General features: G+C 42.9%; 219 protein-coding genes, 13 tRNA genes, 7 rRNA genes, 2 pseudogenes and 1 riboswitch (2 of these 242 cut by a window edge). Of the genes and pseudogenes, 93 read left to right on the top strand and 148 right to left on the bottom strand.

Annotation, left to right across the window (positions count from 1 at the left end; all coding sequences use genetic code 11):
- The 3 genes from trmA to A4G17_RS03420 form a co-directional block, all read left to right on the top strand.
- A protein-coding gene (gene trmA / locus A4G17_RS03430) for a tRNA (uridine(54)-C5)-methyltransferase TrmA (protein ID WP_123957554.1) crosses the window boundary here: on the top strand, nucleotides 1–944 show its 3' portion. It extends 148 nt beyond the left edge of the window; only the last 944 of its 1,092 coding nucleotides appear in the window; its start codon lies beyond the left edge, outside the window; the stop codon is at nucleotides 942–944.
- A 124-nt stretch (nucleotides 945–1,068) separates the two neighbouring features.
- A tRNA-Ser gene (locus tag A4G17_RS03425) sits at nucleotides 1,069–1,158 on the top strand.
- A gap of 72 nt (nucleotides 1,159–1,230) precedes the next feature.
- Nucleotides 1,231–1,320, top strand: a tRNA-Ser gene (locus A4G17_RS03420).
- A gap of 75 nt (nucleotides 1,321–1,395) precedes the next feature.
- Here the strand turns inward: A4G17_RS03420 and A4G17_RS03415 are convergent.
- Nucleotides 1,396–2,154 carry a phosphodiester glycosidase family protein gene (locus tag A4G17_RS03415; RefSeq protein WP_123957553.1) on the bottom strand — a complete coding sequence of 253 codons (759 nt, stop codon included), beginning with the start codon at nucleotides 2,152–2,154 and terminating at the stop codon, nucleotides 1,396–1,398.
- A gap of 142 nt (nucleotides 2,155–2,296) precedes the next feature.
- Here A4G17_RS03415 and A4G17_RS03410 point away from each other — a divergent pair, with 142 nt between their 5' ends.
- On the top strand, nucleotides 2,297–3,322 hold the full coding sequence (locus A4G17_RS03410) for a DUF6630 family protein (RefSeq protein WP_123957552.1): 1,026 nt from the start codon (nucleotides 2,297–2,299) through the stop codon (nucleotides 3,320–3,322).
- Between the two features lie 62 nt (nucleotides 3,323–3,384).
- Here A4G17_RS03410 and A4G17_RS03405 read toward each other — a convergent pair whose 3' ends face one another.
- Nucleotides 3,385–5,040 carry a phospho-sugar mutase gene (locus tag A4G17_RS03405; protein ID WP_123957551.1) on the bottom strand — a complete coding sequence of 552 codons (1,656 nt, stop codon included), beginning with the start codon at nucleotides 5,038–5,040 and terminating at the stop codon, nucleotides 3,385–3,387.
- 255 nt (nucleotides 5,041–5,295) lie between these two features.
- Here A4G17_RS03405 and acs point away from each other — a divergent pair, with 255 nt between their 5' ends.
- The gene (acs, locus tag A4G17_RS03400) at nucleotides 5,296–7,257 is read left to right on the top strand and encodes an acetate--CoA ligase (protein ID WP_123957550.1); all 1,962 of its coding nucleotides are present in this window, start codon (nucleotides 5,296–5,298) and stop codon (nucleotides 7,255–7,257) included.
- An 82-nt stretch (nucleotides 7,258–7,339) separates the two neighbouring features.
- Here acs and menB read toward each other — a convergent pair whose 3' ends face one another.
- Nucleotides 7,340–8,197, bottom strand: a complete 858-nt coding sequence (menB, locus tag A4G17_RS03395) for a 1,4-dihydroxy-2-naphthoyl-CoA synthase (protein WP_123957549.1) — start codon at nucleotides 8,195–8,197, stop codon at nucleotides 7,340–7,342.
- Between the two features lie 140 nt (nucleotides 8,198–8,337).
- Here menB and A4G17_RS03390 point away from each other — a divergent pair, with 140 nt between their 5' ends.
- A complete protein-coding gene (locus A4G17_RS03390) occupies nucleotides 8,338–8,967 on the top strand; it encodes an FKBP-type peptidyl-prolyl cis-trans isomerase (RefSeq protein WP_123957548.1) in 630 nt (209 codons plus the stop codon).
- A 126-nt stretch (nucleotides 8,968–9,093) separates the two neighbouring features.
- On the opposite strand, the gene ptrA is transcribed toward A4G17_RS03390, so the two are convergent.
- From ptrA to A4G17_RS03350, 8 genes are all read right to left on the bottom strand, one after another.
- Nucleotides 9,094–12,039, bottom strand: coding sequence for a pitrilysin (ptrA, locus tag A4G17_RS03385; RefSeq protein ID WP_123957547.1), 2,946 nt, complete (start codon nucleotides 12,037–12,039; stop codon nucleotides 9,094–9,096).
- Nucleotides 12,036–15,293: an exodeoxyribonuclease V subunit gamma gene (gene recC, locus A4G17_RS03380; protein ID WP_123957546.1), complete on the bottom strand. Its 3,258-nt coding sequence runs from the start codon at nucleotides 15,291–15,293 to the stop codon at nucleotides 12,036–12,038. Before recC ends, ptrA begins: the two co-directional genes overlap by 4 nt.
- Nucleotides 15,294–15,343: 50 nt before the next feature.
- The gene (locus A4G17_RS03375; protein ID WP_123957545.1) at nucleotides 15,344–15,640 is read right to left on the bottom strand and encodes a DUF5374 domain-containing protein; all 297 of its coding nucleotides are present in this window, start codon (nucleotides 15,638–15,640) and stop codon (nucleotides 15,344–15,346) included.
- A gap of 1 nt (nucleotide 15,641) precedes the next feature.
- Nucleotides 15,642–16,295 carry a DUF2572 family protein gene (locus tag A4G17_RS03370; RefSeq protein ID WP_123957544.1) on the bottom strand — a complete coding sequence of 218 codons (654 nt, stop codon included), beginning with the start codon at nucleotides 16,293–16,295 and terminating at the stop codon, nucleotides 15,642–15,644.
- On the bottom strand, nucleotides 16,295–16,996 hold the full coding sequence (locus tag A4G17_RS03365) for a hypothetical protein (protein ID WP_123957543.1): 702 nt from the start codon (nucleotides 16,994–16,996) through the stop codon (nucleotides 16,295–16,297). The genes A4G17_RS03370 and A4G17_RS03365 overlap by 1 nt, the downstream gene beginning before the upstream one ends.
- The gene (locus A4G17_RS03360) at nucleotides 16,959–17,471 is read right to left on the bottom strand and encodes a pilus assembly FimT family protein (protein ID WP_123957542.1); all 513 of its coding nucleotides are present in this window, start codon (nucleotides 17,469–17,471) and stop codon (nucleotides 16,959–16,961) included. Before A4G17_RS03360 ends, A4G17_RS03365 begins: the two co-directional genes overlap by 38 nt.
- A gap of 90 nt (nucleotides 17,472–17,561) precedes the next feature.
- Nucleotides 17,562–18,092: a bifunctional 3-hydroxydecanoyl-ACP dehydratase/trans-2-decenoyl-ACP isomerase gene (fabA, locus tag A4G17_RS03355; RefSeq protein WP_123957541.1), complete on the bottom strand. Its 531-nt coding sequence runs from the start codon at nucleotides 18,090–18,092 to the stop codon at nucleotides 17,562–17,564.
- Nucleotides 18,093–18,202: 110 nt separating this feature from the next.
- Nucleotides 18,203–19,825 carry an AAA family ATPase gene (locus tag A4G17_RS03350; protein ID WP_123957540.1) on the bottom strand — a complete coding sequence of 541 codons (1,623 nt, stop codon included), beginning with the start codon at nucleotides 19,823–19,825 and terminating at the stop codon, nucleotides 18,203–18,205.
- 122 nt (nucleotides 19,826–19,947) lie between these two features.
- Between A4G17_RS03350 and matP the strand changes: the two genes are divergently transcribed.
- Complete coding sequence (gene matP / locus A4G17_RS03345) at nucleotides 19,948–20,394, top strand: macrodomain Ter protein MatP (RefSeq protein WP_123957539.1); 447 nt, start codon at nucleotides 19,948–19,950, stop codon at nucleotides 20,392–20,394.
- A gap of 110 nt (nucleotides 20,395–20,504) precedes the next feature.
- Here matP and ompA read toward each other — a convergent pair whose 3' ends face one another.
- Nucleotides 20,505–21,602, bottom strand: a complete 1,098-nt coding sequence (gene ompA / locus A4G17_RS03340; RefSeq protein ID WP_123957538.1) for a porin OmpA — start codon at nucleotides 21,600–21,602, stop codon at nucleotides 20,505–20,507.
- 431 nt (nucleotides 21,603–22,033) lie between these two features.
- Between ompA and ydiJ the strand changes: the two genes are divergently transcribed.
- Entirely contained in the window at nucleotides 22,034–25,117 is a 3,084-nt protein-coding gene (gene ydiJ / locus A4G17_RS03335) for a D-2-hydroxyglutarate dehydrogenase YdiJ (protein WP_123957537.1), read from the top strand.
- Nucleotides 25,118–25,125: 8 nt separating this feature from the next.
- A complete protein-coding gene (locus A4G17_RS03330) occupies nucleotides 25,126–25,545 on the top strand; it encodes a hotdog fold thioesterase (protein WP_123957536.1) in 420 nt (139 codons plus the stop codon).
- Between the two features lie 109 nt (nucleotides 25,546–25,654).
- On the opposite strand, the gene glnA is transcribed toward A4G17_RS03330, so the two are convergent.
- On the bottom strand, nucleotides 25,655–27,076 hold the full coding sequence (gene glnA / locus A4G17_RS03325) for a type I glutamate--ammonia ligase (protein ID WP_123957535.1): 1,422 nt from the start codon (nucleotides 27,074–27,076) through the stop codon (nucleotides 25,655–25,657).
- A 210-nt stretch (nucleotides 27,077–27,286) separates the two neighbouring features.
- Here glnA and A4G17_RS03320 point away from each other — a divergent pair, with 210 nt between their 5' ends.
- From A4G17_RS03320 to A4G17_RS03315, 3 genes are all read left to right on the top strand, one after another.
- A complete protein-coding gene (locus A4G17_RS03320) occupies nucleotides 27,287–27,949 on the top strand; it encodes an NAD(P)H-dependent oxidoreductase (RefSeq protein WP_123957534.1) in 663 nt (220 codons plus the stop codon).
- 119 nt (nucleotides 27,950–28,068) lie between these two features.
- Nucleotides 28,069–28,239, top strand: a complete 171-nt coding sequence (locus A4G17_RS10290; protein WP_236941032.1) for a hypothetical protein — start codon at nucleotides 28,069–28,071, stop codon at nucleotides 28,237–28,239.
- 15 nt (nucleotides 28,240–28,254) lie between these two features.
- Nucleotides 28,255–29,667 (top strand): class I SAM-dependent methyltransferase, encoded by a 1,413-nt coding sequence (locus tag A4G17_RS03315; RefSeq protein ID WP_236941031.1) that lies wholly within the window; start codon nucleotides 28,255–28,257, stop codon nucleotides 29,665–29,667.
- Between the two features lie 53 nt (nucleotides 29,668–29,720).
- Here the strand turns inward: A4G17_RS03315 and cpdA are convergent, their stop codons facing one another.
- The gene (gene cpdA / locus A4G17_RS03310) at nucleotides 29,721–30,545 is read right to left on the bottom strand and encodes a 3',5'-cyclic-AMP phosphodiesterase (RefSeq protein WP_123957533.1); all 825 of its coding nucleotides are present in this window, start codon (nucleotides 30,543–30,545) and stop codon (nucleotides 29,721–29,723) included.
- A 119-nt stretch (nucleotides 30,546–30,664) separates the two neighbouring features.
- Entirely contained in the window at nucleotides 30,665–32,512 is a 1,848-nt protein-coding gene (gene mutL / locus A4G17_RS03305) for a DNA mismatch repair endonuclease MutL (protein ID WP_123957532.1), read from the bottom strand.
- Between the two features lie 160 nt (nucleotides 32,513–32,672).
- On the opposite strand from mutL, the gene pstS reads away from it, so the two are divergent.
- The 11 genes from pstS to A4G17_RS03250 all read left to right on the top strand — a co-directional run bounded on the left by pstS (nucleotide 32,673) and on the right by A4G17_RS03250 (nucleotide 43,085).
- Nucleotides 32,673–33,743, top strand: a complete 1,071-nt coding sequence (gene pstS / locus A4G17_RS03300) for a phosphate ABC transporter substrate-binding protein PstS (protein WP_418886395.1) — start codon at nucleotides 32,673–32,675, stop codon at nucleotides 33,741–33,743.
- Nucleotides 33,744–33,828: 85 nt separating this feature from the next.
- Nucleotides 33,829–34,782, top strand: coding sequence for a phosphate ABC transporter permease subunit PstC (gene pstC, locus A4G17_RS03295; protein ID WP_418886394.1), 954 nt, complete (start codon nucleotides 33,829–33,831; stop codon nucleotides 34,780–34,782).
- Complete coding sequence (gene pstA / locus A4G17_RS03290; protein WP_123957530.1) at nucleotides 34,782–35,630, top strand: phosphate ABC transporter permease PstA; 849 nt, start codon at nucleotides 34,782–34,784, stop codon at nucleotides 35,628–35,630. The genes pstC and pstA overlap by 1 nt, the downstream gene beginning before the upstream one ends.
- Nucleotides 35,631–35,632: 2 nt before the next feature.
- Nucleotides 35,633–36,406: a phosphate ABC transporter ATP-binding protein PstB gene (pstB, locus tag A4G17_RS03285; RefSeq protein WP_123957529.1), complete on the top strand. Its 774-nt coding sequence runs from the start codon at nucleotides 35,633–35,635 to the stop codon at nucleotides 36,404–36,406.
- 153 nt (nucleotides 36,407–36,559) lie between these two features.
- Entirely contained in the window at nucleotides 36,560–37,252 is a 693-nt protein-coding gene (gene phoB, locus A4G17_RS03280) for a phosphate regulon transcriptional regulator PhoB (protein WP_123957528.1), read from the top strand.
- Nucleotides 37,252–38,535, top strand: a complete 1,284-nt coding sequence (gene phoR, locus A4G17_RS03275; protein ID WP_123957587.1) for a phosphate regulon sensor histidine kinase PhoR — start codon at nucleotides 37,252–37,254, stop codon at nucleotides 38,533–38,535. Before phoB ends, phoR begins: the two co-directional genes overlap by 1 nt.
- 70 nt (nucleotides 38,536–38,605) lie before the next feature.
- On the top strand, nucleotides 38,606–39,856 hold the full coding sequence (gene proA, locus A4G17_RS03270; RefSeq protein WP_123957527.1) for a glutamate-5-semialdehyde dehydrogenase: 1,251 nt from the start codon (nucleotides 38,606–38,608) through the stop codon (nucleotides 39,854–39,856).
- 127 nt (nucleotides 39,857–39,983) lie between these two features.
- Complete coding sequence (locus A4G17_RS03265; protein WP_123957526.1) at nucleotides 39,984–40,832, top strand: virulence factor BrkB family protein; 849 nt, start codon at nucleotides 39,984–39,986, stop codon at nucleotides 40,830–40,832.
- A complete protein-coding gene (gene dtd, locus A4G17_RS03260) occupies nucleotides 40,829–41,263 on the top strand; it encodes a D-aminoacyl-tRNA deacylase (protein WP_123957525.1) in 435 nt (144 codons plus the stop codon). Before A4G17_RS03265 ends, dtd begins: the two co-directional genes overlap by 4 nt.
- 14 nt (nucleotides 41,264–41,277) lie before the next feature.
- Nucleotides 41,278–42,555: a tRNA lysidine(34) synthetase TilS gene (gene tilS, locus A4G17_RS03255; protein WP_123957586.1), complete on the top strand. Its 1,278-nt coding sequence runs from the start codon at nucleotides 41,278–41,280 to the stop codon at nucleotides 42,553–42,555.
- Complete coding sequence (locus tag A4G17_RS03250) at nucleotides 42,552–43,085, top strand: histidine phosphatase family protein (RefSeq protein WP_123957524.1); 534 nt, start codon at nucleotides 42,552–42,554, stop codon at nucleotides 43,083–43,085. Before tilS ends, A4G17_RS03250 begins: the two co-directional genes overlap by 4 nt.
- Before the next feature lie 37 nt (nucleotides 43,086–43,122).
- Here A4G17_RS03250 and A4G17_RS03245 read toward each other — a convergent pair whose 3' ends face one another.
- The 17 genes from A4G17_RS03245 to asnC form a co-directional block, all read right to left on the bottom strand.
- A complete protein-coding gene (locus A4G17_RS03245) occupies nucleotides 43,123–43,419 on the bottom strand; it encodes a DUF5389 family protein (RefSeq protein WP_123957523.1) in 297 nt (98 codons plus the stop codon).
- 1 nt (nucleotide 43,420) lies between these two features.
- Nucleotides 43,421–44,314 (bottom strand): site-specific tyrosine recombinase XerD, encoded by an 894-nt coding sequence (xerD, locus tag A4G17_RS03240; RefSeq protein ID WP_123957522.1) that lies wholly within the window; start codon nucleotides 44,312–44,314, stop codon nucleotides 43,421–43,423.
- Nucleotides 44,315–44,415: 101 nt separating this feature from the next.
- Entirely contained in the window at nucleotides 44,416–45,909 is a 1,494-nt protein-coding gene (locus A4G17_RS03235) for a PTS transporter subunit EIIC (RefSeq protein ID WP_123957521.1), read from the bottom strand.
- 167 nt (nucleotides 45,910–46,076) lie between these two features.
- Nucleotides 46,077–46,152 (bottom strand) — tRNA-Trp (locus A4G17_RS03230).
- Between the two features lie 33 nt (nucleotides 46,153–46,185).
- Nucleotides 46,186–46,262 (bottom strand) — tRNA-Asp (locus A4G17_RS03225).
- Between the two features lie 13 nt (nucleotides 46,263–46,275).
- Nucleotides 46,276–46,391: ribosomal RNA gene (rrf, locus tag A4G17_RS03220) — 5S ribosomal RNA — on the bottom strand.
- Nucleotides 46,392–46,444: 53 nt separating this feature from the next.
- Nucleotides 46,445–46,560 (bottom strand): 5S ribosomal RNA (gene rrf, locus A4G17_RS03215).
- Nucleotides 46,561–46,750: 190 nt separating this feature from the next.
- Nucleotides 46,751–49,652, bottom strand: a 23S ribosomal RNA gene (locus A4G17_RS03210).
- A gap of 216 nt (nucleotides 49,653–49,868) precedes the next feature.
- Nucleotides 49,869–49,944 (bottom strand) — tRNA-Glu (locus A4G17_RS03205).
- Nucleotides 49,945–50,069: 125 nt separating this feature from the next.
- Nucleotides 50,070–51,609 (bottom strand): 16S ribosomal RNA (locus A4G17_RS03200).
- Together the 16S, 23S and 5S rRNA genes with 3 tRNA genes alongside form the textbook arrangement of a ribosomal RNA operon.
- 337 nt (nucleotides 51,610–51,946) lie before the next feature.
- Entirely contained in the window at nucleotides 51,947–52,759 is an 813-nt protein-coding gene (murI, locus tag A4G17_RS03195) for a glutamate racemase (protein WP_123957278.1), read from the bottom strand.
- 55 nt (nucleotides 52,760–52,814) lie between these two features.
- Nucleotides 52,815–53,279: a DMT family transporter gene (locus A4G17_RS03190; RefSeq protein WP_236941030.1), complete on the bottom strand. Its 465-nt coding sequence runs from the start codon at nucleotides 53,277–53,279 to the stop codon at nucleotides 52,815–52,817.
- A 9-nt stretch (nucleotides 53,280–53,288) separates the two neighbouring features.
- Complete coding sequence (locus tag A4G17_RS03185) at nucleotides 53,289–53,810, bottom strand: chorismate--pyruvate lyase family protein (protein WP_123957279.1); 522 nt, start codon at nucleotides 53,808–53,810, stop codon at nucleotides 53,289–53,291.
- A gap of 15 nt (nucleotides 53,811–53,825) precedes the next feature.
- The gene (locus tag A4G17_RS03180; protein ID WP_123957280.1) at nucleotides 53,826–54,857 is read right to left on the bottom strand and encodes a DUF6630 family protein; all 1,032 of its coding nucleotides are present in this window, start codon (nucleotides 54,855–54,857) and stop codon (nucleotides 53,826–53,828) included.
- 17 nt (nucleotides 54,858–54,874) lie between these two features.
- Nucleotides 54,875–56,956 (bottom strand): ATP-dependent DNA helicase RecG, encoded by a 2,082-nt coding sequence (gene recG / locus A4G17_RS03175; RefSeq protein WP_123957281.1) that lies wholly within the window; start codon nucleotides 56,954–56,956, stop codon nucleotides 54,875–54,877.
- Nucleotides 56,957–57,118: 162 nt separating this feature from the next.
- Complete coding sequence (udp, locus tag A4G17_RS03170) at nucleotides 57,119–57,883, bottom strand: uridine phosphorylase (protein WP_123957282.1); 765 nt, start codon at nucleotides 57,881–57,883, stop codon at nucleotides 57,119–57,121.
- A 296-nt stretch (nucleotides 57,884–58,179) separates the two neighbouring features.
- A complete protein-coding gene (asnC, locus tag A4G17_RS03165; protein WP_123957283.1) occupies nucleotides 58,180–58,653 on the bottom strand; it encodes a transcriptional regulator AsnC in 474 nt (157 codons plus the stop codon).
- A 168-nt stretch (nucleotides 58,654–58,821) separates the two neighbouring features.
- Here asnC and asnA point away from each other — a divergent pair, with 168 nt between their 5' ends.
- The 10 genes from asnA (at nucleotide 58,822) to A4G17_RS03115 (ending at nucleotide 67,237) form a co-directional block, all read left to right on the top strand.
- Nucleotides 58,822–59,814 (top strand): aspartate--ammonia ligase, encoded by a 993-nt coding sequence (asnA, locus tag A4G17_RS03160; protein ID WP_123957284.1) that lies wholly within the window; start codon nucleotides 58,822–58,824, stop codon nucleotides 59,812–59,814.
- A gap of 38 nt (nucleotides 59,815–59,852) precedes the next feature.
- Nucleotides 59,853–60,038, top strand: coding sequence for a MerR family transcriptional regulator (locus A4G17_RS03155; RefSeq protein ID WP_165894256.1), 186 nt, complete (start codon nucleotides 59,853–59,855; stop codon nucleotides 60,036–60,038).
- A 142-nt stretch (nucleotides 60,039–60,180) separates the two neighbouring features.
- Nucleotides 60,181–60,272, top strand: a riboswitch (TPP riboswitch).
- Nucleotides 60,273–60,351: 79 nt separating this feature from the next.
- Nucleotides 60,352–61,065 (top strand): ABC transporter ATP-binding protein, encoded by a 714-nt coding sequence (locus A4G17_RS03150; RefSeq protein ID WP_123957286.1) that lies wholly within the window; start codon nucleotides 60,352–60,354, stop codon nucleotides 61,063–61,065.
- Nucleotides 61,062–61,814, top strand: coding sequence for an ABC transporter permease (locus A4G17_RS03145; RefSeq protein WP_123957287.1), 753 nt, complete (start codon nucleotides 61,062–61,064; stop codon nucleotides 61,812–61,814). The genes A4G17_RS03150 and A4G17_RS03145 overlap by 4 nt, the downstream gene beginning before the upstream one ends.
- Before the next feature lie 173 nt (nucleotides 61,815–61,987).
- Nucleotides 61,988–62,641: a thiaminase II gene (gene tenA, locus A4G17_RS03140; RefSeq protein WP_123957288.1), complete on the top strand. Its 654-nt coding sequence runs from the start codon at nucleotides 61,988–61,990 to the stop codon at nucleotides 62,639–62,641.
- Between the two features lie 15 nt (nucleotides 62,642–62,656).
- Nucleotides 62,657–63,598 (top strand): ABC transporter substrate-binding protein, encoded by a 942-nt coding sequence (locus A4G17_RS03135; RefSeq protein WP_123957289.1) that lies wholly within the window; start codon nucleotides 62,657–62,659, stop codon nucleotides 63,596–63,598.
- Nucleotides 63,599–63,654: 56 nt separating this feature from the next.
- A complete protein-coding gene (gene thiM / locus A4G17_RS03130; protein WP_123957290.1) occupies nucleotides 63,655–64,455 on the top strand; it encodes a hydroxyethylthiazole kinase in 801 nt (266 codons plus the stop codon).
- A complete protein-coding gene (gene thiD / locus A4G17_RS03125; RefSeq protein ID WP_123957291.1) occupies nucleotides 64,448–65,260 on the top strand; it encodes a bifunctional hydroxymethylpyrimidine kinase/phosphomethylpyrimidine kinase in 813 nt (270 codons plus the stop codon). The genes thiM and thiD overlap by 8 nt, the downstream gene beginning before the upstream one ends.
- A 10-nt stretch (nucleotides 65,261–65,270) precedes the next feature.
- The gene (gene thiE, locus A4G17_RS03120; RefSeq protein WP_123957292.1) at nucleotides 65,271–65,936 is read left to right on the top strand and encodes a thiamine phosphate synthase; all 666 of its coding nucleotides are present in this window, start codon (nucleotides 65,271–65,273) and stop codon (nucleotides 65,934–65,936) included.
- Complete coding sequence (locus tag A4G17_RS03115) at nucleotides 65,933–67,237, top strand: MFS transporter (protein ID WP_123957293.1); 1,305 nt, start codon at nucleotides 65,933–65,935, stop codon at nucleotides 67,235–67,237. Before thiE ends, A4G17_RS03115 begins: the two co-directional genes overlap by 4 nt.
- 80 nt (nucleotides 67,238–67,317) lie before the next feature.
- Here the strand turns inward: A4G17_RS03115 and A4G17_RS03110 are convergent, their stop codons facing one another.
- A complete protein-coding gene (locus A4G17_RS03110; RefSeq protein ID WP_123957294.1) occupies nucleotides 67,318–67,710 on the bottom strand; it encodes a YgiW/YdeI family stress tolerance OB fold protein in 393 nt (130 codons plus the stop codon).
- 248 nt (nucleotides 67,711–67,958) lie between these two features.
- Between A4G17_RS03110 and rpoZ the strand changes: the two genes are divergently transcribed.
- Complete coding sequence (gene rpoZ, locus A4G17_RS03105; RefSeq protein WP_123957295.1) at nucleotides 67,959–68,240, top strand: DNA-directed RNA polymerase subunit omega; 282 nt, start codon at nucleotides 67,959–67,961, stop codon at nucleotides 68,238–68,240.
- A gap of 132 nt (nucleotides 68,241–68,372) precedes the next feature.
- Entirely contained in the window at nucleotides 68,373–70,478 is a 2,106-nt protein-coding gene (spoT, locus tag A4G17_RS03100) for a bifunctional GTP diphosphokinase/guanosine-3',5'-bis pyrophosphate 3'-pyrophosphohydrolase (protein ID WP_123957296.1), read from the top strand.
- A gap of 103 nt (nucleotides 70,479–70,581) precedes the next feature.
- Here the strand turns inward: spoT and A4G17_RS03095 are convergent, their stop codons facing one another.
- The 4 genes from A4G17_RS03095 to atoD are packed head-to-tail and all read right to left on the bottom strand — an operon-like array spanning nucleotide 70,582 to nucleotide 74,417.
- Nucleotides 70,582–71,763 carry an acetyl-CoA C-acetyltransferase gene (locus A4G17_RS03095; RefSeq protein WP_123957297.1) on the bottom strand — a complete coding sequence of 394 codons (1,182 nt, stop codon included), beginning with the start codon at nucleotides 71,761–71,763 and terminating at the stop codon, nucleotides 70,582–70,584.
- 13 nt (nucleotides 71,764–71,776) lie between these two features.
- Nucleotides 71,777–73,099, bottom strand: a complete 1,323-nt coding sequence (locus A4G17_RS03090; RefSeq protein ID WP_123957298.1) for a TIGR00366 family protein — start codon at nucleotides 73,097–73,099, stop codon at nucleotides 71,777–71,779.
- A 12-nt stretch (nucleotides 73,100–73,111) separates the two neighbouring features.
- Nucleotides 73,112–73,759: a 3-oxoacid CoA-transferase subunit B gene (locus A4G17_RS03085; RefSeq protein ID WP_123957299.1), complete on the bottom strand. Its 648-nt coding sequence runs from the start codon at nucleotides 73,757–73,759 to the stop codon at nucleotides 73,112–73,114.
- A 1-nt stretch (nucleotide 73,760) separates the two neighbouring features.
- Entirely contained in the window at nucleotides 73,761–74,417 is a 657-nt protein-coding gene (atoD, locus tag A4G17_RS03080) for an acetate CoA-transferase subunit alpha (protein WP_123957300.1), read from the bottom strand.
- Nucleotides 74,418–74,725: 308 nt separating this feature from the next.
- Between atoD and A4G17_RS03075 the strand changes: the two genes are divergently transcribed.
- Nucleotides 74,726–75,622 (top strand): LysR family transcriptional regulator, encoded by an 897-nt coding sequence (locus tag A4G17_RS03075; RefSeq protein ID WP_123957301.1) that lies wholly within the window; start codon nucleotides 74,726–74,728, stop codon nucleotides 75,620–75,622.
- A gap of 175 nt (nucleotides 75,623–75,797) precedes the next feature.
- Here A4G17_RS03075 and A4G17_RS03070 read toward each other — a convergent pair whose 3' ends face one another.
- The 3 genes from A4G17_RS03070 to A4G17_RS03060 are packed head-to-tail and all read right to left on the bottom strand — an operon-like array spanning nucleotide 75,798 to nucleotide 78,848.
- On the bottom strand, nucleotides 75,798–76,475 hold the full coding sequence (locus A4G17_RS03070) for a 3-keto-L-gulonate-6-phosphate decarboxylase UlaD (RefSeq protein WP_123957302.1): 678 nt from the start codon (nucleotides 76,473–76,475) through the stop codon (nucleotides 75,798–75,800).
- 55 nt (nucleotides 76,476–76,530) lie between these two features.
- Nucleotides 76,531–76,998 carry a PTS sugar transporter subunit IIA gene (locus tag A4G17_RS03065; protein ID WP_123957303.1) on the bottom strand — a complete coding sequence of 156 codons (468 nt, stop codon included), beginning with the start codon at nucleotides 76,996–76,998 and terminating at the stop codon, nucleotides 76,531–76,533.
- 53 nt (nucleotides 76,999–77,051) lie between these two features.
- Nucleotides 77,052–78,848, bottom strand: a complete 1,797-nt coding sequence (locus tag A4G17_RS03060; RefSeq protein WP_123957304.1) for a PTS ascorbate-specific subunit IIBC — start codon at nucleotides 78,846–78,848, stop codon at nucleotides 77,052–77,054.
- Nucleotides 78,849–79,207: 359 nt separating this feature from the next.
- On the opposite strand from A4G17_RS03060, the gene ulaG reads away from it, so the two are divergent.
- Entirely contained in the window at nucleotides 79,208–80,299 is a 1,092-nt protein-coding gene (ulaG, locus tag A4G17_RS03055; RefSeq protein ID WP_123957305.1) for an L-ascorbate 6-phosphate lactonase, read from the top strand.
- Here ulaG and A4G17_RS10345 read toward each other — a convergent pair.
- Nucleotides 80,289–80,411, bottom strand: a complete 123-nt coding sequence (locus A4G17_RS10345) for a hypothetical protein (protein ID WP_257792956.1) — start codon at nucleotides 80,409–80,411, stop codon at nucleotides 80,289–80,291. The two genes, ulaG and A4G17_RS10345, sit on opposite strands and share 11 nt — an antisense overlap.
- A 25-nt stretch (nucleotides 80,412–80,436) precedes the next feature.
- On the opposite strand from A4G17_RS10345, the gene ulaR reads away from it, so the two are divergent.
- Nucleotides 80,437–81,195 carry an HTH-type transcriptional regulator UlaR gene (ulaR, locus tag A4G17_RS03050; RefSeq protein ID WP_123957306.1) on the top strand — a complete coding sequence of 253 codons (759 nt, stop codon included), beginning with the start codon at nucleotides 80,437–80,439 and terminating at the stop codon, nucleotides 81,193–81,195.
- Here ulaR and A4G17_RS03045 read toward each other — a convergent pair.
- Nucleotides 81,187–82,005: an IclR family transcriptional regulator gene (locus A4G17_RS03045; protein WP_123957307.1), complete on the bottom strand. Its 819-nt coding sequence runs from the start codon at nucleotides 82,003–82,005 to the stop codon at nucleotides 81,187–81,189. The two genes, ulaR and A4G17_RS03045, sit on opposite strands and share 9 nt — an antisense overlap.
- A 232-nt stretch (nucleotides 82,006–82,237) precedes the next feature.
- Between A4G17_RS03045 and yiaK the strand changes: the two genes are divergently transcribed.
- The 12 genes from yiaK to araD all read left to right on the top strand — a co-directional run bounded on the left by yiaK (nucleotide 82,238) and on the right by araD (nucleotide 94,319).
- Entirely contained in the window at nucleotides 82,238–83,236 is a 999-nt protein-coding gene (gene yiaK, locus A4G17_RS03040) for a 3-dehydro-L-gulonate 2-dehydrogenase (protein ID WP_123957308.1), read from the top strand.
- Between the two features lie 17 nt (nucleotides 83,237–83,253).
- Complete coding sequence (locus A4G17_RS03035; protein ID WP_123957309.1) at nucleotides 83,254–83,730, top strand: NanQ anomerase/TabA/YiaL family protein; 477 nt, start codon at nucleotides 83,254–83,256, stop codon at nucleotides 83,728–83,730.
- Nucleotides 83,727–84,209, top strand: coding sequence for a TRAP transporter small permease (locus A4G17_RS03030; protein WP_123957310.1), 483 nt, complete (start codon nucleotides 83,727–83,729; stop codon nucleotides 84,207–84,209). Before A4G17_RS03035 ends, A4G17_RS03030 begins: the two co-directional genes overlap by 4 nt.
- Nucleotides 84,206–85,486, top strand: a complete 1,281-nt coding sequence (locus A4G17_RS03025; protein ID WP_123957311.1) for a TRAP transporter large permease subunit — start codon at nucleotides 84,206–84,208, stop codon at nucleotides 85,484–85,486. Before A4G17_RS03030 ends, A4G17_RS03025 begins: the two co-directional genes overlap by 4 nt.
- A 17-nt stretch (nucleotides 85,487–85,503) precedes the next feature.
- Nucleotides 85,504–86,490 carry a TRAP transporter substrate-binding protein gene (locus A4G17_RS03020; protein ID WP_123957312.1) on the top strand — a complete coding sequence of 329 codons (987 nt, stop codon included), beginning with the start codon at nucleotides 85,504–85,506 and terminating at the stop codon, nucleotides 86,488–86,490.
- A 94-nt stretch (nucleotides 86,491–86,584) separates the two neighbouring features.
- Nucleotides 86,585–88,099 (top strand): sugar ABC transporter ATP-binding protein, encoded by a 1,515-nt coding sequence (locus tag A4G17_RS03015; RefSeq protein WP_123957313.1) that lies wholly within the window; start codon nucleotides 86,585–86,587, stop codon nucleotides 88,097–88,099.
- 59 nt (nucleotides 88,100–88,158) lie between these two features.
- A complete protein-coding gene (locus A4G17_RS03010; RefSeq protein WP_123957314.1) occupies nucleotides 88,159–89,205 on the top strand; it encodes an ABC transporter permease in 1,047 nt (348 codons plus the stop codon).
- A 19-nt stretch (nucleotides 89,206–89,224) separates the two neighbouring features.
- A complete protein-coding gene (locus A4G17_RS03005) occupies nucleotides 89,225–90,331 on the top strand; it encodes an ABC transporter substrate-binding protein (RefSeq protein WP_123957315.1) in 1,107 nt (368 codons plus the stop codon).
- A 72-nt stretch (nucleotides 90,332–90,403) separates the two neighbouring features.
- The gene (locus tag A4G17_RS03000; RefSeq protein WP_123957405.1) at nucleotides 90,404–91,291 is read left to right on the top strand and encodes an SMP-30/gluconolactonase/LRE family protein; all 888 of its coding nucleotides are present in this window, start codon (nucleotides 90,404–90,406) and stop codon (nucleotides 91,289–91,291) included.
- Nucleotides 91,292–91,296: 5 nt separating this feature from the next.
- Nucleotides 91,297–92,754, top strand: coding sequence for an FGGY-family carbohydrate kinase (locus A4G17_RS02995; protein ID WP_123957316.1), 1,458 nt, complete (start codon nucleotides 91,297–91,299; stop codon nucleotides 92,752–92,754).
- An 18-nt stretch (nucleotides 92,755–92,772) separates the two neighbouring features.
- A complete protein-coding gene (locus A4G17_RS02990; RefSeq protein ID WP_123957317.1) occupies nucleotides 92,773–93,633 on the top strand; it encodes an L-ribulose-5-phosphate 3-epimerase in 861 nt (286 codons plus the stop codon).
- A complete protein-coding gene (araD, locus tag A4G17_RS02985) occupies nucleotides 93,627–94,319 on the top strand; it encodes an L-ribulose-5-phosphate 4-epimerase (protein ID WP_123957318.1) in 693 nt (230 codons plus the stop codon). The genes A4G17_RS02990 and araD overlap by 7 nt, the downstream gene beginning before the upstream one ends.
- A 256-nt stretch (nucleotides 94,320–94,575) precedes the next feature.
- On the opposite strand, the gene rplQ is transcribed toward araD, so the two are convergent.
- From rplQ to rpsJ, 28 genes are all read right to left on the bottom strand, one after another.
- On the bottom strand, nucleotides 94,576–94,965 hold the full coding sequence (gene rplQ / locus A4G17_RS02980; RefSeq protein ID WP_123957319.1) for a 50S ribosomal protein L17: 390 nt from the start codon (nucleotides 94,963–94,965) through the stop codon (nucleotides 94,576–94,578).
- A 35-nt stretch (nucleotides 94,966–95,000) separates the two neighbouring features.
- Nucleotides 95,001–95,990 (bottom strand): DNA-directed RNA polymerase subunit alpha, encoded by a 990-nt coding sequence (locus A4G17_RS02975; RefSeq protein WP_123957320.1) that lies wholly within the window; start codon nucleotides 95,988–95,990, stop codon nucleotides 95,001–95,003.
- A 63-nt stretch (nucleotides 95,991–96,053) separates the two neighbouring features.
- Nucleotides 96,054–96,674 carry a 30S ribosomal protein S4 gene (gene rpsD, locus A4G17_RS02970; protein WP_123957321.1) on the bottom strand — a complete coding sequence of 207 codons (621 nt, stop codon included), beginning with the start codon at nucleotides 96,672–96,674 and terminating at the stop codon, nucleotides 96,054–96,056.
- A gap of 29 nt (nucleotides 96,675–96,703) precedes the next feature.
- Complete coding sequence (rpsK, locus tag A4G17_RS02965) at nucleotides 96,704–97,093, bottom strand: 30S ribosomal protein S11 (protein WP_123957322.1); 390 nt, start codon at nucleotides 97,091–97,093, stop codon at nucleotides 96,704–96,706.
- Between the two features lie 18 nt (nucleotides 97,094–97,111).
- Nucleotides 97,112–97,468 carry a 30S ribosomal protein S13 gene (gene rpsM, locus A4G17_RS02960; RefSeq protein WP_005599322.1) on the bottom strand — a complete coding sequence of 119 codons (357 nt, stop codon included), beginning with the start codon at nucleotides 97,466–97,468 and terminating at the stop codon, nucleotides 97,112–97,114.
- Between the two features lie 138 nt (nucleotides 97,469–97,606).
- On the bottom strand, nucleotides 97,607–97,720 hold the full coding sequence (gene rpmJ, locus A4G17_RS02955) for a 50S ribosomal protein L36 (protein WP_123957323.1): 114 nt from the start codon (nucleotides 97,718–97,720) through the stop codon (nucleotides 97,607–97,609).
- A gap of 24 nt (nucleotides 97,721–97,744) precedes the next feature.
- Nucleotides 97,745–99,067, bottom strand: a complete 1,323-nt coding sequence (gene secY, locus A4G17_RS02950; RefSeq protein WP_123957324.1) for a preprotein translocase subunit SecY — start codon at nucleotides 99,065–99,067, stop codon at nucleotides 97,745–97,747.
- Between the two features lie 3 nt (nucleotides 99,068–99,070).
- Nucleotides 99,071–99,505, bottom strand: coding sequence for a 50S ribosomal protein L15 (rplO, locus tag A4G17_RS02945; protein WP_123957325.1), 435 nt, complete (start codon nucleotides 99,503–99,505; stop codon nucleotides 99,071–99,073).
- A gap of 4 nt (nucleotides 99,506–99,509) precedes the next feature.
- Nucleotides 99,510–99,689, bottom strand: coding sequence for a 50S ribosomal protein L30 (gene rpmD, locus A4G17_RS02940; RefSeq protein WP_005599315.1), 180 nt, complete (start codon nucleotides 99,687–99,689; stop codon nucleotides 99,510–99,512).
- A 6-nt stretch (nucleotides 99,690–99,695) separates the two neighbouring features.
- A complete protein-coding gene (gene rpsE, locus A4G17_RS02935; protein ID WP_005625147.1) occupies nucleotides 99,696–100,196 on the bottom strand; it encodes a 30S ribosomal protein S5 in 501 nt (166 codons plus the stop codon).
- A 14-nt stretch (nucleotides 100,197–100,210) separates the two neighbouring features.
- On the bottom strand, nucleotides 100,211–100,564 hold the full coding sequence (gene rplR / locus A4G17_RS02930; protein ID WP_123957326.1) for a 50S ribosomal protein L18: 354 nt from the start codon (nucleotides 100,562–100,564) through the stop codon (nucleotides 100,211–100,213).
- A 14-nt stretch (nucleotides 100,565–100,578) separates the two neighbouring features.
- Nucleotides 100,579–101,112 (bottom strand): 50S ribosomal protein L6, encoded by a 534-nt coding sequence (rplF, locus tag A4G17_RS02925; RefSeq protein WP_123957327.1) that lies wholly within the window; start codon nucleotides 101,110–101,112, stop codon nucleotides 100,579–100,581.
- 16 nt (nucleotides 101,113–101,128) lie between these two features.
- A complete protein-coding gene (gene rpsH / locus A4G17_RS02920) occupies nucleotides 101,129–101,521 on the bottom strand; it encodes a 30S ribosomal protein S8 (protein ID WP_123957328.1) in 393 nt (130 codons plus the stop codon).
- 36 nt (nucleotides 101,522–101,557) lie between these two features.
- Entirely contained in the window at nucleotides 101,558–101,863 is a 306-nt protein-coding gene (gene rpsN / locus A4G17_RS02915; protein ID WP_123957329.1) for a 30S ribosomal protein S14, read from the bottom strand.
- An 11-nt stretch (nucleotides 101,864–101,874) separates the two neighbouring features.
- Nucleotides 101,875–102,414: a 50S ribosomal protein L5 gene (gene rplE, locus A4G17_RS02910; RefSeq protein WP_123957330.1), complete on the bottom strand. Its 540-nt coding sequence runs from the start codon at nucleotides 102,412–102,414 to the stop codon at nucleotides 101,875–101,877.
- Between the two features lie 17 nt (nucleotides 102,415–102,431).
- Nucleotides 102,432–102,743 (bottom strand): 50S ribosomal protein L24, encoded by a 312-nt coding sequence (gene rplX, locus A4G17_RS02905; RefSeq protein ID WP_123957331.1) that lies wholly within the window; start codon nucleotides 102,741–102,743, stop codon nucleotides 102,432–102,434.
- Nucleotides 102,744–102,753: 10 nt separating this feature from the next.
- Nucleotides 102,754–103,125, bottom strand: coding sequence for a 50S ribosomal protein L14 (gene rplN / locus A4G17_RS02900; protein ID WP_005711998.1), 372 nt, complete (start codon nucleotides 103,123–103,125; stop codon nucleotides 102,754–102,756).
- 270 nt (nucleotides 103,126–103,395) lie between these two features.
- Nucleotides 103,396–103,653, bottom strand: a complete 258-nt coding sequence (rpsQ, locus tag A4G17_RS02895; RefSeq protein WP_123957332.1) for a 30S ribosomal protein S17 — start codon at nucleotides 103,651–103,653, stop codon at nucleotides 103,396–103,398.
- The gene (rpmC, locus tag A4G17_RS02890) at nucleotides 103,653–103,844 is read right to left on the bottom strand and encodes a 50S ribosomal protein L29 (protein ID WP_005706394.1); all 192 of its coding nucleotides are present in this window, start codon (nucleotides 103,842–103,844) and stop codon (nucleotides 103,653–103,655) included. The genes rpsQ and rpmC overlap by 1 nt, the downstream gene beginning before the upstream one ends.
- The gene (gene rplP, locus A4G17_RS02885) at nucleotides 103,844–104,254 is read right to left on the bottom strand and encodes a 50S ribosomal protein L16 (RefSeq protein ID WP_123957333.1); all 411 of its coding nucleotides are present in this window, start codon (nucleotides 104,252–104,254) and stop codon (nucleotides 103,844–103,846) included. Before rplP ends, rpmC begins: the two co-directional genes overlap by 1 nt.
- Before the next feature lie 13 nt (nucleotides 104,255–104,267).
- A complete protein-coding gene (gene rpsC, locus A4G17_RS02880) occupies nucleotides 104,268–104,972 on the bottom strand; it encodes a 30S ribosomal protein S3 (protein WP_123957334.1) in 705 nt (234 codons plus the stop codon).
- An 18-nt stretch (nucleotides 104,973–104,990) separates the two neighbouring features.
- A complete protein-coding gene (gene rplV, locus A4G17_RS02875; protein ID WP_007526132.1) occupies nucleotides 104,991–105,323 on the bottom strand; it encodes a 50S ribosomal protein L22 in 333 nt (110 codons plus the stop codon).
- A 10-nt stretch (nucleotides 105,324–105,333) separates the two neighbouring features.
- The gene (gene rpsS, locus A4G17_RS02870; protein ID WP_077559287.1) at nucleotides 105,334–105,609 is read right to left on the bottom strand and encodes a 30S ribosomal protein S19; all 276 of its coding nucleotides are present in this window, start codon (nucleotides 105,607–105,609) and stop codon (nucleotides 105,334–105,336) included.
- A gap of 27 nt (nucleotides 105,610–105,636) precedes the next feature.
- A complete protein-coding gene (gene rplB / locus A4G17_RS02865; RefSeq protein WP_123957335.1) occupies nucleotides 105,637–106,458 on the bottom strand; it encodes a 50S ribosomal protein L2 in 822 nt (273 codons plus the stop codon).
- A 19-nt stretch (nucleotides 106,459–106,477) separates the two neighbouring features.
- On the bottom strand, nucleotides 106,478–106,783 hold the full coding sequence (gene rplW, locus A4G17_RS02860) for a 50S ribosomal protein L23 (protein WP_123957336.1): 306 nt from the start codon (nucleotides 106,781–106,783) through the stop codon (nucleotides 106,478–106,480).
- Complete coding sequence (gene rplD / locus A4G17_RS02855; protein WP_123957337.1) at nucleotides 106,780–107,382, bottom strand: 50S ribosomal protein L4; 603 nt, start codon at nucleotides 107,380–107,382, stop codon at nucleotides 106,780–106,782. Before rplD ends, rplW begins: the two co-directional genes overlap by 4 nt.
- 15 nt (nucleotides 107,383–107,397) lie before the next feature.
- Complete coding sequence (gene rplC, locus A4G17_RS02850) at nucleotides 107,398–108,024, bottom strand: 50S ribosomal protein L3 (RefSeq protein ID WP_123957338.1); 627 nt, start codon at nucleotides 108,022–108,024, stop codon at nucleotides 107,398–107,400.
- Between the two features lie 16 nt (nucleotides 108,025–108,040).
- Nucleotides 108,041–108,352, bottom strand: a complete 312-nt coding sequence (gene rpsJ, locus A4G17_RS02845) for a 30S ribosomal protein S10 (RefSeq protein ID WP_001181005.1) — start codon at nucleotides 108,350–108,352, stop codon at nucleotides 108,041–108,043.
- A gap of 462 nt (nucleotides 108,353–108,814) precedes the next feature.
- Between rpsJ and A4G17_RS02840 the strand changes: the two genes are divergently transcribed.
- Nucleotides 108,815–109,453, top strand: a complete 639-nt coding sequence (locus tag A4G17_RS02840; protein WP_123957339.1) for a TfoX/Sxy family DNA transformation protein — start codon at nucleotides 108,815–108,817, stop codon at nucleotides 109,451–109,453.
- A 54-nt stretch (nucleotides 109,454–109,507) separates the two neighbouring features.
- Here the strand turns inward: A4G17_RS02840 and rplS are convergent, their stop codons facing one another.
- From rplS to miaA, 8 genes are all read right to left on the bottom strand, one after another.
- Nucleotides 109,508–109,858 (bottom strand): 50S ribosomal protein L19, encoded by a 351-nt coding sequence (gene rplS / locus A4G17_RS02835; RefSeq protein WP_123957340.1) that lies wholly within the window; start codon nucleotides 109,856–109,858, stop codon nucleotides 109,508–109,510.
- A 25-nt stretch (nucleotides 109,859–109,883) separates the two neighbouring features.
- Entirely contained in the window at nucleotides 109,884–110,633 is a 750-nt protein-coding gene (trmD, locus tag A4G17_RS02830; RefSeq protein WP_123957341.1) for a tRNA (guanosine(37)-N1)-methyltransferase TrmD, read from the bottom strand.
- Nucleotides 110,634–110,675: 42 nt separating this feature from the next.
- Nucleotides 110,676–111,203 (bottom strand): ribosome maturation factor RimM, encoded by a 528-nt coding sequence (gene rimM / locus A4G17_RS02825; RefSeq protein ID WP_123957342.1) that lies wholly within the window; start codon nucleotides 111,201–111,203, stop codon nucleotides 110,676–110,678.
- 22 nt (nucleotides 111,204–111,225) lie between these two features.
- Nucleotides 111,226–111,474 carry a 30S ribosomal protein S16 gene (gene rpsP, locus A4G17_RS02820; protein WP_123957343.1) on the bottom strand — a complete coding sequence of 83 codons (249 nt, stop codon included), beginning with the start codon at nucleotides 111,472–111,474 and terminating at the stop codon, nucleotides 111,226–111,228.
- 173 nt (nucleotides 111,475–111,647) lie between these two features.
- Nucleotides 111,648–112,235, bottom strand: a complete 588-nt coding sequence (locus A4G17_RS02815; RefSeq protein WP_123957344.1) for an FMN-dependent NADH-azoreductase — start codon at nucleotides 112,233–112,235, stop codon at nucleotides 111,648–111,650.
- A gap of 156 nt (nucleotides 112,236–112,391) precedes the next feature.
- A complete protein-coding gene (hflX, locus tag A4G17_RS02810) occupies nucleotides 112,392–113,717 on the bottom strand; it encodes a ribosome rescue GTPase HflX (RefSeq protein WP_123957345.1) in 1,326 nt (441 codons plus the stop codon).
- Nucleotides 113,718–113,778: 61 nt separating this feature from the next.
- The gene (gene hfq / locus A4G17_RS02805) at nucleotides 113,779–114,057 is read right to left on the bottom strand and encodes an RNA chaperone Hfq (RefSeq protein WP_123957346.1); all 279 of its coding nucleotides are present in this window, start codon (nucleotides 114,055–114,057) and stop codon (nucleotides 113,779–113,781) included.
- Nucleotides 114,058–114,123: 66 nt separating this feature from the next.
- Complete coding sequence (gene miaA, locus A4G17_RS02800) at nucleotides 114,124–115,065, bottom strand: tRNA (adenosine(37)-N6)-dimethylallyltransferase MiaA (RefSeq protein WP_123957347.1); 942 nt, start codon at nucleotides 115,063–115,065, stop codon at nucleotides 114,124–114,126.
- Nucleotides 115,066–115,238: 173 nt separating this feature from the next.
- Here miaA and hutX point away from each other — a divergent pair, with 173 nt between their 5' ends.
- Nucleotides 115,239–115,730 carry a heme utilization cystosolic carrier protein HutX gene (gene hutX, locus A4G17_RS02795; RefSeq protein ID WP_123957348.1) on the top strand — a complete coding sequence of 164 codons (492 nt, stop codon included), beginning with the start codon at nucleotides 115,239–115,241 and terminating at the stop codon, nucleotides 115,728–115,730.
- A gap of 9 nt (nucleotides 115,731–115,739) precedes the next feature.
- Nucleotides 115,740–116,276 (top strand): heme utilization protein HutZ, encoded by a 537-nt coding sequence (hutZ, locus tag A4G17_RS02790; protein ID WP_123957349.1) that lies wholly within the window; start codon nucleotides 115,740–115,742, stop codon nucleotides 116,274–116,276.
- Between the two features lie 49 nt (nucleotides 116,277–116,325).
- Here the strand turns inward: hutZ and A4G17_RS02785 are convergent, their stop codons facing one another.
- Nucleotides 116,326–117,495, bottom strand: coding sequence for an FAD-dependent oxidoreductase (locus tag A4G17_RS02785; protein WP_123957350.1), 1,170 nt, complete (start codon nucleotides 117,493–117,495; stop codon nucleotides 116,326–116,328).
- 198 nt (nucleotides 117,496–117,693) lie between these two features.
- On the opposite strand from A4G17_RS02785, the pseudogene A4G17_RS02780 reads away from it, so the two are divergent.
- Nucleotides 117,694–119,227 (top strand): annotated as a pseudogene (locus A4G17_RS02780) (YifB family Mg chelatase-like AAA ATPase).
- On the opposite strand, the gene A4G17_RS02775 reads toward A4G17_RS02780, so the two are convergent.
- The 7 genes from A4G17_RS02775 to tpiA form a co-directional block, all read right to left on the bottom strand.
- Complete coding sequence (locus tag A4G17_RS02775) at nucleotides 119,228–120,211, bottom strand: DNA polymerase III subunit delta' (RefSeq protein ID WP_123957351.1); 984 nt, start codon at nucleotides 120,209–120,211, stop codon at nucleotides 119,228–119,230. It abuts the pseudogene before it with no gap.
- On the bottom strand, nucleotides 120,211–120,837 hold the full coding sequence (gene tmk, locus A4G17_RS02770; protein WP_123957352.1) for a dTMP kinase: 627 nt from the start codon (nucleotides 120,835–120,837) through the stop codon (nucleotides 120,211–120,213). Before tmk ends, A4G17_RS02775 begins: the two co-directional genes overlap by 1 nt.
- The gene (gene mltG, locus A4G17_RS02765; RefSeq protein ID WP_123957353.1) at nucleotides 120,837–121,868 is read right to left on the bottom strand and encodes an endolytic transglycosylase MltG; all 1,032 of its coding nucleotides are present in this window, start codon (nucleotides 121,866–121,868) and stop codon (nucleotides 120,837–120,839) included. The genes tmk and mltG overlap by 1 nt, the downstream gene beginning before the upstream one ends.
- A gap of 112 nt (nucleotides 121,869–121,980) precedes the next feature.
- Nucleotides 121,981–122,056, bottom strand: a tRNA-Lys gene (locus tag A4G17_RS02760).
- Between the two features lie 19 nt (nucleotides 122,057–122,075).
- Nucleotides 122,076–122,151: transfer RNA gene (locus tag A4G17_RS02755), tRNA-Lys, on the bottom strand.
- A gap of 23 nt (nucleotides 122,152–122,174) precedes the next feature.
- Nucleotides 122,175–122,250, bottom strand: a tRNA-Lys gene (locus tag A4G17_RS02750).
- Between the two features lie 168 nt (nucleotides 122,251–122,418).
- The gene (gene tpiA, locus A4G17_RS02745) at nucleotides 122,419–123,210 is read right to left on the bottom strand and encodes a triose-phosphate isomerase (protein ID WP_123957354.1); all 792 of its coding nucleotides are present in this window, start codon (nucleotides 123,208–123,210) and stop codon (nucleotides 122,419–122,421) included.
- 147 nt (nucleotides 123,211–123,357) lie between these two features.
- On the opposite strand from tpiA, the gene truD reads away from it, so the two are divergent.
- From truD to lldD, 10 genes are all read left to right on the top strand, one after another.
- Nucleotides 123,358–124,368 (top strand): tRNA pseudouridine(13) synthase TruD, encoded by a 1,011-nt coding sequence (gene truD / locus A4G17_RS02740; RefSeq protein WP_123957355.1) that lies wholly within the window; start codon nucleotides 123,358–123,360, stop codon nucleotides 124,366–124,368.
- Between the two features lie 51 nt (nucleotides 124,369–124,419).
- Nucleotides 124,420–125,190: a 5'/3'-nucleotidase SurE gene (gene surE / locus A4G17_RS02735; RefSeq protein ID WP_123957356.1), complete on the top strand. Its 771-nt coding sequence runs from the start codon at nucleotides 124,420–124,422 to the stop codon at nucleotides 125,188–125,190.
- Nucleotides 125,190–125,774, top strand: coding sequence for a YqaA family protein (locus A4G17_RS02730; RefSeq protein WP_123957357.1), 585 nt, complete (start codon nucleotides 125,190–125,192; stop codon nucleotides 125,772–125,774). The genes surE and A4G17_RS02730 overlap by 1 nt, the downstream gene beginning before the upstream one ends.
- A gap of 30 nt (nucleotides 125,775–125,804) precedes the next feature.
- A complete protein-coding gene (locus A4G17_RS02725; protein WP_123957358.1) occupies nucleotides 125,805–126,335 on the top strand; it encodes a LysM peptidoglycan-binding domain-containing protein in 531 nt (176 codons plus the stop codon).
- 14 nt (nucleotides 126,336–126,349) lie between these two features.
- The gene (locus A4G17_RS02720) at nucleotides 126,350–127,549 is read left to right on the top strand and encodes a peptidoglycan DD-metalloendopeptidase family protein (protein ID WP_123957359.1); all 1,200 of its coding nucleotides are present in this window, start codon (nucleotides 126,350–126,352) and stop codon (nucleotides 127,547–127,549) included.
- Nucleotides 127,550–127,620: 71 nt separating this feature from the next.
- On the top strand, nucleotides 127,621–128,199 hold the full coding sequence (locus tag A4G17_RS02715) for a DNA-3-methyladenine glycosylase I (RefSeq protein WP_123957360.1): 579 nt from the start codon (nucleotides 127,621–127,623) through the stop codon (nucleotides 128,197–128,199).
- Nucleotides 128,186–128,926, top strand: a complete 741-nt coding sequence (locus tag A4G17_RS02710; RefSeq protein WP_123957361.1) for a 4'-phosphopantetheinyl transferase family protein — start codon at nucleotides 128,186–128,188, stop codon at nucleotides 128,924–128,926. Before A4G17_RS02715 ends, A4G17_RS02710 begins: the two co-directional genes overlap by 14 nt.
- 13 nt (nucleotides 128,927–128,939) lie before the next feature.
- Nucleotides 128,940–129,557 (top strand): ADP-ribose diphosphatase, encoded by a 618-nt coding sequence (gene nudF, locus A4G17_RS02705; RefSeq protein WP_123957362.1) that lies wholly within the window; start codon nucleotides 128,940–128,942, stop codon nucleotides 129,555–129,557.
- A 122-nt stretch (nucleotides 129,558–129,679) separates the two neighbouring features.
- Entirely contained in the window at nucleotides 129,680–131,053 is a 1,374-nt protein-coding gene (locus A4G17_RS02700; RefSeq protein ID WP_123957363.1) for a factor H binding protein domain-containing protein, read from the top strand.
- 158 nt (nucleotides 131,054–131,211) lie between these two features.
- Nucleotides 131,212–132,357, top strand: coding sequence for an FMN-dependent L-lactate dehydrogenase LldD (gene lldD, locus A4G17_RS02695; protein ID WP_123957364.1), 1,146 nt, complete (start codon nucleotides 131,212–131,214; stop codon nucleotides 132,355–132,357).
- A gap of 21 nt (nucleotides 132,358–132,378) precedes the next feature.
- Here lldD and A4G17_RS02690 read toward each other — a convergent pair whose 3' ends face one another.
- From A4G17_RS02690 to def, 4 genes are all read right to left on the bottom strand, one after another.
- Nucleotides 132,379–133,212 carry a shikimate 5-dehydrogenase gene (locus tag A4G17_RS02690; protein WP_123957365.1) on the bottom strand — a complete coding sequence of 278 codons (834 nt, stop codon included), beginning with the start codon at nucleotides 133,210–133,212 and terminating at the stop codon, nucleotides 132,379–132,381.
- Between the two features lie 72 nt (nucleotides 133,213–133,284).
- Nucleotides 133,285–134,211 (bottom strand): ADP-glyceromanno-heptose 6-epimerase, encoded by a 927-nt coding sequence (gene rfaD, locus A4G17_RS02685; RefSeq protein ID WP_123957366.1) that lies wholly within the window; start codon nucleotides 134,209–134,211, stop codon nucleotides 133,285–133,287.
- Between the two features lie 76 nt (nucleotides 134,212–134,287).
- Entirely contained in the window at nucleotides 134,288–134,713 is a 426-nt protein-coding gene (locus tag A4G17_RS10375) for a septal ring lytic transglycosylase RlpA family protein (RefSeq protein WP_123957367.1), read from the bottom strand.
- A 23-nt stretch (nucleotides 134,714–134,736) separates the two neighbouring features.
- Nucleotides 134,737–135,249 carry a peptide deformylase gene (gene def, locus A4G17_RS02675; protein ID WP_123957368.1) on the bottom strand — a complete coding sequence of 171 codons (513 nt, stop codon included), beginning with the start codon at nucleotides 135,247–135,249 and terminating at the stop codon, nucleotides 134,737–134,739.
- Between the two features lie 86 nt (nucleotides 135,250–135,335).
- Between def and dprA the strand changes: the two genes are divergently transcribed.
- The 10 genes from dprA (at nucleotide 135,336) to lipA (ending at nucleotide 144,503) form a co-directional block, all read left to right on the top strand.
- A complete protein-coding gene (gene dprA, locus A4G17_RS02670) occupies nucleotides 135,336–136,487 on the top strand; it encodes a DNA-processing protein DprA (RefSeq protein WP_123957369.1) in 1,152 nt (383 codons plus the stop codon).
- Nucleotides 136,488–136,583: 96 nt separating this feature from the next.
- Nucleotides 136,584–136,898, top strand: coding sequence for a ribosome silencing factor (gene rsfS / locus A4G17_RS02665; protein WP_123957406.1), 315 nt, complete (start codon nucleotides 136,584–136,586; stop codon nucleotides 136,896–136,898).
- A complete protein-coding gene (rlmH, locus tag A4G17_RS02660) occupies nucleotides 136,898–137,365 on the top strand; it encodes a 23S rRNA (pseudouridine(1915)-N(3))-methyltransferase RlmH (protein WP_123957370.1) in 468 nt (155 codons plus the stop codon). The genes rsfS and rlmH overlap by 1 nt, the downstream gene beginning before the upstream one ends.
- 5 nt (nucleotides 137,366–137,370) lie before the next feature.
- Entirely contained in the window at nucleotides 137,371–139,323 is a 1,953-nt protein-coding gene (mrdA, locus tag A4G17_RS02655; RefSeq protein ID WP_123957407.1) for a penicillin-binding protein 2, read from the top strand.
- Nucleotides 139,316–140,449 carry a rod shape-determining protein RodA gene (gene rodA / locus A4G17_RS02650; protein WP_236941029.1) on the top strand — a complete coding sequence of 378 codons (1,134 nt, stop codon included), beginning with the start codon at nucleotides 139,316–139,318 and terminating at the stop codon, nucleotides 140,447–140,449. Before mrdA ends, rodA begins: the two co-directional genes overlap by 8 nt.
- 73 nt (nucleotides 140,450–140,522) lie before the next feature.
- A complete protein-coding gene (locus A4G17_RS02645; protein WP_123957372.1) occupies nucleotides 140,523–141,146 on the top strand; it encodes a septal ring lytic transglycosylase RlpA family protein in 624 nt (207 codons plus the stop codon).
- Nucleotides 141,147–141,180: 34 nt separating this feature from the next.
- A complete protein-coding gene (locus A4G17_RS02640) occupies nucleotides 141,181–142,353 on the top strand; it encodes a serine hydrolase (protein WP_123957373.1) in 1,173 nt (390 codons plus the stop codon).
- 112 nt (nucleotides 142,354–142,465) lie between these two features.
- Nucleotides 142,466–142,768, top strand: a complete 303-nt coding sequence (gene ybeD / locus A4G17_RS02635; protein WP_123957374.1) for a DUF493 family protein YbeD — start codon at nucleotides 142,466–142,468, stop codon at nucleotides 142,766–142,768.
- A gap of 100 nt (nucleotides 142,769–142,868) precedes the next feature.
- The gene (lipB, locus tag A4G17_RS02630) at nucleotides 142,869–143,531 is read left to right on the top strand and encodes a lipoyl(octanoyl) transferase LipB (protein ID WP_123957375.1); all 663 of its coding nucleotides are present in this window, start codon (nucleotides 142,869–142,871) and stop codon (nucleotides 143,529–143,531) included.
- Between the two features lie 9 nt (nucleotides 143,532–143,540).
- Nucleotides 143,541–144,503 (top strand): lipoyl synthase, encoded by a 963-nt coding sequence (gene lipA / locus A4G17_RS02625; RefSeq protein ID WP_123957376.1) that lies wholly within the window; start codon nucleotides 143,541–143,543, stop codon nucleotides 144,501–144,503.
- Nucleotides 144,504–144,834: 331 nt separating this feature from the next.
- Here lipA and A4G17_RS02620 read toward each other — a convergent pair.
- From A4G17_RS02620 to A4G17_RS02500, 27 genes and pseudogenes are all read right to left on the bottom strand, one after another.
- Nucleotides 144,835–144,910 (bottom strand) — tRNA-Asn (locus tag A4G17_RS02620).
- A gap of 1,366 nt (nucleotides 144,911–146,276) precedes the next feature.
- Complete coding sequence (locus A4G17_RS10340) at nucleotides 146,277–146,408, bottom strand: hypothetical protein (protein WP_257792953.1); 132 nt, start codon at nucleotides 146,406–146,408, stop codon at nucleotides 146,277–146,279.
- A 335-nt stretch (nucleotides 146,409–146,743) separates the two neighbouring features.
- Nucleotides 146,744–148,138: a hypothetical protein gene (locus A4G17_RS02615; protein ID WP_123957377.1), complete on the bottom strand. Its 1,395-nt coding sequence runs from the start codon at nucleotides 148,136–148,138 to the stop codon at nucleotides 146,744–146,746.
- 313 nt (nucleotides 148,139–148,451) lie between these two features.
- Complete coding sequence (locus A4G17_RS02610; protein ID WP_123957378.1) at nucleotides 148,452–150,233, bottom strand: VENN motif pre-toxin domain-containing protein; 1,782 nt, start codon at nucleotides 150,231–150,233, stop codon at nucleotides 148,452–148,454.
- 68 nt (nucleotides 150,234–150,301) lie between these two features.
- Nucleotides 150,302–150,442, bottom strand: a complete 141-nt coding sequence (locus tag A4G17_RS10370) for a hypothetical protein (protein WP_418886393.1) — start codon at nucleotides 150,440–150,442, stop codon at nucleotides 150,302–150,304.
- A gap of 221 nt (nucleotides 150,443–150,663) precedes the next feature.
- Nucleotides 150,664–151,005, bottom strand: a complete 342-nt coding sequence (locus A4G17_RS02600; protein WP_123957379.1) for a stage III sporulation protein AF — start codon at nucleotides 151,003–151,005, stop codon at nucleotides 150,664–150,666.
- Nucleotides 151,002–151,301 (bottom strand): hypothetical protein, encoded by a 300-nt coding sequence (locus A4G17_RS02595; protein WP_207948562.1) that lies wholly within the window; start codon nucleotides 151,299–151,301, stop codon nucleotides 151,002–151,004. Before A4G17_RS02595 ends, A4G17_RS02600 begins: the two co-directional genes overlap by 4 nt.
- A gap of 119 nt (nucleotides 151,302–151,420) precedes the next feature.
- On the bottom strand, nucleotides 151,421–151,735 hold the full coding sequence (locus A4G17_RS02590) for a hypothetical protein (RefSeq protein ID WP_123957380.1): 315 nt from the start codon (nucleotides 151,733–151,735) through the stop codon (nucleotides 151,421–151,423).
- A 1-nt stretch (nucleotide 151,736) separates the two neighbouring features.
- Entirely contained in the window at nucleotides 151,737–152,087 is a 351-nt protein-coding gene (locus A4G17_RS02585) for a hemagglutinin repeat-containing protein (RefSeq protein ID WP_236941027.1), read from the bottom strand.
- 90 nt (nucleotides 152,088–152,177) lie between these two features.
- Nucleotides 152,178–152,345 (bottom strand): ESPR domain-containing protein, encoded by a 168-nt coding sequence (locus tag A4G17_RS10365; RefSeq protein WP_123957382.1) that lies wholly within the window; start codon nucleotides 152,343–152,345, stop codon nucleotides 152,178–152,180.
- An 8-nt stretch (nucleotides 152,346–152,353) separates the two neighbouring features.
- Nucleotides 152,354–152,590: a hypothetical protein gene (locus tag A4G17_RS02575; protein ID WP_236941026.1), complete on the bottom strand. Its 237-nt coding sequence runs from the start codon at nucleotides 152,588–152,590 to the stop codon at nucleotides 152,354–152,356.
- Nucleotides 152,562–152,696 (bottom strand): hypothetical protein, encoded by a 135-nt coding sequence (locus A4G17_RS10335; protein WP_257792952.1) that lies wholly within the window; start codon nucleotides 152,694–152,696, stop codon nucleotides 152,562–152,564. Before A4G17_RS10335 ends, A4G17_RS02575 begins: the two co-directional genes overlap by 29 nt.
- Nucleotides 152,696–152,788 carry a hypothetical protein gene (locus A4G17_RS02570; protein ID WP_236941025.1) on the bottom strand — a complete coding sequence of 31 codons (93 nt, stop codon included), beginning with the start codon at nucleotides 152,786–152,788 and terminating at the stop codon, nucleotides 152,696–152,698. Before A4G17_RS02570 ends, A4G17_RS10335 begins: the two co-directional genes overlap by 1 nt.
- A 75-nt stretch (nucleotides 152,789–152,863) precedes the next feature.
- Nucleotides 152,864–153,055: a hypothetical protein gene (locus tag A4G17_RS02565; RefSeq protein ID WP_123957383.1), complete on the bottom strand. Its 192-nt coding sequence runs from the start codon at nucleotides 153,053–153,055 to the stop codon at nucleotides 152,864–152,866.
- A gap of 9 nt (nucleotides 153,056–153,064) precedes the next feature.
- The gene (locus tag A4G17_RS02560; protein WP_123957384.1) at nucleotides 153,065–153,802 is read right to left on the bottom strand and encodes a hypothetical protein; all 738 of its coding nucleotides are present in this window, start codon (nucleotides 153,800–153,802) and stop codon (nucleotides 153,065–153,067) included.
- Nucleotides 153,803–154,686: 884 nt separating this feature from the next.
- Nucleotides 154,687–165,693 (bottom strand): two-partner secretion domain-containing protein, encoded by an 11,007-nt coding sequence (locus A4G17_RS02555; RefSeq protein WP_165894255.1) that lies wholly within the window; start codon nucleotides 165,691–165,693, stop codon nucleotides 154,687–154,689.
- 72 nt (nucleotides 165,694–165,765) lie between these two features.
- Nucleotides 165,766–167,523 carry a ShlB/FhaC/HecB family hemolysin secretion/activation protein gene (locus A4G17_RS02550; RefSeq protein ID WP_123957386.1) on the bottom strand — a complete coding sequence of 586 codons (1,758 nt, stop codon included), beginning with the start codon at nucleotides 167,521–167,523 and terminating at the stop codon, nucleotides 165,766–165,768.
- 291 nt (nucleotides 167,524–167,814) lie between these two features.
- A tRNA-Asn gene (locus tag A4G17_RS02545) sits at nucleotides 167,815–167,890 on the bottom strand.
- Between the two features lie 19 nt (nucleotides 167,891–167,909).
- Nucleotides 167,910–167,985, bottom strand: a tRNA-Phe gene (locus A4G17_RS02540).
- 125 nt (nucleotides 167,986–168,110) lie between these two features.
- On the bottom strand, nucleotides 168,111–169,202 hold the full coding sequence (gene mltC, locus A4G17_RS02535; RefSeq protein WP_123957387.1) for a membrane-bound lytic murein transglycosylase MltC: 1,092 nt from the start codon (nucleotides 169,200–169,202) through the stop codon (nucleotides 168,111–168,113).
- Nucleotides 169,202–169,477, bottom strand: coding sequence for an oxidative damage protection protein (locus A4G17_RS02530; protein ID WP_123957388.1), 276 nt, complete (start codon nucleotides 169,475–169,477; stop codon nucleotides 169,202–169,204). Before A4G17_RS02530 ends, mltC begins: the two co-directional genes overlap by 1 nt.
- Nucleotides 169,455–170,591 carry an A/G-specific adenine glycosylase gene (mutY, locus tag A4G17_RS02525; RefSeq protein WP_123957389.1) on the bottom strand — a complete coding sequence of 379 codons (1,137 nt, stop codon included), beginning with the start codon at nucleotides 170,589–170,591 and terminating at the stop codon, nucleotides 169,455–169,457. The genes A4G17_RS02530 and mutY overlap by 23 nt, the downstream gene beginning before the upstream one ends.
- 99 nt (nucleotides 170,592–170,690) lie before the next feature.
- Nucleotides 170,691–170,867 (bottom strand): annotated as a pseudogene (locus A4G17_RS02520) (4,5-DOPA-extradiol-dioxygenase); the annotation flags it as partial.
- Between the two features lie 136 nt (nucleotides 170,868–171,003).
- Nucleotides 171,004–172,257, bottom strand: a complete 1,254-nt coding sequence (gene lysA, locus A4G17_RS02515; RefSeq protein WP_123957390.1) for a diaminopimelate decarboxylase — start codon at nucleotides 172,255–172,257, stop codon at nucleotides 171,004–171,006.
- A 79-nt stretch (nucleotides 172,258–172,336) separates the two neighbouring features.
- Nucleotides 172,337–172,447 (bottom strand): LPS translocon maturation chaperone LptM, encoded by a 111-nt coding sequence (gene lptM, locus A4G17_RS02510; RefSeq protein ID WP_123957391.1) that lies wholly within the window; start codon nucleotides 172,445–172,447, stop codon nucleotides 172,337–172,339.
- 121 nt (nucleotides 172,448–172,568) lie between these two features.
- Nucleotides 172,569–172,763, bottom strand: coding sequence for a zf-HC2 domain-containing protein (locus A4G17_RS02505; RefSeq protein WP_123957392.1), 195 nt, complete (start codon nucleotides 172,761–172,763; stop codon nucleotides 172,569–172,571).
- Nucleotides 172,760–173,350 (bottom strand): sigma-70 family RNA polymerase sigma factor, encoded by a 591-nt coding sequence (locus tag A4G17_RS02500; RefSeq protein WP_123957393.1) that lies wholly within the window; start codon nucleotides 173,348–173,350, stop codon nucleotides 172,760–172,762. Before A4G17_RS02500 ends, A4G17_RS02505 begins: the two co-directional genes overlap by 4 nt.
- A gap of 91 nt (nucleotides 173,351–173,441) precedes the next feature.
- On the opposite strand from A4G17_RS02500, the gene msrP reads away from it, so the two are divergent.
- The 3 genes from msrP to A4G17_RS02485 all read left to right on the top strand — a co-directional run bounded on the left by msrP (nucleotide 173,442) and on the right by A4G17_RS02485 (nucleotide 178,282).
- Entirely contained in the window at nucleotides 173,442–174,395 is a 954-nt protein-coding gene (gene msrP, locus A4G17_RS02495; RefSeq protein ID WP_123957394.1) for a protein-methionine-sulfoxide reductase catalytic subunit MsrP, read from the top strand.
- Nucleotides 174,396–174,400: 5 nt separating this feature from the next.
- Nucleotides 174,401–175,000, top strand: coding sequence for a protein-methionine-sulfoxide reductase heme-binding subunit MsrQ (locus tag A4G17_RS02490; RefSeq protein ID WP_123957410.1), 600 nt, complete (start codon nucleotides 174,401–174,403; stop codon nucleotides 174,998–175,000).
- 165 nt (nucleotides 175,001–175,165) lie between these two features.
- Nucleotides 175,166–178,282 (top strand): TonB-dependent hemoglobin/transferrin/lactoferrin family receptor, encoded by a 3,117-nt coding sequence (locus A4G17_RS02485; RefSeq protein WP_418886401.1) that lies wholly within the window; start codon nucleotides 175,166–175,168, stop codon nucleotides 178,280–178,282.
- A gap of 73 nt (nucleotides 178,283–178,355) precedes the next feature.
- On the opposite strand, the gene A4G17_RS02480 is transcribed toward A4G17_RS02485, so the two are convergent.
- From A4G17_RS02480 to A4G17_RS02460, 5 genes are all read right to left on the bottom strand, one after another.
- Nucleotides 178,356–180,446, bottom strand: a complete 2,091-nt coding sequence (locus tag A4G17_RS02480; protein ID WP_123957395.1) for a UDP-glucose:protein N-beta-glucosyltransferase — start codon at nucleotides 180,444–180,446, stop codon at nucleotides 178,356–178,358.
- A 22-nt stretch (nucleotides 180,447–180,468) separates the two neighbouring features.
- Nucleotides 180,469–181,800 (bottom strand): 30S ribosomal protein S12 methylthiotransferase RimO, encoded by a 1,332-nt coding sequence (rimO, locus tag A4G17_RS02475; protein ID WP_123957396.1) that lies wholly within the window; start codon nucleotides 181,798–181,800, stop codon nucleotides 180,469–180,471.
- A 173-nt stretch (nucleotides 181,801–181,973) separates the two neighbouring features.
- On the bottom strand, nucleotides 181,974–182,666 hold the full coding sequence (gene mtnN, locus A4G17_RS02470; protein ID WP_123957397.1) for a 5'-methylthioadenosine/S-adenosylhomocysteine nucleosidase: 693 nt from the start codon (nucleotides 182,664–182,666) through the stop codon (nucleotides 181,974–181,976).
- Nucleotides 182,666–183,349 (bottom strand): thioredoxin domain-containing protein, encoded by a 684-nt coding sequence (locus tag A4G17_RS10275; RefSeq protein ID WP_418886400.1) that lies wholly within the window; start codon nucleotides 183,347–183,349, stop codon nucleotides 182,666–182,668. Before A4G17_RS10275 ends, mtnN begins: the two co-directional genes overlap by 1 nt.
- Nucleotides 183,350–183,373: 24 nt before the next feature.
- Nucleotides 183,374–183,598 carry a SlyX family protein gene (locus tag A4G17_RS02460; RefSeq protein ID WP_123957398.1) on the bottom strand — a complete coding sequence of 75 codons (225 nt, stop codon included), beginning with the start codon at nucleotides 183,596–183,598 and terminating at the stop codon, nucleotides 183,374–183,376.
- An 83-nt stretch (nucleotides 183,599–183,681) separates the two neighbouring features.
- Between A4G17_RS02460 and fkpA the strand changes: the two genes are divergently transcribed.
- From fkpA to tusB, 5 genes are all read left to right on the top strand, one after another.
- Complete coding sequence (gene fkpA, locus A4G17_RS02455) at nucleotides 183,682–184,398, top strand: FKBP-type peptidyl-prolyl cis-trans isomerase (RefSeq protein ID WP_123957399.1); 717 nt, start codon at nucleotides 183,682–183,684, stop codon at nucleotides 184,396–184,398.
- A 164-nt stretch (nucleotides 184,399–184,562) separates the two neighbouring features.
- A complete protein-coding gene (locus tag A4G17_RS02450) occupies nucleotides 184,563–185,222 on the top strand; it encodes a helix-turn-helix transcriptional regulator (RefSeq protein WP_123957400.1) in 660 nt (219 codons plus the stop codon).
- On the top strand, nucleotides 185,219–185,572 hold the full coding sequence (tusD, locus tag A4G17_RS02445; RefSeq protein WP_123957401.1) for a sulfurtransferase complex subunit TusD: 354 nt from the start codon (nucleotides 185,219–185,221) through the stop codon (nucleotides 185,570–185,572). Before A4G17_RS02450 ends, tusD begins: the two co-directional genes overlap by 4 nt.
- Nucleotide 185,573: 1 nt before the next feature.
- Complete coding sequence (gene tusC, locus A4G17_RS02440; protein WP_123957402.1) at nucleotides 185,574–185,945, top strand: sulfurtransferase complex subunit TusC; 372 nt, start codon at nucleotides 185,574–185,576, stop codon at nucleotides 185,943–185,945.
- 8 nt (nucleotides 185,946–185,953) lie between these two features.
- Nucleotides 185,954–186,220: a sulfurtransferase complex subunit TusB gene (tusB, locus tag A4G17_RS02435; protein WP_123957403.1), complete on the top strand. Its 267-nt coding sequence runs from the start codon at nucleotides 185,954–185,956 to the stop codon at nucleotides 186,218–186,220.
- Nucleotides 186,221–186,328: 108 nt separating this feature from the next.
- On the opposite strand, the gene rrf (A4G17_RS02430) is transcribed toward tusB, so the two are convergent.
- The 5 genes from rrf (A4G17_RS02430) to A4G17_RS02410 form a co-directional block, all read right to left on the bottom strand.
- A 5S ribosomal RNA gene (gene rrf, locus A4G17_RS02430) occupies nucleotides 186,329–186,444 on the bottom strand.
- 190 nt (nucleotides 186,445–186,634) lie between these two features.
- Nucleotides 186,635–189,536, bottom strand: a 23S ribosomal RNA gene (locus A4G17_RS02425).
- A 280-nt stretch (nucleotides 189,537–189,816) separates the two neighbouring features.
- Nucleotides 189,817–189,892 (bottom strand) — tRNA-Ala (locus A4G17_RS02420).
- A 73-nt stretch (nucleotides 189,893–189,965) separates the two neighbouring features.
- Nucleotides 189,966–190,042, bottom strand: a tRNA-Ile gene (locus A4G17_RS02415).
- A gap of 76 nt (nucleotides 190,043–190,118) precedes the next feature.
- Nucleotides 190,119–191,658 (bottom strand): 16S ribosomal RNA (locus A4G17_RS02410).
- Nucleotides 191,659–191,865: 207 nt separating this feature from the next.
- Here A4G17_RS02410 and A4G17_RS02405 point away from each other — a divergent pair.
- Nucleotides 191,866–192,156, top strand: coding sequence for a hypothetical protein (locus tag A4G17_RS02405; RefSeq protein WP_165894254.1), 291 nt, complete (start codon nucleotides 191,866–191,868; stop codon nucleotides 192,154–192,156).
- Nucleotides 192,157–192,170: 14 nt separating this feature from the next.
- Here A4G17_RS02405 and rbsK read toward each other — a convergent pair whose 3' ends face one another.
- The 16 genes from rbsK to A4G17_RS02325 all read right to left on the bottom strand — a co-directional run bounded on the left by rbsK (nucleotide 192,171) and on the right by A4G17_RS02325 (nucleotide 214,433).
- Entirely contained in the window at nucleotides 192,171–193,091 is a 921-nt protein-coding gene (gene rbsK, locus A4G17_RS02400; RefSeq protein ID WP_123957069.1) for a ribokinase, read from the bottom strand.
- Nucleotides 193,092–193,153: 62 nt separating this feature from the next.
- Nucleotides 193,154–194,026, bottom strand: coding sequence for a ribose ABC transporter substrate-binding protein RbsB (gene rbsB / locus A4G17_RS02395; RefSeq protein WP_123957068.1), 873 nt, complete (start codon nucleotides 194,024–194,026; stop codon nucleotides 193,154–193,156).
- 196 nt (nucleotides 194,027–194,222) lie between these two features.
- On the bottom strand, nucleotides 194,223–195,182 hold the full coding sequence (gene rbsC, locus A4G17_RS02390; protein WP_123957067.1) for a ribose ABC transporter permease: 960 nt from the start codon (nucleotides 195,180–195,182) through the stop codon (nucleotides 194,223–194,225).
- Between the two features lie 159 nt (nucleotides 195,183–195,341).
- Nucleotides 195,342–196,823 carry a ribose ABC transporter ATP-binding protein RbsA gene (gene rbsA, locus A4G17_RS02385; RefSeq protein ID WP_123957066.1) on the bottom strand — a complete coding sequence of 494 codons (1,482 nt, stop codon included), beginning with the start codon at nucleotides 196,821–196,823 and terminating at the stop codon, nucleotides 195,342–195,344.
- 8 nt (nucleotides 196,824–196,831) lie between these two features.
- The gene (rbsD, locus tag A4G17_RS02380; protein ID WP_123957065.1) at nucleotides 196,832–197,251 is read right to left on the bottom strand and encodes a D-ribose pyranase; all 420 of its coding nucleotides are present in this window, start codon (nucleotides 197,249–197,251) and stop codon (nucleotides 196,832–196,834) included.
- 164 nt (nucleotides 197,252–197,415) lie between these two features.
- On the bottom strand, nucleotides 197,416–198,405 hold the full coding sequence (locus A4G17_RS02375) for a substrate-binding domain-containing protein (RefSeq protein WP_123957064.1): 990 nt from the start codon (nucleotides 198,403–198,405) through the stop codon (nucleotides 197,416–197,418).
- A gap of 91 nt (nucleotides 198,406–198,496) precedes the next feature.
- Nucleotides 198,497–198,916 (bottom strand): F0F1 ATP synthase subunit epsilon, encoded by a 420-nt coding sequence (locus A4G17_RS02370; protein ID WP_123957063.1) that lies wholly within the window; start codon nucleotides 198,914–198,916, stop codon nucleotides 198,497–198,499.
- 32 nt (nucleotides 198,917–198,948) lie between these two features.
- Nucleotides 198,949–200,322, bottom strand: a complete 1,374-nt coding sequence (atpD, locus tag A4G17_RS02365; protein ID WP_123957062.1) for a F0F1 ATP synthase subunit beta — start codon at nucleotides 200,320–200,322, stop codon at nucleotides 198,949–198,951.
- A gap of 20 nt (nucleotides 200,323–200,342) precedes the next feature.
- The gene (atpG, locus tag A4G17_RS02360) at nucleotides 200,343–201,209 is read right to left on the bottom strand and encodes a F0F1 ATP synthase subunit gamma (RefSeq protein WP_123957061.1); all 867 of its coding nucleotides are present in this window, start codon (nucleotides 201,207–201,209) and stop codon (nucleotides 200,343–200,345) included.
- Between the two features lie 22 nt (nucleotides 201,210–201,231).
- Nucleotides 201,232–202,773: a F0F1 ATP synthase subunit alpha gene (gene atpA / locus A4G17_RS02355; RefSeq protein ID WP_123957060.1), complete on the bottom strand. Its 1,542-nt coding sequence runs from the start codon at nucleotides 202,771–202,773 to the stop codon at nucleotides 201,232–201,234.
- A 12-nt stretch (nucleotides 202,774–202,785) separates the two neighbouring features.
- Nucleotides 202,786–203,319, bottom strand: a complete 534-nt coding sequence (gene atpH / locus A4G17_RS02350) for a F0F1 ATP synthase subunit delta (protein WP_123957059.1) — start codon at nucleotides 203,317–203,319, stop codon at nucleotides 202,786–202,788.
- Nucleotides 203,320–203,332: 13 nt separating this feature from the next.
- Complete coding sequence (gene atpF, locus A4G17_RS02345) at nucleotides 203,333–203,803, bottom strand: F0F1 ATP synthase subunit B (protein WP_123957058.1); 471 nt, start codon at nucleotides 203,801–203,803, stop codon at nucleotides 203,333–203,335.
- Nucleotides 203,804–203,867: 64 nt separating this feature from the next.
- Nucleotides 203,868–204,122, bottom strand: a complete 255-nt coding sequence (atpE, locus tag A4G17_RS02340; protein ID WP_005713637.1) for a F0F1 ATP synthase subunit C — start codon at nucleotides 204,120–204,122, stop codon at nucleotides 203,868–203,870.
- 158 nt (nucleotides 204,123–204,280) lie between these two features.
- Nucleotides 204,281–205,072, bottom strand: a complete 792-nt coding sequence (atpB, locus tag A4G17_RS02335) for a F0F1 ATP synthase subunit A (RefSeq protein ID WP_123957057.1) — start codon at nucleotides 205,070–205,072, stop codon at nucleotides 204,281–204,283.
- A 43-nt stretch (nucleotides 205,073–205,115) separates the two neighbouring features.
- Complete coding sequence (locus A4G17_RS02330; protein ID WP_123957056.1) at nucleotides 205,116–205,499, bottom strand: ATP synthase subunit I; 384 nt, start codon at nucleotides 205,497–205,499, stop codon at nucleotides 205,116–205,118.
- 336 nt (nucleotides 205,500–205,835) lie between these two features.
- Nucleotides 205,836–214,433 (bottom strand): YadA-like family protein, encoded by an 8,598-nt coding sequence (locus A4G17_RS02325; RefSeq protein ID WP_123957055.1) that lies wholly within the window; start codon nucleotides 214,431–214,433, stop codon nucleotides 205,836–205,838.
- Between the two features lie 444 nt (nucleotides 214,434–214,877).
- Here A4G17_RS02325 and A4G17_RS02320 point away from each other — a divergent pair, with 444 nt between their 5' ends.
- Together A4G17_RS02320 and A4G17_RS02315 are read left to right on the top strand one after the other, a co-directional pair.
- Entirely contained in the window at nucleotides 214,878–216,059 is a 1,182-nt protein-coding gene (locus A4G17_RS02320) for an ATP-grasp domain-containing protein (protein ID WP_123957054.1), read from the top strand.
- A 70-nt stretch (nucleotides 216,060–216,129) separates the two neighbouring features.
- A complete protein-coding gene (locus A4G17_RS02315; RefSeq protein ID WP_123957053.1) occupies nucleotides 216,130–216,882 on the top strand; it encodes an esterase family protein in 753 nt (250 codons plus the stop codon).
- Between the two features lie 99 nt (nucleotides 216,883–216,981).
- Here A4G17_RS02315 and A4G17_RS02310 read toward each other — a convergent pair whose 3' ends face one another.
- The 5 genes from A4G17_RS02310 to mnmG all read right to left on the bottom strand — a co-directional run bounded on the left by A4G17_RS02310 (nucleotide 216,982) and on the right by mnmG (nucleotide 221,188).
- Nucleotides 216,982–217,776: an alpha/beta hydrolase gene (locus A4G17_RS02310; protein ID WP_123957089.1), complete on the bottom strand. Its 795-nt coding sequence runs from the start codon at nucleotides 217,774–217,776 to the stop codon at nucleotides 216,982–216,984.
- A 30-nt stretch (nucleotides 217,777–217,806) separates the two neighbouring features.
- Nucleotides 217,807–218,424: a 16S rRNA (guanine(527)-N(7))-methyltransferase RsmG gene (gene rsmG, locus A4G17_RS02305; RefSeq protein WP_123957052.1), complete on the bottom strand. Its 618-nt coding sequence runs from the start codon at nucleotides 218,422–218,424 to the stop codon at nucleotides 217,807–217,809.
- Between the two features lie 17 nt (nucleotides 218,425–218,441).
- On the bottom strand, nucleotides 218,442–218,744 hold the full coding sequence (locus A4G17_RS02300) for a nucleotidyltransferase family protein (RefSeq protein ID WP_123957051.1): 303 nt from the start codon (nucleotides 218,742–218,744) through the stop codon (nucleotides 218,442–218,444).
- Nucleotides 218,745–219,176 carry a nucleotidyltransferase substrate binding protein gene (locus A4G17_RS02295; protein ID WP_123957050.1) on the bottom strand — a complete coding sequence of 144 codons (432 nt, stop codon included), beginning with the start codon at nucleotides 219,174–219,176 and terminating at the stop codon, nucleotides 218,745–218,747.
- Between the two features lie 119 nt (nucleotides 219,177–219,295).
- Nucleotides 219,296–221,188, bottom strand: coding sequence for a tRNA uridine-5-carboxymethylaminomethyl(34) synthesis enzyme MnmG (gene mnmG / locus A4G17_RS02290; RefSeq protein ID WP_123957049.1), 1,893 nt, complete (start codon nucleotides 221,186–221,188; stop codon nucleotides 219,296–219,298).
- 480 nt (nucleotides 221,189–221,668) lie between these two features.
- Here mnmG and A4G17_RS02285 point away from each other — a divergent pair, with 480 nt between their 5' ends.
- The 8 genes from A4G17_RS02285 to A4G17_RS02250 form a co-directional block, all read left to right on the top strand.
- Nucleotides 221,669–222,415: a DeoR/GlpR family DNA-binding transcription regulator gene (locus tag A4G17_RS02285; protein ID WP_123957048.1), complete on the top strand. Its 747-nt coding sequence runs from the start codon at nucleotides 221,669–221,671 to the stop codon at nucleotides 222,413–222,415.
- A gap of 218 nt (nucleotides 222,416–222,633) precedes the next feature.
- On the top strand, nucleotides 222,634–224,400 hold the full coding sequence (gene fucI, locus A4G17_RS02280) for an L-fucose isomerase (protein WP_123957047.1): 1,767 nt from the start codon (nucleotides 222,634–222,636) through the stop codon (nucleotides 224,398–224,400).
- Between the two features lie 57 nt (nucleotides 224,401–224,457).
- Complete coding sequence (gene fucK / locus A4G17_RS02275; protein WP_123957046.1) at nucleotides 224,458–225,897, top strand: L-fuculokinase; 1,440 nt, start codon at nucleotides 224,458–224,460, stop codon at nucleotides 225,895–225,897.
- Between the two features lie 99 nt (nucleotides 225,898–225,996).
- Nucleotides 225,997–226,437 carry an L-fucose mutarotase gene (fucU, locus tag A4G17_RS02270; RefSeq protein WP_123957045.1) on the top strand — a complete coding sequence of 147 codons (441 nt, stop codon included), beginning with the start codon at nucleotides 225,997–225,999 and terminating at the stop codon, nucleotides 226,435–226,437.
- Nucleotides 226,438–226,445: 8 nt separating this feature from the next.
- Nucleotides 226,446–227,114 carry an L-fuculose-phosphate aldolase gene (gene fucA / locus A4G17_RS02265; RefSeq protein ID WP_123957044.1) on the top strand — a complete coding sequence of 223 codons (669 nt, stop codon included), beginning with the start codon at nucleotides 226,446–226,448 and terminating at the stop codon, nucleotides 227,112–227,114.
- A gap of 323 nt (nucleotides 227,115–227,437) precedes the next feature.
- A complete protein-coding gene (locus tag A4G17_RS02260) occupies nucleotides 227,438–228,976 on the top strand; it encodes a sugar ABC transporter ATP-binding protein (protein WP_123957043.1) in 1,539 nt (512 codons plus the stop codon).
- 10 nt (nucleotides 228,977–228,986) lie between these two features.
- On the top strand, nucleotides 228,987–229,985 hold the full coding sequence (locus A4G17_RS02255) for an ABC transporter permease (protein ID WP_123957042.1): 999 nt from the start codon (nucleotides 228,987–228,989) through the stop codon (nucleotides 229,983–229,985).
- 19 nt (nucleotides 229,986–230,004) lie between these two features.
- Nucleotides 230,005–230,686, top strand: the 5' portion of a protein-coding gene (locus A4G17_RS02250) for an ABC transporter substrate-binding protein (RefSeq protein WP_123957041.1). Its footprint extends 263 nt past the window's final position; only the first 682 of its 945 coding nucleotides appear in the window; the start codon lies at nucleotides 230,005–230,007; the stop codon falls past the right edge of the window.

The following is a 230,686-nucleotide window of genomic DNA, read 5'->3' as shown; positions in this document are numbered from 1 at the left end:
GGCATGATGACGGCGATTTGTACCACATTATGTTCGACAAAGAGAGCAAGCAACGTTATCGGGTCGATCAATTCCCGATCGCCAGCCAGTTGATTAACCGAATGATGACAGTGCTGCTGGCAGAAATCAAAGGCAATGAATTGCTTACTCGCAAGCTGTTCCAAATTGATTATCTCAGCACCTTGAGCGGGCAAATTGCGGTGTCAATGCTTTATCACAAACCCCTGACGGACGATTGGGTCGCTCAAGCCAACTTGCTCAAACAACGTTTAACGGGCTACGGCTTTGATGTACAGCTGATTGGGCGAGCAACCAAGCAAAAAATTGCCTTAGATTGCGATTATGTGGAAGAAAAATTGGCCGTTGATGGGCGAGAACTGATTTATCGCCAAGTAGAAAACAGCTTTACCCAACCGAACGGAAAAATGAACATCAAAATGTTAGAATGGGCGAGAAGTTGCACGGCTAACAGCGAAGGCGATCTGCTTGAACTTTACTGCGGTAACGGGAACTTTTCGATTGCCTTAGCCAGTAATTTCCGCAAGGTGCTGGCGACGGAAATTGCTAAATCGTCGGTGGATTCGGCTCAATACAACATCGAGCAAAACGGTATTGAGAATTTGCAGATTATCCGAATGTCCGCCGAAGAATTCACCCAAGCAATGAACGGCGTGCGAGAGTTCTACCGCTTGCGTGGCGTGGATTTAAAGGCTTACGACTGCAACACGATTTTTGTCGATCCGCCACGAGCAGGGCTGGATGATGAAACGCTCAACATGGTGCAGGGCTACGAGCGGATTTTGTATATTTCTTGCAACCCGCATACCTTAGTGGACAATCTCCAAACGCTATCGCAAACTCACCGTATCGAGCGTTGTGCGTTGTTTGATCAGTTTCCTTATACCGATCACATCGAAAGTGGCGTATGGCTAGTGCGGAAGTGATTTGCAAAACTTCTCGTGAAACTGACCGCTTGTAAAAGACTAAAAATAAAGCATTTAACGCATTTCCCACATTTTGTGCTTGACCGACTACACGGTTATCGCTATCATTCGCTCCGTTTTCAACGGAGGAATGGTCGAGTGGTTGAAGGCACCGGTCTTGAAAACCGGCGAGGGTTTACGCCCTCCGTGAGTTCGAATCTCACTTCCTCCGCCATCAAATACTAACCTGTTGCCATCGGCAGCAGGTTTTCTCTCTCAAAGAGAAACAAAAAAATGTTTTCAACACGGAGGAATGGTCGAGTGGTTGAAGGCACCGGTCTTGAAAACCGGCGAGGGTTTACGCCCTCCGTGAGTTCGAATCTCACTTCCTCCGCCATTTATTTATCACCGCAAGTCGCAAGGCTTGCGGTTTTTGCTTTTGAAAGTGTATAAGTTAAGCCCCAGTTTGGGTTTATTTTACTTTCACCCCAATCATATTTCCCACTTTTCTTTCACTTCCTTGCAGTAATGGCAACGCAGAAAGCCGCTTGGTGCCAACGACCATTGTTGAGCTACCCCCGCCGTCTAAATTGACCGCTTTTGTCAATTGTAATTGACCAGCCAGTTCAGCAAGCTGTGCCATCGTCATTCCACTGAAAGTGAGCTGTCGCCCTTCGACTACCACAAAGTAGAGCCAATTACGTTTTTCATCTAAACCGATCATCGTTCTTGGATGCTTATCCGTAAAAATAGATTGGCTGCAACCGATTTTATCGCTTTTAGCACATTCAAATTGGCCTGATTTCGTATTGAAAACGTGCCAACCCGCAATAGCAGTTTTCCATTTAGGGTTAATTTTCGCAAGGCTATTTTTCGGGTCGATATCACATTTATTCTCTGCGGTGCAAGCGAGAAAGGAACGAGAGCGTGTGTCTTGTGATTTGCTCAATCTTTTAAAATTACTGATATTCAGCCCAATCGGTGAGCCATCTTTACGGAAAAAGCTACCGTTGATTGCCACTGCAGTCTGATATTTCTCAGCAAATTCCGATACGGTCAGCCCTTGATCTTCCACTTGGCTCGCAATAAGTTCAATGTTTTTGCAATTCAAATCAACACGGCTGATATGCACGGTGTCATTTTCAGAATAAGTTTGAATACAGTCTGTTTGGGCGTAGGTGAACGTAGGTACAACTCCCCAAACGAACAAGAGAAAAAAGGAAAATTTCATTGGTATATATTTAGCTTATCAATTTGCAAAATTTTAGCATGATCTGACCGCTTGTATCTCCGCCACCGTACGTTTTTTCACCCGCAATACAGTATAATAAACAGGCGGTGTTCATCATTGGTATTTTTAGGCCGAGAGCAAAATGACCTTAATCGAAAAATTCAAGAAAATGGAAGACTATATTTTACAGCATAGTCAATACCAGTTTTTCTTTTCCAAATCCCCATTTGGAATGGCATTAAGAATGCAATATTACTATTACCCTGCCGATATACCTGAAGCAACCAAGGATCTCAGTACGCATTTTCTGACTCAAGCAGGCTATAGCGATTTCTATACGCCCTTTGAAGAGCTAATGAACAAAGCAAACATTACCCCACCAAGCTATGTGGAGATGGCGGAAGGAGGGAATTGGACCTTTTTTCTCATCAAGTTTCATTCCTTTTCCCCACTGAACAAAGCATTGAAAAAATACTATAACACCGAGTATGTCACCTTCATTGGCATACCGTGCAGTAACGATGAAGGGCAATATGAGATAGAACTGCTCTATACATCACCAACTACGGGCAATCTGTTTAAAGAAATGGGCACTAGCCAAAAGCTTGATCCTGCCAATGAGCTTGATCAAGCTTATTTGCAATTACTTGATGAAGCCGTAGATTTTATTTGCGAAAAACTGGGGATTGAAGACGCAGAACAGATCAATATTGATGACGCATTGAATGAATTTACTCACTTACTCAACGTGAGCGATAAAGATGAATTCCAGCACCGCTACCAACGCATTCAAAGTTCACCTGCAGAATGCCTATTGGAATTAGTTGAACAAGGCTATGCCGAGAAAGATGATAAGCCTAATGTGACCTATTTAAATTATCGTTTCCTGTTATTGCCAATGTTAGACCCATTCGACACAGATTGGCATATTGATAATGAAGAATTAAGCGAGTACTTATCTCGTATCATCGGCAAGCAATTTACACTTCCAAGAAAAGCACTGGATGTGGATGAAATTGTGAATAGATTAGAGAAAAAAAGCGACTATACCCTGCTAAATATTGAAACAGAGCAAGATGCTTATTGTTTATTTGTGTGCAAGCAAGCAGATAAAAAACGGATCCTAAAATTAGCCCGCATTTTAGGTTTGGAAATTGTCGGGTTTTAGTAAAACAGAAGGGGAAGCTCAATAACGCCCCCCTTCTTAATTAGCAAGAAAACAAACTCAAATTAGCAATCTTGCTTACCAAACTCATCTTTACGCAAAATTTGGCGGACGCTTTCATCAAACTGTGCCAATACTTGATCCGCATCTTTTGGATCTTTGCCTTTTGCATCTAAGTAGAATTTGATTTTCGGCTCGGTGCCTGATGGGCGAGCAATTAAGCGACTGCCGTTTTCAAGGACAAACACTAAAATATCACTTTGGCGATCGGTTTTGGTGTGGTCTAAGAATTGTGCCACTTTGAAGCCGCCGATTTCGCTTGGTGGATTGTTACGAAGTGCAGTCATTAATTTACCGATTTCAGATAAATCGTCCACGCGGATAGAAATTTGTCCGCTCACATAAGAGCCAAATTCTTTGGTAAATTCCTCTGCGTAGTCGGCTAAGGTTTTGCCTTGTTTTTTCAAGTTGCAGACTAAGTCTAAGAACATAATCGCAGCTGAAATACCGTCTTTATCACGCACTTTGTCTGGATCAACCAAGTAACCCAACGCTTCTTCAAAGCCAAATAACAAGCCGTTTACTTTACCGATATATTTGAAGCCCGTTAAAGTTTCTTCTGATTGGAAGCCATATTTTTTCGCAATTTCTGCGAGTGCTGGAGATGAAACGAGTGAGCAAGCCAACACACCTTGTTTGCCTTGGGCATGGTATTGTTTAGCTAAGTACCAACCTAAGAAACAACCGACTACGTTGCCGTGCAAGGCTTTCCAGTTTCCTTCTGCATCTGGCAAGGCTACGGCTAAGCGGTCTGCATCTGGGTCGTTAGCGATGATAAATTCAGCCCCTTTCGCTTTAGCGACGTTGATCGCCATATCCAGCGCCCCTTTTTCTTCTGGGTTCGGGAAGTTTACGGTTGGGAAGGTGCCGTCCGGCCACACTTGTTCAGCCACAATAGACGGCTGCGGCAAGCCTGCTTTGGCTAATGTTTTGCTTAACACTTCATAGCCTACGCCGTGCATGGCGGTATAAACATAGTTGATGTCAGTTTTCGGCTCTTTCGCGATTGAAGCGGTTTTCTCAATATAAGCATCGACCACTTTGTCGCATAACACGGTGTAATCGTTGCTGCGTGGTAAGTCGTTAATTGAGCCCGCGGCAACTTTATCGATCAATTTTGCAATGTCTTGGTCCGCTGGTGAAACGATTTGACCGCCGCCATTCGCTTTTCCTAAATAGACTTTGTAACCGTTATCTTCTGGTGGGTTATGGCTTGCAGTCACCATGACGCCTGCAGTGGTGTCGAAATATTTGATCGCATACGCAAGCACTGGGGTTGGTAATTTGCGAGGAAGTAAGTAAGCTTTGATGCCAGCTGCTGCCATAATTTCAGCGGTGTCTTTCGCAAAGACATCAGAATTTTTACGACCATCGTAACCAATCACAATAGACGGCTCTTTGTCGTAACCTTTTAAGTACTCCGCCAAACCGCCCGCCGCTTGGGCTACAAGCACACGGTTCATTCCCATTGAACCTGCTTGCAAACGGCCACGCAAGCCTGCAGTACCGAATTGTAAACGTCCATCAAAACGGCTCGCTAATTCTGCTTTCGCTTTCTCATCGCCTGCTTTTGCCGCCGCGATAAGTTGTTCTAATTCTGCACGGGTCTCCACATCTGGATCCTGATCTAACCAATGTTGAGCAACAGTAAAAAGTTCCATAAAGTTCTCCAATGAAGGTAATGAAAAGTAAGCCATTCTAGCCGATTAAGCGTCGATTACAAATGCCGCTTTAATGATTTCTTGATCTGCTTCACACAATTCGCTGACAAGCGGTCAGATCAGGCAAAAGTTTTGCAAAACTCGATCAAGATCACAAAATAAGCACAAAAAATTAACATTTATTTGACATTATTTGTTCACTCCGTCTAAATTCTCGCCGTTATCCGCTTTTCTACTCAATTCATTGGAGGCGTTATGCAACATAATGTAGTACTAAAAGAGAATAGAATTTTCAAGCCGAGCGATGATTTCCGCCGTCAAGCGAATATTTCGGGGCTTGAAAGCTATCAGGAGTTGTGGGACTTTGCAGATAAGGATTATCTCAGTTATTGGAGCGATTTGGCACGTGAACTGATCACCTGGAAAAAGCCATTTATGCAGATTTTTGACGATAGCAACGCTCCATTTTATAAATGGTTCGCCGATGGCACGCTGAACGTTTCCTATAACTGTTTAGACCGCCATTTGCCCGATAAAGCCGACAAACGAGCGATTGTGTTTGAATCCGATTTTGGGCAAGTGCAAATTTTCACTTATGCACAACTGCATAATCGGGTCTGCCGTTTCGCTAATGCCTTGCGTGAATTAGGCGTGAAAAAAGGCGATCGGGTAATTATCTATTTGCCGATGATTGTGGAAGCGGTGATTGCCATGCAGGCCTGTGCCCGTATCGGTGCGGTGCATTCAGTGGTATTCGGCGGCTTTTCCGCCAGTGCATTGCGAGATCGAATTGAAGATGCGGAAGCGAAACTCGTTATTACCGCCAATGCTGGCTTGCGGGGCGGGAAAATTATCCCACTGAAAGAAACGGTTGATGAAGCCTTAGAATTAGGTGGTAAGTCGGTGGAAAATGTGATTGTTTATCATCGGGTAAACATTGATACTCCATGGAAAAAAGGGCGTGATCTTTGGTGGAACGAACTCACCGCCCACCAACCTGCTTTCTGCGAACCTGAATGGATGAATGCCGAAGATCCGCTGTTTATTCTTTATACCTCAGGCTCAACGGGCAAGCCAAAAGGGATTGTACATAGCACAGGGGGCTATTTGCTCGGGGCGTTAAATTCGTTCCGTACGGTGTTTGATAACAAGCTCGATGATGTATTTTTCTGCACCGCCGATGTGGGCTGGATTACAGGGCATTCGTATGTTTGCTACGGCCCGCTTGCTAACGGGGCGACACAAGTGATCTATGAAGGCGTACCAAGCTACCCAGATCCAGGTCGGATTTGGCGGATCATTCAACGGCATAAAATCAACGTATTCTACACTTCTCCGACCCTGATTCGCTCACTGACTCGCCTTGGCGATCATATTCCCAATAAATACGATCTTTCCTCATTGCGGCTACTGGGTAGCGTTGGTGAACCAATCAACCCGTCAGCGTGGATGTGGTTCTATGACGTGGTTGGCAAAGGTCGTTGCCCGATTGTTGATACGTGGTGGCAAACGGAAACGGGATCAATTATGTTAGCCCCAGTCCCAGGAGTGATTGCGACTAAACCGGGTTCTTGCACTTTGCCATTGCCAGGTATTATGGCGGATGTGCTTGATGAAAACGGCAATAAATGTGAGGTCGATCAAGGTGGCGTCTTGGTGATTAAACGCCCTTTCCCATCCATGCTTCGCACAATTTGGCGTGATCCTGACCGCTTTAAAGCGACCTATTTCCCTGAGGAATATGGCGGTAAATATTATGTGGCAGGTGACTCCGCCCACCGCGATCAAGACGGCTATTTCTGGATTTTAGGTCGAACAGATGATGTACTGAATGTCTCAGGGCACCGTTTAGGCACCATGGAAATTGAATCCGCACTCGTTTCTAGCCCGAAAGTGGCTGAAGCTGCGGTAGTTGGCAAACCAGATGAAATCAAAGGGGAAGCAGTAGTTGCCTTTATCGTCCTAAATGGAATGCGTCCCGAAGGCGAAGAGGCTCGTGAACTGGCGGAGGAACTGAAACAGTGGGTGTCGAACGAAATCGGCAAAATCGCCCGCCCTGAAGATATTCGCTTTGCCGACAACCTGCCGAAAACCCGTTCTGGCAAGATTATGCGGCGGTTGCTCCGTTCAATTGCGAGAAATGAACTGATTACTCAGGATATTTCCACTCTCGAAAACCCACAAATTATCGGGCAGTTGCAGCAGCAATGCTTATAACAAGCGGTTAGTTCCGCCAAATTTTTTGCAAAAAAAATGGGGCAAGCAACCGCTTGCCCCCATTGTATTTTTGCTTTAACCGTTATGGATTGCGTTTGAATTTACTGAAATCAGGTGCCCGTTTTTCATTAAATGCGTTGCGACCTTCTTGACCTTCCTCAGTCATATAGAACAACATCGTGGCGTTACCCGCCAACTCTTGCAAGCCAGCCTGACCGTCACAATCCGCATTTAATGCCGCTTTCAAGCAACGCAAGGCAATTGGACTGTTTCGTAACATTTCACGACACCAACGCACTGTCTCTTTTTCTAAATCTACATAAGGCACAACGGTATTAACTAACCCCATTTCTAACGCTTCTTTAGCATCGTATTGACGGCATAAGAACCAAATTTCGCGGGCTTTTTTCTGACCAACAATGCGTGCCATATAGCTTGCTCCCCAGCCGCCGTCAAATGAACCGACTTTTGGACCCGTCTGTCCAAAAATTGCATTTTCTGCGGCAATCGTTAAATCGCACAGCATATGCAGAACATGCCCACCACCGATAGCATAGCCTGCCACCATTGCCACCACCGGTTTCGGGCAGCTACGAATATCCCGTTGGAAATCCAACACATTTAAGTGATGCACGCCACTTTCGTCTTTATAACCGCCGTAGTCACCACGTACTTTTTGGTCACCGCCAGAACAGAACGCTTTTTCACCTTGCCCTGTTAGCACGATCACGCCGATTTTTTCATCAAAACGAGCATCGGAAAACGCCTGAATCATCTCTTTGACGGTTTGCGGGCGGAACGCATTGCGAACTTCTGGACGGTTAATGGTGATTTTCGCAATCCCATCAGCCGATTTGTGATAGAGAATATCGGTATAACCTTCGCTGTGATCCGCCCATTCGACTGGGGCGTAAAGCACATCATCTTTTGGATTTTGCATTTTTTGATCCTTTTTCTAAAAACAAGCGGGCGAATTATACCTGAAATTTGCAAATTTTTGGTTGGATCTGACCGCTTACCCTTGTTTTCCTAAAAAATGCCGCCATATCTCCGCCCGTTATTCAAACAAAAGGAAACATTATGTCTTTAAATTTAGATTCAGTAAAATTAGACAGCCTTGAAGCACAAGGCGGATACGGTATCGGCTTACAAATCGGTCAGCAACTTATTAGCAGCGGTTTAGACGTGGAGCCAGAAGCGGTGGTAAAAGGTATTTTCGATGTACTTAACCAAAACGGGCCAGCGTTAGACATCAACACCGTGACCAACGCGTTACAAGAGTTGCAACAACGTGCGGAGGCGGCACAGCTTGAAGCGTTCAAAGCATTGGAAGAAGAAGGCAAAGCATTCTTAGCAGAGAATAAAAAACACGCGGCAGTGAAAGAAACCGCAAGCGGCTTGCAATATGAGATTTTAACCGAAGGTACGGGCAAGGTGCCTGCGAAAACCGACAAAGTGCGTGTGCATTACACTGGTTCATTGATCGATGGCACCGTGTTCGACAGCTCGGTAAAACGTGGCACCCCTGCAGAATTCCCTGTCACTGGCGTGATCGCAGGTTGGGTTGAAGCGTTACAAATGATGCCTGTCGGCTCAAAATGGCGTTTAACCATTCCACATAACCTCGCCTACGGCGAGCGTGGTGCCGGGGCATCAATCCCACCATTCAGCACCTTGATTTTTGAAGTGGAATTATTAGACATCGTTTAATTTCAAGATAGAAAGCACAACGGCACGCGATAAATGCGTGCCGTTTTTCGCATTACAAGCGGTCAGATTCTCCGAAAGTTTTGCAAATCGAATGGCAAAAAATTGGCAGAATCTGACCGCTTGTAGTTAGTACTGCTTCAATTCAAATTCGCTTTGCAGTTTCTCGATATTCGAGATTTTTTCAAAGCCATTAAATTCTGCGGGCTGATTGATTTTTTCATTTACCCCAATCGCTTGGCCAGCAAAAACAAAGCCGCTTTGATCAATGACCGCTTGTTGATAAAACTCGATCAAATCTTGTTTCGATAGCCCCTTCACTCGTTCAATGATTTTCGGCTTATGATCAAAATTCGGATTACCACGACTAAAGTCAAGGCTAAACTCACTCATCTCTTGTTCAAGTGATTCTGGTTTATGATTAAGCACCTCGATCAAACTACTGCGATATTTCTCAAATTCTTCGGCAGACATTTTTTGTAGCTTCTCTAAGGTCTCTTTAAAGAAACGTTCATTATGCTGTTGAATCGTCTGAATAGATGCTGTTGGGCTTTGAACAAGGAAATGTAATCCCGATGTTTTGCCAATTCGATTCATAGCTGCGTGCACAACATAGCCAAGCTGCTTGTCAGTACGTAAATCATCAAAATACCAGCGAGAGATAATATCTTTTATTAACATTGCTCGGCTGATTCCATCAATTTCTGCATAATTATTTGGATAATACACAATAGTTAACGCATTATCTTGATGGGGGACTTTCTTAATTACATTAATTTTACGTTGACTTTGGTTAATGTCGACATATTGTTTCTTCTCAAAATTACCATGGTTATTTTTAATGGTTTTTTCTGTTTCTGAGATTAAACTTTTTACTTGATCATCAGATAAATTCCCAAGTGATAATGCTGAAACACTAGTTGCTTGAGTTAATAACTTATTTCGTAAATTTTGTACATCAGATAAAGTAATTTCATTTAATACCTCACGCTTCTTCTCTGGCGTGAAATAAGGAAATTTTGCAAGATCACTATACACAGAGTTAGCTTGTGTCAATGAATTTTCTTTATCTAACTTGTCAAGGGCTTCGATATAACGCTGTTTAGCTTGATCTAACATATTTTCTGTTAATTCAAACTGGCTAAATTGTTGAATTTTATCGTTAATTAATTTTGACAAATTTTGAGTATAACCATTTGCACTAATACCTAAACCATTTTCACTTAATTGAAAGCCTGATTCCATTCCCGCAACGCTAGATTGAAATTCAATTTTTGTTTGGGCTAGATCTGCCATATAGCCTAATAACACGCTAGCTACTTGCTGTTTAATATCAACCACTTTAGGTTCAATAGCAAAATTCACGAGTACATTCGCCTTCGGCTCTGTCGGGAAATAATGGCTGCCCATGGCATAAATTTGTGTGCCTTTGCCTTGTTCAATCAGTTTTGGAATTAGGCGATCTTGATCGACCTTATTTAAAGAGAAATCCGTTGCAAAGTAAGGATTTAGTTCAGGTAATTTAATTTCAGGGTTTTTGCTGAAATCTAACCACTGTTTTTTCTGCTCTGCGGTAATTTTATTCAGAGCATAAGGTGCTTCAAAATATTTGGTCTTTTTATCGGTTTTGGCTTTATCATTCACCAATATAATTCGTACATTATCGATATTCATTTCTGCTAATTTTGCTTGAATAGCAGATTTATCCATACTTTCAACAATATAGCTTTGATCGATAATATGTTCGAGCGGGTAATTGATCATCTGGCTCGCTAAACCTGCAACATATCGACCACTTTTTTCTACTTGTAAATGTTGAAATTCTTGGCTTAAACTCTCTTTTAATTCATCAAAATAACTTTGTTGAATACCAGCTTGTTTGATTTTTTCAATTTGTTGGAAAACAAGCGAAATAATTTTATCTTTCTCAGCTAATCCTTTATCGGCTAATGAAATATAAAAACTAAAATCCCCACGGTTGCGGCTAACATCATCATTTCCACTAGATTGAATGCCACTATCGGACAAGCCCTGTTTAATTAAATAATCCGATAAGGTACCCTCGCTGTTATTATTAAATACATAGGCTAAATACTCTGCCGTTTTATGTTTAAATTGCGCTTTATCTTCTGGCATATCGAATGAAAGCACTAACATTTTATTTGGCTTCACTGGTTTATAATCAATAATGACACTTTTATCTTCATCTCTAAAAAATGGCATTTCCATTTTTGGAACCGATAATTGTTTATTCGTGACTTTTCCCAAGGTGCTTTCCGCTAATTTTGCTAATTTTTCAATTGGCTGATTCGAATATAACACCGCTTTCATTAAATTTGCGGAATAATATTGCTGATAAAATTTCACTAATTCGTCTTGTAATTTACTGCCTTCTTTATCCGATAAGGTAATTTTATTTCCAACCGCAAATTTCGTAATCGGGTGATTTGGGTTCGCAGTGGCTAAATTGACATCGTGCATTAAAAAACCATCGCTTGATTTTGCTCTCACCATTTCGGCATTAACGGCATTAACCTCTTTCTTCGCATTGGTTTCGGATAATAATGGGGCTGCAAAAGCGTCAGATAAGCGAGCAACGGCTTCATCAAAAGCGTTGTTGTTCACTTCTAAAAAATACACAGTGCGATCTGAAGCGGTGTAAGCATTATTATAGCCGCCGTTTTTCGTCAAAAAACCATCTAAACTATTGGTTTCGGGGAAGGATTTCGAGCCCATTAGAATCATATGCTCAAGATAGTGAGCAAGCCCTTGCTGCTGTATTGGGTCTTCCATTGACCCCATTGGCAGGCCGACCGACATCAAGGATTTATTCGCTTTTTCATCGGAAATCAGCAGCACTTCCATGCCATTAGCTAAACGAATTCCCTGATAAATTGCCTTGTCTGTTGGGCTTTTATTAATCGTCACATTGAGCAGCTCAAAGCCTTGCTGTTGCTGCATTACTGCATTATTCCCCGCCTGATTTGGGCTAACATTGGCAAAAATGGCGGTTGAATGAACGATCCCTAAAGCTAAAATGGCCTGCAAACTATATGTTAGAAATGATTTTTTCATTTGGTCTCCTTTTCAATATGTTGCATCATTGGTTCAAACCAATTTAATGTACGTTGATGTATATCGAGATAATCTAATTGATCTGATTGAACCAATATGCGTTTTAAATATACATCACTACTTGATTGCATTGTGGTTTGACACAGCTCTATTTCAGAAGTTTTTCCCGCAGCCGATTTTTTCAAATAATCCGCAATATCTTGCGTTATTGCCCACCTAAGTTGTTTGAAACTGGCTAAATAATCTTCAATATAGCAAGCCAATATATTTCTCGCCTCATCAGGCGAAATTGATTTAAAAGACAAATAGCCTACGTCTTTCCCTGTTCGATAATAAAATTGAAAACGAGCAATCTGGCTATTACTTGCTTTTAATACCAGATAATTTAACCAACAATAAATAATATCTTTATCTCGCAAATCTCCTACACGCCATTGAATGATATGATCATCAAATTTATTTTGAACATTCGCGACTAACTTAACAGCATATTGAGAAGATTGGAGCGATAAGTTAACCTCTATCATATCCGCCGGCTCCATTAAATAAGGAGATAATACTTGATGTAGCATAGAAATTGAGCTATGTAACTCTTCTTGGCTAACTTCGGCAAAACGACAAGCGGGTAGTTCCCCTTTTAATTTTGCATTCTCAAAGAACTGTGATAAATGCTGTAAATCTATATTTAACAATCCAGCTAATAAATTGAACTTATCTAGCGCAGAAAGATAAAAATTTTCTGATTCCTTTATTTCTTGATCATAACTCTCCAAATAAATACCTAACTGGTTATTGAAGAACCATTTTAAAGGTGATTGAATATAATTTATTAATTCTGATAACTCAATTTCACCTGGCAACTCAGCACGACTTCCCAAATGAATTAAAAACTCATCCGATTGTGAATATTGATTTTTTGCTTTCAACCACTCTTTATCATAAGCATTGCTATTGATAAAATTATTTGGACTAAAAACAGTCATCGGGTGATTATTGACCACTAACGTCTTATCATCAATTAACCTTTCATCTATATAATCAATTAATTGTGACACTAAAATAGAAGGTAATTTTGGTTGGCTATCCTTTAAAGATTGTCCAATATAACTAATATAAAAAATATCTTGAGCAGACAATAACGATTCTAAAAAAAGATAACGATCATCATCACGTTTAGCACGATCACCTTTTTGTGGAGCATATTGCATTAAATCGAAATTATTTAATACTTGCTGACGAGGAAACTCACCTTCATTCATACCCAGTAAACAGACTACTTTAAAAGGAATCGCTCTCATCGGTAACAACGTACAAAAATTCACTTTACCAACAAGAAAATTTAAATTATTACGCTGCTCACTTAATTGCTGTTCAAATACTGAAGAAATAATGTCAATCTCGATTTCTTCACTAAAATTCGTCTGTTCTACTCGGCTTGAGAAAGTTTCAATTACCTCATAGATCGTTAATATCGTTGCTGAATGCTCTGTATTTGATTGATAAAACTGATCAACTATTTCAATAAGTTTCGTTTTCCAATCAAATAATGTGTGTGGCTTATGAACAAATGTTACCCAAGCGGTCAGATTTTCAATAAATTTTGCAAGTGATCCGATTATTTCCGCCGCTAAGCCATAACTTTCATTAAAGGCTAACAGACCTTGCCATGGGTTATTTTCCGCTTTAAGGCTTGTACCAAGCAATAAACGATTTAACCCATTTTCCCACGAGTTATAATTCGCCCACGTTGGGTTTTGTTGATTCAGCCCAGCCCGAATTCCAGATAGCTCAACCCATTCCCTTAATAAGCCTAGCTGAATATCGGACAATTGATATTTTTCTCGAATTGCCTGAATATCAAAGAATGAAAAGATCTCCTCAACAGTAAATTTCCGTTCTTTAATTGATAATAAATTTAGAAAGCTAGAAATAATGGGATCAATATAATTGACTTTTTGGTCAGATAACGTGAATGGAATAAATCTAGCATCAGTACGTTCATAAACAGAAAATACGGCATTAATATAAGGGGCATAACTGTCAATATCTGCCGACATCACAATAATGTCTTTTGGTGAAAGTTCAGGATATTGTTCAAATAAATATAATAACTGATTATGTAATACTTCAATCTCTCGCATTTTGCTATGACAAGAGTGAATCTGAACAGACTCATCATGAGAGTCTAATACTAATTCAGATTGATATTCTGAATTTAAAATTGCATTTTTAATTTGATGAAGTAAACTTTTTTCTGCAAGCGGTTGGAAATAGTCTATACTTTGCAATTCATATTCTGTAAGCAAATTCAGAAACTCTTTTCCTTGTTTCCCCCAGCTGGTTAATAATGGATTACCTTGTTCTGAAAATAATGCGGCTAACTCATCTTTACTGATATGCTTTTTTAACGCTAATCTTGCTAATACTTTATCTTCTCTATCATTTGCCCAATAAAACTCACTTGGATTCGTAAAAAACAAATGTATGTGGCAATACTCACTTAATTTCTTTAATACCGATAATTGGGTTTGTGGCAAATAGGAAATACCAAATATAAAAATACGTTTTGGTAGCATTTCTTTTTCTAACAAAGTCAAGTTATCTAATTTATTAAAATAATGCTCTTGCAAATAGGCTCGGTGAGAAGTATTAAAAATAATTTCCGATGTCTGCTTTTTAATTTCCTTAACTAAAGCATTCCATAAAATCGCTTGCCATTGCATATTTGTTTCAATTTCAGGTAGGTTTTTACTATGAAAAGAGATACTATTACGCATTTCATTTAAAACCTTATCTAATTGGTTTTCTTCCCAATAAACAAGCCAATGGGGACGATAAACTAAATATTGGTCAAATAATGCCGCAATTTTCTCAGCTAATTGATATTGTTTTAATTGTTCCGCCTCTTTTAAATAATGCGATAAGGAGCTAAATTCTGGCAAATGTAAGTAATTGGGTAATAATCGCATTAACCACCAAACCATAATTTGGCGATCAAAAATATTTTCTTTCGGCAATTCGGGAAAGAGTAAACGATATTGTTGCCATAGAAAGTTGGTAGGATAAGGAAATTGAATATTACCCGCCACCCCTATTTTCTCAGCAAGCTGCATTTGTAGCCATTGTGCCATTCCTAAACTTTGCACAAGCACGGTTTCTTGGCTAAATGGGTTTGGATTTGGATCTTGTTTTAGAATTTCGATCAGCAGATCTTTATTGTGAGTAATTTGGTTGGAGTAATAAACAGTAAACATTGTAGCTCCTTCAAGGTTTGAGCTATTTTACTGCGTTAAACTCAAATTAGCTAAGGATTTGCAATATTTATTTCGCCAAGTGGAAAGCGAATCTTAAGTTGTTTATCATTACATTCAATAAAGAATTGCAAATTATTTTGAGAAACTGACCGCTTGCAGCTTTGCCCAGCCAACAGTAGTGCAAGTTGATTATCTGCAATCTGGAGAGCTTGCTGCTGTTGATACAAAAAATGAGCTCGATGATGTTGTTGTGTTTGCCACTGACTATAAACTAAAAAAATTATTGCAAATAAACTGATCGCCACTAATAACGTGATGTAACTCTCCGCTCTAAAATACTGTTTCATATTATTCTAATAAATGCCTTGAGTTTTCTAAATATTCCCAATGAGAAAATTGTTGTTCAATATTATCAATTACTTTTCGACGATAGGTTAAATTACGCTCTTCTCTTTGATTATTAAATGATGAATACAACGCTCCAAATATTTTATACTTCCCTCTCACATCAAAATAATAATCTGTAATTATTATTCCATAGAAGTTTTCTTGCAATGCACCATCAATATCATTTAATGCAATAACAACTTGAGGATTACTTTCTGAACTCTTTGGCAATTCTGATAAGGAATGAATTCTATATATTTTTTCCATATAATGAGACACGTTTAAAATGTCATCAAGATGCGTAAACTGAATATATTTTTCTTTTGTTGGTTTCGGTTTCTTAAAGATAGACTGAAACTCACAATTAAATTTATATCGCAAGCTATTGTAAGAATAGGAAATCTGTTCTTTTTTCTCTTTCTGACAAGTTTTCTCAACATTTTCTCTCAGATGATGAATTAGAAAAATCTTATCTGAAAGATAATTATACTGATACCCCTGCGTATTTCTGTATAACACAAAAAGTTCTTCTTTAGCTAAAAAGAAGATGGCTAACAGTCCTATCAATATACTGAGTGACACTAATAATACACTACCTTTTTTTAATCTATTCATCACTTAATCCCATTTAGCAAATAGCTATATGCTATCGCAGTATATTTCAACTCTGAAAATATAATTGATGATAAGGTTAATTCAATTTTTAATAGTACTCCCTCTTTCTCCCAACTAAAATGAAGTCGCTCTACTTTATAATCAGAAAGTTCTGAAACATTGCCCCATCTATTCTCTGAACAACCACTTGCCCAGTTCTGACATTGATTTTTATAGCAGGCATTAAAGTCACCATCATCAAAAATATATAAATTATTATTTTTTATGGCAAATCCAAAAATTTCTTTATTCACCTCTTTTGTATTATTGAATTGGTTTATTTCACACTGCTGTTTTTTATTACGGCTACCAACACAACCATCACCATTCAAGTCATAAAAGAACACAAAACATTGTGGATTAATCAATTGGTAATTCCTGCCATTTAGTTGAAATAATGACAGATTACTATTTTCACGATTACTACCTTGATAGCCAATATGTTGTATATGCTGCTGCATATAATGCAATATTTGATGGCTATTTTGCTGTAAATTAATCAACTCTCTCTGTTTGTTTTGAGACAACATTGTATTTGTATAAAACTGAAAAAAGATAATCAACAGAAAAGTACCAAGTGATAATGAAAGTAATAGTTCAATTAATAAAAACCCTTGATTTATTCTAACGGCATTTAGTTCGTTTATTTTGTTGTGCCACATTAATGACTCCACTTGAATCAAATTGTATGACCCGATGTGATTCATTTAGATTAACGCCTAAACAGACAGTTTCTAATCGACCAGTCACACCATCAATATTCATAAAAACTTTAGGATATAAACTATTACTTTTTAATTTAACTTTATGTGAAATAGGCTGGTACACATAATATCTATCGGTAATGTTACAACTCTTCAGCATTAGGCAATTACAAGCGGTCTCTTTTCGATTATTTTTTGCAATTGCAATCATGCACCAATTTGCATTATTTTGACTGATGCTGACAGAATAATGTTGCTTATGGTAACGTGCTTGCGTTTGAATCTGATAAATAAATGCTTTAATTTTATCTATTTCATTATTCAGTAGAATGGGCTCTTGAATTTGATAAAGGGAAGGCGAAAAGAAAGAAAAAGTAATCGCTATTATTGCTAACGTAATTAATAAATTAATAAGAGTAATAGCTCGATACATTATTCTTCCCCATACCAATGGGGAAGATATTAAAGTTTAGATAAGGTTTGTAAATCAACTAATATGATTTTTGCGACACAGATCGAAAAATTAGAAAGATGTGGTATCTTGGAATAAACCGACTTTGAGATCAGTTGCGGTATAAATAACTCGGCCATCAACTTCTACTTCTCCGTCAGCAACTCCCATGACTAATTTACGATTGATGACTCGTTTCATGTGAATGCGGTAAACCACTTTTTTAGCCGACGGTAGCACTTGCCCCGTAAACTTAACTTCACCAACACCTAGTGCTCTACCTTTGCCTTTTCCACCAATCCAGCCAAGATAAAATCCAACTAATTGCCACATAGCATCTAAGCCTAAGCAACCAGGCATAACAGGATCGCCAATAAAGTGGCAGTCAAAGAAAAAGAGATCTTTGTGAATGTCTAACTCTGCTTCGATATAACCTTTTTCAAATAAGCCATCTGTTTGGCTCATTTTTGTGATTCTATCCATCATCAACATGATAGGGGCGGGCAATTGAGGGCCTTCTTTTCCGAAGAGTTCACCACGGCCAGAAGCAAGTAAATCTTCATAGTCATAGCTCGATTTGATGTTAGGTGTACAGTTGTTCATTATTTTTCCTGTAAAAATGGATAAAAGTCTTTTATATGCTAAAGGCTTTAGTGAGATGGCATAGTATCAGACTTTTTAAATAGCGAACAGTTGTACGCTGACTTGTCGGATCAGTAGAACAGCCTTTTGCAAATTTTTTGCCATAACGAACCGCTTGTGTCTTCGCTCCTAATCCCTTTGTGAACCAAGCTGTATAGCGATTCTTTGTCAGCCTTTTCTGCTAAATCTTCATCATAAAAGACATGATTAAGCAAAATTTGTAACGCATCAAATACATCCGCTACCGCATAAATATGAAACTGTTTTGTTTTTATCGCTTTTAGCACTTCTGGTTTCAAACTTAAATGTGATAGACAAACTGCTGGAATTATTACACCTTGCTTTCCTGTTAAGCCTCGCATTTGGCAAACGTTGAAGAACCCTTCAATTTTTTGGTTTACACCACCAACACTCAGCACATTACCAAATTGGTCAATTGCACCTGTCACAGCAATTGATTGAGGCAATGCTAATTTAGTTAAGGCACTCATAAGCACGCAGAAAATTGCCAAAGACGAGCTGTCTCCATCAATTTCACCGTAAGATTGCTCAAAGGCAAGGTTTGCAGAAAATGGCAATTGCGTTGGCAACTCTAATAAATTAGCTAAACATGATTGAGCAAGCAAAATTCCCTTCGAGTGAATATTTCCCCCCAATTCAACTTTACGCTCAATATCATGAATCTCCCCTTCACCATATTGCACATTACAACTTATCCGTAATGGCTCACCAAATGCGTATGGTACGCCATCAAACTCAACAATAGATAATCCATTGATCTGGCCAATTTCCTCATCTTCCGTGGCAATATAGAGTTGATTAGACAAAATATCATCTAAAACAAATTGATTTAATACTGCAGACTGTTTTTCTAACATTTCAAAATAGCATTGAATATCATCGAACTCTGTTTGATTTGCATAATATTGAGAAAGTCCAGATAAATATTTATTTAATAAACTCGGCGAAATTGAAATTAATTTTTGATTTTCACTTTCACGAATATATTGCTGTAATAATTGATTTAATCCATTTGAAGAAAATAATTTATTCGCCATTTTTTTAGATGATGTTTGAATATAGTTACCCCATTTTTTTATATTCTTTTCATCTAATGTTAAATAAGAGTCAATCTCCGCATACTGACAGAATTGATAAAGTGAATCATCATAGGCAAATAATGTTGCAATCTCATCACGAGATCCCAGTAACACTAATTTAAACTGAGTTTGAATAAGCGGTAGTTGTTGTGGAAAGTTTGGTGAACAAGGCATTTCATATTGCTGAAATAATAGGGCTTGTTTTAATTTATCCCATTGGCTTAAATCTGTAAGTAACGCATTTAAGTTTAAAATTAACACGCCATTGTCTGCTTGATGCACTGCACCAAATACGGTTTCAACTTTAGCTTGCAGCTCTAAATAGATAGCATGACCAAATAAGCTTTTATAGTTAAACTCCGTTTTAAGCACATAATGAGCCTCCTGCTCCGAGAAAAAAGCGGTTATCTCACTAAAAAACGCGGGTAATGTTTCACTTTTTAAGATCAGTGCTGCACCAAAATCAGCTTGAATAAGTTGCTGAATTGCTTGCTTCGCTTTTGATTGGAAATCCAAAAATCGCACAGATTCTAAAGACTGTGAAAAAGCATATTCAATCGTTAAAGATTGCCATTCAATGGGGGAAAGTTGCACAAAATTATCTCAAAATAAAAATTTTCAACATTATAGCACAAGCGACAAAGGTTAAAATTTGAAGTACATATTTAATGGCAAAATAGATTGGGCTATACTCTACAATAAATTGGGAGAGAAAAATGCGATACCAAAAATTAGAGGTTCAAGAAGCCAATTGGAAATGGAAATATCTGTTGAAAAAATATCGAGAAGGTGAAAATGTCACTAAATATGACGAAACGAGCCTAATTGAGCTTAAAATACAACTGCTCACTACATTGCAGAATTCGCCTGAAGAGATTGAACAGTGGATCAAAAAAGAAATGACTTCTGATCAGCGGCGGAGAATGCGTCAGTCGATTCGAGCAAGACGCAAACGCTTTTTTAATGCGGAAAAACAGTCAACTCGCAAAAAATCTATTGATCTTGACTATTCCAGTTGGCTTCGTTTGTCCAAACTCGCCACAAAAATGGAGATGACACTGTCCGAAACAATCCACTATCTCGCTGATGAGTATGAGAACAAACAGATTTATGCGGAACAAGTGGACAAAATGAAAGAAAACCTAAAAGCATTATTAAAATAGTAACCACAAGCGGTCAGTTCCGCTCAATTTTTTGCAAACTCCAACTATACAAACAAAAATGCCCGCAATTGCGGGCATTTCATGATTTCTAAGCCGTCAGCTTAAAGAAATTACATAACAACTTCTTTAGAACCTTGAACTTGGATTTCAACACGACGGTCTGGTGCTAAACAAGCGATAAGTGCTTTACGACCTTTAACCGCATCACAAGTGTTGCCAGTTACTGGGTTAGCTTTACCGTAACCTACCGCAGTTACGTTAGCTGGATTAACGCCTTTAGAAACGATGTAGTTAGCTACAGTTTCAGCACGTTTTTGAGAAAGTTTTAAGTTGTATGCTTCGCTACCGATACGGTCAGTGTAACCAGCAACTTGCACAGCTGGGTTAGCTAAACCTAATGCGTTGATTTCGGTGTGAGCTGCATCTAACGCAGAAGCTGCTGATGATTTTAAGTTTGCTTTGTTGAAGTCAAACAATACATCTGAGCTAAATGCGAAGTTTTTAGTAACAACTTCTGGAGCTGCAACTGGCGCCGCACCTTGACCGAAGCGGTAAGACAAACCGATAGCTACAGAGTGTGAATCTGGGCTATAATTTTCATTTGTATTTGGAACACCACCTTTAGCAAAAGCTTTATCTTCATTACCAATACGGCTTAACCATTGGTATTCTAAACGTACTGCTAACTCAGGAAGAATCGCATATTCAACACCAGCACCTAAAAGTAGAGAAGTTTTTAAATTATGATATTTATTCGTTTCTTTTGTTTTACTATAGTATTTATAGTCATTACGAATTAATGCAGCTCCAACCTTACCATAAACATCTAAGTCTTTAACAAGTTCATAACTTGGCTTCAGACTTAAATGTGTACCATGAGCAGAGTGTTTGAATGCACGGAATTCATTTTCGTTGCCACGTACACGACCAAAGTAATCGTAACCTAACTCAACAGCTAAGTTATCAATGATTTGATAACCACCAAATACACCGTAAGTTACTGAGTGACGATTAACACCATAGCCTCCACCTACTGCAAGGTCATAACGTGAATCACCAGCGTATTTAGAATCAAACTGGTTGATGTCATTGTGGAATGTTGCCCAACCTGCTTTAGCACCAACATAGAAAGTGTTTGCTTGTGGAGCTGCTTGAACAGAAGCAATTGCGAAACCAGAAACTGCTAATGCAATTAAAGATTTTTTCATTTTGATATCCTCATATTATCGTCTTACGAGATAAAAATATTTAACATCAATCAAACCACGATTTAATGTTAAGGTTAAATCCTTCTAAACCTAAAAAGATTAAAGAAGGTCTAGAATTCTGAGCCATTCTATCAAAAAATATTCATAAGCACACTGAACTTTTGTAAAAAAGTGTAATGCAACCTAAGAAAAGCCTACTTTTTGAACCAAAATGTTAAAAAATCTGACAATTATCTTATTATTAATTTTTTTAACATTTCAATAAACATTTATTTCCTAAATGTATTAGGAATCATGCTTCAAAAATAAATAATACGAATAAAACATATTTCTATTAAATCTAACAATCCAAAATTTCTGTACAAAAATCTTAAATCTGCCCGCAAATCTTGTTACTATTTCGCCAGTTATTTTTGAAGATTCCTATAATTATGATTCCACGTTTAGCCAACACACCTCAACTTGATCCTACCGTTGAACGCTTTCTCACAGACTTACAAGAGCAGCATTTTAGCGGTGATATTGCTTCAAGCTACGCCGACCGACTCACCCTTGCGACAGACAACAGTGTTTATCAACAAATTCCACAGGCGATTGTTTTCCCGAAATCCATTGCGGATGTGGTGATTTTGACCAAGCTCGCCCAGAAGCCACCGTTTCAATCACTCACTTTTACTGCACGGGGTGGTGGCACTGGCACTAATGGGCAATCGTTAAATCACAATATCATTGTCGATCTCTCCCGCCATCTGAATCAAATTCTTGAGCTAAATGTGGAACAGCGTTGGGTTCGGGTGCAAGCTGGCGTGGTGAAAGATCAGCTGAATCAATTTCTCAAACCATACGGACTGTTTTTCTCGCCCGAACTCTCGACTAGCAACCGAGCCACCTTAGGTGGAATGATCAACACCGATGCATCTGGACAAGGTTCGTTGCAATACGGAAAAACGTCCGATCACGTGCTTGGGCTGAAATCGGTGCTGATCAATGGCGAAATTTTAGAGACGCAAGCGGTCAGTTCTGATGATTTTTTTGCAAATGTAGACCGTTTGAATTTGTCCGCTCACGGCAAACGGCTGCATTGTGAAGTTTTTGAACGCTTCCGTAAATTGCGTCCAACGGTGTTGCGGGAGTTGCCACAGCTCAACCGCTTTTTGACGGGCTACGATCTGAAAAATGTGTTTAATCACGATGAAACCACGTTCAATCTCACTCGTATTTTGACAGGCTCCGAAGGCTCGCTCGCGTTTATTTGTGAAGCCACTCTCAACTTACTGCCCATTCCGCAATATCGCACGCTCATCAATGTGAAATATAACTCCTTCGATGCGGCGTTGCGTTCTGCCCCATTTATGTTGCAAGCCAATGCATTGTCGGTGGAAACCGTCGATTCCAAAGTGCTGAATTTGGCGAAGCAAGATATTGTGTGGCATTCCGTTTCCGATCTCTTAAAAGAAGAAAATGAAGAAATTCTCGGGTTGAACATTGTGGAATATGCCTCGAACGATCAAGCGGAAAACGATCAGCGAGTTGCCGATCTTTGTGGAGCGTTGGATCGCAAAATTGCCGAAGGGACAAGCGGTCTGATCGGCTATCAAATTTGCAATGATCTTGATTCCATTGAAAAAATCTACGCAATGCGGAAAAAAGCGGTTGGCTTGCTCGGCAACGCAAAAGGCTGGGCAAAACCGATTGCCTTTGTGGAAGACACCTGCGTGCCGCCTGAAAATCTCGCCGATTACATTGCCGAATTCCGCCAATTATTAGACGACAACGGTTTAGAATACGGGATGTTCGGGCACGTGGATGCGGGCGTGCTGCACGTTCGCCCTGCTCTTGATTTATGCGAACGTGAGCAGGTGCAAAAATTCAAACAGATTTCCGACCAAGTGGTCGAACTCACGGCTAAATACGGCGGCTTGATTTGGGGTGAACACGGCAAAGGAATGCGTTCCGCCTATGGTGAACGGTTCTTTGGTGAAACCTTGTGGCGTGAACTGCGGTATATCAAACAGCTTTTTGACCCGCAAAACCGCTTAAACCCCGGCAAAATCTGCACCCCCTTAAATTGTGAGCAGTCACTTTATGCCATTGATTCCACAATGCGAGCCGATTTCGACCGCCAAATTCCGATTCAAGTGCGGGAAAGCTTCAAAGGAGCAATGAATTGCAACGGCAACGGCTTGTGCTTCAATTTTGATGTACATAGTACAATGTGCCCGTCAATGAAAGTGTCGGGTAATCGCCTGTTTTCACCAAAAGGGCGAGCGGCATTAGTGCGGGAATGGCTGCGATTGCTTACCGAGCAGAATATTTCGCCGAATGAACTGATTTTCCGCCAAACCACAAGTAGTGCCAAGTTAGTTGAATTTGTCCAAAAAGTGCGAAACCAATGGCAAAAACACCGTGAGTACGATTTTTCTCATGAAGTCAAAGCTGCAATGGACACTTGCTTGGCGTGCAAAGCCTGTGCCAGCCAATGCCCGATCAAAATTGATGTGCCAACCTTCCGCGCCCAATTTAATGCAGTATATCACCAACGCTATTTCCGTCCGCTGAAAGATCACGTGGTGGCAAATTTGGAATTTGTCGCACCGTTGATGGCAAAAGCCCCAAAACTGTTCAATTTCTTCAGTGCCAATAAAATTGCCGAAACGGTAGCGAGTAAAACCATTGGCATGGTCGATTTGCCCGCACTGTCAGTGCCAACGTTGCAACAACAGTTAGTTGAAATCGGCTATCAAGGCGACAGCCTCGATCAGCTTGAACAAAAACTTACAAGCGGTCAGATTTCGGCAGAAAATTGCATTTTTGTGGTGCAAGATCCATTCACCTCTTATTACGATGCCAAAGTGGTAGCGGATTTTGTGCAGCTCTGCCAAAAACTTGGTTTCAAACCGATTGTGTTGCCGTTTAACCCAAGTGGCAAAGCTCAACAAGTCAAAGGCTTTTTGGCAAGATTCGCCCGCACTGCCCAAAACCAAGCGAATTTCCTCAGCCGAGTAGCGAAATTAGGGATTGCGATGGTTGGGGTCGATCCCGCATTGGCTTTGATTTATCGGGAAGAATACAAAGCGATCTTAAAAGAAAAACGGGGCGAATTTGAAGTGCTTCTGGCACACGAATGGTTGTTGAAACAATTGCAAAGTGGTCGCTTAGCGAATGGCAAAATTTCAGCAAAATCTGACCGCTTGCCATGGCACTTATTTTCCCATTGCACCGAATCCACCGCCTTGCCAAACAGCAGTAAACAGTGGCAGCAGATTTTCGCCCACTTTGGCGAACAACTCAGCCTTGAAACAACGGGCTGCTGCGGAATGGCAGGTACATTTGGACACGAAACCAAGCACATAGCGATGTCGAAAGCCATTTACGCCCAATCGTGGCAAAAAAAATTACAAGGCAAAGATCTCAACCGCTGCCTAGCCACTGGTTACTCCTGTCGAAGCCAAGTAAAACGAATGGCGCATCACGTGTTGAAGCATCCTGTACAGGCGTTGCTAGCAATTATTTAGGAAATATTATGATCTGGAAAAAATCGCTCTCTCTCTCTCAATTAAACCAACTATGTCAAAACTCGGCAGTATCGCATTTAGGTATTGAATTTACTGACCAAGGCGATGATTTTTTAGTGGCTACCGTGCCAGTCGATCATCGTACGACTCAGCCATTTGGCTTGTTGCACGGTGGAATTAGTGCCACCCTTGCCGAAACACTCGGTTCAGCGGCGGCGTTGTTGTCTGCCGAAGACAATCAAATTCCCGTGGGAACAGAGCTGAACATCAGCCATTTAAAAGCAGTGAAACAAGGTAAAGCAACAGGCAAAGCGACGCCACTGCATTTGGGCAGAGATAGCCAAGTGTGGAATGTCGAAATTTTTGATGAAACTGACCGCTTGTGTGCTGTCGCTCGTTTGTCGGTTCGGTTGTTGGAAAAAAGATAGAAAAAATGAGAAGAAAAAACGTTGCCTAATGGCAACGTTTTTTTATGGATTAATGATGTTCGTGGTAATCATGAATTGCTGGGTTTGCAATTTGAATATCCAAAAAGGATTAAGCATAATACATTTCAAATTCGACTGGATGTGGCGTCATATTTAACCGTTCCACTTCTTTACGGCGAATCCCAATGTAAGCCTCAATAAATTCTTTACTGAACACACTACCTTTGGTTAAGAACTCATAATCTTGCTCAAGGTTATTTAAGGCTTCTTCCAATGAACTTGCCACAGCGGGAATTTCTTTCAATTCTTCAGGTGGAAGATCATAAAGGTTCTTATCCATCGCATCGCCTGGGTGGATTTTGTTGATGACACCGTCTAAACCTGCCATTAACAAGGCAGAGAAGGCCAAGTATGGATTTGCTAATGGATCTGGGAAACGCGCTTCCACACGTGTTGCTTTCGGGCTAGTGACCGCAGGAATGCGGATCGATGCCGAACGGTTGCTCGCCGAATACGCCAACAACACCGGTGCTTCAAAGCCTGGTACTAAGCGTTTGTAAGAGTTAGTACTTGGGTTAGTGAACGCATTTAGTGCTTTAGCATGTTTGATAATGCCGCCAATGTAGTACAACGCCGTTTCAGATAAGCCTGCATATTTATCGCCCATAAATACGTTTTTGCCATCTTTGGAAAGCGACATATTGCAGTGCATACCAGAACCATTATCGCCAGTAATTGGTTTTGGCATAAAGCAAGCCGTTTTACCATGCTCAACAGCGACGTTTTGCACCACATATTTGTAAATTTGGGTTTCATCCGCTTTCAGTGTCAGTGTATTAAAACGGCAAGCAATTTCATTTTGCCCTGCAGTTGCCACTTCGTGATGGTGGGCTTCAACGACCAAGCCAAGTTCTTCCATAATCAAGCACATTTCCGAGCGAATATCATGAGCGGTATCATTTGGGGCAACGGCACAGTAACCACCTTTTTTCAGTGGACGATACGCGTTATTGCCGCCATCGTAAGGCGTATTGGTATTCCATGCGGCTTCAATATCATCAACTTCGTAAGAATTGCCATTCATTCCTATACCAAAACGCACGTCATCAAATAAGAAGAATTCTGGTTCTGGCCCGAATAGCACGCTGTCTGCGATGCCCGTTGACTTCAAATAATTCTCGGCTCGAATTGCTATCGAACGAGGGTCACGGTCATAACTTTGCATCGTGTTGGGATCATAAATGCTGCAGCGGATAGTCAAGGTAGGAATGCGGGCAAAAGGGTCAACAACAGCAGTTTCAGGGATTGGCATTAACAGCATATCGGCTTTATTAATTGTTTTCCAACCTTCAACCGATGAACCATCAAACATTTTGCCGTCTTCAAAAAGATCTTCTAAATCATCGGCAACCAACGAAACAGGTAGGGAAACACCATGCTCTTTACCTTTAATATCGGTGAATTTGAGCAATACAAATTTAATATCATTTTCTCTAATCAATTTTGCCACACTGGCAATCGCATTCGACATAGTTGGGGATCCTTGGAATAAAAGTGAAGTGTCTTTTTCGCAACCGTTTGCGTAGGTTTGTGAAAGGAAGAAAGATACTCCATTTCACCTTTTTTTGAAACGGTCAGAGCGTAAAAATTTGCAAAATTTTTCTCAGATCTCACCGCTTGTTACCTAACCCTATTCCGTTGTACCATTTATTGTCTTATTTTGAACCAAAAGGAAATCACTATGCACTTAATTACTCGTGAAAATATGATTGAAATCTTCCACCGCCGTGCCTCTACTCGCAATTACGATCCTGCTCGCAAAATTCCTGCCGATGATTTTGCCGCAATTTTAGAATTTGCACGTTTGTCGCCAAGCTCTGTCGGCTCAGAACCGTGGCAATTTTTAATCATTCAAAATGCTGAACTTCGCCAAAAACTCAAACCAATTTGCTGGGGAATGACAACACAAGTCGATGATTGCAGCCATCTAGTGGTAATTTTGGCCAAGAAAAATGCCCGTTATGATTCTGAATTTTTACGCGAGTCAATGATCCGCCGAGGTGTAACGGAAGAACAGATGCCAATGGTTGTCGAAAAATACCGTAAATTCCAATATGAAGAAGCCAACGTAGGCGATAACGAACGCACCCTTTTTGACTGGGCATGTAAGCAAACGTATATCGCGCTTAGCAACATGCTCACAGGTGCGGCTGCAATCGGTGTGGATAGCTGCCCAATTGAAGGGTTCGATTATCGTGCTGTCAATCAATTACTCGCTGATGAAGGCTTATTTGATCCAAATGAATGGGGCGTTTCCGTGATGGCAACCTTTGGTTATCGTGCCAAAGAAATCAAACCCAAAGCTCGCAAAACCATTGAACAGATTGTGAAATGGGTCGAATAAACGCCATTACTGATAATAATTAGGTTTGAAATGGCTTTCATAGAGAAAGCCATTTTTATCTCATTCTACTAATTTATGCTAAAATCGCATTCCAACTTCATACCACTTACCGTCTCAAAATGACTCACAACACCCAAACGCATTCCCGTTTAGCTCAAGACCACAACGATACACCTTACACTTCTTTTGTCTTTCCGGCTTGCCAACCTACCCGTTTGCATGCTTTAGCGAAAATCAAAGGTCTCAACCCACCACCAATTGAAACAGCAAAAATTTTGGAAATTGGCTGATCTTTTGGCGGTAATTTGCTGCCTTTTGCTATTCGTTATCCAAACAGCCAAATTATCGGTATTGATTTATCAGAACATCAAATCAATGTTGGCCAGCAAATGTTTGAAGAGATGGGCATCAAGAATGTGGAATTGGTAGTTGCCGATATCAGCCAAGTAAGCTTTAATCTCAAATTCGACTATATTATCTGCCACGGAGTGTTCAGCTGGGTGCCCGAATTTGTGCAATCTGCGATTTTATCGGTAATCAAAAATTATCTCGTTGAAAACGGCATTGCTTACATCAGCTACAATACTTACCCAGGTTGGAAATTCAAAGACATCGGCAAAGACTTAATGCTCTTTGGCAGTGACAGCAGCCAGCCGTCTACCGAACGCGTGAAGCAAGGGTTTGATATTCTTGAATTAACCAGACAAACCTTAGGTAACCAGCAGTCCATCTTGGCAAAAACTCTTGAGAAATTCACTCAGGGACGCAAAGCAGAAAGTCAAACTTATATTGCCCATGAATATTTCGAAGAATATAACCAGCCATTCTACTTTAAAGAATTTGTCCATAAACTTGGGCAATACGAGTTGGCTTATCTGACGGATGCATCAAAACCCGCTTTCTTTTATGCCAACCACTTTGGCAGTAACGAGCAAGCCGAGAAAATCTGCCAATATTTCCAATTCAACCTAGAAGATATTGAGCAGTATTTTGACTTCATCACGGCCCGAGAATTTCGTGGCAGCGTTATCACGCATCGTCAAAACAAAATGGACAGTGGCATCACAAACCATATTGAGCAATACAATCTCTGTTACCATTTTTATGATCTTTATCTGTTCGCAGCCGCACAATTTAAACACGCCGATGAACAACTACCTGCACGTTGGGAACTGCACTACCAAAATCACATCAGTTCTACACCTCAAAACGATGCCTTATTTCATTATCTGCAAGAACAAAATGTACCTTGCAAAATTCAGGATATTTTTGACTATTTAGCGAATTTGGAGTGCTACAACGAAGCCGATTTGATACATACCTTATGGAATTTAATTCATTTAGCTGGAAGCTACATCTGCTTTGCACCAGAGCCTAACCAAACTTACGGCAAGAAGCCTAAATTAGCAGAAAAATATGCAACGCTTATGCATATTGTTCACCATAATCATGGCATTACCAGCTTATCAAATCGCTATTATCAACGTGTAGATGCTGATTTTTTAATGAATTATTTGTTCCCCCTCCTTGATGGCAGCAGAACCGTAACGCACTTGGTCAAACAGCTGCGTCAAGACATCGAAGACGGAGCCATTATCATTTCGGAAAACCATCAAGAAAGAGAAAGTAAAGATATCAAAGACAAAGACATAAAATCCTTAGTTATCCGATGTCTCGATACTTTGCAGAATTACGGGTATTTTAATCAGTATGATTAAGGTATTTAAATTGACGCAAAAGGCGGAATGTAATTCCGCCTTTTGTTTATCCTTTAATAACCCCACGCTTTGAAGTTTGGTAAAAAATCGTTGCAATCTAACCGCTTAACTTGGGTTTCAATTGAGCCATCAGGGTGTAAAATCAGTTCTCGCCAACCTTGTGGAATTGGATCTAGAGTAAACTCATCGCAATTCGGTTTAAATTGAATACAGGTCGATGGCGTAGCAAGCACACGATAGCCGTGCCACATTTGATCCACTTCTTGGTGGATATGCCCATGTAAAATCCCTTTCACCATTGGAAAATCGCTTAACACGTCCGCCAGTTGATCGGCATTAGCAAGACTATGTTGATCCAGCCAAGCGGAATTGGTCGGCAGAATATTGTGATGCAACGCAATCAAGGCATAGCGATCAGGATACATCGCCAATTTTTCCGCTAAAAAATTGAGCTGTGCTTGGCTCAATTCGCCCTTTGGCTGCTCGGGCAAATGGCTATCAAGCAAAATCACCTGCCATTTTTGACCTGCAAGGACTTGTTTATGCGGCTGAATTTGAGCGTACATCGACAACGCATTGCTCATCTGCGGCTGCAGATCATGATTGCCTTCCACCCAGAAAATGGGCTTAGCTAAGGGTTTCACCATATTGGCAAAACGATGATACGCCTCTCGATTATGATCTTGGACTAAATCGCCTGTGGCTAAAATAAAATCATATTGGAAAGGCTCCCGCAAAATGGCGTTTAGCACCGCCTCAAAACTACGGATTGTCGGCACGCCGAGCAGCTGTCCATCTTCATTTGTAAATAAATGCGGGTCGGTTATTTGCAAAATGCGGATGGACGCCAAATCGGGGAAATGATATGGCTCTTGCATTAGATTTATCTCTTAAAATTCAAAACTATATGCAAGTCTAGTGATTTTTAATCCGTTGTCAGCAAGCAATTTTCAAAAATGTGCAGTACCCCACATTTTTCTGCCAAATTGAGTTAAATTTACATTAATTTAAGATAATCCGTGAAATCGACCACCGTTTTCCACTGTTCAAGAAGGTGTTTACCTTGCGTCGATTGCTCGGCTTCCGCCAACAAATTCACGGCTTCCGCAAGGCTACAAGCGGTCAGATCCACACAATTTTTTGCAAAAAATTCTACGCAACTGCCCGCTTGTTCCGCCAGCAATTTTAGCAGCAATTGTTGCAAATTCTTTTCACGCAAGCAGCTTGGCACTTGCAAAATCGCCAAGCGGGTTTGCCCCTGCCACTGCTTTGTTTGAAAGGCAAAGCCGATCGCCACCAGATCGTTTTCTAACTGTTGTAACTGTGCGGCTTGCTCTTGATCCAAGCTGATAGAGAGCGGGATCAATAAACTCTGGCTTTCGCCTTGTTGCAGTTGGCGTTGCAATCGTAGCTGTGCCAGTTTTTGCAAGCTGACAAGGGAAAAATCGTCCCCTTGTTTCAATAGCACCGCTTGATTGTGAACAATGGCAAGGGGTTGGCAATGCCCTGAGGGTTGAAGTTCAGCCATTGTAAGTGGTGGATTTTTTTGGGGGGGCTGCACATTGGTTGACGTGTCGATTTGCAAAATATTTGCCGAATCTGACCGCTTGTTGCCTCCGCCCAGCAGCTCGCCATACCATTTCTGCTCACTGTTGCTCACGCTTTCTCGAGCAGACTGCCACGCTCGCTGTCCTCCACCATAGTCATGTGTTGATAGCTTCTTGCCATATTCACTGGCAAAAATATTGCGACCTGACGCCCCAACGTTTGTATCCGCGACATAAGTCGGCACTGGCTCGCCCACTTCATTGGCTAGGGGTAATTTTTCCGTACCTTGCACCGCATTCAGCACCCCTTGATAGATGAAATCGTGCACCAGTCGCCCTTGATGAAAGCGAACTTCGTGCTTGGCGGGATGTACATTCACATCCACATAACTTGGGTCTAGATCCAAAAATAGCACAAACGCAGGATAAGTTTCTTTCGGTAGGCTGTCACCGTAGGCCTGGCGAATGGCATGATTGATGGTTTTATCCCGCATCATCCGCCCATTGACGTAGCTATAACAGAGATCATTTTGCGGACGCACAAAATAAGGCGATCCGACCCAACCATACAAGTGCAAATCACCGTGTTGCCAGTCGATATGCGTGGCACTTTGCATAAAATCTTCACCACAAATCGCCGCTACCCGTTTTTGTTGCTGCTCAATATGTTGATCTGCAACCGCTTTGTAATGGCGAATTTTTTTGTCGTTGTGGGTCAAAATAAAGGTGACATTCGGCTTTGCCAACGCAATGCGACGAAGCACTTCATCAATGTGGGCAAATTCCGTTTTGTCGGTGCGTAAAAATTTACGGCGGGCTGGCGTGTTGAAAAACAGGTTGGCGACTTCAATCGTCGTACCAATAGGGTGCGAAGCAGGCTGAATTTCCACCGCCATCTCTCGCCCTTGGGCATAGGCTTGCCACGCCTCTGTTTGATATTCGGGGCGGGAAGTAAGCGTTAAACGCGAAACCGAGCTGATACTCGCCAACGCCTCACCGCGAAAGCCTAGGCTTAAAATCGACTCCAGATCTTCCAGTGTGGCGATTTTGCTGGTGGCGTGGCGAGCGAGTGCTAACGCCAGATCCTGTTTGCCGATCCCGCAGCCGTTATCACGAATGCGGATCAACTGCGAACCGCCTTTCTCAATATCAACCTGAATCAGCGTCGCCCCCGCATCCAAGCTGTTCTCGACCAACTCTTTGACCACCGAGGCAGGACGCTCCACTACTTCTCCAGCAGCAATTTGGTTAGCAAGTTGTGGCGGTAAAATGTGAATTAACGGCGTTGGCGTGGTCATCAGTGGGGTCTCATTGAATGAAAAATGGCAAAATTTTAGCATAAAGCGGCAATCACAAAAAGAAACTGCCTTATAAACATTAAACGAGAGCGAGAGACCGCTGTCTTTACATTCATGTCATCATTTTGTCATATTTCTTTTTTACACTTTCATACGTGAGATGTTATCCCTCAATAAAACGGAGAAAGCTATGTTAGTTAAATTCAAATTTCCTCTCGCTATTTTAGGCTTTAGTTGTGCCTTATTTTCTATTGCGAAAGCCGAAACTATTACAGGTGCAGGAGCCTCATTTCCTTATCCAATCTATGCTAAATGGGCTGGGCTGTACGAACAAGAAACCGGTAATCGTGTGAATTATCAATCCATTGGTTCAGGAGGAGGGCAGCAACAAATTATCGTTAAAACGATTGATTTTGGGGCTTCCGATGATCCGATGACGGAGAAATCACTCAATCAAAATCAACTATTACAATTCCCCGCAATTATTGGAGGAACAGTTCCTGTTGTGAATATCCCCGAGATAAAATCAGGTGAGCTCAAGCTATCGGGCAAAGTCTTGGCAGATATTTATCTAGGACATATTAAACAGTGGAATGATCCTGCCATTCTTCAATTAAATCCTAATTTATCTCTCCCTGACAAAAATATCCTTGTGATCCGCCGTTCTGATGGATCAGGCACAACCTTTGGATGGACAAATTACTTATCAAAAGTTTCTTCAGAATGGAAAGAAAAGGTAGGTGAAGGGAAATCCGTCAAATGGCCTGTCGGGCAAGGTGGAAAAGGAAATGAAGGGGTTGCGGCTTATGTAAAACAATTAAAGCATTCAATTGGGTATGTCGAATATGCCTATGCAAAACAAAATGGGCTAGCTTGGATTTCTCTTCAGAATGCCTCTGGAAAATTTGTTCAACCTTCAAGTGAAACATTTATGGCTGCTGCCAATAATGCAAAGTGGGATGAAACAGCTGGTATGGGGGTAATACTCACTCATGAAAGCGGTGAAAAGTCTTGGCCAATTACTGCCGCCAGTTTTATTTTAATCCATAAAAATGCAGATAAACCGGAACAGACTAAAAGCGTTTTTGCTTTCTTTGACTGGGCATTTGCTCACGGAAAAAATGCAGCACTTGAATTGGATTATGTGCCAATTCCTGATGATGTCGTGCATAAAATCAAAGAAAAATGGAAAACAGAGATAAAAGATATCTCAGGAAAAACACTGTTCTAAATAGTCTCCATTGGTCTTAAAAAAGCTTGCTTTCTTGTTCAAGGAAGAAAGCAAGCGGTCAGATTGTAGTGAAATTTCGCAAATTATGATGAATCAACTTAATAATCAATGTCTCAATCACACTTGGATTGAGTCCCTATTTCATCACATTACCCGACTATGTGCCCTGCTCGTTTTTATGATGTTAGCGGCTATTTTGATTTCATTGATTATCGGTAGTTGGGATTCTATTCAAAAATTTAGTTTTGATTTTTTATGGAGAAATGAGTGGGACCCAGTCCACAATGAGTATGGTGCGTTAGTCCCGATTATCGGTACTTTAATTTCTGCGGGTATTGCATTGTTGATTGCAGTGCCCATTTCATTTGGCATAGCTACCTTTCTCACGGAACTCTCACCAGAATGGCTGAAGCGCCCCATCGGTACCGCCATTGAAATGTTAGCGGCAGTACCTTCGATTATTTATGGAATGTGGGGCTTATTTGTTTTTGTGCCATTATTTCAAGAATATATTCAACCATCATTAATTGAATGGTTTGGCAATGTACCCGTATTGAGTCTACTCTTCTCTGGTGCTCCTTTTGGTATTGGATTATTCAGTGCAGGGCTTGTCCTTGCAATCATGATCATTCCGTTTATTGCTTCTGTTATGCGAGATGTGTTTAGTATTGTACCCACACTTCTTAAAGAATCCGCTTATGGGCTAGGTTCAACGACTTGGGAAGTGATTTGGAAAGTCGTTCTTCCTTATACCAAAACAGGCATCATTGGTAGTGTCATGCTTGGGTTAGGAAGGGCTCTAGGCGAAACAATGGCTGTCACGTTTATCATTGGCAATGCATTCCAGCTTCCTGATTCTATCTTCTCCCCATCAACCTCTATCGCATCAGCCATTGCCAATGAATTCAATGAGGCAGGAGGATTACAAAGGTCAGCGTTAATGGAACTTGGATTAATTCTATTTTTAATGACAACTTTCGTGCTAACTGCTTCTAGATTGCTCATTTTACGCACAGCCAAGAAACAAGGAGCGAAATAATGGAGCAACGTCACAATCGCCTATTTTATTGGAGAAAATGCCGTAATAAAACTATGTTAGGGCTGGCTTATCTTGCCGTCATTTTCGGGCTTTTCTGGCTGGTTTGGATTCTTTCAACTTTAGCATTAAAAGGGATTCCTGCCCTTTCACTTGAAGTGTTCATACAAAGTACCCCTGCCCCTAATGAACCAGGAGGATTACTTAATGCCATTATAGGCTCACTTTTAATTGTTAGCATTGCCACTTTAATTGCGACCCCTATTGGTATTCTGGCGGGTACTTATCTAAGTGAATATGGACGACATTCGTCGCTTGCCAAGGTCACTCGCTTTTTGAATGATGTGCTATTGTCTGCACCATCTATCATTATTGGACTTTTTGTCTATGCCATTTATGTTGCACAAGTAAAACACTATTCGGGTTGGGCTGGATCTATTTCTCTCGCGATTTTAACGATCCCGGTTATAGTACGCACAACAGACAATATGCTTAATCTCATTCCGAACAACTTACGTGAAGCCGCTGCCGCCTTAGGCTGCCCACAATGGCGAATCATTACAATGATCTGCTATCGTGCCGCCCGATCAGGGATTCTCACGGGGATTTTGCTTGCTGTTGCTCGAATTTCTGGTGAGACAGCACCACTACTCTTTACTGCTTTATCCAATCAGTTTATGTCTTGGGATATGAATGCACCAATCGCAAATTTACCTGTCGTGATTTACCAATATGCCGCAAGTCCCTTTAGTGACTGGAATAGCCTAGCTTGGGCAGGAGCGACATTAATTACGTTATTTGTTCTCACGTTAAATATTGTAAGCCGATTGTTTATTAAAAATAGGAATTAATAATGACCACTTTCACAAATATTGATGAAAAAATCGCTATTAAACAGCTTAATTTCTACTATGGCGATTTTCACGCATTAAAAAACATCAATCTTTCCATTGCAAAAAATAAAGTGACTGCCTTTATTGGCCCTTCTGGCTGTGGAAAATCAACATTACTTCGCACGCTCAACCGCATGTTTGAATTGTATCCAAACCAACATGCAACAGGGGAAATTTTGCTTGATGGGAAAGATTTACTCACATCCGAAACCGATATTGCTATCATTCGATCAAAAGTCGGAATGGTTTTCCAAAAACCGACACCGTTTCCCATGTCCATTTACGACAACGTTGCCTTTGGCATCCGCTTATTTGAAAAATTACCTAAATCCGAACTCAATGACCGTGTTGAGTGGGCATTAACCAAGGCTGCGTTATGGAATGAAGTCAAACACAAACTACATCAAAACGGTGATAGTTTATCAGGCGGGCAACAACAACGTTTGTGTATTGCTCGTGGCATTGCAGTGAAACCCGAAGTACTTTTACTCGATGAACCTTGTTCTGCACTTGATCCCATTTCTACTATGAAAATTGAAGAACTTATCAACGAACTAAAACACGATTACACTGTTGCTATTGTGACACATAACATGCAGCAAGCCTCTCGCTGTTCAGACTATACCGCCTATATGTATCTTGGTGAGCTAGTAGAATTTGGTGATACCTCACAAATTTTTGATAAACCAAAGTATCAACAAACGGAAGATTACATCAAAGGCAGAATGGGATAATGTTCAAATTGACTAAAACTCAGCCTATTCTGCTAAAATACTCGCCTGAGAACTTAGCCCTCTTTCTAACCAAGGCAGGGAGTACCTGCCTTCAATTCATCACCATACAAGCGGTCAGTTCCGAACAATATTTTGCAATTCAAGGGGGCTAAAATGCCTAAAAAAATTTTAGTAGTTGAAGATGAACATGCCATTCGTGAAATGATTTCTTTTTATCTAAATCATCAAAACTACACCATCCTTGAAGCAGAAGATTATTTAAGTGCCATCAAAAAGTTACAAGAAGAACCCCAACTTATTTTAGTAGATTGGATGCTACCTGGACGCTCAGGAATTCATCTGATTGACTATCTGAAAAAACACGAGCAGCTCTCTAAAATTCCAATTATTATGCTCACCGCACGCAGCACGGAAGCTGATTGCATTACTTGTCTTAATGCAGGGGCTGATGATTACATTACGAAACCCTTCTCACCCAAAATTTTATTAGCCCGAATTGAAGCTTTGTGGCGTAGAAGCTACGAATTGCCAAGTCATTTGATCAATATTGATAATTTAGTCATCGATACACAAGCTCAACGAGTTCTCGCGGATGGAAAAGACATTGAATTAAGTCACACTGAGTACAAACTATTGCTCTTTTTTATGACTCATCCCGAAAAAGTCTATACTCGTGAGCAGTTACTTAATGCCATTTGGGGCGATGACATTTATGTAGAAGATCGTACCGTCGATTCCACGATTCGCCGCTTACGAAAAAGCTTAGAACCATTTAATTTCAATCGCTATATTCAAACCGTTCGTGGCTCAGGCTACCGCTTTTCGACTCATTTTCAGGACGAATGATGAAACTCAATCTTTCTCTTAAACACCTTATGATTGAGCTACTGCTTGCAGCGAGTAGTGCTTTTCTGTTTAGCCTGTTTGCCCAAAATTTTTTATTTTGGTTTACCATTAATTTAGTGTTATTACTGATTTGGCACCATCACAATGAATTTAGCTTATTGCAAATCATCAACCCAAACCGCCCGCTTGCAAAAACAAAGATTTCCCGTGGTATTGAACATTTATCACAAACTGCAGCCTATCACCAAGCTCGCTCCCGCCGAGAAAAAATTCAAACCCTACGCTTACTTTCTAAACTCAATCGTAATATTCAATACCTACCAGATGCCATCATTATCTGTGAAAACAATGGTGATATTTCATGGTGTAATCAGGCTGCCCAACAGCTTTTTGAATTTTTTTGGGATAAAAATACACAAAAAAACGCACTTAATGTGATCTTTTACCCCGAATTCAAACACTATTTTCAGCAAAACCGCCATAAACGCCCTCTCGTGTTACTTACTCACCATAAACACTACATTGAGCTTAATTTAACCCGCTATGACAGCAATGCAATGATGCTTATTGCCAGGGACGTTACCACATTTGTCAGATTATTACATAGCAGGCAAACTTTTTTAGCCAATATCAATCACGAACTTCGTACCCCCCTGACTGTATTACAAGGCTATTTAGAAATGCTAGAGACGGATAACCAAAATCCACAATTGCAACATAAAGCCATTGTCGCGATGAAAGCCCAAAGTGAACGAATGGCAAATTTGCTAAAACAATTAGGGGAGTTAGCTAAAATTGAAGGATCAAATAACGCAGAGCATCACGCTGTCAATGTTTCAGAACTCATTCTTTCTCTTCAAAAAAATACAGAAATTCTTCAACAGCAACAACGAATCACATTCGACATTGAGCCCGATATTCAAATTCTAGGAGACGAAGGACAAATCCAAAGTGCAATTTCCAATTTAATTTACAATGCCATTCGTCATGCGGGAGAAGAAGCCACTATTCATATTAGCTGGCGATATTCTGAACAAGGTGCTCATTTTTCTATTTGCGATAACGGTATTGGTATCGACATAAAACATCTCGCTCATCTAACTGAACGATTCTATCGAGTGGATGAATCACGTAATAATCAAACTGGTGGCAGTGGCTTAGGTCTTGCGATTGTCAAACACGCTCTTGAACAACATCAAAGCCAATTAAATATTCATAGCGAGATCGGAAAAGGTAGTCAATTTTCATTCATAATCAAACCTGAACTACTTATTAAATCATAAACAAGCGGTCAGTTTCGGGAAAAATTTTGCAAATTTTGCTACACTCTCGACATTGATTTTAGGAGCTTTTATGACGATGTTAGAACTGGCGAAACACGCCAAGCAAGCCAGCGTGGAGCTGGCACAATTCGGCAATGTGCAGAAAAATCAGGCATTGTTGGCGATTACCGAGAGCCTTGAGCAACGCACCGCCGACATCTTAGCGGTGAATGCCAAAGATATTGAATTTGCCCAAAGCCAAGGGATTTCAGCGGCGATTATCGACCGCTTGTTGCTCACGCCCGAACGCATTCAGGCGATCGCCAACGATGTACGAAATGTGGCGAAACTTGCCGATCCTGTCGGGCAAGTGATCGACGGTGGCGTGCTGGATAGCGGGTTGAAAATCGAACGCCAACGAGTGCCGCTTGGTGTGGTGCTGACCATTTATGAAGCCCGCCCGAATGTGACTATTGACGTGGCATCACTCTGCTTAAAAACGGGCAATGCGGTGATTTTACGAGGCGGGAAAGAAACCAAATTCACTAACGCCATTTTGGTTGAAGTAGTGCAGCAAGCCTTGGAAAAAGCGGGTTTACCGAAATTAGCAGTGCAAGCAGTCACGGATCCTGACCGTGCATTACTGCTCGAATTACTCAAATTAGACCGCTACATTGATATGCTTATTCCTCGTGGGGGGGCGGGTTTGCATCAGTTCTGCAAAGAAAATTCGACCATTCCCGTGATTGTCGGTGGTATCGGCGTGTGCCATTTGTATGTGGAAGCCACGGCAGATGTAGAGCGTTCTCTTGATGTCATCGCCAACGCCAAAACCCAACGCCCAAGCACCTGCAACACCCTTGAAACCTTGTTGGTTGATCGCCCAATCGCCGCAGAATTTTTGCCGAAATTAGCTACTCGTTTAGCGGAATTAGGCGTGACGGTTCACAGCGATGATTTCCCTGCTGAATTGCAAAATCTCGTCAAAATCCAACCGCTTGTTGAAGACGAACTTCGCCAAGAATGGCTTTCACTCGATTTGAACGTCATGGTGGTGGACGGCATTGCCCATGCTATTTCACACATTCGCACTTACGGCAGCCAGCATTCCGAAGGCATTCTCACCAGCAATTACACTTTAGCTCGCCAGTTCGTGCAGCAAGTGGATGCGGCGGCGGTTTACATCAACGCCAGTACTCGTTTTACCGATGGAGCACAGTTCGGTTTAGGGGCGGAAGTTGCCGTCAGCACCCAAAAACTCCACGCCCGAGGCCCTATGGGATTGGAAGCATTAACCACCTACAAATGGGTGTGTGAAGGGGATTATTTAAGTCGTCGATAGACAAAAAAGCCTGCAAACTGCAGGCTTTTTTCGTTTACAAGCGGTCAGTTATTCACAACATTTTGCAAATTAAAATGGCTCGGTCTTGTGTTAAAATATGTCCACTATTTTTTATTGATGAATACGCATGAACAATCTTCTTTTCTTTTTCAAGCTGCTTTTCTTTCGCTTTCAGCAAAACAAAATTGGGATTTATTCAGGTTATCTCACTTACAGTACCTTGTTAGCCATGGTGCCTCTGATTATGGTGGTCTTTTCCATTTTCACCTTAATGCCCATTTTCCAAGAGGCAAGCAATATGCTAAAAGAATTGGTATATGACAATTTCGCCCCCAGTGCGAGTGATTTAGTGGCACAATATCTCGATCTTTTTGTCGAAAATTCCAAAAAAATGGGGCTGATTAGTATTTTAGGCTTGGTGGTTGTGGCGGTGATGCTCATTTCGAGTATTGATAATGCCCTCAATGAGATTTGGCATAACACCAAAGTTCGACCAATTGTGCTGTCCTTTGTTATCTATCTGTTCGTCTTGATCTTCGGACCAATTCTTGCAGGTGCAAGTATTGCAATCAGCTCCTACATTCTCTCTTTTAAACTCTTTGATACGAACGGAGTGATTCCTTTTAGCCATCACCTGTTGAGCCTAATGCCCTTTTTCTTGACTTGGCTGATGTTCAGTTTGGTTTACACTATTGTGCCAAACACCAAAGTGAAATTTAAACACTCAGCAATTGGCGCCTTAATTGCGGGATTATTTTTCACACTCGGTAAGGAAATTTTTGTGTGGTACATCACTACTTTTCCATCTTATCAAGCTATTTACGGCGTGTTGGCGACCATTCCAATTATGATTGTCTGGATCCACTTGAGCTGGAAAGTTGTGCTATTGGGTGGGCAAATTGCCTCTGTGTTAAAAGATATGGAATTGATTGAAATGGGGCAACTCGCGAATCCATTAGCTAAGGAAAACACATGATTGGCTTAATTCAACGAGTAAAATGGGCAAAAGTAGAAGTGGATGATCAAATCGTGGGTGAAATTCGCTCAGGATTGGTCGTCTTACTTGGCGTTGAACAGGGTGATGATCAAGCCAAAGCGGATAAATTGCTCGAAAAAGTACTGAATTATCGGATTTTTGCGGATGAAAATGGCAAGATGAATTTGAATGTGCAGCAAGCAGGCGGCAGTTTGTTAGTGGTTTCGCAATTTACCCTTGCCGCCGACACGCAAAAAGGATTACGCCCGAGTTTCTCTCGAGGGGCAAACCCTACTGATGCGGAGCGGCTTTACGACTATTTTCATCAGCAAGCCGCCCAAAAAATTCAAACCGCAACAGGGCAATTTGCCGCTGATATGCAAGTAAGCCTACAAAATGATGGGCCTGTCACCTTTTGGTTGCAAGTTTAATTTCTAAGACAATGATGCAACGTGCCTTTTTCAACCAAATTGAACAGCATTTCCCAACACAAACTGACTTTCTGATCGGATTAAGCGGTGGGGTAGATTCGGTGGCGTTGCTGCATCTTTTCTGCCAACTTCGCCAGCACAAGCCGCTCAATTTGCGGGCAATTCATATTCATCACGGTTTAAGCCCAAATGCCGATAGCTGGGCGGCATTCTGCCAAACATTGTGCGAACAGTGGCAAATTCCGCTAAGTGTTCAGCAAGTACAAGTTGTTGGCACACAAGGGCTGGAGGCCAACGCACGCCAAGCACGCTACCAAGCCATTCAAGCCCAGATTCAGCCTAATGAAATTTTCTGCACCGCCCACCATTTAGACGACCAAGTCGAAACGTTCTTTTTGGCACTCAAACGGGGAGCTGGATTGAAAGGTCTCTCGGCAATGCAAGCGGTCAGTTTCTGGCAACGTTTTACCATTTTTCGCCCACTATTATCTTTCAGCAAAGCGGAGCTTCTCACTTATGCGACGGTTGAAAAGTTGCCTTGGATTGAAGATGAAAGCAACGCCAATACGCAGTTTGACCGCAACTTCTTGCGAAATGATGTGTTACCACTCCTTAATCAACGCTGGCAGCAATTCAACCCAATGGTTGCCCGAGCCAGCCAACATTGTGCTGAACAGCAACAGCTCATCGAAGAATTACTTGCCGATGAACTCAATCAACGAGCTGATTTCGCCGAACAGAGCCTGAATATTGACGGTTTCGAGCATTTTTCCCTATTGAAACAGCAGCAACTCATTCGCCTGTGGCTTGAGAGATACCAACAACCGATGCCAAGCAAAGCCCTGCTCAAGCAAATCATTCAGCAGCTCATTTTTGCGGAAAAAGATAAAAATCCACAAGTGAAAGTGGGGCAGAAAATGGTGAGAAGGTATCAGCAAAAAATATTTCTTACTGAAGAATCCCCTTTGGACTCCCTTTTTCAAAGGGAAGTCAATATCAAGGATTTCATCGAGCTCCCCCACAACCTTGGAACGCTCATTCGCACGGCAGATAGTTTGATTTGCAAAAAATCTCACGGAACTCACCGCTTGTTGCTCCCTGTGGAACTGCGAAATCAGCCATTAGTCGTCCAATTTACCGCACCGAGCAAAGTCAAATGCTATGGTAAGCCTCATCGGGAAGAGATGAAGAAAATTTGGCAGGCACACAAAATCCCCGTTTGGCAACGCCACTGTACACCGTTGGTGTTTTTTGGCGAGGAGTTAGTCGGAATTTTGGGAGAAGAAAAATGACGACAATCTACCTTATTCGGCACGCAACGCCTGATGTAGGCAACCCTTATTGTGATTACGCCCAAGCAGTTGAATTGCTCAATGAATATAATCAAACGGTAAAACTACGGCTCGAAGAAACTTGCGTAGCTCCGTCATTTGAAGAATTGCCAATTTACAGTTCGCCACTTCCTAGAGCGAAACTTACGGCAGAAACCTTGTTTCCTACTCGGACTATTCTGTTTGACGAGCGGCTGCAAGAGTTCAACTTAACGATCGCACCAATAAAATGGCTCAAATGCCGTTTTCAACATTGGCTGGCAATTTCTCGGCTTTTATGGTTTTTAGGGTTACACCAATGTGGCAACACGCCAAAGCAAGAAAAACAACGCATTGCGGATTTTATGCAACAGAATCTTTTAGAAAGCAGTATTATCGTTGCTCACGGTTTTGTTTTACGAGAAATAAAAAAATCCCTACATAAGCAGGGATTTACCTCTAAAATACTCGCCAAATCGGGCTGTTTTACGGTTGAATGCTTATCCAAATAAGGCTACAAGCGGTCACATCCCGCAAAAATTTTACCCATCAAACGCTTTGAACGATATAGAAAAACAGGCTATAGAAGGCGATAAAACCTAAAATGAGTAGCCCTTTTGCCAAAGCGGGTTGGCTACGATGGATCTTAAATAACATGCCTGAGATCGCTAATAAAACGGCAGGGTAAACCCAAAAAGTGATTGAAAAGAAATCAATTTGGCTTGGGGTGAGATTAGGGCTACTGCTGAATTTTGCCGAGACAAATAAGCCTAATGGCCATAATGCACTTGGTAGGCAGAACAGAGCTAACGCCCAACTGAACGGGGAAAATCCTTGTTTTTGCATATTATCCTCTAGGGTGAAATTGTTGATGGAGCGATTTTAACCGAGCTTTCGCCACTTGGGTATAAATTTGTGTGGTGGAGAGATCGCTATGTCCAAGTAGCATCTGTACCACACGTAGATCCGCCCCGTGATTGACCAAATGAGTAGCAAAAGCATGGCGTAATACGTGGGGGGAGAGCTTGTCACTCGCTATCCCCGTAAGCAATGCGTAATGCTTAATGCGATGCCAAAAGGTCTGGCGGGTCATTTGTTTGCCTAAACGGCTCGGAAAAACGACATCCGATTGGACTTCTCCTAGCAACGCCCGCCGTCCATACTGGAAAAACTCACCGATCCAGTAACTTGCTTCTTCGCCAAGGGGCACAATGCGTTCTTTGTCGCCCTTACCAATCACCCGCAATAAGCCTTGGGTCAAGCTCAAGCTATCAACCGTTAGCGACACCAATTCAGTCACCCGCAGCCCCGTGGCGTATAGCAACTCCAACATGGCTTTATCACGTAATTCAAGCGGATCATTGGTATTCGGGGCATTAAGCAGATCTAATACTTGATCTTCACTTAACGATTTCGGCAAATGAGCGGGCTTGCGTGGCGATTTCAGCGTTTCGCTCGGATCATCACTGCGATAACCTTCTAAGAACAAAAAGCGGAAAAATTTCCGCAAGCAACTCAACATTCTTGCGGAACTAGACGATTTATAGCCCTGTTCTAAACGCTCACCAAGAAAGGTTTGTAAATCTACTGCATCCGCAGTCAAATACGCTTTCGGCTCAGGTAACCAACTAACAAACGCCGCTAAATCCAAACGATATGATTCCACGGTGTTGTCCGACAAATGATGCTCTTGCCAAAGGTTATCCAAAAATTGTTCAAGGGTGGGATCAAGTTGTTTCATATATGCGGCGAAATCGAGAAAATCTTGCAGCTATTATAACGAGACAAGCGGTCAGATCCTTGCAAAATTTTGCAAAAATCTGACCGCTTGCAAGAGGAAAACTAATCTTCTTTACCTAAAATTTGATTGACTTCGCTCTTATAGAGCACCGCTTTGGCACCAAAAACAGCTTGAATGCCACCGCTCACTTGCAATACATCGACTGCACCAATCGCTTTTAAACGTGCCTTGTCCACTTTTGACACATCTTTGACTGCAACACGCAAGCGAGTAATACAAGCATCGACATTTTCAATATTCTCCGCATTCCCCAACGCGGCAATAATGGCATGAGCATTTTCCGTCAGCGATGTCGCTTGTTGCTCAACCACCTCTTCTTGATCATCCGCTCTGCCTGGTGTCATGACATTAAATTTACGAATGAAGAACAGGAACGAGAAGTAATAAAGTGCCGCCCAAGGCAAGCCGACAAGCACGACTCGGATCCAGTTGGTATTTTCGTTACCTTGTAAAATGCCGAATAGCAAGAAATCAATAAAACCGCCCGAGAATGTGTTACCAATAGCGATATTCAATAAATCCGCAATATAGAACGACACCCCATCTAAAAAGGCATGGAAAACATAAAGCCAAGGGGCTACGAACAGGAACATAAATTCAATCGGTTCGGTGATCCCTGTGATAAAGGAAGTCAACGCCGCACCTAAGAACAACCCTCCAATCAAGTTACGTTTTGCCTTTGGTACAGCGTGGTACATCGCCAAGCAAGCCGCTGGTAAGCCGAACATCATGGTATCGAAACGACCAGCAAAGAAACGAGTACCATCAGTGAATAGACCTTGATGATTTGGATCCGCAAGTTGGGCAAAGAAAATTTTCTGAGCCCCTACGATCATTTCGCCATTCACCATTTCAGTGCCGCCCAATTCGGTGTACCAGAACAGCGGGTAAATCATATGATGCAAACCAACTGCTCCGCTTAGCCGCATTAAGAAACCATAGAAGAAAGTGCCTATTTCGCCCATTGCCGCAATACTTTGCCCTGCAGAAACAAGCCAGTTTTGGAAAGTTGGCCAAATCAAGAAGAACACAGCCCCTACAAAAATGGCAGCAAACGCAGTTACAATTGGCACAAAGCGTGAGCCACCGAAGAAACCAAGAATTTGTGGTAGCTGAATGTTGTGGTATTGGTTATGCAACTTGACGGTAATCAGCCCCATCACTAACGAACCAATCACACCCGTATCAATCCCTTTTACTTCTGGGGAGAAAATCGAGATCAAAGCTGCAATCGTGCCCGTCATAATCAAATAACCAACCACCGCAGCCAATGCGGCTACGCCTTTATCCCGCTTCGCTAAACCGATTCCAAGTCCAACGCAAAGTAAAAGAGCTAAATTAGCAAACACCACACTGCCTGCCGCAGACATGATTTGGAAAATACCTTGTAGAGCAGGGTTATCTAAGATTGGGTAGGCTTGCACAGTTGCCTTATTCGACAAGGCCCCACCAATTCCAAGCAACAAACCTGCTGCAGGCAGAATGGCAATCGGCAACATAAAGGCTTTACCGACTTGTTGAAGTTGTTTAAACATAATACTCTCCTAAGCAGTGAAACTTAGTCAGAGCATAACGGATTAGAGCAATAAATAGTGTGATGTGGATCGCAAAATGCAAAACAAGCGGTCAGATCAGCAAAAATTTTTGCAAAAGATCTTAAGAATCTTACTACTTTTAATAAATGAAAATAGATAGGAAGGAATGGCAGGGGCGGAGAGGCTCGAACTCCCAACACCCGGTTTTGGAGACCGGTGCTCTACCAATTGAACTACGCCCCTAAAGAGAAAGCGAGATTGAACTCGCTAAATAAGTGGCGGAACGGACGGGACTCGAACCCGCGACCCCCTGCGTGACAGGCAGGTATTCTAACCAGCTGAACTACCGCTCCGCAAATTTGGGAAAATTAACAGTGCCCTACTCTCACATGGGGAAGCCCCACACTACCATCGGCGTTACAGCATTTCACTTCTGAGTTCGGAATGGAGTCAGGTGGTGCTACTGCACTCTAGCTGTTAATCAAATTCTTTTATTAAGTTAGTTCACTACTAATAATGAACTAAGTTAATAAAACCCTGATGGTGCCCTACTCTCACATGGGGAAACCCCACACTACCATCGGCGTCACTGCGTTTCACTTCTGAGTTCGGAATGGAATCAGGTGGGACCACAGCACTATGGCCATCAGGAAAATCCTGTTGTTGTCTTTGTTCGTCTTTATTTTTTCGTTCTCTATTCTTGGCTTCTTACGTCGCCTTTAATCTGAAACAAGCTGTCTGTTTGATTTTCTTTCACTTCGCTCTCGCTTTGTCTTTTCGTTTAGCTTTCTTCTCAACCGCTTTTGGCTTCTTTCTTCTTTCCAAAAACGCTTGAGGTTGTATGGTTAAGCCTCTCGGGCAATTAGTATGGGTTAGCTCAACGTCTCGCAACGCTTACACACCCCACCTATCTACGTCGTAGTCTACAACAACCCTTACTGACTTAATGTCAGGGATGACTCATCTTGAGGCAAGTTTCGTGCTTAGATGCTTTCAGCACTTATCTCTTCCGCATTTAGCTACCCAGCAGTGCCTCTGGCGAGACAACTGGAACACCAGTGATGCGTCCACTCCGGTCCTCTCGTACTAGGAGCAGCCCCTCTCAATCATCCAACGCCCACGGCAGATAGGGACCGAACTGTCTCACGACGTTCTAAACCCAGCTCGCGTACCACTTTAAATGGCGAACAGCCATACCCTTGGGACCTACTTCAGCCCCAGGATGTGATGAGCCGACATCGAGGTGCCAAACACCGCCGTCGATATGAACTCTTGGGCGGTATCAGCCTGTTATCCCCGGAGTACCTTTTATCCGTTGAGCGATGGCCCTTCCATTCAGAACCACCGGATCACTATGACCTGCTTTCGCACCTGCTCGACTTGTCTGTCTCGCAGTTAAGCTTGCTTCTACCATTGCACTAACCTGACGATGTCCGACCGTCATTAGCAAACCTTCGTGCTCCTCCGTTACGCTTTGGGAGGAGACCGCCCCAGTCAAACTACCCACCAGACACTGTCCGAACACCTGTACTTGGTGTTTCGTTAGAACATCAAACGTTAAAGGGTGGTATTTCAAGGACGCCTCCACAAGAACTAGCGTTCCTGCTTCATAGGCTCCCACCTATCCTACACATCAAAATTCAATGTTCAGTGTCAAGCTATAGTAAAGGTTCACGGGGTCTTTCCGTCTAGCCGCGGGTACACCGCATCTTCACGGCGATTTCAATTTCACTGAGTCTCGGGTGGAGACAGCCTGGCCATCATTATGCCATTCGTGCAGGTCGGAACTTACCCGACAAGGAATTTCGCTACCTTAGGACCGTTATAGTTACGGCCGCCGTTTACTGGGGCTTCGATCAGGAGCTTCTCTTTCGATAACACCATCAATTAACCTTCCAGCACCGGGCAGGCATCACACCCTATACGTCCACTTTCGTGTTTGCAGAGTGCTGTGTTTTTAATAAACAGTTGCAGCCAGCTGGTATCTTCGACTGGTTCAGCCTTCGGAGGTAAACTCCTACAACCTACGCCAGCGCACCTTCTCCCGAAGTTACGGTGCTATTTTGCCTAGTTCCTTCACCCGAGTTCTCTCAAGCGCCTGAGTATTCTCTACCTGACCACCTGTGTCGGTTTTCAGTACGGTTTAGTTATATCTGAAGCTTAGTGGCTTTTCCTGGAAGCGTGGTATCAGTAACTTCATTCCCTTAGGAACTCGTCATCACTTCTCGTTGTTTAAATTGGGTAAGCGGATTTGCCTACCTACCCCAACTACCGGCTTAAACAGACATCCAACAGTCTGCTTACCTAACCTTCTCCGTCCCCACATCGCAATATAACCAAGTACGGGAATATTAACCCGTTTCCCATCGACTACGCTTTTCAGCCTCGCCTTAGGGGCCGACTCACCCTGCCCCGATTAACGTTGGACAGGAACCCTTGGTCTTCCGGCGAACGAGTTTTTCACTCGTTTTATCGTTACTTATGTCAGCATTCGCACTTGTGATACGTCCAGCAAACCTCTCGATTCACCTTCATCCGCTTACACAACGCTCCCCTACCCAACAGATTTGACTCTGATGCCGCAGCTTCGGTGCTATATTTGAGCCCCGTTACATCTTCCGCGCAGGCCGACTCGACTAGTGAGCTATTACGCTTTCTTTAAATGATGGCTGCTTCTAAGCCAACATCCTAGCTGTCTAAGCCTTCCCACTTCGTTTCCCACTTAATATAGACTTTGGGACCTTAGCTGGCGGTCTGGGTTGTTTCCCTCTCCACGATGAACGTTAGCACCCACCGTGTGTCTCCTATGCATTACTCTTCGGTATTCGCAGTTTGCATCGGGTTGGTAATCCGGGATGGACCCCTAGCCGAAACAGTGCTCTACCCCCGAAGGTATTCACATAAGGCTCTACCTAAATAGATTTCGGGGAGAACCAGCTATCTCCCGGTTTGATTGGCCTTTCACCCCCAGCCACAAGTCATCCGCTAATTTTTCAACATTAGTCGGTTCGGTCCTCCAGTTAGTGTTACCCAACCTTCAACCTGCCCATGGCTAGATCACCGGGTTTCGGGTCTATACCTTGCAACTAGACGCCCAGTTAAGACTCGGTTTCCCTACGGCTCCCCTATTCGGTTAACCTTGCTACAAAATATAAGTCGCTGACCCATTATACAAAAGGTACGCAGTCACCAAACAAGTTGGCTCCCACTGCTTGTACGTACACGGTTTCAGGTTCTATTTCACTCCCCTCACCGGGGTTCTTTTCGCCTTTCCTTCACAGTACTGGTTCACTATCGGTCAATCAGGAGTATTTAGCCTTGGAGGATGGTCCCCCCATCTTCAGACAGGATATCACGTGTCCCGCCTTACTTATTTTCAGCTTAGTTCCACACAAGGCTTTTAAAGTACGGGATTATCACCCTCTTTGATTGAGTTTCCCAACTCATTCCTCTAAGTCTTGTGCTATAACTGAATGGCTCCTTCGCGTTCGCTCGCCGCTACTAACGAAATCTCGGTTGATTTCTTTTCCTCGGGGTACTTAGATGTTTCAGTTCTCCCGGTTTGCCTTATTTACCTATGGATTCAGTAAATAATGATAAGCTCTTCGCTTATCGGGTTTCCCCATTCGGACATCTTGGATTAAACGCCTCTTATCGACTCATCCAAGCTTTTCGCAGATTAGCACGTCCTTCATCGCCTCTGATTGCCTAGGCATCCACCGTGTACGCTTAGTCACTTAACCATACAACCTCAAACATTTTTAGATAATATTGTTATTAAACAATCATCAAAATATTTAAAGCTGATAATCAAAAACTACTACTTGTGTGCTTTTGTTCACACAAGATTTTTACTACTCAGACTTTCTTTCGAAAATCTCTCAGTTTTTCAGCTTGTTTCCTATTTTTTAAAGAACATTAGACATTCACTTTGTCTTCCGACAAAAAACATCTTTAAATGGCGTCCCCACGGGGATTCGAACCCCGGTTACCGCCGTGAAAGGGCGATGTCCTAGGCCTCTAGACGATGGGGACAGCATTTAAAGATGCTTTCCTGCCATTTGCAAAACATTTCGCGGAACTGGCCGCTTGTCTTGCCTATGTTTCAACTTTCTATCAAACAATCTGTGTGAGCGCTTATTGTGTCATTTCTACTTCGGTAAGGAGGTGATCCAACCGCAGGTTCCCCTACGGTTACCTTGTTACGACTTCACCCCAGTCATGAATCATACCGTGGTAAACGCCCCCCTTGCGGTTAAGCTATCTACTTCTGGTACAACCCACTCCCATGGTGTGACGGGCGGTGTGTACAAGGCCCGGGAACGTATTCACCGCAACATTCTGATTTGCGATTACTAGCGATTCCGACTTCATGGAGTCGAGTTGCAGACTCCAATCCGGACTTAGATGCACTTTGTGAGATTTGCTCCATGTCGCCATTTTGCTTCCCTCTGTATGCACCATTGTAGCACGTGTGTAGCCCTACTCGTAAGGGCCATGATGACTTGACGTCATCCCCACCTTCCTCCAGTTTATCACTGGCAGTCTCCTTTGAGTTCCCGACCTAATCGCTGGCAACAAAGGATAAGGGTTGCGCTCGTTGCGGGACTTAACCCAACATTTCACAACACGAGCTGACGACAGCCATGCAGCACCTGTCTCATGGTTCCCGAAGGCACATTCACATCTCTGCGAACTTCCATGGATGTCAAGAGTAGGTAAGGTTCTTCGCGTTGCATCGAATTAAACCACATGCTCCACCGCTTGTGCGGGCCCCCGTCAATTCATTTGAGTTTTAACCTTGCGGCCGTACTCCCCAGGCGGTCGATTTATCACGTTAGCTTCGGGCACCAGAGTTAAACCCCAATCCCCAAATCGACATCGTTTACAGCGTGGACTACCAGGGTATCTAATCCTGTTTGCTCCCCACGCTTTCGCACATGAGCGTCAGTATATTCCCAAGGGGCTGCCTTCGCCTTCGGTATTCCTCCACATCTCTACGCATTTCACCGCTACACGTGGAATTCTACCCCTCCCTAAAATACTCTAGATTGCCAGTCTGAAATGCAATTCCCAGGTTAAGCCCGGGGCTTTCACATCTCACTTAACAATCCGCCTGCGTGCCCTTTACGCCCAGTCATTCCGATTAACGCTCGCACCCTCCGTATTACCGCGGCTGCTGGCACGGAGTTAGCCGGTGCTTCTTCTGTGGATAACGTCAATTACCAACTCTATTAAAGTTGATACCTTCCTCACCACCGAAAGAACTTTACAACCCGAAGGCCTTCTTCATTCACGCGGCATGGCTGCATCAGGGTTCCCCCCATTGTGCAATATTCCCCACTGCTGCCTCCCGTAGGAGTCTGGACCGTGTCTCAGTTCCAGTGTGGCTGGTCATCCTCTCAGACCAGCTAGAGATCGCGGGCTTGGTAGGCCTTTACCCCACCAACTACCTAATCCCACTTGGGCTCATCTTATGGCAACTGGCCCGTAGGTCCCAGTCTTTAATCTCTCGATATTACGCGGTATTAGCTACAGTTTCCCGTAGTTATCCCCCTCCATAAGCCAGATTCCCAAGCATTACTCACCCGTCCGCCACTCGTCAGCAAGAAAGCAAGCTTTCTCCTGCTACCGTTCGACTTGCATGTGTTAAGCCTGCCGCCAGCGTTCAATCTGAGCCATGATCAAACTCTTCAATTCAAAAAGTTTAATCGCTCAATAAATACTGACTATAAAAAAATCAATAATATTCATTATGAATTTCAAGTTAAGCACTTATTAAGACTTCAAAATTAAATAATATTTCACTTCAAAATCACATCAACAAGTGCCCACACAGATTGTCTGATTCATTATTAAAGAGCAAAAAACAACGACGCACCGTAATAACCTAATCCGTTCACAACAGTGCGTCGTTGTGTGGTGCGCATTATAGAGAAATCCGAAACCAATGCAAGTAAAAAATTTAAAAAAATTAAAAAAAATAGGCTTTCGATGAAAAACAACGCAAAATGAACACATTCTCATCAGCAAGCGGTCACTTTATCGCAATCTTTTGCAAATCCAAAATAGTCAAATGTTCAAATCCCCAAGCTTGCATCATTTTTTCTCGTTGGTTAAAACCGTTCATCGTTGCAGTGCAATAGGCTTGATTATGTAACCTGTCTGGTTTTTCAATAAGTTCTGTGTTTTCCAATAAGGTTTTAACCCGTTTCGCAATGCCATTGCCTGGATCAATAAAGTATTTTACATTCGGTAGCAGTTGCTGCAATTCGTCTTTGACTAACGGGAAATGAGTGCAGCCGAGAATGACGGTATCGATCATTGGATGGGTTTGCCAGTCGGCAACAACTTTTTGTAGCCGTTGCATATCCACTTTGCCTGTTTGTTGTTTTTCTTCGACAATTTCAACTAGATCTGTTGTACCAATTTTTTCAACAATACAGTCGCTGGCGTAACGTTGGATGAGATCATCAACATAGGGGCGGTTTACCGTGCCTTTGGTGGCAAGTAAGCCGATGGTTTTGGTTTGTGAAATTTCCGCCGCAGGTTTAATCGCAGGCACCGTGCCAACAATATGAAAGGGAAAACTTGCTCTCAATGCCGGTAAAACCACGGTACTCGCCGTATTGCAAGCAACCACGACCATATCAAGCGGGTAGATTTCCGCAATTTTTTGCACAATTTTGGTCGCTCGCTCAATCAATACTTGTTCCGTTTTTTCAGAATATGGGAAATAGGCATTATCGAAGCAATATAAATAATGGGCATTCGGCAAACTTTGACGAATCGCATTGTAAATCGTCAACCCTCCCATGCCTGAGTCATAGAGTAAAATTGTTGGTTGCATAAAATGGATAAAAAACAGAAGGTTGGTTAAATGCTACTCCGTAATAACGAGTGATTCAAGCATTGCCAAATAATCGTTTCCCAAAGAAAAAAAGAATCAGCCCAATAGCAATGACAAACAATCCAACGCCTTGCCAGAGATGAATTGGACGAACTTGCATACCAAATAAGCCCAAATAATCAATCAAGGTCGCCATAATTAGCTGCCCGATGATAATAAAAAACAGCATCTGTGTAATGCCCATTTTGGGTGCCAATAAAATACTTGTAAAAACGAGCGTTGCTCCTAATACACCGCCTAACCACTTCCACCACGTTTGAGTCGGTAGATTTTGCCAGGCCGTCGATAAATCCGCTCGCCACAAACAAAGCAGCAGTAACACTATCGTACCAATGGCGAATGAAATCATCGCTGCGACAAGAGGTTGGCCTGCCAGCCCTTGGGCTAACTGGCTGTTAATAGCGGCTTGACTTGCAACCGCTGCTCCAGCAAGCAAGGCAATAAGTAGATAAAAGATCAAGGTATTCTCCTATTCGACTGAAGGAAATTTAAATGGCTTTAGAAAAAGTTCTTTAATTTCAAGTGGGTAGTCATCTATTGTGAGTAAGGAACGTCTTGCATACAAACCTGTCTGTGGATCTTGCCACCATGACAAAGCTAAACGCCTTGGCTGTTGCTGAAAGAGCCACAAACCAATTGGCTGCTCACCCAACGTCAATACGGCTTGAGCTACTTTATCAACTGTATGTTTTGGCAAGCGTGTTTGAGCAAAAATCCAGGGATCATCATCCCCTTTTAAGATGACTTCACGTATCCAAGCGGTTGAATCAACTCGCCATTCTAACTCTTTCCACTCAGAACTAACCGCTTGCCAACCTTGCAGGGTAATCTCAACGGTCAATTTCTGGCATATTTGTTGCAATTTCTGGGTCAATGAATCCGTATGTTGTAACCATTTGCAAATATTGGGGGGCAACTGACCGCTTGCTTCAGGTTGCTCGGGCTTTGCTAATATATTTCGGTATAATAATAACTGTGATTCGTTACGCATTTCTTGCTCATCACCTTATAATGCATTGATTGGAAAACCAAGCTGCTTGGCTAATCTCAGGATTGCCTCTACATTCTCTTTGCGACAAACAAATAACCCCTCACCATCAAAAAACTCAGTATCAATACTTAATAACGTGAAATCAGATTCTTGTTGTAGCTTTTCGGCAATGTCACTCAGTTGTCGAGATTGTTCCTCATCTAATGAGAAATTTTGCCCAATGAGCGCAGCAATATAATCTGCAATCGCCTCATAATCCAACTCCCAATACGCAAAATAGCTGTAGTCTTCAAGGAGAAAACGGTAATATAAGAATGAGCGACTGGGCTCACCGTAAAATCCCTCTTCTTTTAATTGACGGATAAACTGTTCAGGATCGTGTTGAATTAAATAATATTGCGTTTTAAAACTTTCTCGATCATCAATCCCCGCCAACGTAATAAATTCCTCAAGGCGATGCTCATCATTGGCAACCAGATCAACAGGGTCTAGATAGAGACTTTGATGTACTTCGATTACGGATTGCTCAAATAATTCCCAATATCTCTTCTCGATATCCCCTTGTTCTTCAGCTGAAATTTGCCGAGAACGCTTTAACTGGAGAAATAAATTACCTGTGGTTGGTGTCGTTAGAAAAACTTTAAACTGTTGCTGCTCATCACCATCAATATAAGGAGCACAAATAAAGACCATTGTTTCTTGCCTTAAAAATTGCTGGTGTTCTTTCAGAAATGGGGCAATTGTGCATTCAATCACCATAAATGTGTAGTTATTATCGTCAGTAAACTGGTCTTTATCTAATAAAGCAATATTCGCTTTTTGCATAAAATCAGCAAGTGCATCGTGGCATTCAACATAGCCCGCTTGTTTTAAGCAGTCATTCACTTCTTCTTGTTCTTCTTCGGTGAAATTCATGAAATCCTGCGGGTAGTAGTAATAATCCACCAAAATATCGCTTTTGAACTGCTTAGTTGGAATTTCCACATGCATTTCGTTTTCGAGATAACCTTCAATTTCAAGCAATATTTGGCGTAGAGTGTGATCCATTTTTTCTCCTACAATCACTAAGCCTGACTATACACCGTTTTTTCATTGAGCCAACGTTTAATCAACTTATCGGCAATGTCGGGATATTTGGCGATAAGCTGTTTGGCGTAATTCTGAACGAGCGGGATCATTTTTCGATCTCGCATTAAGTTGGCAATTTTGAACTCCGCAATTCCCGTTTGTTTGGTGCCAAGCACTTCACCCGGCCCACGAATTTCTAAATCTTTTTCGGCGATCACAAAACCATCTTGACTGTCTCGTAGTACTGCCAAACGTTTTTGCGAAATTTTACCAAGGGGAGGCTTGTACATCAGTACGCAATGAGATGCCGTGGATCCACGCCCAACCCGTCCACGCAACTGATGCAGCTGTGCCAAACCAAGCCGTTCGGAATTTTCAATGATCATCAAACTCGCATTTGGCACATCCACGCCAACCTCGATTACCGTGGTCGCCACTAATAAATCAAGATTACCCGTTTTAAATTCCGCCATAATCGCTTGTTTTTCTTGCGGCTTCATTCTCCCATGCACTAAGCCAATTCGAAGATCAGGCAAAGCTCGCTGTAAATCTTCCGCCATTGCCGCCGCCGCTTGAGCTTCCAGCACTTCACTTTCGTCAATCAAGGTGCAAACCCAATAAGCTTGACGTTTTTCATTTTTACACGCCTGATAAACTCGTTGAACAATTTCATTACGCCGATCTTCTGACACCGCCACGGTAGTAATTGGCGTTCGCCCAGGGGGAAGTTCGTCAATAATTGAAGTATCTAAATCAGCGTAAACGGTCATCGCTAAGGTGCGTGGAATCGGTGTTGCGGTCATAATTAGCTGGTGCGGATAGATATCACCCTTCGCCCCTTTTTCTCGCAAGGTGAGCCGCTGATGAACACCGAACCGGTGCTGCTCGTCAATAATCACTAGGGCTAAATCGGCAAATTCAACTTGATCCTGAAATAGTGCGTGGGTGCCGATAATCATCTGTACTTCGCCGTTTTTAATCGCCTCCAACTGTGCCTTTCGGGCTTTTCCTTTCACTTTGCCCGCCAACCAACCAACTTCGATACCAAACGGTTTGAGCCAATTGGCAAAATTGTTAGCGTGCTGCTCGGCGAGAATTTCGGTTGGTGCCATTAACGCCACTTGCTTGCCGTTATCAATCGCCAATAACGCCGCCAACGCCGCCACTAAGGTTTTGCCCGAGCCGACATCGCCTTGCACCAGCCGCATCATCGGATGTGGTTTGATGAGATCGTTTTCAATATCCAACGTCACCCGCTGTTGTGCCTTAGTTGGCTGAAACGGTAGGCTAGCTAAAAATTGCTGTTTGAGATCGGTTTGATAGCATAGTGGCTCGGCAAAGTGTTGCTGAATGCCTAATCGCACCTGTTGCATCGCCAAATTATGTGCCAATAATTCTTCAAAAATCAGACGCTTTTGTGCTGGATGCTCGCCTTTTTCCAACTGTTCGGGCGAAATACTCGGATCAGGGCGATGCAGCAACTGCAGTGCCTGCTTCAAGCTGTATTTATGTGGATTAAATTCATCAGGCAGCAGTTCAGCGACTTGTACTTTAGCTAACAACGCCAAGGCTTGTTCAGTCAATTTACGGAGTGAAGCTTGCTTCAATCCTTCGGTGGTGGAGTAAATCGGCGTAAGGGTTTCCGCCAACACAAGCGGTTCATTTCCCCGAATAATTTGATATTCAGGGTGATGAATTTCCGCCATATAATGCCCCCGTTTGACCTCACCAAACGCCTTGACTCGCACACCCGCTGCCAAGCTATTTTTCATTCCCGCATTGAAATTGAAAAATTTCAGGGTGATTTTGCTGGTGCCATCGGAAAGGGTGGTACTTAAAATCGGACGTTTGCCGAACTGCACTTCGGTTAGCTGCACAATGCCTTCGATGGTGGCGTAACTTTCTGGACGAAGATCGATAATCGGCGTGATCCGAGTGCGATCTTCATATCGCATCGGCAAATGAAACAGCAGATCTTGCACATTATTGATGCCGATCCTGCTCAGCTTTTCCGAAATCGCCGCCCCCACGCCCGATAACGCCGTCAGCGGAACACCGTCTAAAAGTTGTTGGCTCATTGGTAAAAAAATACGAAGAAAAAGACCGCGTGATTGTATAAAAGAACAAAGGGTGCCGCAATGACACCCTTTGACTTCATGCTGTATTTGCAAAATATTGAGTGAAACTAACCGCTTGCATCACAACAAGCGGTCAGTTCCTTGCCATTTTTTGCAAATCAATTAGTTATCTAACGCCAATTTTCCAGCCGCTTCTACCACCACATCAATCGCACGGCTTTCGGTGCCTTTGATGGTTTCTTCATTTGGAATTTCTTGTTGAGTGCGGTTTACGATTACCCCTGAAACCATACCCGCACGCAAGCCGAGAGCAGAACACATGGTGAACAGTGTTGCAGATTCCATTTCAAAGTTCATCACATTCAGTTCTTGCCACTGTTTGAGTGAACCTTGGTAGTGTTTCCACACTTTGCCTGAGTAAGTGTCGTAACGCTCTTGACCAGGGTAGAAAGTGTCAGATGATGCAGTAATACCCACATATGGAGTCACACCTTGATTTAATGCTGCGGCATAAAGTGCGTTGGTCGCTTCAAAGTTCGCCACAGCTGGATATTCCAATGGTGCGAAATGTTGGCTTGCACCGTCTAAACGCACAGCCCCTGTGGTGACAAGCACATCGCCCACATTAATATGTGGCTGAATTGCTCCAGTAGTACCGATACGTAGGAATGAACGCACGCCAAGTTGGGCTAATTCTTCCACACAAATCGACACAGACGGACCGCCGATCCCTGTTGAACAAACCACAATTGGCTGACCATTTACATAGCCCAACCAAGAGGTAAATTCACGGGTTGAAACTAAAAATTCTGGATTTTCCATTTTCGCTGCGATACGTTCACTGCGAGCGGGATCGCCTGGAACGATCGCCACTTTTGCCCCTTTTAACATCGCTTTGGTTAAACCCAAGTGGAATACTTCTGACATAGTGTGCTCCTTATTATGCCTAGGACGAGTACCCTAGGTTAATGATAAATTCGCTCCGCTGGAGCGATATTCCGTTGAGCAATATCATTGCTCATTGATAACTAACCTAGGGGTAGCCCTAGGCAACTTGGATATCATTCTACCAACCAAACGGTCAGTTTCCCTAAAACTTTTGCAAATCCGAGTTGAAAAATGTGAACAAGATCAAAAGGAAACGTTTGCGTTCTCAGGTTGTGACACTACATAGGTAGATTTGCAAAAAATGTGACAGATCTGACCGCTTGTTGCCCTTCTCCCTAAGGCTTAATGTCTCGCAGAATCGGATTTTGCATTGAGATGAGCGTTTCGGTAGATTGGATTTCTTCAATCAACTGAATTTTAGTCGCCAGCACACGGTGCAGCTCTTCAATAGTGTGGGTCATCACTTTTAAGAAAATCGAATAGTTGCCCGTGGTGTAATAGGCTTCGACCACTTCATCAAACTCGCGTAATTTAGCAATCACTTTTTCGTAGTCTTTTGCACTTTTTAAAATAATGCCGATAAAGCAGCAAACATCATAACCCAGTTTACGTTCATTAATCCGTAATTTAGTGCCTTCAATAATCCCTGCTTGACGCATTTTTTCAACACGAACGTGAATCGTCCCCGGGCTCACCCCAAAATTTTTTGCCATTTCTGCGTAAGGGGTACGAGCGTCTTCGGTTAAAACGTGCAAAATTCGTTGGTCAAGCTGATCAATTTGAAAGGTCGGTTGATAATTTTTATGCATTTTTTGCTCCTTTTTTACCACCATTTGAATGTTTCTAAAAATATACCATATAAAATTAGACAAAATCTAACACCCAAAGAGTTTTTTTGAAGTAACATTGCATTTTTCCGATTTTACGTTAAATTGTGTTCATCATTTTATGACAAATTAGATGAATGAAGGCAAATTATGAAAAAATCATTTATTTTACAGCAACAAGAAATTAGCTTTGTTAAGAACACCTTTACCCAAAACTTAATCGAGCAGTTAGATATTATTGAAGTACAAGGCCCAATTTTGAGTGAAGTGGGTAACGGTATGCAAGACAACCTTTCTGGTATCGAAAAAGCGGTGCAAGTGAATGTCAAATGCATTCCAAATGCACGTTATGAAGTGGTTCACTCTCTGGCAAAATGGAAACGTCATACTCTGGCGCGTTTCCAATTTAAAGAAGGCGAGGGTTTATTCGTGCATATGAAAGCCCTGCGTCCAGATGAAGACTCGCTCGATCCAACGCACTCTGTCTTTGTGGATCAATGGGACTGGGAAAAAGTGATTCCAGCAGGACGTCGCAACTTTGAATACTTAAAAGAAACGGTACGTTCAATTTATCGTGCGATTCGTTTAACCGAACTGGCGGTAGAAGCCCGCTTTGATATTCCATCTATTTTGCCAAAACAAATTACCTTTGTTCACAGTGAAGACTTAGTTACACGCTATCCAAATATGACGGGCAAAGAGCGAGAGAATGCTATTTGTAAGGAATATGGTGCGGTATTCTTAATCGGTATTGGCGGCAAATTATCTGACGGCAAACCACACGACGGTCGAGCACCTGACTATGACGACTGGACAACGGAATCAGAAAACGGCTACAAAGGCTTAAACGGTGATATTTTAGTATGGAACGCCGAGCTCGGTACCGCATTTGAGCTTTCATCAATGGGGATTCGCGTAGATGAAAAAGCACTACGCTTACAAGTTTCTCTCACTGGCGACGAAGCTCGTTTAGAAATGGATTGGCACAAAGACTTATTAGCCGGTCGCCTACCGCTTTCTATCGGTGGCGGTATTGGTCAATCACGTTTAGCGATGCTTTTACTTCGTAAAAAACATATTGGTGAAGTGCAATCCAGCGTGTGGCCAAAAGCAATGTTAGAACAATTCGAGAACATTCTTTAATCATATACAAGCGGTGAGATCCTGCAAATATTTTGCAATTGGCACTCACCGCTTTATTTTTACCCTATTGTCAAAACGCAGACCAATTCGTCGCACAGCACTTACTGCAAGTTGAACAAAAAATCGCACAACCTATTGAAATCAAAGCGATTATGACGTCCCTTTCAGGCTGTAATCAAAATCATGTTGAGCAATGTAAAGTGATGGCATTCTTCACAGAGTGACACAACAAGCGGTCAGTTCCACCCCACATTTTGCAAAAAATCAGCGTAAAGTTACCGCTTGTAAATGTGAACTAGTTCACATTTTTGTCACAAACCTCCCACATTCCTATTGTTTTTCTCATCCAATGCTATAAACTTCTGCTCCATTTAGTCGGGGTGCTGCTTGGCAGCTGAGATGATACCCGTGAACCTGATACAGCTAATACTGACGTAGGAAACTAATTATGCAACTCTATTTCCCTTTCAATTTTTCGCCTTTTTCGTTATCTCGCCCCTATTTTCTGCACTAAACCGATCATTTTCGGGGGCAAAAATGTGTGTGCAGATCGCAAAGCTGACACTGTGTTTTAACGCAAAACCACTATTCCAGCAATTTGATTTTCAGTTAAATGCGGGGCAATGGACGGTGCTGCTCGGCAAATCGGGGATTGGTAAATCCACCTTGCTACGTGCGATTGCTGGCTTAGAAGACGATGCCATTCAGGCGGGCAACATCGTACGACAGGGCAACATCGCCTATATGGCACAGCAAGACTCACTGTTTCCTTGGCTATCCGTGCTGGATAACGTCCAACTTGCCCATCATCTCAAGGGCACGAAAAATACCGAAACCACCGCCCACGCCAAGCGGTTACTTTCTGCAGTAAAAATGCAATCCCATGCTGACAAAGCCTGCTACCAACTGTCAGGCGGGCAACGACAACGTGTGGCATTGGCTCGGGTATTAATGCAACAAGCAGATATTGTGCTGATGGACGAACCTTTTTCTGCACTCGATGCCGTTACCCGCCGTCAGTTGCAAGATCTCGCCTGTGAACTATTGCGAGAAAAAACGGTGTTGTTGATTACGCACGATCCGCAAGAAGCCATCCGCTTAGGTGATCAGATCGTTATTTTGCAATCTCAACCCGCCACCCTTTCTGAACCCATTATTCCACAAGGGAAGGCTCCACGGGAGCTTGGCGATCAAGCGTTATGGCAATTGCAAGAAAAATTGTTATCCGCATTGCTTGAGGGGGACGAATGAGTTTGCGAGCGTTGTTCAAATCCGCCTTATTGAGCCTAATGCTACTCGCCTTATGGCAAGCGGTTGTCAGCCTGTTTGCCTTGCCACACTATTTACTGCCACCACCCGCGAACGTTTTCGCCCAATTCGGCTCCCACGCCGAAATGCTGTGGTCGCACACCCAAATCACCCTGCTTGAAATTTTTTTAGGGCTAACGCTCGGTTTCGCCCTAGGGCTAAGTTCCGCTCTGCTGCTTGCCCTCTCGCCACGGCTTGCCAATTTATTGCTGCCGCTATTGGTAATTTCCCAAGCGATTCCCGTCTTCGCCATTGCTCCACTGCTCGTACTGTGGTTCGGCTATGGTCTAGCATCGAAAATTGCCATGACGATTTTAATCATCTATTTCCCTGTGACCGCCGCCTGCTATGACGGCCTACGCAACACACCAAAACCGTGGTTGGAATTGGCAAAAACGATGCAAATCTCACCGCTTGCAATGCTATTTCGAGTTCGCTTGCCTGCCGCCTTGCCGTCTTTGGCATCTGGGCTACGCATTGCGGTTTCCGTCGCCCCTATCGGGGCTGTGGTGGGCGAATGGGTTGGTTCATCGCAAGGCTTGGGATACTTAATGCTACACGCCAACGCCCGAATGCAAGTGGATTTAATGTTCTCTGCCTTGCTGATTTTGCTGGTGATTGCCTTACTACTCTACTTCAGCGTGGATTATGGACTACGCAAAGCGGTGCCGTGGGTGGGGAAAGTTGGATGAATGTTCGGTAACAAATTCTGCCCCCGCTTGCGGGGGAAGTACCGCCGAAGGCGGGGTAGGGGGTAAGCAAGCGGCCAGATTTTTGCAAAATTTTGCAAATTCCCCCCTTCGGTTTCGCTACGCTCAACCACTTCCCCCGCAAGCGGGGGCAGAATATAACTTAAGGAGATACCATGTCCATCACACAAACACTGATTAAAAATGCCCAGCCATACTGGGAAAACTACATTGAACATCCCTTTGTGCAACAGCTTGAAAATGGCACCTTGCCCTTAATGAATTTTCAACATTACTTAAAACAGGATTACCTCTATCTATTGCATTACAACCGAGCTTTTGCTTTGGCAATTTACAAGGCGGATAACTTCACTCAAATGGAAATCGCACATCAGTCAGTAGCCGCCTTGTTGCACGAAATTCAGTTACATATCGGCTTTTGCAAAGAATGGGGTATTGATGAAAAAACCTTGCTCGCTACGCCTGAGTCGGCGGCGTGTGTTGCCTATACCCGCTATGTGTTGGATTGCGGAATGGTGGGCGGTTTACCTGAACTCTATGCGGCGATTGCCCCCTGTGCGATTGGCTATGCCGAAATTGGGCGGAATTTGGCGACCCGCGGTCGCAGTCCTGCCGAGAACCCGTATCAAGTTTGGATTGAGATGTACGCCTCCGCAGAATTTCAACACGCCACCCAAGCTCTTGCCGACAATTTAGATTTGCTCTGCCAAGGGCTTGATGAAGCACGCCTTGCCAAAATTCAACAGATTTTCAACACCGCCACTCGAATGGAAGTGGCATTTTGGCAAATGGGATTAGATTTAAGTTAATAAAGGAGACCAAAAATGAAAACACTGACCGCACTTTTGAGTGCCGCCATGCTCTGTTTCAGCACCCCAGCCACTGCCAAAGAGAAACTCACCTTGTTACTCGATTGGTTTGTGAACCCTGACCACGCGGCGTTGATTGTCGCACAACAAAAAGGCTTTTTTGCCAATAACGATCTAGAAGTGGAAATAGTAGAACCTGCCGATCCGTCAATGCCTCCCAAATTGGTTGCGGCAGGCAAAGCGGATTTGGCGGTGGACTATCAGCCGCAATTGCAACTTGCCGTACCGAACGGCTTACCGTTGGTGCGAGTTGGTACACTGATTTCCACCCCGTTAAATACCCTGACTTTCTTAGAAAGTAGCCATATCAAAACGTTGGCGGATCTGAAAGGCAAAAAAGTCGGCTATTCCGTCAGCGGCTTTGAAGATGTGCTACTTTCGGCAATGTTGGCAGATGCAGGGCTTTCGGTAAACGATGTGGAAAAAGTGAACGTAAACTGGTCACTTTCTCCGTCGTTAATCAGCGGCAAAGTGGATGCGATTATTGGCGGCTATCGTAATGTGGAGCTTAACCAGCTCAAACTCGAAAAACACCCAGGAAAGGCGTTCTACCCTGAAGAGCACGGCGTGCCCGTGTATGACGAGCTGATTTTAGTGGCGAACAAACACACCATGCCAAAAGCAAAAATCTCCGCATTTTTGACCGCTTTGGAGCAAGCCACCGTTTACACCTTAAATCACCCAGAAGAAGCGTGGGAAGCCTATGTGAGCTATAAGCCAAAAGAGCTCGACACCGAACTCAACCGTTTGGCGTGGCGAGACACTTTACCACGTCTTACCCACCGCCCACGTGCGTTGGATACGGCCCGCTACGAAAAAATGGCAGCATTCCTGCAACAACATCAACTCACCGACAAGGTGCTGCCCGTGGCGGATTATGCGGTGGAAATTAAATAGTTCTACATTATCTATAGATAGGCGGATACTTAGGTCCGCCCCTACGAGGCTGTTATATGCAATCCAAATTCCTTTCCAGACTCCGCGAACGCAATCCATTGGTGCATAACATCACCAATATCGTGGCAGCGAACTTTTCGGCAAATGGGCTACTCGCAATCGGGGCATCGCCGATAATGTCTGCTAACCTCGAAGAAATGGTAGAAGTACCGAAAATCAGCCAAGCCCTTGTGATCAATATCGGCACACTGCTCGGTAAAGAGATCGATGCAATGGTGTTGGCGGGCAAAACGGCTAATGAAATCGGCATTCCTGTGGTGCTTGATCCCGTTGGTGTAGGGGCGACCACGTTCCGCCAACAGACCGTCTCGGCGTTGCTCAACCAAGTGAAATTCACGGCCATTCGTGGCAACGCTGGCGAATTGGCGTATTTGGCTAATGTGCAGTGGGCAGCAAAAGGCGTGGATGCAGGCAATGGCAAAGCGAATTTAGGCGAAATCGCCCATAAAGTCGCTCGTCAATATGGCTGTATTGCGATTATCAGCGGAGAAACCGATTTTATTAGCGACGGCTCCCGCCTTGCCAAACTGCAAAACGGTACGCCATTGTTTCCCAAAATCACCGCATCAGGCTGCTTACTGAGTGCGATTTGCGGAGCATTTCTAGCGGTTGCAGAGCCACAAGACTACTTTGCGGCACTGATCGAAGGCTGCTCTGCCTATGCGATTGCAGGCGAAATTGCCGCCGAACCGCTGAGTGCTACTCAAAACGGACAATTTTTCGTTGGTTTGCTCGATCAACTGGCCTGCCTTTCCCCTGAACACCTCAATCAATATGCAAGGATTTCCTATGAATAACATTTCTATCGCCTTAACTATCGCAGGTTCAGACAACTCTGGCGGTGCAGGCTGTCAAGCGGATCTCAAGACCTTCCAAATGCAACATGTGTTTGGAATGACCGCCATCACCGCCATTACCGTGCAAAACAGTCTCGGTGTTTACGATATTCACCCTGTGCCACTGCACATTATTGAAGGACAGTTGAAAGCCATTGCCGATGATTATCACGTGAATGCGTTCAAAATTGGCATGCTTGGCAACAGCGAAATTATCCAGTGTATCGCCAACAGCTTGCAAAAATACCAGTTCGGTAAAATGGTGCTAGACCCTGTGATGTACGCCAAAGGTGGTGCCGCGTTGCTCGAACCCGATGCGGTGGAAGCATTACGCACGCTATTAGTGCCGAACGCCGAAGTGATTACCCCCAATCTGCCTGAAGCAGAAGCCTTAACCGAGGTAAAAATTGTCGATGATCGCACCGCTTGTTTGGCGGCAGAAAAGCTACTCAACATGGGCGTGAAAAACGTGCTGATCAAAGGTGGACATAGCCAAAATTCGCAAAGCGACGTGTGTCGGGATTGGTTGTTTACTCAAAATGATATGCTGCGACTCGATAGCCCACGTTTCAACACTCGCCACACCCACGGCACAGGCTGCACCTTCTCCGCCTGCATTGCCGCTGAATTGGCGAAGGGCGAAAGCGTCAAAAGTGCAGTGCAAACGGCAAAAGATTTCATTACCGCCGCCATCAGCCATTCATTGAACATCGGTCACGGACACGGCCCAACAAACCATTGGGCATATTCGCAATGGAAAAAATAAAGGAGATACCATGCAAGCTACATTTGATGTGCGGGCGGCGATGCGGCTCTATTTTGTTGCAGGGTCGCAAGATGTGGCACATTTAAGCGGTAATCCTGCCGACAATTTGCTGAAAGTATTGGAACAGGCATTGCAGGCGGGGATCACTTGCTATCAATTTCGTGAGAAAGGTGCAAAATCTTTACAAGATCCAACCGCTTGTAAAGCCTTAGCGATCCGCTGTCGTGACCTTTGCCGCCAGCACAATGTGCCTTTTGTGATCGATGATAATGTCAAACTGGCGATCGAAGTGGGGGCGGATGGCATTCACGTTGGGCAAAGCGATATGTCCCCAGCGGAAGCAAAACAGCGTTCCGGCGGAAAATGTGTTGTCGGCACCTCGGTCAATACCTTAGCACAAGGTTTGGTCGCACAAGCCGATCCGCATGTGGACTATTTCGGCGTCGGTCCGATCTTCCCGACCTTTTCCAAAGAAGATCCGAAACCGGTAGTCACACCTGACTTTGTGACCACCATTCGCCAGAACAACATCGACAAGCCGATCGTTGCCATTGGCGGTATTGGCGTGGACACTGCGGCAATGTTACGTGCCAAAGGGGCGGACGGTGTGGCGGTGATTTCGGCGATCGCTCGAGCGGAAGATATTTTTGCGACAGTGAAGGAGTTGTTACGATGAAAAATACTCCACGCAATATCGCGGTGGCGACAATGGTCGGCACTGCGATTGAGTATTTCGACAACTACATCTATGCCATGGCAGCAGTGTTAGTGTTCAATTCGCAATTTTTTAACAGCAACGACCCGCTTGCCAATGACTTGTATGCCCTTTCCACACTGGCACTAACCTTTTTTGCTCGGCCGATTGGGGCGATATTGTTTGGGCATTTTGGCGATAAAATCGGACGAAAGAAAACCTTGGTGGCATCGTTACTGTTAATGGGGATTTCAACCATTGCGATTGGCTTATTGCCGACCTATCGTGACATCGGCATTTGGGCCACACTGTTTTTGTGCTTGTGTCGTGTTGGGCAAGGCATCGGACTGGGTGGTGAATGGGCAGGTGCGGCATTGGTCGCCGTGGAAAATTCGCCGAAAGAGAAACGAGCATGGTACGGCATTTTCCCCCAACTTGGGGCCCCGATTGGCTTGTTACTCGCAAACGGTGCATTTTTCTTAGTGGGGGCGATTTTCGGTCAGAACGCGTTAGTGGAATGGGCATGGCGAATTCCATTTATTTCATCGATCGTGCTGGTGGTGATTGGCTTGTACTTGCGGGCAAAATTGAATGAAAGCCACGTGTTTATGCAAGCGGAACAGCAAGGCAAAACCGTTGCCGTGCCGCTTAAAACTATTTTCAAGCATCATCTCAAGCCGTTTACGGTGGGAATGTTGATTGCCGCTTCAGGCTATGTGCTCTTCTATATTTTAGTCGCTTTCGCTCAACTTTACGCCAAAAACGCCCCAGCCTTATCAGCCGCAGGGCATCCGCTTGGCTTAGGCATTCCCGCCAGCACCTTCACGACCTTTTTGCTGATTACCTCGGTGATTTTCGGCATTTCCATTGCGTTATCGGGCGTGTACGCTCACAAAGTTGGGCGGCGAAACTTGTTGTTGTGGTCCACTCTCGCAATGGCGATATTTGGCTTGGCTCTACCGCTATTTTTACACAATGGTACGCCGACGAGCGTGTTCTGGTTCTTGGCGATTGGCTTTGTGATCCAAGGGCTGACTTTCGGCCCCATGGCGGTGCTGTTGCCCGAGCTGTTCCCAACCCAAGTTCGCTATTCAGGTGCGGCATTGTCGTACACCATCGCAGGCATCGTGGGTGGCAGCCTGTTTACCGTGTTCTCGGTCAAAATCAATGCCAATTTTGGCCTCATCGGCATCGGTCTTTATCTCACCGCCATCTCGCTGATTTCGTGCCTAGCCCTATGGCGATTGGCCGAAACGACGCAGTTGGAATTAACAGAAATCTAAAATACAAGCGGTCAGTTCCCATCAAAATGTTGCACATTGCAAAATATTTCAAGAATCTGACCGCTTGTGGGTTTCAACGATTATTTTTTCGTGACACGATGCACATCAATTTCGGTTTGTGACCATTCTTTATCCACTTTCCCTTGAATCTCAATGGTGTCTTGCGGGGTAATGGTTTGTCCGCCCCAGGCACGTTTTTTCACATCAATTTGCACTTCGCCTGTACTGTCTTTAAAGATGAATTCATCGCTATCAATTTGCTTCACAATAGAACCAACTAATAAGACAGGTGTGTAGTCGTCTGCTTTTAGCGCCTCGCTAACACTTTTTACCATACGGCTTTCATCCACAAAGCCTTGCTGAACGTGCTCGCCTTTACCCCCTTTATGGTGATTGCCATCTTGGAATCCGCCTTTTGCAGCTGCGACGGTAGAAACGGCTAAAAGTGATGTGATTAACATAACGTTTTTCATAAATTACTCCGAGTGTATGGTTAAAATTTTTCAAGATAACGAAAGCAGCTTGCCGTCGTTGGTACGTATTAAACACAATAAATCTTAACAAAAACTTAAGGGCAGAACTTTTTTTGCAAAAAATGTGAGAAATCTGACCGCTTGTTATCCGTGGCTTCTCGTCTTAGGGTTATTGTAAGACTGCGGGATCTTCTGTATAATTCCTACCCTTTTAGAATCTGAAAATTTTGCAACATTTGGAGTAAACAATGGCTCGTGTAACGGTTCAAGACGCAGTAGATAAAATTGGCAACCGCTTTGATTTAATTTTAACGGCAGCTCGCCGTGCAAGACAATTACAGCTTCACACGCGTGACCCGTTGGTTGCCGAAGAAGGCGATAAACCAACCGTGATTGCGTTGCGTGAGATTGAAGAAGGCTTGATCAACAATCAAATTATGGATCAGCAAGAAAACATTGAAATGCTTCGCCAAGAAATTGCCGAAAAAGAAGCCATTTCATTCCTTGCTGATGTTCAAGCAAATTCATAATTTTTGAATGGACAACGCCGTTGCAAGCGGTCAGATTCGCTGATTATTTTGCAAATTGGGTTGTCCATTTTTGTCTCTATTCTAAGGTGAGTATTTGATATAGTTTTGATGTCGAGCAGCAAGGGGGCAAATATGCAGTATTTTGAGAGTCTTAATGCCATTATTCAGGCGTATTTGCCTGCAGAACAAATTGCACAAATCGAACGTGCCTTTGTGGTTGCCCGAGATGCTCACGAAGGGCAATTTCGTTCAAGTGGCGAGCCTTACATCACTCACCCTGTGGCAGTAGCCTGCATTATTGCGGAAATGCGGCTCGATCATGAAGCCGTTATGGCTGCATTGTTGCACGATGTCATTGAAGATACGCCTTATACAGAAGAACAGCTCGCCAATGAATTTGGGCAAAGCACGGCGGAGATTGTTCAAGGCGTTTCAAAATTAGATAAACTCAAATTCCGTACCCGTCAAGAAGCTCAAGTCGAAAATTTCCGCAAAATGATCTTGGCAATGACCAAAGACATTCGAGTGGTACTTATCAAACTGGCTGACCGCACGCACAATATGCAAACGTTAGGGGCGTTGCGTCCAGACAAGCGTCAACGAATTGCTAAAGAAACACTCGAAATTTACACCCCGCTTGCCCACCGATTAGGGATGGAATCGCTTAAAAATGAGTTAGAAGATCTCTGCTTTAAAGCGATGTATCCTTATCGTTATGAGGTTATTAAAAAAGCGGTTGAAACCGCTCGGGGAAACCTGCAGAGCTTAATCAAGCAGATCAAACAAGATATTCAAGCCCGTTTAGATGAAGTGGGAATCGCTGCTCGTGTTTACGGCAAAGAACGCCCGCTCTATTATCTTTACCTGAAAATGCGGGAAAAAGCACAGCATTTTAATTCAATTTTAGATATTTATTCTTTCCGTGTGGTCGTGGATTCTGTCGATAGCTGTTACCGGGTTTTAGGACAAATGCACAGCTTGTATAAACCTCGTCCATTTCAAGTAAAAGATTATATTGCGGTACCAAAAACTAATGGCTACCAATCATTGCACACGTCAATGATCGGCCCTAAAGGCGTGCCTGTCGATGTACTGATTCGTACTGAAGAAATGGATCAACAAGCACGGCTGGGTGTCGTTGCTCACTGGGGATATAAAGATCAAGATGCGACCAATGTACAACTTCGCACCCAACAATGGCTGAAAAGCATCGTTGAAATGCAACAAAGTGCAGGTAATTCGGTTGAATTTATTGAGAATGTAAAATCCGATCTGTTCTCTAGCGACATTTATGTCTTCACACCAAAAGGCAGGATTGTACAACTGCCAGCCAATGCCACCGCGGTCGATTTTGCTTATGCGGTACATACCGATGTAGGCGACCGCTGCATTGGCGCCGTGGTAGATCACAATCCATACCCACTTTCACAGCCCCTCCAGTCAGGGCAAACCATTGAAATTCAAACCGCCGACTCCATTCGGTTAAATGCCCTATGGCTGAACTTTGTCGTCACGGCAAAAGCCCGCTCCTGCATTAGAAACACATTAAAACGCCAAGAACGTACCGAAGCGATTTCTTTGGGAAGACGTCAATTATTGTTATCACTCAATTCGCAAAATTTTGAGCAAATCGACCCGCTTGTACAACAAAAAGTATTAGACGAACTGAAACTTCCTACGTTTGATGACTTACTCGCCGAAATTGGGTTAGGCAATCAAATCAGTGGCGTTGTTGCACAACGTTTATCAGGGCAAAAATTAGAAATCGACACGGACGGCAATCCAGAGAATAACCAATCACTGACAATTCAAGGGGTGGATAGTAGCCTCATCAGCTTTGCAAGATGCTGTTTACCTGTGCCTGGTGATGACATTATTGCTCATATCAGTTCAGGAAAAGGGCTGACAATTCATAATGTCTGCTGCCGAAATGTACAAGATCATCTTACCGATCAACGCCACTATCTCCCTGTTAGCTGGGAAATTGCCAAAGATAGAGCGATTGAATTTGAAACCGAGATCTGTATTGATATTCTTAACCAGCAAGGCGTGCTTGCCGACATTACTCGTACCGTTGCCAAGCAGCGTAGCAATATTCTGAGCATTCAAAGTGAAGCAAGAGCGGGCGGAGTGTATCAAGTGTGCATCAGGGTGAGTATTATTGATCTGGCTCACTTAAATACGTTATTACGCAAGCTAAGTGCGATCAATGGTGTGGTGAATGTTGTTCGTAAATAAGCCACCTTCTATGAAGGTGGCTTTGATTGATGCTAATAAGCACGTTTTTAATGTCAAACCACACACGATGGCTTCTTAATTAGAAATCCGAATTTATATTGCATTAAATTCGTTCAATGACCATTGCAATACCTTGTCCACCACCGATACATAAAGTAGCAAGCCCCAATGTCTTATTTCTTGCCTGCAACGCATGTAGTAATGTCACTAGGATTCTTGCACCACTAGCTCCAATAGGGTGCCCTAATGCAATCGCACCACCATTGACATTGACTTTTTCCTCATCAAAACCTAACTCTTTTCCAACTGCGAGAAATTGGGCGGCAAAAGCTTCATTTGCTTCAATTAGATCAATATCGCTCAACTTAAGCCCCGTTTTTTCTAACACTTTTTGTGTTGCTGGCACAGGCCCCATTCCCATAATATCTGGGGCAACACCACCCGTGGCATAACCTTTAATTCGAGCAAGAATTGGTAAACCCAATGCCTTCGCAAAATCTTCTTCAACAATTAACAATGCCGCAGCACCATCATTAATTCCTGATGCATTCCCCGCAGTAACCGTGCCAGCCTTATCAAAAGCAGGTCTCAAATTAGCAAGAGCTTCTAAACTACAATCTGGTTTTGGAAATTCATCAATATTAAATACAATTTCTTTTTTTCGAGATTTCACAACTATTGGTATAATTTCTTTGTCAAATGCTCCTGAATCCATCGCAGCAAACGCTTTTCTTTGAGATTCGAAAGCTAATTGATCTTGCTGTTCTCGTGTGATACCGTATTTTTTGGCTACATTCTCCGCCGTAATCCCCATATGGTAATGGTTTTCCGCACAAATTAAGCCATCTTTTAAAATAACATCATCGACAGAGCCATTACCTAATCGATATCCCCATCTTGATTTGGAATCAAGTAAATAAGGTGCTTGGCTCATGTTTTCCATACCACCAGCAATAATGATCTTAGCATCGCCCGCTCGGATCGCCTGAGCGGCTAATGCCACACTCTTTAAACCAGACCCGCATACTTTATTAACCGTAAATGCACTTACGTTTTGTGCAATTCCACTACGTAGTGATGCTTGTCTCGCAGGGTTTTGCCCTAATCCTGCTTGCAAGACATTACCCATAATGACTTCATCAATCAACTGAATATCAACGCCTGACTTCTCAATGGTGCCTTTGATTACAGCTGAACCTAATTCAACAGCCTCAACGGTTGAAAGAGAGCCACCGAAACTTCCGATCGCAGTGCGAACAGCACTCGCAATAACTATATTTTTCATACTTAATTTCCTCTTAAAATAATGTTAATCCGACAATAAAGATCACGCTGGTAAATATGAGGGCCGTCATACAGTACCCCATAATATCTCTCACTCCGAGTCCTGCAATAGCAAGTGCAGGTAATGCCCAGAATGGTTGTGCCATATTCATCCATTGCTCTCCATAAGCAATGGCCATTACAGACTTCCCTAAATCAGCATCTAATGCTTGTGCTGCAGCTAATACATATGGTCCTTGAATTACCCAGTGCCCACCACCTGAGGGTACTGCAAAGTTAATAAACGCTGAGCTAAAGAATGTCATCAGAGGAAAAGTTTCTTTACTTGATACATTGATAAAGAATTCTGTAATCAAGCCACCTAAACCAGAATGCTCCATCATTAGCTGAATACCCGCATAGAATGGGAACTGAATTAAGATTCCCGCAGTACTACCTGCGGCCGCTTTGACAGCTCGCATATACGCCATAGGTGTTTTGTGAAGAATGATACCTGCAATTAAGAAAATCAGATTCACCGTATTGATGGTAATGTTGAAGCCTTTATCCATAAAATACATCACTAGATAACCAATACCGAATACTGCGATGATCCAAGTTAAAAGACGACTTTCTTCTAATTTTTCTGACGGCGGGGCATTTTCTGTCAAAGATTTTTGATAGTTTGCTTCTTCTTTTAGTAGCTCTGGATCAATCATCACTACATCAGTTGATTTTGGTACCATCATTTTGGTCAGAAAAGGAAGGACAACAACTAACCCAATAGTAATAAACAGATTAAAACCTGTGAGCAACGTATCTTGGATTGGAATGAGTCCTGCAATATGTTCTACTGGGTTGCCTGGTGTCGCCGCTAATAGTGGCATTGAACCTGATAATCCACCTCCCCATGTCATAAAACCAATATATGCACATGCGATCAGTAGAGGATAATCCGATCCTTTCACTCGGCGAGCCACCTCGCGCGCGAACATTGCCCCTACCACTAAACCAAATCCCCAGTTGATAACACATGCAATGGAACCAAAGAAAGTCACAAGCATCACACCTTGTGTAGGTGTTTTAGCAAGAGACGCAACTGTTCTCAGTACATGTTTAACTGGCGGTGAGCTAGCGAGAGCATGTCCAGTAACCACGATTAATGACATCTGCATACCAAAACCAAGTAAGTTCCAGAAACCATCTCCCCAATATTTCACCATCTGTATAGGTGTTGTTTCTGTGAGTGATACCCCAACTACAAAAGTAATAATCGTAAGCAGAACTGCAAAAATAAGAGGATCTGGAAGATAGCGACTGACAAGACGTGTCATTCCTCGAGAAATAGCACTTATCATATTACCCTCCTATTATGCTAACGGCATTGTTCTTACTGATGAAGAAACCACAAACTCCGCTTCAGTTTTACTGATAACATCATCAATAGAATAACCTTCCGCAATTTCCATTAAGTGAAGTTTGCCATTAATAAACTCAAATACCGCTAATTCTGTCACAAGCATGTGAACTGCATTTACGGCAGTAAGTGGTAAAGTACAGCGTTTTAGTACTTTAGATGAGCCATCTTTTGCACAATGTTCCATTGCAATAATCACTTTCTTCGCCCCTGTTACCAGATCCATGGCACCTCCCATACCAGGGACCATTTTTCCCGGGATCATCCAGTTAGCCAGATTTGCCTCCTCATCTACCTGCAACCCCCCTAATACACAGGCATCAACGTGTCCACCACGAATAAGCATAAATGAAGTTGCACTATCAAACATTGCTGCTCCTGGCACCATTCCGCAAGGTTGTCCCCCTGCATTCACAAGATTAGGATCAATATCAATAACTGGGCCTAAACCAAGAAAGCCGTTTTCCGATTGCAATGTAATATCAATGCCTTCAGGGAGATAATTAGCAACTTGAGTTGGTAAACCAATACCTAGATTCACCACATCTCCATCCTTAAGCTCTAATGCAACTCTGCGAGCAATTATTTCTTTTGCGTTCATATTAATGTTCCTCGGGTAAAATAATGTAATCAATTACTGCAGCTGGCGTCATAACATGATTTGGATCTATTGTGCCAACTTCTACGATTTCATCAGGTTCAACAAAGGTTCTATCCGCAGCAAAGGCTATTATTGGGTTAAAATTACGAGTTGTAAGTTGATAAGTTAAATTACCTTTTTTATCGGCAAGATGTGCTCCTATAATGGCAATATCAGCTCGGATAGGACGTTCAATAAGATACTTTTTACTATCCAGTTCAATTACTTGCTTACCTTTTTCTACAATGGTCCCAACCCCTGTCGGTGTGAGAATACCACCTAAACCAGCACCGCCTGCACGTATCCGCTCAATCAATGTACCCTGTGGAACTAACTCCACTTCAATTTCGCCAGCGATCATTTGTCTACCTGTTTCTGCATTTGTCCCAATATGAGATGCAATCACTTTTTTTACACGCTTATTGGATATCAATGGCCCGACTCCTGTATCAATAAATGCCGTATCATTACCAATAATAGTAAGATCCTTTACCTTCGAATCCAAAATAGCCTGGATTAATCGAGATGGTGTCCCCACCCCCATGAATCCACCAAATAGAATGGTCATCCCATCAAATAAATGTTTTTTTATTTCTGTAATTGCAATGACTTTAGACATAGCGTCCCTCCAGTGGTTGTTATATAAATTAATTTTATAAAAACAGCGTCCATAAAAGTGAATAGTTAAATACCAATAACAATTCAATTTAATAAAATGTAATTATCAATTAACAATTGAAAAATTATTTACATATTTATAACAGAACACCAATTCACTACCTATTTACACAAGAGAGTAACAATAAAAATTCATAATCTGAAATACTTATTTTTTATTCACATATAAGCTATACTTATAGGGCGTCAGGTATACAATGATCAATAATCTATTAATAAGTTTATAACGAAGGAATGGAGATAAATAAAATGGATATAAAGCATTTACGCTATTTTGTTGCCATTGTGGAAAATAACTTCAATTTAAGCAGAACGTCTCAAAATCTTTATATTTCTCAACCTGCTTTAAGCATGATGATAAGTGAATTTGAAACCCGAGAATCCATTCAAATATTTAAACGTTCACAAGGTAAAATTGTAGGATTAACTTACGCTGGAGAAAATTACTACAATGATGCAAAAGATGTGATTAAGAAGTACAATGAGATGAATAAAAACTTACATAGTCTAGAAAAAACAATAACAGGTCACATTTCTATTGGCATTCCCCCTCTTATCTTATCTGTATTATTTCCTAAAATAATGCCAAAAATAATTTTTGATAATCCTACTATTAATTTTTCAATTATAGAACAAGGAGCATATTCCTTAAGAAATGAATTACTTTTAAAAAACATTGACTTTGCGGTTTTATTATACCCAGAGGGTATTCCACAAAACGTCATAGATTCATTTGAAATATATCGCTCTGAACTAGCTGCCTTTCTCTCTTCAGAGCATAAACTCGCCAAAAAATCAATAATTAACTGGCAAGACTTACACAATGAAAACGTTATTATTTTTGATAAAACATTTATGATTTACCATCAATTAAAAGAAGCATTTGAACGGCATCACATTTACCCTTCAATAATATTTGAATCGAGTTCTTGGGACTTTTTATTTCACTCAGCAAAATCAAATAAAAATTTATTAACACTACTTCCGTTGCCAACAGGAGAACAATATCTTACCAACAACTTTGTATGTCGAAGAATAAAAGATCCTATCCCTTGGAGAGTGACGCTATGCCGATTAAAAAAGAATAATTACTCGAGTGTAGAAAATCATATTTGCGATACTTTACTTGAAGCCTTCAAGGCATAAAAACAGCGACGGCTTTTAAAAAATATTTCTAATAATATTTTTTATCGCTCTCTTTTTATTCAAAGAAATTATGGTATCTCATTTTCTAGCACATGCTTGGAAAAGTCATATTTGCAAAAAATTGGAAGGAACTGACCGCTTGTCGCGATACAAGCGGTCGGTTTTCTTAGGAACTTTACGCCCAGTATTTGTCGATTTCTGCACGAATGGCATCAGCGGTCGCTTTACCTTTTTCGCCGACTAAGGCACGACCTGCGATAAACACTTTGGCATTTTTGATTTCTTTAAACAGGTGAATATCTTCTGGCACGATGCCGCCAGTGATAGAGAGTTCTAAGCCGATTTCTTCTAGGCGTTTCATTTTTTCAATGTCTTCGTCTGTCCAGCCTTTACCTGCAAGTTCGGCATCACGGGAGCGGTGATAAATCGCTTGAGTTACGCCTAAATCGACCCACTCTTTCGCATCTTCGAAGGTCCAGTTGCCGTAGATTTCGATTTGGATCTCTTTTTTTACTTTGAGTTCTGCATGAGCGGCATTGAAATCGTCTGCCACTTTTTTACACGCCGCTTTGGTCGCTGGGTGAGCCGCAGCAGAAACGGTGAGCCAGTCGGCACCGGCTTCAAATGCCATTTTAGCAAGAATTGCTCCGCCATCCGTGGTCTTCAGATCGCACACGATAACATGATTTGGGTGTAAAGCCCGCAAAGTGCTGACGGCTTTCATTCCTTCGGCAAAGGCTAAAATCGTGCCAACTTCAATGATTTCGACCACGCTTTCTGCTTGTTTTGCATCAGCCACGGCTTTTTCTAAACTTAATGAATCAAGTGCAATTTGTAATGCTGGTTTTGCCATAGTGTTGTCCTTTTACGATAAATTTGCAAAATGTTGGGAGAATCTGACCGCTTGTTTAGCCAAGCACCGCATCAATCACGGCATAGACGTCTTCGGCGGTTTGGCAACGGCGGATTTTATCAAGATCAACGCCTGTGTCGCTATCGGGGTCATCAAGCACTTGGGTGATTTCCATCAAGCCTTGCATATGTTGATCAGAGTCGCTGCCTGCTAAGGTGATAAACACATCTACAGGTTCGTCTTCGCCATCAAAATAAACGGGTTCTTTTAGCGTGACGAGAGCAAAAGCAGTACGGTTTACGCCGTCTTCTGGGCGAGCGTGTGGCATTGCCAAACCAGGAGCAAGAATAATGTAAGGCCCCATTTCGTTAATGCAGCGAATAATGGTGTCATAGTAACGTGGTTCAACGGCACCTGAGGCAATCAGCATATCCGTGCCGATTTTAATCGCTTCTTGCCAGTTGCTTGCCGACTGATGCAATTTAATCGAGTTGTTATCAATAAGGGCTTGTTTTAAATTCATTTTTCTATCCTTAATGTTTAGGGGCGTGCAGCACGCCCCAATCTATTTTGACATTATTGCTGTTGATGTTTTTTAATCAAGGCAATTAATTCTTCGCCGAATGAGTTCGGGTTAAGCATATTTTGGACACCTAGCACGGATTTGCCTTCGCCCACTTCAATTTCACCTGCAAGGTGGCGAGAAGAAACAATAATGTCCACTTCGTTCAGTTTGCCTTTATAGTCAGTTACCGCACAAGAGTCCATAATGTTTGGTACGCCGTGTTTGTCGAGATAGCCTTTGATCTTCATTTTCATCATCATGGATGAACCTTGGCCAGAGCCACATACTGCTAAGATACGGATTGGCTTAACATTTTCATTACTGCAAGCGGTCACTTCTGGCGACACTTTTGCAACCTCCGCAGGCTCTACTACTTCGTCTAAACCGTAGCCGTCTAACTGCTCAAGGGTTAAGCCTTTTGCTGCAGCTTCTGCTTCTTCAGCACGCAATTGTTTAGAAGCAAATGCCATATACACCATTGCTAAACCTAGAATCACGAAGAAGAAACCCGGTACGCTGATGATACCTTGTAAAATTGGTGGGAAGAACAATGCCCAGTCTGCCATCCCCATCCAGCCGTTAAATACCGTACCTTGGCTGGCAAGCATTTGGATGACCCAAGCTGAACCTAATACTTCGATGATCCCCATCACAAAACAGATTTTCATGACCGCTTTCCAACCACCGAATTGGTTGGCGAACACCCCAATTGTGGCGTTTGAGAAGAACATTGGAATGAAGCCTGGAATAATCAGAATTGGCGAGCTAAAGCCAAGCAAGATACCGACTGCCACGAATTGACCAATCGCCCCCCACATAAAACCGAATACCATCGCATTTGGTGAGAAAGCATAAATTGCCGCACAGTCAATCGCAAGCACAGAATTTGGGATGACGCGTTCAGAAATCCCTTTGAAAGCTTCGGAAAGCTCCGCCACGAACATCCGCACGCCAGTGACAATAATTTGAATGGCTACGGCAAATTTTAAGCCCATTTCAAGAATATACATAAACCAGTGTGTTTTGCCTGCCATGGTTTGTAGGTTTTCTAAACCGAATGACAGCAAGATGATGCCAAAGAAAATGGTCATCACAAGTGCAGTTGCAGAAATACTGTCATGGAAAATATGCAACCATTTTGGCAACTTCATATTGTCCACACTGTCCGTTTTGTCCCCAAGTTTTGGGGCAAGTTTAACCGCAATCCAAGAGGCGATTTGTTGTTGGTGACCGATTGAGAAACCTGCACCACCAGTAACCGCTTGGGTTGGTTTATACATAATGTTAGAAGAAATCCCCCAATAAAGTGCCATTAACACGGAGGTATAAATAATGGTTTCCCACATTGATGCACCGATGATCATATAGAACACCGCCACCAAGCCTGCTTGTTGGAACATAATATGCCCCGTAAGCATAATGGTACGAATTCCCGTAAAGCGTCTAAATACAACAAGTAAAATATTTAAGAACAACGCCCCAATCACCGCATAACCGACCCACGCATAGTTGTCCGCCATCGTTTGAATGGTGGCTTGCATACTGGTGTATGGGTCGATAACCGCACCGGTTAAATTATGGAATTTTGATAAACCTTCAATGACAGGTTTGAAGTTTGACACCAAGAAGCCTGATCCTGCTTGTACGATCATAAAACCCACAATGGTTTTGATCGTACCTTTAATCACAGTTGTTGTATCTTTTTTAAGTAGAATGTAACCAATACAAGCCACAATACCAAGCAAAAATGGGGCTTTGTTCAATACCTGATCTTTAATAAAGACCAGCACATCGGTGAGCATTTCCATAAGAGTACCTCTTATTTTGATCGATTTTTTACGAAAAGGGTGATGAAACACCCTACCATATTGAAAATGATAATCCATAAAATGGAATTTAATCGGAGCAAATCATAACAGCTCAAAAAGATTAAAAAAGATTTAATTTGATTATTTGTGAGCAACTTCACATTTTATTTTGTAAAGATGAGCAAAATGCATACACAAGCGGTCAGATCCGCAGAATATTTTGCAAATCAATGCCAAAACAGATACACAAATAAAAAATTAGATCTAGATCACAGTTTTCACATTTGGCTGTTGAGATAAATATAATGATTATATATGATTACTTATGATTATTTAATGCAACAACTTAGGAGTTGGCAATGAGCAAAATCAGTGAAATTACTCGCGAGAGCTGGATTCTTTCTACTTTCCCAGAGTGGGGGACTTGGTTAAACGAAGAAATTGAAAATGAAGTCGTGCCAGAAGGCAACTTCGCAATGTGGTGGCTAGGCTGTGTAGGGGTGTGGATCAAAACCCCAGCGGGAGCCAACATCTGCATGGATTTATGGTGCGGTCGTGGTAAATCCACTAAAAAAGTAAAAGATATGGTGCGTGGTCACCAAATGGCAAATATGGCAGGCGTGCGTAAATTACAGCCGAACTTGCGTGCACAGCCAATGGTACTTGACCCATTTGCCATCAATGAAGTGGACTTTATCTTAGCGTCTCACTATCACAGTGACCATATTGATGTGAATGTGGCGGCAGCGATTGTGAACAATCCAAAACTTGACCATGTGAAATTTGTGGGACCTTGGCACTGTGCTGAACTTTGGAAAAAATGGGGGGTGCCTGAAGAACGTATCATCATCGTCAAACCAGGTGATGTGGTGAAATTGAAAGACGTGGAAATTCACGCTCTTGACTCGTTCGACCGCACGTGTTTAGTGACGCTACCAGTGGAAGGAGCAGAAGAACAAGGTGGCGAACTAGCCGGTCTTTGCCCGTCTGATGAAGAAATGGGCCGCAAAGCAGTGAACTATGTGTTCAAAACCCCAGGCGGTAACATTTATCACGGTGCTGATTCCCACTATTCAATTCAATTTGCTAAACACGGTAAGCAGTTTGATATTGATGTCGCATTAAACAACTACGGTGAAAACCCAGTTGGTATCGCAGACAAAATGACCTCGGTTGATTTACTACGTATGGCGGAATGTTTACGTTGTAAAGTGATCATCCCTGTGCATCACGACATCTGGACTAACTTTATGGCAAGCACCGATGAGATTATTCAGCTTTGGAAAATGCGTAAAGACCGTTTGCAATATAAATTCCACCCATTCATTTGGGAAGTCGGCGGCAAGTACGTTTATCCACAAGATAAAGATTTGATTGAATATCACCACCCACGTGGTTTTGACGATTGCTTCGAGCAGGAGCCGAATATCCAATTCAAATCTATGTTGTGACGGCATAACAAGCGGTCACTTTTCGCAAACGTTTTGCAAATAGTGACCGCTTGTTTGAACGCAAATTTGCGTGGCTTATCGGTTCATTATTGATAGAATAGATTCCAATCATTTTTAACAAATTTAGCTCAAAAATAATGAACGAAAATTACAGGCATCGACAATTACTCAATTTATTAGCAGAACGCAAAGCCCTTTCGACACAAGAAATTATCACCTTGTTGAATATTTCACCCGCCACCGCTCGCCGTGATATCACCAAATTGAACGAGCAAGGCAGACTGAAAAAAGTCCGAAACGGAGCAGAGGCCGTGGAAGAAAAGCCTTTCCGTCCACGCCCTATTGCTGTGACGAACAGCATCAACAATGCCGATGAAAAACAGCGGATTGCTGAAGCAGCAGCCCAGCTTTGTCAAGATGGCGAAAGCGTGATTCTCACGTGTGGCTCAACGATGCTGATGCTCGGCAGTAGTCTGTGTGGTCACAATGTGCAAATTATGACGAACTTTCTGCCGCTTGCGAATTATCTGATTGAACACGACCACAACGACGTGGTAATTATGGGCGGGCAATACAACAAAAACCAAGCCATTATGCTGTCACTCAACACGAATGCGGAAGCAATATATGCCGCCGATGTGATGTTCACCAGTGGCAAAGGGCTGACCACAGATGGGCTGTACAAAACCGATATGCTGATCGCCAATTCCGAGCAACGTATGCTCTCTCGCATCGGTAAATTAGTTGTGCTACTCGACAGCACCAAACTCGGTAAACAAGCAGGCATGTTGTTTAGCGATATTCAGCACATTGATGTGTTGATTACAGGTAAAGAAGCCGATCCCGAGATTATTGCGTTGCTAAAAACAAAAGGATTGGAGATTATATTAGCCTGATATTTTCTCTTCGTGGCTTTCTTCCTGTGGTAAAACATAACCCAGTTCTTTTGAAATATTTTTTGCCGCTTGTTTAATTTCATCTAAGAAAAACTGAATACCTTGGCGTTGTAGTTTGTAAATTGACATGGATACCGAAATGGCATAATCCACCTTGTTGAGATAATCAAATACGGGGGCTGCAATACAAACAACCCCCAACTCATTTTCTTCTCTATCCATGGCGAATTGTTCTTGGCGGATTTCTGACAACTCTTTTTCCATCATCGCTAAGTCTGTCACCGTATTTGGGGTGAGCTGCTCGATCGTGTTGCGGTGTGTTTGCCAATAATTGTTGAGATACTCACTATTCTCTTCATACGCGAGATAAATTTTCCCCATCGCTGAGCAATACAGTTTCAAATGTTGCCCAATATAAGCCCGGGTTTTCATCATGCCTGTTGTAGGCTCTAGTTTATAAATCATAATGGCGTGATCTTGCTCTCGCTTAGAAAAATTGACGGTTTCGCCTAATTTCAAATTGAGTTTTTCTAAATGCGGGGCGGCAACATTGATGATATTCAGTGAAGAGAGTGTTTTTTGCCCTAAACTTAAGCATTTTGTAGTCAGGCGATAACTACCTGAGGTACTTGCAGGTTGAACATAACCTTCGTTCTGTAAGCCTTGTAATAAGCGGTGTGCTGTACTCTTATTTAAGCCTGAAAGCTCAGATAGCTGTGCCAATGGACAGCCATTAGGAAACTGACTAAGCAGTTCCAACAAACGCAGTCCCCGAATAAGACTTTGGTTACCACCATTTTTTTCCGACATACGAGTTCTCCTAGGCTCAGTTTATCTACTTCTATTTCACTTCAATTTTATTCCATATTATGAAATAAAATTCCAAAAATTTGTGATCTTGCTCACAAAACTAACAATTTACAAATAACCTATTGATTAATAAAGAGTTAAATTTCCCTCGTTTCATTGACTTTATTTTATACTAAGCGTAATTTATGAAACATCATTTTACTATTTGAAACATTAATCACAAGGAGCAGCTATGAGAGTTTCTTACGCTGATTTAAAAGCTGAATTTAAACGAGCATTACTTGATCGCAATGTACGCGAAGATATTGCCGAAGATTGTGCAGCACTATTTGCCGATACCACCCAAGCAGGCGCTTATTCACATGGAGTGAACCGTTTTCCACGTTTTATTCAACAACTCGAAAATGGCGATATTGTACCAGAAGCAGAGCCTTCCAAAGTGCTCTCATTAGGAGCAATTGAGCAATGGGATGCTCATCAAGCCATTGGTAATTTAACCGCTCAAAAAATGATGAATAGAGCGATGGAAATTGCAGATCAGTTTGGGATTGGTGTCGTTGCCTTAAAAAATGCGAATCACTGGATGCGTGGCGGTGGTTATGGCTGGCAAGCAGCGGAGAAAGGTTACATTGGCATTTGCTGGACCAATGCCTTAGCGGTAATGCCGCCTTGGGGGGCAAAAGAGTGCCGTATTGGAACCAATCCACTGATCATTGCGGTACCAAGTAATCCAATTACGATGGTTGATATGTCTTGCTCAATGTACTCTTACGGTATGTTGGAAGTACACCGTCTTGCAGGTCGCCAAACGCTGGTCGATGCGGGGTTTGATGATGACGGTAATTTAACCCGTGATCCTGCTACCGTTGAACGTAATCGTCGTTTATTACCAATGGGATTCTGGAAAGGTTCGGGGCTGTCAATTGTACTCGATATGATTGCAACCTTACTCTCAAACGGGCTTTCAACTGCTGCGGTAACAGAAGACAAAGATGATGAATATTGTGTTTCTCAAGTGTTCATTGCCATCGAAGTTGATCGCTTAATTGATGGCAAAACAAAAGATGAAAAACTACAACGCATTATGGATTACGTCAAAACCGCAGAACGTTCCGATCCCGATGTCGCTGTACGCCTACCAGGGCATGAATTTACGACTATCCTAGCCGACAACAAAGCCAATGGCATTCCTGTTGATGAAACGGTGTGGGCAAAACTGAAATCCTTATAGCAAAGAATGGGGGATTTATGTTTCTTGGACACATCTCAAACATGAATTTGAATGTTTATCCCGAAGCGATACAGTTTGCGTTGCGTTATTTACAATCAACGGACTTTGATGCTCTCGAAGTTGGACGCTACCCACTCAAAGGCGATCAAATTTATGCACAAGTTCTTGATTTAGAAACCCAGCACAAATCAGACAACTTACCTGAAGTCCATCGCCATTATCTTGATGTGCAATATCTTCATTCAGGTAAAGAGAGAATTGGCGTAGCGGTTGATCTTGGTGAAAATCAAATTGCAGTAGCTTACGACCCTGAGCGAGACATTCAATTCTATCAAGATGCAAAATCTGAAAGTGAGTTGGTTATGCAAGCGGGTAGTTTCGCAGTATTTTTTCCAAATGATATCCATCGTCCCAATTGCATTGATGGTGAAAAATCCAAAATTCGCAAAGTCGTCGTAAAAGTAGCGATGAGTGAAATCAAGGAGGGACAATGAAATCCTTAGCGGTATTTGTGGGTAAAACCTTAGAAATGCTGGTCGTGATCATCCTTGCATCCATGTCTTGTTTAGTTTTTCTTAATGTCGTTTTACGCTATGGATTTAACAGTAGCATTAATGTAACTGAAGAAGTCTCTCGCTATCTGTTTGTCTGGTTAGCCTTTTTAGGGGCAATTCTCGCATTTAGCGAAAATCAGCATGTCAGTGTCACGATGCTAACCAGCAAACTCTCTGAGAAAAAACGCAAGGTGCTAGGTTTATTCACGGATTCAGCAATGCTGTTCTGTTGCTACTTAATGGTTAGCGGTAGCTGGACACAATTTAAACTCAATCTTAATAATCTTGCTCCTATTTCTGGTTTACCACAAGGCATTACTTTTTTTGCAAGTGTAATTGCAGGTTTACTGATCGGTATATTGCTACTGACTCGCTTGATCACAACCGCCAGTCAATTAGTTAAAGGAGATAATCAATGACTGTCGTGATTTTTCTCTCTGTGCTTTTAGGCTCGATCATATTAGGTATCCCTGTTGCCTTTTCATTGCTTATCTGTGGCATTGCATTGATGCTACATTTAGATCTATTTGATGCCCAAATTCTCGCCCAACAATTAGTCAGTGGAGCAGACAGTTTCTCTCTGATGGCAATTCCATTTTTTATCCTTGCTGGAGAAATTATGAATGAAGGGGGACTGTCGAAACGAATTATCGATCTCCCGATGAAGTTAGTTGGTCATAAACGTGGTGGTTTAGGTTTTGTTGCGATTCTTGCCGCGATGATTATGGCGAGTCTTTCTGGTTCTGCTGTGGCAGACACTGCAGCCGTTGCGGCTATGTTGTTGCCAATGATGAAAACCACGGGCTATCCGCTAGACCGCTCTGCAGGGTTAATTGGTACCGCAGGGATCATCGCTCCAATTATTCCGCCTTCGATTCCCTTTATCGTTTTTGGTGTTGCTAGTGGCGTTTCGATTACCAAATTGTTCTTAGCGGGTATCTTCCCTGGCATTCTAATGGGTTTCTGTTTAGCTGCACTGTGGTGGTGGCAAGCGAAGCGCTTAAATTTAATGACATTTTCTAAAGCAACCAAAGAAGAGCTTTGTATTTCTTTCAAAAATAGTATTTGGGCATTGATGCTGCCTGTGATCATCATTGGTGGATTCCGCTCTGGTATGTTTACTCCAACAGAAGCAGGGGCTGTTGCAACCTTCTATGCTTTAGTCGTGTCTCTGTTTATCTATCGTGAGCTGAAATTTAAAGACTTATACAAAGTCATTCTCGCTGCAGGTAAAACAACCGCCGTGGTGATGTTCTTAGTTGCGGCCGCCAATGTTACCGGTTGGCTGATTACAGTGGCAGAGCTTCCACAAATGATGACAGAGCTACTTGAGCCTTTAATTGATTCACCAACACTGTTGCTCATTGTCATTATGTTTGCGGTTTTCATCATTGGCATGGTAATGGACTTAACACCAACCGTCTTAATTCTCACTCCGGTACTTATGCCGCTAGTCGAAGAGGCGGGTATTGATCCTGTCTATTTCGGCGTGATCTTTATTTTAAATACCTCTATTGGCTTGATTACACCACCTGTGGGTAACGTATTAAATGTGATCACCGGGGTATCGAAATTGCCTTTCGACCAAGCCGCTAAAGGCGTTTTACCTTATATGTTGATGATGGTTGTTTTGCTGTTCGCTTTCATCTTCTTCCCTTCATTGATTTTAACCCCACTCTCGTGGATGCAACCTTAATCTATTAGGAGATGTTTATGAAATTTTTCAATCTTAAAACCTTAGCAACGGTAATTGCTGGAGCCACACTGTTCACCGCAAATGTGAACGCTGAAACCACACTTCGTTTTGGCTATGAAGCACCACGCAGCGACACTCAACATACTGCAGCTAAAAAATTTAATGACCTATTAAAAGAGAAAACTAAAGGTGAAATCAAACTCAGCCTATTCCCAGACAGCACGCTTGGTAATGCACAAACCATGATCAGTGCCGTGCGTGGTGGAACCATTGATCTTGAAATGTCTGGCTCACCAAACTTTTCAGGGCTTGAACCAAAACTCAATGTGATTGATATTCCTTTTATTTTTAAAGACCGTGAGCACGCTTATGCGGTATTAGACGGCGAAATTGGTCAAGGCTTATTGAAGTCTTTAGACGCTCAAGGTCTGAAAGGTTTGGCTTTCTGGGAAGTGGGCTTCCGTTCATTTACCAACTCTAAACACCCAGTGAATGGTCCAGATGATATTAAGGGCTTGAAAGTACGTACCAATCAAAACCCAATGTACATTCAAGCATTCAGCCTTTTAGGTGCAAATCCTGTACCAATGCCATTGTCTGAGCTTTACACCGCATTAGAAACGAAAGCCGTAGATGCTCAAGAACACCCAGTAGGTATTTTCTGGTCAGCCAAATTATATGAAGTACAAAAACACTTAAGTTTAACGAATCACGGCTACACCCCGCTCATCGTAGTGATGAACAAAGCGAAATTTGATGGCTTAAGCCCTGAATTGCAGCAAGCAGTCGTTGAAGCCGCACAAGAGGCGGGTAAATACCAACGTCAACTCAACCTAGAAAATGAAAAAGGCATTCTAGAGAAATTACAAAAAGCAGGCATTCAAATCGTCGAAAAAGTGGATAACCAACCATTTAAAGCGATCATTGAAAAAGACGTGCGTAAAGCCTTTATTGAGAAAAACGGCGATGAACTTGTCAAACAAATTGACGCATTAGCGAAGTAATCTCACGACAAGCGGTAAGATCGCAAACGAAATTTGCAAAATATTGCAAGAATCTGACCGCTTGTTTGCTCTCCTCATTCACAAGGAGGAAACCATGGCAACACAACAGCCTATTTTAAGTTTGCAACATATTGTTAAAAAATTTGGCTCACATATTGCAGTAAACGACGTGAGCCTAGATATTTTTTCAGGAGAAGTTGTCGCCCTATTAGGTGAAAATGGGGCAGGAAAATCCACACTGATCAAAATTCTTGCGGGCATTTATGAACGTGATGAAGGCGATATTCTGTTTCACAATCACAAAATCCACTCCGCCCTGTCTCTTGAAAAAGGCATCAAAAAACCGATCGCCTTTATCCACCAAGATCTTGGCTTAATTGAATGGATGACCATTGCAGAAAACATGGCATTTGTGATGGGATTCCCACGTCGCTTTGGGTTAATTGATTGGAAAGAGATCCGGCGACAAGCCCAACAAGCCCTTGATTTTGTCGGCATTCAGCTTTCTGCAGACACCCGCGTGTTTGATTTAAGCCGCACGGAAAAAGCCTTGTTAGCGATCGCCCGTGCTATTGCCGTCAATGCAGAAATTTTAGTCTTAGATGAACCTACCGCTTCACTTCCTGCCAGCGATGTTGAACATCTGTTTACTGTTCTCAACCGGTTACGTGATCAAGGCGTTGGGATGATTTACGTCACTCACCGTTTAGATGAAGTCATTGCGATTTCAGATCGCATTCTAGTGATGCGAGATGGTTTCCCCGTCGCCGAAGGCTATACCAAAGATTACGATGTGAAAGGTTTGGTTAAAGCAATCGTTGGCGAAGAAAGTCGTGGCAAACAGCGTATTCCGCTACCTGAAAACACACCTGAAATTCTTTCGCTCCATCAAGTTGTTGTGGGTGATACTGGTCCCGTATCCTTCACCTTGCATAAAGGGGAAATGTTAGCTCTTGCTGGGTTGCGTGGTGCAGGCCAAGAAGAAATCGGGCGTTTGCTCTTTGGGTTGCGTCATCTCGACAACGGCAATATGCAATTAGCCAATCAACCTTACCTTGCTCACTCCCCTCAAGAAGCGATTCAAAAAGGCATTGCTTTAGTCGCTGGGGATCGAACCCGTGAAAGCTTGGTGATGTCAATGACTACCACCGAAAACCTATTCATTAACCCCGTATTAAGTGGCCACTCACCATTGAAATGGTATAGCCGCCGTGAGGAATTGGGAGAAAGTTGGTTCAAGTTCCAGCTGTTTGATATCCGCCCTAAAAATCTGTTTATTGATGTCAGTGCCTTATCTGGCGGCAATCAACAAAAAATTGTGGTCGCCCGCTGGATGCACTTAAATACCCCCGTTTTAATTTTGGAAGATCCCACTGCAGGCGTTGATGTCGGGGCTCGAGCAGAGATTTATGATCTGTTAAATAAAGCGTTGCAACAAGGTGTCGCTATTATTGTCATTTCAACGGATTTTGAAGAAATTGCTCACCTCTGTAACCGTGCTTTGGTGTTTAACCGTGGCGATATCGCAGGTGAATTACGCAATGAGCAAGTCACATTTGCCAATTTGTTGGCTCTTGCTTCAGATAGTCAATCAAAACAAGCGGTATGATTTACCGATAAATTTGCAAAATCTTATGCGGATCTGACCGCTTGTAATAGGAGTAATTTATGGCTCAAACGAATATTAAATCGACAGCACTAGAACAACCCGTCTCTATTGCTCGAGATGGCTTTATGGCTTGGTTTTCACAAATGCTCACTCGCTATGGTTTATTGTGGCTCTGTGTGCTGCTCGTGATTATTTTCTCACTCACAACAGATTCATTTGCTTCAATGCTAACATTGAATGCGATTTTAGAAAGTAAATCCAAAATTGCGTTACTTGCCCTAGCGGCAACGACTACGATGATTGTCGGCAAAATCGACTTAAATGTAGGTTTTGGGATCGTGCTATGGCATATCCTAGTAATCACGCTCCAAGTACAGTACGGTTTTTCATGGCAGATGGCCATTCTTACCGTACTCATCATCGCCGCACTTTATGGATTACTTAATGGGATCTTAGTTGCCCTTGCGGATATTGATAGCTTCGTTGCCACGCTCGGTTCTGGCACTGTGCTATATGCGGTGGCACTGTGGCACTCTGGTGGCCGTCAAATCGTGGGCGATTTACCTGATGAGTTCATCGCCTTAAACAGTACTGAAATTTTTGGCATTCCTATTTCGGCGTTCTATGTTTTAGCGGTCGCAATTGTGCTTTGGTTGGTGACAGAACATACGCCAACAGGACGCTGTATGTATGCGGTGGGTGGCAACCCAACTGCAGCACGTTTAAATGGTATTAACATCAAGAAATACACCATTGTGCCCTTTATGGTATCGAGCGTTATCACTGCGTTCACTGGTGTATTGATCTCTGCACAACAAGGCGTTGGACAAGCGAGCGTGGGGATGGATTATCTGCTGCCAGCTCTTGTTGGGGCATTCCTAGGCAGTACGACAATTCGCCCTGGACGAATCAATGTGTGGGGAACCGTTGTTGGGATAGCAATTCTCGCTATTGGTATTTCAGGCATTCAACAATTTGGCGGTGCGTTCTGGGTTGAACCGTTGTTTAACGGTACCACGTTACTACTTTCCATCACGATTGCAGGCTACGCTCAACGTAAACGCTTGCTTAATCAAAAAGCTGTACAGAAAAAAGTCTCTCAATAACCTCTTTAAGGAGAACATCATGAAACGTTATTTTCGTCGTACTTTAACCGCACTTGCCGTGTTAGCGGGTTTCTCAATCACCAATACTGCATTCGCCAATGATCCTTTCGTCGATGAAGCCAAACAACTTGTTGCGGCGGCAACGGCAAAACAGGAAAAATGGGACGGCCCAACCACAGGTCCACAATTACAGCAAAACAAAACGGTCATTTTTATCGCTTCTGATATGAAAAATGGCGGAGTACTTGGTGTAATTGATGGCATGAAAGAAGCTGTGAAAAGCACAAATTGGAAATTTGATGTACTTGATGGTGCTGGCAGTGTTAATAATCAGCTTGCTGCCTTAAACCAAGCAATTGCTCGCAAACCTGATGCGATCATCATTGGCGGCTGGAATCCGAACGTTGCCAAAGTACCACTCAAAAAAGCGGTACAGAATGGCATCACACTCGCAGCTTGGCACGCTACACCTGAGCCAGGTGCAATTGATAAGTACGGCATTTTCTACAACGTTACCTCAGATTCCGATGAAATTGCCAAACTTTCCGCCATGCTTGCGGTTGCCGATTCTAACGGAAAAGCACAAGTCGTGATCTTAACCGACTCGCTGTATGAAATCGCACTACGTAAAGCGAATGTGATGAAAGAAACGATCGAGAAATGCAAAGAGTGCAAAGTACTGGAGTTTATTGACACGCCGTTAGCGGATACCTCAAGCCGTATGCCAAGTCTCACATTCAATCTACTACAGAAATATGGCGACAATCTCCAGTATGCCCTTGCAATCAACGACTTATATTTTGACTTTATGGCACCATCATTGCGTTCCGCCAATAAAGACAAACCGTTGAACATTTCTGCGGGCGATGGTTCAGTAACGGCTTACCAACGTATTCGCAATAGCGATAAACAATTTGCGACGGTTCCAGAACCATTAAATTTACACGGTTGGCAATTAGTTGATGAGCTAAATCGTGCTTTTGCAAAAGAAAAACCATCCGGTTATGTGACACCAGCACATCTCGTCACCAAAGAAAACGTGGCATTTGATGGCGGGGAAAATAACCTTTACGACCCACAAAATGGTTATAAAGAGGCTTACAAAGCCATTTGGGGCGTGAAATAGTTTGAAATTGAAGGCGGTAGGATTTGCAAAATGTTTAGCGGATCCTACCGCTTGCATTCGGAAGGACAAAATATGCAAGATGTGAAATTTGAAGTGTATGATGAGCGGTTCCATACACTCGTTGGCACACAATTCCAACTCACCGAATTATTCAATGGTGCAATTTGGGCAGAAGGGCCTGCTTGGAACAGCCAAACCCAAAATTTGATATTCAGCGATGTCAAAGCCAACAAAATGTATCAATGGAATGCAAATAAAGGCGTACAATTACTCCGTTCTCCGTCTAACTTCTCCAATGGAAATGCGATAGATCACGACGGCAATTTACTCACCTGTGAACATGGCAGACGTGGCATTAGCCGCACCGACTCAGCAGGCAATGTTACCTTGCTTGTGGGAAGTATTGACGGTAAAAAGCTCAACTCCCCGAACGATCTGGTGATTAAGTCGGACGGTACCATTTGGTTTACTGACCCGCCGTACGGCATCTTGAGTGATAATGAAGGACATAAATCACCTAGCGAAGTGATTGGCTGCTATGTATATCGTTTTGATCCCAAAACAAACGACATCAACATCGCCACCTTCAATACAATGCGTCCAAATGGACTTGCTTTCTCACCTGATGAAAGCCAGCTCTTTGTTGCCGATATGTCTGCAGTGGAATTTGGGCAAGATGGTTTACATCATTTAGTCGTATTTGACGTGGAAGGTAAATACCTTAAAAACCGACAAACTGTGGCTGAAATCCACCCTGGTATTCCTGACGGCTTCTGCATTAACTCACAACAAGTGATCTTCTGTAGCTGTGAAACAGGGCTTGCTGTGCTCTTAGCTGACGGCACGTTGTTAGGACGATTCATTTTAGGGAAAACGACCTCTAATTGTACTTTTGGTGATGATGAGAAAACGCTATTTATTACAGCAAGTGATAGTGTTTATTGTTTAACATTGAGATAGAAATTATGAATTACTACCTAGGCATTGATTGTGGCGGCACTTTTATTAAAGGTGCATTATTTGACGAAATGGGAAAAATGATTTCCGTTGTTCGTCAAAATGTCGAAGTGATTAGTGAACAAGCAGGTTACGCAGAACGAGATATGACGCAACTTTGGAATATGTGTGCCGAAGTCATTCGTCAAGTGATCGCTAAAAGTACGCTAGACCCTAATGTAATTAAAGGGGTTGGCATTTCTGCACAGGGTAAAGGGGCATTTTTACTCGACAAACAGCATCAACCATTAGGTCGTGCTATTTTATCTTCCGATCAACGCTCGATTGATATTGTTAAACAATGGCAAGAGCAAAACATACCACAACAACTCTATCCGATCACAAGACAAACGCTGTGGACAGGGCACCCAGTTTCTATTTTACGTTGGATAAAAGAACATCAACTAGAACGATACGCAAAAATTGGAGCGGTATTAATGTCACATGATTACCTTCGTTTTTGCTTAACAGGTGAATTATATTGTGAAGAAACCAATATTTCTGAATCAAACCTGTATAATATGGCAACAGGGAAATATGATGAGTCATTAGCCACATTATTAGGGATTGAAGACATTTTCGATAAACTCCCTCCCATTATTTCACCCGACCATATTGCAGGATTCGTGACACAAGATGCGGCAATGAAAACGGGGTTAGTCGTCGGGACTCCTGTTGTTGGAGGACTGTTTGATGTGGTTTCCACAGCACTTTGTGCCGGTTTAGACGATGAAACAACGCTCAATGTTGTGTTAGGCACATGGTCTGTAGTGAGTGGAATTACGGATACAATTGACGCCACGAAACAGTTGCCGTTTGTCTATGGTCGCTACGCCCAACAACATAAATATATTGTACACGAAGCCAGCCCAACATCTTCAGGTAACTTAGAATGGTTTGTGAAACAGTGGAATCTAAATTACGATCAAATTAACCAAAGCATTGCTACTCTCCCAGCTGCTGAAAGTTCTGTGTTCTTTATTCCATTTTTATATGGTTCTAATGCAGGTTTAGGGATGAAAGCCGGTTTTTATGGTATGCAGTCCTATCATACTCAGCCTCACTTACTGCAAGCCATTTATGAAGGGGTGTTATTCAGTTTAATGTATCATTTAGAGCGAATGTTTGTACGCTTCCCTCAAGTCAATGTATTGCGAATCACAGGTGGGCCAACCAAATCTGATGTTTGGATGCAAATGTTGGCAGATTTAACTGGAATGCGTTTAGAAATTCCCGCTACCGAGGAAACAGGCTGTTTAGGGGCAGCATTAATGGCAATGCAAGCAGATAATATCAATCTCAGCGAGATAAATATTCTAGGTGAACAGGTAAAACACGTTTTTCCAAATCAAGCAAATTTCCAAAACTATCAAGACAAATACCAACGCTACAAAAAATTAGTCGAAGTATTAAAAGCATTACACTAACTTTAATGAGGAGATACTGTGAGAAAACACAAACTGGGGATTTATGAAAAAGCCCTTCCGAAAAATATCAGTTGGCAAGATAGACTTTCCATTGCCAAAGCCTGCGGGTTTGACTTTGTAGAGATCTCGATTGATGAGACTGATGAGCGACTCGCCCGTTTAGACTGGAGTAAAAAAGAACGTCTTAACTTAGTCAAAGCCATTGTCAATACCGGCATTACTATCCCTTCGATGTGCCTTTCTGGGCACCGTCGCTTCCCATTTGGTAGCCGTGATGAAGCCACTCGCCAAAAAGCTTATGAAATTATGGAAAAAGCCATTCAGCTGGCAGTTGATCTCGGCATTCGCACCATTCAATTAGCGGGTTACGATGTCTATTACGAAGAACAAGACAAAGGTACCATTGAACGTTTTCAACAAGGTTTAGAATGGGCGGTTGAATTAGCGGCGAGCAATCAAGTTACCCTTGCAGTTGAAATTATGGATACTAAATTTATGAGTTCCATTTCTCGCTGGAAAAAATGGGACAACATCATCAAATCCCCTTGGTTTACCGTCTATCCAGATTTGGGAAATCTTTCCGCGTGGAATGACAACGTTGCTGAAGAACTCAAGCTCGGCATCGACAAAATTTCCGCTATTCATCTCAAAGACACTTACAAAGTCACCGAAACTTGCCAAGGCCAATTCCGTGATGTGCCATTTGGTGATGGCTGCGTAGATTTTGTGGCTTGCTTCAAGACCTTAGCAGAACTGAACTACCGTGGTGCATTCTTAATTGAAATGTGGACAGAAAAAGCCAAAGAGCCAATCGCTGAAATCATCAACGCTCGCCGTTGGATCGAACAAAAAATGCAAGAAGGGGGTTTCCAATGTTAAAAGAATTAAGAGAACGTGTTTTACAAGCGAATTTAGAACTACCTAAATACGGTTTAGTCACTTTCACTTGGGGCAATGTGAGTGAGATTGATCGTGAAACAGGCTTAGTAGCGATCAAGCCCTCTGGCGTAGAATACGATGTGATGACCGTTGATGACATCGTGATCGTCGATCTACAAGGTAATCGTGTGTGGGGTGATAAAAAACCATCTTCCGATACGCCAACCCATTTGGAACTCTACCGTCAATTCCCAGGCATTGGCGGCGTGGTACATACCCACTCTCGTCACGCCGTAGGCTGGGCACAAGCGGGTGAAGACATTCTTGCACTAGGTACCACTCACGGTGACTATTTCTACGGTTCCGTGCCTTGCACCCGTAAAATGACCCCTGCGGAAATTGCAGGCGAGTATGAATTAGAAACAGGCAAAGTGATTGTTGAGACTTTCCAAAAACGAGGTATCAATCCAAATATGGTACCTGGCGTGTTGGTACATTCCCACGGACCATTCACATGGGGCAAAGATGGACACAATGCCGTACATAATTCCGTGGTGCTAGAAGAAGTTGCCTATATGAATTTCTGTAGCAAACTCATTCGTCCAAATGTACAGGCCATGCAGCAAGAACTGCTCGATAAACATTACTTACGCAAACACGGTAAAAATGCGTATTATGGGCAGTAAGCATTTGCAAAAAATTGAGTGGAAGTGACCGCTTGTTATCATACAAGCGGTCACTTCCGTTCTGATTTTTGCAAATCGTAGCTATCGAGAAAAAAACTAAAACGAATTTATACCCTAAAAAACCACCTTTTCATAATCTTTATCCCAAAAGTTAGATTGAACTTCCAACAGATTACAGCACAGATCATAAAAGGTGGTTTTTAATTAGCAATAAAAAAAAGCCCGATAAACATCGGGCTTTTTTATTGGTCTTTTATTATTCCGCTACTGCTTCTTCAGCTGCAACTTCTGGGCGTTCAACTAACTCAATGTATGCCATTGGTGCGTTATCGCCTGCACGGAAACCACATTTTAAAATGCGAGTGTAACCACCTGCACGATTTGCAAAACGTGGACCTAATTCATTGAATAATTTAGCAACTGTTTCAACGTTGCGAGTACGAGCAAAAGCTAAACGGCGATTAGCAACGCTATCAACTTTTGCTAAAGTAATTAACGGCTCAACTACACGACGTAACTCTTTCGCTTTTGGTAACGTAGTTTTGATAATTTCGTGACCAATTAACGCTGCTGCCATATTACGGAACATCGCTTGACGATGGCTGCTGTTACGGTTTAATTGACGTCCACTCTTACGATGGCGCATAACCTTATTCCTTCTTAGAAAATCTATACCTAAAATTAGTCTTCAGCAATGCTTGCTGGAGGCCAATTCTCAAGGCGCATACCCAGTGATAGACCACGAGAAGCGAGAACATCTTTAATCTCAGTAAGCGATTTCTTACCAAGGTTAGGTGTTTTTAACAACTCAACTTCTGTACGTTGGACTAAATCACCGATATAGTGAATTGTCTCTGCTTTCAAACAGTTAGCAGAACGAACTGTCAGCTCTAAGTCATCTACTGGACGAAGAAGAATTGGATCAAATTCCGGTTTTTCTTCTTTTACTTCTGGCTGACGAACATCACGCAGATCAACGAATGCAGCTAACTGTTCAGCTAAAATCGTTGCAGCACGACGGATTGCTTCCTCTGGATCTAATGTTCCATTGGTTTCCATCTCAATAACTAGCTTATCTAAGTCTGTACGCTGTTCAACACGAGCAGCTTCCACATTATAAGCAATGCGATCTACTGGGCTGAAGCGTGCATCCACTAATAAGCGACCGATTGGGCGATCATCATCTTGTAAATGTACACGAGCAGAAGCTGGCACATAACCACGACCACGCTGAACACGAATACGCATATTGATTGATGCGTTTTTATCGGTTAAGTGGCAAATAATATGGTCAGGATTTACAATTTCAACATCACCATCGTGTGTAATGTCGGCTGCAGTTACAGGGCCAATTCCAGATTTAGTGAGCGTCAAAATAATATCATCTTTATTTTGAACTTTTACCGCTAGACCTTTAAGGTTTAACAATACTTCAAGAATATCTTCTTGTACGCCTTCTTTGCTGCTGTATTCATGTAATACACCATCAATTTCTACTTCTGTAACTGCACAACCAGGCATAGACGAAAGTAAAATGCGACGAAGTGCGTTACCTAATGTATGGCCGAAACCACGCTCTAACGGCTCTAAGGTCACTTTGGCGTGAGTTGAACTGATTTGTTCAATATTCACTAAATGTGGCTTTAAAAATTCTGTCACAGAACCCTGCATCTTATCCTCTCTTTGCTTTTGAACTGATGAAACTAAACAATAAATAAAATAATGTTTTAATTATTATTTAGAGTATAGCTCAACGATCAGATGTTCATTAATATCTGCTGATAGATCAGAACGTTCAGGAGTACGTTTGAATACACCTTCCATTTTTGTCGCATCAACTTCTAACCAAGTTGGTTTTTCACGTTGTGTCGCTAGCTCTAATGACGCTTTGATACGTGCTTGTTTTTTAGATTTCTCACGTACTGCGATTACATCATCAACAGAAACCTGATAAGAAGGGATATTTACAACGCGACCGTTTACAACAATAGATTTATGGCTAACAAGCTGACGTGCTTCTGCACGAGTTGCAGCAAAACCCATACGGTAAACGACGTTATCTAAACGACCCTCTAACAATACTAATAAGTTCTCACCGGTATTGCCTTTTAAACGGTTAGCTTCTTTATAGTAATTACGGAATTGACGCTCCAAAATACCATACATACGGCGAACTTTTTGTTTCTCACGAAGCTGACTACCGTAGTCAGATAAGCGAGGTTTACGAGCACCGTGTTGACCAGGTGCTGTATCAATTTTACATTTTGACTCGATCGCGCGAACACCTGATTTAAGGAATAAATCAGTACCTTCACGACGGCTTAGCTTGAGCTTTGGACCCAAATATCTTGCCATTTTCTTTCTCCAATTATTCTAACGTCAAATTATACGCGACGTTTTTTCGGTGGACGACAACCGTTATGAGGAATCGGAGTCACGTCAGTAATATTCGTGATACGGAAACCCGCTGCATTTAATGCACGAATTGTAGATTCACGACCTGGACCCGGACCTTTAACCATAACTTCTAAATTCTTTAAACCAAACTCTTTAACAACTTCAGCACAACGCTCTGCTGCCACTTGAGCTGCGAATGGGGTTGATTTACGAGAACCACGGAAACCTGAACCACCAGCGGTTGCCCAAGCAAGAGCATTACCTTGACGGTCAGTAATGGTTACGATTGTGTTATTGAAAGATGCGTGGATATGAGCTACGCCATCTGCGATCTGTTTTTTTACACGTTTACGTGCACGAACTGGTGTTTTAGCCATTTTATTTATCTACTCCGATTATTTTTTGATCGGTTTGCGTGGACCCTTGCGAGTACGCGCATTAGTCTTAGTACGTTGACCACGTACTGGTAAACTACGACGATGACGTAAACCACGGTAGCAGCCTAGGTCTAAAAGACGCTTGATGCTTAAAGTTACTTCACGACGTAAATCACCTTCGACAGTAAATTTACCAACTTCTTCACGCAGTTTTTCAATCTGCTCTTCAGACAATTCTCTGATCTTCACATCTTCAGCAATACCCGTTGCAGCGCAAATTGCTTTTGCACGAGTTTTACCGATGCCATAAATAGCAGTTAGTGCAATTACGGTGTGTTTTTGATCAGGAATGTTAATGCCTGCAATACGGGCCACTATGCACTCCTATTTAACTAAAGTTATTGATATACTGATCTTGAAAAGCCCGTTTCAGGATACTCAAACAGTATATCAGGACGAAATGAGCTGAGCAGTATACCTACTCAGCCGGTTCTTTGCAAGAAAGAATGTCAATTAACCTTGACGTTGTTTGTGTTTAGCATCGCTGCAAATTACGCGAACAACACCTTCACGTTTAACAATTTTGCAGTTACGACATAATTTCTTAACTGAAGCACGAACTTTCATTGCTTATCCTTTTTTGATCTAGGACTACTGTCCTAAGCCTTTCAAATTGGCTTTCTTCAACACAGAATCATATTGTAAAGACATTAAATGACTTTGAACCTGTGCGATGAAATCCATAATTACTACCACTACAATCAATAATGATGTACCACCAAGTTGGAAAGATACTTTCCATAAGGATGTAATGATATAAGGAACCAAACAAACAAAAGTAATATATAACGCACCGATTAAGGTTAAACGTGTCATTACTTTATCAATATAACGCGATGTTTGCTCGCCTGGTCGATAACCTGGTACAAACGCACCTGACTTTTTCAAATTATCCGCTGTATCACGTGGGTTATATTGCATCCCAGTATAGAAGAATGCAAAGAAAATTACAGCCATTGTAAAAAGAACAATATACAACGGTTGACCTGGTTGTAATAACTGAGATAAATCAAATAACCATTCAAAACCTTCGCTCTGACCAAACCATTGAGTAATACTCGCAGGGAACAAAATGATACTTGAAGCAAAAATTGCAGGAATAACACCTGCCATATTAACTTTCAATGGTAAATGAGATGATCTTGCAGGGGCCATCATTCTTCCTTGCTGACGGCTTGCATAATTTACAACTATTCTTCTTTGTCCACGTTCCACAAAGACAACAAAATATGTTACTGCAAATGCGATTGCAGCTATTAGTAAAAGAACAGGTAAAGAGATTTCCCCTTGACGAGCCTGCTCAATTGTTTGCCCAATGACTGACGGAAGATCAGCCACAATTCCAGCAAAGATAATCAACGAAATACCATTACCGATGCCACGTTCAGTGATTTGCTCACCTAACCACATCAAGAACATTGTACCTGTGACTAAACTAATAATAGAAGTAATATAGAATAAGACGCTTGGATTAGGTACTAATCCATCAATCATATTCGGTAGGGCAAATGAAATACCAACAGCTTGAATACTTGCTAATAACAGCGTCGCATAGCGAGTATATTTGCTAATTTTACGCCTTCCTGCTTCCCCTTCTTTTTTGAGATCCATCAAAGCTGGGTGAATCGCAGTGAGCAACTGCATAATAATTGATGCAGAGATATAAGGCATAATACCTAATGCAAAAATTGACGCTCTGCTTAAAGCACCACCAGAGAACATATTAAACATCTCAATAATGGTGCCTTTTTGTTGCTGAACTAACTCGGATAATACAGAAGCATCAATACCAGGAACAGGAATAAAAGAACCAATACGAAAAACGATTAATGCACCTAATACAAACAATAATCTTGATTTTAACTCACCAGTTCCTTTTTGAGAATTACCTTGATATCCTGGTTGTTTAGCCATTTATTATTCCTCGACAGAACCACCAACAGCTTCGATAGCAGCTTTTGCACCTTTAGTTACACCTAAGCCTTTTACAGTAACCGCTTTCTCGATATTACCGGAAAGGATAACTTTCACTGATAAAATATCTTTAGTGATTACGTTTGCTGCTTTAAGTGCATCTAAAGTGATAACATTGCCATCTACTTTTGCTAATTCATTTAAACGAACTTCGGCTACGTGTAATGCTTTAAGAGAAGTAAAACCAAATTTCGGTAAACGACGATATAAAGGCATTTGACCACCTTCGAACCCACGACGAACACCGCCGCCTGTACGAGATTTTTGACCTTTATGACCACGTCCACCTGTTTTACCTAAACCAGAACCAATACCACGACCTAAGCGTTTTGCACTATGTTTAGCACCTTCAGCTGGGGATAGAGAATTTAAACGCATTCTATTACTCCTCAACTTTAACCATGTATGAAACTTGGTTGATCATACCACGTACTGCAGGTGTATCAATCAACTCTACTGTGTGTCGAATATGACGAAGACCTAAGCCTTTTAACGTTGCTTTATGCTTCGGCAAACGAGCAATAGAGCTACGAGTTTGTGTTACTTTGATAGTTTTTGCCATATTCAATTACCCCAAAATTTCTTCAACGGTTTTACCACGTTTAGCAGCAACCATTTCTGGTGATTTCATATTTGCAAGTGCATCAATAGTTGCACGAACAACGTTAATTGGGTTTGTTGAACCGTATGCTTTTGAAAGTACGTTGTGAACACCTGCAACTTCCAATACTGCACGCATTGCACCACCTGCGATGATACCTGTACCTTCGCTTGCTGGTTGCATAAACACACGAGAACCAGTATGAGAACCCTTAACTGGGTGTTGTAATGTACCTTCATTTAAAGCTACATTGATCATATTGCGACGAGCTTTCTCCATCGCTTTTTGGATAGCTGCTGGAACTTCACGAGCTTTACCGTAACCAAAACCTACACGACCGTTACCATCGCCTACTACTGTTAAAGCAGTAAAACTCATAATACGACCACCTTTTACGGTTTTAGATACACGGTTAACCGCGATTAGCTTTTCCTGCAGTTCACCAGCTTGTTTTTCGATGTTTGACATCTCAAATTCCTCTATTAGAACTGAAGACCAGCTTCACGAGCAGCATCTGCTAATGATTGTACACGACCGTGGTATTTAAAACCTGAACGATCGAATGCAACCGCTTGAATACCTTTAGCTAAAGCACGCTCAGCAACTAATTTACCAACTACTGCTGCTGCGTCTTTATTACCAGTATATTTAACTTGCTCTTTAATTACTTTTTCAACAGTTGAAGCTGCTACTAGTACTTCTGAGCCATTAGGTGCAATAACCTGCGCATAAATATGACGAGGTGTGCGATGGACAACCAAACGGGTTGCACCTTGCTCTCTCATTAAATGACGTGCACGGCTTGCACGACGGATACGAGCTACTTTCTTATCCATAGTGTTACCTTACCTTACTTTTTCTTCGCTTCTTTAGTACGTACAACTTCATCAGAATAACGTACACCTTTACCTTTATAAGGCTCAGGTTTGCGGTATGCACGAATATCAGCTGCCACTTGACCGATTAACTGTTTGTCTGCACTCTTAAGAATGATTTCTGTTTGAGATGGACATTCACCAGTGACGCCTGCTGGCAACGCGTGTTCAACTGGGTGTGAGAAACCTAAGCTTAAAGCAACTACGTTACCTTTCATTTGAGCTCTGTAACCAACACCAACTAATTGCAATTTCTTAGTAAAGCCTTCAGTAACACCAATTACCATAGCATTAACAAGTGCACGAGCAGTACCTGCTTGAGCATCTGCATTTACAACGCCTTCTTTTGGTGCGAAAGTTAATGCGTTAGCATCGTATTTTACTTCAACTGCATTATGAATTTCACGAGATAACTCGCCATTTTTACCTTTAACTGTTAATAGCTGACCGTTGAGTTTTACTTCAACACCGGCAGGAATATTAACAGGTGCTTTTGCAACACGAGACATTCTTCCTACCCCTCTATTATGCTACGTAACAGATAATTTCGCCGCCTAAGCCCGCTTGACGCGCTGCACGGTCGGTCATAACACCTTTAGATGTAGAAACAACTGCGATACCTAAACCACCCATTACTTTTGGTAATTCGTCTTTACGTTTATAAATACGAAGACCTGGACGGCTTACACGTTGGATACTTTCTACAACTGGTTTATTTTGGAAATATTTTAAAGTGATTTCCAATTCAGGTTTTACACCCTCAACAACTTTGAAGCTTTCAACATAACCTTCTTCAGCTAAAACATTTGCAATAGCAACTTTTAACTTAGATGAAGGCATACTGATTGCAACTTTATTCGCAGCTTGACCGTTACGAATACGGGTCAGCATATCTGCGATTGGATCTTGCATGCTCATGTATTTACTCCCATGATTCCAAATTAAAAGAGGTTATTACCAGCTAGCTTTCTTAAGGCCTGGAATTTCGCCACGCATTGCAGCTTCACGAACCTTAATACGGCTTAAGCCAAACTTACGAAGTACACCATGTGGACGACCAGTTTGACGGCAACGGTTACGCTGACGGCTTGGACTTGAATCGCGTGGAAGTGTTTGTAATTTTAACACTGCATCCCAACGATCTTCGTCTGAAGAATTAACATCAGAGATGATGCGTTTTAATTCTTCACGCTTCGCGTAAAATTTATCAGCTAATTTCGCACGTTTTACGTCACGTGCAATCATTGATTGTTTTGCCACGATAACCTACCTTATTTACGGAATGGGAAATTGAAAGCCGCTAATAAAGCTTGACCTTCTTCATCAGTTTTCGCAGAAGTGGTGATAGTAATATCTAAACCACGAACACGATCTACTTTATCATAGTCGATTTCTGGGAAAATGATTTGTTCACGAACACCCATACTGTAATTACCACGACCATCGAAAGACTTCGCATTTAAACCGCGGAAGTCACGAGTACGTGGAACAGCGATAGTAATCAATCTTTCAAAGAACTCCCACATACGTTCGCCACGTAGGGTTACTTTACATCCGATTGGATATCCCTGACGGATTTTAAAGCCAGCAACAGATTTGCGAGCTTTTGTAATTAAAGGTTTCTGACCGCTAATTGCTGCTAGATCTGCTACTGCATTATCTAACAATTTCTTATCGGTCAATGCTTCACCCACACCCATATTCAGGGTTATCTTTTCGATTCGTGGGACTTGCATGACAGATGAGTAGTTGAATTTTGCTTTTAATTCATTAACTACTGTATCTCTGTAGTAATCATGCAGTTTCGCCATCGCATTACTCCAGTTAATTAAATTGTTTTCTCGTTAGATTTGAAGAAACGCACTTTTTTGCCCTCTTCGAATCTAAATCCTACACGGTCAGCTTTGTTAGTTTCAGGGTTGAAAATTGCAACATTAGAAGCATCAATTGCAGCTTCTTTCTTGATTAAACCACCCGCTTTACCTAAAGCTGGAACTGGTTTTTCATGTTTAGTTACAATATTTACGCCTTCAACAAAGACCTTACCGTTTGGTAACACTTTAGTTACCTTACCACGCTTACCTTTATCTTTACCGGTAAGTACAATTACTTCATCGTTTTGACGGATTTTTGCAGCCATTACATTCTCCTTACAGTACTTCTGGAGCTAAAGAGATGATTTTCATAAACTTCTCAGAACGAAGTTCACGAGTCACCGGTCCAAAAATACGAGTACCGATTGGTTGCTCAGTGTTATTATTTAAAATTACACAAGCGTTGCCATCGAAACGAATAACCGCGCCATCTGGGCGACGAACACCCTTCTTGGTGCGCACAACAACTGCCTTTAACACATCACCTTTTTTAACTTTACCGCGTGGAATTGCTTCTTTTACAGTAACTTTGATGATGTCGCCAATAGCAGCATAACGACGGTGCGATCCACCTAGAACCTTGATACACATTACGCTACGAGCTCCTGAGTTGTCAGCAACATCTAGCATAGTCTGTTCTTGGATCATATTAGTGCTCCGTTAAAATAAAAAAACACCCTTTCGGGACGAATCTATTTACCCAATGCAAATAGGTTGCGGATTATATCTCAACTAAACACTCAAGATCAACTGAATTTTAAGCAGTTTCAAAGATTCGCAAAACTTTTGAAGCAAATACCCGCTTGTAGCATTGACAATATAGGATTGGAAGGGATACAAGCGGTCAATTCTGAAGCATTTTTTGCAAAACAAAAACCCTAGCATGCAGCTAGGGTTTTTTCATTTTACCAGTGTTGATTAAGCTACTACAGCTTTTTCAACAACACGAACTAAAGTATGAGATTTCGTTTTAGAGAGTGGACGACACTCTTTAACTTCAACTACATCGCCTAATTTAGCTTCGTTGTTTTCATCGTGTACGTGAAGTTTGGTAGTACGACGGATAAACTTACCATAGATTGGGTGTTTAACTGTGCGTTCGATAGCGATCACAAATGATTTGTCCATTTTGTCGCTAACTACTTTACCTTGTACTGTACGAATTTTATCAGTCATTACTCACCCGCCTTCTCGGTTAATACAGTTTTTACTTGTGCAATGCTACGACGCACTTGTTTTAACTGATGGGTTTGTTGAAGCTGACCGGTGGCTGCTTGCATACGCAATTTGAATTGCTCACCTAAAAGGTTCACTAACTCAGCATTCAGCTCTTCAACATTTTTGTTACGTAGTTCTTGAGCTTTCATTACATCACCGTCTTAGTTACAAATGTGGTTTTGAACGGAAGTTTAGCTGCCGCTAATGCGAATGCATTGCGTGCTACTTCTTCTGATACACCATCCATTTCATAGAGAACTTTACCCGGTTGGATTAAGGCTACCCAGTACTCAACGTTACCTTTACCTTTACCCATACGGACTTCTAATGGTTTTTCAGTGATTGGTTTATCTGGGAATACGCGGATCCAGATTTTACCTTGACGTTTAACTGCACGAGTCATCGCACGACGAGCGGCTTCAATTTGACGAGCAGTTAAACGGCCACGACCAATCGCTTTTAAACCGAATGAACCGAAGCTCACTTCTGTACCGCCAGCAATACCGCGGTTACGACCTTTGTGAACTTTACGGAATTTTGTACGTTTTGGTTGTAACATTCAGTGATTCTCCTTATTTACGACCTTTGCGTGCAGGCTTTTTAGGCTGTGCCGCTGGTTCTTTCTCAGATTCAATCACTGCAGCCATACCACCAAGAATTTCACCTTTGAAGATCCACACTTTAATACCGATTACACCGTATGTTGTGTGAGCTTCTGCAGTGTTATAATCGATGTCCGCACGAAGTGTATGTAGAGGTACACGACCTTCACGATACCATTCTGAACGTGCGATTTCTGCACCACCTAAACGACCGCTAACTTCAACTTTGATACCTTTAGCACCTAAACGCATTGCGTTTTGTACTGCTTTTTTCATCGCACGACGGAACATCACACGACGCTCAAGTTGAGATGCGATGCTGTCAGCAACTAATTTTGCATCAAGCTCTGGTTTTTTCACTTCAGCAATGTTGATTTGTGCTGGTACGCCAGCAATTTTAGAAACGGCGTTTCTTAATTTTTCAACATCTTCGCCTTTTTTACCGATAACGATACCTGGACGAGCTGTGTGAATAGTTACACGAATGCTTTTTGCTGGACGCTCAATAGTGATACGTGAAACTGAAGCGTTCGCTAACTCTTTGTTTAAAAATTGACGTACTTTGAAATCGCCGTCTAAGTTGTCAGCGAAATCTTTTGTATTCGCGAACCAAGTAGAGCTCCAAGGCTTAACAATGCCAAGGCGAATACCATGTGGATGTACTTTTTGACCCATTTGTTATTCTCCTACTGATTAACGATCTGACACAACCACAGTGATGTGGCTTGTACGTTTTAAAATACGATCTGCACGACCTTTAGCACGTGGCATTACACGTTTCATGCTTGGACCTTCATCAACGAAAATCTTTGCAACTTTAAGATCATCGACATCTGCACCGTCATTATGCTCTGCGTTTGCAATAGCAGATTCTAAAACTTTCTTCACTAAAGCTGCTGCTTTTTTGTTAGTGAAAGTTAAAATTTCTAGTGCTACAGAAACTTTCTTACCACGGATTAAATCAGCAACTAAGCGAGCTTTTTGAGCAGATGTACGAGCGTAACGATGTTTTGCAATAGTTTCCATCTTTTACCTCTTATCTTTTAGCTTTCTTATCTGCGGCGTGACCGCGGTATGTACGAGTCGGTGCAAATTCACCTAATTTATGACCGATCATTTCATCAGAAACATAAACTGGAACATGCTGACGACCATTATGGACTGCGATGGTCAATCCGATCATTGATGGAATGATCATTGAACGACGGGACCAAGTTTTGATTGGTTTTTTATCCCCGCTTTCCACCGCCTTCTCTACCTTCTTCAACAAGTGTAGGTCAAGGAAAGGACCTTTCTTGAGAGAACGTGGCATGGCTTACCTCTATATTAGTGAATAAAATTATTTGCCACGACGACGTACGATGAATTTATCAGTACGTTTGTTGTGACGAGTTTTCTTACCTTTGGTTTGAACGCCCCAAGGAGTAACTGGGTGTTTACCGAAGTTTCGGCCTTCACCACCACCGTGTGGGTGGTCAACTGGGTTCATTGCAGTACCACGAACAGTTGGACGGATACCTCTCCAACGGTTTGCACCTGCTTTACCAAGAACACGAAGCATATGCTCTGAGTTACCTACTTCACCGATGGTTGCAGAACACTCAGCTAATACTTTACGCATTTCGCCTGAACGAAGACGCAAAGTTACATAGTTACCTTCGCGGGCAATAATTTGTACATATGCACCAGCAGATCGAGCGATTTGACCACCCTTACCCGGTTTTAATTCAACGTTGTGAATGGTAGAACCTACTGGGATATTACGCATTGGTAATGAATTACCCACTTTAATTGGAGATGAAGCACCCGCTTGGATTTGATCACCAACAGATAAACCTTTTGGTGCCAAGATGTAGCGACGTTCACCATCTTTATAAAGTACTAATGCAATGTTCGCAGAACGGTTTGGATCGTACTCTAAACGCTCAACAACAGCTGGGATGTCTAATTTGTTACGTTTGAAGTCAATTAGACGGTAGTGTTGTTTGTGACCACCACCGATGTGGCGAGTGGTAATACGACCTAAATTGTTACGACCACCAGTTTTAGACTTAGAGTCTAATAACGGAGCATAAGGTTTACCCTTATGTAATTCTGCGTTAACAATTTTAACTACGTGACGACGACCAGCGGAGGTCGGCTTACATTTAACGATAGCCATAGTTTTCTATTCCTCCAAATTACTCTGCCGCACCTTCAACGAAGTCAAGTGATTGACCTTCTTGAAGAGTAACGTAAGCTTTTTTCCAGTCGCTACGACGACCTGATTTAGCACCGTGACGTTTAGTTTTACCTTTAACAACCACAGTACGAACAGAATCTACTTTCACTTCGAAAAGTTGCTCAACCGCTTTAGCAATTTCTGCTTTGTTTGAATCCAAAGCGACTTTGAAAACGATTGTGTTACCTTTTTCTGCGTTATTTGTTGCTTTCTCAGAGATATGAGGTGCCTTAAGCACTTTTAGCAAACGTTCTTGTTGAATCATGCTAACATCTCCTCAATTTGTTTCACTGCATCAACAGTCATAACCACTTTATCAAAAGCGATTAAACTTACTGGATCGATACCTTGAACATCACGGACATCTACTTTGTAAAGGTTACGTGCTGCTAAGAATAGGTTTTCATCTAAGCTTGCAGTGATGATAAGAGCATCAGTTAATGCCATATCTTTTAATTTTTGTACTAAAACTTTCGTTTTTGGTGCATCGATTTCGAATTTATCAACAACAACTAAACGATCTTGACGAACAAGCTCAGAAAGAATGCTCTTAATTGCACCACGGTACATTTTCTTGTTCACTTTCTGGCTGTGATCTTGTGGTTTTGCTGCAAAAGTTACACCACCTGAACGCCAGATTGGTGACTTAATATCACCTGAACGAGCACGGCCAGTACCTTTTTGACGCCAAGGTTTTTTACCTGAACCAGACACTTCTGCACGAGTTTTTTGTGCACGAGATCCTTGACGAGCCCCTGCTGCATAAGCAACAACTACTTGGTGGATCAACGCTTCGTTAAACTCACGTCCGAAGGTAGTTTCAGAAACAGCTAGTGCGTTAGCACCTACAACTTGTAATTCCATCTCTATCTCCTAGACTTATGCTTTAACTGCTGGTTTTACGATAACATCACTATTAGTTGCACCAGGTACAGAACCCTTAACTAATAATAATTTACGTTCAGCATCTACACGAACAACTTCAAGTGATTGAACAGTTACACGCTCAGCACCTAAGTGTCCGGCCATTTTTTTACCTTTAAACACACGACCTGGTGTTTGGTTTTGACCAATAGAACCAAGTACACGATGTGATAAAGAGTTACCGTGAGTAGCATCTTGAGTACGGAAATTCCAGCGTTTAACACCACCTTGGAAACCTTTACCTTTAGAAGTACCAGTAACATCAACTTTTTTAACATCAGTGAAGATGTCAACATTAATTTCTTGACCTAAAGTGAATTCTTCACCTTCAGTACGAAATTCCCATAAACCGCGACCAGCTTCAACACCTGCTTTAACGAAATGACCTGCTTCAGGCTTAGTTACACGACTTGCTTTTTTAGAGCCAGTAGTAACTTGAACTGCAGTATAGCCATCGTTTTCAAGAGTTTTAACTTGAGTCACACGGTTGGCTTCGATTTCGATTACGGTAACTGGGACTGACACGCCATCTTCAGTGAAGATACGGGTCATACCAACTTTACGACCGACTAAACCAATCATTGTAATAACCTCTTAATTAACCTAGGCTGATCTGCACGTCAACGCCGGCAGCCAAATCTAAACGCATTAATGCATCAACAGTTTTTTCTGTTGGCTCAACAATATCAACTAAACGTTTGTGGGTACGGATTTCATATTGGTCACGTGCATCTTTGTTTACGTGTGGTGAAATCAATACAGTAAAACGCTCTTTACGTGTTGGTAAAGGAATTGGACCACGAACTTGTGCACCTGTACGTTTAGCTGTTTCTACGATCTCCGCAGTAGATTGATCAATCAAACGATGATCAAAAGCTTTTAAGCGGATACGGATTCTTTGGTTCTGCATTAGACCAGAGCTCCATTAAAATTTAGCTAATAAAAAAACCGAACCGCCACTCAATAAATTACATTAAGGGGGCACAGTCATACCTTGTTATAGTTTCCAAATCGGAAACATTTTATGTATTACCCTATCGGTAATACCACCTGATAAATGATTACACCAAGCGACTTACTTATCTATGATAGTAAAGCTTTGCGATTATACACATTCTTACCGACAAAATCAACATCTATCTGCAAAACAATCCAAATTGCGCTCTTAACCTCTACAGTGAGTAAATCACTAAAACACCAAAATTGATCAAAATTCGCTCAAACAAACAAATTTCTTCCATTTTTTCGACAAATATCACAAAAAAATTACATTTAAACGATTGCAAAGTCGATTTAACTAAGTAATCATCTTTACGAGCTTAATGCTCATCTAATTATAAGTCTTCTAATAGCACACCGGAGGAAACCCATAATGACCGAAACTCATTTAACAACACAACACCTTAGAGAACTACTCTTTTCTGTTATTGGCAATACAAAAGTAAAAAATTATTTTTATGCCTATAATGGCATTTTCAAAGATAATCTTATGATAGGTCTGTATAAAGATGGTAAATTTTATCTGAGATTTTCAGATCTGGATATCGATACTGCTATCAATACTCATAATCTAGAAAGCCTTTCAGATAGCAACATCACCCATTCAGAAAAATATTTTTTACTTCCATCCCCAATTCTCAGCAATCTCACACAATATTCTATCTGGTTTACAAATAGCCTTGCTGAAGTAAGACTAAATAAGCGTAACTTGTACTATACAAAAAAGCATCAGCTAAGAAGTCTTCCGAATATGACCTTCCGCTTAGAAAAATACTTGAACAAAATTAATATTTACTCGATTGAGCAATTAATTGAGAAAGGTGAAATTAATGCTTTTGTTGAGTTAGTGAAGATGGGAATGGATGCAAGTGAAAATACGTTGTTAAAACTACATGGCGCTATCACCCATCAATTTATTTATACCATCACAGACAAAACAAAATCGCAATTACTTTCTGATGCTGACAATGCACTTTATGCGGCGGGCTTACGGAAACGGTTTAAAAACTAAAAAAGAAGCCTTGGAGTTTCCTCCAAGGCTTTATTGTTTAATGCAAACTTACGATTATGCACCCAAACGCTCTTTGATACGCGCAGATTTGCCTGAACGCTCGCGTAAGTAATAAAGTTTCGCTTTGCGAACCGCACCTTTACGTTTCACCGAGATGCTTTCTACTACTGGTGAGTGAGTTTGGAATACACGCTCAACGCCTACGCCATTTGATACTTTACGTAAGGTAAATGCTGAGTGCAAGCCACGGTTACGAATTGCAATAACCACGCCTTCGAACGCTTGCAAACGTCTTTTACTACCTTCTACTACCCATACCTTAACTTCTAATGTGTCACCTGGACGGAAGCCTGGTACGTTTTGTTTTAACTGTTCTTGTTCGATTTGTTTGATGATGTTACTCATTTTGTAAACCTTCTAAATCCTAGAATTAACTGATTTTGTGTTGTTTGATTTTTTTCAACAACACCCGTTGTTCGTCAGTCAGAGCTAGGCTATCCAATAGCTCAGGGCGTCGTTCCCACGTTCGTTTTAACGATTGCTCTAATCGCCATTTGCGAATTTGTTCGTGGTGTCCCGACATCAGCACATCAGGCACTGGCATCCCGTCTAACACTTCAGGGCGGGTGTAGTGCGGGCAATCTAATAACCCTTCGGCAAAAGAATCTTCCAAAGCAGAAGCCTGTTTGCCAAGCACACCTGGGACAAAGCGAGCAACGGCATCAATTAGCGTCATTGCAGGCAATTCTCCCCCTGTAAGCACATAATCCCCGATTGACCATTCCTCATCAATTTCAGTTTGAATCAATCGTTCGTCGATCCCTTCGTAACGTCCACAGACTAAAATCAATTTTTGATTTTCAGCCAGCTCTTGTACGCCTGTTTGATCGAGCTTACGTCCTTGCGGTGACAGGTAAATTACTTTTACCTGACTACCATCTGCACAAGCGGTCTGTTTTGCGGCACGAATTGCATCTCGCAACGGCTGCACCATCATCAACATTCCTGGCCCGCCACCGTAAGGGCGTTCGTCCACGGTTTTATGTTTATCGAAAGTGAAATCACGCGGATTCCAACATTCCACTTGCAATAAATTGTGTTTTACAGCTCTACCAGTTACCCCATATTCAGTGATTGCTTTAAACATTTCGGGGAATAGCGAGATAATTCCAATCCACATTTCCGACCTGCTACGACTTAAAAGCTAACTGCATACCTGAGGTTAGAAACCAGCGTCCCACTCCACCGTAATAGTTTTGGTGGTGAGATCTACTCTTTTAACTACTTGTTCATATAAGAACGGAACTAACCGCTCTTGTTTACCGAAAGCATCTTTGCTGTTAGCTCTCACCACTAACACATCGTTTGAACCTGTTTCCATTAACTCAGTGACGACACCCATTGCATAGCCTTCTAGGTTCACTACTTGGCAGCCGATTAAATCGTGCCAATAGTAGTCGCCTTCTTCCAATTCAGGAAACACGGCCAAATCCACGCCAATTTCAGCGTTGGTTAAAAGCTGTGCCGCTTCACGGTCGTCTGTGCCAGTTAATTTCACAATCAAATCGTTGTTGTGATAACGCCAGCTTTCGAGTTCAACTTGTTGCCATTGTCCTTTCACTTTTAAGAACCATGGCTGATAGTTGAAAATGCTTTCTGCTTGTTCTGTGGATGAATAAAGACGCAACCAGCCACGGATACCATAGGTTGAACCTAATTTTCCGACAACTTCAATTTTTTGTTCGCTCATATTCACCTACATCAAAATAAAATTAAGCTGCTTTACGAGCTTCTTTCACTAAAACGGCAACACGATCAGAAAGTGATGCACCTTTAGCTAGCCACTCATCAACTTTAGCCACGTCTAAGCGTAAACGCTCAGCGTTGCCCGCTGCGATTGGGTTGAAGAAACCGATACGCTCGATGAAACGACCGTCACGCGGTGAACGGCTATCCGCTACCACGATTTGATAGAATGGGCGTTTTTTAGCTCCGCCACGAGTTAAACGAATGGTTACCATAACGTTCCTTAAATAATGATAGTAAAAAGAAAACCCTCGTTCGAGGTGAGGGTACGACATTTGTTTACTCAAAAAAGAGAGAAAACAAGCGGTCGGATTATACTGATTTTTTGCAAAAAAACAAGGGACACTAAGTCCCTTGTTTTCTTATCTTTCTGTGTGATGGGCTGATATTATAATGATTGTGCTAAACGATCTAATTCAGCTTTCGCACTTGCCTGTGCTTTTTCTAAGGCTTCTGGACCATAGGCTAATGCTTCGGCGTACACGAACTCAACATCAGTAATACCAATAAAACCTAAAAAGACTTGAATATAAGATTTTACTAAATCAGTCGGGCCATCCTTATGAATACCACCAGTCGTTAAAATAACGATGGCTTTTTTACCTTTAACTAAGCCTTCTGGACCCTCAGAAGTATATTGGAAAGTCACGCCTGCACGTGCAATAAAGTCAAAGTAACTTTTTAGTTGTGCTGGTACGTTAAAGTTATACATTGGTGCATTGATCACAACTACATCTGTGGCTTTTAATTCAGCAACTAATTCATCTGATAACGCCAACAATGCTTTTTGCTCATCTGTTTGTGGCTCACCACGAGTTGCCGCTGCGGCATTACCTGTAAAATACGGTAATGGTTGAGCGACTAAATCACGCGTTTTTACTGAAGCCGATAATTTTTCAACGAAATAATCGCTCAATGCGTTTGATTGTGAATGAGTGTCAAGAATACTTGATTTTAAAACTAAAACATTTTTCATGTGATACCTTAATAAAATAATGGTTAACAGTGGAAGTGCATTTTATTCATAAATAACGAGTAAATAAATAGCAAATAAATAAAAAGAGAATTTACTCAAATTAAATAATCATCATGACAAGCGGTCACTTTCTTGCCGAATTTTGCAAATTTCACGCTATGCCCATTCAGCAAACTCAACATACTCTGCAAGCTCGGGGAATTGTTTAAGCCATTTGTGCCATTGTACTTTATCAACTTCAATCGTTAGCAAGCGGTCGCCGAAGTCGTTGAAAGCTTCACTTTTGATACAGTTGTGTTGGCGGAATTGGGTGTAGAGTTGCCCGGCAGTGATGGGTAGCAGTACCGTTTCGCTCACCAGTTCATTTTTCAGGCAAGCTTGCATTGCGGTGAACAGCAAGTCGATGCCCTGCTGACGTTGAGCAGAGAGATAAACCGCCACGGGTTTGCTCTCATCATTGTATTCAATATGCGGTTCGATGCCCTCTAATTTATCCGCTTTGTTGAAGACCAATAGGGTTGGAATGTCCAACGCCCCGATTTCATCCAGCACTTGATTGACTGCATCAATATTTTCGTTCTTGCGATCGTCTGCAGCATCGATCACATGCAGTAGCAAGGTAGCCTCGGTGGTTTCTTGCAAGGTGGATTTGAAAGCAGAAACCAAATCGTGTGGTAGAAAGCGGATAAAACCAACCGTGTCCGCCAAAATGGTGGTGCCAACATCTTGCACATCAATGCGACGTAAAGTCGGGTCAAGCGTTGCAAACAGCTGGTCGGCGGCATATACCCCTGCATTGGTGATCGCATTAAATAGGGTCGATTTGCCTGCATTGGTGTAACCCACCAGCGAAACTGTCGGAATATCGGCTTTTTGGCGCGTTTTTCGGTTCTGATTGCGTTGTTTGCTGACCTTTTCCAACCGATTTTGCAGCTGCTGAATACGAACTTTGATTAAACGGCGATCGGTTTCTAGCTGGGTTTCACCCGGCCCACGCAAGCCTACTGCACCACCTTTTTGCTGATCTTGATTGCCCAAACGGCGAACCAAGCGGGTCGATAAATGGCGAAGCTGTGCCAGTTCCACCTGTAATTTGCCTTCGTGGGATCTCGCTCGCTGAGCGAAAATATCCAAAATCAAGCCAGTCCGATCGACCACTCGGCAGTCACATAACGACTGTAAATTGCGAGTTTGAGCGGGGCTGAGTTGGTGATTGACCAATACCACATCAGCATCGAATTGTTTGACTGCATCGGCAATTTCTTGGGCTTTGCCTTGCCCAACATAGTATTTGATATGCGGCGATGAACGACTGGTGGTCAGCACGGCGGCTATTTCTACGCCAGCAGATTCTGCAAGGGTTTGAAATTCAAGTAGATTCTCAGTGTCTTTGACCTGGGAAAGATAGAGATGCACCAAAATTGCTCGTTCGGGGAGAGCTTCTGCTGCAACAAGCGGTGAGTTTTCGGCATTTTTTTGCAAAGCAAAACCAAACGCAGCCGAAGATGCGTTTGGTGCTAAACTTTCTGGGGTATAAATAGGATTATTCCGCTTTTTCCGCCACGTCGGTTGCAGGAGCAGCTGCTGCCTGATTTGCGTGGTTGTTATTGTTGTGAGAAATGGCACGTGCCGGTACGATGGTTGAAATCGCATGCTTGTAAACCATTTGGCTCACGGTGTTTTTCAATAAAATCACGAATTGGTCGAACGACTCAATTTGTCCTTGCAGTTTAATGCCGTTTACTAAATAGATTGAAACGGGAATACGTTCACGACGTAACGCATTTAAGTATGGGTCTTGTAAAGATTGACCTTTTGCCATTTTGTTGTCCCTTTTAGTAGTTATATTTTCAGTTTGCCAAAGGCTTGGCGATATTATCACAGAATGCTAGAGATTGTTGTGTTTTTGTGCCAATTTTTCGATCATTTTGTGATAAGCTGCGTCAGGAGCTAAGCTATCAAGCCATTCGATCTCACTGCTCCAACCACGTAGCCAAGTGATCTGGCGTTTGGCAAGTTGGCGGGTGGCACAGATCCCTTTGTAGATCGCTTCATCTAAACTGATTTCTCCCGCCAAATACTCCCACATTTGCCGATAACCTACGCAGCGAATAGACGGTAATTCACGATGCAAATCTCCCCGTTCAAACAACCGCTTAACTTCCTGCTCAAAGCCAAGGGCAATCATTTTTTCAAAACGCTGTTCGATTCGCTGGTGCAGCACAGCCCGATCTTGCGGGGCGATGGCGAATTGCACGATGTCGTAAGGAATGCCTTCGCCTTGCTTCTCGGTGAGTTCCGTCATCGTTTTGCCCGAAATGTAAAACACTTCTAACGCTCGGTTGATCCGCTGGCTGTCGTTTGGGTTGATTCGAGCCGCAGAAATGGGGTCGATTTGGGTGAGTTCTTGATGCAACGTCGCCCAGCCAAATTGGGTTGCTTTGGCTTCAATCTCCGCTCGAATTTCGGGTACTGCAGCCGGTAACGGTGAAAGCCCATCCAACAAACTTTTGTAATAGAGCATTGTTCCGCCCACTAACAGCGGAATTTTACCTTGAGCGGTGATGTCTGCCATCTCCCGCAACGCATCTTCACGAAAATTGGCGACCGAATAACTTTCTGCTGGGTCCAAAATATCAATCAAACGGTGCGGAGCAAGGGCTTGCTCGGCAGCACTCGGTTTTGCGGTACCAATATCCATTCCCTTATAAATCAAAGCAGAATCGACACTAATCACCTCCACTGGCAAGGTTTGCCGTAGTTTTATCGCCAAATCCGTTTTGCCCGATGCCGTTGGGCCCATCAAAAAAATCGCAGTGGTTTTTTGCATTTCAATCTCTAACAAATAACAAGCGGTAAGATTCTACCGAAATTTTGCAAATTTGCCCACTTGCAAAAAATCCCGAGCATCTGACCGCTTGTGAGAAATCGTCTGTGCTGCTTTGCAATCAAAGAGAAACCTTTTATAATTGAGAGCAATTATCAATAGCACAGGAATAGACAATGCCCCTTCACCAACAAGTGGCCAAATTATTGGCAGAAAATCCGAATATCATCACCCTTGAAATTGCCGAAAAATTACAATGCCCTGAAGGCGAGGTATTATGTGCTCTGCCTACGGAGTTTGTGCGGGTGTTCGCGGGCAGCCGTGCGGAAGAAATTTTGACCGTTATTAGTAAGTGGGGCATTTTCACCACTATCATCGAAAAAGAAGGCAGCATTTTTGAGATTAAAGATAACTTCCCAAGTGGGATGATCGGACGGGGTTATTACAATTTGAATATGAAAGGGGATGAAGGAGCGATCCACGGGCATTTGAAACTGGATAACATCGCCAAAATCGCCTTTGTCAGCCTGCCATTCCGCGGTAAAGAGAGCTACAACATTGCGTTTATTGCTCACAGCGGACAAACGATTTTCAAAGTCTATCTCGGTCGTGATGAACAACGCCAACTTTTCCCAGAGCAAGTGGCACAATTTAACGCATTTAGTTAAGGAGAAACTATGTCTAGCAACCGTCAAGAAGTATTACAAAATCGTTTAGGCCCTGAAATTCAAGAGTTCAAACAGCAGTGCAAAACCATTGTATTAGCCACTCTAGATAAAGACGGCAGTCCGAACGTGAGCTATGCACCGTTTGTGGTCAACAATGGCGAATACCAAGTGCTGATTTCAACCATCGCCCGCCACGCTCGCAACTTACTCGAAGTACCCAAAGTATCACTGATGTTACTTGAAGATGAAAGCAAAAGCCGCGAAATTTACGCTCGCCGCCGCTTAACCTTTGACGCAACTGCCCGTGTGGTCGAACGCCACAGTGCAGAGTGGGAAAACGGTGTTGCCGCACTGCAAGCTCGCCACGGTGAAATCGTTGCCAACCTCGCAAAATTGGAAGACTTTAAACTGTTCTGCTTCAAGCCAGAGCAAGGCTTATTTGTCAAAGGCTTCGGCAAAGCATTCCAAGTAACGCCTGACGAATTGGTCAGCTTCGTTCACCTAGACGAAGGCCACCAAGAAGAAGGGCATCAGGAAGATAAATAAGAGAGAGGGAAGATGGGGCAAATCAAAATGCCCCATTTTTTATGCCTACTCACAACCCCAACGCATATTTTAACGCCCGTTTTTTAAGTGGCGTGGCTCGTTGGGCGGCGATAAGTGCAAGGTTGCGTACCATTTTGACAGGCAGTAGTTCCGTTTTGAAGGTTTTATAGAATACATCCATCCCCGTTTGCATCAGCAAGTTATCTGGTTTTCGTCGTTTCTCGTAGCGTTTAAGTACGGCTTCATTAGTCACATCTTCACCTTTTTCGATCGCTTGGGCGATGACCTCCAACAGCACTTTCACATCTTTAAAGCCTAAATTGACGCCTTGCCCTGCCAATGGATTGATCGTATGAGCCGCATCGCCAACCAGTACGACACCTTGTCGCACATAGCTTTGGGCGTGTTGGCGAGTGAGTGGAAAACTGCCAAAATCAACCACTTCCACTTGCCCTAGCCGCTCAGGGAAATGAGCGTTGATTTCGGCGGACAATTTCGCTTTCGAGAGCGATTTCAGCTCGGTGATGCGTTGCGGGGAATCGTACCAAACCACACAGCCATTATCACCTTGCAGTGGCAAAAACGCCCTTGGGCCACTCGGAAAAAATTGCTGCCACGTCACACTTTGCGGCGGCAACTGGGTTTTCACCACTGCCAGCAAGCAATGTTGGCGATATTGCCAGCTCGTCAGCCCGATGCCTGCCCAACCTCTTACCTGCGAATTCGCCCCATCACACGCAAGCAAAATCGGGGCGGAAAATTGACGGCCATTATCGAGTGTTACCGTCCAAATATCATTTTCACGATGAGCAAAAATTTGCGAGAAACCCACCGCTTGAGTGCAGTTTGGATATGTCTGTAACGCTTGCCATAAACCGATTTGGATCACATTGTTTTCCACCATAAAACCAAGCCGATCCAAACCAAGCTCACTGGCATGAAAGACGGTATTAAAGCCGTCGATTTCCCACGTTTCCAAGCCGTCGTAGGCACAAACCCGCATTTCTTCAATTGTCTGCCACGCCCCGAGCTGTTCCAACAAGGCGACTGATGCCGCACTAATCGCAGAAATCCGCACATCATAAGGCTCGCTAGCGGTGAAAGTCGGCAACGGATTTTTCTCAATTAACGCCACTTTCAGCCCCATTTTCGCCAAGCCCAACGCTGCAGCTGCCCCGACCATACCGCCGCCGATGACGATTACCTCTTGTTGTTCCATTTTCCCACCGATTTTTCGATAAAAAATTATGCTGAATTCTACTACAAGCGGTCACTTCTGCCTTGATTTTTGCAAAATTTTTGCGACACCGATCGAAAAAATCACTTTTACTCAATGTAAATTTGAGTGAATGACTTAAATTAGCTAATGAATGGTTAAGCCATTTGAATTTTATCGCCCAAAATAGAAGGAATAACGATGTCTCTCGCGATTATTTACAGTCGAGCCTCCATTGGCGTTGAAGCGCCGCTGGTTACGATTGAAGTGCATATCAGTACGGGCAGCCCAGGGTTGTGCTTGGTCGGTTTGCCCGAGAAAAGCGTGAAAGAAGCCCAAGATCGGGTGCGAAGTGCTTTGCTCAACGCCAATTTTGACTACCCTGCACGCCGCATTACCATCAATCTTGCCCCAGCAGATCTCCCTAAAGAAGGCGGACGATTCGACCTGCCAATTGCCATCGGGATCTTAGCCGCATCAGGACAAATCGATTCAGATAAATTACGCCAATTTGAATTTCTCGGCGAACTCTCGCTAACAGGATTGCTACGGGGCGTACATGGAGCGATTCCAGCGGTGCTTTCGGCGGAAAAAGACCGTCGTGAGCTGATTTTGCCACGACAGAATGCCAACGAAGCGGCATTAGTTTCAAGCACACAAACTTACTGTGCCAGTTCGCTGTTGCAGGTGGTGAATTTTCTGAATCAGCGGGACCAACTGTCAATCGCCCAGCAACTTTCGCAAAAAAACGAGCAAAACCAACCGCTTGTAAGACGGGATTTAACCGACATTATCGGGCAGCAACACGCCAAACGAGCCTTGACCATTGCTGCAGCGGGTCAGCACAACCTGCTGTTTCTCGGCCCGCCTGGTACGGGCAAGACGATGCTCGCCAGCCGCTTGGCGGATTTGCTACCAGAAATGAATGATAGTGAGGCGATTGAAACAGCGTCTGTCACTAGCCTTGTACAGAATGAATTGAATTTTCAGAACTGGAAACAACGCCCCTTCCGAGCCCCTCATCACAGTGCATCAATGGTGGCTTTAGTAGGAGGAGGATCGATCCCAAAACCCAGGCGAAATTAGTTTGGCTCACAATGGTGTACTTTTTTTAGACGAACTACCCGAATTTGAACGTAAGGTGCTAGATGCGTTGCGACAGCCATTGGAATCGGGTGAAATCATCATTTCTCGTGCCAATGCCAAGGTGCAATTTCCTGCTCGATTTCAGCTAATTGCGGCGATGAACCCAAGCCCAACAGGGCATTATCAAGGCACACATAACCGCACGTCGCCGCAGCAAGTGATACGGTATCTCAACCGCTTATCAGGACCGTTTTTAGATCGCTTTGATTTATCGATTGAAGTGCCGCTGTTACCACAAGGGGCATTGCAAAATAAAACAGAACATCGGGGAGAAACCACCGAGCAGGTTCGCAAGCGGGTGCTTTTGGCGAGAGATTTGCAATTCGCAAGGCGGGGGAAAATCAACTCGCAGCTGACCACCCGTGAAATTGAGCAAGATTGCCAACTTAGCTCGCAAGATGCCGCTTTTTTAGAAAGTGCCTTACTGAAACTTGGACTATCGGTGCGTGCGTATCACCGTATTTTGAAGGTGTCCCGCACCATTGCCGATCTTGCTAACGAGCCAACAATCCAACAGCCCCATCTTGCCGAAGCCCTAGGCTATCGAGCAATGGATCGACTGCTGCAACGGTTACAGGGAGAACGCTAGTTATTCCAAAAGTCCCGCCAATTTTGTGATGCACTCGGCTAGCATGAGTTCTTGATTGACGGCATTCACTTCCCGTAGATCACGTTGGGTTTGTTGGATGATTTGATGCCCATTGAGTAGTGCTGTTGAAGATAATGCTTGGCTAAATGGCAAAATTCCCGCTTGTAAATCTGGGTTCGCCCAGCCGATCGCAATATCCATTTTGGCTTTTAGTGCATCGCTGAAAAAAGAGCCGAGCCATTCCAGTTGCATTTGTGCTATCTCACTTTCCGTATCAAAGGCGGAAAGCAGCAGCCACACATCGCGGCTTTTGTAGAATTTCCAGAAGGTTTGCAAGAAGGCCTTGCGGGCTGGCAAGCGGTCAGTTTCTAAGAAAGTTTTGCAACTCAGCGGACGATTATGGCACAAACGTAATGCGGTTTCGATCTCCTCTGGTGTGGCGATTGGCACGGCATGTTGTAACCAGCTCAACGCATCGGCGGATTCAGGAGCGTTCATCAGCCACGTTTGGCAGCGACTCTGAATGGTGGCTAGCATCGCTGCTTGTAACGGGGCTTGGAGCAGAAAATAGACATTTTGGTGCGGCTCTTCCAACGTCTTGAGCAACGCATTCGCCGCCGATTCCGTCAGTCGATCCGCTTGTTGAATAGACACCACCGCATTACCGCCTTGTTGAGCGAACTGCTGCAGTTTAGTGGTTACTTCACGGATTTGGTCGATACCAATATCTTTACCGTCAATTGATTCAAGTAAGTGAAAATCAGGGTGATTGCCGCTTTGCCAGAGCAAACAACTTTTGCACTGTCCACAAGGCTCTTCGCCATTTGGTGTTTGGCAAAACAGCCACGCTGCCAACGCCCGCATGGCGTTTTCTGTGCCTAAACCAACATCGCTCTTAAACAACAAGGCGTGATGACCCCGCCCCTTTGCAAAAGAAGCGGTGATTTTTTGGTAAATATCTGCATGCCAAGGGTAAATGTTCATTATTTCGCCATTTTTATGAAGTTTTCAACCGCTTGTTGAATATCCGCCGAGACTTGCTCAATCGACTGTTCGGCGTTGATAATCACAGCTTTTGGGTTGTTTTGGGTTAGTGCCAAATAACGCTGGCGGGTGCGGTAGAAAAAATCGATATGTTGCTGCTCGATGCGATCTAACGCCCCGCGCCCTTTGGCTCGAGCTAGTCCAATTGCGGGATCGAGATCGAGATAAAGCGTAAAATCTGGCTCAAAATCGCCCAAAATGGCGTTGCCAATGTTATCCACCAACGCTGCCAAATTGCGTCCGCCTCCTTGGTAGGCTTGGCTTGACATATTATGGCGGTCGCCCACCACCCATTTGCCTTGGGCAAGAGCGGGTTGGATCACGGTTTCCACTAGCTGTGTACGAGCCGCAAAAATCATCAACACTTCGGCTTTATCGGTGGTGTGCTCACCGTCAATGCCTTGCTTCCATAAATCTCGCAGGGCTTCGGCAATCGGCGTACCACCGGGTTCGCGGGTGTTGATAAAGTCAATGCCTTGTGCCGCCAATACTTGATTGACTACTCGCACGGCATTGCTTTTACCCGCCCCCTCCAAGCCTTCAATCACAATAAATTTTCCGTTCATTATCTATTCTCACTCTTTCTTTTCTTCTCGATGTGAATCCATTTTTGCACTGCCTTGTTGTGCTCTTCTAAGGTACGACTGAATGCGTGCCCGCCAGAACCGTCCGCCACAAAATAGAAATAAGGTGTTCGGTCGGGTTGTGCTGCAGCCATTAGCGAGGCTTTGCTCGGCATCGCAATCGGTGTCGGTGGTAAACCGTCAATCACATAAGTGTTATAAGGTGTGGGTTCGAGCAGATCCTTTTTACGAATGTTGCCATCGTAGCGGTCGCCCATTCCGTAAATCACTGTTGGATCCGTTTGTAATTTCCAGTTATTTTTCAAGCGGTTAATAAAGACGGAAGCCACTTGCGGGCGTTCGCTCGCTAACGCCGTTTCTTTCTCCACAATCGAGGCTAAAATCAACAGTTGGTAAGGATCAGCAAGGGGTAAGTTTTCCGTCCGATTTTTCCACGCTGCCATCAAATCTTTCTGCTGTTTTTCTGCTGCTCGCTTAAGCAAGGCTAAATCGTCCGAATAGGGTACATAGCGATAAGTATCGGCGGCGAACCAGCCTTCTAATTTTTCGTGTGGAATATTGAGTAATTTAGCAATCTCCGCTTCACTTTTGCCCACTAGCGTTTGATTGAGATAAGGGGCATTTTCTAACTGTTGCCGCCACGTTTTGAAGGTTTTGCCTTCGATAAATTGCAAATTGAGCTGCACTTCTTTGCCGTTGTTAAAATGGGCTAACAGCTCACCTACGTTTGAAACGCCGTTAAGTGAATATACGCCTGCTTTGAATTTGCTTAATTCAGGGTTCAAGCGGATCAAATAAGGCAAAAGCGGGCGATCGTTATCGCTGATGATCTGCTGTGCTGCCAGTTGTTCGGCCAGCTTTTGGCTCGATGTGCCTTTTTCGAGCACAAAAAGGGTATCTGTCGGGGTAATCGGCTGTTGGGCTAATTGGTTGAGTTTATAGTAGGCGAAAAGTCCGCCGCCAAGGGCGATCGCCAAGAGTAAGCCGAGGAAAACAAGAAATTTTTTGAGCATTGTTTGGGATTAAATTAAATGAATAAAAACGGGCGAACCTTACTACAATAGGCACAAAAAAGCCATTACAAGCGGTTAGATTTTGAAAAAGTTTTGCTAATGGGTAAGAAAATGGTGGGTCGTGAAGGATTCGAACCTTCGACCAACGGATTAAAAGTCCGCTGCTCTACCGACTGAGCTAACGACCCCAAAAGGGAGAATCTAAAGTGGTGGGTCGTGAAGGATTCGAACCTTCGACCAACGGATTAAAAGTCCGCTGCTCTACCGACTGAGCTAACGACCCTTTAGATGAATCGCAAATTGAAGTGGTGGGTCGTGAAGGATTCGAACCTTCGACCAACGGATTAAAAGTCCGCTGCTCTACCGACTGAGCTAACGACCCTTAAATTGCGTAACGGACGCGTATCATACGGATTTCCGCATCAGATGCAACCTTTTTTTTCGCTTTTTAAATTATTTGCACAGTTTGCAAGCGATTTGATGATACAAGCGGTCAGTTTCTAGCAAAAAATTGCAAATTTTTCCCCCGTTCTCACCGCTTGTTGAGCGATTATGCTTTCGCTTTTTCTGCTGCTTTTACAATCACTGCAAAGGCTGGAGCTTTAAGTGAAGCACCACCGACTAATGCACCGTCAATGTCTGGCTGAGTGAATAATTCTGCGGCATTTGCATCATTGACTGAACCGCCGTATTGAATAATCACTTGATCCGCCACGGCTTGTGAGTGTTTCGCGATATGGCCCCGAATGAAGGCGTGAACCGCTTGGGCTTGAGCTGGGGTGGCTGATTTGCCCGTACCGATTGCCCAAACTGGCTCGTAAGCAATAACCGCACCGTTAAATGCTTCTGCACCAAGGCTATTTAACACCGCATCTAATTGGCGAGCACACACCTCTTCCGTTTTGCCCGCTTCGTTTTCTGCTTCGGTTTCACCGATGCAAAGCACAGGTACTAAACCCGCTTCTTTTAATGCCGCGAATTTTTTCGCGATAAATTCATCGCTTTCTTTGTGATATGTACGGCGTTCAGAGTGACCGATGATAATGTATTTCGCGCCGAAATCTTTCAACATTGCTGTTGAAATATCACCAGTGAATGCGCCTTGTACATTCACATCTACGTTTTGTGCACCTAATGCGATCACTTTTTTCGTGCTGCAATCGCAACCACAGCTATTTAATGCCGCTTCTGCTTCTGCCAAGTACATCACTGGCGGTGCGATTGCCACATCACAACCCGTTACGCCATCAAGTTCACGTTTTAAACCTTCAACAAGCTCTTTGGTGAATGCTTTGCTGCCGTTTAATTTCCAGTTACCCATCACTAAAGGACGACGTGCCATTTTTGTTCTCCTATATAATCAAATGAAATTCAACTTGCAAACTATACCAAACTTTGCAAAAAATTGGTGTTTTTTCCGCAGAAATCCAAATCCAGATCAACAAATAACTGATAAACTAGCGTCTTTTAAAAAACACAGATAAAAAAGATGCACAACCTACATTTCTTACTCGGCAAGCCACAGCAAGCGGGTAGATTAAAAGCGGAATTTGCAGATTTTATCGTCAAAGAAGAATTGGGCTATTCGCTGGCAGGCGAGGGCGAATTTGTGGCGGTAAAAGTGCGTAAAACCAATGCGAACACACTGTTTGTTGGCGAGAAGTTAGCTGAATTCGCAGGAGTTTCCGCCAAAAATATGAGCTATGCTGGCTTAAAAGATCGTCACGCAATCACAGAACAATGGTTCTGCTTGCACTTAGCAGGTAAGGCAGCACCTGATTTCAGCCAGTTTCAGTTGGACGATGTGGAGATTTTAGAAATTACCCGTCACAACCGCAAAATTCGGGTGGGCAGCTTAGACGGCAACCATTTTGAGTTATTACTGCGTGATGTGGTGGAAAGTGATGAGCTGACCCTTCGCCTTGATCGGCTACAAGCGGTCGGTTTTCCGAACTATTTTACCGAACAACGTTTCGGACGAGATGGGTACAATCTCACTCAAGCACAGCGTTGGGCGGCAGGTGAAATTCAAGTCAACGATCGCAAAAAACGCAGCTTTTACCTCTCTGCTGCTCGCAGTGAAATTTTTAATTTGATTGTTTCTGATCGGATTGCCGCTGGGTTTGTGGATCAAGTATTGGAACACGACATCGTGCAACTTGCAGGTTCAAATAGCTGGTTTGTGGCACAAGCCAATGAATTGGAGGAACTCAACAAGCGGTTAGATTCGGGCGATATTTTGCTAACGGCGGCGTTGATTGGCGAAAATTCGCTAGAGCAGACCGTTAGTGAACGAGAACGATCGATCGTGGCAGAACAGACTTTGTTGCTCAACTTGATGAAAAAAGCACGAATGAATGCCGCCCGCCGAGCGATGTTATGCAAACCGGAAAATCTACGTTGGCAGTTTGAACCAGAAGGCTTGCGGCTACAATTCTTCTTGCCAGCGGGCAGTTATGCCACGGGATTGGTGAGAGAGTTGATGACAATCAAAGAGTAATCACATTCTGACCCGATTGTGGGGCAGACATTGGATAATTTAAGGAACATAATGAATATTTTACTTAGCAACGACGATGGTATTCACGCTGTCGGCATTCAAACGTTAGCCAAAACATTACGTCAAGCAGGACATCAGGTAACAGTTGTGGCACCTGATCGCAATCGCAGTGCGGCATCAAGCTGTTTAACCTTGGTTGATCCGCTTCGTGTGCAACGATTTGATGATGAAAATTACGCTATTGTTGCCGGTACGCCTGCCGATTGTGTCCATTTGGCGTTAAACGGTTTATTGGATACCCCGTTTGATTTGGTCGTATCTGGCATCAATCACGGGGCAAATTTAGGGGATGATATACTCTACTCTGGTACCGTAGCAGCCGCATTGGAGGGACGCCATTTACCATTGCCATCGATTGCCGTTTCTCTTGTTGGTAGCAAAGACAGCGGCTATGCCTACATGCCAAATGCTTGTCACTTTGAAACGGCCGCTCAAGTCGTGCTTGATCTACTGCCTAATTTAACTCAGGGTCAAATTCCTGCTGAGCAGGTCTTAAACGTTAATGTACCAAATTTGCCTTATGACCAACTCAAAGGCTTCGTGGCAACTCGTTTGGGTGATCGCTCGCCTGCGGCGGAAATCATCAAGCAGCAAGATCCACGCGGGGCAAATATTTATTGGATAGGCACCACCGGAAAACCGATTGATAAAAGTGAAGGAACCGATTTTTATGCGATTGAACGTGATTATGTGTCGATCACACCAATTCAAGCAGATATGACCGCTCATCGCTCTATCCAAACCCTACAAGGACTATTGTGATGAAACTTTTCGGTACCATTTATGACAAAACGATGCAGTGGGCAACGCATAAATATGCGTCAGCGTGGTTAGCCTTTGTCAGTTTTATTGAAGCGATTTTCTTCCCTATTCCGCCCGATGTAATGCTGATTCCAATGTCGATGAGCAAACCGCATAATGCAATGCGTTATGCGATTTACACCACCACAGCATCAGTACTAGGTGGCATTATCGGTTATGCCATTGGCTATTTTGCATTTGATTGGGTAAAAGACATTATTACCGATTGGGGAATGCAAGCCAATTTTGATAAAGCAATGCACTGGTTTGAAACGTGGGGCGTGGCAATTGTGTTTTTAGCAGGGTTTTCGCCGATTCCGTATAAAATATTTACGATTTGTGCGGGCGTGATGCAAATGGCATTCTTGCCCTTTATTGTCACGGCGGCAATTTCCCGTTTTGCTCGGTTCGTTCTTGTGGCAAAATTATCCGCTTGGGGCGGCGAAAAATATGCGGATAAAATTCGACGCTCAATTGAACTGATTGGCTGGGGCACGGTGGTCATTGCGATCGTTGCCTACTTGATTTATCAATTATTCCACTAATATTCGATGATATTTAACTAAGGAACCATTATGAAAAAGTCATTCTTACTTTTACCTGTTATCGCATTAGGATTAAGTGCTTGTTCAAACACATCTTCAGAACAAGGGACTGCCGCAGATGTAACTAGCGTTGCCATGCCAGATTGGCAAAGCACCAGTGTGCAACCAGTTGAAATGCCAAGCACTATGAATCAGCCAACTTATCAGCCACAGGTGCAAACACAAATACAGCTCCCCGTACCCATTCAACCGCAATACCAACCACAAGCGGTGCCTGTAAATGTACAACCTGTGGCACAACCAACTTATCAGCCAAATACCATGAGTGCATCGACAGAAGCTATCGGCAACTGCCAAGTGGTACGTGATAGCAACAACACGCCAGTTTATGCTCAAATCCAAAAAGGCTGCTATACCGACTCTTCTTATACGGTAGGCAAATACGACACCGTCTTTTTAATTGCCTATCTTGCAGGTAAAAATGTGTCTGAAATTGCTGCTCTAAATAACTTAACCCAACCTTATCAATTAAGAATGGGTCAAATTTTGCGTTTAAAATAATTAAAGGATAAGCAATGCAAAAATCGCTTTTTTTACTACCACTTGCCGCTGTGGTTTTAACGGCTTGTAGTACAAACTCTCCAGCTCCCGTTGTGAGTGCGGATGGCTCAGAGTTGAGCCCTGGCATTATGCAGCCTGTGGCAGGCACAGGGGCTATGACGCCTAGTTATGGTTGGCAAACTGACGTGCAACCAGCACCAATGCCAAACACCATGAGCCAGCCAACCTATACTCCGCCAGTACAGCCAACGTATCAACCCGTTGTCCCTACTCCACAGCCCGTAGTGACAGCTCCGACACCAACGCCAGCGCCTACACCGAAGCCAGCCGCAAAAACAACGCCTGCTGCTAAAAAAACTGTGTCGCAAGATTTCACCATTCCACGTGATGAAAAAAACGCCCCGATCTACAGCCAAATCGACAAAGGCTTCTATAACGGCGACACCTACACCGTGCGTAAAGGCGATACTATGTTCTTAATCGCTTATATCGCGGGCAAAGATGTGAAAGAAATTGCGAAGTTGAATAATTTGAACGAGCCTTATCAACTCCATATTGGGCAGAAAATCAAATTAGGCAATCTAGCTCCAACCCAAACGGCAACAACCACACCAGCCACACCAAAACCAGTCGAGCCACAAGTGACTTATACACAGGCACCAAACGGCACCGCATTCGGTTCTGACGGTACGGTAACTGGTCCAATTAAAGCTGGTGCAGGAACGACGCCACCACGTCAAACACAAGGTGTCACCGCAACAACTGGCACACCACAGCCAACTATCACGGCAACGGCAGGCTCGGTTCAAGCTACAACACCAGCACAGCCCCCAATTGCTTCTGCGGTGAAATGGCAATGGCCAACAGAAGGGCGAATCGTCTCAAGTTTCTCATCCGCTGAAGGGGGTAACAAAGGGATTGACATTGCGGGTAACAAAGGACAGCCCGTCAAAGCAGCGGCCGCAGGTAAAGTGGTTTACGCAGGCAATGCCTTGCAAGGTTACGGTAACTTAATCATCATCAAACATAATGATGATTTCTTAAGTGCCTACGCCCATAACGATAGCATCAACGTTGATGAGCAAGACAATGTCAAGGCTGGTGAAACCATTGCAACGCTTGGTAGCACAGGCACTAACAGCAATAAATTGCACTTTGAAATTCGTTATCACGGCAAATCTGTCGACCCTGCACGTTACTTGCCAAGACGCTAATTTGCAAAAAATTGGCAGAATCTGACCGCTTGTTGCCTTACAAGCGGTCACTTTTTAAGGAAATTTTACCAATGACAATCCGTTGTAGCTGGGCTGGCAACAGTCAGATTTACATCGACTATCACGATAATGAATGGGGCAAACCTGAATTTGATAGCCGTAAACTGTTCGAAAAGATTTGTTTGGAAGGGCAACAAGCCGGGCTGTCTTGGATCACTGTACTGAAAAAACGTGAAGCCTATCGCCAGGCTTTTCACCAATTTTCTCCTGAAAAAATCGCCACCATGACGGAAGCCGATCTTGATCACCTCATGGAAAATGCAGAATTGATCCGCCACCGCGCAAAACTGGAAGCCATCGTGAAAAACGCTAAAGCTTATCTTGCGATGCAAGCAAACGGCGAAGATTTTAGCCAATTCATTTGGGCATTTGTTGACGGGCAACCGCAAATCAACGATGTGCCAACGATGAGTGCGATTGCCACCAAAACAGAAATCTCTAAAGCCATGTCAAAAGCATTGAAGAAAAGAGGCTTTGTGTTCGTAGGGGAAACCACTTGCTATGCATTTATGCAGTCTATGGGCTTGGTGGATGACCATGTAAATCACTGTTTTTGTAAAACCCATTTGCAAAAAAATGAACGCATCTGACCGCTTGCTTGTCCTTTTTGCCCATCACGATGAATTTCTGCCTGCAGAATTTCACGATTTTCCCACGCCACAAAATAGACCTATTTCACAACTGTCAGAACGCCAATTACGGAAATGGAAAAGCCAACGAATGGCCTATTTTTTATTAGATCACATATTTGAACAATATGCGTTAGACAAAACATTATTAAAAAACATATTACGTACAGAAAGTGGCAGACCTTATATTAAGTCTGATCAAATTGATTTTAATATTAGCCATTCTGGTGAGTGGGTTGCCATTATTTTTGCCATAAGTAAAAATAAAAAAATGGTCGGCATTGATATTGAACACCCACAAAAAACAAGACGATATTTAGATTTATTAGCGTATTATGCCAAACCACAAGAAATAATCGAAATTCAAAATAAGAATATCCTTCCACAATTAACCAATATAGCATCACGCTTTTATTTAAGTTGGTGTTTACGTGAAGCGGTTTTAAAATCTCAAGGTGTGGGAATTATTAAATTATCTGAAGTTAAACATTCGCTAAGTCAACAAACTATTCACTCAAGCCATTGCCCAACGGGAAAACTCTGTTTTCACGCTGACTTACCGTTTTACTTAGCTTATTTTTTTGAGCAATCTTCCGAAGCCGTACAGTTACCGCCTATTTTTCAATGGAAAAATAAGCAATACGATTTAATTGAATCCCCCCCTACTCTTATTTATCAAGTTAATTAAACAGGAAAATATCATGAGCCAAATTCATCAATTCTCACAAAATGATCTCCAAATTATTCGCGAAGAAACCGTGTATAAAGGCCACTTTCAACTCAAAAAAATGGTCTTCCGCCATAAACTATTTTCTGGAGAAATGAGCGGCGAAGTCACACGGGAATTACTGATTAAAGGGGCAGCCGCTGCGGTGATTGCTTACGATCCTGTTCGTGATGCGGTGGTGCTGGTTGAACAAGTACGGATAGGTGCTTACGATCCTCATGGAAGCCATTCTCCTTGGTTAGTAGAACTCATCGCGGGCATGGTAGACACCGACGAATCACCTGAAGAAGTGGCTATTCGGGAAAGTCAAGAAGAAGCTGGATTGACCGTCAGCAACCTGCAGCACGCCGTCAGCGTATGGGACAGCCCGGGCGGCACAGTAGAACGCTTACACCTTTTCTTAGGCTTAGTGGATAGCTCACAAGTCGGTGGAATTTATGGTTTAGAAGAAGAAAACGAAGATATTTTAGTCCACGTTGTTAGCCGTTCACAGGCGTATCAATGGGTTGAAGAAGGTAAAATTGATAATGTGATTGCCGTTGTTGGCTTACAGTGGTTACAACTTAATTATCAACATTATATTCAAAAGTAATGCCGTTAAAGTTAAATCAAAAAACTTTATTTAATGTCACGAAAGACAATTAAAGTGCAAAGAAAATAGAATGTACGTATAATTACACCCGTTTAAATTATTCATTCAATACGAGGATTATTATGAAACATATTATTAAATTTTCATTAACATTATTATCAGTTTCGGTATTAGCCGCTTGTGGCGGCGGTTCTGGTAAAGGGGGTAATGAAGTAGCACAACATTTAAATAATGCTAATAGCAGTAAAATGTCTTTTAACCAGCAAATAGACAAAGCAAATCAGGCCACCCAATCAGCTCATAATGCATTTTTGGCTGCAGAAAACTCGTCTAAAAGAGCACAAGAACAATCCCAGTTGGCACTAGATACGTTTAAAAACCCAATGAAAAATAGAAACGATATAAACAAAGCTGATAGTGCAAAAAATGCGGCTGAAAAAGAACAAAACAGTGCCAAAATAAAACTTGAAGAAGCTAAACTGCAAGTAAACGCTGCTAAAAAATATGTTGAAACAGCTATAACCGAGGTTGAAAAAGCTAAACAGAATGCAATCAATGCTGCTATAGTTGCAGAGGAACGAACACAAAATCAAGGCTTAGTTTCACCAAATTTATCTGCTGAACAAAGAGCACTACTTGAGGCTTCACAAGCATTATCACTTGAGCAGCTTAATAATAAAGTGGCAGAAACTAGACGCATTGCATCTGAAATGGAAAGCACACTCTTATCAGCACAAAGTGAGCTAGCAAAGGCTGAACAATTACAGCAAAATGCAGAAAAAAGTCTTACAGATGCAAATACTGCACTACAAGACAACTTAAAATCGATAAATCTTGTCAATCCCAAAGATCGTCGCGAACATCTTCAAGAGCTTAAAGAATCCAAAACACTTCATATTGGTATTCATGAAATAAGTTTAGCCGATGAAAATTTTGGTTACATTACTAAAGATATTGAAGATAAACAACTTAAAGTCTATAACCTTGGTTATTCAGGTGTAGGCTATGTTCTCTCAAAAAATGTTCAAACCGATGAATATGGTCAATTAATAAATCCAGTTATTGAACGACATGAAATTGGCGAAAATACAGCAAGCCTTCCTAAGGGAAAAGACATTTTCACCTATTATGGTCAATCCTTTGGTGCTAAAACAGATGGCGTATTGACCTTGAAAGCCGATTTTACGAATAAAACCGTTGAAGGAACTGTTACTGAACGTCGATTAACAGAGACTAAACAACCTCTCAGCGATATTACCCTACAACGAGCAATTATAGGAGCCAGTGATAAGTATCACTTTGAAGGTGTTGCAAGTTATAAAACGGGTAATACAAACGTAACTGGACGCTATGAAGGTAACTTTAAAGGTAATTTTGCAGAAACAGAAGCCCAAGAAGTGGTCGGTTATATCTTCGACAGCAAAGACCATTTCTACGAAGGTTTTGCAGGTAAAGCCGAAGTAAATGAAAGCATCTTAGGTAACAAAAAACCTTAATTGAAAATAACCCATCATCGTTTTGATGGGTTATTTTTTATCTTTTCTTTTCCTTTCAATAACTATTGCAAATGAGAATACTTTGCATTATCTTACTCTCCCCATTACAAAATGGTAACTAAGTACTCACAAAAAATTAAAATGAAGAGGTTAAGACTATGATCATTGCATCTGCTAACGACTATCGCAAAGCAGCAAAACGCCGCGTTCCTCCCTTTATGTTTCATTACGCTGACGGCGGCTCTTATGCAGAACAAACCCTAGCTCGCAACGTGAGCGATTTATCTAACATCGCCTTACGCCAACGTGTCCTAAAAGATATGTCAAATCTAAACACTGAAATCGAACTATTTGGTGAGAAATTATCCATGCCGGTAGCATTGGCTCCCGTTGGGGCTCTCGGTATGTATGCACGACGGGGGGAAGTTCAAGCAGCCAAAGCGGCTGATAAAAAAGGCGTACCATTTACTCTTTCAACTGTTTCTATCTGCCCTATTGAAGAAGTTGCTCCCGCCATTAACCGACCGATGTGGTTCCAGTTATATGTGCTTAAAGACCGAGGCTTTATGAAAAATGCGTTAGAGCGAGCCAAAGCCGCAGGGTGTTCTACTTTAGTATTTACCGTGGATATGCCCACACCAGGTGCTCGTTATCGCGATATGCATTCAGGAATGAGTGGACCATACAAAGAAATTCGCCGCATTCTACAAGGGGCAACCCATCCTTTTTGGGCGTGGGATGTAGGCATTAAAGGCAAGCCACATAGCTTGGGGAATGTGTCTAAATATATGGGCAAAGAGATCGGCTTGGACGACTACATCGGTTGGCTTACGCAGAATTTCGATCCGTCTATTTCGTGGAAAGATTTAGAGTGGATCCGTGAATTTTGGGACGGCCCAATGGTGATCAAAGGCATTTTAGATCCTGAAGATGCAAAAGATGCGGTGCGTTTCGGTGCCGATGGAATTGTAGTGTCTAACCACGGTGGCCGCCAACTTGACGGCGTACTCTCGAGTGCAAAAGCTCTGCCTTCCATTGCCGATGCGGTGAAAGGCGATATCAAAATTCTCGCAGACTCCGGGATTCGCAACGGCTTAGACGTAGTACGGATGATCGCTCTCGGTGCTGATGCCTGTATGCTCGGTCGCGCCTTTGTTTATGCTTTGGGTGCTGCAGGGCAAGCTGGTGTAGAGAATATGTTTGATATTTTCAACAAAGAAATGCGTGTAGCAATGACCCTAACAAGCAACCAAAAAATCAGCGACATCACCCGTGAGGCGTTGGTGGATTTAAGTAAAATCTAATTGCAAAAAGGCGGTGAGAACTCACCGCTTATTACTTTCTGATGACTGACTACGAGCAAAGGCTGCAGCTTCGGCAATCAAGGTGTCGTTTGGGCGAAGCCCAGTATAAAGCTCAAATTGTTCCACTGCTTGTAGCACAATCACTTCCGCCCCTGAAATTGTCCGTTTACCGTGCTGTGTGGCATAACGAATAAACGACGTATCCGCAGGCTGTGCCACCACATCAAAAGCAACTTGTGCCGCTTCAATCATCGCCGCAGGGAAAGCCAATTCATCGGCTTCTTTCGCCCCTGCCATTCCAATTGGGGTAACGTTGACTAAAATCTCTGCCTGCTGATTTTCAAGGCTATTGATATATTCCAAACCATACAAATCTGCCAAATAGCTCCCCGTTTGTGCATTGCGAGCAAACACTTTCACCTGCTCAAAGCCCGCATTTTTAAACGCCGCGACTACCGCTTTTGCCATGCCGCCACTACCGTGCACGATCACGCAAGCGGTCGGATCTAGCTGATATTTTGCAATGAGCTTGGCAATCGCAATGTAATCGGTATTGTAGGCGGTGAGACGACCTGAGTTATTGACGATCGTATTGACCGACTCAATCGCCGCAGCCGATGGCGTGATTTCATCTAAAAACGGCATACAGCTCTCTTTAAATGGCATTGACACTGCACAGCCACGAACACCCAACGCCCGCACACCTTTCACGGCGTGTTCAATATCGGTGGTAGTAAAGGCTTTGTAGATAAAATTCAGCCCGAGTTTTTCATATAAATAGTTGTGAAAACGCGTGCCAAAATTGCCTGGCCTACCCGAGAGCGACATACAAAGTTGAGTATCTTTGTTGATCATTTTGCTTTCCTTCTTCAAATAAAAAACGGTCACTGATTTGCAAATTTTTGCAAGAAAGTGACCGCTTGTCAGCTATCTATTCAACCACTGCATATAGGCTTTGGTGCCTTCTGCGACAGTTTTGAATGGCTCTTTGTAGCCTGCCGCACGCAGTTTGGTTAAATCGGCTTGAGTGAACGTTTGATAGCGAGATTTAAGATGATCTGGGAATGGAATGGTTTCAATTTCGCCTTGTTGATGGAAATCAATTACCGCTTCCGCCACGGCTCTGAAAGACTCCGCATTGCCTGTGCCCAAATTGAAAATACCTGAAATACCGTTCTGCCACGCCCAAATATTCACTTTTGCCACGTCTTCCACATAGACAAAATCACGTAGGAATGTTTCGCTGCCAGCAAACAGTTTCGGGTTTTCGCCGTTGAGAATTTGAGTGTTTAAATGGAACGCCACACTTGCCATTGAGCCTTTGTGTTGTTCACGTGGGCCATATACATTGAAATATTTGAAGCCGCATACTGGCGATTCCGCCTCTGGCAACAGTTGGCGAACATATTCATCAAATAGGAATTTAGAATAGCCGTACACGTTGAGCGGCTGCTCAAAACGGCGTTCTTCGATGAAATTATCTGAACGCCCCCCATAGGTTGCGGCACTGGATGCGTAGAAGAATGGAATTTGACGATCTAAACAGAAATGCAGCAACTCTTTGGAATATTCGTAGTTGTTTTGCATCATATATTTGCCGTCCCATTCAGTTGTTGCTGAGCAAGCCCCTTCGTGGAATACCGCATCGATCGGGCCGAAATCATCGCCTGCAATAATTGATGCGATGAAATCTTCTTTATCGCAATAGTCTGCGATATCCAAATCGACTAAATTGATGAATTTCTCACCTTTTTTGAGATTATCCACTACTAAAATATCTTTTCTACCGAGTTCGTTTAAGGCTTTCACGATATTGCTACCGATAAACCCCGCACCACCTGTTACGATAATCATAATTCTTCCTTATTTTGTGAAATAAAAACGAGTAAAGTCTAGCAGGTTTCACCTGCTCTGTTGAGCTAATCAAGACTTACGGGGCAGGCACGACTTCAATATCTACTTTGCCAACGCCCTTGCCGATGAGATGTAACTTAGCCGCCGCTGCTTTGGACAGATCAATCACCCGTCCTTTAATGAATGGCCCACGGTCATTGATTTTGACCACAACACTCCGCCCATTCCACAATGCGGTGACTTTGACATAAGTACCAAAAGGCAGAGTTCTGTGTGCTGCTGTGAGTTTTTTATTGTGGAAAATTTCACCATTTGCGGTTCTACGCCCATTGAATTTATCACTATAAAAACTTGCCACTCCAGTTTCAGTTGCTGTTGAAGCTTGGGAATGATTGACGACTGTCTCGTTGTTTACTTTTGCAGCAAAGTTTTCCGTTGTCGTGCTACATCCAACCAACAACAAAGTGCCACATAAGGCGATCAGAGAGTGAACTCGAAACATAGGGGGCTCCTTACAATAATCTCTTATTTTGCTCTCGCAATTTGCTTTTTGAGTTTGAGCATTTTGTCGCGAATGCGTTGGCGTTTGAGTTGAGAAATATGATCAACAAACAGCACACCGTTTAAGTGGTCGATTTCGTGCTGAATACAAATCGCCAGCAAACCGTCTGCGTCTAAGGTAAATTCTTCGCCATTGCGGTTTAAGGCTTTCACCGTCAATTTCTCTTTGCGTGGCACAAGGGCACGGCAACCGGGGATCGACAAACACCCCTCTTCAATGCCCGTTTCGCCTGAGCTAGCGACAATTTCAGGGTTAATCAGCACGATTTGGTGGGCTTTGTCGCCTTCAATATCAATCGTGATCACCCGTTTGAGTACGTTTACTTGCGGGGCAGCTAAACCAATGCCTTCGTGATCGTACATTGTTTCAAACATATCATCGATAAACTGACGCAGTTCATCGTCCACGTTTTCTACCGGTTGGCAAACTTTGGCTAAATTCTCATCGGGATAAATTAAAACGTCTAATACCGCCATTTTTGTGATCTCTGTCGAAAAATTAAAATATTCAAGTTGGCTATTTTAGTCGTTTTATTAGGATTAGGGAAACGAAAGGAAGAAAAATGGCACATCTCAACGCATTATTACGCTTATTGCAAGTCCCACAGCTTGGAGCACAACGCATTGGGCGGCTGCTAAGCGAAGTCAATTTCAGCGACTTTTGCGACTACGACAAAGCCCAGCTCAAACAAATCGGTTGGAATGACAAGCAGATTCATCGCTGGTTTCATCCCGATGAGCAGTGGATTGAACTTGCAAAAAATTGGCAGGATCTGACCGCTTGTCAGCATATTTTGACCCTATTTGATGATGAGTACCCCTTCTTACTGCGACAAATCAGCACGGCTCCACCCGTTTTATTCGTGAAAGGCAACCGTTCAGCACTTTCCACTCCACAAATTGCGATGGTCGGCAGCCGTGATTACTCTCCTTATGGTGAATTTTGGGCGAAGCATTTTGCCGCAGAATTAGTCAACAATGAGCTGGCAGTCACCAGCGGTTTAGCGATCGGCATTGACGGCTTTTGTCACCAGCAAGCCGTGGAACATCAAGGCATTACCCTTGCGGTACTTGGCAGCGGCTTAAACCAGATTTACCCCGCTCGCCACAAAAAATTAGCTGAAAAGATCATCGACACGGGCGGGGCATTAGTATCGGAGTTTTTCCCAAATCAACCACCGATCGCAGAAAATTTCCCAAGGCGAAACCGCATTATCAGCGGGCTTTCTCTCGGCACGTTAGTGGTGGAGGCAACCCTCAATAGTGGCTCGCTGATCACCGCCCGTTATGCTTTGGAACAAGGACGGGAAGTATTCGCCTTGCCGAATGCGGTACAAAATCCGTACAGCCAAGGTTGCCACAAGTTGATCAAACAAGGGGCATTGCTGGTCGAAACGATTGACGATATTTTGGATGCCATTGCGTTCCAACGCCAAACACCACAACAGCCCTCTCTGTTTAGAGAAACTGAACAGCAAGCGGTGCGTTCCACACAACATTTTGCAAATCCTCCCGCATCGCCATGTGCAAAAAATTTAACGGATCTCACCGCTTGTCAGCAGCTACTGCTGAACCAAATGAGTTTAGTTCCCCTTTCCCCTGATGATCTCGCCAAAGCCTGTGATTTAAGTATTGATAGTGTCTTAGTTGAACTGCTGAGCTTGGAATTACTCGAACGCATCAAGCAAGTGAGCGGTGGTTATGTCCTTCGTTAATGGATGAAATTTGCAGACCCTCCTCGCTCATCTAGCCGAATAACGCTAAATTCTATGCTATAATTTATCTCTTTTTTAAGCAGATAAATAATGAAAATGGAACAAAATTTAGTCGATTTTTTGACAAAAACCTTAGAGGGCTTAAAAGCCGAAGATATTCAAACGATTGATGTCAAAGGTAAATCGAGCATTACTGACACGATGATTTTAGCCACGGGTACATCAAGTCGCCACGTTGCCTCGACTGCGGATAATCTTATCAATGAAAGCAAAAAAGTAGGCGTTGATGTGTTTGCCCACGAAGGCAAAGCCGTGGCCGATTGGATTGTGATCGATTTCGGTCAAGCGATTGTGCATATTTTGCAACGTGAAAGCCGTGAAATGTATCAATTAGAAAAACTCTGGGCGTAATGAAAATTCAGCTAATTGCGGTCGGAACCAAAATGCCCGACTGGGTGACCAAAGGCTTTGAAGAATATCAACGCCGCTTTCCGAAAGATATGCCTTTTGAGCTGGTTGAAATTGCGGCGGGCAAGCGGGGGAAAAATGCTGACATTAAACGCATTTTAGACCAAGAAGGCAAAGCCATGTTGGCGGCAGCGGGGCGAGGCAAAATCGTCACACTTGATATCCCTGGTAAGCCTTGGACGACAGAACAGCTCGCCAGCCAATTAGAAAGCTGGAAAAATGATGGGCGTGATGTCTGCTTGCTGATCGGCGGGCCTGAAGGGCTGTCGCCTGAATGCAAAGCCGCAGCGGAGCAAAGTTGGTCGCTATCGCCTTTAACCTTGCCCCACCCGCTTGTACGAGTGGTGGTGGCGGAAAGTGTATACCGAGCATGGTCGCTCACCACTAATCACCCTTATCACCGAGAATAATGGCAATGTTTGGCAAAAAACGCACCGCATCCACAGGTCGTGAAAGAATTCGCAACGGACAAGCAGAAACCAATCTGTTTGTCCGTCGTGCGTTGATTGCATTTTTGGGCGTGTTAGGGCTGACTTCGGTGCTACTGGCCAATTTGTACAACTTGCAAGTCCGAGATTACGACTCCTACCAAACCCGATCCAATGGCAACCGTATCAAATTACTGCCCGTTCCGCCTGCTCGCGGTTTGATTTACGACCGCAATGGCAAAGTGTTGGCAGAAAATTTGACCTTTTTCGGTTTATATATCGTGCCTGAAAAGGTCGATAATTTAGATGAAACCTTGCAAGCCCTCAAAGAGTTAGTTGGGCTGACCGATCAAGACATTGACGATTTCCGCAAAGAAAAAAGCCGCTCGTCTCGCTATACGCCGATTTTGCTCAAACCAAATTTAACCGAAGAGCAGATCGCCCGTTTTTCCGTAAACCAACATCGCTTCCCAAGCCTTGATGTCCAACCTTATTTCAAACGGACTTACCCTTATGGCGACATACTGACCCACATTCTCGGCTATGTGGCGAAAATCAATGATAAAGACAAAAAACGCCTGCAAGATGAAGGTAAATTTGGTAATTATGCGGGTTCACACGATATCGGCAAACTCGGCATTGAGAAATTTTACGAAGAACAACTGCACGGCATCACAGGCTTTGAAGAAGTGGAAATCAATAACCGTGGCAAAGTGATCCGCAAGTTGCGGGATCAACCTGCAGTTGCTGGTAGCAGCGTGCGTTTGACGATTGATATCGATCTACAACGCTATGTGATGTCTCTGCTTGGCAAACAAAAAGGGGCTGTTGTGGTGTTGGATCCAAAAGATAGCAGCATTTTGGCGATGGTGACGAATCCAAGCTACGACAACAATCTGTTTGTGGATGGCATTTCAGGGAAAGACTATAAACAGTTGCTTGAAGATGAAGATCGGCCACTCTATAGCCGAGCCACGCAAGGCACTTATCCGCCCGCTTCAACCATCAAACCGTTTATGGCGGTTGCTGGGCTAACCGAAGGCAAAATTTCACCGACTTCCACCATTTTCGACCCAGGCTACTGGATTTTACCTGGCACAACCCAACGTTTCCGTGATTGGAAAAAAAGTGGACACGGCGCAACTAACGTCAATAAAGCAATTGTGGAATCGTCCGATACCTTCTTCTATCAACTCGCCTACGATATGGGAATTGATAAAATGTCGAACTGGATGAAACGCTTCGGTTTTGGGGTAAAAACAGGTATTGATTTGGCAGAAGAGTCTATCGGTATTATGCCAAGCCGTGAGTGGAAGCAAAAACGTTACAAAAAAGGCTGGATCCCAGGGGATACGATCTCTGTTGGCATCGGGCAAGGCTACTGGATCTCCACACCGCTACAACTTGCTAAAGCAACCGCTGTTTTAATCAATAATGGTAAAGTGAATACCCCCCATTTAATGATGGAAATTATGTCTGGGGAAAATCGTCCTTACCAAGATCCACTTTTGTATGATGACATTAAAGATGTGCCAGAACGCTTTTGGCAAATCGCAAAACAAGGTATGTATAGCGTTGTGCATGCCAGCAATGGTACCGCTAAAAAAGCCTTTGCAGGCATTCCGTATCATGCAGCAGGCAAAACAGGAACCGCTCAAGTTTTCAGCTTGAAAGGAAAAAACTACGATAAAAATGCAATCACTAAAAACTTACACGACCACGCTTGGTTTATGGGCTACGCTCCCTATGAGAACCCAAAAGTTGTCGTGGCGTTAATTTTAGAAAATGCGGGCGGTGGTTCAAGTGCCGCAGCCCCTGTTGCACGTAAAATTATGGACTATGTATTACGAATGCCACAACCCACGCCGTCTACCGATAATTTGCAAAAAAATCCGCAGAACTCACCGCTTGTCACCGATGAGGAGGAACTCAGTGAGTAAATCCTTTCTTTCTCGTTTTTGGAAACTCTTTGCTCTCGACTGGTTGCTGCTGATCGGCTTGTTAGCGATTACTGGCTATGGCTTGATTGTACTTTACAGTGCAAGTGGTGGAAGTGAGCGAATGTTCATTAGCCGCTTGGTGCAGGTTTCTCTTGGGCTCGGGCTGATGATCGTGATGGCCATGTTTCCGCCCCGCTTTTATGAAAAGCTTTCGCCCTATCTATATGTGCTGTGTGTCATTTTATTAATTTTAGTTGATGTTGCAGGCGAAACCAGTAAAGGGGCACAACGCTGGTTAAATTTAGGTTTTGTGCGTTTCCAGCCATCTGAAATTGCTAAACTTGCCGTGCCATTGATGGTCGCTACTTACTTGGGCAATCGAGCGTTACCGCCTAATTTTAAAGATACCGTTATTACTTTAGCCATTATCATTTTCCCAACACTTTTAGTGGCTATTCAGCCCGATCTTGGTACTTCCATTTTGGTTTGTGCCGCAGGGCTTTTCGTTCTATTTTTAGCAGGGCTCAGTTGGAAACTTATTGGTGCGGGCGTGGTCTTTCTTGCAGGGTTTATCCCTATTATGTGGTTTTACTTGATGCATGACTATCAAAAAACCCGTGTAATGACCTTGCTTGACCCAGAGAAAGATCCTTTAGGAGCAGGTTACCATATCATTCAATCAAAAATTGCGATCGGCTCTGGCGGAATGGAAGGCAAAGGTTGGATGGAGGGAACACAATCACAATTAGAATTTCTACCCGAGCCGCACACTGACTTCATTTTTGCCGTGTTAAGCGAAGAACACGGCATGATCGGCGTGATGATTCTATTGGCAATTTATCTCTTTATCATTGGACGTGGCTTAATTGTGGGTGCAAAAGCAACTTCCACGTTCGGACGAGTGCTTTCAGGCGGTACCGCCTTACTGTTTTTTGTGTATGTATTTGTAAACATTGGTATGGTGAGTGGTATCTTGCCTGTGGTTGGCGTACCATTGCCGCTTTTCAGCTACGGTGGTACGTCTTATGTCACTCTAATGGCAGCATTTGGGTTAATGATGTCTACCTATGTGCACCGTGAACGAAAGGATAAAAACAACCCGTATAGCAAATTAAAATCGCCGTAACAAGCGGTGAGTTCCGAAGATTTTTTTACTATACCTTTATGTGGCTTTCTAACCCAAAGCTAACGGAGATATTATGCAATTAAAAAACCGAATTCGAACAATGCTAATACTACTGCTTGCAATCCCCTTTTCTGCTCATGCCGTAGTTAATTACACCAAAAAACAATATGGCGTCAAAGGGGCTGCCTTACTTCATACCAAAGTGTCAAATAAAAAGCACACTTATGAAATCAATGGTAAAAGCTACACAAGCCTTAGCAAAGAAGCCTCACACCAATTTAGCCAAGTTGGTGTTGCGAGCTATTATGGTGGATCATTTCACGGACGCAAAACAGCGAATGGCGAAATCTATAATAAAAATGCCTACACCGCAGCCCATAAAACGCTCGCATTGGGTTCTTATGTGCTCGTGACAAATATCAGAAATGGGCGTAAGGTAGTGGTTCGAATCAACGATCGCGGCCCATTTAGCCAAAATAGAGTGCTTGATCTCTCTGTGGCAGCTGCCAAAGAAATTGGCATGTTCCATTCTGGTATAACGCACGTCAAAATTGAGGCCTTACACGTTGATAGACACGGCTACATTTCGGGTAAAGGCACCGAATCACTGTTAAAGCAAGCCAAAAGAGCAAAGCTTCCCTTAAGCATCAAAGGAGAAGGGAAATATCTTGCGATCAAATCTAAAGTGGCTGAATAACGCTCACATCAATCATTTATATGGAATACATTTTATGTTACAAAACAAATTAAAAACGATTATTTTCTGTTCGCTTGCTTATTCAAGCATCAGCTACGCTAACGAAGTGGATTATGGCATTCCCGCACCGCAAATCAGTGCTCAAACTTACGTTTTAATGGATTATAACTCAGGGGCTATTCTTGCTAGTCTCAATCCAGATCAACGCCAATCCCCTGCAAGTCTTACCAAAATGATGACAAGCTATGTCATTGGTGATGCCCTAAAAAGCGGCAAAATTAAAAACAGTGATATGGTCACCATTACTGAAAGCTCTTGGGGACAAAAATTCCCTGGCTCATCAAAAATGTTCTTAAATCTCAACCAACAAGTTTCCGTTGATGATTTAAACCGCGGCATCATCATCGTATCTGGTAATGATGCTTGTGTGGCAATGGCGGAACATATTTCTGGCTCTCAAGCAGCATTCATCGATGCGATGAATAAATATGTGCAACAATTCGGCTTGAAAAACACGCATTTCGCGACAGTACACGGCTTGGACGATCCTAACCAATATTCATCTGCCCGTGATATGGCAATTATCGGGCAACGTCTCATTCGTGATTTACCCGATGAATATCGCCTTTACGCTGAAAAAGATTTCACTTTCAACAAAATCAAACAGCCAAACCGCAATGGCTTGCTGTGGGATAAAACAATGAATGTGGATGGCATGAAAACAGGACATACCGATAAAGCAGGCTACAACTTAGTTGCATCGGCTTATAACAGCAACACACGTTTAATTTCTGTGGTGATGGGCGTTGAAAGCATCAAAGGACGTGAAGTAGAAAGCAAAAAACTGCTGCAATGGGGCTTCGCAAACTTTGAAACCGTTAAACCACTCGCCGCAGGGCAAGCCGTTTCAGAACAAAGTGTTTACTATGGCGAGTTAAACACCATTCAGCTTGGTACGCTACAAGATAGCTTTATCACCGTGCCAAAAGGCAAAACAGGTGAGCTGAAAGCCCGCTATGTGCTAGATAAGAAAACCCTTGAGGCACCATTAGCAAAAGGACAAATCGTTGGTAAAGTGATCTACCAATTAAATGACAAAGATATTGCAAGCGTGGACTTACAAGTCATGCAAGATGTTGCAGAAGCTGGCATTTTTGGTAAGGCATGGGACTGGGTTGTATTAACCGTCAAAGGCTTGTTCAACTAACCTTGCAATTGCTAACATAATCCCAATCTATCGGGCTTACAAGCGGTCGGATTCGGCAAATTTTTTGCAAATCCGACCGTTTGATCAACTCATAACGACATAAGGAACCCACATGACTGGTAACAAAACCGTAAATTTAACTGATATTGCACAAGATAAAAAACTCAAAGACTTACTTGAATTCCCATGCTCATTCACCTTCAAAGTGGTAGGAGCCAAGCGTGATGGCTTAATTGATGATGTGGTAGCAGAAGTACAAAAAGTGGTGAAAGGTGATTATAACCCAAGTGTAAAAGAGAGCGGCAAAGGCACCTATCACTCTGTCTCCATCACTATCAAAGCGGAAAATATCGAACAAGTCGAAACCCTCTACACCAATCTCGCCAAAATCGACGGCGTGAGAATGGTACTCTAATCATACAAGCGGTGAGATCTGAAGCAACATTTGCAAAAAATCGGAAGGATCTGACCGCTTGTGCTCAGGCTGACACCGCTACAATAACGTATTCAATGCTATGACAAACATCCCACTTCATATCCACAATCTCGGTGTGCAGGATTATCAAGCGATCTGGCACAAAATGCAGGATTTTACTGACAATCGCACAGCAAATACGCCCGATGAAATTTGGCTCGTTCAACACCCTTCGGTGTTTACGCAAGGCTCGGCGGGCAAGCCAGAGCATCTGCTCAACCCGACTAATATCCCTGTGGTGCAGTCGGATCGGGGCGGACAGATTACTTATCATGGCATTGGTCAGCAGATCATGTATGTGCTGATAGACATCAAACGCCACAAGGCGAATGGCAATGAGCTGAGCGTGCGAGATTTAGTTTCTGCCCTTGAGCAAAGTGTGGTCAAAACCTTGGCAGATTATGGCATTCAATCTTATCCAAAGCCGGATGCTCCCGGGGTTTATGTCAATGAGCAGAAAATTTGCTCCCTTGGCTTGCGTATTCGTAAAGGGTGTTCTTTCCATGGCTTAGCCCTCAACATCAATATGGATTTAACTCCATTCCGCAATATCAACCCTTGTGGCTACGCAGGTTTGGAAATGTGTCAGCTGGCCGATTTTGTTTCCGCTGAACAAGCCAAGTGCGAGTTAGTCGCCCCAAAATTGGTTCATTACTTTAGCCAAATTCTCGGCTATAATACGCAACAAATCATTAACAACTAGGAACTTTTAATGGGTACACCCTTTAAAATGGAACGCGGTATAAAATATCGCGATGCCGCCAAAACATCAATTATCCCTGTCAAAAACATTGACCCAGACCAAGAGCTACTCAAAAAACCAGAGTGGATGAAAATTAAACTGCCTGCGAACTCGGCAAGAATTGAGAGCATCAAAAATGGAATGCGTCGCCATGGCTTACATTCGGTATGTGAAGAAGCCTCTTGCCCGAACTTGCATGAATGTTTCAACCACGGCACTGCCACCTTTATGATTATGGGGGCAATTTGTACTCGCCGTTGCCCATTCTGTGATGTGGCACATGGTAAACCGTTACCGCTTGATCAAGATGAACCACGCAAACTGGCTGAAACCATTCAAGATATGAAACTCAAATATGTGGTGATTACCTCGGTGGATCGTGATGATTTACCTGATCGTGGTGCAGGTCATTTTGCGGAGTGTGTGAAAGAAATTCGTGCCTTAAACCCAGGAATTAAAATCGAAATTCTCGTACCCGATTTCCGTGGACGCATTGAACAAGCGGTCGAAATTCTCAAACAAAATCCGCCCGATGTGTTTAACCACAACCTTGAGAATGTGCCACGCTTATATAAAGAAATTCGCCCAGGGGCAGATTATCAATGGTCACTCAAACTGCTTAAACAATTCAAAGAGGCTTTCCCAGAGATCCCAACCAAATCTGGCATTATGGTTGGCTTAGGCGAAACCAATGAAGAAATTTTAGACGTGATGAGAGATTTGCGTGCTAATGGCGTAACCATGCTCACATTAGGGCAATATTTACAACCAAGCCGCCACCACTTACCCGTAGCTCGCTATGTTCACCCGACGGAATTTGATATGTTCCGTGAAGAAGCCAACGCAATGGGCTTTGAACATGCTGCCTGCGGTCCATTCGTCCGCTCTTCTTACCACGCCGATCTGCAAGCAAGCGGTGGGTTAGTCAAATAATTTTGCAAATCAAAGGCTCGGATTTTCCGAGCCTTTCTTTATTTAATCGCTGTTCCAACAACATTTTTCATAACGCATAAAAAAGCGACATTATTTTTTCTAAATAATGCCGCAAAGAATAGACGATATTTGAGGAATCTTTCTTGATTTTATAATTATGTTTGAACGCCTTGGATAGTAACGTAAAACCACACTAAAAGTGAATAAAAAACTCCAATTTTTTCTCAAAAATTGGAGCAAGATCACAAAATTAAAATTTTTTTAGAAAAAAGCTTTACAATAAAGCAGAATGAATAAAACCCTGATGATTACTCATCAGGGCTTCATAATATGGCTCCTCCTGCGGGACTCGAACCTGCGACATATGGATTAACAGTCCACCGTTCTACCGACTGAACTAAGGAGGAATTTTACTTTGCAAGAAAGTGGTGCCTCGAGGCGGAATCGAACCACCGACACGGGGATTTTCAATCCCCTGCGCTGCCTTACATTCTGATTTAAACAAGACTAAAGATCGTGTTACTCCCTCTCTCGCAAAGTACCCAGCCGATACACTACGATTGATTTGCCCAGTAACAGATCAAAATCAATACAGCCGAGATCTTACACAAATTCCAAAGTTTGTAAAGGTTGGACAGCTGATTACTTTGTAGAAAATAACGCTAACGCCTTAGGATTAACTTTTATGTAGGTAAATCGTCCGCTGAGTTCAGGCTAAACTATGAATTGCACTCCAATTCAGTCTTTTAAGTGCTTTGCCATCTACTTCTTGTCAATCTCAAAGCGAACAAGGGATGGCTCATCACATAATCAGCCCCTAAGATGATTCTTTTATAAATAAACTTATAGAATAAAAAAACCAAATCACAAAGAAAAATAAGATATTTTTATACAAATATTATACGGAAAGAAAATAGTTAATCTGATCTACAACTCCATTATTCATATATTTTTTGAACCACACTAAAGCCTGATCCCAAAAATATAAAAAGAGATGACTTAAATGTTTTTCTTAAATAAAGAAACATAAATTACCTTTAGGTATAACAGTTTTCAAGAGTGATTTATCTCACAAAAAATCTATTTATTTTTTAAAGAAGCAAAATAATTATTTGCAAATAATACACAAAAGCACAGCCCCCACAAAAAGGGAAATAACTTAATATAAATCAAAACCAATCTTGAACTAAAAATATAATAAAAATGATCTACTTCTCCTGTTGAAATAAATAACTTAACCCAAATCAAAAATATGATATAAAACATAACCAAGACACTTTTTACAAATGACTCTTTAATAAGAGATATAGCTTTAGACATTATTTCCTCTCCGCCTCATTAATCATTTCATTAGTAATCGTGTTTATGATTGGTTTCAGTTGTTTTGGTAAATAATTAGTAGAGCCTTCACTTATCTCAGAATTTTTAAAGTATTTCACTTGATCGCTTAAATATTAATTTTCATTAGGCAATGTTTTTTCTACAACAACATCCCCTCGTGTTAGAGAAAGAAATAAGGACTACTAACGACCTGTTTTAAACTTTTGAATGTTCCATGCCAATTTAATCATTTAACCTCTTTGTAGGTAAAATTGATGAACTATTTTTTACTCCCACCTAATTTCCCAATTATTATAATTGCTATCAAAGGTAGAGTAATTTCATATAACAATGGATAGAATGACAAGTCTAACCTATAAAAAAATCGTAAAAGAAGATAAAAAAGCAATGTTCCTAACAAAGAGGCTAAGATAATTCTCAAATATGAAAAAATCATTTTTTACCATCCTCATTCTTATCTTCCCGAGATTTTAATAATTCATCTTTCTTTTTAGCAGCTCTTTCCATTAAAAATGTTGAAATGACATCTTGACTTAATTTATCTAACACTTCAACTTTATTCACTCCTTTACTTGCTCCTATTCCTATTAAAATATTTGTAGATGCATCTTAAAGTGATTGTCCCTGCAATACAACCCCAATACGGTATTAACCCCTAAATTTTATAATACCAATAAATTAGCAGAAATCCCTATCTCATCTGAATTTATTACAATAGAGTTTCGATAATTTATCAGTGCTACTATTATTTTAATTTTCCAATAATCATTATGATTATTATAGGCAGCATTGTTTTACAAAGAAAAGTATAGAGTTCCTGATGCACACCCCAAATATACACTAAGCTAAAGTACAAAAATAAACTTCCTAAAAAAGAAGAAAATACAATTTTAATGAAATCAATCATTGCCCTCTCCCTTTTTTTCTTTAGCATTATCATTTAAGCTCTTGTTGATAACCTCAGAAGAAAAAGTTGATATAACATTCCTTGTTCCACTATCTAAGTTTTTTGAAGTTCTATCAATTACTTTTCCTGTTCCTATACCAATAGAACTTTCAGCTATAGCTTGTTTAAGATCTTTTCCTTGTACTGTAACTCCAAATACGGTATTAACTCCCAAATTTTGCAACGATGATAAATTATTAGAAATCCCTGCCGTGCCTGAATTTATCATAATAGAACGGAAAGATCCTAATAAATTGCTTTCTGTCATTTCCTTTCCGTTAAAATAATCAATAGACTCTGATACTCCAGTCCCCACACCTCCTGCTGTAGCAGCCACACCAAAATTTTTAACCCCAGTATTCTCAATAGCGTCACTTAATTTCCTTGCAGATAGCATTGATTTTTCAATTCCTTTTCCAGCCACATAACGAATAGATTCCGCCGTATTTACATACCCATGTTGAGCAAGGTTGCTAGCAACACCAATTCCAGCTCTAACATCCTTTCCAACTTCTCCAACCATATGTTTAGTTGCATTCGCCATCTGTGATGTTTCCTTGGCGGCCACTTTTCCAGCCGTATTTAAGCCTGAAACAATTGGTTTAGCCCCATAAATGAGTGACGGAGCGGAATAGAGTGCTTCTGCAGTAGAAGAACTCATCCCTGTTAACTCTGATAATGCTTTTGCCCCCACTGTTGCGTGATTTTTCCCTGAATAAACAGCTCTTGCACCAGCAACTGCATTGTCTACACCGTAGGCTGCAACAGGTACTCCTGCCACACAGCCAATTCCACTTTCACATAAACCAATCCCAAAGGCTGTCGCAGCAACACCTCCCGTTGCTTGAGCTACACCTCCAACACGTGTACTTACTCCATATTGGGTATTCGCTCTATCCACTGTATCTAAACCTTGTTGCACTTCGTTATATTGGAAAAGCTGTCGACGATAACCTGAGACCGAATCAAGTGGGTCATAATGCGCTAATTGCTTAGAAAGTAACGCTCGCTCACTTGCAAATTCCGCTTGATTACCTAAATCTTCTAAAGTTTTTGCCTTGGCATAAACCTCCGCATAATCTGGGGCATCTTTCGGAATTTGAGCTGAGCAATGAACTAACGCACAAGCTGCGGCTTCTAACCGTTTTTGTTTTTCCTCATCTCCTTGAGCAAGCTCCTCAATCCGCTGTTTCTCATCAGGATGCAACTGTCTGTTAAACTGCTCCGTCCGCACTGCCATCTGTGCCGATTGTTTCACCGTGTTTGAATCGCCGCCCAAGCCTGCACCAATCACCGCACCAATGCCTGCCGCACTTAATTGCTGTATCGCATTCCGTTGGTCTGCCATTAAAGCAGTGTTTTCCTTGAGATAATTCGTAATTTCCGTAGTGCCGCTGTAGCTTTGTCGACTTATTTCGTTATATTAAAACAAATATTCCATATTAATAAATCAGCGCCTACTCCATAAATAATATATTGACAAGAAAAAAGACAGTATCACATTTCCTATATAATAGTTTAATGGCAAATTTGGAAAAATATAAAAATTACATCTCTCATAGAAAACACAAACAAAAATATCAATAACTAAAAATGCAATATATATTGTTACATAATTAATGAGAAAGAAAATAACAAAGCAATATAAAATTCTTAAAAATCTATTTTTTATCATCTTCCACTCCATTAATTCTTTTATCTAAACGCTCTTTAATAAATGGAGATGCTAGATTTTCAACAGCATTCCCTGTAACAGATGGCACATAACTAGGTTTAAACGGTTCTGATATACCATAAGGTAAGTGTCCTGATTTTTCCGTATAAAATTTCCAAGTAGGATTAAATTTCTTATCCAACGGTATCTCAAAACCTTTACCTAAAGCACCACCAACTAATGAAGTAAACCAAGACACACTACTTTCTTTTAAAGCTTCTTCTCTTGTTTTACCATCATAGAGTGAATAGAAAAATTCACTTCCAGCATTTACTGTTGAACTTCCTATGAGCCCCATATTTTTAGTTGCAACACCAACACCAGTTTGCACTGCTACTTTTTTACCATCCACTTTGGATATATCCCAATCATTCTGAACAAGCTGACCAACTAACTCCGAACCGCCACCAAATCCTCCAGCAATTAAGCTTGATGTTGCAGCAACTTCAGGAAGTAAAGGTATAAAAATGGTACCACCGATAGCTAAAGTTGCATCTTTCATCAATTTACTTCTTTCTTCCATTTCTTTTTTATAAGCTTCAGGATCTTTTTTCCTTAATTCTTCATCTTTTTGATGTTGAGCATAAGAAATACCAAAGCTATTATTCTCCACCGCCCGTTTCCCAATCTCAGCCCCGGCAATACCACTCGCTGTGCTATCTCCCACTAAACCACCTGCCAAACCGGCTGCAATTTGGCTAAGATTGGCAACATTCTGTTTTTGCTTCTCCGTGAGATTCCCTGGATTGTCCGTGCCATAAAGCTGTTGCATCACAATTGGCGCAGCCGCTTCTGCCGTAAGCGCAGCCAGTCCGCCTGCGACAGCATTATTGCCTGTCGCTTTCGCTTCCACCACCCCCAAAATCGTGTGAGCAATTAAATTCGCTTCTTTGTTGAGGCTGCCATCTGCGTTTGTGGTCGCTTCTTTTATCGCTTTGTTTAAGTAAGGCGAAATCGCACCCACCGCCGCTTGTTTAACATCTCCCGTCGCTAAACCTTGTAATGCTGCGGTCGCGGCTCGCACACCCATTTGTAAGTTACTACCCAAACCATATTCCGCTTCAAGGGCTTTTGCTTCGCTTCTGAGGCGTTCTGCTTGAGCTGGGTTAGTTTTCGCTATTTCTTCAGCCTCTTGACGTTTCTTATCCGCCTCTTCAAGTGGGGCTTTCACTGCGCGATTTAACCAACTCTGTGACAACTCGCCTATCACTTGTGCCATTTCTTGGCTTTCTTGGATTTTCGTCAAATCCTGCTTCGCCACATTCTCATTCGCATTGGCTATGTCGCGGTTGAGTGTAGCCAGAGTTTCCTCCGCGGTTTTACCGGTCTTCTGTTGCTGACCTTCACTGTCCGTGAGCTGGATTTGAATGTTGCCACTTATCGCCGATTTAGTCGTGCTGCTCTCGTGCTCACTCTTATTGCCTAGCGCACTCAAGGCTGCACTTATCGCTTGACCCGACATTTGGCTCATATCCGTACTTGCACCCACCGATACCGAGCTGATTTCAATATCACTGTGGTTTTGAATATCTTCTGTCGTCAAGGTGCCCGTTTTCATACGGTGGTTTGCGCTGTCACCTTCCGCATTGATGATGCCGCCTTTCAAATGGGTGTTTTCAGAAACGTTAATCGCCGAGCTTTGCTTGATATTAAAGCCCGATTGGGTCGTCACTTGTGCATAGTCCACGTTCGCTTTGCTACGGCTGGCTGGCTTTGACCTTGCCTGCATTGATTTCACTATGGCGATTCACCACCGAGTCTGAGTTTGAATGCCCCTTGCCGATTTGGGCTGAGTTTTCACCATTTGCAAAAATTTTTCAGGATCTGACCGCTTGTATTGGCAAAAATCGTATTAAAAGCCAATGAGAAAAAGTCATCAACTTTCACTTTCGGCAAAGCAGATGATTTTCCTGTAGATTTAGTTAATTCAGAAACCACGACTAAACGTTGTTGGGTTTTATTGAATATGACTCAATGAAAGTTTTAGTTCATAGCATACCAAATATAATATTTTAGATAATGCAAATATCCTCATACGCATCCAAAAGTTATCACTATAAATAACACTAACTTGGATAAAAAAATGAAAAAACACTGCATATTTAATATAAGAACCACCCCTATATGAATACACAGTGATAGCAGGAGTGTCACATATATTATATTATTTGCCCATTCTTAAATATTGAATAGATTCTTTCAAACTCATCTTGCATATATTCATCACCATCATGATATAGATCCCAATCAAACTCATAAAATTCTTTTGGTAAAATTCTAATTCTCAACCCATTAAGAAATCTTTTTTCTTTCCAATGCTTAAGCTCTCCTTCTGATAATATAGAAAAATCGCTTAATTCACATAACACTGGCGTTCCATCATCATTGGCTCTAATAAAGACATATACTTTATTTCTATCTAAATATACATCTATACCAAAACAAAAATACTTATCTCCTTTCCTGATCACAGAAGTATCTTTAATTGCGACTAAAATCATGGCTTCACTTCTCCTTTAACCTTAAAGTCTTTTGTTTCATAATCCACTTTCCCTGTTTTATTATTCCTATAAAAATGAATTTGCATAGATTGACCATTTGACATTTTTATTGATTCTGTAGTCATCTTGTCCCAATCCTCAATTTTTGAACCATCACGAGTCAATACGCTTACTACTTTAGGGTTTTTGATAACTCCATCCCCCAACGAAATAATTCTTGAATTTTTAATGGCTTCTTCGGTTAGCGACCCATCAACATTAAGAATATTAGCATCCTTAAATGCCAGCTCTCTCATAAATTGCTTGATTTTCTGTAGCTTTCGTTGCAATCACGGGACGATAGGCAATTTATCGTCAAGTTCTTCCCGTGACCAAATCAACTCACTAAGTTTGATCTCTACTTAGATAAATACAATTATGAAATTAGAAAATGTTTATTTTTTACTATCTCATCAAATAAGTAATCAACACTTTCATTATCCTGCCTATCAAATTCATAAATAAAGTTATATAAATAACTATCCACATTGTATTCGTACTTATAAACCAGAACGGATAACTTATTTTGAATATCAAATAATTCATATATTCTATCCTTCAACTTTCTTTCTTTGATATCTAAAATAATTTCATGAATATTTTTTCTATACTCTAATAAAATTCGCTCAATCTCAATCTTTATATCATAAAGCAGCTCAAGCCTCTCAATTAAAATATCATAATTTTTCATTTTATTTTCCTTTTATTGGTTGAATGTGCCAAATCTCTTTTGTTTTCGGGTTGTCCGTGACGTTGATTTCAGAGCTTTGTTTGATATTAAAGCCCGATTGGGTCGTCACTTGTGCATAGTCCACATTCGCTTTGTTGCGACTGGCTTGAGCAGAAACACTCGAACCACTGCCATAAATCGCCACCGAGGCACTCGCTCCCGCTTGCGTCTGTTTACTGTCATATTTTTCGTGGTCTTGCACACTTTCAATATGCAGATTTTTAGTATCAAGCTGGAGGTGGTCGGTATTTACCACCGCACCTTTCACTGTGGTGGTTTCCGTGGCGTTAATTTTGACTTTGTCCGCATTCACTTCCGTATGGCGATTTTCGACCGAATCAGAGTTTGAATGCCCTTTGCCGATTTGGGCTAAGTTTTCACATTTGCAAAATTTTTTCAGGATCTAACCGCTTGTATTGGTAAAAACTGAGTTAAAAAACTGCGAAAAGAAATCATCTACTTTTACTTTGGGGAAAGCAGATGATTTTCCTGTGGTTTTGGATAATTCAGAAACCACCACAAAATATTGCTGGGTTTTGCTGAATATGACTCGATGAAGGTCTTTGTTCATATCAAGAACTACTCTTCAATTTCTCGATTATTTAGCACCAAATTTAAATCATAAAGAAACTCTTTCTTTTCTTCTTCTAATACGGATACTAATTTATCGATACTATTTTCAAAAAGTATTCTATCAATATCTTGTAAAGCTAACCTATGTCCATAAGGATTCCTGCCAGCCCTTAATATTATATTTTCTATTGGCAAATTAAAACTCCCCTCAAAACTATCTAGAGCCCCCCCATTCACTTTCATCAACAGACCACTTATTAATCTTACCTTTTTCAAATTTTTCTTGACACCATTGAAATGCATCTTCAAAGAACCATTGCTTCAATGTTTTATAATTAACTCTTTCCATTATTTTCCTCCTATAGCGTCAACTGGGTTTCCATTATTATCAAAAATATTAACCTTAATATTTGGATAATGTTTATTAAATTGCTCAGCCACGCCTAAACAGCTTTGACAAGCTGGACGTTCTGTAAAGATAGTTATTTTCCCTTTTGCTTAGATGTTTGAACATAGTCACCGATCATCAATAACATTAAACTCATAAAATAATTTTTCAAAATCTTCTAAGTTATAACCAGTTCTTGTTTCGCAATCTTCTACATCTAATATGTTAGAGATCTCCCCTAATGCACTTGTTATTAACTGAACTTCTCTTTGAGACAATAGTAATAAAACATCATCTGATTTTTTTTCTACCAATTTCATATGATTCCCTTATTTTAGCTTCTCATCAAAATACTTTCGACCATCTTTAGGCTGAAATGCTGTACCACCATCTTTTGTTTTAGGGTTTCTAATAACAACTGTTCCGCTAGCTTCGTGCCAATACGCACTTCTTCCATTAGATAATTCTTTGAACGAAGTATAATTATTAACAACATATTCAACGTGTTTTTCAAATTGCTCTCTAGTTGAAACATTTACATTTTTAAATTCACCTTGCTTAATCACATGTTTAGAAAAAGCATGTCCATCTGATATTTCTTTTCCAACAAGACTTGCCTTTAATTTCAGATACTGTGTAATATCTTCTGCCCCTGTCGAAACCCTTAGATTAGTTTCTTGATTTTCATAATTCGCTGGCTTTGTAACCGTAACCTGCCGATCTTTCCCTGAAATCTCATTTGGCACTGAAATCGCAAAATTATCTAGTTGACCTTGAGGGTTTTTCATAGCTGACAGAGCCGTTTTACCCACACCTATCGCCCAGCCACTCTCAGCAACCGCCCCCATTGCCACCTTACCATACGCATTATCAGGCGATAAAAACTCTTCTTGAGTAAACAATCCTCTCGCATTTGGATAATTCGCAGAAAGCGCATTATTTAAGCTATTCGCAGCTTTTTCTTCTTGAGCTGCTTGAGCCTGTGCCTTGTCACTTTCTATCTGCTGCTTAAGTGTATTTGCAGATTCTTGGCGTGATCTGACCGCTTGTAGTGCATCTTCATACACCGTCAGCACTGTGCCTTAACACCCCACCTATTGAAGGCTATACTCCAGATAGCAAGACGTCTCTCCAATTTACTGGGATTCCAGATAACCAATCCAAAAATCTATGACAAACCATCGCATCATATAGTTAAAATTTATTTATCTATTTAAGTTTCTTTGAAAATAAAACTTTGACCAATACAATTACAAGACGCGGATAAATTACATCCTTAAAAGACTCCTCTAACAATAAGGTATAATTAATATATTTTTTATCAAAAATAATCTCCAAGAATATGTAATACCCGAAAAAAACCTCCCCATACAGATGTAAAAATTAGGAAGATCCAAAGTAATATTTTTATCACCTACTATCTCTTTTAGCCAGTAAAAACTTAAAAAAAACAACTAAAAAATATGGATATAATAAATCTTTAAAAGACTCTTCTAATAACAATTGGTAATTAATATATTTCCTATCAACACTAAACTCAAGAAAAATATAAAAACCAAAAAAAATTATCCAAGCACCTAAAAACCCCATTAAAACCCAAAATATATTACTCATCATCTGCTATTTTCTTCCTCTTTTTTATAACTTTCGTATATTTCCTTAGCTTTTTCAGATGACACATCACTAAGTATGGTGTTAGATATTATCTTGTCGCCTCCATTTAGAGAAGGAATTTTTAAAGACACTCCTTCAATTAGTTTTCTTAGAAAATAAAAATTTAAAAAATATAATTATACCGTATGGGTATAGCGAATCTGCAAATGATTCTTTTAATAACAGCTCATACTTTATATATTTAGTATCAAAAACAAATTCAAGTGCAACATATGAAAAAAATACAATAAAGGAAATTACTATGTAACCTAAAAACAAGAAGAATACTGATTTCATTTTATTTTTCCTCTGACTTCTTTATATACTCTTGATATTTTTCTTGAGCTTTATCTGATACTATATCGCTAACTATAGTATTAGTAATAATTCTAGCAGCCCCATTAAATTTAGGTAAAACTTTTGATAAACCTTCCATACTCACGGAAGCTGAAGAACCCGCAACAGAGCCAACCATCTCGGTTTTTATAGAATGATCTGTCGCATTATGCTTATTAACTTCATACAGATAATCAACCGCCATCCCATAGCCTACTTGTTGCCCGAAAGATAGCTTACCTAAGGCAATCGTTTTTCCTGTATCCTTCACTATATCTTCGACCACCGATGAATTTAATCTTCCATCTTGAATAAGTGTTCCTTCGCCTACAGACTTGCCTGTGTTGTATCCAAAAACAACTGCTGCCTCAGACTTTATAGGGTTAGTCGCAATGAACTCTGTAACTTGAGGATAAAGCCTTATAAACTTATCTATTCCATAAGCTACTGGAACTGTAGCCATTCCCACAGCAAATGATTTTGCTTGCTTACCTTCATAAGACTGATTTTGGGCATATTCATTTAACGCCAAGTAACTTGATAATTTTGAGTCATCTCTCTTAATAGAGTTATTAAAGTCCCAATTATATAAGTCTGTGACCGGTATATCGTAAGATTTTGCTATTTTAGTCAGCTCTGTATTTAAATAATTTCTTTGAACTAAATTTAACTTATTCGGATCTTCTTGATATAACTTAATGAGATGATTGATATAACCATCTTTAATTAATAGATCTGAAGTTTTAGCCTTTCTTCTCTCATCTAATGACTTGTTTTTATCAAATAGCTCATTACTATCAAAAACATATTCGTCATCTTCTCGGCTTAGGAGATTATTCTCCACAGCCCGTTTCCCAATCTCAGCTCCACTAATACCACTCGCTGTGCTATCCCCCACTAAACCACCTGCCAAACCGGCTGCAATTTGGCTAAGATTGGCAACATTCTGTTTTTGCTTCTCCGTGAGATTCCCTGGATTGTCCGTGCCATAAAGCTGTTGCATCACAATTGGCGCAGCCGCTTCTGCCGTAAGCGCAGCCAGTCCGCCTGCGACAGCATTATTGCCTGTCGCTTTCGCTTCCACCACCCCCAAAATCGTGTGAGCAATTAAATTCGCTTCTTTGTTGAGGCTGCCATCTGCGTTTGTGGTCGCTTCTTTTATCGCTTTGTTTAAGTAAGGCGAAATCGCACCCACCGCCGCTTGTTTAACATCTCCCGTCGCTAAACCTTGTAATGCTGCGGTCGCGGCTCGCACACCCATTTGTAAGTTACTACCCAAACCATATTCCGCTTCAAGGGCTTTTGCTTCGCTTCTGAGGCGTTCTGCTTGAGCTGGGTTAGTTTTCGCTATTTCTTCAGCCTCTTGACGTTTCTTATCCGCCTCTTCAAGTGGGGCTTTCACTGCGCGATTTAACCAACTCTGTGACAACTCGCCTATCACTTGTGCCATTTCTTGGCTTTCTTGGATTTTCGTCAAATCCTGCTTCGCCACATTCTCATTCGCATTGGCTATGTCGCGGTTGAGTGTAGCCAGAGTTTCCTCCGCGGTTTTACCGGTCTTCTGTTGCTGACCTTCACTGTCCGTGAGCTGGATTTGAATGTTGCCACTTATCGCCGATTTAGTCGTGCTGCTCTCGTGCTCACTCTTATTGCCTAGCGCACTCAAGGCTGCACTTATCGCTTGACCCGACATTTGGCTCATATCCGTACTTGCACCCACCGATACCGAGCTGATTTCAATATCACTGTGGTTTTGAATATCTTCTGTCGTCAAGGTGCCCGTTTTCATACGGTGGTTTGCGCTGTCACCTTCCGCATTGATGATGCCGCCTTTCAAATGGGTGTTTTCAGAAACGTTAATCGCCGAGCTTTGCTTGATATTAAAGCCCGATTGGGTTGCTACTTGGGCGTAATCCACATTCGCTTTGTTGCGACTGGCTTGTGCAGAGACACTCGAACCACTGCCGTAAATCGCCACCGAGGCACTCGCTCCCGCTTGCGTCTGTTTACTGTCATATTTTTCGCGGTCTTGCACACTTTCAATATGCAGATTCTTGGTGTCAAGCTGGAGGTGGTCAGCATTCACCACCGCACCTTTCACTGTGGTGGTTTCCGTGGCGTTAATGTTGACCTTGTTCGCATTCACTTCCGTATGGCGATTTTCGACCGAATCAGAGTTTGAATGCCCTTTGCCGATTTGGACTGAGCCTTCAATTCCAAAACCTTGTGAGCCACCCGATTTACCGAGGAATACGCCCACTTTCCAACCGCTGTTTTTATTATCACTGCGGTTACGTTGGCTGTCTTCTACACCCAGTAAATTGACATTTTTACCGGCTAATTCTGCTTCCAGCGCATCAATCTTAGAGCCAATGATATTGGTATCGCCTTCAGTGGATTTGACGATAACGCGCCCACCACTTAGCTCTGAGGCTTGGTGAGTAATTTGCTCAGTGTTGCTTGTCGAGACTGACTTACTTGAACCGACATTCACCGCAATTTTGAAATCGGAATTATTCAAAGCCTCAGTGGCGTTTGCCGCATTTTGAAGTGCCTCAATCGTCTCTTTTGCCTTTTCAACGGTCTCCACCGCTTCATTCGCAGCTTTCACTTTTAATAGTGCACTTAGCTTGTCGTCTTTCACTTGCCCCGAACGCTTCACCGCATTTTTCACCGCAAAAGCGGTGTCCGTCACCGCAGAGCTGAACTCAATCGTTAAGCCCGACTGCTTCTGTTCATGGCGTTCTTTTGTGGTCAGAATATCTTTGCCCGCTTCAACGGTCGCCGATTTTCCTTCGACAACAATAGAATGGTCTGGGGTTTTCTGCACCACCAGCTCTGAGCCTAACAGGGTCGCTTGGTTGCCTGCTTTCACACTGATGTTACCGTTTAAGCTGCCCAATACCCCACGAGCATCACTTTGCGTCCAGCCTTCAGCTTCGGTTTCCAAGGTTTGACTCTTCTTGCCAAAGGTCACACCAATATTGCCACCATTCAATACGCCTGACTTGGATTTTTTCTCAACGTGCGTTTCTTTAAAATAGTTTGTGTCAGCACTGAAAGTGACATCGTTTCCGCCATAAATCGTGATGTCTTTATCTGCAATGATTTGGGCATTCTTCGCCGTGACATCATTACCCGCAGACAGAATAATTTCCTCTCCCGACAGTTTGTTGCCTTGTTTAAGCTTCTGCTGTTTGGTGTCTAACGTGGTGTGTTTCGAACTGCCAAAGGCACTGCCTGATTTGGTGTGGTGATACTCTTCATAATCGCTGTGACGATTCGCACTGGAGAGTGTTAAGTCATTTTCTGCCAAGGCAATTAAACGTTTCTCCGCTTCAAGCACAGAGCCTTCCGACAGAATATTATGTCCTTTCAAGGTGACATCTCCGCCGCCTTGAATACGGCTCACCACCACATCTTGCACTTTTTCATTACGATAGTGGTCGCCTTCTCCCATCTTCTCATCAAAGCCTACCTCCAATGCATTGAGGTTGAGGTTATTTTTCGCCGAGATATAGGTCTGACCTTGGTCGTCGTTGATAATGTCTGCGCCCGTTAAGGTAATGTTATTTGCTGTAAGCTGTAATGCCCCATTTTTACCTTTGACGTGTAACAACGCCTTGCGGTCTAAGGTGGTGTCTGTGCGTTTATAGCCCGCTAAATCCACATTTGTCGTCTGTGTAGTTGAGCGGTGCGTAAAATCCCCACCAATGTTGAGCAACAGCGCATTATCCGCCTCTAGCACACCACCGATATTCTCTGCATCACCAGAGACCTCGCCCTGCAACACACCGGCGCTGAATTTTCCGCTGTTTTTCAAGCTTTCGGCATTAAATTGCACAAACTCCCGCCCTGCAATTGTCCCTTCATTGACAAGCTGAGTCGCATTAAGGCGTACACGGTTGCCTGAAATCAGCGTACCCTTACCATCAATATCGCCTTTACGCGCAAGGGCATACACCTTCGGCACTAAGACTTGTTCAACCTTGCCATTTGGCAAGGTCACACTTTGTGATTCAAACCAAACAATATCACTCGTTAATTGTGCAACTTGCGCAGGACTGAGGCTAATCCCTGGCTGCAAATTAAATTTTTGCGCAAAGCTGACCCCCGCATCCATTAATCCGCGGTATTGGCTATCAAAATCGGTGTAGTTGCCAAGGAACTGGCGCCCCGTTAAGCTGTTAATTTGCTCACGCACTAAACGCTGCTCATAGAAACCATCCCCCAAGCGTTTTTGGGTCGCATTCGGCTCATAGCGTAGGGCATTAAACATATAATCCGAACTCAACCAACGTTTTTGGTTGGTAAAATCAGGATCGGTTTCCACAATAAAATGGCTATTTGCTGCAGGATTGATGCGATATAAACCTTGATTTGGCAAGCGCGTATCGACCGTCACACTACGGATTTCAAAATCCCCTTGTGCTAAACGGTCAATCTCATTTTTCGTGTCTGGCGAATTACCCGAAGGCGTAAACTGCGTGAGTTTCGCCAAATCCGCCCCACTTGCATCCGTTAAACGAGAAGTTGAAATCGAGCTATTGTTACGCTCAAGATTTTTTAAACTCGTTTCTGAATCAAAGGCGACAGCATCAATGCGAGCAACATCCGCACGCTCGATTTTATTCGCCACATAGTCGTTTAACTGGGTTAAGCTCACTAAATTCGACTCTTCTGGCTGTTTTGGCGTAATCGGTTCGACCACCTGATGGGTTAGGTAGGTGTAGAGATTCATGTCAAACGTGTCATTTTCAATACGGGTGTAAGCCCCTTCTTGTGAATTACGCCACTCCCATCTTCGTTTTAAGCCACCACGGTGTCTCCCTTCATACCAACGTTTCCTGCCAGGAAAATGATCTCTTCTTACGCCTTGTTCATCTTTGTTCTTTACTGCTCCAGATATAGACTGGCCGGAAATAATCGTACTTTTATCATTTTCAAGATAACCTTGAATATGAATATCCTTTCCTGCAAGGAGTTGACCTGGTAGAGATGTTTTTACCTCGGATTTATAGACTTTCTTTTCTGAAACGCTCAGCCCCCAACGTCGAGTTAGATCATATGCATAATGTCTATTATGCTGCTTGATAGCATCATTGAGCTCATCAAAGGTATCTTGATGTTTCTCAACCCAATCGACATAAGGCTTAATCGCTACATTATATTCTTCCACTTCTTGTTTATACTTCTTGAAATCTTCTTCATATGCTTTTAGTCGCTCAGCATATCTTCTCCCACCCAAGAACCTTCTCCTTGGTTTAGTCGGCTCAGCTCTTAATGTTGGGATGTGTTCAGGTAGAGTGAAACTATCTGATGGAGGAGTAATTTCAAATCTCTTCCAAATACCATATTGATTATCATAAAACACTCTTGGCTGATAAAAACAAACATTAGGATCTACTGAAGAACAGGTTTTTCTCATTTCAGGGATATAACCCGCTTTTAATTCATCGTCCTCTAATTTTCTCGCTAAACCATAATTCCAAACATGATCATATACCCCATCACCTAAATGCTTATGGTTAAAACGATCACCTTTGACTTTAAAGCCACTATTTAAATCATCACCCTGCAAATTAACTAAAATATATTCAATTTTCTCTTTATTTCCTTCTTCAGGAAATTCCTTCATTTCCGTGGTAAAGTGTTCATTCGTATTAAGCGTTTCTTTCACACTCAAATGAATATTTCCACCCGCCTCAATAATACTGCTTTTATTTCTTAATACTTCTGCCGTACCCTCAGCATGGTTATTTGGATTTAATTGGCGACCAAAAACAATATCACCCTCACTGTAAATCGTTGAGCCTGTTTTCAAATTCGGATCGTAATGTTGGGTATCGTTAATGATTTCTTTGCCCGCTAAATCTAGGCGCTTGCGTGCAGCAATAGTGGCTGATTTACCATTTTTATCTTGATTTAAAATATGCTCTGCACCTAGTGCCACATCGTCGCCATAAATGCGACCCGTACCGATATTCTCAATACGCTGTGCTTTGATAACGGTTTTAGCATTGTCATCATCGCTAAAGCTGTTGATTAACCCCTCATTCGTGACCGTGGCTTTGGCATTCAAATCAGTCTGTGCCGCACTGATTCTGCCTGTTTGTTCATTGGTAATATCTTGAGCCGTCAGCTGCAAGCGGTCATTTGCGGACAATTTTTTGCGATTGATGAGGTTACCCTGTGTGGCAAAGGATAAAGTGCTTTTCGCATTAATATCTTGCTCTGCGGTGAAATCCGCCTGAAGGTTGACATCAATGTGATTGGCTTGCAGCACACCATCGCCCGAGAGCTGATTGGCTTGAATATCCAAGCGGTTTTCAGCCTGTAATTTACCTTCTCGATTGTCAATCTGCAGTGATTTTCCACCCAGCAGCTGAATGTCACCCCAACTTAAGATTTCTCCCTGTTGGTTATTGAGGCGTTGAGTGATATTGAACTCACCACGTTGGCCAAGATAAATTCCACCTTGTTGGTTATCGAGTTGGCTGGCTTTTTGCAATACCAACTGCTGGGCAATAATGCCTTGTGTCGGACTTTGATTCTGCGCAACGGTATTGCGGTTGGCTAAGTCTGCAGTCTCAAGCGTTAATTTCGCACCCGATTCAATCCGTGAACCTGTCTCCGCCACACGGTTATTGAGGATTTGTGCCGCGGTCAACACCATATTTTGTGTACTCTGAATAAAGCCACCTTGGTTATCCAGTTGTGCGGCATTCAACTGAAGCGCACCAAGGCTCTGTATTTTGCCCTGTGCCGTGTTAGCGACAGATTGCACGACATTAATATGGCTGTCTTGATGAGCAAAAATCAGCCCTTGTTGGTTATTGATGCTGCCACCGTGTAGCGTGAGATTTGCTCCCGCATTGATACTGCCTTGTTGATTTTGTACTTCACCTTGGCTTAGCTTGAGCGTTAGCTCTCCTTGAGCGGTTTGTACTTTTCCTGCCTGATTATTTAATCCTGCTGCCGTCACATTCAGCGAAGTCTGTGCAGCCATCACACCTTGTTGATTATTCAACGCTTGCTGCGTGTTTACCTCCAACGCATTCGCTTGGGAAGTAAGCTGTCCTTGCTGGTTATTTAACGCTTTCGTGGTAACAGTCACTGCTTGAGTTGCCGCGATATGACCTTGTGCGTTATCAATGGACTCTGCCACAGACAATGACAAAGCGTCTTTAGACAAAATTTGTCCATTTTCGTTGTTAGCGAGTTGCTTCGCCACTATTGATAACCCAACACCACTGATTCTCCCTGCCTGATTTTGCACTTTGTCTTGAATGGTAAGAGACTGACTTGCTTGGCTAGAAATAATGCCCTGTTGGTTATTGAGCTGTTGAAGTGCCAACGTCTGTGCTTTTTGACTACCTATATACCCTTGTTGATTTAACAGCTGTACCGCATTCAGCGTTAGCTGACCAAGACTTAAAATACCTTTCACTTCACCTTGGCTGGCTTGGGTATGTTGGTTATTCAAATCAGCCGTATGCAAAGTGGCATCACCACCACTTTGAATTAACCCCTGTTCGTTATTTAACAAACCGCTTTTAATCACAAGCTGTGTTGCGGCACTGACTTTACCCTGCTGATTGATAAAATCCTGCTGTTGGCTATGGAGATTCACACTACGGGTTTCAGAGAATATCTCGCCCTGCTGATTATTGATGCCTTTCCCCGACAGCGTTAATTGTTGTCCACTGCGGATTTGGCTTTGCTGATTATCTATTTTCCCCTTGGCATCCAACGTTAATTGCTGACCTGCCGCAATCACACTATCATTCAGTGAACGTAGATGCGACTCAGTGCTAACCTGTTGATTCTGGCGAGCTTGTATAACACCTTGCGTTTGATGCAGAGAGCTGAGGTTGAGCGTGATATTGTTGGCCTCAATACCGCCCTGATGATTTTCAAGGAGGGTGGCATTTACCTTCAAATCCCCCTGAGCTAGCAACTTACCGCCCGTGTTATTCACGGTTTGGCTTGCAGTATCAATCGAGCTGTTCTGCCCACTTTGAATAACCCCTTGAATATTCAAGAGTTGTCCGATGGTTAAATCAAGCACACCTTCCGTGAGTACCTTGCCTTCATGGTTATCAAGTGCTTGTTGGTGACTATCGATGTGCAAGCTAGATTTGCCTTGTAAAATGCCCTGTTGATTACCAATTTCACCTGTCTCAAGTTGTAAGCTATCGCCCGCAATGATTTTTCCAGTTTGATTGTTGAGCTTGTGCTGATGGGTATTAAGCTGCAGTGTGCCATGTTCTGCTAACAACAACCCTTGCTGATTATCTACGGCTTGGCTGCGAATAGAGAGATGATTATTCGCGGAAATTTCACTGTGTTGGTTATTAACCTGACCCTGTGAGGAGAGTGACACATCCTCACCTGAAATCACACTCTGTGCCGTACTGTGCAACTCACCAACATTTAAGGTGAGATGTGCAGCCCCAATGTTCCCTGCAAATTGCATGAGGCGTTGGGCAACATTGAATGTCGCGTCTTTCGCACTCGAGATCACACCATTCTGATTGCGAAGAGCATTCGCCTTCACCTCCAGTTTATTCAGGCTTTGAATACGGCTCGATTGGTTGTCGATATGTTTGCTCTTTAGTAATAATGATTCAGAGGCCGCTAATTGACTATCACGTTGCGCAAAGCGCTCGTTGAGGTGGATATTCACCTGTTCACCCAAGATCTGACTTTGCTCGGTTGAATCGAGCACATCCCCCGTCAACGCAAGCTGAACAGATTCAATGCGCCCTGCCTTTTGGGAAAGAGTGGTAAATGCCAAGTTTGCTTTGTCAGCCGCTAATACCGCTCCTACATTATTGCTGATCTCCACTGCGTTTAAGGCAAGCTGGCTATCCGTTGCGATTTTCCCACCATCATTATTCAGCCCTTTTGTTGTAATGGATGCACCTTCAACGCTCGCCACACGCCCTTGTTGGTTACTTAACGTTGTCGTGCTCAGTTGAAGGGCTTTTCCCGCAACAATGCCTTTATTGTCGCTATTTGTGTTTTGGTTATGGATAGATTCAGTGGCAACAACCTCCACATTCTGCTTCGCATACACCAAGCCGCCGTCATTGTTCAGATTGGAGGTGGTAAGATGCAGGTCTTCCCCTGCTAGTAACTGCCCCCCTTCAGAGTTGAGGGTTTTCCCCACCTTCAAAGTCAATGATTTTGCACTGCTGAGAGTACCCTGTGCGTTATCAAGTTGGTTGGCCTCTACTTTAAAATCGCCCTGCGTGCTAAATGCCCCCCCTGAGGTGATAAGTTCGTTTCCTTTTAAGTGGAAGTCGTCCGTGCCTGTCTGCTTCCATGTCGCGTTTTGGGCATTCAACGATGCCTGCTCGGTGTGGATGTTATTCGCAGTCAAGTGGCTAGATTGGGTAGAGAGTGCTTTTGGAGTTTTGAGCTGTAAATCCGCTTGGGCAGTGAATAAGGCGGAATTGGCGTCAATATTGCCTGTCGTACCTTGAACCACAATCGTATGTGCACTGTTTTGGCTGTGGTTTACATTCACACTACCCGCATGCAGGTTGAAGGTGCCCGAGGCAATGTTTTTGCCCTGCAAGGTCGCTTGGTCTGTTGCACTGACTTGGAGAGATTTACCCTGTGCGGATTGCGTGTCTAAGGTGCGCACTTCGCCATTGTTATTGTCTTGAATAGTTACACCTGCCGCAATCAGTGAATCTTGGCTGGCGTTGATAGTTTGGGCTTGATAACGCACATCGCCTTTCGCCACGGTTTCACCTTGCTGACTGATAGTGGTATCAGCGTGCTTGTGAATATTCCCTTGGCGTGCAACAATGGAGCCGTCTTGTTTGATGTCTGCCTTGGTGGAGAGGTGAATATCCCCCTGGCGGTTTTCGATTTTGCCTGTGTTTGCAATGCCTTTGGTCGCAGTTAGGTTTATTGCTTGGTTGGCATTGAGCGTGCCCGTGTTGATAATCCGCCCTTTGCTGTCGATGGTGAGCGTCTCGCCACTTGCCCCAATATGCCCTGCATTACGCACCCCAACCCCTTGTTCGGTGCCGATTAAGTGGATTTTGCCCGAGTACATGCCGCCTAATTCACCGACATCGACAGCAAATTGTGGTTGTGCTTCGTCTGCAAGCGGTTGGTTGCTGTGAATAATTTGCAAATCTTTTGCCGAATCTGACCGCTTGAGAGTGTTTTTCCCTGTGATGACCTTAGTTTCTTTCTTCGACCACACGCCTGCGTTGGCTTGCACTTCACGGGCAAGGATTTCAGTATAGTCCACGCGACTGTTATCTAAACCCTTGCCATCGATGCTAACTTTGCCTTTTTCCACCACAAAGCTTTCTAAGTTGCCATTTTGAATGTGAGGCTTACCCGTAGTGAAGGTCGCGCGGTCGGAGTTGATAATGCCACAACCTTGGCAGTGAATACCCGACGGATTGGCGATAATCACACCCGCCTTTTTACCGGCGACTTCCACATAACCTTTAAGTAAACTCGGGTCATTGGAGTTGACTTCATTGAGGATAACTTTTGCTTCGCCTTTGGCTAAATACGGGTTGCCCTGCACCCAGCCTGCTTGTTGGGTTTGTACATTGGTGCGGCTGTTGTTGAGAATCGCCCCTTTGGTATCCACATCAAATTTGGAATATTTATTATGGGATAACCCTTTGTCGTTCGGGGTTTGAATATTCACCTGCGGCAACCCGTTTGCCGTTTGCAAAATAATCGGTTGCTGGTATTTCGGGGCAGATTTGTCCGCTTGAATAATCAAGGTTTCCGCCAGTGTTGGCGTGCTGACGAGCCCCAAGGCACAAAACAGACTGAATACAAGCGGTCGGATACGGGCAAAAATTTGCAAATCGGAAAAACTATTCGACTCTTTCGCCTTGCCTTCTGCTTTCGCCAACTCAGAGGTCACAACCAAACACTGCAACGTTTTGCTGAAAATCACACGGAAACACTTCTTATTCATTACGATAACCCTATTAAAAAATCCGTTAACTAAACGACAAAAGCGAGCCGACATGCTCGCTTACATTGAAAATTAAAAACGATAGCCGAGATTAAAACCCGCCACCGCATCTGAGGTACGGAACCCTTCTGGTTTTCGAATTGGTCTACCAACAAAAACATCGTAGTAAACACCTTTCCAATCCCCTTTTAGACCTAAGGCTGTCCCCATCAAATGCTGCCCAAGCTGAAAGCTAGACAATTTCGATACCCGACCACCATCTAGTGCCCAGTAGAGTTGATGCCCCTTACTATTCACATTCCAAGCAAACTCATTACGCCATAACCAACCACGCTCACCTGACAGAGAGACTTCGCCATCAAAACCACGCACCGTATGACGCCCACCGATGCTAAAGCGGTCTTGGGCAATCAGCGGGGTTTTGTTCCATTGTGCGCTCCAATCACTTTGCCACTGCCACGGCTGTGTACCGACGGAAAAAGGTTTAGTTAGTGAAATGGCGGCTGTGATGATTTTCGGGCGAGAGGTACCTTCATTCCATTGCTCCTCTGGTGCGGCAAGCGAGCCACGCACGCCTGTACCGCGTTTAAAGTGCACATCCAGTGCCAAAGTGGCATTGCCAAGGTACTCTTTGTGAGAAATGCCCGCTTCCCACCCTGCCATTCGGCGGCGCTGTACTTCCACTTCCGTGTTATCAATAAAGTTCTTGGACTGACGTGACCAGAAGCCGCTGGAAAGGGTGGTTTTGCGTACTGCATCACGGTAAAGCAAATAGGAAAGCGAGAGTTTGGAGTTATTGCTCTCGCCAGCGTATTTATAGGTCTGATTAAACGCCCCAAACACCGCTTGGTGATAACGGCTGTAGTGCTGTGAAGCGGAAAATGTCCAATAGCCGAACGGAATGGAATAGTAGAACGTCAGATTTTTACTGGCACGACTGCCATCCTCATCTTCGCCACTTTTTATGCTGTGTGTAAAAGAGGTATAAAACAGGTCGTTGGCAGAAAAGAGATTATCAAAGGAAAACGTCCCCGAACCCTGCAATTTACCCGTTGAGCGTGAACCTGAATCATCTAAACTCACGTTAAAACGAAAGGGCAACGATTGGGTATAACTGACTTTTAAATCACTCTCCCCCACATTCTCTGCATTTTCACTAGGGAGAATTTCAATATTGGCTTCCACCGTCGGGACACGTTTGAGATTTTCCAAGGATTGTTCAATCTCTCGCACATTCAATAAATCCCCTTTCGTAAAGGTGAAGCCATTCCAGCTTTGAAAACGAGTAAAACGTGGCACTTCACTGCTGTCTGCCACAATGGTATTACCCACCTTACCCAAAATCACCGTCAGCACCAAATCCCCTGAACGCAAATCCTGCTCTTGTACCACCACTCGAGTGGTAACATACCCTTTCTCGATAATACGGTTTTGTACCTGCTTCATCAAAATCCCCATCCCCTCACCACCAAAACAGTGCGGTAAAGTGAGTTTAAGGTCTTTCGAAGCTTGGTTAAATGCCCATTGGAATTGGCTGGTTTGGAGAGAATTATCAGGAGAGTAATCAATCAGAGAGATTCGGTGGATAGGGTAACAAGGCATCTCGAAGTTAGAGAGCGTTAAGTTCTCTTGTGAATCCACCTCAACACGCACCTCCGCAGCAGACTGAAACTGCGACGCCTGTGCTTGCTGTTGTTGTACTTGACGCTGTTGTTGAGTGGCATCAAGTTGGTTTAAGCGAGAAAGCGCATCTTGCTGTAGATTAGCACTTACAGTAACTGAGAGCATTGAAAATAAAGTACTCAATGTGAAACGTTGACAATATTTCATTATTCAATAAAAAAGAATTTAGTACACTGATAGTGTATAGAAAACACCCTTGTTTTGTAAATAGATAGTACTAAAGCAAACAGAAATTAAAATTCGTTTATTTTTAAGAAAATCATTTTAAATCTAAAATTACCCCCAAAAAAATTGACTAAAGAACTATTACCACATAGCATAAGGTCAGACTTAAGGACTGCGAAGAAAGCAATCTTTAGATTAGCTGGACCCCCTTTTGCAACAGAATAAGCAATAAACGAAAAAACCCTGATGATTACTCATCAGGGCTTCATAATATGGCTCCTCCTGCGGGACTCGAACCTGCGACATATGGATTAACAGTCCACCGTTCTACCGACTGAACTAAGGAGGAATTTTACTTTGCAAGAAAGTGGTGCCTCGAGGCGGAATCGAACCACCGACACGGGGATTTTCAATCCCCTGCTCTACCGACTGAGCTATCGAGGCATCTCGTCGTTTGCGGGGTGCATTATGCGTATTTCCGCCCACCTCGTCAAACACTTTTTTTCAAAAAGTTAAAAAAATCCGTCTAAACGTTTTATTTTTACCCAAACCGCTTAAAAATCAACTTTTTATCGTACATTTAGGTATTTTTTCTGAGCCTTATTCACCTTGACTAAGTAATTTCTTGCTTGTGCAGATGGATGTGCCGTCGTCAAAATTCGATAAACGGCGTCAGGTTGGAGATTGCTGATCCTATTCATTGCAGCCCACTTATCATTATCAAATACTCTTAATACAGCTCCAGCACCACTGTTGTAGGCCGAAATCATCGCATAACGCTTAGAAACGGGGTTGGTGATGCCATTTAAATATTCATCACGTAAAATGGCCAAATAGAGCGTGCCCGCATCAATATTTTTACTTGGATCATAAAGATAATCGCGATCAGGCTGTCCACCAAAACCTTTACGTGCAAAAATATCACGCCCTGCTGTGCGTGGAACCACTTGCATTAACCCAATCGCATTCGCATAGCTGACTGCATAAGGGTTAAATGCAGACTCCACTTCCATAATCGCCAGAATTAAGCTCACCTCGATTCCATAATGACGTGCTGCTTTACGCACCATTGGCAAGTAACGTCTAGCCCTTACTTCAACGTGATTTGCAATCATTGGAATAGACACATAAGTGACTGTATGTCCATTCTGTAAACGGCGTGTTTTCAGTTTATTTTGGAGCAAGTACGTTGCGAAATCGTTAGCAATCGCAATATTTGTCACGGAACGTCCAAACTGATCGACAACCTGACCAGCAAGAAACGGATTATGGCTTATCGGCACATCACCCGAAGCGAATAAATCAATACCTGTGGCATCTGACCCCATCAATAGCGTATGAATAATCGAATTACGTAAATGGTTTTGATTACCCAATGTTTCAATGGTAATTTGCCCTTCTTCAAAGCTGATGTGGCTACGGGTGTAATATTGGTCAGTATATTTGACATAATCTTTACGGGTAGCCTGCAACAGCTCATTCACTCCCCAAATTTTGTCAATATTCTTTGAAAATTGCCCTGTCAGAATATCTAACCCAAGCGTATCTTTGCTGTAATCAGGGCGAACTTTCCCTTTGCTGGTCTTTTTGGGTGTGCTACCACAAGATGCAAGCAATGGAATAATCACCGCCAGCGGTAAGTACTTTGCAAGTGTTTTCATTATTTTTCGCCTACAGGTACATAGCCTTCAATATGAACCTCTTTGCCTTCAAATAAGAAACTCACCATCTCGGTTTCAAGCTGCTTACGATGTTCAGGGTTCATCATATTGAGTTTCTTTTCATTAACAAGCATCGTTTGTTTTTTAATCCACTCTGCCCACGCTGGTTTGCTGATTGAATCAAAAATACGCTTGCCAATTTCCCCTGGATAAAGTTGAAAATCTAAGCCTTCAGCTTCTTGTTTTAAATATTCACAAAAGATGGTTCGTGCCATGGTTAAATCCTGTTTCTGTAAGAGTTAATTCATCTAAAATGCGTTTGACGGGGGTTGCCAAACCAATTTCATGCGGTTGCTGCAAATCATACCAATATTCCGCTTTAGAAGATACTGACGGCATATCATTTCCGTGCTTTTCTGCGACTTGAGTAACCGGAATTTCAACCAAAATCGGGATAATGTTTAAATGAAAATGGCTGAATGTATGACGAAAAGCAATTAACGGCAAAATTTGCAAATTTTCCGTTGGAAGTGACCGCTTGAGTGTCTCTAAATCGTCAAATTGTGGAAAAGCAAACAATCCTCCCCAAATGCCTTTTGCGTCTCGTTTTTCAAGTAAAACGTACGAGCCTTGCTTTAAGACCAAAAAATAGCTTGTTCGTTCCGGCAAGGTTTTCTTTGGTTTTTTGGCTGGAAATTGCATCCATGCTTGTAGTCGGTTCGCTTCACACTGCTTAGAAAGTGGGCAAATGGTACATTTAGGTTTAGTGCGAACACACACCATCGCCCCCAGATCCATCATCGCTTGATTGAAATCCGCTACTTGATCTGTGGGCGTGACGCAAGCGGTGAGATCCCATAATTTATTTTCAACCGCTTTTTCTCCCGACCAACCTTCCACAGCGAAATAGCGAGAAAGCACCCGTTTTACATTACCATCTAGAATCGGATAAGGCGCATTCAGTACCGATGATAAAATTGCGCCTGCGGTACTTCGTCCAACACCCGTTAGTCCTAACACATCCTCAAAATTGGTTGGAAATTGCCCGCCAAATTCATCTCTCACTGTTTGAGCGGCTTTATGTAAATTTCTCGCTCGTGCGTAATAGCCCAAGCCCGTCCACAGGTGTAATACTTCATCAATTGAAGCATTGGCGAGATCGGCAATGGTGGGGAAACGTTGGATAAAACGTTCAAAATAGGGAATAACGGTTGTGACTTGTGTTTGTTGCAACATCACTTCGGATAGCCATACACCATAAAGCGTTTTGTGTTGTTGCCATGGTAGGTGTTTACGGCCGTATTGTTCGAACCACGCTAGCACACTGCTTGCGAAGGGGTCATTCACATTTGCTTGAGCCAACGGAAAAGGCGATTTGCTGGTTGTCATAAGGGCTAAAATCAAAGCATAGTTGAGTATGTCAGAAAGTGGCTCATACTACTGCAAGCGGTCAGTTTTCGGAAGAAATTTGCAAAAAATTCACCGAGTCTGACCACTTGTTACTTGTAATTTGCTACTGTACCAATGTGCTGAAATACACAAAATCAGCTTTGGTTTGTCAAAAGTGCTGGTAATCTGCTCAAAACCTTGGTTGAAAATATTATACGGATCCAGAGCATTCATGGGATTACCATGCCCAACGAAAAGAGCGGGAAGTTTTTTCATACTGTACTCCTGAATAAATTTAACTTCCCGCTATTCTAATCGGCTTTTTCTGCTAGGGGTATTTAGGGCATTTTAAATAACAATTAAACCGAACTAAATAACCTAGACGAGCCACATCTCACTGAGCGTTTGCAGACTACGCCGGCAATAATTTTTCCAATCGCCACAAATCCGCAAAAGTAGCCCGCTGTTTGATCAGATGGAACTGTGAGCCATCAACCATAATTTCAGCAGCCTGTGGGCGGGAGTTGTAGGTGGACGACATGGTGGCACCGTAAGCCCCAGCTGAACGCATGGCGATCAAATCCCCTTCAGCAATCGCCAACTCTCGCTGTTTGCCGAGGAAATCCGAAGTTTCACAAATCGGACCAACCACATCGTAAACAGCTTTTTCACGGCTAATTGACTGATCTACTTCAATAATTCGCATGTAGGCTTCGTACAACGCAGGGCGGATCATATCGTTCATTCCCGTATCGACAATCGCAAAATTGCGGTCTTCGTTCTGTTTGAGATATTCCACTTTAGTCACCAAAATGCCTGCATTAGCCGTGATTGCCCGCCCAGGTTCTAAGATAATTTCTAGCTCTGGATAATCACGCAATTTTGCGAGCAGGGCTGCCGTATATTCCGTTGGATGCGGTGGAGTTTCAGAGGTATATGGCACCCCCAAGCCGCCGCCAAGATCGAGATGATGCAGCTCAATACCGTCCTGTTTGAGTTGCTCCATTAGCACGATTAAACGGTCTGTGGCATCTAAAAACGGCTGTAATTCGGTCAGTTGTGAACCGATATGGCAATCCATTCCTACAATTTTCACATTTGGCAAGGTTTTAGCGAAGCGATAAACTTCACGGGCTTGGCTGACACTCACGCCGAATTTGTTCTCTTTCAGCCCCGTGGAAATGTACGGGTGGGTATGGGCGTCCACGTCAGGATTGACTCGCAGTGAAATCGGGGCGACTTTATCCATTTCCCCCGCCACGTGATTGATCCGTTTCAGCTCCGACAGCGACTCTACATTGAAGCAGTGAATGCCAACTTCCAACGCCCGTGCGATTTCTGCATGAGATTTTGCCACGCCCGAAAAAACCACTTTAGATGGCTCACCGCCTGCGGCAATCACTCGTTCTAACTCCCCTTGAGAAACGATGTCAAACCCCGATCCGAGTCTTGCCATCACGTTTAATAGGGCAATATTTGAGTTGGATTTCACCGCAAAGCAGATCAAATGTGGGTGGTCGCCAAAGGCGTTGTTGAATGCGTGCCAGTGGCGTTCGAGGGTAGCACGTGAGTAAATATAGGCTGGAGTACCGTGCTGTGCGATGATGTCGGCAACCGCCACATCTTCTGCGAAAAGTTGCTGATTTTTATAGTTAAAATGATCCATTGTGTTTGCGTTTTAAAATTTAGGGTAAACATGTCGGAGCATTACAAGCGGTTAGATCCAAGCGATTTTTTGCAAATGCTCAGTGTGGTGCTTGTTGCTCCGCCTTTTCTGGAAAATAAAGTGGACCTTTCACGCCGCAAGCGGTTAAGGCAAAACTTGCCACAAGGGCAAGTAAAATGAATTTTTTCATATATACTCCAAGTTCAACATGAGAAGAACAGACAGTCAGATTGAGAAAACGGTTGCAACATACCTTAACACCCACAATCTGTTAACGTTTTTGCAAAAAATCGCTCGGATCAGACCGCTTGTTACTCGCTCTTCTCCTTAAATTGTTGCATCAGTTTTCGCATTTGTTCGTTATTGCGTCTAAATGCACGGCAATAAGGGCAAATCATTAAATGGACTTGCATTGCCAGCTTTTGCTTAAACGCCAAAGGCTGTTCTTGTTGCAGGGAAATAAGTTCGGTGATGTCTTTGCATTTGTGTTTTTTTGTAGTTGTCATTTTTTTGCTCCAAACCAATTTTTGGATAAGCAGGCATTTAACTGAAGCCTTGCTCGATAAAGAATAACATGTAAATTTGACGTAGAAATCTCACATTCTTGGCAGATTTCTTCACTTGCCATTTCAAGATACTCTCGCATCATAAAGACGCGTGCTTGTTGAGCAGGCAAATGCTCAAGGCAAGTTTCAAAAATCACCCAGAACTCTTGTTTATAGGTTGTACTTTGCACATTTGACCATTCATTAGGCTCAAAATAATTCAAGTCCCAATGACCACGCTCGTCAAAGAAATTATTCGGTTCCTCTTCCGCATCGCAGATCTCAGAAACTGTCACGGTACGTTTGCGATAGTGAATTAAATCAATAATCTTATTTTTCAAAATCGCAAAAATCCAGGTTTTTAACGCCGATTTCCCTTTAAAGGCATGTGCATTTTTGAATGCGTTCAGTAAAGCATCTTGCACAACGTCTTCGGCTAAATCGGGATCTTTCAGTTGCAACATGGCAAATTTCACCATTTGGCAACGGATTTCTTCAAGTTGTTGCGGTGAAATATGTTCAAGCTGCGTGGTTGGTTGATTCAACATAACCCCTCACGAAAATTGTCAGAAAAAATGTAAGTTTCTGTGTAAAACAGTGTCAAAAGCAAAGATTATATTGATTACGAGGAAAAAAGCGATGAAAAAATTAACTGAAAATGACGTGACACCTGAAGAAATTTTCTATCAGCGACGCAAAATCATTCAAGCGATGGGGCTTAGTGTTGCCGCCTCTGCCTTACCTAATCTCAGTTTTGCTGAGCAAAAAACATCACTCGCAGCACTCAATTTCACCAAAGCACAACCATCCGATTTAATTTTAACGCCTGAAAATAAAGTAACTGGCTATAACAATTTCTATGAGTTTGGGGTGGATAAAGGCTCGCCGGCTCAATATGCTAAAAGTTTGAAAGTAGATCCTTGGAAAGTTGAAATTGGTGGTGAAGTGGAAAATCCATACACCTTAGGCTATGAAGATTTATTTACCACTTTCCCACTTGAAGAACGTATTTACCGTTTCCGCTGTGTGGAAGCTTGGTCAATGGTTGTGCCTTGGATTGGCTTTGAATTAAGCAAATTGATCGCCAAAGCTAAACCAACCAGTAAAGCAAAATATGTGGTATTCCATACCCTTTACGATCCAGAACAAATGCCTGGGCAGAAAAATCGCCTATTCGGAGGCGGAATTGATTACCCTTACACTGAAGGTTTGACCATTGCTGAAGCAATGAATCCATTAACACTGATGTCTGTGGGCTTATACGGCAAGGCATTACCAAATCAAAATGGTGCACCAATTCGGTTGGTTGTGCCGTGGAAATATGGCTTCAAGAGCATTAAATCTATTGTAAAAATCACGTTATCAGAAAAACGTCCGCGTACTACATGGGAGAGCTTAGCACCAAACGAATACGGCTTCTATGCCAACGTAAACCCTCATGTTGATCATCCACGTTGGTCACAAGCATCTGAACGTGTGATTGGTGGCGGTGGTTTATTAAGCGTAAAACGCCAACCGACTTTAATGTTCAACGGCTACGAAAATGAAGTCGCTCATTTATATAAAGATTTAGATTTGAAGGTGAATTTCTAATGCAAATATTGACAAAATTACGCATTTTAGTGCATTTAGGCTGTGCTTTACCTTTGGCTTGGCTTGGCTATGTATTAGCTATTGGGGATGAAACCGCATTGGGTGCTGATCCAATTAAAGAGGTTGAACATTTTCTCGGTTATACGGCAATTGTTATCTTTTGTGTAATGTTCTTACTCGGCATTGTGTTACAAGTTATCAATAAAAACCAATATCAGATTTTGCGTCGTCCGCTTGGTCTGTGGGCATTTACATGGGCGTTACTACACGTTTCAAGTTATGCTTTTTTAGAACTTGGACTTGATATCAGCTTGCTACTCTCTGAATTAATCACTCGCCCTTACCTTATTTTAGGTGCAATTGCGTTTTCGATTCTGTTGGCAATGGCAGTTACATCAATTCCACAAGTCAAAAACTGGCTAGGAAAACGTTGGTTTACAGTACATCAATTCGCTTACATTTCCATTATTTGTGCGGCCATTCACTACTACTGGTCAGTAAAAGGTTTCACACTACCGCCAATTATTATTGGTATTTTAGTTGCGATTATTGTGGCCTGGAAATATCTCGGTAAATGGGTACTAGCACGCAAACAAGCGGTCTGATCCTGATAACGTTTTGCAAACTAACTCGTTAAGGTAAAAAGGCGTATTTTCATACGCCTTTTTTACCTTTTTATGACAATTTTTCTTTTAAAACGCATAAAACAAAATATAATTGAGAACAATTATTACTTGTGAACTTATTCCTAAGGGATTTCCATGAACCAAATGATAAAAAAACCTGTTCTCTCTTTTTCTGCAATTACCCTCGCGATTTTAAGCTGCAGTGCAATGAGCTATGCCGAGCAATCAGCCCAGTTGGAAGAAGTTAAAGTCGTAGCCGGTACGGAAGAAACACCCGTTTTACAACGTAAAGTCGGTCAAACCGTAAAAAGTGCATCACAGTTAAAACGCCAACAAGTCCAAGATAACCGAGACCTTGTGCGTTATGAAACGGGGGTTACCGTTGTAGAAGCAGGACGTTTTGGTGCCAGTGGCTATGCCATTCGTGGAGTAGATGAAAACCGCGTAGCGATTACCGTTGATGGACTACGTCAGGCAGAAACACTTTCTTCACAAGGTTTTAAAGAACTGTTTGAAGGGTATGGCAACTTCAATAACACCCGTAATAGTGTAGAAGTAGAAACATTGAAGAAAGCAACCATTCAAAAAGGTTCTGACTCATTACGAGCAGGTAGTGGAGCTTTAGGTGGCGCCGTCATGTTTGAAACCAAAGATGCTCGTGATTTTCTAATTGATAAAGATTGGGCGGCCTCTTACAAAAAAGGATATACCACTGCGGATAATCAGCACTTAGATACGATTACGTTAGCTGGTCGTTACAGATGGTTTGATGCGTTGCTAATCAAAACCAAACGAGATGGGCATGAATTAGAAAATTATGGCTACAAATCAGCCCCTGATGTAAACACCAGAATTCGAGAGAAAGCAGATCCTTATCAAATTGAAAAAGATAGCACACTCGTTAAATTGGCATTCTCACCAACGGAAAACCATCGTTTTTCTGCTGCTGCAGATCTCTATGAAAACACATCTAAAGGGCAAGATTTGTCATATAGTTTGAATGCGACGCGAACCACTCCAAATGCACCAAATAATTCAACTCGCCATACTAACGACTCAAACAAACGCCAAAATTATTCATTTACCTATGAAAACTTTAGTGGAAATACCCTTTGGGACACGATGAAAATCACCTATTCTCATCAAAAAATCAAAAATAAAGCCAGAACAGATGACTATTGTGATGCAGATAGCTGTCAAGGCACCCGAGATCCGCTCGCAAATCCACTTGGTCTTGGATTAAAAGATGGAAAAGTTGTTGATAAAGAAGGCAATCCGGTGAATTTGGTTGCAACTAAAAAGCAAGATGGCTCTGGAGATTACACTTACCATATTGTAGATAGTCAAGGTAAACCGTTTACTTATCCGAATCCTGAAGGTACTACCGATCAAAGTGCCTATTTTGGTTTAAAAACGATTGATTCATATTGGTTCGATTGTTCAATTTTCGATTGTACAAAAGATATTGAATATTATGAATTGCCTTATTGGAACAATGGCGGAACATTATCTAAGAAAACCATCGGTCGCACCATTGTCGAATATAATGGAAAACAGTATTCAAAACATAACTCTCCTTATAATTTAGGGCCGAATAAAGTCATTGTCACACCAAATTCATTGGGATACTTAAGCCGTTCATATCACGATCGTGAACTCAATACAAATACTAGACAATTGGATCTCGATTTTACTAAACAATTCAGTCTCTCCAGCACCGATCATCAATTAAGCTACGGTGCTTCCCTTGCTAAGACACGCAAAGAAATGGTCAATCTTTCAGGGTTTGATGGTACAAATATGCAATGGTGGGCAACTCGCTTTTTAGGCACCAATTATAAAAATGAAATTTTAACCTGTGAAACCGCTAGCGGAGCAAACCGTTTCAATGGCGCATTATGTCCAACCGTTGATGGGCCATATTCATTCTTGATTCCGGTAATTACAAAAAATAATTCAATCTACTTAATTGATAATTTCACCGTCAATAATTATCTCAGTTTTGATCTTGGTTATCGTTATGACCGAATCAAATACAAACCCGACTATCAGGCAGGAGTAAGTCCGAAAATTCCAGATGGAATGATCGATCAATTATTTGTGCCTTTTGTAAAACCATTTGCAGAGAAGCCAGAATTAACATGGCGAGATCAACCAAGCTTGAAAGACTATAACTATGACTATTCCGCCTATAATATAGCTCTTGCTGAATTTAGGAAAAAACAGGCTGAAATTACTGCGTACAATAAAGAAGCTAAGGCAAAGAATGAAGCGGCCAAAGTAAAAAATCTGCAAGATAACTTCGATTACTTCACTCAGAATAAAAAGTACAATGCTCATTCATACTCTTTTGCGATGAATATTGATCCTACTGAATATTTGAGACTCCAAGTTCGGCAAGCAAAAGGCTTTAGAGCCCCAACATCAGATGAACTCTATTTCACCTTTAAACACCCTGATTTCACGGTGTTACCGAACTTAAATCTAAAGGAAGAAACATCAAAAACAACAGAACTTGCTTTAACCTATCATGGCGACATTGGATACATTACGACTAATGTCTTTCAAACTAAATATAACAATTTTATTGATTTAGGTTATATCGGATCAATCAATTACCAAACGATTCACGGCGGACAAGCAAGAGCAGAGCCGTTTGAAGTATATCAAAATGTAAACCGCCAAAATGCCAAAGTAAAAGGGTTTGAAATCAGCTCAAAACTCTATTTAGAGCATCTTTCTAGTGTATTAGCTGGTTTTAACGCTAGTTATAAATTTACTTACCAAAAAGGTAGAATGGAAGGCAATATCCCAATGAATGCCATTCAACCTAAAACGGCAATTTATGGCTTAGGGTATGACCATAAAAGTGGTAAGTTTGGTATTGATTTGTTAGTTACCCATGTTTCTGCCAAACAAGCTAAAGACACCTACAATATGTTCTGGGAATCTCAACGAGCAGAAGAAATTTCTAAATATCCAAATGAAGCGGATAGAGTGGTTAAAGACAGCAGCATAAGATGGCGTAGCAATGCTTACACCTTGGTAGATATTATTTCCTATGCCAAACCCATTAAAAACTTAACGCTGCAATTTGGGGTTTACAATCTAACTAACCGCAAATACATCACTTGGGATTCTGCACGTTCAATTCGCCCATTTGGAACCAGTAATTTAATTGACCAACGTACAGGAACTGGGATTAATCGCTTTAATGCACCTGGACGTAATTTTAAACTCAGTGCCGAATTAAGTTTCTAACCGATAAAACCTCTCTAAAAATAAACCTCGCATTATCGCGAGGTTTATTTCATTATCATCTATCTTTTATGGACTATTTCTTCTCTTTTTTCTTTAACTGCTCTGCAGCTTCTTTCAGTGGAGACGCTTTTTTCTTTGTGTTTGCTTTTTTAGTTTCTGCTTTTTTAGGCTCGGATTTAGTTTTCGTTACCGACTTTTTCGCAGGTTTCGTTGTAACGTTATCTTCTGCTTTTTTCGCTGACACTTTTGCTGTTTTTCGAGTAGTTCTTTTCTTCGCAGGAATGCTAAATGCAAACTCAATATGATTTTGCTCAGCCCATTCAGCCAGTTTTTGTAGCAACACCAACCCCATTTGGCTTGGTTCTCCATTAAATAAGGTTTGTAGCACGTTACTATCAGAAATATGATGGCGTAAAGCTATACGCTCTTGATGATTTTCTGCTAAACGAACTGCTCGCTCAACGTACTGATCCACGTTTTCTGCCACCAACCATTCAGGCAAGCCAAGACGTTTAAATACACCTTGATTAAGATGTTCATGCACTTCATTACCTGTTTTGCAAACACCAACAAGCCCAAATGTTGCCATCTCGATAGCCCCACTCACAGTACTAAATGGGAATGGATAAAGCACCATATCGCAACGGCTTAAGATGTGTTGATATTGTTCGTATGGCATATATGGATAAGAGACCGCTGAATCGCCTAAATAACTGCTGATGAAGCGTTCAACATAAGGCTGAGTAATGCCGATTGATTGAGTGCAGATGAAATGGAATCGTATTTCCACATTCGCACGCTCATAAATCGCTTTACAAACGTCCAAAAAGTAAGGATTCAATTGCATCGTGGTCAATGCAATACCAATATTCACCACATCAGGGTTGTCACGCACAGATAAGACTGTTGAAGCAAATTGCGGTGATACTGGCACATAAGGCAGTGCATTTGTTGGTAAACGAAGCAATGACTCACTAAAACATTGCTCTAAGCCAACATAGTCGTCCTCCACTATCGCATAATCAATAAAGCTCGAATTTGTCGTGGCTGGATGCCCTAATCCAACGACTTGTATTGGGGCAAAACGGGCATTACTTGCACAAATTGAAGTAATATCCATACCAATACTTGGCATATAGAAAATAGCCGCACCATTACGCTCACAGAGATCTTTAATTTGCTCAAGTCGATCAATAATATGATTGCCATTTAATAAATAGAACTCGTCAAAGACTTCTCTGCCCGTTTGATCGATATCACCGTCACTTAATCCAATAATATGGAAAAATGCTTTAGCGGCAGTCAGTGACGCTGAGTAAGCACGATAAATGGCATGTGATGAATGGAAATGCTCCAATAGCACCACCATAACTGGCTTACCATTTTGACTACCCATTTTTTGCACATCACGATCTTCCCACCCTAAAGAGAGCAAATGGCGGCGAATAACGTCATTCAACGCTTTTTTAACCTGATGTTTATGTGGTGCAGCATCATAGCTACAATGCATATAAACATCGTGAGCAATATTAGTTGGTAGATTATTTAACGAAGAGATCTGCAGTAATTTTTCTGGCAACCACTGCAAAATAGCGGCTCGTTTAGCATAGGCTTGCTCAGTATGCAGCACACGTGGTGACTGCAATGCAAAACAAAGGGAGACGCACAATTCTGGATCAATATCCCAAAGCGCATCCAAATTCAGAGTAATGTTCGATTCAGGCAAATAGAGAATACAAAATTTATTTAAATAAGCACGATTATCTTCCAAGAAAATTTCAGATATGCTTTCTCTCTGTGCATTACGGTTATAAGTCTGCAGTACATGATCCGCATTAACATACGGTGAACTGGCAAAAATCAAACCAATCCAACGCTGGAAAGCAAGAAAACGCAATGTTCCCACATCTGAAATCATAAAATCAGGATCAACAAATAGCTGAATGATTGCCGTTGCGACCCTGGTACAAAAATGAACCGCTTTATCCTGTTCTAGATTCGCCAACTGCAATGGAAAATCGCATTCAATATTTTGAAAACCACCGAAATTGCTGTCAATTTTCGCAAGAATTCCGAGCAATTCAGCACAAGCCAGTTCATAATCTTTAGTTTTAACTGCTTGCTCAAAGCGAATCACACTGGCACAACCGTTCTCATCTAACATACTGTCTCCTTATTTCCTAAAACTAACATGTCCCCCACAGATCATATTCGTCTGCGTTTGTAATTTTGACTTCGATAATTTGACCGACTTTCACCTCTTTTTCTGACAAATTATCGATATACACCATACCATCAATTTCAGGGGCGTCCGCCATTGAGCGACCGATAATACCTTCGTCATCAATTTCATCAATAATCACAGACAAGGTTCTGCCCACTTTTTGTTGCAAGCGGTTCGCTGAAATTTGCTGTTGCAGCTGCATAAAACGGTGGAAACGTTCTTCTTTCACCTCTTCTGGCACTTGATCGGGCATATCTGTCGCTACCGCACCGTCCACAGGGCTGAATTTAAAGCAACCAACGCGATCGAGCTGTGCTTCTTGTAAGAAATCGAGCAACAGTTGGAAATCTTCTTCTGTTTCACCTGGGAAGCCAACAATGAATGTTGAACGCAAAGTCAATTCAGGGCAAATTTCACGCCATTTCTTAATGCGTTCTAAGGTGCGATCAATGGAACCTGGACGCTTCATTGCCTTTAAGATTTTCGGGCTGGCGTGTTGGAGTGGAATGTCCAAATACGGCAAAATTTTACCGCTTGCCATCAATGGAATGAGATTATCCACGTGTGGATACGGATACACATAATGCAAACGCACCCAAGCCCCGAGCGAGCCAAGCTGTTCGCAAAGGGTGATCAAATCATTTTTGATCGGCATACCATTCCAAAACACCGTTTTCGTCGCATTTTCTTTTTTCTTATCTAAGCCATAAGCAGACGTATCTTGCGACACCACCAAGATTTCTTTCACACCCGCTTCTACAAGGCGTTTGGCCTCGTCTAGCACTTGCACAATCGAACGGCTATCTAAGTCGCCACGCATAGACGGAATAATGCAGAACGTGCAACGGTGATCGCAACCTTCAGAAATTTTCAAATAAGCATAATGTTTCGGGGTAAGTTTCACGCCCTGTTTTGGCACGACATTCACATAAGGGTTATATTCAGGCTTCGGCACATATTTATGCACATGAGTCATCACCGCTTCATAGCTGTGTGGACCTGTAATTTCCAACACTTGCGGATGCACTTCACGAATTTGGTTCTCTTTCGCCCCAAGGCAGCCAGTCACAATCACTTTGCCGTTGTTTTCCAAGGCTTCGCCGATAGATTCCAGTGATTCTTGCACCGCACTATCAATAAAACCACAAGTGTTTACAATCACTAAATCCGCCCCTTCATAGCTTGGGATAATGTTGTAACCATCGGCACGTAATTCCGTTAAAATTCGTTCAGAATCCACAAGGTTTTTCGGGCAGCCTAAACTTATAAAACCAATATTTGGCGTTGAATTCATAAAAAATCTCAAATAATTAGGTAATCAAATAGCAAAACCCACTGTCATTTTCAGCAGGCAAAGAAGCGGAATTGTACAAAATTTAGGGGGACAAAGCGATAACAAGCGGTCAGATCCGTTTTAAAATTTGCAAAACTTTTCGTTGTTCTGACCGCTTGTAAAAGAAGAGGAAATTAATCTAAGCAGTTCAATACCGCAAGTACAATGGTGGACGATTTTTCTGCCGCGAGCGGTAAAAATTCATCGAAAGAAAGGTGGGACGCTTTATCTGCCACATCTGAAATCGCCCGAATCACCACAAATGGTACCCCAAAAGCGTGACAAACTTGGGCGATCGATGCCGCCTCCATTTCCACCGCCGCAACCGTTGGGAAATCGGTACGGATGGTATTAATCGCATCCGCCCCGTTCACAAAGAGATCACCGCTGCAAATCAGGCCTGAAACGGCATTTAACCCCGCTCGTTGGCTCTCTTTGGTGGCCAGTTCAACCAACTGAGCATCGGGTAAGAATGCTGCTGGGTTAGCTGGCAGCTGCCCTTTTTCATAGCCAAAAGCAGTAACATCAACATCGTGATAACGTACTTCCGTTGAGATCACAATATCGCCCACTTGTAAATTTGAGTCTAAGCCCCCCGCCGATCCCGTGTTGATCACCATATCAGGCTTGGTTAATTGTAATAATAAGGTCGTGCCGATTGCGGCAGCCGTTTTACCAATGCCAGACTGTAATAACGCTACATTCGTATTATTAATTTTGCCTTCGTAAATCGTACAGCCTGCAATTTCAGTGGTTTTTGGCTCTTGCATATAGCTGCGTAAAATGTCGACTTCCTGTGCCATTGCACCAATAATGCCTATTTTCATTATTTGTTCTCCTGCTTTTCTTGTTGTAATTTTTCGACTAAAAAATCTAACACTGCATAAGTATAGTCATCGTTATACAGGGTATTATGAATTAAAATATACTTTCCATTTAATACCGCAATCGGGTTAATTGGCGGAGAATATTGTTGATAATGCGACAGATCTTGCTCCACCCGTTTTTTCACCGCTTCAGAAGAAAATATATGGTAGAACTTATCAATATTGACACCATTTTGTGCTAACCAACGTTGAATTGCCTCATTATTTTCGACCAAACTTTGTTCTTTTTTACGGCTCGCACTATCAAATAAATATTTATCGCTCAAGTCAGGGCGACCGAACTCAATAAAAGTAGCGTTCATTCGGGCGGTAAATTCGCTCCATTTTTCAAACGCAGGCGAACGCACCAACACCACTTTATCACGATTTCGTTCCGCATATAATTTCAAGTAGTCATCGCCGTTCAAGCATACTTCACAGCCATAACGATAAAAATATTGAATTAAGACTTTGCCTTCTGGTAACGCAATATCTAGCGGTTTTTTATAAGAATAGTAACCTTTACCATCTTTAAAAAGCGGTTCCTTTTGCAAATCTTTCGGCGGATCTGACCGCTTGTCATCGGCATGTGTTGGCAAAGCAAATGCCAACAAGCTCCATAAAAGCAACAATTTCCTCATTATGTTATCTTACCTCTATCATTTTCATTAATAATGCGGTGGCGGCGTTTCTTCTGCTCGACTGGCAATATTACTGCCTTGCACACCGTGTAGCTTTTCCGCTAAATGACGCAACTGATGTTGCATTTTATCCAACGTAAACTGTTGGTCAATCAATGCTTGATTAAGTTCGTCAATCGTTTGTTCTTGGAAAGCCACTTTGGTTTCTAACTCGGCTAAATGGGCAAGAAGTTGGTCAAAATTTGTCAACATATCTACATAAAAGTATTGTATTCAAGAAGAATACACTTTACCCTATCCACCTTTGTTTTTATAGACTATAAAAAGGAAAATCTATGTTAAAAGCGAAACTTTCTGCTCTTGCGATTATCACAAGTGCTCTTTTTGTTTCTCAAACCGCAACCGCTGATAAAGCCGACCCTAAATTCGTTGATGAGTCATCCTATGCTGTTGGCGTATTGATGGGGAAAAACATTGAAGATGTCATTCAATCGCAAAAAGACTTATTCACCTACGATCAAGACCGCATCTTAGCGGGCGTTCAAGATACCCTTAAAAAAACAGGGAAACTAACCGAAGAAGATCTTAAAAAACAACTTGAAAACTTAGATAAGTATCTTCGCGATCAAGAAGCGAAGATCCAAGCAGAAAAAACCAAAGTCACCACCGAAGCAGGCGATAAATTCCGTGCTGACTATGAGAAAAAAGCAGGCGTGAAAAAAACCGCATCCGGCTTGCTCTACAAAATTGAAAAAGCTGGCGAAGGCGACTCACCAAAAGCGACCGATACCGTTAAAGTCCACTACAAAGGCACGCTAACAGACGGCACGGTTTTCGACAGCTCTTACGATCGTAAAGAGCCTATTGAATTCCAATTAAATCAGCTAATCCCAGGCTGGATTGAAGCGATTCCTATGCTGAAAAAAGGCGGTAAAATGGAAATCGTACTTCCACCACAACTCGGCTACGGCGATCGCCCAGCAGGAAAGATCCCAGCAAGTTCTACCTTAGTATTTGAAATTGAATTGTTGGATTTTAAAGCCGCAAAGTAAGATCACCATAAAAAACTCTGCCCCCGCATTCGCGGGGGAAGTCCCCGAACAAATGGTGAAGGGTAAGGACAACAAGCGGTGAGTTACGCCGAATTTTTTACCAATCTCCTTCGACTCGTTTCACCTCGCGGCTTCCCCACGAATGCAGGCAAAATAAAGTTATTATGACAAACAAATTCAACCCTCTTTCTGACGAAGATCATGCCATTTTAGCGTCCTACTTTCCTGTTGTGGACGGCATTGCCGCCTTACTTGGCGAGCATTGCGAAATTGTATTGCATTCTTTAGAATTTCTTGAACACTCTGCCATCTATATCGTCAATGGCCACAATACCAACCGCAAAATAGGCTCCCCAATTACAGATAGAGCACTATGGTCATTACATCATATGCAAACTGATAGCGTCTCCAAGCCGTACTTCACCAAAGCCAAAGGTGGTGTGTTGATGAAGTCTATCACGATCGCCATTCGCAACGGCAAGCAGCATGTTATCGGGCTAATTTGCATCAACATCAATCTTGATGTGCCAATGTCACAATTTCTCAACAGCTTTATTGCCCCACAGGAGGCTGACAGTAGCGTAAATTTCGCCAGTTCTGTGGAGGATCTTGTTGCACAAACGATTGAAAATACGGTTGAAGAAATCCAAAACAATCGTAACGTAGCAAATAACAATAAAAATCGCCAAATTGTCACTGCATTGTTTGAAAAAGGCATTTTCGATATCAAAGATGCAATCAACCAAGTGGCTGAACGGCTCGATATTTCTCGCCACACCGTTTATCTCTATATTCGGCAGATCAAACAGGACAATGACGAATGAATTATGTGTTAGCCATTAAAGGGGAAGTGTACGGTTCACAAGCGGCATATTTGGCTTATCAAGTGGCAGAAGAGCTACTTGCAAGTCGTCACACAATTAGTCAAATTTTCTTTTTCCAAAATGGAGTGAGTAATGCTAACCGTTTAGTTGAACCCGCCAGTGATGAGGTCAATTTAGTGGAAAAATGGCAAAAATTGGCTGAAAGACATTCTCTACCCCTGCACTTGTGTATTTCAGCCGCCCAACGCCGAGGCATTACGGAGCAAAACCTTGCTAAAGGGTTCATACTTGCAGGTTTAGGCGAATTTACCCAAGCAACACTCACCGCTGACCGACTGCTGACCTTCTAATATGAAAAAATATCAACTTGCTATTCTCTTCACCCAAGCACCATTTGGAACATCCACTAGCAGAGAAGGGTTAGATGCTCTGCTTGCGGCAAGTGCGTTCATTGACGAAAGCGAAATTGCTATCTGCTTTTTACATGACGGCGTGTTCAATTTGCTAGCAAATCAACAGCCAGATCTGATTATGCAGAAAGACCATATTTCGACCTTTAAATTGATCGAACTGTATGAATTAACGGAATGTTTCATCTGCCAAGAAAGCGTACAAAAACGCCGTCTTGAAGAACAAGACTGGCTGCTGGGTACCGCCCAATTTGTTTCATACTCACAAATTTTGGATGTACTAACACACTCAGAAAAGGTACTCACTTTTTAAGGAAAGCTATGCTCTATACATTTTCCCAAACTCATTATGATCCCGATGAACTCCAGCAAATATTGGCATGCGTCAGCGAAAATGATGCCGTTGTACTATGGCAAAATGGGGTACTACAAGCGGTCAGATCCCCTCAATTTTTTGCAAATGTACCCAACGTATTTGTGTTGGAAAATGACGCTCATGCCCGAAATCTACATATTGAAATTCCCACAGTCTCATTACATCAATTCGTTGAACTGACAGTGAGCTACCATCCACACATTGCTTTATAGAGAACCAATAAATACTGTTTCTCTGCTTTCCTTCCCTTTTCTCCCTTCCCCAAAACAAAAACCCCTTGCACTGTACTCAACCGAGTACTTGCAAGGGGTCCAATAAAACCCTGATGGTGCCCTACTCTCACATGGGGAAACCCCACACTACCATCGGCGTCACTGCGTTTCACTTCTGAGTTCGGAATGGAATCAGGTGGGACCACAGCACTATGGCCATCAGGAAAATCCTGTTGTTGTCTTTGTTCGTCTTTATTTTTTCGTTCTCTATTCTTGGCTTCTTACGTCGCCTTTAATCTGAAACAAGCTGTCTGTTTGATTTTCTTTCACTTCGCTCTCGCTTTGTCTTTTCGTTTAGCTTTCTTCTCAACCGCTTTTGGCTTCTTTCTTCTTTCCAAAAACGCTTGAGGTTGTATGGTTAAGCCTCTCGGGCAATTAGTATGGGTTAGCTCAACGTCTCGCAACGCTTACACACCCCACCTATCTACGTCGTAGTCTACAACAACCCTTACTGACTTAATGTCAGGGATGACTCATCTTGAGGCAAGTTTCGTGCTTAGATGCTTTCAGCACTTATCTCTTCCGCATTTAGCTACCCAGCAGTGCCTCTGGCGAGACAACTGGAACACCAGTGATGCGTCCACTCCGGTCCTCTCGTACTAGGAGCAGCCCCTCTCAATCATCCAACGCCCACGGCAGATAGGGACCGAACTGTCTCACGACGTTCTAAACCCAGCTCGCGTACCACTTTAAATGGCGAACAGCCATACCCTTGGGACCTACTTCAGCCCCAGGATGTGATGAGCCGACATCGAGGTGCCAAACACCGCCGTCGATATGAACTCTTGGGCGGTATCAGCCTGTTATCCCCGGAGTACCTTTTATCCGTTGAGCGATGGCCCTTCCATTCAGAACCACCGGATCACTATGACCTGCTTTCGCACCTGCTCGACTTGTCTGTCTCGCAGTTAAGCTTGCTTCTACCATTGCACTAACCTGACGATGTCCGACCGTCATTAGCAAACCTTCGTGCTCCTCCGTTACGCTTTGGGAGGAGACCGCCCCAGTCAAACTACCCACCAGACACTGTCCGAACACCTGTACTTGGTGTTTCGTTAGAACATCAAACGTTAAAGGGTGGTATTTCAAGGACGCCTCCACAAGAACTAGCGTTCCTGCTTCATAGGCTCCCACCTATCCTACACATCAAAATTCAATGTTCAGTGTCAAGCTATAGTAAAGGTTCACGGGGTCTTTCCGTCTAGCCGCGGGTACACCGCATCTTCACGGCGATTTCAATTTCACTGAGTCTCGGGTGGAGACAGCCTGGCCATCATTATGCCATTCGTGCAGGTCGGAACTTACCCGACAAGGAATTTCGCTACCTTAGGACCGTTATAGTTACGGCCGCCGTTTACTGGGGCTTCGATCAGGAGCTTCTCTTTCGATAACACCATCAATTAACCTTCCAGCACCGGGCAGGCATCACACCCTATACGTCCACTTTCGTGTTTGCAGAGTGCTGTGTTTTTAATAAACAGTTGCAGCCAGCTGGTATCTTCGACTGGTTCAGCCTTCGGAGGTAAACTCCTACAACCTACGCCAGCGCACCTTCTCCCGAAGTTACGGTGCTATTTTGCCTAGTTCCTTCACCCGAGTTCTCTCAAGCGCCTGAGTATTCTCTACCTGACCACCTGTGTCGGTTTTCAGTACGGTTTAGTTATATCTGAAGCTTAGTGGCTTTTCCTGGAAGCGTGGTATCAGTAACTTCATTCCCTTAGGAACTCGTCATCACTTCTCGTTGTTTAAATTGGGTAAGCGGATTTGCCTACCTACCCCAACTACCGGCTTAAACAGACATCCAACAGTCTGCTTACCTAACCTTCTCCGTCCCCACATCGCAATATAACCAAGTACGGGAATATTAACCCGTTTCCCATCGACTACGCTTTTCAGCCTCGCCTTAGGGGCCGACTCACCCTGCCCCGATTAACGTTGGACAGGAACCCTTGGTCTTCCGGCGAACGAGTTTTTCACTCGTTTTATCGTTACTTATGTCAGCATTCGCACTTGTGATACGTCCAGCAAACCTCTCGATTCACCTTCATCCGCTTACACAACGCTCCCCTACCCAACAGATTTGACTCTGATGCCGCAGCTTCGGTGCTATATTTGAGCCCCGTTACATCTTCCGCGCAGGCCGACTCGACTAGTGAGCTATTACGCTTTCTTTAAATGATGGCTGCTTCTAAGCCAACATCCTAGCTGTCTAAGCCTTCCCACTTCGTTTCCCACTTAATATAGACTTTGGGACCTTAGCTGGCGGTCTGGGTTGTTTCCCTCTCCACGATGAACGTTAGCACCCACCGTGTGTCTCCTATGCATTACTCTTCGGTATTCGCAGTTTGCATCGGGTTGGTAATCCGGGATGGACCCCTAGCCGAAACAGTGCTCTACCCCCGAAGGTATTCACATAAGGCTCTACCTAAATAGATTTCGGGGAGAACCAGCTATCTCCCGGTTTGATTGGCCTTTCACCCCCAGCCACAAGTCATCCGCTAATTTTTCAACATTAGTCGGTTCGGTCCTCCAGTTAGTGTTACCCAACCTTCAACCTGCCCATGGCTAGATCACCGGGTTTCGGGTCTATACCTTGCAACTAGACGCCCAGTTAAGACTCGGTTTCCCTACGGCTCCCCTATTCGGTTAACCTTGCTACAAAATATAAGTCGCTGACCCATTATACAAAAGGTACGCAGTCACCAAACAAGTTGGCTCCCACTGCTTGTACGTACACGGTTTCAGGTTCTATTTCACTCCCCTCACCGGGGTTCTTTTCGCCTTTCCTTCACAGTACTGGTTCACTATCGGTCAATCAGGAGTATTTAGCCTTGGAGGATGGTCCCCCCATCTTCAGACAGGATATCACGTGTCCCGCCTTACTTATTTTCAGCTTAGTTCCACACAAGGCTTTTAAAGTACGGGATTATCACCCTCTTTGATTGAGTTTCCCAACTCATTCCTCTAAGTCTTGTGCTATAACTGAATGGCTCCTTCGCGTTCGCTCGCCGCTACTAACGAAATCTCGGTTGATTTCTTTTCCTCGGGGTACTTAGATGTTTCAGTTCTCCCGGTTTGCCTTATTTACCTATGGATTCAGTAAATAATGATAAGCTCTTCGCTTATCGGGTTTCCCCATTCGGACATCTTGGATTAAACGCCTCTTATCGACTCATCCAAGCTTTTCGCAGATTAGCACGTCCTTCATCGCCTCTGATTGCCTAGGCATCCACCGTGTACGCTTAGTCACTTAACCATACAACCTCAAACATTTTTAGATAATATTGTTATTAAACAATCATCAAAATATTTAAAGCTGATAATCAAAAACTACTACTTGTGTGCTTTTGTTCACACAAGATTTTTACTACTCAGACTTTCTTTCGAAAATCTCTCAGTTTTTCAGCTTGTTTCCTATTTTTTAAAGAACTATAGACAATGAAACATTTCTGTTTCACTCATCATACCTAAAATCACAAAGGCTTTTGCAAAACTTTCGCAAAAACTGACCGCTTGCAACCTTAGGTATGATGAGTTGGTGGAGATAAGCGGGATCGAACCGCTGACCTCCTGCGTGCAAGGCAGGCGCTCTCCCAGCTGAGCTATATCCCCATTCATCACTTCCGTTTTCTTCACTCATTATTAACTTGCTTTAGCCTATTGCTTTGCTTGTTACCTGTTTGAGTGGTGGGTCTGAGTGGACTTGAACCACCGACCTCACCCTTATCAGGGGTGCGCTCTAACCACCTGAGCTACAGACCCAACGGATGACCTTCAGTTTTTTTGTCTTTCTATCAAACAATCTGTGTGAGCGCTTATTGTGTCATTTCTACTTCGGTAAGGAGGTGATCCAACCGCAGGTTCCCCTACGGTTACCTTGTTACGACTTCACCCCAGTCATGAATCATACCGTGGTAAACGCCCCCCTTGCGGTTAAGCTATCTACTTCTGGTACAACCCACTCCCATGGTGTGACGGGCGGTGTGTACAAGGCCCGGGAACGTATTCACCGCAACATTCTGATTTGCGATTACTAGCGATTCCGACTTCATGGAGTCGAGTTGCAGACTCCAATCCGGACTTAGATGCACTTTGTGAGATTTGCTCCATGTCGCCATTTTGCTTCCCTCTGTATGCACCATTGTAGCACGTGTGTAGCCCTACTCGTAAGGGCCATGATGACTTGACGTCATCCCCACCTTCCTCCAGTTTATCACTGGCAGTCTCCTTTGAGTTCCCGACCTAATCGCTGGCAACAAAGGATAAGGGTTGCGCTCGTTGCGGGACTTAACCCAACATTTCACAACACGAGCTGACGACAGCCATGCAGCACCTGTCTCATGGTTCCCGAAGGCACATTCACATCTCTGCGAACTTCCATGGATGTCAAGAGTAGGTAAGGTTCTTCGCGTTGCATCGAATTAAACCACATGCTCCACCGCTTGTGCGGGCCCCCGTCAATTCATTTGAGTTTTAACCTTGCGGCCGTACTCCCCAGGCGGTCGATTTATCACGTTAGCTTCGGGCACCAGAGTTAAACCCCAATCCCCAAATCGACATCGTTTACAGCGTGGACTACCAGGGTATCTAATCCTGTTTGCTCCCCACGCTTTCGCACATGAGCGTCAGTATATTCCCAAGGGGCTGCCTTCGCCTTCGGTATTCCTCCACATCTCTACGCATTTCACCGCTACACGTGGAATTCTACCCCTCCCTAAAATACTCTAGATTGCCAGTCTGAAATGCAATTCCCAGGTTAAGCCCGGGGCTTTCACATCTCACTTAACAATCCGCCTGCGTGCCCTTTACGCCCAGTCATTCCGATTAACGCTCGCACCCTCCGTATTACCGCGGCTGCTGGCACGGAGTTAGCCGGTGCTTCTTCTGTGGATAACGTCAATTACCAACTCTATTAAAGTTGATACCTTCCTCACCACCGAAAGAACTTTACAACCCGAAGGCCTTCTTCATTCACGCGGCATGGCTGCATCAGGGTTCCCCCCATTGTGCAATATTCCCCACTGCTGCCTCCCGTAGGAGTCTGGACCGTGTCTCAGTTCCAGTGTGGCTGGTCATCCTCTCAGACCAGCTAGAGATCGCGGGCTTGGTAGGCCTTTACCCCACCAACTACCTAATCCCACTTGGGCTCATCTTATGGCAACTGGCCCGTAGGTCCCAGTCTTTAATCTCTCGATATTACGCGGTATTAGCTACAGTTTCCCGTAGTTATCCCCCTCCATAAGCCAGATTCCCAAGCATTACTCACCCGTCCGCCACTCGTCAGCAAGAAAGCAAGCTTTCTCCTGCTACCGTTCGACTTGCATGTGTTAAGCCTGCCGCCAGCGTTCAATCTGAGCCATGATCAAACTCTTCAATTCAAAAAGTTTAATCGCTCAATAAATACTGACTATAAAAAAATCAATAATATTCATTATGAATTTCAAGTTAAGCACTTATTAAGACTTCAAAATTAAATAATATTTCACTTCAAAATCACATCAACAAGTGCCCACACAGATTGTCTGATTCATTATTAAAGAGCAAAAAACAACGACGCACCGTAATAACCTAATCCGTTCACAACAGTGCGTCGTTGTGTGGTGCGCATTATAGAGAAATCCGAAACCAATGCAAGTAAAAAATTTAAAAAAATTAAAAAAAATAGGCTTTCGATGAAAAACAATGCAAAACGAACACATTCTCATCAACAAGCAGTAAGTATTCCACTACATTTTGTTGAAGTTTTATCATGGGAGGCAAACGACACCAATGAACTCACCCTAGATGTCATCATCTTTGCAGGCTGCGTAAGAAGAAATACAAGCGGTCAGTTCCCGATAAAACGTTGTAAATTGCAAAACTTTGTCAGGAAGTAACCGCTTGTTGCTTTTTAGTACGAAGTCAAAAAATCATCCGTTTCTGCTCGAGTAGGAATGGCGGTTTGGGCTCCCATTCGAGTGACCGAGAGAGCAGCGGCGGCGTGGGCAAAGCGGATGGCGTCACTCAAGGCTCTGCCTTCTAGTAAGCCTGTTACGACGCCAGCGTTGAAGGTGTCTCCCGCGGCGGTAGTATCAACTGCTTTAACACGAAAGCCCGGAATGATCTGCCCTTGCCCTTTTTCGCTCACATAGACGCCTTTGGAGCCAAGGGTAATCAACACGGTTTCGATACCGAGTTGATGGAAATGTTCGGCCGCTTGGCAAGCGGTCTGTTCATCATATACTTTTACGCCAGTGAGAATCTCTGCTTCGGTTTCGTTTGGCGTAATCATATCCACCGACGACAACAAACTTTCAGGCAACGCCTGAGCAGGCGCAGGGTTAAGCACTACTCTTGTGCCTGCATTTTTTGCAATTTTTGCTGCTAATTCGACCGCCTGTAATGGACTTTCAAGCTGCATTAGTAAAATCTCCGCCTGCTCAATCACCGCTTTGTGCTGCTCCACCAAGGATGGTGTGAGATCAGCATTTGCCCCTGCGGAAATCACAATACTGTTCTCACCCTCTTCCGAGACTTGAATCATCGCCAAGCCCGTACTTTGGTTAGGGATAGTGGTGATCGGCGAAGTATCAATGCCATCTTGGGCAAACGCCGATTTCATCGCTTGTCCGATTTGGTCATCACCAATCGTGCCAATAAATTGGACATTTGCACCTAAACGAGCCGCCGCCACAGCTTGATTCGCCCCTTTGCCGCCGTAGGCAATTTGATAGCCATAGCCAGTCAGGGTTTCACCTGCTTTGGGAAAATAAGGTACACGGATAACGTGATCAACATTGATACTGCCTAATACACAAAGTTTGCTGTTCATTTTACATCACCTAAAACCAAATTGATTCTCCCCCTTTGAAAAAGGGGGGATACGTCTTTTTATTATTTTGAAATCACTTTCAACGGCACTGGGACTTGTGCTTCAACTTTTTCGCCTTTTAGCACTTTATCCGCCGTTTCCACGCCAAGTTCGCCGATTTTTTCAGGCTGTTGAGCGATAGTTGCAGCTAATTTGCCACCTTGAACCGCTTTCACCGCGTCGTCTGTGCCATCAAAGCCAACTACAATGATGTCTTTGCCTGCCGCTTTAATCGCACGCAAGGCACCTAATGCCATTTCATCGTTTTGAGCGAATACTGCCTTCGCAGCACCGTGGCTGGCGAGTAAGTTTTCCATTACGTTTAAGCCTTTGGTTCGGTCGAAGTCAGCCGGTTGGCTTGCCAATAAGTCAAACTGGTTCGCAGCTACCGCTTGTTTGAAACCTTCCCCACGTTCACGTGCAGCAGACGTGCCTGCGATGCCTTCAAGCTGGATCACTTTGGCGTTTTTGCCCACTTTCTCTGCGATGAAATCCCCTGCCATTTTGCCGCCCGCAACGTTGTCAGAAGCGATGTGGCTGACAACGGTGCCTTTGTTTGCTCCACGGTCTAAGGTAATGACAGGGATATTTTTCTTGTTCGCCATTGCTACAGCATTGCCAACCGCTTCAGAATCCGTAGGGTTGATGAGTAACACTTTCGCACCACGCACGGTCACATCTTCGACATTAGCAAGCTCTTTTGCAGGGTCGTTTTGCGAATCCAATACTACTAATTCATAGCCTAAATCTTTGGCTTTTTTCTCCGCCCCTTCTTTTAAGGTCACGAAGAAAGGATTGTCTAACGTTGAAATAGCGAGAGCGATCGTGTCTTTCGCCATTGCATTTGCACTGAATGCCAAACCTAAAGCCATTGCAAGTGAAGTTAATTTTTTCATAGGGATCTCCTGTTTTGGTTAAAAGGTAGAATAGGCTTTAGCCCATCACTAGGATTTAAGTTATATGATGGGTGGAAGCCCATCCTACTTAGTCGGTGAGTTTTGCCCCACCCATAACCGCAACAAGCGGTTAGATTTTTCAATATTTTTGCAATTTGGGGAGGGCAAGCCCTACCCTCCGCCTACATTTCGCTGGTTATGCCTTTTTCTGTCCGATAAAGTTATCTAAAATCACGGCAGCGAGGATAACTAAAGCTTTGGCGACCAGTTGATAGTAAGAGTCGATATCGAGCAAGTTGAGGGCGTTGCTTAAAAAGCCGATGATCAATGCCCCGATCAACGTACCGATAATTCTGCCTTTACCGCCCATTAGCGATGTGCCACCCACCACGACTGCTGCAATCGCATCTAATTCATAGCCTGTTCCAGCCGTTGGTTGTGCGGAGCCAAGACGGGAGGTGACAATCAACCCAGCCAACGCTGCCAACACACCGCTCACCGCAAACACAAATAGCTTCACCTTATGGACGTTGATGCCTGAAAGTGCCGTGGCGGATTCGTTACCCCCCAAAGCGTAGATATAACGTCCGATTCGAGTTTGGGTAAGTAAGAACCAGCCGAGAGCGAACAGAATAAACATTAACCATACTGGCACTGGCACACCGAACCACACGCCCGTTCCGATTTCAGCAAAGGCATCAGCACTATCCGAGAAGCCTGTACTAATTGGGCGGCCGCCCATATAAATCATCGTGATCCCACGTAGGAGCAACATCGTGATCAACGTCGCCATAAACGCCTGTACCTTACCGAAAGCCACCAACGAGCCATTCAATAAGCCGATCACACCACCAAACACCAACACCGCCGGCACTACCAAGTAAATTGGTAAATCCATTCCTACCAGTGTCGCAGCCACCGCCCCCGTTAAGGCAAGTACCGAGCCAACCGAAAGATCGATCCCCGCAATTAAAATCACGAATGTCATCCCAATTGCGATGATCGCATTGACGGAGGTTTGTCGCAAAATGTTGAGAAGATTATCCGTGGTGAAAAAGTTCGGATTCAAAAACGATACCACCGCAATCAGCGTCAATAACGCAATAATCGAGCGTTGCTCAATCAAAAATTTAGTAAGGTTGAATTGTTTACTCATCGAGCATTCCTTTTTTTATTTGCAAAAAATTCCGAAAATCTGACCGCTTGTTCCCCAAATTTTCACCGAAACGGTTGCATACACTTTTGCGGGTAAGGTTGAAAAGTTCCCTCTAAAGTTAGCAACAAGCGAAAGAAAAAAGACAGGGATTTTCTTTAGTTACTTTCCTATCGCCGCGGCAAGCAACTTCTCTTGGGTTGCGTCTTGGCGGGAAAATTCACCGCTGATTTGCCCTTCACGCATGACTAAAATGCGGTCGGACATTCCCAATACTTCAGGCATATCGCTTGACACCATAATGATACTCAAGCCTTCTGCTTTGAATTTGTTGATCAGCTGATAGATTTCTTTCTTCGCCCCAACATCCACACCACGGGTTGGTTCATCTAAAATCAGCACTTTTGGACGGGTCATTAAACCTTTGGCAATCGCCACTTTTTGCTGGTTACCGCCAGAAAGCTCGCCGATCAGTTTGTCTCGGCTTGGGGTTTTGATATTAAACAGCAGAATGAAATCGTCCACTGCAGTGCGTTCCAACTCACGATTGATGCGTCCAAATTGTGACAGAAATTGCAACGCCGTCAGCGACATATTCTCTTTGACCGACATACCCAAAATCAGCCCATCGCCTTTGCGATCTTCTGAAATATAAACAATGCCATTGTTCAAACCATCTTGGGCGTTGCGATTACTGATCGGCTGACCATTGAGCAGCACTTCGCCCGCCGTTTTCGGCAACGCACCATACAGCACTTTCATCAGCTCTGTTCGACCCGCCCCCATTAAGCCTGACACACCTAGAATTTCGCCCCGTCGCAATTCAAAGCTGACATTATGCACGCCGCTACCCGAAAGATTTTTGACCTGCAAACGCACATCGCCCATCGGCACATCAATATGCGGGTATTGATCTTCCAACTTACGACCAACCATCATTTCAATCAGGCGATCTTCTGTTAAATCCGCCACCGAACTCTCGCCGATAAATTGCCCATCGCGTAAGACGGTAACATCATCACAAATCTCAAAAATTTCTTTGATACGGTGGGAAATATAGACAATACCGCAGCCTTGAGCTTTCAAATCACGGATCACACCAAATAATGCGTCCGTTTCCGTGTCTGTCAAGGCATCCGTTGGTTCATCCATCACAATCACTTTTGACTTAAAACTCAATGCCTTCGCGATTTCAACCATCTGCAACTCACCAATCGACAGCTCGCTCGCCATCTTACGACTAGAGTGGCTTACGCCAAGGCGAGCCAACAAGCGGTCGGATTCCTCATACATTTTACGCCAATCAATCCCGCCCCACGCATTGGTGAACTCACGCCCGAGAAAGATATTTTCCGCAATCGACAAGTTGCCGAGAATGTTCAACTCTTGGTGGATAATACTCAACCCCGCTTCCTGTGAGGCTTTCGGGTTGGCAAATTTAACCGCTTGTCCGAGATACTCGATCGTCCCTGCATCTCTCTGATAAATTCCCGTCAGAATTTTCATTAGGGTCGATTTACCCGCCCCATTTTCGCCCATCAACGCCATTGCACGTCCCGCATAGACATTCAGACAGGCATTTTTCAAGGCTTGTACACCAGGGAAGGCTTTATCTATCCCATTGATTTTTAATAAGGTTTGCATATTTTCACCTAAAACGGCACGCCCGAATACAAAATCACATTGGCATAAGGCGAACACTCGCCCGTTCTCACCACCCCTTTGGCTTGGTTGCTTTGGACTTTAAACTCACTATGTGGCACATATTCCACCGCAATCGGTTTACCTTGCTCCGCCGCCAGTTTTTCAACTATCGCCAAAACTTGCTGTTCTGTTTGTGGATTGATCTGCTTAATTTCACTCGCCAACACAATTTTTTCCACAAATAGCTCAGAAATAACCGCTTGTAATGTGGATAAAAAATCAGGAAGACCTTTGGTCAGTGCTAAATCAATGCAAGTTTGATCGGCAGGAATGGGTAGCCCCGCATCGCAAATTGTCAACCCATCTGTATGCCCCATTGTTGCAATTAAATGGGAAAGTTGTGCATTTAAAATCGTTGTTTTTTTCATCAAAAACCACCTTGATTATTCTTCGTTCCGTAAAAAACCACAATCGAAACGTTTCGATAGCTAAAGCCTAAGCAATTTTGAGCCAAAAAACAATCAGATTATATTGAAAGTGTGAAGTGGTTCAAAAAATTGGGGAAAAGATAGTTGTGAGGCATCCTACAACATTAGAAGGAAGATCGTTTTACCAATTCGGGTTCCAATTGAATCGTTTCAATCGGCTTGTTCGGTTCTCGAATGCGGGCAAGGAGTTGCTCAACCGCATTTTTGGCGAGGCGAGCTTTCGGTTGGTGAATGGTGGAAAGCGGAGGGGCGAGGAATTGAGTGAGTTCAATGTTGTCGTAGCCAATGATCGCGATGTCTTGCGGAATGCGTAATCCTGCTTGCCAAATTGCTTGATATGCTCCAATTGCAATGCTGTCGCTCATCGCAAAAATGGCTTGCGGGCGATTGGGTAGTGCGAGCAATTTGCGGGTGGCTTCCACGCCACCATCGTAGTGGAAGTGGCTTTCGATGATCCATTCGGGACGGATTTGCAAATTTTTCTCTGAAAGTGACCGCTTGTAGCCTTTCAAACGGTTGACAGTAAGCGGTTTCGAACGTTCCCCTGTGATCACCGCAACATCGGTATAGCCTGCATCAATTAACGCTTTTGTTGCAAGATAGCCACCAAGTTCAGAATTTTCGTGAATAATATCTGCATTTAACGGCTGTTGCCACCAGTCGATAACCACCATTGGTAATTGCAAATTTGCTAAAATTTCAGGTTCAAAATCTTGCGGCTCTGCACACATCAACAACAAGCCATCGACTTGTTTGGCAAGCAGTCTATCCAAGTGTTTTTTGAGACTTTGGGGGTTGCCATCGGTATTCACCAAAATCAGATGATAGTTGTGGCGTTCACAATAGCGTTCAACGTGGCGAACCACCTCCGCAAAAAACGGGTTGCTACTGGCAGTGACCAACATTCCAAGGGTGTTGGTTTCTTTGATTTTCAGGCTACGGGCGACAAGAGATGGTTTATAGTCCAACTCCTTGATTACTTTCTGCACTTTTTCAGTGATTTCAGGACTTACAAAGCGAGAACCATTTACCACGTGGGAAACCGTCGAAAGCGAGACTTGTGCAATCCGTGCGATGTCTTTCATTGTTGCCATAGATGACCTTTGCAAAAAATTTATTGGAACTGACCGCTTGTAGACAAAAAAATAACGCTTTAGCCATGGGCTAAAGCGTCGGATTTCCAACTTATCGACGACTCGATAGCTGAGATTTTGTAAGTTCGTAAACACGCAATTTCGCAATTTCGCGAGCCAATTTTGCGGTGAGATCCGCATCGTTGGTTTTGCCGAGAGTTTCTTCCGCTCTGCGTTTTGCTGCTAAAATGCGTTGTTCATCCAACTCTTCACCACGAATTGCGGTGTCTGCAAGCACGGTAACAACGGTTGGTTGCACTTCAAGGAAGCCTCCCGATACATAGATGAATTCTTCTTTGCCATCAGCAAGGGTGAATTTCACCATACCCGGTTTAATTGCGGTTAATAATGGGGTGTGTCCCGCATAGACACCAAGTTCCCCATCGACCCCTGAAACACGCACACTCGTTACGTCGCCGCAGAAAATTTTACGCTCTGCACTCACCACAGTGAGTTCAAATTGAGATGCCATGTTGTTCTCCTTTTTTAAATGTTAGGGAACAATTACATCTTGTTCGCGCGTTCAACCACTTCGTCAATTGAACCAGCCATATAGAACGCTTGTTCTGGGATATGGTCGTATTCGCCAGCTAAGATGCCTTTGAAACCACGAATCGTTTCTTTTAATGGTACGAATTTACCAGGCACGCCATTGAACACTTCTGCAACGTGGAATGGTTGCGATAAGAAACGTTCAATTTTACGAGCACGAGCAACCACAAGTTTGTCATCTTCAGACAATTCATCCATACCAAGAATGGCGATAATGTCTTTTAACTCTTTATAACGTTGCAATGTACCTTGTACGCCACGGGCAACATCGTAGTGTTCTTGACCAACAACGAGTGGGTCTAACTGACGTGAAGTAGAATCAAGTGGGTCAACCGCTGGGTAGATACCAAGTGATGCGATTTGACGGCTCAATACCACCGTTGAGTCTAAATGAGCAAAGGTAGTCGCTGGCGATGGGTCAGTTAAGTCATCGGCAGGAACATAAACCGCTTGCACCGAGGTAATAGAACCTGTTTTGGTTGAAGTAATACGCTCTTGGAGTACACCCATTTCTTCTGCAAGGGTTGGCTGATAACCTACCGCTGATGGCATACGACCTAACAATGCGGATACTTCAGTACCTGCAAGGGTGTAACGATAGATATTATCCACGAAGAATAAGACGTCACGACCTTCATCACGGAATTTTTCCGCCATAGTTAAGCCCGTTAATGCCACACGCAGACGGTTGCCTGGTGGCTCATTCATCTGACCGTAAACAAGTGATACTTTATCTAATACGTTAGAGTCTTTCATCTCGTGGTAGAAGTCGTTACCCTCACGAGTACGCTCACCAACACCTGCAAACACTGAGTAACCTGAGTGCTCGATTGCAATGTTACGGATTAACTCCATCATATTAACGGTTTTACCTACGCCCGCACCACCGAATAGACCAACTTTACCCCCTTTAGCGAAAGGAGCTACTAAGTCGATAACCTTGATCCCTGTTTCTAATAATTCAGTGCTGTTTGCTTGTTCTTCGTAGCTTGGTGCTGCACGGTGAATTGCCCAACGTTCTTCTTCACCGATTGGACCCGCTTCATCGATTGGCTCACCCAATACATTCATAATACGACCAAGGGTTTTAGTCCCAACTGGCACCTCAATCGCATTGCCTGTATTTTCAACTTTTAAACCACGTTTTAGACCATCAGATGTGCCAAGTGCGATACAACGAACCACACCGCCACCTAATTGTTGTTGAACTTCAAGAGTTAATCCTGTTTCAACTTTTAATGCATCATAAACTTTTGGTACTGCATCTTGCGGAAACTCAACATCGATTACCGCACCGATGATTTGTACAATTTTTCCCGTTGCCATTACCGTTCCTCTATTCTTGATTAAATTGCTGCGGCACCCGCGACAATTTCATTTAATTCATTCGTAATACTTGCTTGGCGAGCTTTGTTATACACCAACTGTAATTCATTGATTAAGTTGCCTGCATTATCAGTTGCTGCTTTCATTGCCACCATTCTAGCTGCCTGTTCGGACGCAAGATTATCTACAATCGCTTGGTACACTTGAGATTCTAAATAGCGAACTAATAAGCTATCTAGCAATGCTTTTGGATTTGGCTCATAGAGATAATCCCACGAACCTGTTGACTCCAAATGGTCATCTGCAAGAGTTGGAAGCGGTAACAATTTTTGTAAGGTTGGTTTTTGTGACATCGTGTTAACGAAAGTATTATAAACGACATAAACTTCGTCAATTTCACCTTCACGATAACGGTTAATCATACCATTTACGATCCCAACCAAATCCTCCATTGTTGGTGCATCACCTAAGCCCGAAACATGGGCCTTAATTTCAACACCAACAGATTGGAAGAAAGAAATTGCTTTATTTCCAATTAAACCAACGACTGATTTTACCCCTTTATCATCTTGTACCTTTAACTCATTTAAAACCATTTTAAATAAATTAATGTTCAAACCACCGCAAAGACCACGGTCAGTTGAAACCACAAGATAGCCCACTTTTTTCACTTCACGTGGGGTTAAGAAAGGGTGTTTATACTCAACGTTACCTTTGGCAATATGGCTAATTACCCGACGAATAGATTCTGAGTATGGGCGAGACGCCGACATTCTCTCTTGGGTTTTACGCATTTTTGATGCAGCAACCATTTCCATCGCTTTGGTAATTTTTTGTGTATTACGAACACTCGCAATTTTGGTTCTTATCTCTTTAGCACCTGCCATATTCTTTCTCCGCTAAAGTAGATTACCAAGCACTATTCTTTTTGAAGCTATCCAAAATTTCGATCAATTTTGCTTTGATATCATCATTATAGTTGCCTGATTGAGAGAGTTCTTTCATAAACTCGCCGTAGTTTGCAGCTGCATAATCTAAAAGATTTGCTTCAAAAGAACCGACACGCTCAACTTCCACATCATCTAAATAACCAAATTCAGCCGCAGCGAGAGATAAACCTAACTGTGCGACAGACATTGGCGAGAATTGTTTCTGTTTAAGAAGCTCAGTTACTTTTTGACCGTGTGATAACTGTTTGCGTGTTGCATCGTCTAAGTCTGATGCGAACTGTGCAAACGCCGCTAATTCACGATATTGAGCAAGTGCGGTACGGATACCACCCGCTAATTTTTTAACCAATTTAGTTTGTGCAGAGCCACCAACACGAGATACCGAAATACCTGGGTTTACTGCTGGGCGAATACCTGCGTTAAACAAGCCAGACTCTAAGAAAATCTGACCATCAGTAATCGAAATTACGTTAGTTGGAACGAATGCTGAAACATCACCCGCTTGGGTTTCGATAATTGGTAAAGCGGTTAATGAACCAGTTTGACCTTTCACTGCTCCGTTGGTGAAACGTTCTACATAATCTGCATTTACACGAGATGCTCGTTCAAGTAAACGTGAGTGTAGGTAGAATACGTCACCTGGGTACGCTTCACGGCCTGGCGGACGACGTAAAAGAAGTGAAATTTGACGGTAAGCAACTGCTTGCTTAGACAAATCATCATAAACGATCAACGCATCTTCACCGCGATCACGGAAGTACTCACCCATTGCACAACCAGCATATGGAGCAAGGTATTGCAACGCGGCAGATTCTGATGCAGATGCGACAACCACGATAGTGTTTTGTAACGCACCATGCTCTTCTAATTTACGCACCACGTTAGAAATGGTCGATGCTTTTTGACCGATCGCCACGTAGATACATTTAATGCCTGAATCACGTTGATTAATGATCGCATCGATAGCTAATGCGGTTTTACCCGTTTGACGGTCACCAATAATTAATTCACGCTGACCACGACCGATTGGCACCATTGAGTCAACCGCTTTGTAACCCGTTTGTACAGGTTGATCAACTGATTGACGATCGATAACACCTGGTGCGATCACTTCGATTGGTGAGAAACCATCGTTTTGGATTTCACCTTTACCATCGATAGGCTGACCGAGGGTGTTTACCACACGACCTAACAAACCACGACCCACTGGCACTTCTAAAATACGACCAGTGCATTTCACTTCCATACCTTCTGCTAAATCAGCGTATGGACCCATGACTACTGCACCAACTGAATCTCTTTCTAAGTTTAAGGCGATAGCATAACGGTTGCCTGGCAACTCAATCATCTCACCTTGCATTACATCGGATAAGCCATGGATACGAATAACCCCATCGCTAACCGAAACGATTGTCCCAGTACTTTGTGCTTCACTTACCACATTGAACTGTGCAATACGTTTTTTAATCAATTCACTAATTTCTGTAGAATTTAGTTGCATTTTCTATTCCTCTTACAAGCACAACTCTTGGCTCAAACGGTTTAACTGACCTTTACTGCTGCCGTCAATAACAGTGTCATCATAGCGAATTACCGCACCCGCCAATAATGCAGGATCAACTTTGGTAATAAGACGAACTTGGCTGTTTAATTTCACTTTCATTGCATTTGCAATTTTTGTTTCTTGAGCAGCAGTTAAAGGAGTTGCTGAAGTGACAAAAACTTCTTTGACGGCTTCATGGTTTGCACGCAATTCAAGGAAACCTTGATACACAGCAGATAACGCCGCAAGACGTTTATTTTCAGCCATTACACGAATGAAATTTTGCCCATGTTGATCAAGTTGTTCTGCACAAATCGCAATAAACGCATCTGCAATTTTGCTGGTGGCTAATGAAGAACGGATAAAGCCTTGAACTTCTTCATTTTCTGCTACCAATGAGGCAAATTGCAACATACTTTGCCATTTGTCTAACTGACCTTGTTCTAAAGCAAAATCAAAAGCTGCTTTAGCATAGGGGCGAGCTACTGTAGTTAATTCTGACATAGGCCCCTCTCAATTATAATTCTGCAACTAGCTTATCAATAATGTCATTGTTTGCCGCCGCATCAACGGAACGACCCACAATTTTCTCTGCACCGGCAACCGCCAATGCAGCCACTTTTTGACGAAGCTCTTCTTGAACACGTTTACGTTCGCTTTCAACTTCGGCGTAACCTTGCTCAATAATTTTCGCTCTTTCTGCTTCAGCTTCTGCTTGCACAGATTCTAAAATCTCATTGCGACGTTTTGTTGCTAAATCGATGATGTGTTGTGCTTCTTCACGCGCTTTGGCAAGTTCTTGCTCAACCAAAACTTTCGTGTCAGCTTGTTCTTGCTTCGCTTTTTCAGCGCTTGCAAGTGCGTCTGCAATTTTAGCTTGACGCGATTCAATCGCTCCAATGAGCGGCGGCCAAACAAATTTCATGCAGAACCACACAAACAGTGTGAACGCAATCAGTTGACCAATTAGTGTTGCATTTAAGTTCACAACGCCCTCCTCAAAGTCGGCTAAGTTACTCGAAAGTAACTATGGTTTATAAAACAAATCCGACTTATTTCAATAAATCAATGAACGGGTTTGCGAAGATGAAAAGTAAAGAGATACCAACTGCAATCATTGCAATCGCATCAAGAAGACCTGCAACGATAAACATTTTAGTTTGTAAGCTACTTGCTAATTCAGGTTGGCGAGCTGAAGACTCTAAGAATTTACCACCTAAAATTGCGAAGCCAATTGCTGTACCAAGTGCAGCAAAAGCAAGTAGGATTGACGCACCAATAATTGTTGCTGTAATTACAGTTTCCATAATGTTCTCCATTAAGATTGAGGAAAAAGCCTTGCGGCTAAGGTTAATAAAAAAGTTAAATAAAAAAGTTAAGATGATTCGGTTTTACAAGCGGATAGTTCCTGAGAATTTTTTGCAAATTTTCAGCAGTAAGTAACCGCTTGCATCCTATCATTTGTTTAGTGATCTGCCTTGTTATAAGCAATACTCAAGTAAACAATCGTTAGCATCATAAAGATAAAGGCTTGAAGCGTAATGATCAAAATGTGGAAAATCGCCCAAGCTAAATGTAATGGCAAACCTAACGCTTGAAGCAAGAAGTTGTCTGCCATATACATTACTGCAATTAAGATAAAGATTAGCTCACCTGCATACATATTTCCGAATAAACGGAATGCTAATGAAATTGGTTTTGCTAACAGCGTAACCATTTCTAAGACAAAGTTCACTGGAATGAACGCCCAATGATTGAACGGGTGAAGGGTGTATTCTTTAATGAAACCGCCTACACCTTTTGACCTAATCGTATAGAAAATGATTAAACAGAACACACAAATTGCCATACCTAACGTTGCACTGATATCGGCAGTTGGTACTGCACGCAAGTAGTCAATGCCTAGCATTGCAGCAATTTGTGGAGGGAAATCAACAGGGATAAGGTCGATCGCATTCATGACAAACACCCAGCAGAATACGGTGAGTGCTAATGGTGCAACGACTTGGCGAGAGCCATGAAAGTTTTCTTTCACCATGCCATCTACCCATTCAATAATCATTTCAACGAAGCATTGAAATTTTCCTGGCACGCCGTTAGTTGCATTTTTTGCCACACGGTAAAAGAAAAAGAGAAAGATCACCCCAGCAACTACTGAGAAAAACAGAGTGTCTAAATGCACATTCCAAAAACCGTCGCCCGTTTTCAAGAATGATAAGTGGTGACTAATATAGTCAGCCGTTGTTTGACCAGCCATAATTTATCCCTTTGAGAATTTAAAAATGAAAAGATTCAAAGCATTAGGTCTGTTGCGTCAAGAAAATCGGCAACAAACCATTACAAATTAAAAACAGAAAATATCCACTAAAAAACAGTAACACATTCAAATTCGGAAAACCTATCAGCGCCGTAACCATTAACACGATAGTTGCCAGCCATTTTAGCCCCTCTCCCCGATAGAATGCCGCCATTTTATTGGTGTTTTTTGTATTTTTACGAAAGAACACCCAAAAAATGAACAGACATTGGGGTAAAAAACTACTTAATCCCCCCAGTAAAAAAGCGAATGCGGCTGAAACATTTTGCACTAGCAACAAAAGTAAAGTACCGCTCACTAAACCACAGCATTCAACGAACATCACTTTACGATAAAGTTGCTTGGTTTGTTGAAGAACTGCCGACATACTTTTTACTCAAGCTATTCAGTTAAACGTTTGCTAATGCTAATGAAAATGCACTGTTTCGTTACAAAAAATCTTGTGAATTATACGCACAATAGCTGATGATTCCAACCACTAAACCAAAGAAAAAATGTTAAGTATTTAACATTTTTGACATTTTCTCCAAATTTCTCACTGGTTTTCGATTTTTCACCTAAAAAGTCTGGTAAGACAAAACAACAAGCGGTCAGTTCCTCCCCAAATTTTGCAAGTCGTTCATTACAAACAACATAAAAAAAACGGACACCCGAAGGTGTCCGTTTGCAAAATGAAGGTGAAATCTCACCGCTTATTAGTGTATTACCATTGGTAACCTACACCCACAGATCCACCGAAGTCTCCGCGAGTATTCGCATTACCTTGAAGTTTCAAGATAACTTTACCGTTGTCACTTGCACGTGAGTAACCTACAGCCACCGCACTTTCGCCTTTATAGGTACCTGCTGCAGCTGCCACCATTGATTTACCTGGTAAGTAAACTTGTGGTAAGCCTGCTGCGGCATTCGAACCAGCGATACCACCACGGAGGTCTTTGTTAGTTTTATTAATGCGTTTATGAACATCACCCAAACCTTGGTTAAGTTGGTTTACGTTCACTGCATCAGTGCCGTTTACACCTGGTGCAACATTGGTAATACGTGCCGCAGAGCCATCAGCCTTACTCACAGATAAGTCACCCGTTGATGTTGAGCCAACTTTCGGACCTTTATCTCCACCAACTTGAATAGTGTTAAATACTGGATTATCCGAAATGGTTACTTTCACTTGACGTGTGCCATCAGCCAGCGTTGAACCTGTGACCGTTGCATTTTTGTTGCCACTTGCAAACTCAACACGGCTGTTATTACGCACTTGATCTTTGTATTTGTCATCTGCTGTGCCAATCACAAAGCCTAAGTTTTGTAAATCACCCACGGTCGCTGCATTGTTCGGGTTAGAGTTTGCAAAATCCGCTAAACCACCGTTACCTGCTGTACCTAAAGCATCTTTCGCTTTTGTTCGGTCAATAGCGGTTGCGGTATCTGTTGGCTTACCATTAGCTCCAACATCACTTTCTTTGTACCATTTACCGTCGTTAGCGAGTTTAATTTTCTCACCATCAACAACTGGTGCATTAAAGGTGTTTGCACCATTTGCAACATTACCTAATTGTGATGGTTTACCAATTTCACCATTCGGTGCCGCTGGGTTCACTAAGTTAGTGCTTAATGCATTCACATCCGCAGGTTTAGTCATATCTGGTTTGCCATCTGCACCCACTTGGTAGAACTTGTCTCCCACTTTCGCTACAGGCACATCTTTACCACTTGCATCTTTAGTTGTGTAGGTAAGTGGTAAACCATTTACGTGTACAGAAACTTTGGTTGTATCCACACCTGTTTTTTCATCACGTGTTGTTTCTGCTGTTACAACCGTATTTGCACCATTGGTGAAATCAACCACATCGTTCGGGGTCACTTTTTCAGTCGGTTTACCCTTACCGTTGGTGGACTCACCATTTTGTTGTACAAAGAAGCCTGATTTGTTAACTGTTTGATCTAACTGATCTTTGTTCACCGCTTGATCTGGTTTTTCTGCCCAGGCAACATTATCCAAGTTCACACCACCTGTACCTTTGGTGATTTCATCTTTAGCATTTGGATTTGCTTTGATTGCGGCTGCTTTCGCTGCATCTACTGCTTTTAAGATGTCCGCTGGCGTTGCTTGTGGGTTAGCTGCCAAAGTATCTGCGACCGCTTTTTCAGCTGCCGCTGCAACTGGGTCTTTCACCTCATACTTCGGCGTGTCTTTACCAAGACCGTTAGTGAGCTGTGCCCCTTTGTTGAGTTTCGCCACTTCTTCTGGTTTCAACGCTTTCGGTGCTTGTGCCGCTGGGTCAGTTGGTTTTTTCACAGAGCCATCTGGGTTCACATCGTCTTTCGCGTAGAACTGACCGTCGTTCGCTTTCACAAACTCTTTGCCGGTTGCATCGGTGTATTTGAAGTCAATTGGTAAATCCACATCCACTTTCACTGTGGTGGTTGTGACTACTTTGCCTTCGTTATCCACTTTCTTCACCGTACCCAGTGACACTTGGGTGTTCTTACCATCTGCGAAACGTACTTCGTCATCAGGATTTACTTTCTCTGGCGTGTCTGGTGTATGGTTGTAGTCCACTTTTGCCGCTTCCGCTGCATCCGCTTTACCCACTGTCCAGCCTGATTTTTGCAATGCTTCTGCGACTTTGTGACCAGTCACTAAACCATCACCATTGTTCACCACAGTGTCTTTCTGTGCTTGTGTTAATGGTTGAACACCTGGTTTAGGCTCACCTGTTGTTGGGTCAATGTCTGATTTTTTGTAGTAGTTGCCATCTGGGGTTTTCACTACTTCAGTCGGTTGACCATCAATGGTTGCAATGCCTTCATTTGGCTTGATAACATCGCCTTCTTTCAAGGCAATCTTGATTTCACGAGCACCTGTGTCTTTATTGGTTGAACCTTCTACGGTGATAAATTTCTTATCGCCGACAAAGTCCACTTTAGTATTGTTGCGTACTTGGTCGGTATAACCGTTTTCTGAAGTACCAATGTTAAAGCCAAGGTTTTGTAAGTCGCCTACTGTCGCCGCGTTGTTCGGGTTAGATTTCTCGAAATCTACTAAACCACCATTAGGTGTTGCCTTAAGTGCTTCTGCTGCTTTCGCTGGGTCAATAGCGGTTGCGGTATCTGTTGGTTTACCGTTAGCTCCAACATCACTTTCTTTGTACCATTTACCGTCGTTAGCGAGTTTGATGTCTTTGCCATCTACTTGCGGCGCAACAAAGGTGTTTGCACCATTTGCAACATTACCTAATTGTGATGGTGCACCAATTTCGCCTTTACCCGCTTCTGGGTTCACTAAGTTAGTTGATAAGTTTTTCACTTGCTCTGGTGTTAAGGCTTCACCTGTTGGTTTACCGTCTGCACCCACTTGGTAGAACTTATCACCCACTTTTGCCACAGGTACATCTTTGCCTGTTGCATCTTTGGTCGTGTAAGTAAGTGGTAAGCCGTTTACATTGACTGTAACTGTTGTCTTATCAGCACCCGTTGCTTCATCACGCTTGGTTTCTGCTGTCACAAGGGTATTCGCACCATTTGCAAAGTTTACCGTGTCGTTCGGCGTGACTTTCTCAGTTGGTTGACCTGCGATAGTTGACTCACCGTTTTGCTCTACAAAGAAGCCTGATTTGTTGACAGTTTGGTCTAACTGGTCTTTGTTTACCGCTTGGTCAGGTTTTTCTGCCCATGCAACGTTATCCAAGTTCACACCACCTGTACCTGCAGTCACCGTATCTTTCGCTTCAGGATTTGCTTTAATCGCTTCTACACGCGCTTTATCCGTAGCTGTTTTTACTGCGGCTGCAATAGTTTCTGGTGTCGCTGCTGGATCAGCGGCTAAAGTATCTTTAACGGCTTTTTCTGCTGCTTGCTGTACTGCAACTTGAATTGGATCTTTTGCAGTATAGCCATTGTTTGGTTGACCATTTGCATTTACCCCATCAGTAAGCTGAGCACCTTTCTTCAATTCAGAAACTTGGTCATCTGTAAGTGGTTGAGCACTGATGCTTGGGAAGCCATCAACACCAACTTCATTTTTCGCATAGAACTTACCATCGTTTGCTTTCACATACTCTTTGCCTGTCGCATCGGTATATTTGAAATCAACTGGTAAATCGACATCCACTTTCACAACAGTCGTAGTAACAACTTTGCCATCCGCATCTAATTTCTTCACAGTACCTAAAGACGCTACTGTGTTTTTACCATCTGCAAAGCGAACATTATCATTCGGGTTCACTTTTTCATCTGCATTAGTATAAGTGACTTCAAACGCTTCTTCAGCCTCTGCTTTACCTACTGTCCAACCTGATTTTTGGATAGCTTCTGCCACTTTGTGGCCAGTCACTAGACCGTTACCATTGTTTTTAATGGTTGCAACTTGCTCATCGGTTAGTGGTGCTACATTTGGTTTTGGCTCACCTGTTGTTGGGTCAATATCCGATTTTTTGTAGTATTTGCCATCTGGAGCTTTCACAACTTCTGTTGGTTGACCATCAATTTTTGCGGTACCTTCACCTTCTTTGATAACTTCACCTTGTTTTACATCGAAGGTTATTTCTTGAGCACCAGTCTCTGCATTTTGACCAATTGTTACATTAGCAAGACCTTTACCAACAAACTTCACTTGATCTGCATTTTTAATTGCTTTTGCGTAGTCTGATCCATCTTCAGCTTGACCAGATAATACCCAACCCATTTTTCTTAGGTCAGAAACGGTTACCGCATTATTTGGATTTGATGTTGCTAAATCAGCTAAGCCTGCAAACGCCGAATTAGGATTAGGGAGAGTCACAACAGGAACATTAGTTTTACCTGATAATGGTTTACCATTAGCATCCAAGTCTTCTGGTCTGTAGTAATCATCACCCACTTTAACTAGAGGCTTACCCTCTAACGTTGATGTTCCATCTAACGTGTTTGTTCCTGCAGCAAGGTTACCTAACTGAATTGGTGATTTAGTTTCATTACCTGCTGTTGCAGTTGGATTCACTAAATTCACTTGTGGATTTTCAACTGCTTTAGCCCCAGCAGTTGGGTTACCATCAGCACCAATATCAGCTGGTTTGTAGAACTTACCATCCTTCGCTTTCTTAACAGGGTTACCTTCTGCATCGACAAGCTCAACTAAAGTATTCACTTTCACTGTGCTCGAGGCCCCATCAGACTCCACTACTACCGTCGTACCCGTGCCATCTACAAAGTTCACTGTGTCATATGGTTTAACAAAGTCTTTTGGCAAGCCATTATTTTGTAAATTCCAACCAGTATTTAATACATCACGAATTGTAGCTGCATTTTGGAATTTCCAGTCTGGGTTTGCATTTTTTGCATCGTATAGTGTTGGAGCTGATTGCGATTTAGTAATCGTTACTGCTGTACCATTTGGATTACGTGGATCAACAGTTGAGCTATACGTATCTGTTAATGTATGTTGGACATTAGTTAATACTACGGGTGTTGTTGTGCCATCTTTTGTATTTTTATCCGTTCTTGGTGCACTCATTGAGGCGATAACTGGTGTTGAGCTATCACATTTACCACCTGTTACGGTGTTATAACAGCCATCTTCACGGTTATCTAATGGTGTACCGTCTTCTTTGGTATAAATAACTGGCATATTGTGACGCAAGTTATTTGCTACCATATAAAGTTGGCTACCATTGATTGCATCAGTGGATGTCGCAGAAATATTACCAGGTGCAACATTCACGATTTGACGCTCATTATGTTTTGAGCCTACGCTAAATACGCTGATTTCACCCGCAGTTCTAGCTGAACCATCAGCTTTTTCATTTCCTGCAAAACCTGCATATAAAATGCCGTTCACTTTCGCACTATCTTCTAAGGTTGCAGCACGGTCAACAGAGTTAGAACCGATCGCAACATTATTTGCAAGTGTTGCTTGTGCACGAGAACCTAAAGCCATTGCATCATTAGCAGAAGCATTTGCCCACTCCCCCATAGAAATAGTATTACGGGCATTGGAGAATGCGTTTGCATCAATGACTCTAGAATTTTCATTATTCGGCGTATTTAATTTGCTTGCGCGCCCTGCGTGGCGTCCAATTGCAATATTGGCATTACCTGAAGTGTAACCCCCAGCTTCTTTACCAATTGCAACATTGTCGTGCCCTAACGTATTGATACCTGCTCTTGATGAAATAGCAGTATTGGTATTGCCCGTTATAATCACGCCAGTTGCAGCACCTCTTTCTGTAGAAACTCTTTCCATCTCTGCTTTAACTGCTACATTCGTTTTATCGACTGCACCGGCTTTGTTACCGATAGACACACCTTCACCGTAGTAACTGTTATAGCCACCACTACCAGCTTGATTACCGATATTTACACCATATTGGTTATTGATAGTACCGTGTCCTGCTTCATTACCAACATTCGTACCACTTAATAAACCATTAGCACTTGTTTTACCTGCATTTGTTCGGCTAGTGATATCGGCATTAGTACCTTTATTAGCCAAATCAACACCTTCTGAACCAGATAGGCGACCAATAGAAACTGTATTAGTTTCTGAGGCTCTTGCATTTAAACCAATAGCGATAGTCGCTGTACCAGATGCTTTACTCTTATCGCCGCCAGCAAATGATGATTCTCCAGAAGCGGTATTACCCACACCAAATGCAGAAGCACGATTACCACTTGCCGTTGCTAAACGACCAATCGCAGCAGAATTTACACCTGTTGCTGTTGAGCTTTGACCAAATGCCTGAGCACCTTCTGCCTCTGCCTTGCTGTTATTACCAATAGAGGTTGCACCTAAGCCGATAGCTTTCACTTTATTACCTAAAGCTAATGATTCTGCACCATCTGCAAGAACATCACTACCGATAGCAACGGAGTTTTTTTGTGTTGTTTTAACACGCACACCCGCAGCAACAGAATCTATCGCTTTAGCTCCATCATTATTAAAGTTAGTCTCATCCCCTGTGTCTGTGGTATTCACACTATAATAATGTATTTTGTCTTCAGCAGATAAGTCTGTGCTAATCTTAACTTCAGCTCCATTTTGAGCCAAAGTAATGCCTTTACCCGCTTTTAAAGTAAGAGATTCACCATTGGCGATTTTATTATCAGCTGCACCCGTTGCTCCAGCTGGAGTTGAGTTATTTGCATTGCCACCATCAGCTGCCGTATTTAATACAAAGCCTGCTGCTTTTAATTGAGCCACATTCACCGCATCCGTATCTTGTGTACCAGCTGCAACAGAAGTAATTTGACGGGTTACGGTTGTACCATTACCAACTGACACTGCAGCATGAGTAGAGGTCCAAGTAGTATTATTTTTATCTGTGGCTGCAGATAAAGGATCGCTACCAACTTGGTTCGCAGCAACATCTGCAACACTCTTAGCACCTAGTGCTACACCATGGCTTACCTTAGCGATAGACTCAGAACCGATTGCAATTGCAACATGTTTTTCTGACTTAGCTAAAGAACCAATTGCAATACCACCTGCAGCACCGCTTGCAACATTAGCTTGAGCACCAACGGCAACCCCTTGCCCCTCTAGTGCTTTAGAAGCATCACCTAATGCAACAGTACCACGACCAATACCTTGAGCATTACGACCAATTGAAATTGCTGCTTTACCAGATGCTTTGGTTTTTTCGGAACCTATTGCAATCATCCCTTCACGATCGCCTCTACCCTCATTATTTAAAGCTAGATCAGCTGGTAGATACTCTGTTCTCACATTACGGCCAATAGCAATTGAATCTTCTACTTGTGCATAAGCTGCATCACCTATAGCGACTGAGCTTTTAGATACTGCTGTACTGAATGCACCAACTGCAACTGTACGATAATCTTGTGCATCTGCAGATACACCAACAGCGGTGCCGCCCTCTCCTTTAGACTTTGAATATGCGCCAACTGCTGTTGAGCTATTTCCAGATGCAGCTTTAGCATAATTACCCGCTTTATACTCTTCTGTAGTCATAGCACCTTTACCAGCACCATCACCAAGTGCTACTGAAGATAGACCAATTGCATGTGAGTCATTACCACCAGCAAACGAGTTTTGACCTTTTGCATGAGCTACTTGACCTATCGCGGTTGCATTAACCCCTTCTGTTTTACTTTCAGAACCGACTGCCACAGCACCCTGAGCTAATGCTTTAGACTCAGTACCCATTGCAATTGAATGATTTGACGTAGCATTAGTACGTACACCAATTGCAACTGAGTTTGCTCCAGTTGTCTTATATGCTGAATCGATTTTTGGAGTTGATCCATCAGCAGATGCTGCAACAGAAGGTTGATAGTTAGCATGTAAACCAATAGCAATCGCTCCCCCAGCACCAGCATTAGCTGTATTACCCATCGCAACGGAATTATCTCCTAAAGCACGGGAAGAATTACCCACCGCCGTCGATGTTGTCCCAAAGCCTTGGGCTTGTTGACCAACTGCTGTTGCTCCAATTTTAGTAGCCAAAGCACGGTGACCAATGGCGACGGCATTTTCAACTTCAACATAAGTAATAGTTTGAGTACCTACTGTTCTTGTTTTAGCATTAATTTCTGTATCCGTTGATTTATTAGACTTAGCTCTTGAAATTGCCTCGGCAGAGTTAACATAAGTACCCAACATTACATTGCGAGCACCTTTAACACCTTCACCTGCACTCGTACCCATTGCGATATTATTATTAACATCTAAACCATTTTTAAGTGCCGCATCACCAATGGCAATGTTACGTCCTTCAGCTTCTTTAGGTTTTGCTCCTTCTTTTGTTGGAGCTGGAGCAGTTGCTCCCATACCAGCAAAACGACCAATAGACACATCCCAACGACCACTTGCCTCTGCATTCTGTCCAATAGAGACCGATTGATCGAATGTTGCTTTAGCAGCATTACCAATAGCAACAGATGCAGTACCTTCAGTGGTTGCAGATAGCCCCATTGCCACATTGCTCTCGCCGTTATTTGTAGTGCCTTTGCCAATTACTATTGATTTCGCTTTTTTAGTCTCATACGTTTTAACAGTACTTGTACTTGCATCACCACAAATGACACTTTCACTCTCACTATTATAAGAACAATAGTTATCGTCTCCTGAGCTAGCTGTAGTACCTGTTACTAGATCAGTGGCAAACACTTGACCACTCACCATTAAAATAGCCGATGCAATTGCGGTATAAACAAAGCCTGCTTTATAGATACCGTTGATTTGTAAGTTAGATTCACCTGCTGTGGCTGTTGAGGCCGTTTTACCGTGAGCTTTGCTGAGTTCTGACGTTACTACCCAGCTTTGCGTTGCGTGATGCCAAATCACTTTAAAAATTTTGTTCATTAGAAGTTCCTCTTAAAATTTAGGGATGTTTCATGCCCATGAAAACAGAAATGGACGTAAAATCTCATGCATATTAACAACAATTAATACAAAAACAAGTAACTTATACTTTTTAACCAGTGTAAAAATTTCGTAAACAATGAAAACCTTTGTTTGCTTACCTTTAACCTCATGATTTTAAAAAGAAATAACACATAACTCTATTCCTGTATTATTTAGTTTTTTGTTGGAAAATATTGTCATTTATAAGACTTAAAATAAAAAAATAATCCAATAGAAATAAATGCGATATTCCCTAAAACATTAAACGAAATCATTCGCACAGAAGTAGCATTCTACAATATAAAAAATGGCTAAAAATAACATTAACGATCCACTCCATTTGCTTATTGCGTAAATTCGATTAAAATCTTGACAAATTTTGTTTAAAAATAAGGAAACACTATGCATACACCACGTAACTTTGTGATGATTTCCCCGCACTTTCCAGCAAACTTCCAACCTTTTGCGGAACGATTACGGGAACAGGGCTTTAACACCTTAGGTATTGCTGACACCCCTTACGAGCAATTAAGCGAAGGGCTGCGCAACTCGCTCACCGAATATTATCGTGTGAATAATATGGAAGACTATGAGCAAGTGTATCGTGCTGTGGGCTATTTCGCACATAAATACGGACGTATTGACCGTATTGAGTCGCACAATGAATACTGGCTTGAGCTTGATGCTAAATTGCGTACCGATTTCAACGTGTTCGGCTATAAAACGGAAGATATGAAGTCGATCAAAACGAAATCAGCAATGAAAGAAATCTTCCGTAAAGCAGGGTTAAAAGTAGCTCAAGGGCGTGTGTTTAAAGATGATGAAGATGCTCGTAAACTGGCGAAGCAGCTCAACTTCCCTGTCATTATCAAACCAAATTCAGGCGTAGGTGCAAGCGATACTTACAAAATCAAATCGGCAGAAGAACTCGACGCTTTCTTCGGTTATAAAAATCCACAAGTGGAATACATTATGGAAGAGTTCATTGATGGCGATATCGTGACCTTCGATGGCTTAACCGACCACAATGGCAACATTGTGTTCTACTCTGGCTTGGAATATTCAGAAGTGGTGATCGACATTGTGTCCGAAGATCGTGATATTTATTTCTACGTTCCGCGTGAAATCCCGCAAGATTTAATCAAACTCGGTAAAAAATGTGTGGAAGCCTTTGGGGTGCGTGAACGTTTCTTCCACTTTGAATTTTTCCGCGTAAAAGGCACTGGCGAAATTATGCCTTTAGAAATCAATTGCCGTCCACCAGGTGGCTTAACCATTGATATGTGGAACTACGCCAACGATTTCGATGTGTTCCGCGAATATGCCAACATCGTGCGTGAAAATAAATTCTATGTGGAAATTCAACACCCGTGGAATGTGGTTTATATCTCACGCAAAGCCAATAAAAATTATGTGAACTCCATTGACGAGGTGTGCCGCAAATACGCAGGCAATATCATCAGTGTTCAAAGCGTGCCTGGCGTGTTCGCTAAAATCATGGGTGAACAAGGTATTTTGGCTCGCACTGCAGACATCAACGAAATGCACGAAATCGCCCATTTTGCTCAGGCAACTCATTCTTAATATTGAGTAAAACAAATCGCAACGGGCGGGCAAAAAACCGTCTGATCGTTAAAATACAGAAAGGAAAATTATGCACTTTGAAAAACGTAGCCACTGGAGTGGCGAATTAGGGCGTGAAATGCATTTCAACGTCTATGGACACGCAGGCAAACCCGTCATTGTGTTCCCCTCATCAGGCGGCAACCAAAACGAATATGGTAATTTTGGGATGATCGATGCTTGCCGTTCATTTATTGAGCGAGGCTTAATCAAATTCTACACGCCTGATTCTTTCGATAGCGAATCATGGCTTGCCGAGTGGAAATCTCCACACGATATGGCACAAGCCCACAACGCTTACGACCGTTATATCATCAATGAATTAGTCCCGTTGATCCGTCATGAATCCAACTGGGATGGCGCGATGATCGCAACAGGTTGCAGTATGGGAGGTTATCACACGATCAACTTCGCCCTACGCCACCCTGATTTATTCGATGTCGCCATCGCATTAAGTGGTGTGTATGACGCTCGTTTCTTCACCAACGATTTCCACGGCGATCATGCTGTTTACTTCAATTCACCGATTGATTATCTCTGGAATCAACACGACAGCTGGTTCTTAGATCGCTACCGCCAAAATCACTACATCGTGGCAGTTGGACAAGGTGCATGGGAAGAACAACACATCGCCGATACCAAACGCTTACAAGAAGCCTTTGCTGGCAAAGGCATTGAAGGTTGGTTCGACTTCTGGGGACACGATGTCGATCACGACTGGCCTTGGTGGCGAGTGCAAATGCCATTCTTCCTGAGCAAATTGGAAGAGCAAGGGATTATTTAATCCCTTTGCAAAAAATGATGAGAAAGTAACCGCTTGTGCTGCAAGCGGTTAGATCCGATGAAAAATTTGCAAATTTCTCACGAAAAGTGACCGCTTGTATTACTTATTCATCAATGAAAACTGTAAGAACTCAACAAAATGTTCCGCCCAGTGCATTTCGTGGTGGATTTCGTTTGCCATAATTTTTAGGCGAATGTTATCGAGCGGATGCCCCGTTCGTAGTAAGGCTTGGTAGTAGTGTAAAGTGCAGTCGATGTAGGCTTGGTTCATATTGGAAATGAAGTGAGCATCCACTTCGTCACCTTCATTGGTGCCAACTTGGATAAACACTTTGCTCGATCGGTCTAGGCCAGCGTGGTGAATAAAATGCATAAAAGCGGGTTCACTAAACCACGATGCGAGGGAAAACACGCCCAAATGCCCGAACACTTGCGGAAACGCAGCTCCCATATAGGCAGTGATGATGCCGCCCATTGAGCTGCCCGCAAGCAAGGTATGTTGGCGGTCGGCTTTGGTGCGATAGTGACTGTCGATAAAAGGTTTCACTTTTTCGACCACCCATTTTGCATAATCCATCCCCTTTCCACCTGCGTGAGCCACGGCTCCCATGCCGGTATCGGTTTTCCAAGGACCGTACTCATCAAGTCGCTTTTCACCTGCGTTATCAATGCCGACAATAATCAGCTTAGGAAATTCTTGATGTTGTTTGATGGTTGGGATAATTTTCCAAGAATGCCCTGAGTACGACTCTTTGCTGTAAAACACATTTTGCCCGTCGTGCATATACAACACGGGATAGCGTTCCCAAGGTTCGTTGTGGTAGTTTTTCGGCAACAGCACTCGAATGCGACGTTCGTGCTGATAATAAGGCACTTGGATAAAATGGCTCTGCATTTCTAGTTCTTGATAAAACACGCTTAATCCTTACTCTGCTTTTTTCAACACCACCAAATGGCGTTCGCCCACCAGTTCTGGCACGTCTAATTTAATCACCTCAACCAGTGCTATGGGCTGGCTGATTTCTGCCAACTCATCGGCGTGATATTGTCCTTTTAAGGCATAAAACTGACCGCTTGTATTCGGCAAGTGGTAGCACCAATCGGTCATATCCTTCAAAGAAGCAAAGGCACGGCTGAGTACACCATCAAATTGTTGATCTTGAAACTCTTCTACCCGACTTTGCACTGGTACCACGTTTTTCAGCCCGAGCTGACGCACCGCATTTTTGATAAAAGTAATCCGCTTGCCAAGACTGTCGAGCAGTACAAATTGTTTATCTGGGTTAGCAATCGCCAGTGGGATGCCCGGCAAACCGGGGCCCGTTCCGACATCAATAAACTGCTGACCTTGCAAATAGGGGCTCACCACAAGACTGTCCAGAATATGCTTAATCAGCATTTCATTTGGATCCCGCACGGATGTGAGATTATATGCTTTGTTCCATTTGTCTAATAATACAACAAAATCAATAAGTTGCTGTTTCTGATCGGCGGATAAATTCAAGTGGGTTTGACCTAACAAGCGGTCTAATTTGGCTAACATTTTGCAATGTCCTATTTTTATTGAATAACGATATACTGCTTTCGCACAATGTTTTTAAAGGCTTCATTGGCACTTGCCCAATCAAGCAAATCGACTTTCCAAGCTAACTCTGAATTTGAAAAGGCTTCTTCTAGCTGAGCAAGCTGCAAGAAAGTCAGCGGCGTTTGGGTGATAATAGCAAGATCTAAATCGGAATAGGTTTTTGCCGTGCCTTTTACCCTTGAGCCATATGCCCATACGGATAAATCTGGCACCATTTGTTGCAAAATATGTTGCACTATTGCCAATTCATTCGGCTCCATTTGTAACCCGTGCACCATTTAGCCATTCCGTTTATGAAGTTGGGTAAGTAAAAAACCGCTGCTTTCAAGAAAATCCGAAATGCCGTTGTACACTTCCAAGGCTTTATTTTGATCGTAAGTATGGGAAGTGATATTCCGCATTTTACGATATGCCACCCACACATCGACATTTTCAATTAAGCCATACTTAGCAGCATCTCTCAGGATATCGCGGAAATTATCGGCTTCGACTTGCTCATCGGAAATAGCTAGTAGCTTTAACTGACGCTTCATCATTTTTAAGCTTAATTCATACACAAACTCAAATTTCTGAATTGCCCCTGCAATTAGCGTGTCTTGAATAATCGGCTTTTGCTGATTAAACCAATTGAGATCTGCCAATTCTTCAATCGTTTCCAACAACGAATGAAAGGCATTTTCCAATACTGTGATTTCTAACTGTTCTGACATATCACACCTACTGATTTTGTCTCGCAAATCCCACTCGCACTTCTCAGTTTTTGAGTGGTTCACTTTGGTTAAGCAGTAAATTCTTTAAAAATTTGACTAAAATTCGTGGGCTTGGTGAATTACAACTCACCCCGTTTCAACATGCCCTGCTTTTTCAAACTCACTAATAAGATTGAAATGGCGGCAGGGGTGATGCCTGAAATACGAGATGCTTGCCCGATCGAAACTGGGCGATGTTGCATCAATTTCGCCCGCACTTCATTTGAGAGACTTTCCACTTTGTCATAATCAAATTCCGCTGGGATCAAGGTGTTTTCGTGGCGTTTGTGACGTTCGATCTCTTGATATTGATGTTCAATATACCCTTGGTATTTAATCGCAATTTCCACCTGCTCCGCCGCTTGCTTATCTTCGATCGCTGGGGCGAATGGTTCGATTTGGGTTAATTTTTCATAAGTTACTTCAGGGCGGCGGATTAAATCTTCGCCGCTGGCCTCACGAGCAAGCGGGCTGCTAAGTAGTCCATTGATTTCATTCAAATTTGGCGATTGTAAATGCACCCAAATCTGTTTTAAACGCTCACGTTCTTTTTCAATATTTTCCATTTTTTGATTGAAACGCACCCAGCGTGCTTCATCTATCAAACCGAGTTGATGCGCCGTTGGCGTTAAGCGGATATCGGCATTATCTTCACGCAACAACAAGCGGTACTCTGCACGGGAAGTAAAGACACGATACGGTTCTTTAGTGCCAAGGGTGCAGAGATCGTCCACCAATACGCCGGTATAAGCTTGATCACGGGTTGGGAACCACGCCTCTTTGCCTTGCACTTGTAAGCCTGCGTTAATCCCCGCAAGTAAACCTTGTGCCGCAGCTTCTTCATAGCCTGTGGTACCGTTGATTTGCCCTGCAAAGAACAAGCCATCAATCGCTTTGGTTTCCAAGGTTGGTTTTAAATCACGTGGATCGAAATAATCATACTCAATTGCATAGCCTGGTTTGATGATACGGCAATTTTCCAAGCCTTTCATTGAGTGGACAATACCCATCTGCACATCAAACGGCAAACTCGTAGAAATTCCGTTTGGATAGACTTCATTACTGGTTAAACCTTCTGGCTCAAGGTAAATTTGATGACTATTACGATCACTAAAACGCATGACTTTGTCTTCAATCGACGGACAATAGCGTGGGCCAATTCCTTCGATAACACCTGTGTACATCGGGCTGCGATCCAAACTGTTACGGATCAAATCGTGGGTTTGCTCGTTCGTGTGGGTGATGTAACACGGAATCTGACGTGGGTGCAGATCGACAGTCCCCATAAATGAGAATACAGGGAGGTGTTCATCTCCGTGTTGCTGAGCCAATACCGAAAAATCAATAGTGCGTGCATCTAAACGCGGTGGCGTACCTGTTTTTAAGCGATCGACCCGTAAATTGAGATCACGTAAACGATCTGCCAACAGTGTTGCCGCAGGATCACCCGCACGACCACCTGCGTAGTTATCCAACCCGATGTGGATCTTACCCGCTAAGAACGTGCCTGCCGTTAAGATCACCGAACGGGCTTTAAAGGTTAAACCCATTTTGGTAACAGCTCCCACCGCACGATTATTTTCGACTAAAATATCAACAACTTCCTGCTGAAAAATATCTAAATTCGGTTGGTTTTCCAACGCTATTCTGACCGCTTGACGATAAAGCACACGGTCTGCTTGAGCACGGGTTGCCCGCACTGCAGGGCCCTTACTGCTGTTTAAGGTTCGGAATTGGATCCCGGCTTGGTCGGTTGCCAATGCCATTACACCGCCCATAGCATCGATCTCTTTCACCAAATGCCCTTTACCGATCCCGCCAATTGCTGGGTTGCATGACATTTGCCCCAAAGTATCGACATTATGCGTCAATAATAAGGTTTTTAAGCCCATTCTTGCAGGTGCAAGGGCTGCTTCTGTTCCCGCATGACCGCCACCCACGACAATCACATCATAAATATCCCGATAAATCATAGTTTGTTTTTGTTCTTAATGAAATTCTGCTAAAAGGGCGATATTCTACCTGAAAAAACCGAGTCTGAAAAAAGCTATTTGCGATCTTGTCGGTGATCATCCGATCCCTAGATATAAATAAGATCTTTATATAAAGATCTTTTATTATGGTTGTTATTAGGTATGCCGAGATCTGCGGATAACTCCTAAAACCGTCGATCTTTCAGCGAGTTACTCTATTATAAAAAGGGTAAAGATCGTGTTTTTAGCGATGATCTAAGCTGTGGATAAATAGGGTAGTTATCCACATTGGATAAAAAATGAAAAGTTATTTGTGCATAAATCAGAAGATAATCACACCTCATTCGGAGAGTTATCCACAGAAGATCTGCTTTAAAAAGCAACAGCAAAGACTTTTTGTGAGACAAGCGGTCACTTTTTTCGGATTTTTTGCAAATTCGCTATAATGCTGCCAAAACGAATTAAATGGAAGGAAAGACCATGCAACACCGCCACCGTGCGATTTTAGCATTCTTAGAAAAATATGATGAGGCCAGCGTGCAGGAGCTTGCAGGGCAATTTATGGTGTCGGTGGAGACAATTCGGCGAGATCTCAATGCCTTGGCGAAACAGGGATTATTGCACCGCACTCACGGCGGGGCGGTGAGCAGCAAAAATCGCGATATTGGGCGATCGTTTCAGGTGCGACAGCGGATCAACAGCGAGGCGAAAAAGTCGATCGCAGAAAATGCGTTGGATCACTTCTTTGAAGGGGCGGTGATCGGTCTGGATGCCAGTTCGAGTAGTTGGAACTTTGCTCAACTTCTGCCTGATGTGCCTTGTACGGTGGTGACCAGTTCGATGCACAATATTCGTGCCTTGGCAAACAAGCCTTGTATTGAAATTATCGCAACGGGCGGAACCTATTCACCAAAATATGATGCTTTTTATGGCTCGCTCTCGGGGCATATTTTGTCTCGGCTGAAGATTGATTTGGCGATTTTTTCTTGCACTGGCATTTCTGACGGAGTGATTTGGGAGTCGAACGAGCTGAACGCGGTGATTAAACGCAAGATGTTGGCAGTGAGCAAGCAGGTGTTTCTGTTTGCCGATCACAGTAAATATGACCGTAAAGATTTGATTAAACTGTGCGATTTGTCTCAGGTTGATATTCTGTTTAGCGACCAAGTCCCGCCAGAGTCATTGGTGGCGTATTGTCAGCAGCACAATGTGCAAATTACCGTGTAACAAGCGGTCAGATTCTCAACTTTTTTTGCAATGCCCGATTTTCCCTTTCTCTGTGAAAATCGGGCATTGTTTTTGCAAAAAATTCGGCAAAACTGACCGCTTGTCAGCAGTTTTTGTGAGCTTGTTCACAAAAATAGTGGTTTAATCTTTCACCATTTGTAAACCGTTGCAAAATAGTTGGCGTATATTTCTGTTCATTTTGATTCAGGAGAATTGTTATGACCCAACTTAAATCTGTTCCAGTAAAAATCGGTATTCGTCCAACCATTGACGGTCGTCGCCTTGGTGTGCGGGAATCTTTAGAAGATCAAACCATGAATATGGCAAAACGGGTTGCCAAGTTGTTAGAGAGCGAAGTTCGCCATACTAATGGGGATTTTGTCGAGTGTGTTATTGCCGATAGTTGCATCGGTGGGGTGTTTGAAGCCGCGGCCTGTGCGGAGAAATTCAAACGGGAAAATGTCGGTGTGGTACTGACGGTGACGCCTTGTTGGTGCTACGGTTCGGAAACTATTGATATGGATCCACATATGCCAAAAGCGATTTGGGGCTTTAACGGCACCGAACGTCCAGGGGCGGTTTACTTAGCCGCAGCGTTAGCGGGGCATAACCAAATGGGTTTACCAGCGTTCTCCATTTATGGCACCGAAGTGCAAGAGGCAAGCGATCAATCCATTCCTGATGATGTAAAAGAAAAATTACTGCGTTTCGCCCGTGCAGGCTTGGCGGTGGCAACCTTGCGTGGCAAGTCTTATCTCTCTATTGGTTCTGTCTCCATGGGAATAGCAGGTTCTATCGTAAACCAAGCGTTTTTCCAAGATTATCTCGGCATGCGTAACGAATATGTCGATATGAGCGAATTGACTCGCCGCATGGAGCGTGGCATTTACGACAAAGAAGAATATGAATTAGCACTGAAATGGGCGAATGATTTCTGTATTGATGGCGTGGATGTCAATGCCCCAGAAAACCAAATGAATGCAGAAGAAAAAGCCAAATTGCGTGAAACCTTGGTGAAAATGACCATCATCACCCGTGATTTAATGGTCGGTAATCCAAAACTTGCTCAACTTAATTTTGGCGAAGAAGCTTTGGGACACAATGCAATAGCGGCGGGTTTCCAAGGGCAACGCCATTGGACAGACCACAGCCCGAACGGCGACTTTATGGAAGCACTGCTCAATTCCACGTACGACTGGAACGGCGTGCGTCCCCCTTATATTTTAGCCACCGAAAACGACTCGTTGAATGCGGTCAATATGTTGTTCGGTAACTTACTTACTGGTCAAGCTCAAATCTTCGCGGATGTGCGGACTTACTGGAGCGAAGACGCTGTGGAACGTGTTACTGGCTGGCGACCAGAAAGTGGCTTTATCCATTTAATCAATTCAGGCTCAGCCGCATTAGATGGCACGGGGCAGCATCAAGACAAAGACGGCAACCCAGTGATCAAACCAGTATGGGAAGTGACCGAAGAAGATGGTAAACGTTGCTTAGCAAATACCCGCTGGTGCCCTGCGGTATATGAATATTTCCGTGGCGGTGGCTTATCTTCCCAATATCTCACCAAAGGCGGAATGCCGTTCACAATGCACCGTATCAACTTAGTGAAAGGTGTCGGACCGGTGCTGCAAATTGCAGAAGGTTGGTCAATTGATTTGCCTGAAAACGTGCATGATATTCTCAACAAACGCACCAACGAAACTTGGCCAACCACATGGTTTGTCCCACGTTTAACTGGCAAAGGGGCGTTCACTGATGTTTATTCGGTGATGGCGAACTGGGGGGCGAACCACTGTGTTGCCACTTATGGACACGTGGGGGCGGATTTAATCACTCTAGCGTCAATGTTGCGTATTCCTGTTTGTATGCACAACGTTGCGGATAAAGATGTATTCCGCCCAAGTGCATGGAACCTATTTGGTCAAGACAAAGAAGGTCAAGACTATCGTGCTTGTGCGAATTTCGGACCGCTTTATCGTTAATTGAAAACATTCCTCCCTTGTTTTGGCGGGGGGGATGATATTCATATGGAGATATTTATGCCTATCTCACTTATTTTCGACTGTGGTGCAACGAATTTACGCACCGTGGCGATTGATGCTGAAGGGAAGCTGTTGGCGGTGCATCATTTGCCGAATAACACCCAAACGGGCGAAGAATCAGTGGACTATCATATTTGGGATATTGATGAAATTTGGCAGAAGTTGATGACTTGTGCCAAACAGACGCTTGATCAACTTTCTGTTGAACAGCGAGCGGATATTGTTGGGATCTCGGTTACCACCTTCGGGGTGGACGGTACGATTTTCGGCAAAGACGGTGAGCCGCTCTACCCGATTATTTCGTGGAAATGCCCGCGAACACTACCAGTGATGGAAAACATCGCTAAGCTGATTGATGTCCAAAAACTTTACCAACGCAACGGCGTGGGACATTACAGCTTCAACACGCTATTCAAATTGCTGTGGCTGAAGCAGAACAAGCCTGAGCTGTTCGCTCAAGCAGAGAGCTTTCTGTTTATTTCTTCCATTTTGACCTATCGGCTGACAGGCGTACAAAGTACTGATCGCACCATGGCAGGCACATCAATGATGACTAACATCGCCCAAGATGACTGGGACGAAGAAGTGTTAGCATTGCTTGGGTTGCAAAAGTCCCATTTCCCTGCGATGAAAAGTGCGGGCGAGAAAATCGGTACGCTTAAAGCAGATTTAGCCTCAGAGCTCGGTTTGTCAGCGGAAATTCCAGTGATCTCTGCAGGGCATGATACCCAATTTGCGATTTTTGGATCGGGGGCGGATTATCATCAACCAGTACTCAGCTCAGGTACTTGGGAAATTTTAATGGCTCGCACCGAGCAAGCCAAACCTGAATGGCAACAAGCTCAAAATGGCTTAACCATTGAATTTGATAGCCAAGCTGGTTATTTCAACCCGGGTGTGCAATGGGTCAGCTCAGGCGTGATGGAGTGGATTGGTCGTACTTTCTTCAGCGATGTTGCTAATAGCAATGCCTACTACCCAACGATGATCAGCGAAGGTGAGCAAGTACCTGCTGGCTCCAATGGTGTGCAATTGCAAGGCAGATTTGATGGCACTACCCACCAAACTGGCTCCATTGTAGGTCTTTCAATGCACAAAACCCGTGGCGAAGTATATCGATCAGGCTTGGAATATATGGCGTTCCGTTTAAAAGAAGGTTTGGCATTGCTAGAGCAAGTGGGCCAATTCAAGGCCCGCCGCTTAATTTGCGTTGGCGGTGGATCCAAAAATCGTTTGTGGAACCAAATTCGTGCTGATGTATTGAATATCCCGATTGATGTGGTCGATTTTTCCGAAACCACCGTACTCGGTGCGGCAATGTTCACTTTTACCGGTACGGGCGTGTTTGACAACGTTCAAGCTGCCCAAAATGCAATGAAACCAGCGATTAAGCGGATCGAACCGAGCGAAAATGTGAAGGTTTACGCATCATTGTAAGTTGTCGGGTGGGTTTTGGCCCACCAAGATCACAACAAGCGGTCTGATTTTTGAAAACATTTGCAAATGGTGGGTCAAACCCACCCGACAGGAGTTTCTATGTTAAAAGGCATTCACCCTGCGTTATCACCTAATTTATTGAAAATCCTTGCGGAAATGGGACACGGTGATGAAATCGTGCTATCCGATGCCCATTTTCCTGCTCATCAACTGCATTCCAATGTGATTCGGGCAGATGGTCTGACAATCGCCACGTTATTAGAAGCAATCACGCCACTGTTTGAATTTGACCAATATGTCGATGCTCCATTAGCGATGATGGCAGCGGTGGCGGGCGACACGCTCGATCCAACGGTGGAAGAAAGTTATCTCGCTGCCATTCGTCAAATCAACGGTGATGTGCCGAAAGTCGAACGTGTTGAGCGTTTCGCCTTTTACGATCGAGCCAAACAAGCCTATGCGGTGGTAGTGACTGGCGAACTCGCCAAATACGGCAACATTATTTTGAAAAAAGGGGTGACTCCCGTTTATCAACCTTAGAGGTGATTATGAGTAACAGAACAGCGTTATCACGCAAAATTATCGATACTTGTTTAGAAATGACCCGCTTGGGTTTAAACCAAGGCACCGCAGGCAACATCAGCGTACGTTATGAAAACGGGATGCTGATTACTCCTTCGGGTATGCCTTACGAAAAAATGACCGAAGACGATATTGTCTATGTCGATAACGATGGCAATTTCGAAGCGGGCAAAATTCCATCAAGCGAATGGCAATTTCACCAAGCCGTTTATCAAACTCGTCCAGAACTGAATGCGGTGGTGCATAACCATGCGATTAACTGTACTGGCGTGGCGATCTTAAACAAACCTATTCCTGCGATTCACTATATGATTGCGGTAACAGGAACGAATCAAGTGCCTTGCGTACCTTATGCCACTTTTGGAACATGGCAGTTAGCAGAATATGTGAAGAAAGGCATCGCCCAAAGTAAAGCGATTTTATTACAGCACCATGGAATGATTGCGGCTGAAGCCAATTTAGAAAAAGCCTTATGGGTTGCACATGAAGTGGAAGTGTTAGCAACACTTTATCTCAAATTGCTTGCAACAACACCAAATGTGCCTGTCCTTTCTGATGAAGAAATTGAAGTGGTACTGGGCAAATTCTCAACCTATGGCTTGCGAGTAGAAGAAAAACATTGCCCATGTAGCTGATGATATCGGCTTACAAGCGGTCAGATCCGTTGCAAAATTTGCAAATGATCTGACCGCTTGTTGTTTTTGTCTTTTCTCTTTGCCTCTTTTCTCGTTTTCCTTCTGCCCGAAATGCCCGATTTTTTAAAAATATTGGAAAAATCGGGCAAGATAAAAATTCACCAAATCGCTATTTTTGTGAGCTATATCACAAAAAAAATGCCATTTCCGTAAAACTTCTTTCAGTTACGTCAGTTTTGTTAAAAGATAGTGTTGCTTTTTTTAGAAGTTTCAATAATTTCTAGGAATAACCAAATCAAAAGATAATGATTAACGGAGGCAGTATGACAGCAGTGAAACCCGATGTGCCATTGCTTTCTATGCAAAATATCAGCAAATCATTTGTTGGGGTACAAGCGCTGAAAAATGTGCAGTTGGAACTGCATAAAGGGGAAGCTCATGCCTTAATGGGCGAAAATGGGGCGGGGAAATCAACCTTAATGAAGTGCTTAATTGGGGTGTATCAAGCCGACGAAGGCACAATCACTTACAAGGGCAAGCAGGTGAATTATTCGTCTGTGCTTGAAGCTCAGCAGGAAGGTATCAGTATGATCTTCCAAGAGCTGAACCTGATCCCTCATTTGACGGTGGCAGAAAATATTTTCTTCGCTCGTGAGCCAACTCATTTTGGTGTAGTTGATAAAGCGAAAATGAATAAAGAGGCGGCGGAGTTGCTCAATATGTTTGATATTGATGTCCAGCCAACAGATTTAGTCAAAGATTTATCGGTGGCTCGTCAGCAAATGGTGGAAATTGCCAAGGCCCTTTCTTTTGATGTGGAAGTGTTGATTATGGATGAACCCACCTCTGCTCTCACCGAAAAAGAGATTGAAAAACTGTTTGAATTAGTCCGTCGCTTAAAAGAAAAAGGGGTGTGTATCGTTTACATTTCACACCGTATGGATGAACTCAAACAAATCTGTGACCGTATTACCATTTTCCGTGATGGCACTTATGTATCTAGCCACCGTTTCGATGAAATCACAATGGATGAAATCATCACCAAAATGGTTGGGCGTACCTTAGATAATCACTTCCCGCCAAAAACCGCTGTCGTTGATGAGAATGAAGTTGTGATGTCCGTTTACCAAGCAGAGCGTTATGGTGTGTTTGAAGCCTTAGATTTTGCCCTGTTCAAAGGGGAGATTTTAGGTATCACAGGGCTAGTTGGGGCAAAACGGACGGAATTGGCTCGGGCAATTTTTGGTGCGGATCCATTAGATAGTGGTGAAATTTATGTACACAGTGCCAAAGTGTCGATTAAAAGCCCTGCGGACTCCATTCAAGCGGGCATCGCCTACCTGTCAGAAGACCGTAAATTAAATGGTGTGGCAGTGCGAATGAGCATTCGAGAAAATATCACGATGGCGGCGATGGATAAAGTTACCGATGGCTTGGGGATTATTTCCACTGCTCAAGAGTTGGAAGCCAGTGATACTTTCATCAAGAAAATGGAAATCAAAACACCAACCCCTGAGCAGTTGGTCAATAATTTAAGTGGCGGTAACCAACAAAAAGTGGTTATCGGCAAATGGTTGTTCCGTGATGCAAAAGTGATGATTTTCGATGAGCCAACGCGGGGTATTGATGTGGGGGCAAAATACGCTATCTATCAATTACTTGATGAGCTTGCTGCAAGCGGTGTGGGAGTGATTATGATCTCCTCTGAGTTGCCTGAAGTGCTAGGTATTTCTGACCGTATTATCGTGATGCGAGAAGGCAAGATGACCGCAATGCTCGAAACCAAACAGACCAACCAAGAAGAAATTATGCACTATGCGACAGGCGTAAAAGATATGTTCGCCCATAAACATAATAATTAAGGAGTTTCCAATGAACGAGAAATATAAAGATTTGCTACGCAAAATGGCGGCACTTGCAGGGCTTATTCTGTTGGTGATTTTCTTTAGTGTGACCAACGAATACTTCTTTACTTCCAACAATATCATGACAGTTGGTTTGCAAACCTCGACTATCGCCTTAATTGGTATCGGAGCGACCTGTGTGATTTTAACGGGTGGTATCGATTTGAGTACGGGCTCTGTCGTTGCCCTTTCAGGTGTAGCAGCTGCGATGATCGTGAATGCGGGTGTGCCTGTGCCACTTGGTATGATTTTCGGGATTTTAGTCGGTGGAATTTGTGGCTTGATTAATGGTGTGTTGGTAACACGAATGAAACTGCCACCATTTATTGCTACCTTGGGTATGATGATGGTGGCTCGTGGTTTAGCCCTTTATGTGACCAACGCAGCACCTGTTTCGGGTATGCCAGAATCCTTTGCTGCTCTTGGTAACGGTGCGTTATTCAAAATGGTGGAAGAAGGCCCGAATGGCTTACCGAAAGTGGTGTTTGCGGGCATTCCGTATCCTGTGATTATTATGATCTTCATCACCGTCTTATTCACCTTTGCCCTCACTAAACTCAAAGTAGGTCGCTACATTTACGCTATCGGTTCGAATGAAGAAGCCGCTCGTTTATCAGGGATCAAAACCAACCTTATTAAAATTTATGCTTACGTTGCCAGTGGCTTGCTCTCTGGTTTAACGGGCGTAATCCTTGCATCTCGTTTAGTCACTGCACAGCCAAACGGTGGTGTGGCATACGAGCTAGATGCAATCGCAAGTGCAGTAGTCGGGGGAACATCGTTGATGGGCGGTGTCGGTACCATTCCTGGCACGTTAATTGGGTCATTCATTATCGGTGTACTCCGTAATGGTTTGAATATGAATGGCGTCTCATCGTTTGTGCAAATGATTGTTATCGGGTTAGTGATTATCGTCGCTGTGTCGTTAGACCAGCTCCGTCAATCTAAGAAACTTGGTAAAAAATAGTCCACATAGGAGATCTCATATGAAAAAATTAGCAATCGTAACAGCAACCGTTTTAGGTTTATCTACCCTTTTCGCTGGCTCTGCTTGGGCAAAATCAAATGAAATTGCGGTGATCGTAAAATCCGCCAACTCAACCTTCTGGCAAAACGTAAAAAAAGGGGCAGATGATGCAGGCAAAGGAATGGGTGAGTACAAAGTGACTTTCCAAGGTCCTGAGTCCGAAACGGCGATCGATGCTCAAGTGAATATGGTGGATAACGCGGTTAACCGTGGTGTTGCAGGTATTGTATTGGCTCCATCAGATCCAGTGGCATTGGTTCCAGCAGTGAAAAAAGCCTATGAAAGTGGTATTCCTGTCGTGTTAATCGACTCAGGTCTTAACAGTGATGGCAAATATTACCAATCATTCTTAGCAACGGATAACCGTGCAGCAGGTAAATTAGCAGCTGAAAAATTACTGGCTAAAGTAAAAGGTGGAAAAGTAGCGGTAATGTCGTTCACTCAAGGTGCACAATCTGCAATTGAGCGTACAGGTGGCTTCGTGGATACCGTAAAAGCGAAAGCAGAATACAAAATTGTAGGGCCTTACTACTCTAATTCAGAAATGGTTACTGCATTAAACCAAACCGAAGACGTTTTAGGTTCTAACCCAGATATCGCAGCCATCTTCGGTGCAAACGAACCAACTGCAGTGGGTATGG

The sequence above is a fragment of the Frederiksenia canicola genome (assembly GCF_011455495.1).
Classification (GTDB): domain Bacteria; phylum Pseudomonadota; class Gammaproteobacteria; order Enterobacterales; family Pasteurellaceae; genus Frederiksenia; species Frederiksenia canicola.
Note: the sequence above shows the minus strand (reverse complement) of the source record. Positions and strands in the feature narration are given on the sequence as shown.

Excerpts from the sequence above, each read along its gene's own strand:
- A4G17_RS03415 (WP_123957553.1), bottom strand. The coding sequence starts at position 2,154 with ATGAAATTTTCCTTTTTTCTCTTGTTCGTTTGGGGAGTTGTACCTACG.
- A4G17_RS03410 (WP_123957552.1), top strand. The coding sequence starts at position 2,297 with ATGACCTTAATCGAAAAATTCAAGAAAATGGAAGACTATATTTTACAG.
- A4G17_RS03405 (WP_123957551.1), bottom strand. The coding sequence starts at position 5,040 with ATGGAACTTTTTACTGTTGCTCAACATTGGTTAGATCAGGATCCAGAT.
- acs (WP_123957550.1), top strand. The coding sequence starts at position 5,296 with ATGCAACATAATGTAGTACTAAAAGAGAATAGAATTTTCAAGCCGAGC.
- menB (WP_123957549.1), bottom strand. The coding sequence starts at position 8,197 with ATGCAAAATCCAAAAGATGATGTGCTTTACGCCCCAGTCGAATGGGCG.
- A4G17_RS03390 (WP_123957548.1), top strand. The coding sequence starts at position 8,338 with ATGTCTTTAAATTTAGATTCAGTAAAATTAGACAGCCTTGAAGCACAA.
- ptrA (WP_123957547.1), bottom strand. The coding sequence starts at position 12,039 with ATGAAAAAATCATTTCTAACATATAGTTTGCAGGCCATTTTAGCTTTA.
- recC (WP_123957546.1), bottom strand. The coding sequence starts at position 15,293 with ATGTTTACTGTTTATTACTCCAACCAAATTACTCACAATAAAGATCTG.
- A4G17_RS03375 (WP_123957545.1), bottom strand. The coding sequence starts at position 15,640 with ATGAAACAGTATTTTAGAGCGGAGAGTTACATCACGTTATTAGTGGCG.
- A4G17_RS03370 (WP_123957544.1), bottom strand. The coding sequence starts at position 16,295 with ATGAATAGATTAAAAAAAGGTAGTGTATTATTAGTGTCACTCAGTATA.
- A4G17_RS03365 (WP_123957543.1), bottom strand. The coding sequence starts at position 16,996 with ATGTGGCACAACAAAATAAACGAACTAAATGCCGTTAGAATAAATCAA.
- A4G17_RS03360 (WP_123957542.1), bottom strand. The coding sequence starts at position 17,471 with ATGTATCGAGCTATTACTCTTATTAATTTATTAATTACGTTAGCAATA.
- fabA (WP_123957541.1), bottom strand. The coding sequence starts at position 18,092 with ATGAACAACTGTACACCTAACATCAAATCGAGCTATGACTATGAAGAT.
- matP (WP_123957539.1), top strand. The coding sequence starts at position 19,948 with ATGCGATACCAAAAATTAGAGGTTCAAGAAGCCAATTGGAAATGGAAA.
- ompA (WP_123957538.1), bottom strand. The coding sequence starts at position 21,602 with ATGAAAAAATCTTTAATTGCATTAGCAGTTTCTGGTTTCGCAATTGCT.
- ydiJ (WP_123957537.1), top strand. The coding sequence starts at position 22,034 with ATGATTCCACGTTTAGCCAACACACCTCAACTTGATCCTACCGTTGAA.
- A4G17_RS03330 (WP_123957536.1), top strand. The coding sequence starts at position 25,126 with ATGATCTGGAAAAAATCGCTCTCTCTCTCTCAATTAAACCAACTATGT.
- glnA (WP_123957535.1), bottom strand. The coding sequence starts at position 27,076 with ATGTCGAATGCGATTGCCAGTGTGGCAAAATTGATTAGAGAAAATGAT.
- A4G17_RS03320 (WP_123957534.1), top strand. The coding sequence starts at position 27,287 with ATGCACTTAATTACTCGTGAAAATATGATTGAAATCTTCCACCGCCGT.
- A4G17_RS10290 (WP_236941032.1), top strand. The coding sequence starts at position 28,069 with ATGACTCACAACACCCAAACGCATTCCCGTTTAGCTCAAGACCACAAC.
- cpdA (WP_123957533.1), bottom strand. The coding sequence starts at position 30,545 with ATGCAAGAGCCATATCATTTCCCCGATTTGGCGTCCATCCGCATTTTG.
- mutL (WP_123957532.1), bottom strand. The coding sequence starts at position 32,512 with ATGACCACGCCAACGCCGTTAATTCACATTTTACCGCCACAACTTGCT.
- pstS (WP_418886395.1), top strand. The coding sequence starts at position 32,673 with ATGTTATCCCTCAATAAAACGGAGAAAGCTATGTTAGTTAAATTCAAA.
- pstC (WP_418886394.1), top strand. The coding sequence starts at position 33,829 with ATGATGAATCAACTTAATAATCAATGTCTCAATCACACTTGGATTGAG.
- pstA (WP_123957530.1), top strand. The coding sequence starts at position 34,782 with ATGGAGCAACGTCACAATCGCCTATTTTATTGGAGAAAATGCCGTAAT.
- pstB (WP_123957529.1), top strand. The coding sequence starts at position 35,633 with ATGACCACTTTCACAAATATTGATGAAAAAATCGCTATTAAACAGCTT.
- phoB (WP_123957528.1), top strand. The coding sequence starts at position 36,560 with ATGCCTAAAAAAATTTTAGTAGTTGAAGATGAACATGCCATTCGTGAA.
- phoR (WP_123957587.1), top strand. The coding sequence starts at position 37,252 with ATGAAACTCAATCTTTCTCTTAAACACCTTATGATTGAGCTACTGCTT.
- proA (WP_123957527.1), top strand. The coding sequence starts at position 38,606 with ATGACGATGTTAGAACTGGCGAAACACGCCAAGCAAGCCAGCGTGGAG.
- A4G17_RS03265 (WP_123957526.1), top strand. The coding sequence starts at position 39,984 with ATGAACAATCTTCTTTTCTTTTTCAAGCTGCTTTTCTTTCGCTTTCAG.
- dtd (WP_123957525.1), top strand. The coding sequence starts at position 40,829 with ATGATTGGCTTAATTCAACGAGTAAAATGGGCAAAAGTAGAAGTGGAT.
- tilS (WP_123957586.1), top strand. The coding sequence starts at position 41,278 with ATGCAACGTGCCTTTTTCAACCAAATTGAACAGCATTTCCCAACACAA.
- A4G17_RS03250 (WP_123957524.1), top strand. The coding sequence starts at position 42,552 with ATGACGACAATCTACCTTATTCGGCACGCAACGCCTGATGTAGGCAAC.
- A4G17_RS03245 (WP_123957523.1), bottom strand. The coding sequence starts at position 43,419 with ATGCAAAAACAAGGATTTTCCCCGTTCAGTTGGGCGTTAGCTCTGTTC.
- xerD (WP_123957522.1), bottom strand. The coding sequence starts at position 44,314 with ATGAAACAACTTGATCCCACCCTTGAACAATTTTTGGATAACCTTTGG.
- A4G17_RS03235 (WP_123957521.1), bottom strand. The coding sequence starts at position 45,909 with ATGTTTAAACAACTTCAACAAGTCGGTAAAGCCTTTATGTTGCCGATT.
- murI (WP_123957278.1), bottom strand. The coding sequence starts at position 52,759 with ATGCAACCAACAATTTTACTCTATGACTCAGGCATGGGAGGGTTGACG.
- A4G17_RS03185 (WP_123957279.1), bottom strand. The coding sequence starts at position 53,810 with ATGCGTAACGAATCACAGTTATTATTATACCGAAATATATTAGCAAAG.
- A4G17_RS03180 (WP_123957280.1), bottom strand. The coding sequence starts at position 54,857 with ATGGATCACACTCTACGCCAAATATTGCTTGAAATTGAAGGTTATCTC.
- recG (WP_123957281.1), bottom strand. The coding sequence starts at position 56,956 with ATGAGCCAACAACTTTTAGACGGTGTTCCGCTGACGGCGTTATCGGGC.
- udp (WP_123957282.1), bottom strand. The coding sequence starts at position 57,883 with ATGTCAGAAGTATTCCACTTGGGTTTAACCAAAGCGATGTTAAAAGGG.
- asnC (WP_123957283.1), bottom strand. The coding sequence starts at position 58,653 with ATGCATAAAAATTATCAACCGACCTTTCAAATTGATCAGCTTGACCAA.
- asnA (WP_123957284.1), top strand. The coding sequence starts at position 58,822 with ATGAAAAAATCATTTATTTTACAGCAACAAGAAATTAGCTTTGTTAAG.
- A4G17_RS03150 (WP_123957286.1), top strand. The coding sequence starts at position 60,352 with ATGTGTGTGCAGATCGCAAAGCTGACACTGTGTTTTAACGCAAAACCA.
- A4G17_RS03145 (WP_123957287.1), top strand. The coding sequence starts at position 61,062 with ATGAGTTTGCGAGCGTTGTTCAAATCCGCCTTATTGAGCCTAATGCTA.
- tenA (WP_123957288.1), top strand. The coding sequence starts at position 61,988 with ATGTCCATCACACAAACACTGATTAAAAATGCCCAGCCATACTGGGAA.
- A4G17_RS03135 (WP_123957289.1), top strand. The coding sequence starts at position 62,657 with ATGAAAACACTGACCGCACTTTTGAGTGCCGCCATGCTCTGTTTCAGC.
- thiM (WP_123957290.1), top strand. The coding sequence starts at position 63,655 with ATGCAATCCAAATTCCTTTCCAGACTCCGCGAACGCAATCCATTGGTG.
- thiD (WP_123957291.1), top strand. The coding sequence starts at position 64,448 with ATGAATAACATTTCTATCGCCTTAACTATCGCAGGTTCAGACAACTCT.
- thiE (WP_123957292.1), top strand. The coding sequence starts at position 65,271 with ATGCAAGCTACATTTGATGTGCGGGCGGCGATGCGGCTCTATTTTGTT.
- A4G17_RS03115 (WP_123957293.1), top strand. The coding sequence starts at position 65,933 with ATGAAAAATACTCCACGCAATATCGCGGTGGCGACAATGGTCGGCACT.
- A4G17_RS03110 (WP_123957294.1), bottom strand. The coding sequence starts at position 67,710 with ATGAAAAACGTTATGTTAATCACATCACTTTTAGCCGTTTCTACCGTC.
- rpoZ (WP_123957295.1), top strand. The coding sequence starts at position 67,959 with ATGGCTCGTGTAACGGTTCAAGACGCAGTAGATAAAATTGGCAACCGC.
- spoT (WP_123957296.1), top strand. The coding sequence starts at position 68,373 with ATGCAGTATTTTGAGAGTCTTAATGCCATTATTCAGGCGTATTTGCCT.
- A4G17_RS03095 (WP_123957297.1), bottom strand. The coding sequence starts at position 71,763 with ATGAAAAATATAGTTATTGCGAGTGCTGTTCGCACTGCGATCGGAAGT.
- A4G17_RS03090 (WP_123957298.1), bottom strand. The coding sequence starts at position 73,099 with ATGATAAGTGCTATTTCTCGAGGAATGACACGTCTTGTCAGTCGCTAT.
- A4G17_RS03085 (WP_123957299.1), bottom strand. The coding sequence starts at position 73,759 with ATGAACGCAAAAGAAATAATTGCTCGCAGAGTTGCATTAGAGCTTAAG.
- atoD (WP_123957300.1), bottom strand. The coding sequence starts at position 74,417 with ATGTCTAAAGTCATTGCAATTACAGAAATAAAAAAACATTTATTTGAT.
- A4G17_RS03075 (WP_123957301.1), top strand. The coding sequence starts at position 74,726 with ATGGATATAAAGCATTTACGCTATTTTGTTGCCATTGTGGAAAATAAC.
- A4G17_RS03070 (WP_123957302.1), bottom strand. The coding sequence starts at position 76,475 with ATGGCAAAACCAGCATTACAAATTGCACTTGATTCATTAAGTTTAGAA.
- A4G17_RS03065 (WP_123957303.1), bottom strand. The coding sequence starts at position 76,998 with ATGAATTTAAAACAAGCCCTTATTGATAACAACTCGATTAAATTGCAT.
- A4G17_RS03060 (WP_123957304.1), bottom strand. The coding sequence starts at position 78,848 with ATGGAAATGCTCACCGATGTGCTGGTCTTTATTAAAGATCAGGTATTG.
- ulaG (WP_123957305.1), top strand. The coding sequence starts at position 79,208 with ATGAGCAAAATCAGTGAAATTACTCGCGAGAGCTGGATTCTTTCTACT.
- A4G17_RS10345 (WP_257792956.1), bottom strand. The coding sequence starts at position 80,411 with ATGATTGGAATCTATTCTATCAATAATGAACCGATAAGCCACGCAAAT.
- ulaR (WP_123957306.1), top strand. The coding sequence starts at position 80,437 with ATGAACGAAAATTACAGGCATCGACAATTACTCAATTTATTAGCAGAA.
- A4G17_RS03045 (WP_123957307.1), bottom strand. The coding sequence starts at position 82,005 with ATGTCGGAAAAAAATGGTGGTAACCAAAGTCTTATTCGGGGACTGCGT.
- yiaK (WP_123957308.1), top strand. The coding sequence starts at position 82,238 with ATGAGAGTTTCTTACGCTGATTTAAAAGCTGAATTTAAACGAGCATTA.
- A4G17_RS03035 (WP_123957309.1), top strand. The coding sequence starts at position 83,254 with ATGTTTCTTGGACACATCTCAAACATGAATTTGAATGTTTATCCCGAA.
- A4G17_RS03030 (WP_123957310.1), top strand. The coding sequence starts at position 83,727 with ATGAAATCCTTAGCGGTATTTGTGGGTAAAACCTTAGAAATGCTGGTC.
- A4G17_RS03025 (WP_123957311.1), top strand. The coding sequence starts at position 84,206 with ATGACTGTCGTGATTTTTCTCTCTGTGCTTTTAGGCTCGATCATATTA.
- A4G17_RS03020 (WP_123957312.1), top strand. The coding sequence starts at position 85,504 with ATGAAATTTTTCAATCTTAAAACCTTAGCAACGGTAATTGCTGGAGCC.
- A4G17_RS03015 (WP_123957313.1), top strand. The coding sequence starts at position 86,585 with ATGGCAACACAACAGCCTATTTTAAGTTTGCAACATATTGTTAAAAAA.
- A4G17_RS03010 (WP_123957314.1), top strand. The coding sequence starts at position 88,159 with ATGGCTCAAACGAATATTAAATCGACAGCACTAGAACAACCCGTCTCT.
- A4G17_RS03005 (WP_123957315.1), top strand. The coding sequence starts at position 89,225 with ATGAAACGTTATTTTCGTCGTACTTTAACCGCACTTGCCGTGTTAGCG.
- A4G17_RS03000 (WP_123957405.1), top strand. The coding sequence starts at position 90,404 with ATGCAAGATGTGAAATTTGAAGTGTATGATGAGCGGTTCCATACACTC.
- A4G17_RS02995 (WP_123957316.1), top strand. The coding sequence starts at position 91,297 with ATGAATTACTACCTAGGCATTGATTGTGGCGGCACTTTTATTAAAGGT.
- araD (WP_123957318.1), top strand. The coding sequence starts at position 93,627 with ATGTTAAAAGAATTAAGAGAACGTGTTTTACAAGCGAATTTAGAACTA.
- rplQ (WP_123957319.1), bottom strand. The coding sequence starts at position 94,965 with ATGCGCCATCGTAAGAGTGGACGTCAATTAAACCGTAACAGCAGCCAT.
- A4G17_RS02975 (WP_123957320.1), bottom strand. The coding sequence starts at position 95,990 with ATGCAGGGTTCTGTGACAGAATTTTTAAAGCCACATTTAGTGAATATT.
- rpsD (WP_123957321.1), bottom strand. The coding sequence starts at position 96,674 with ATGGCAAGATATTTGGGTCCAAAGCTCAAGCTAAGCCGTCGTGAAGGT.
- rpsK (WP_123957322.1), bottom strand. The coding sequence starts at position 97,093 with ATGGCTAAAACACCAGTTCGTGCACGTAAACGTGTAAAAAAACAGATC.
- rpmJ (WP_123957323.1), bottom strand. The coding sequence starts at position 97,720 with ATGAAAGTTCGTGCTTCAGTTAAGAAATTATGTCGTAACTGCAAAATT.
- secY (WP_123957324.1), bottom strand. The coding sequence starts at position 99,067 with ATGGCTAAACAACCAGGATATCAAGGTAATTCTCAAAAAGGAACTGGT.
- rplO (WP_123957325.1), bottom strand. The coding sequence starts at position 99,505 with ATGCGTTTAAATTCTCTATCCCCAGCTGAAGGTGCTAAACATAGTGCA.
- rpmD (WP_005599315.1), bottom strand. The coding sequence starts at position 99,689 with ATGGCAAAAACTATCAAAGTAACACAAACTCGTAGCTCTATTGCTCGT.
- rpsE (WP_005625147.1), bottom strand. The coding sequence starts at position 100,196 with ATGTCAAACATCGAAAAACAAGCTGGTGAACTGCAGGAAAAGCTAATC.
- rplR (WP_123957326.1), bottom strand. The coding sequence starts at position 100,564 with ATGGATAAGAAAGTAGCTCGTATCCGTCGTGCAAGCCGTGCACGTCAT.
- rplF (WP_123957327.1), bottom strand. The coding sequence starts at position 101,112 with ATGTCTCGTGTTGCAAAAGCACCTGTTAATATTCCTGCCGGTGTTGAA.
- rpsH (WP_123957328.1), bottom strand. The coding sequence starts at position 101,521 with ATGAGCATGCAAGATCCAATCGCAGATATGCTGACCCGTATTCGTAAC.
- rplE (WP_123957330.1), bottom strand. The coding sequence starts at position 102,414 with ATGGCGAAACTGCATGATTACTACAGAGATACAGTAGTTAATGAATTA.
- rplX (WP_123957331.1), bottom strand. The coding sequence starts at position 102,743 with ATGGCTGCAAAAATCCGTCAAAACGATGAAGTAATTGTACTTACCGGT.
- rplN (WP_005711998.1), bottom strand. The coding sequence starts at position 103,125 with ATGATCCAAGAACAGACTATGCTAGATGTTGCTGACAACTCAGGAGCT.
- rpsQ (WP_123957332.1), bottom strand. The coding sequence starts at position 103,653 with ATGACTGATAAAATTCGTACAGTACAAGGTAAAGTAGTTAGCGACAAA.
- rpmC (WP_005706394.1), bottom strand. The coding sequence starts at position 103,844 with ATGAAAGCTCAAGAACTACGTAACAAAAATGTTGAAGAGCTGAATGCT.
- rplP (WP_123957333.1), bottom strand. The coding sequence starts at position 104,254 with ATGTTACAACCAAAACGTACAAAATTCCGTAAAGTTCACAAAGGTCGT.
- rpsC (WP_123957334.1), bottom strand. The coding sequence starts at position 104,972 with ATGGGTCAAAAAGTACATCCACATGGTATTCGCCTTGGCATTGTTAAG.
- rplV (WP_007526132.1), bottom strand. The coding sequence starts at position 105,323 with ATGGAAACTATTGCAAAACATCGTTACGCTCGTACATCTGCTCAAAAA.
- rpsS (WP_077559287.1), bottom strand. The coding sequence starts at position 105,609 with ATGCCACGTTCTCTCAAGAAAGGTCCTTTCCTTGACCTACACTTGTTG.
- rplB (WP_123957335.1), bottom strand. The coding sequence starts at position 106,458 with ATGGCTATCGTTAAATGTAAGCCGACCTCCGCTGGTCGTCGTCACGTA.
- rplW (WP_123957336.1), bottom strand. The coding sequence starts at position 106,783 with ATGATTCAACAAGAACGTTTGCTAAAAGTGCTTAAGGCACCTCATATC.
- rplD (WP_123957337.1), bottom strand. The coding sequence starts at position 107,382 with ATGGAATTACAAGTTGTAGGTGCTAACGCACTAGCTGTTTCTGAAACT.
- rplC (WP_123957338.1), bottom strand. The coding sequence starts at position 108,024 with ATGATTGGTTTAGTCGGTCGTAAAGTTGGTATGACCCGTATCTTCACT.
- rpsJ (WP_001181005.1), bottom strand. The coding sequence starts at position 108,352 with ATGCAGAACCAAAGAATCCGTATCCGCTTAAAAGCTTTTGATCATCGT.
- A4G17_RS02840 (WP_123957339.1), top strand. The coding sequence starts at position 108,815 with ATGACCGAAACTCATTTAACAACACAACACCTTAGAGAACTACTCTTT.
- rplS (WP_123957340.1), bottom strand. The coding sequence starts at position 109,858 with ATGAGTAACATCATCAAACAAATCGAACAAGAACAGTTAAAACAAAAC.
- trmD (WP_123957341.1), bottom strand. The coding sequence starts at position 110,633 with ATGTGGATTGGAATTATCTCGCTATTCCCCGAAATGTTTAAAGCAATC.
- rimM (WP_123957342.1), bottom strand. The coding sequence starts at position 111,203 with ATGAGCGAACAAAAAATTGAAGTTGTCGGAAAATTAGGTTCAACCTAT.
- rpsP (WP_123957343.1), bottom strand. The coding sequence starts at position 111,474 with ATGGTAACCATTCGTTTAACTCGTGGCGGAGCTAAAAAACGCCCATTC.
- A4G17_RS02815 (WP_123957344.1), bottom strand. The coding sequence starts at position 112,235 with ATGAAAAATGTTTTAGTTTTAAAATCAAGTATTCTTGACACTCATTCA.
- hfq (WP_123957346.1), bottom strand. The coding sequence starts at position 114,057 with ATGGCAAAAGGTCAATCTTTACAAGACCCATACTTAAATGCGTTACGT.
- miaA (WP_123957347.1), bottom strand. The coding sequence starts at position 115,065 with ATGCAAAAAACCACTGCGATTTTTTTGATGGGCCCAACGGCATCGGGC.
- hutX (WP_123957348.1), top strand. The coding sequence starts at position 115,239 with ATGCCCCTTCACCAACAAGTGGCCAAATTATTGGCAGAAAATCCGAAT.
- hutZ (WP_123957349.1), top strand. The coding sequence starts at position 115,740 with ATGTCTAGCAACCGTCAAGAAGTATTACAAAATCGTTTAGGCCCTGAA.
- A4G17_RS02785 (WP_123957350.1), bottom strand. The coding sequence starts at position 117,495 with ATGGAACAACAAGAGGTAATCGTCATCGGCGGCGGTATGGTCGGGGCA.
- A4G17_RS02775 (WP_123957351.1), bottom strand. The coding sequence starts at position 120,211 with ATGAACATTTACCCTTGGCATGCAGATATTTACCAAAAAATCACCGCT.
- tmk (WP_123957352.1), bottom strand. The coding sequence starts at position 120,837 with ATGAACGGAAAATTTATTGTGATTGAAGGCTTGGAGGGGGCGGGTAAA.
- mltG (WP_123957353.1), bottom strand. The coding sequence starts at position 121,868 with ATGCTCAAAAAATTTCTTGTTTTCCTCGGCTTACTCTTGGCGATCGCC.
- tpiA (WP_123957354.1), bottom strand. The coding sequence starts at position 123,210 with ATGGCACGTCGTCCTTTAGTGATGGGTAACTGGAAATTAAACGGCAGC.
- truD (WP_123957355.1), top strand. The coding sequence starts at position 123,358 with ATGCACAACCTACATTTCTTACTCGGCAAGCCACAGCAAGCGGGTAGA.
- surE (WP_123957356.1), top strand. The coding sequence starts at position 124,420 with ATGAATATTTTACTTAGCAACGACGATGGTATTCACGCTGTCGGCATT.
- A4G17_RS02730 (WP_123957357.1), top strand. The coding sequence starts at position 125,190 with ATGAAACTTTTCGGTACCATTTATGACAAAACGATGCAGTGGGCAACG.
- A4G17_RS02725 (WP_123957358.1), top strand. The coding sequence starts at position 125,805 with ATGAAAAAGTCATTCTTACTTTTACCTGTTATCGCATTAGGATTAAGT.
- A4G17_RS02720 (WP_123957359.1), top strand. The coding sequence starts at position 126,350 with ATGCAAAAATCGCTTTTTTTACTACCACTTGCCGCTGTGGTTTTAACG.
- A4G17_RS02715 (WP_123957360.1), top strand. The coding sequence starts at position 127,621 with ATGACAATCCGTTGTAGCTGGGCTGGCAACAGTCAGATTTACATCGAC.
- A4G17_RS02710 (WP_123957361.1), top strand. The coding sequence starts at position 128,186 with ATGAACGCATCTGACCGCTTGCTTGTCCTTTTTGCCCATCACGATGAA.
- nudF (WP_123957362.1), top strand. The coding sequence starts at position 128,940 with ATGAGCCAAATTCATCAATTCTCACAAAATGATCTCCAAATTATTCGC.
- A4G17_RS02700 (WP_123957363.1), top strand. The coding sequence starts at position 129,680 with ATGAAACATATTATTAAATTTTCATTAACATTATTATCAGTTTCGGTA.
- lldD (WP_123957364.1), top strand. The coding sequence starts at position 131,212 with ATGATCATTGCATCTGCTAACGACTATCGCAAAGCAGCAAAACGCCGC.
- A4G17_RS02690 (WP_123957365.1), bottom strand. The coding sequence starts at position 133,212 with ATGATCAACAAAGATACTCAACTTTGTATGTCGCTCTCGGGTAGGCCA.
- rfaD (WP_123957366.1), bottom strand. The coding sequence starts at position 134,211 with ATGATTATCGTAACAGGTGGTGCGGGGTTTATCGGTAGCAATATCGTG.
- A4G17_RS10375 (WP_123957367.1), bottom strand. The coding sequence starts at position 134,713 with ATGTTTCGAGTTCACTCTCTGATCGCCTTATGTGGCACTTTGTTGTTG.
- def (WP_123957368.1), bottom strand. The coding sequence starts at position 135,249 with ATGGCGGTATTAGACGTTTTAATTTATCCCGATGAGAATTTAGCCAAA.
- dprA (WP_123957369.1), top strand. The coding sequence starts at position 135,336 with ATGGCACATCTCAACGCATTATTACGCTTATTGCAAGTCCCACAGCTT.
- rsfS (WP_123957406.1), top strand. The coding sequence starts at position 136,584 with ATGGAACAAAATTTAGTCGATTTTTTGACAAAAACCTTAGAGGGCTTA.
- rlmH (WP_123957370.1), top strand. The coding sequence starts at position 136,898 with ATGAAAATTCAGCTAATTGCGGTCGGAACCAAAATGCCCGACTGGGTG.
- mrdA (WP_123957407.1), top strand. The coding sequence starts at position 137,371 with ATGTTTGGCAAAAAACGCACCGCATCCACAGGTCGTGAAAGAATTCGC.
- A4G17_RS02645 (WP_123957372.1), top strand. The coding sequence starts at position 140,523 with ATGCAATTAAAAAACCGAATTCGAACAATGCTAATACTACTGCTTGCA.
- A4G17_RS02640 (WP_123957373.1), top strand. The coding sequence starts at position 141,181 with ATGTTACAAAACAAATTAAAAACGATTATTTTCTGTTCGCTTGCTTAT.
- ybeD (WP_123957374.1), top strand. The coding sequence starts at position 142,466 with ATGACTGGTAACAAAACCGTAAATTTAACTGATATTGCACAAGATAAA.
- lipB (WP_123957375.1), top strand. The coding sequence starts at position 142,869 with ATGACAAACATCCCACTTCATATCCACAATCTCGGTGTGCAGGATTAT.
- lipA (WP_123957376.1), top strand. The coding sequence starts at position 143,541 with ATGGGTACACCCTTTAAAATGGAACGCGGTATAAAATATCGCGATGCC.
- A4G17_RS02615 (WP_123957377.1), bottom strand. The coding sequence starts at position 148,138 with ATGGCAGACCAACGGAATGCGATACAGCAATTAAGTGCGGCAGGCATT.
- A4G17_RS02610 (WP_123957378.1), bottom strand. The coding sequence starts at position 150,233 with ATGCAGGCAAGGTCAAAGCCAGCCAGCCGTAGCAAAGCGAACGTGGAC.
- A4G17_RS02600 (WP_123957379.1), bottom strand. The coding sequence starts at position 151,005 with ATGATTTTAGTCGCAATTAAAGATACTTCTGTGATCAGGAAAGGAGAT.
- A4G17_RS02595 (WP_207948562.1), bottom strand. The coding sequence starts at position 151,301 with ATGAGAGAGCTGGCATTTAAGGATGCTAATATTCTTAATGTTGATGGG.
- A4G17_RS02590 (WP_123957380.1), bottom strand. The coding sequence starts at position 151,735 with ATGAAAAATTATGATATTTTAATTGAGAGGCTTGAGCTGCTTTATGAT.
- A4G17_RS10365 (WP_123957382.1), bottom strand. The coding sequence starts at position 152,345 with ATGAACAAAGACCTTCATCGAGTCATATTCAGCAAAACCCAGCAATAT.
- A4G17_RS02575 (WP_236941026.1), bottom strand. The coding sequence starts at position 152,590 with ATGAAAGTGAATGGGGGGGCTCTAGATAGTTTTGAGGGGAGTTTTAAT.
- A4G17_RS10335 (WP_257792952.1), bottom strand. The coding sequence starts at position 152,696 with ATGGAAAGAGTTAATTATAAAACATTGAAGCAATGGTTCTTTGAAGAT.
- A4G17_RS02565 (WP_123957383.1), bottom strand. The coding sequence starts at position 153,055 with ATGAAATTGGTAGAAAAAAAATCAGATGATGTTTTATTACTATTGTCT.
- A4G17_RS02555 (WP_165894255.1), bottom strand. The coding sequence starts at position 165,693 with ATGAATAAGAAGTGTTTCCGTGTGATTTTCAGCAAAACGTTGCAGTGT.
- A4G17_RS02550 (WP_123957386.1), bottom strand. The coding sequence starts at position 167,523 with ATGAAATATTGTCAACGTTTCACATTGAGTACTTTATTTTCAATGCTC.
- mltC (WP_123957387.1), bottom strand. The coding sequence starts at position 169,202 with ATGAAAACACTTGCAAAGTACTTACCGCTGGCGGTGATTATTCCATTG.
- A4G17_RS02530 (WP_123957388.1), bottom strand. The coding sequence starts at position 169,477 with ATGGCACGAACCATCTTTTGTGAATATTTAAAACAAGAAGCTGAAGGC.
- mutY (WP_123957389.1), bottom strand. The coding sequence starts at position 170,591 with ATGACAACCAGCAAATCGCCTTTTCCGTTGGCTCAAGCAAATGTGAAT.
- lysA (WP_123957390.1), bottom strand. The coding sequence starts at position 172,257 with ATGGATCATTTTAACTATAAAAATCAGCAACTTTTCGCAGAAGATGTG.
- lptM (WP_123957391.1), bottom strand. The coding sequence starts at position 172,447 with ATGAAAAAATTCATTTTACTTGCCCTTGTGGCAAGTTTTGCCTTAACC.
- A4G17_RS02505 (WP_123957392.1), bottom strand. The coding sequence starts at position 172,763 with ATGACAACTACAAAAAAACACAAATGCAAAGACATCACCGAACTTATT.
- A4G17_RS02500 (WP_123957393.1), bottom strand. The coding sequence starts at position 173,350 with ATGTTGAATCAACCAACCACGCAGCTTGAACATATTTCACCGCAACAA.
- msrP (WP_123957394.1), top strand. The coding sequence starts at position 173,442 with ATGAAAAAATTAACTGAAAATGACGTGACACCTGAAGAAATTTTCTAT.
- A4G17_RS02485 (WP_418886401.1), top strand. The coding sequence starts at position 175,166 with ATGATAAAAAAACCTGTTCTCTCTTTTTCTGCAATTACCCTCGCGATT.
- A4G17_RS02480 (WP_123957395.1), bottom strand. The coding sequence starts at position 180,446 with ATGTTAGATGAGAACGGTTGTGCCAGTGTGATTCGCTTTGAGCAAGCA.
- rimO (WP_123957396.1), bottom strand. The coding sequence starts at position 181,800 with ATGAATTCAACGCCAAATATTGGTTTTATAAGTTTAGGCTGCCCGAAA.
- mtnN (WP_123957397.1), bottom strand. The coding sequence starts at position 182,666 with ATGAAAATAGGCATTATTGGTGCAATGGCACAGGAAGTCGACATTTTA.
- A4G17_RS02460 (WP_123957398.1), bottom strand. The coding sequence starts at position 183,598 with ATGTTGACAAATTTTGACCAACTTCTTGCCCATTTAGCCGAGTTAGAA.
- fkpA (WP_123957399.1), top strand. The coding sequence starts at position 183,682 with ATGTTAAAAGCGAAACTTTCTGCTCTTGCGATTATCACAAGTGCTCTT.
- A4G17_RS02450 (WP_123957400.1), top strand. The coding sequence starts at position 184,563 with ATGACAAACAAATTCAACCCTCTTTCTGACGAAGATCATGCCATTTTA.
- tusD (WP_123957401.1), top strand. The coding sequence starts at position 185,219 with ATGAATTATGTGTTAGCCATTAAAGGGGAAGTGTACGGTTCACAAGCG.
- tusC (WP_123957402.1), top strand. The coding sequence starts at position 185,574 with ATGAAAAAATATCAACTTGCTATTCTCTTCACCCAAGCACCATTTGGA.
- tusB (WP_123957403.1), top strand. The coding sequence starts at position 185,954 with ATGCTCTATACATTTTCCCAAACTCATTATGATCCCGATGAACTCCAG.
- rbsK (WP_123957069.1), bottom strand. The coding sequence starts at position 193,091 with ATGAACAGCAAACTTTGTGTATTAGGCAGTATCAATGTTGATCACGTT.
- rbsB (WP_123957068.1), bottom strand. The coding sequence starts at position 194,026 with ATGAAAAAATTAACTTCACTTGCAATGGCTTTAGGTTTGGCATTCAGT.
- rbsC (WP_123957067.1), bottom strand. The coding sequence starts at position 195,182 with ATGAGTAAACAATTCAACCTTACTAAATTTTTGATTGAGCAACGCTCG.
- rbsA (WP_123957066.1), bottom strand. The coding sequence starts at position 196,823 with ATGCAAACCTTATTAAAAATCAATGGGATAGATAAAGCCTTCCCTGGT.
- rbsD (WP_123957065.1), bottom strand. The coding sequence starts at position 197,251 with ATGAAAAAAACAACGATTTTAAATGCACAACTTTCCCATTTAATTGCA.
- A4G17_RS02375 (WP_123957064.1), bottom strand. The coding sequence starts at position 198,405 with ATGGCAACAATGAAAGACATCGCACGGATTGCACAAGTCTCGCTTTCG.
- A4G17_RS02370 (WP_123957063.1), bottom strand. The coding sequence starts at position 198,916 with ATGGCATCTCAATTTGAACTCACTGTGGTGAGTGCAGAGCGTAAAATT.
- atpD (WP_123957062.1), bottom strand. The coding sequence starts at position 200,322 with ATGGCAACGGGAAAAATTGTACAAATCATCGGTGCGGTAATCGATGTT.
- atpG (WP_123957061.1), bottom strand. The coding sequence starts at position 201,209 with ATGGCAGGTGCTAAAGAGATAAGAACCAAAATTGCGAGTGTTCGTAAT.
- atpA (WP_123957060.1), bottom strand. The coding sequence starts at position 202,773 with ATGCAACTAAATTCTACAGAAATTAGTGAATTGATTAAAAAACGTATT.
- atpH (WP_123957059.1), bottom strand. The coding sequence starts at position 203,319 with ATGTCAGAATTAACTACAGTAGCTCGCCCCTATGCTAAAGCAGCTTTT.
- atpE (WP_005713637.1), bottom strand. The coding sequence starts at position 204,122 with ATGGAAACTGTAATTACAGCAACAATTATTGGTGCGTCAATCCTACTT.
- atpB (WP_123957057.1), bottom strand. The coding sequence starts at position 205,072 with ATGGCTGGTCAAACAACGGCTGACTATATTAGTCACCACTTATCATTC.
- A4G17_RS02330 (WP_123957056.1), bottom strand. The coding sequence starts at position 205,499 with ATGTCGGCAGTTCTTCAACAAACCAAGCAACTTTATCGTAAAGTGATG.
- A4G17_RS02325 (WP_123957055.1), bottom strand. The coding sequence starts at position 214,433 with ATGAACAAAATTTTTAAAGTGATTTGGCATCACGCAACGCAAAGCTGG.
- A4G17_RS02320 (WP_123957054.1), top strand. The coding sequence starts at position 214,878 with ATGCATACACCACGTAACTTTGTGATGATTTCCCCGCACTTTCCAGCA.
- A4G17_RS02315 (WP_123957053.1), top strand. The coding sequence starts at position 216,130 with ATGCACTTTGAAAAACGTAGCCACTGGAGTGGCGAATTAGGGCGTGAA.
- A4G17_RS02310 (WP_123957089.1), bottom strand. The coding sequence starts at position 217,776 with ATGCAGAGCCATTTTATCCAAGTGCCTTATTATCAGCACGAACGTCGC.
- rsmG (WP_123957052.1), bottom strand. The coding sequence starts at position 218,424 with ATGTTAGCCAAATTAGACCGCTTGTTAGGTCAAACCCACTTGAATTTA.
- A4G17_RS02300 (WP_123957051.1), bottom strand. The coding sequence starts at position 218,744 with ATGGTGCACGGGTTACAAATGGAGCCGAATGAATTGGCAATAGTGCAA.
- A4G17_RS02295 (WP_123957050.1), bottom strand. The coding sequence starts at position 219,176 with ATGTCAGAACAGTTAGAAATCACAGTATTGGAAAATGCCTTTCATTCG.
- mnmG (WP_123957049.1), bottom strand. The coding sequence starts at position 221,188 with ATGATTTATCGGGATATTTATGATGTGATTGTCGTGGGTGGCGGTCAT.
- A4G17_RS02285 (WP_123957048.1), top strand. The coding sequence starts at position 221,669 with ATGCAACACCGCCACCGTGCGATTTTAGCATTCTTAGAAAAATATGAT.
- fucI (WP_123957047.1), top strand. The coding sequence starts at position 222,634 with ATGACCCAACTTAAATCTGTTCCAGTAAAAATCGGTATTCGTCCAACC.
- fucK (WP_123957046.1), top strand. The coding sequence starts at position 224,458 with ATGCCTATCTCACTTATTTTCGACTGTGGTGCAACGAATTTACGCACC.
- fucU (WP_123957045.1), top strand. The coding sequence starts at position 225,997 with ATGTTAAAAGGCATTCACCCTGCGTTATCACCTAATTTATTGAAAATC.
- fucA (WP_123957044.1), top strand. The coding sequence starts at position 226,446 with ATGAGTAACAGAACAGCGTTATCACGCAAAATTATCGATACTTGTTTA.
- A4G17_RS02260 (WP_123957043.1), top strand. The coding sequence starts at position 227,438 with ATGACAGCAGTGAAACCCGATGTGCCATTGCTTTCTATGCAAAATATC.
- A4G17_RS02255 (WP_123957042.1), top strand. The coding sequence starts at position 228,987 with ATGAACGAGAAATATAAAGATTTGCTACGCAAAATGGCGGCACTTGCA.